Genomic DNA, 228,754 nt, shown 5'->3' with positions numbered 1-228,754 from the left:
GCCCGCCACGGGTGAAACGGTCGAAGACGGTGGCGCGCTCGGCTTGCGGGATGCCGGGGCCGTCGTCCTGGATCTCGAGGACGGTCCCCTCGGGGTGGGTCGACGCCCAGACCCGGACCTCGCCGCCGGACGGGCCGTGCCGGGCGGCATTGTCGAGCAGGTTGAACAGCACCTGGTGCAGACGGGCCCGGTCGGCGAACACCGTCGCGCAGCCGGGTTCGATCGCGGTGGTGAACCGGACACCACGACCGAGCGCGGCGGTCATCACCTCGGCTTCGGCGATCACCTCCGCCAAGAGTGGTGCCAGCGGCAGGTTTTCGCGATCCAGCGTGAACGCGCCCGCCTCGATGCTGGACAGGTCGAGCAGTTCCGAGACGAGCAGGCCGAGGCGTTCGGTCTGGGCCAGGGCGGTGCGCAGCGTCGCCGGGTCGGGTTCGCTCACCCCGTCGACCATATTCTCCAGCACGGCGTGCAGCGCGGTCACCGGCGTGCGCAGCTCATGGGACACATTGGCGATGAGGTCGCGCCGTTGCCGGTCGGCGGCGGCCAGGTCGGCGGCCATCTGGTTGAAGGCGGTCGCGAGCTGCCCCACTTCGTCACGCGAAGAGGCCCGCACGCGAAAGCTGTAGTCGCCCTGGGTCATGCGCCGCGCGGCTGCGGTCATCTCGCGCAGCGGCCGGGTGATCCCGTGGGCGAGGAACTGCGAGGTGAGCAGTGCGATCCCGATCGCGGCCACCGTGGTACGCGGCGGCAGCCAGCCGATCTCGAGCCGGAAGTACCCGAACGCGACACCGCCCGAGCACAACATCAACACGGCCAGCTTGAGCTTGATCGACCGCAGCCGGTCCAGCGGCCGCGGCAGCACGTCGGCGATCCGGTCCATCAATCTCGTGGCGCGGTCGGCGGTGATCATCGCGCGTCCAGGGCGTATCCGACACCGTGCACGGTGCGGATGAGATCGGCACCGAGCTTGCGCCGCAACGCTTTCACGTGCGAATCCACCGCGCGCGTCCCCGCCGCGTCGGACCAGTCCCAGATGTCCTCGAGTAGTCGTTCCCTGGCCAGCACCGCCCTCGGACGTTGCGCGAGCCGGGTCAGCAGGTCGAATTCCAAGGGGGTGAGCCGTGCTTCGGTGTCGCCGCGCCATACCCGCCGTTCGGCGAGGTCTATCCGCAGATCGCCGACGACGATGCTGGTGTCGCCGCGCTCGGCGGCCCGATCCACCCGCCGCAACAGGGCGTGCACCCGGGCGGCGAGCACCCGCATCGAGAACGGCTTGGTGAGATAGTCGTCGGCGCCGACACCCAGCCCGATGAGCTGGTCGGTCTCGTCGGTGCGCGCGGTGAGCATGAGGACGGGCACGTGGCGCTCGGCCTGGATCCGGCGACACACCTCCAGCCCGTCGAACCCCGGCAACATCACGTCGAGAACCACCAGATCGGGTTCCCCCGCCAGCGCCGCCGCCACCGCGGCGGGCCCGTCGTGTGCCAGGTCGACGGTGAACCCTTCGGCCCGCAACCGCGCGGCCACGGACTCGGCGATCGTCACCTCGTCGTCGACCACCAGGATCCGGCGTGCCGCCTGTCCTGTCCCGCCCCCACTGTTGTCCATGGTGCGACCCTAGCGAGCGGGTGTGGAGGGTTGCGACGCCAAATGTGGAGATTCTGTGTGGAGTACACTCGCGACGTGCACGAGTGCTTCCGTTCCACCCCGCCGCCCGCCTCCTGAGCGAGGTGCCCCGCCGCGCTCGTCAGTAGCGCGCGCCGGCCGAACCGGCCGCCCGTGGTTTCGCCAGGCCGACCCGTCGAGCCTGCTCACTCCAGCACCTCGCTTCTCGCGACCCCCTCACCTTCTGTCGCAGGAGCGCACATCCATGTCTGTTTCGCTGTCCGCCCGCACGGGCACAGCTGATCTCGTCGTCGCCGGAATCCTCTGGGGGACCGGCGGCCTGCTCGGCACCCTCGTCCAGCGATCGACCGGTCTGTCCCCGATCGCGGTCGCCACCGTGCGCCTTGCCGTCGGCGGGCTGCTGCTGGTGGGACTCTGCGTGCTCACCCGCCGGGCGATCCCGCGTGGTGCGCCGGCGTGGCGACGCATCGGCGCGATCGCCGTCCTGGCGCCGGTGTTCCAGGGCTGCTATTTCGGCGCGGTGGCACTGTCCTCGGTGAGCCTGGCGACCCTGATCACCATCGGGATGTCCCCGGTCGTCGTCGCCCTGGCCGAGTACCTCACCGGCAGGCGAGCTCTCGATCGCACCCGCGCCTGCGCCATCGCGCTCGCCCTCACCGGCCTCGCGCTGCTGGTCGGCGCACCCGGTGCGGACGGGTCGAGGGCGCTGTGGGGCGCGGCCATGGCGCTGGGTGCGGCCACCGCCTTCGCCGTGCTCACGGTGATCGCCGCGGTTCCGGTTCCCGAACTCGACCCCGTCACCGCTACCGGCGCCGGGTTCACCGCGGGCGCGATCCTGCTCGCCCTCCCGGCAGCCCTGACCAGCACCGCGATCGACCCGAATCTGCCCGGCATCCTCGGAGCTCTCGCGCTCGGGCTGTTTCCGACGGCCATCGCGTACACGCGCTACTTCCGCGGCCTCACCGCAGCGGGCGCGGGCACCGGCGCACTGCTGGCGCTGCTCGAACCGCTCACCGGCACGTTGCTGGCGGTGCTGTTCCTGGACGAGCGGCTCGGTCTCGTCGGCTGGTGCGGTGCGGCACTGCTCTCGCTCGCCCTGGTCACCGCGGGACGCACGGCCGGGGACCCCGCAGCGCTACGGATCAGGGAACAGGCCGGGTAGTTCCATCGCGTAGGCGAGATCGTCGCGGGTGCCCAGGGTGACCAGCAGGACGCGAATCATGGTCACCCTGGCCTCGGACGCCAGCGCCGGATCGGGATCACTGCCCGGCTCGCTGCCCGCGGTGAGGCGGTAGACGATGTACTCGCACACGTGCAGCGCCGCGTCCAGGTCCAGTGGTGCGGGGACCGGCCGCCCGAGTTCGCCGAAAGTCTTGCGTACCAGGTCGCGAATGTCGTCGAGGGCGCGTTCGCGATAGCCCGACACCACCGAGCCGGGATCGTGCAGCTCGGCGAACAGGGGCCGCAGCATCGGGCCGTGCCCGCGCGCCCAGTCCACATACGCGTCGATCAGCCGGATGCCCAGCTGGACCGGCTCGTCGGTGCCGGCGAGTGCCTCGCGGATGCCGCCGACGAGGCCGTCGTTGGACGCGTCGAGCACCGCGTGCAGCGGCTCGGACGCATTGCCGAAATAGCGGTAGAACGTGGGCCTGGCCAGCCCGGCCTCTTCGATGATCTGGGCGACGCTCAACCCGCGCGAACCGTTGCGGGTGAACACCGCCGCGGTCGCCTCGATGATCCGGGCGCGGACTTCCTCGGCCTGCTCCTGGGTCTGCGGCGGGCGCCCGCGACGCACCGTCGTCGCTTCCTCGGTCATCGCACCTCCCTCACAGCCGGTCCTCGCACACTGAAAGCTTGACACGAACCAGGGCGCTGGCATTAATCTAACACTAGTGTTCAGTAAATGAGCTGAACGTGCGCGACCCGTTCCGCGCGATCCATCTGTTGAGGAGAAGGGCCGACAATGACGACAGCCCCCGAGCTGACCGCCGAACCCACCGCGCTGCCCGCCGCGCTGGTCAAGCCCCTGTTCGAGCGCGGCGTCGCCGGTGGCGCGCCGTCGGTCGCGGTCTTCGCGCCTGCCACCGGCCACAAGATCGGCGACCTGCCGCAGTCCTCGGTCGCCGATATCGAGCGTGCCTTCGCGGTCGCCCGGCACGCGCAGCGCGACTGGGCCAAGGTCGCAGTGAAGCAGCGTGCCGAGATCGTGCGCCGCTTCCACGACATCGTGCTCGCCGAGCAGGACACCATCCTCGACATCGTGCAGACCGAGACCGGCAAGTCCCGGCCGCACGCCTTCGACGAGATCGCCGACGTCGCGCTGAACGCGCGCTACTACGCCACCGTCGCGCCCAAACTGCTCGCCGAGCGCAAGCCGCGCGGCGTGCTGCCGGTACTCACCTCGGTCGAGGTGCACAACCGGCCCAAGGGCGTCGTCGCGGTCATCTCGCCGTGGAACTACCCCCTCGCGCTGGCGGCCTCCGACGCGCTGCCCGCCCTGATCGCGGGCAACGCGGTCATCGCGCGCCCCGACAACCAGACCGCGCTCACCGCGCTGTGGGCCATCGACGCCGCCGAGCGGGCCGGGCTGCCGCGCGGTCTGTGGCAGGCGGTGCTCGGCCGCGGCCGGGAGATCGGTGGCGAGGTGATCGCGCGCGCCGACTACGTCGACTACACCGGTTCCAGCGCCACCGGCCGAACCATCGCCCAGCAGGCCGGCGAGCGCCTGATCGGCTACTCCCTCGAGCTCGGCGGCAAGAACCCGCTGCTCGTACTGGCCGACGCCGATGTCTCCAAGGCCGCGAAACTGGCTGTGCGCGCGTGCTTCTCGTCGGCCGGTCAGCTGTGTGAGTCGATGGAGCGCATCTACGTCGACGCCACCGTGTACGACCAGTTCGTCGCGGAATTCGTCGGCAACGTCAAGAACATGTCGCTCGGCGGCGAGCTCGACTACAGCCGGGACATGGGTTCGCTGACCTTCCAGCGTCAGCTCGACACCGTCAGCGGGCACGTCGACGACGCGGTCGCCAAGGGCGCCAAGGTGCTCGCCGGTGGCCGTGCCCGCCCGGATCTCGGCCCGTACTTCTACGAGCCCACCGTGCTCGCCGACGTGGCGCCCGGCATGACGGTCTACCGCGAAGAGACCTTCGGCCCCGTCGTGTCGGTGTACAAGGTCGACTCCGACGAAGCCGCCGTCGAGGCGGCCAACGACACCGCCTACGGCCTCAACGCCAGCGTGTGGAGCCGGGACGTGAACCGCGGCAAGGAGATCGCCGCCCGGATCAACGCCGGCTCGGTGAATGTGAACGAGGGCTTCAGCGCCGCCTGGGGCAGCGTCGACGCGCCCTCGGGTGGTCTCGGTATCTCCGGCCAGGGGCGTCGCCACGGCCCCGAAGGCTTGCTGAAGTACATCGACACCCAGACCATCGCGGTCCAGCGAGTGCTGCCGATCGCGCCGCTGCCCGGCATGTCCGAGCAGATGTGGGCCAAGACGATGACGGTGGTTTTCGGAGTCATGAAGACGCTGCGTCAGAAGTAGACGCGGCAGAAGTAGCAGTACACGAGCAGGGGTAGGTAGCGAGAATGAAGTTGGAAACGGTCGCAGGCAAGCGGGTCCTCATCACCGGTGCCGCCATGGGACTCGGCAAGTTGTTCGCCGAGAAGGCCGTTGCCGAGGGCGCCGACGCGGTGGTGCTGTGGGATATCAACGAGTTGGCGCTGCGCGAGACCGCGGCGCAGCTGACCGCCGCGGGCGGCAAGGTGCACCACTACGTGGTGGACGTGTCGTCGCAGGACTCGATCCGTGAGGCGGGCGAGGCGGTGCGCAAGGAGGTCGGCGGCATCGACATCCTCGTCAACAACGCGGGCATCGTGCGTGGCAACACCTACTTCTGGGAAACCGAGAACCGCGCCGACATCGACAAGACGATGGCGATCAACTCCTTGGCCCCCATGTACGTCACCCTGGAGTTCCTGCCCGGCATGGTCGCCGGTGCCGGCGAGGGGCGCGTGCTCAATATCGCGTCGTCGGCAGGTCTGGTCGCCAATCCGCGCATGGCCGTGTACGCGGGGTCGAAGTGGGCGGCGCTGGGCTGGTCGGATTCGGTGCGCCTCGAGCTCGAGCAGGCGGGCCACGACCACGTGAAGGTCACCACGGTCTGCCCGACCTACATCAACACCGGCATGTTCGACGGAGCGAAGGGCATTCTGTTCACGCCGATGCTCGAGCAGCACGAGGTCGTCGACACCTCGTGGTCGGAGATGAAGAAGGGCGGCGCCCTGGTGGTGCTCCCGTGGACCTCGCGGATGAACCGGGCACTGACCGGTCTACTGCCGATCAAGGTTCGCGACTTCTACCTGAACGCGGTGGGCGTGTACCACTCGATGGATCAGTTCACCGGACGCAAGTAGGCATTCGGGACGGGTGCCCCCGTCGACGGGTCGCGCAGGCGATCGGTCGACGGGGGCATCGTCGCGTCCGTCGGCAGTGCGCGCGGCCTCGTCGACGGGCTACTGATCGGTCTCGACGGTCGTGGTGTCCACGCGATCAGCGATCCCGGGTGCCGAGAACCACCGTGGCGTAGTGCTCCCCGGACTCGGCGACGCGCGGCGCGAGACCGTGCGCGGTGAGCACCGAGCACGCGGTGTCGACCTGCCCCGCCCCGGTTTCCACCAATACCGTGCCGCCCGGTGCCAGCCAGGTGGCCGCCCCTTCGGCGACCCGGCGGAACACGTCGAGCCCGTCCGCTCCACCGTCGAGCGCGGCGAGCGGCTCGTGCTCGCGTGCCTCCGGTGGCAGATCCGCGACTCGGGCACTCGGCACGTACGGTGTGTTCGCGAGCAGGATGTCGATGCGCCCGCGCAGGTCGACCGGCAGCGCGTCGAACAGATCACCGCCGAACACCGGCGCGCTGATCGGCGCGAGATTTTCGCGCGCGCAGGCGACGGCGACGGGGTCGATATCAGCGGCGACGAGCTCGACGTCGCATCCACGTGCGGTGAGCTCGGTCGCCGCGCTCAGCCCCAGTGCCCCACAGCCACAACACAGGTCGACCACGCAGGCTCGCGTCGTGTCCGGCGCCACGCCGTCGACCGCCTGTTCCACCAGGAACGCCGTGCGCTGACGCGGTACGAAAACGCCAGGACGCACCCCCACCCGCTGCCCCCGGAATTCCACCCAGCCGAGCAGATATTCGAGCGGAGTCCCCGAGACCCGCTGTCCGACCAACGCATCGAGGCGTCCAGGATCGCCGTCGGCCGCCTCGATCAGCAGCGCGGCCTCGTCCTCGGCGAATACACATCCCGCGCGCCGCAACTCGACGACCACCTCGGGAAAACCGGAACCACTCATGCGCCGATTGTTCCTGACCGGGCAACCGAATTTTCACCGCCGGTGGCGGTGCGACGAATCAGCGCTCGGTGTCGAGTTCGAAGGTGCGCGTCGCGTCGAGATAGATCCCGCGCTGGGCGTTGCGCGCGGGCGGGGGCAACTGGGAAACCAGCTGTTCGAGCGAGGTCGTCGCGCCGACCACGGTCGTGCCCGCGACGATGAAGTCGGCGACCGCGCGCCGAATGTGATTCGGCGAGGTCACCACCACCGCGCTGGTCGCGCCGAGATCGCGCAGCAGTCGCGTGCTGAACAGCGCGTTCTGCACGGTCGACCCGGCCCGGTCCTCCACATGGATCCGATCGCCCGGCAGCCCGCGCGCCACCAGCCAGCGCCGCATCGCCTCGGCCTCGGAGATGCCGTTCTGCGGATTGCCGCCGGTCACGATTACCGGTGAGAACGGTGCGGCGATCGCCTGCAACCACGCCGCGGTGAGCCGGTTCTCCAGCTCCGGGCGCAACGCGCCGTCGGGCAGCAGCCCGTAGCCGAGAACCACGATGCCGGTCTGTGGACCGACGAGCGCCGGCAGCGGGTTGGGCAGGGTGGCGGCCGCCGCGGTCACCGCGTGCAGCACGCGATTGGTGCCCGCCGCCATGCCCGCGTCGATGCCGCCGAGCCGGGCCAGGGCGTCACCGACCGCGGCCCCGTCACCCGCGTAGTGCGACCAGATCGCCTGCAGCGCGAGCGCGTCGGCGTCATGGGGGTCGGCGGCGATCAGGGCACGCAGGTCGGCGCGTCCCGCGGCGTCGTCACCGTCGGTGAAGTGGCGCTGTGCTGAGTTGTAGAGCGCGGCCACATCGGCTTCCGCGGCGGCCGGACCGACCGTGGTGCCGGTCAGCGCGGCGGTCGCCAGGACAGCGGCGGCCAGGTGTTTCCAGTGTTTCGAGATCTTCACGACAGTCGCAACCCTTCCCGCGAACGGTTCGGTACGTGCTGGCAGAGCAGAGCTGCCGACACCCTACGACCGCCCGTCCGGACCGCGGTGGACCTCGACCAGCTTGCGCGCGTCGCGGCCCGGCGCCACGTCGTCGGTCCGGCGGCGGATAAGGTGTCACACCGTGGATACCGCTTCGCTGACCGGCAAGGAACTCGCCGCCGCCATCAACGCCGACTCGAAGGAGCGCGCGGCCGCGCTCACCGCCGCGGGCACCGCGCCGACGCTGGCGCTGATCGTCGCCAACGACGACCCGGCCAGCGCCTGGTATGTGAACTCCCTGCGCAAGGCGGCCGAACGACTCGGAATAGCTTGCGAGCGTATCGATCTCGGCGCCGACGCGAGCGCCGAGACGATCCGCGCCGAGCTGAGCGCGCGCAGCGCCGACCCGGCGACCGACGCGATCATGCTGCAGACCCCGCTGCCCGCGGGCGTGAACCTCGACGACGTGAGTTCGGCGATCGCCGCGACCAAGGACGTCGACGGGGTCAGCCCACTCTCGCTCGGCCTGCTCGCTTCCGGCCTCGACGGTTTCGTCCCCGCCACCTCCGAAGCCGTCGTCGAGCTGCTGAAGCATCACGGGATCGCGCTGCAGGGGCGTCTGGTCACCGTGGTCGGCCGCTCCAACATCGTCGGAAAGCCCCTCGCTCAGCTGCTGCTCGCCGAGAACGCGACCGTCACCGTCGCGCATTCACGCACCGCCGACCTGACCGCGGTGACGACTCCCGCCGATATCGTGGTCGCCGCGGCGGGCCGGATCGGCCTGGTCACCGGCAAGCACATCGGTGACGGCGCCGTGGTGATCGACGTGGGCACCAACGAGTCCGCCGACGGCGGGATCGTCGGCGATGTCGACGCGGCGTCGGTCATCGGCAAGGCGGCGGCGCTGAGCCCCGTCCCCGGCGGCGTCGGCCCGGTGACCACCGCGCTGCTCATGCGCCATGTGGTCGTGGCGGCCGAAAAGTCCCGCGCCTGAACACCTTTCGCCATCCGGTCGCGGGATCTACCGCCTGCTGAGGACGCAGCTGCCGTCGGTCTCGATGCTGCATCGCACCGAGCCCGGCCACCGGCATAGCGGTAGACCGGCGGTCGTCTGCTGGTCAGCGGGGAGAACTACCGGGGCCGGGGTGGTGCACAACGATCCGTGTTCGGGGTCTAGCGGGGTGCGGCTCCGAACGAAGTGATCAGCGTTTTGTTGCCGACCTCCGCGGTTCCCACGAGCTGCGGGGTGTAGGTGCTCGGCGCCGAATCCGGTCGGAACGCGGTGATCTTCACCAGGAACTGCCCGGCGTAGGCGCCCGGAGTGATCTCCACGCAGTGCGTGGTCCCCACCGGAGTGGAGTCGATCCCGGCCTGGATGGCGGCCGCCGAGGGTGCGACCGCGTCCGATGCCACGAGGGTCCGGGCCTGGTCGCCGGAGCGCGCGACGTAGTACGCGTACTGGAAGGCCATGATCGCCGCGATGCCGGACTCGGTGCCGCCCGCGCCGTTGCCCCGCACCATGGCGCCGATCTGTTCGGTGGGGCACTCGGCCGTCACCGGGCTCACCGAACTCGGTGCGAGTGGGGTACTGGCCGCCGTGGATGCCGGTGCGGGCCCGCGTAGTTGGACGTAGGTGCCGCCGAGCAGCACGGCGCCGGCCACCGACGCGACCAGTGGTGCGACCCAGCGGGGCACACGCCGTCGCTTGGATCGATCGATCATCCGCGCGAAGACTTCGTCATCACCGTTGTAGTCGGGAGCGGGACGCGAAGGCTCGCTGTCGGCACCGTCGGAGCCGGGAGCGGCGAGTGGCGAAAAGGCGTCCGTGTCCGGGTAATCGGGTGCGGGGCGTGGTGGGAAGCTGTCCGGTCCGCGGTAGTCCGGTGCGGGGCGTGGTGGGAAGCTGTCCGGTCCGCGGTAATCGGGTGCCGGGCGTGGCGGGAAGGTATCCGCACGGTCCTCGGGTGCGTGGCGTGGTGGGAAGGTATCCGCACGGTCCCCGGGCGCGAGGCGCCGTGGGAACGTGTCCGCGCCGCTGGTCGGCACGGCCGCCGGGCGCGGTGGGAAGGTGTCCGCACCGGGGTACCCGGGTGTGGGACGCGAATGCCAGGTCGCCGCGGCGTCGTAGCCGGGCCTCGGATGTTCGAGGGCCGCCCACGCGGGGCCGGAAGCGGTGACGATCGGCAGCTGATCGGTGTCGGGGCCGTTGTCGTCGATCGAGAACGCGGTGTCCGGGAGGCGGTGGCGCGCACCGGGATCGAATTTCCCGCCGACCACGGGCAGCCGATCGGTGACGGTGGCGTCCGCCGGAACGACGGGAACGACCTCGTCGTGTTCGGCGTCGCGAAGCCGGGCCGCCGAGATGACCGGAATACCGGCCGGTGTCGTCGGTCCGCCTTCGATCCGGTGGCGGGCGCCGCCGGCGGGCTGATCGCTCGCTCGGCGGGGCCGTGGCGCGCTCAGGTCGCGGGACCGTCGAATCGGGGTGACAGCCGCGAGCGGAGCACCGGCCGATCCCGGGTCGTGCTGTCGAGCCCCGATCGGTCTGTGCGCTTCCGGTCGATCCATCGCCCCACCTTCATCAGGCTCGTCGCCGTCAGGGTATGTCCCGCAACGATTTCGTTACGGGCACGATACTGCCCTGACGGCGCGTTCGCCGAATGCCACGAGGGAAAATGTTTACCAGTGGATATAGACCTCATCGCCGATGCCGACATTCTCGTAGTACCAGGCGGCGTCGTCGGGTGCGAGGTTGATGCAGCCGTGGCTCACGTTGGCGTTGCCCTGCGAGTCGACCGACCACGGAGCCGAGTGCACCATCACGCCACCCCAGGTGAGGCGCACGGCGTATTCACCGTCGATGATGTAGCCCTCGGGGTCGTCGAGCGGGATGCCGATGGTGCGCGAGTCGAACACCACCGACCGATCCTTCTCCAGCACGCTGAAGGTGCCGGTGGGAGTCTCGAATCCGGGCTTGCCCATCGACGCGGGCATCACCCGCACTACCTGTCCACCCTGGCTGACAGTGAAGGTGTGCGTCGACAGGTTGGCCTCGGCGTAAGTGCCACCGCCGTATTGGGTGCGCTGGCCTCCGATCAGGTCCGCGGATGCGGCTCCCGACCAGGCTGCGGCCAGTATTGCCGCCATGATCGCGACGAACAGGACACGAAATGCGCTCCTCATAAACGCCACCCCTTCACTCACTCGTAGGCGGATTCCAAGTCTAGGCCGCCATGATCAACTCGACCTATCGAAGTGGTAACGGCCGACGGGGTCAACGGTGTGTCGTCTTGCGTTCACGCAGGTCGGGGCCCCGATAAACCGTTCTCACTTCGAGACCGGTGACAGCGGGCGCCCCGGTTGCGGCACCGCGGCCGGTTCGGCGGTGCGCGCGGCATCGAATTCGGCTCTGGCGGCGGTGATCTCCGCGTGGTGTTCGACCACCCAGGCGCCCATCGCCTGGCTGATCCGCCCCAGATCGGCCCCGAGCGCGGTGATGCTGTACTCCACCCGGGGCGGCATCGTGGGGAATACCTCGCGCCGGACCAGGCCGTCGCGTTCCAGGTCGCGCAGCGTTCGGGTGAGCACCTTCTGGGTGATGCCGTCCAGGCGCCTGCGCAAAGCGTTGAAACGCACCGGCCCGCCCGCCTCGCGCAGACTGCCGAGGACCAGCAGGACCCATTTGTCGGCGAGTACCGACAGCAGTTGCCGCGCGGGGCAGTCCCGCAGGAACGCCTCTACCGAACTCTGATCGCCCTTGACGGTATCCACGGGGTACCACGGTATCCGAAAGGTGTCTACTACCGCTGGGACACCACTCGGCGCAGACTCGGCGGTATGTGGCAGATGGTGCAGAGATCTTTCGGCGGTCCGGACGTCTTCGAAAGGGCAGAGGTGCCGCGGCCGGCACCGGGTCCGGGGGAGGTGCTGGTGCGCGTCGTGGCGACCAGCGTCAACGCCGCGGACTGGAAGGTGCGCAGCGGTGTGATCCGGCAGTTGGGGGAGCCGCCGCTGGTGCTCGGGCTCGATGTGTCCGGGATCGTCGCCGCGGTGGGTGACGAGGCGACACGCTTCGCGCCGGGAGACGCGGTATACGGCATGGTGTTCGGCGGCGCCAACGCGGAATACGTAGTGGCGCAGGAGAATCGACTTGCCCGCGTACCCGCCTCGATCGACCCGGTGCACGCGGCCGCACTGCCGGTGGCCGGGGTCACCGCCTGGCAGGCACTGTCCTCGGTACGGCCGGGCGAGCGGGTGCTGGTGCACGCGGCGGCCGGTGGCGTCGGGCATCTGGCGGTGCAGATCGCCGCGCGACGCGGCGCGACGATCGCCGCCACCGCGCGGACCGGCAATCACGCCTATCTCCGCGAACTGGGCGTCACCGAACCGGTCGACTACCGGACCACCGATTTCACCACCGCGGTGCGCGAGGTCGACCTGGTGGTGGACCTGATCGGCGGCGACTACACGGATCGATCATTGACCGTCCTGAGCGGCACCGGGCAGGTGGTGGCCGCCGAAGGCCCTGCGACACACCCGGATTCGCGCGTGCGCCGACTCTATGTCGATCCGACGACGGCCGTGCTCGACGAGCTCGCGGCGACGGTCGACCGCGGGGAGCTGACCGTCGACATCGCGCAGATCCTGCCGATCACCGAACTCGCCGCCGCGCATCGGCGCAGCGAATCCGGTCGGGTCCGCGGCAAGATCGTGCTCACCGCGGACCGCTGACTCAGCCGCGGACCGCGTGCAGCACGTCGCCGTGCAGGGCGTCGGCGCGGGCCGCGATGGTATCGACGCGCAACAGCGCGGCGGCGAACGGGTCGCCGAGGTCGGCGGGCAGCGAGCCGACGTTGATCTCGATATTGAGCTGCGAACTCATCGCCGCGGCGCGGGCGGCGTCGGCGGCGGCGCCGATATCGGTGACGACGTTCGGATTGCCGATCGGCAGTAGTTCGGCGGCCAGCGAGAGGATTTCGTCGGCCTCGTCGACCACGGCGGCGGGCACCCGCGCGGCTTCGACGAGTGCCGCGTTGATCGCCGCGGTGCGGGCGGTGATCTCGGCGTCGGTGTCCTTGGGCAGCTTGTAGGCCGCGCCGACGGCGGTGAACGCGGCCGCGTCGGCGTCGGCGAGCGCGAGCGACCTGGCCAGCGCGGCGTCGGCGGCCACGATGATCTGGTCGATCACCGGCCGATTCTGCGCGTCCTTGGCGCGGGTGGTGTAGCGCGCCACCATCGCCACCAGCGCGGCGGCCTGCGCGGCGTGCAGCGCGGCCACGGCCCCGCCGCCGGGGGCGGGCACCTTCGCGGCCAGCTCCGACAGGTAGTGCTCCAAGGTCACCGAACCGAAGGAGGGGGCGATCTGCTGCGGCGACACGGTGGGCTGCGACACGACGGGGTGGCCTTTCGATGCGGCGAGAATTGCGTGGAATCTTCCCCTCAACGCTACCGCGTGCCCGCCCACGCACCCCGCTCGACCAGCACCTGTGCCGACAGACCGACCGGTCGGGGTGCGCGTGTTGTCCGGGGCTATGTTGGGTGCATGCGGATCGGATTGAGCATCAACTACACGGACGGTTTCAAGGAGACGGCGGCCGAGGTCGCCGACCTGGAACGCGCCGGCCTCGACATCGTCTTCGTGCCGGAGGCGTACTCGTTCGACGCGGTGAGCGCGCTGGGCTTCCTGGCCGCCCGCACCGAGCGGGTGCAGCTGGCCTCGGGCATCCTGCAGCTCTACACCCGGACCCCCAGCCTCACCGCGATGACCGCGGCGGGCCTGGACTACGTCTCCGACGGCCGTTTCATCCTCGGCATCGGCGCGTCGGGCCCACAGGTCATCGAGGGCTTCCACGGCGTCCCCTACGACGCCCCGATCGGGCGCACCCGCGAACTCCTCGAAATCTGCCGCACGGTGTGGCGCCGCGAGAAGCTCAACTACCAGGGCAAGTACTACCAGATCCCGCTGCCCGCCGAGCGTGGCACCGGCCTCGGCAAAGAGCTCAAGCTGATCAATCACCCGGTGCGCGCGGACATCCCGGTGCTGCTGGCCGCGCTCGGCCCGAAGAACGTGGAGCTGGCCGCCGAGGTCGCCAACGGCTGGCAGCCGATCTTCTTCCTGCCGGAGAAGGCGAAGGACGTGTGGGGCGACGCGCTCGCCGCGGGCAAGGCCAAGCGCGATCCCGCGCTGGGCGAGCTCGACATCTTCGCCGGTCCGGCATTGGCGATCGGTGAGAACGTCACTCCGCTGCTCGAGTTCGTGAAGCCGCACCTGGCGCTCTACATCGGCGGCATGGGTGCCAAGGGCAAGAACTTCTATCACACCCTCGCCACCAAGTACGGCTACGGCGAGGCCGCCGACCGCATCCAGGAGCTGTACCTGGCGGGCGACAAGCAGGCCGCGACCCAGGCCGTGCCCGACGAGCTGGTGCGCGACGTGTCGCTGATCGGCCCGGAGAGCTTCGTGAAGGAGCGCATCGCCGCGATGGCCGAGGCCGGCGTCACCACGCTCAACGTCACGCCGATCGCCGAGAACGCGGCCGGTCGCGTGAAGCTGATCGAGCAGCTGCGCTCGCTCTGCTGACCCCCACCGACGACAAACGCGCCGCCGTCCGGAGGATTCCCGGGCGGCGGCGCGTTGTGTTGTGTCAGGACGTGAACGACGCCAAGGCGGCGTCCAGGGTGGTGTGCATGGCGAACACCTGGTCCAGGCTCGTCATCTTCAGCTGACGACTGGTGGCGGGTCCGTCGGCCACGACCGCGATCGCGGTGGTCTCGCCTGCCCGCTGATGCGCGGCGACCAGCGTCGCCATGCCCGCCGACGCCAGGAACCCGACCGCGGTCAGGTCGATCACCAGCGCCGCCGGTTTCTCGGCCAGGATGGCCTCGATGGTGGCATCGAGCGCGGGTGCGGTCGCCAGGTCGACCTCGCCGGTCACCGTCAGCACCGTGACGCCGTCGTGTACCGCCGTCGTGGTGGTCATCGTGTCCGTGAGTGGATACGCGTCTCCGGAAGAGTTGGTCACTGTTCAACAACACACAACTTTGCCCGAATACGCAAGCCACCGCGGTTGCTCGCCACGGGATCGCCATGGTCGGCCTCGGTTGCGGCGGTGCTGGTGCTCCTCGCCGCCGAAGCCGAACAGGCGCTCGTGCCCGGCGTCGGCGGCGGCGAGTCCGATGATCTCGACCGTGTCGTCACCGCCATCGTGAACGAGGCGAACAGCCCGCGGGTCGCGAGTTGTTTCGCCTGGTATGCCCGGTGCGCAGGGTAGGGGCTGGTGTTATTCCCATCTGGTCGTACTGTGAGGGCGTGAACATCGATGTGACGCCTTTACCGGGAATCGGCGTGTGCAAGGACTTTCCGCTGGCGGAGGCGCGCCGCCGGATCGGCGTGATCGAACATCGCGACGGCTCCGTCGACCTGGTCGTCTCGCGAGCGGGCGACTACGATTCGACCACCTCGATTCCCCTGTCCGACACCGAGATCGGTGTGCTGGCCGGCCTGCTCGGCGCACCGCAGGTGGTGCAGAAGACACGCGAGACCCACAGTGCGGGCGAGCTGTCGACCAGGCAGTTCGCGATCGATCGCGGCAGCCCGTTCGACGGTAGGCCGTTGCGCGACACCGAGATGCGCACGCGCACCAAGGCCTCGGTCGTGGCGGTGGTGCGCGCGGGTGAGGTGACTCCTTCGCCGGGAACGGATTTCACTTTCATCCCCGGTGATCTTGTCGTTGTGGTCGGCACCGACGAGGGTCTGGACGCGGCAGGACGGCTCCTCGACGCCGGCTGACAATCCATGCGGATAGTAAAGGGCAGGTAAGGTATCCCTAGCTGAGGTTAGGTGATCCCATGAATGTAGAAGTGACATCCCTGCCGGGAATCGGTGTCCGCAAAGAGTTTTCACTGTCGAAGGTGGACCGCAGGATCGGCATCGTCGACCACCGCGATGGTGGTACCGATCTGATTTTCACGAAGGTCGGCGACCCGGATTCCACGGTCCAGATTCCACTGTCCGCCGTCGAAGCCCGTACGCTGGCGAGTCTGCTCGGCGCACCGCAGTTGGTCGCGCAACTGCGCGAGGAACATCGCGAACTCGATGGAGTGAGCACGCGGTCGATGCTGGTACCGCCGAGTTCGCCCTATGCGTCACGACGGTTGGGCGACACCGAGTTGCGGACCAGGACCCGCGCCTCGATCGTGGCGGTTCTGCGCGCGGGCCAGGTCCTGGCATCGCCGGGACCGGAGTTCGTGTTCGCGGGCGGCGATATGGTCGTCGTGGTCGGCACCAATGCCGGACTCGACGCCGCCGCTTCGATCCTGACCGACGGCTGAGCCGGTGGAGATCAGTGGAACCGCGCTGGCATTGATCCAGCTGGGGGCTGTGTTCTTCGGGTTGGGGGTGCTCGGGCGGATCGCCGCCCGCATCGGCCTCTCGCCCATCCCGCTCTACCTGCTCGGGGGGTTGGTCTTCGGTACGGGCGGTCTGATCGAGTTGCACGAGGTGGAGGACTTCATCCACATCGCCAGCGAGATCGGCGTCGTGCTGCTGCTGTTGCTGCTCGGTTTGGAATACACCGCCGGTGAACTGGTCACCGGCATGCGTAAATCGTGGCCCGCCGGTCTGCTCGACCTGGTGCTCAACGCGACTCCCGGTGTGATCGTGGCGCTGATGCTCGGCCTCGGGCCGACGGGGGCGATCGCGATGGCGGGCGTCACCTACATCTCGTCCTCCGGAATCGTCGCCAAGGTACTCAACGACCTCGGCCGCCTGGGTAACCGGGAGACGCCGACGGTGCTGTCGATCCTGGTGTTCGAGGACCTGGCGATGGCGGTGTACCTGCCGGTGCTCACCGCAGTGCTGGCCGGTGTCGGATTCGTGGCGGGGATGACCACGGTCGGTATCGCGCTGGTCGCGGTGACCCTGGTGCTCATCGTCGCGCTGCGATACGGCAGGTACGTCTCGGCGATCGTGGCGAGTGAGGATCGGGAGATCTTCCTGCTCAAGCTGCTCGGTTCGGCGCTGCTGGTGGCGGGTATCGCCTCGGCGGTGCAGGTGTCGGCGGCGGTCGGTGCGTTCCTGCTCGGTATCGCGATCTCGGATTCGACCGCGCACGACGCCACCAAGATCCTCGAACCGTTGCGTGATCTGTTCGCGGCGATGTTCTTCGTGCTGTTCGGTTTGAGTACCGATCCGGCGAGTATTCCGCCGGTGCTGGGCTGGGCGGTGCTGTTGGCGGTGGTCACCACCGTCACCAAGATCGCCACGGGGTGGTGGGCGGCCAAACGGGCGGGGGCCTCGCAACTGGGCCGCGCTCGCGCGGGTACCGCGTTGGTCGCGCGCGGTGAGTTCTCGATCGTCATCGCCGGCCTGGCGGTGGCCGCCGGAGCGGTGCCCGCCGAGTTCGCCGCACTCGCCACCACGTACGTGTTGCTGATGGCCATCATCGGCCCGATCGGCGCCCGCATCGTGGAACCGGTGATGCGACTGGTGGTCGGTCGCAAGCAGCGTGTGACGGTCGACCCGCACGCAGAATAACCACCCGTGTCCGGGCCCCCGCGCGATCGTTCGCTGCGGGGGCCCTCGGTGTTCTCACGGCTCGATCAATCCGGCGCGGATGGCGTATCTGGTCAGGTCGAGCCGGTCGCGCAGGCCGAGTTTCTGCAGGATGTTGGCACGATGCCGGTCGACAGTCTTCGCGCTGATCACCAGCTCGGCGGCGATCTCGCGCGCCGAGTACCCCTCGGCGATCAGCTTGAGCACCTCCTCTTCGCGGGGGGTGAGGATCGTTTCCGGCAGCGCGGAGCCCTGCCGGGCGAGTTGCAGGTAGTCGCGCACGAGTGCGGTGACCGCGCCCGGGTAGAGGAACGATTCACCGCGCATCGTGGCCCTGCACGCCTCGATGAGGTCGCGATCGGCCACCGACTTCAGCACGTAGCCGGAAGCGCCCGCCTTCAGCGACTCGAAGAAATACTGCTCGTTGTCGTACATCGACAGCATCAGGATGCGCACCGGATGGTTGTTCCGGGTGATCTCGCGGGCGGCCTGGATGCCGGTCATCCGCGGCATGGCGATATCGAGGATCACCAGGTCGATGCCGTCGTCGGCGAGGGCGGTGACCGCGTCCAGCCCGTTGGCGGCCTCGGCGACCACGAGCAGGTCCGGTTCGTTGTCCAGGATCATGCGCAACCCGCTGCGCACCAGGGCGTGGTCGTCGGCCAGCAGAATCCGGGTCGGCGCGCTCATGCGGGCACTCCTTCGCGTGCGGCGACCGGGACGATCAGTTCGACCGCGGTACCGCCCGATGCCGGGGACGTGATGGTCAGCGTGGCGTCGATCAGCATCGCGCGCTCGCGCATCCCGCGGATGCCCGCCCCGTCCTCGACCGCGCCGCCGCGACCGTTGTCGGTCACCCGCAGCAGCACGGTGCCGGCTCGCGGTGCGATCAGCAAGCTCACCTCGTCGGCATCGGCGTGGCGCAACACGTTCGTCAAGCTCTCCTGAGCGACCCGGTAGCAGACGAGTTCGATGTCGGGGTCGAGGCGGCTGATCGCCGGGTCGACCTCGCGGCGTACGGAAATGCCTGCCGTGCGGCCGAATTCGTGACACAGCGCGGTGATCGCGCTGTGCAGGCCGAGTTCCTCGAGCACGTCGGGCCGCAGCCGCGCGGCGATCCCGCGCACCTCGTCCAGACAACCGCGCACTGTTTCCTGCGCCTGCTCGACGTCCTCGCGCAGGTCGGCGGGCGCCCGGTCGACGACCCGTTTGAGCCGCAACAGCGCCACGGTCAGGCTCTGGCCGATCTCGTCGTGCAGTTCGCGGGCGATGCGCCGCCGCTCACCCTCCTGGGCGGCCAGCGCGGTCCCACCGGCGACCGAACGTTCGGCTTCCAAGCGGTCGAGCATCGCGTTGAAGGTCTCGATCAGCTGATGGAAGTCCCCGCTCGCACCGCGCTCGAGCCGGACCGCGCGCCGGGGCGGATCGACGCGGCGCATGGAGGCGACCAGCTCGTCGAGCGGAGCCAGCGACGTGCGCAGCGCCACGGCGTTCGCCGTCAGGATCACCGCGAGCCCGATCACCAGCACCGGCACCTCGGTCAGGCGCAGCCGGGCCGACACCGTGGCCGGTGAGAAGGCCAAGATCAGCGTGCCGAGGGTGAAGATCACGCCGTTGAGCAAGCAGATCCGCCAGAACAACGCCGTCACCGGCGTTCGGATTCGCCGCGAGCGTCCTGCTCGCAGCGCTGCGAGACGGTTCATGACACCAGCATGCTGGCGCCCCCGCGTTCTGTCCATGGTGCCCAGCACCCATCCCGCACCCGTTGACCGGCACCGACCTGCCCAGGAAATGGGTGTCACGGCCGATAGTGCCCGCCACCTGCGCGAACCAGACTTCGATCAGACGCTTTCGACGATCCGAGGAAGGACCGCCGGCCATGGATATCGACCGGACCACGATCCCGGGAGCCGGTGTGCTGCACAGCTTCCACACCCGCCACGGCATTCGCTTCGCCCTGCTGACGCACTCGTCGGGTGCGCGACGCCTGCTCGCCTACGCGGGGGGCAGCGACGAACCGACGGTCGACATCGAGCTGGAACCCGACGAGGCCGACCAGGTCGCCGAGCTGATGCGTTCGCGGCCGTTCGGCGACCGGCTCGCCCGCCTGGAACAACGCCTGGACCACCTGACCGGACGGCAGGCCCAGCCGTGAGCACCGTCGAATCCCCCCGGAGCCATGCCATGCGCGCACGCGATATCGCGATGAACCTGCCGACCGTTCGCACCAGCGACCCCGTCGCCCGTGCGGTGCGGCTGATGGTCGTCAACCGGTTGCCCGGTCTGATCGTCGTCGACGAACTCGACCGGCCGGTGGCGGTCCTGCCGGGAACCCAGGTGCTACGCCTGGCGATTCCGGCCTCCTATCACGACGACCCGACGCTGGTCCGCACGATCGACGAGGTGCACGCCGACCTGTTCTGGCAGGAACCCGGCAGCCTCACCGTCGGCGACTGTCTGCCCGACGGCGCGAGCAAGCCGGCCACGGTCCCCCCCGACGCGACCCTGCTCGAAATCGCGATCCTGATGGCGCGCAAGCACAGTCCGCTCATCGCCGTGGTCGACCGTTCGCGCACCCTGCGCGGCGCGATCACCCTGGAACGGTTGCTGACCAGCCTCGCTGTCGTCGGCCCCGGCGACTGAACGTCACGCCGCGCATGGCTGCAGCGCTTGCCGTCGTCATCTTCGTGATCGCCTTCTTCTTCATCGCCACGGAGAAAGCCGACAAGGTCAAAACCGTCCTGATCGCCGCGGGCGCGATGGCTCTGCTCGGCCTGATCCCCGGCGACGAGGTCTTCTATTCCGCCCACGAGGGCATCGACTGGAACGTCATCTTCCTGCTGCTCGGGATGATGATCATCGTCGGCGTCATCAAGCAGACCGGCCTGTTCGACTACCTGGCGATCTGGTCGGCCAAACGTTCGCGCGGCAACCCGTATCGCCTGATGGTGATGTTGATGTTGATCACCGCGGTCGCGTCGCCGTTTCTCGACAACGTCACCATCATCATGCTGGTCGCCCCGGTGACGCTGGTGGTGTGCCGACGTCTCGGCATCGCCGCGCAACCGTTCCTGATCGCCGAGGTGCTCGCGTCCAATATCGGCGGCGCGGCGACGCTGATCGGTGACCCGCCCAACATCATCATCGCCAGCCGGGCCGGGCTGACGTTCAACGACTTCCTCGTGCACATGGCCCCGATCGTGGTGATCACCTTCGTGCTGTTCGTCGCGCTCACCCGGGTGCTGTTCCGCTCGGCGCTACGCACCGATCCCACCTCGGTCGACGCGGTGATGGCGCTGCAGGAACGGCGCGCGATCCGCGATCCGAAACTGCTGGTGCGCTCGATGATCGTGCTCACCGGTGTGGTCGTCGGCTTCTGCCTGCACAGTGTGCTGCACGTCGCGCCGTCGGTGATCGCGCTGGTCGGCGCGGGCATCATGGTGCTGGTCTCCGGCCTCGACATCGGCGATGTCCTACACGAGGTGGAATGGCCGACGCTGGTGTTCTTCATGGGTCTGTTCGTGATGGTCGCGGGCCTGGTGCACACCGGGGTGATCGCCACGATCGGTGACGCCGCGATCGGCTGGGTCGGGGACAACTACTTTTTGGCCGCGACCGCGCTGGTGTTCGGTTCGGCGATTCTCGGGGCGTTCGTCGACAACATTCCCTATACCGCGACCATGGCGCCGGTGGTGGAGGACATCGTCGCGGGCGCACCGGATCCAGCTACCGGGCAGGCGCTGTGGTGGGCGTTCGCCTTGGGCGCCGACTTCGGCGGGAACGGCACGGCGGTGGCGGCCAGCGCCAATGTGGTCGCCCTCGGGATCGCCGCCCGCGCGGGGCAGCGGATCACCTTCTGGCAGTTCACCAAGTACGGCATGCTGGTCACGCTGCTCAGCAGTGTCATCGCCTGGATCTATGTGTGGATCCGGTACTTCTGAGTCCCGCGACGGTGCTCACCCGACGTGGCGGGTGACGATCCGGTGGATCAGCCGGGCGGCGGTGCGGGCGGTGCGATTGTCGATGTCGAGCCGCGGATTCAGTTCGGCGACATCGACAACCGCGAGTCTGCCGCAGGCGGTGACGCGGTCGCAGACGGCCTGGATCGTGGACAGCGCGACACCGTAGGCCGCGGGGGCACTCACACCGGGAGCCACCGCGGCGGGGAGGACGTCGAGATCGATCGTCAGATACAGCAGGTCGATCCCGGCCAGGAAGTCGTCGACGAAGGCGGTGACCCGGGCAGGCTCGCAGTCGTCGTCGAGGAGATAACGCACCCCGAATCTGTCCGCGGTGTCGAACAGGACCCGGGTGTTGCTGGGCTGGCTGATCCCGATCACCGCGTACCGGACGTCGTCGCCGGTCTCGAGGATCTGCCGGAACGGGGTGCCGGAACTGGGCACGGGATCGGGGCGCAGGTCGAAATGCGCGTCGAGGTTGAGGACTCCGATGACGCTGCCCGGGGCGCGGCGAGCCGAACCGGCCAGTCCGAGGTAGGTGCCGTAGGCGACCTCGTGGCCGCCGCCCAGCACGACCGGGAAAGCGCCGTCGTCGAGCAGCGCGGTCACCGTCTCGCCCAGTCGTCGCTGACCGTCCGCCAGCCGGTCGTCGGTGACGGCGATCGTCCCCGCGTCGAAGGCGCGCAGCTCGGTGGCGAGCGCCATCGGCGACAACGCGCGGCGCAGCGCGTCCGGGCCCGCCGCCGCGCCGAGACGGCCCTTGTTCCGGCGCACGCCTTCCTCGCAGGCGAAGCCGACGAAAACACAGGCGCCGGGATCGTCGTTGCCCGGCTCGTACGGCGTGACGGCCTGATGCCAGCGCAGGTGCTCCGGCGTCGTGCCGTCGACGCGACCGGTCCAGGCGGATTCGGAAGTCACCGCACCCCACCTCGATTCGCGACGAGGGCTCCTTCGCGCCACACCTGACCGACCAGCGCAACGCCGGGGCGGTAGGCGAGGTGCAGGTGCGAGGGGGCGTCGAGTGCGATGACATCGGCACAAAAACCGGGGGAGAGGGAACCGATATCGGTGCGCCGCAACGCCTTCGCACCACCTGCGGTTGCCGCCCAGACCGCCTCGTCGGGTGTCATGTGCATTTCCCGCACCGCCAGGGCGATACAGAACGGCAAGCTCGTGGTGTAGCTGGTGCCCGGATTGCAGTCCGCGCCGAGCGCGACGGTGACCCCCGCGTCCACCAGTGCCCTGGCATCGGGATAGCTGTTGCGCGTACAGAAGTCGGCGCCCGGCAGCAGCGTGGCCACCGTATCGCTGCCCGCGAGCGCATCGATATCGGCACGATTCACGTGCGAGACGTGATCCACCGACGCGGCGCCGAGCTCGACGGCCAACTGCACCCCTGGTCCCTGATGCAGCTGATTGCCGTGGACTCGCGGCACCAGCCCGTGCGCGATCCCCGCGGTCAGCACGGCATGCGCCTGATCGCGATCGAAGGCGCCCTGCTCACAGAACACATCGATCCACCGGGCGTACGGCGCGCACCGCGGGATCATCTCCTCGCACACCATCGTCACGTAGTCGTCGGCGCGCCCGGCGTATTCGGGCGGCGGCACGTGCGCGGCGAGCAGCGTCACCTCGTCGGTGCAGCGGGCCGCGATCTGGACGCTGCGCAGTTCGTCGGCCACGGTCTGCCCGTAGCCGCTCTTGCACTCGACCGTGGTGCTGCCTGCCCGCAAGGACTCGTCCAGCAGCCGTTGTACCGTCGCCGCGAGCTGCTCGTCGCTCGCTGCCCGCGTCGCCGCGATCGTGGTGCGGATGCCACCGGCCCCATAGGGTCGCCCCGCCATCCTCGCCGCGAACTCCTCGGCGCGGTCGCCCGCGAACACCAGATGCGCATGCGACTCGACGAACCCCGGCAGCACCGCGCGTCCGCCGAGATCGAACGCGGTGTCGGCGGCCGGCGCGGCGGTACTGTCACCGACCCACGCCACCCGCCCGTCGTCGATGACCAGCGCGGCGTCGCGCCGCAGCCCCAGCGGGCCCTCGCCCAGCGCCGGGTCGTTGGTGACGAGAGTGCCGATATCGGTCAGCACGGTGGTGGGCATGGAGGAGTCCTCCTCGGCGCGGATGTCGAGTATGGCGGTGTGCGCGCGATAGACCCTGTGCGCGGGAGAGCAGCGCGGGCACGTTGCTCGCACCGTAGCGGCCCTTCGGATCGTAGAGCGCGGGCAGGTCGACGCGTTCCTTCGAGATCAGGTGGCGGGCCCGGCGGATGCGCGCCAGGACACGTACGGTAGGTATAGACCTGTATAGACAAGAACGTCAAGGGGTAGCCCGCAGTGATGGGAGAAGCATCGTGAGCATCGACCCGGATCGGCCCGGACCGGTCGTCGTCGGCCCGGGTCCGGTCTCGGCGCAGGATCTGGTCCGGGTGGCCAGGGACGGCGTCGCGGTGGTGGTGTCCGACGATGCCGTCGCCGCCATCGAGGCGAGTCGTGCGCGGATCGAAGCGCTGGCCGCGGACCCGAGGCCGGTGTACGGGGTGTCGACCGGGTTCGGTGCGCTGGCCGTCCGTCATATTCCGCCGGAGTCACGCAAGCAGTTGCAGCGGAGTCTGATTCGCTCGCATGCGGCGGGGTCGGGCGCAGAAGTGGAGCGGGAGGTGGTGCGCGCCTTGATGTTGCTGCGCCTGTCGACCCTCGCGACCGGCCGGACCGGGGTGCGCCCGGTGGTCGCGCGGACCTATGCCGCGCTGCTGTCGGCGGGCATCACCCCGGTGGTCTACGAGTACGGCAGCCTGGGCTGTTCCGGTGATCTCGCGCCGCTGGCCCACGTCGCACTGGCGGTGATCGGGGAGGGCACCGTCCGGGACGCGACCGGCGAGCTGCGATCTGCCGCCCAGGCCATGGCCGACGCCGGCATCGCCCCCGTCGAGCTCGCGGAGAAGGAAGGCCTCGCGCTGATCAACGGCACCGACGGCATGCTCGGCATGCTGGTACTCGCCTGCCACGACCTGCGGGCCCTGCTGCGCCTGGCCGATGTGACCGCGTCGATGAGCGTGGAGGGTCTGCTCGGCACCGACAAGGTCTTCGCCGCCGACCTGCAAGCACTGCGCCCGCAACCGGGCCAGGCGGTCGCGGCCGCCAATATGGTGCGCGTGCTGGCGGATTCGCCGATCGTGGCCAGCCACGCCACCCCGGACTGCACCGTCGTCCAGGATGCCTACTCGCTGCGCTGCGCACCCCAGGTCGCCGGCGCCGCCCGCGACACCCTCGACCACGCCGAACGCGTCGCCGGCCACGAATTGGCCAGTGCCGTGGACAACCCCGTCGTCACCCTCGACGGCCGGGTCGAGTCCAACGGCAATTTCCACGGCGCCCCCGTCGCCTATGTGCTGGACTTCCTGGCCATCGTGATCGCCGACGTCGCCTCGATGAGTGAACGCCGCACCGACCGCTTCCTCGACAAGGCCCGCAACCACGGCCTTACCCCGTTCCTGGCCGACGATCCCGGCGTCGACAGCGGTCACATGATCGCCCAGTACACCCAGGCCGCCATCGTTTCCGACCTCAAACGCCTGGCCGCGCCCGCCTCGGTCGACTCGATCCCCTCCTCGGCCATGCAGGAGGACCACGTCTCGATGGGCTGGTCCGCCGCCCGCAAACTCCGCCGCGCCCTCGACGGCCTCACCCGAGTCCTGGCCATCGAAGCCCTCACCGCGGCCCGCGGCCTCGACCTCCGCGCCCCGCTGACTCCGGCGCCCGCGACCGCTGCCGTACTGACCGCGCTGCGCGACCGAGTCCCCGGCCCGGGGCCCGACCGCTACCTCGCCCCGGACATCGAGGCAGCGGTCCGCCTCGCGGCATCCGGCGCGCTGCTCGCCGCCGCCGAATCGGTGACCGGTCCGCTCGGCTGAGCGGGGTACGCGCGAGCGAAACCCCGGCCTGGGACCGCTGTCTCGCCTGCGCTGATCCGCCCGATGGCATCGTCGCTGTTGCCGCTGACCTGCGATCGGCCCCACGCGGGCGGACGGCGAAGGCGATTGCCGCAGTCAGTGATCGCGCTACGCCTGCAGCTGCTGTGCCGGTTCGATCTCGGTGAGCCCGCGCAGCGACTCGGGCAGCGAGGTCTGGTGCAGGACGCCGAGGCGTTGGGTGGCGCGGGTGAGGGCGACGTAGAGTTCGGCGGCGCCGCGGGGGCCGTCGGCGAGGATGCGCTGCGGATCCACGACCAGCACCGCGTCGAACTCGAGGCCCTTCGTCTCCGACGCGGGCACCGTGCCGGGTACCCCGGGTGGCCCGATCACGATGCTCGTTCCCTCGCGGCCCGCCTCGGCCCGCACGAATTCCTCGATCGCGGTGGGCAATTCGTGGGCGGTGACCCGATGCGACCAGGGTGCGACACCGCAGGATCGCACCGAGTCCGGCGGGCGGACATCGGGCGCGAACTCGGCGAGTACATCGGCGGCCACGGCCATGATCTCGGCGGGGGTGCGGTAGTTCACCGTCAGGGAGCGATAGATCCAGCGGCCGGGGACGTAGGGCTCCATCATCGTGGCCCAGGACCTCGCGCCCGCCGCCGACCGGCGCTGCGCGAGATCGCCGACGATCGTGAAGGAGCGGCTCGGGCACCGCCGCATCAGCACCCGCCAGTCCATCTCCGACAACTCCTGGGCCTCGTCGACCACCACGTGTCCGTAGGTCCACTCCCGGTCGGCCGCGGCACGTTCGGCGAGTTCGCGGGTGTCGCGTTCGAGGAAGCGTTCGGCCAGGTCTTCGCCGTAGAGCATGTCCTGGGCGAGCAGGTGGTCCTCGTCGTCCATCAGGTCTTCGCGGCTGATGAGGGTGTCCAGCACACCGGCCGCGTACTCGGCCTCGGCCTTGCGCTCTCGCTCGGCGGAGTCGTCGGCGGCTGTGTCGCGGCCGAGCAGGTCGACGAGTTCGTCGAGCAGCGGCACGTCCGAGACCGTCCACGCGCCACCGTCGGCCCGCCACAGCGCCGCGTCCGCGCCTGCTGCTCGCAGCCGATCGTGTGACGAATACAGCTGGGACAGTACAGTTTCTGGCTTCAGGATCGGCCAGCACTGATCCAGCGCCGCGGTGAACTCGTCGTTGTCGGCGAGCTCGCGGACCAGGTCGGCGCGCAGTTGTTCCCATGCCTCGGTGTCGTCGCGAGTCAGCCAGCCCTCGCCGATCCGGGCGATCGCGCGCTCGGTGAGAACGTAGGTGATGATCTCGGTGAACACCGCGCGCGCCTCGTTGTGCGGGCGCCCGCTCTCCCTCGCCTCCTGCCTGGCCCACTCCGCGGTCGCGGCATCGATCCGCACCGTCACATCGGTCAGCGCGATCGTCAGCGGCGCTTCGGGCAGTCGCTGGCGATCCGCGATCGTCGCGGCGAGGATGTCGAGGATTCGCAGCGAACCCTTGTGCCGGGCCGCCTCGGGGGTGTCCTCCGCCGTCGCGCGCAGACCGGGCACGAGGTCGGCGGTGGTGGCGAACACGACATTCGTCTCGCCGAGCGAGGGCAGCACATGGGCGATGTGGTTCAGGAAGGCCGGATTGGGCCCGACCACGAGCACGCCTTGGCGCTCCATCCGCCTGCGCTGGGTGTAGAGCAGGTACGCGACGCGGTGGAGCGCCACCACGGTCTTCCCGGTGCCGGGACCGCCCTCGATCACGGTCACACCCGGGTGCTCCAGGCGGATGATCTCGTCCTGTTCGGCCTGGATCGTCGCGACGATATCGCGCATCCCGTCCCCGCGTGGCGCGTCGACCGCGGCGAGCAGCGCGGCGTCGGTTCCGCCCTCGCTCCCGTCGGGGCGGCCGAGCACCTCATCGGTGAAGTCGACCACCTGGCGGCCGCGGGTGTGGAACTGCCGCCGCCGGCGCATGCCCTCCGGGTTGGCCGCGGTGGCGACATAGAAAGCGCGCGCCGCGGGTGCCCGCCAGTCCAGGAGCAGCTGTTCGAGATCGTTCGACTCGTCGAACAGCCCGATCCGGCCGATGTAGGACCGCTCGCCCGAGGCCGCGTCGAGCCGGCCGAAACACAGTCCGTTGTCGGCCACGTCGAGGCGCTGTACTTCCTTGCCCAGCGCCCGCACCTCGTTGTCGCGCTCCATGGGGGAGTCGCCCTTGGTGCGCAGCGCCGCGCTGTAGCGGCCCTTCACCCGTGCCCGCTCGGCATCGAGGCGCGAGTACAACCCGGCGACATAGCTTTGCTCGGATCGGCGTTCCTCTTCGTACCCGTGCGCTGACATAGGCCCCTAACTGTACTTTTTCCGGTGCGACCGGATGATTGTGCAGCAACCCCGGGGCCTTGCCGCAAGTCCCTGTTTACGCTATATATTGAAAGTGGAAAGAGCCCCGGCACTGCCGGGGCTCTCGTCTTCTCCGGGCCGGTCAGCCCTCCTGCATCGGAATCCGCACACCCCGTTCACGAGCCACCTCGGCCGCGTGCTCGTAACCCGCGTCGACGTGTCGCATCACCCCGGTGCCCGGGTCGTTGGTCAGCACCCGCTCCAGCTTCCGCGCGGCCAGCTCGGTGCCGTCGGCGATACACACCTGGCCCGCGTGGATCGAACGGCCCATCCCGACCCCGCCACCGTGATGGATCGACACCCAGCTCGCCCCGGACGCGGTATTGAGCAGTGCGTTGAGCAGCGGCCAGTCCGCGATCGCGTCGGAACCGTCGGCCATCGCCTCGGTTTCGCGGTAGGGGGAGGCCACCGAGCCGGAGTCGAGGTGGTCGCGGCCGATGGCCAGGGGAGCCGACAGCTCACCCGAGGCGACCATCTCGTTGAATTTCAGGCCCGCGCGATGGCGTTCGCCGTAACCGAGCCAGCAGATCCGCGCGGGCAGACCTTCGAACCTCACCTTCTCGCCCGCCAGGGTGATCCAGCGGCGCAGATGGTCGTTGCCGGGAAACAGTTCCAGGATCGCGCGGTCGGTGGCGGCGATATCGGCCGGATCACCCGAGAGCGCGGCCCAGCGGAACGGACCGAGGCCCTCTTCGAAGAGCGGGCGGAGGTAGGCGGGAACGAAGCCGGGAAAGGCGAAAGCCCGGTCGTAGCCGCCTTTGCGGGCCTCGTCGCGAATCGAGTTCCCGTAGTCGAACACCTCGGCGCCCGCGTCCATGAATCCGACCATCGCCTCGACGTGCGCGGCCATCGACGCCTGCGCCTCGGTGGTGAACCAGACCGGATCCTTCTCGGCGAGGGTGTGCCAGTCCTCGAGCGCGACGCCGATCGGCAAGTAGGACAACGGATCATGGGCCGAGGTCTGATCGGTGACGATGTCCATCGGTGCGCCCATGGCCAGCAGTGCGGGAAAGACCTCGGCCGCATTGCCGACCAGGCCGATCGAGAGCGGCCTGCGCTCGTCACGCGCGGCGACGGCGAGATCCAGTGCCTCCCGCAAGGTCGCGGCCTTCGTGTCGAGGTAGCCGTGCGCGATCCGCCGGTCGATACGCGCCGGATCGCAGTCCACGCACAGCGCGACGCCGTCGTTCATCGTCACCGCGAGCGGTTGCGCGCCACCCATCCCGCCGACGCCCGCCGTGAGCGTGATGGTGCCGGCGAGGGTGCCGCCGAATCGCTTGCGTGCTACCGCGCCGAAGGTCTCGTAGGTGCCCTGCAGAATGCCCTGGCTGCCGATGTAGATCCACGACCCGGCCGTCATCTGCCCGTACATCATCAGCCCCAACTGCTCGAGCTTGCGGAACTCGTCCCAGGTGGCCCAGTCGCCGACGAGGTTCGAATTCGCCAGCAGCACCCGCGGCGCCCATTCGTTGGTGCGGAACACCCCCACCGGTTTCCCGGACTGCACGAGCAATGTCTCGTCCGCGGCGAGGGTCTCCAGCGTTCGCACGATCGCGTCGAATGCCGCCCAACTGCGTACCGCTCGCCCGGTCCCGCCGTAGACGACCAGGTCATCGGGGCGTTCGGCGACCTCGGGATCGAGATTGTTCATCAACATCCGCAAGGCACCCTCCTGCTGCCAACCGAGGGTGTGCAACTCGGTGCCGCGCGGAGCGGACACGGGACGAGGGCCGGAGACAGGCGGTGTCGCGTCGGTCATGAGGGCAGTATAGTCCTGTATATACAAGTGCCGACGAGGTTCGAGCGCAACGTATTCTCTGGGCGAGGCGAGGAGATGTTCGGTGGTGGCGATCGAGGTGGTCGATGCGGAGCTGGCCGCGCTCTACGGCGGGCTCGGCAGCGAATTCGCGGCGTATGAACGGGTCAAGCAGCTGATCATGGCGCAGATCAAAGCGCGCCGGTGGAACGCGGGGGAGCAGATCCCCTCGGAGAACCAGTTCGTCGCCGCACTCGGGCTGTCCCGAATGACGATCAATCGCGCCCTGCGTGACCTGACCGCCGACGGCGCGCTCACCCGGGTGATGGGTGTGGGAACCTTCGTCGCGGCGAGCAAGGCCACCTCACCGCTGTTCGAGGTCCGCAACATCGCCGACGAGATCACCGGTCGCGGACATCGTCATCGCACCGAGGTGGTGTTCGTGCGGTCCGAGGTGCCCGGCGACGCGGAAATGGCGAATGCCATGGGCGGCACGGTATTCCACTCGCTGCTGGTGCACTTGGAGGACGGCGTGCCGATCCAGCTCGAGGACCGCTACGTCAACCCGGCGCAGGCCCCCGACTACCTCGCCCAGGACTTCACCACCGTCACCCCGAACAGCTACCTCAGTGAGGTCGCGCCGCTGCTGCGCGGCGAGCATGTCGTCGAGGCGGTGCGGGCCGCCCGCGAGGAGTGCGTGCTGCTCGGCATCGACGCCGACGAGCCGTGCCTGCTCATCCGGCGCCGCACCTGGTCGTCGGGCGGGTTGGTCAGCGTGGCACGGCTCGTGCATCCGGGTTCGCGCAATCGGCTGGAAGGCAGCTTCGGTAGCGAGCCGGGCTGACTCCGCGTCGTGCGCGCCGAACAATGTTCCCGACTCGAAACAGCTGTCGCCGCTTGGTAATTGCACGACGAGATTTCGATCAGGCGGATTGTCGAACTGATTGCTTTCCGGATGGGATCGAAGACACGCTCATCGAGAAGGCTGACGTGTGCATGATCGCCCCCTGAAATTGTTATCCGATCTGAATGATAAACAGGAACAGCAAATTGATGGCTACCGAATGAATGCTGTCTGAGCTGGGGTTATGCCTGCTGCACGGATTTGGTTCAGTTTCGGGTTATCACTGTTTCGTGACGAAGTACGCGGTTGGCCGGATCGGGGCTGTACGTTTGGGACTCGATAGTTTCGCTGGGTTCCATTCAGGTAACGGAGAGGGCGGAAATGGCTACAGTCACGCAGCCGTCGGGGCCGCACACCATGATCTCTCGACGTGATTTCTCCGCAGCGAAAACAGTGATGACGCCGTCGAGCCTGGTGACCCTCGGGTTGATCTTGCTGATTCCCGTGTTCATCACGGCGGGCCCGATTCTCGCGTCGGCGTTGATCGCGCGATACGACGGTGTCGGGTGGTCCGGTGGCGTGGTCTTCGGGGTGATCGCGACCGTCGTCGTCATGTCGGTGCTGGCCTCGGCGTGGGCGTTCCGCCTGGCGTGGCGGCGTGGTTCCGCCGCCGCGCAGCGCCCGTTCGGTTCTTCTCTCGTGCGGTAGGAGGTCGACAATGCAGACGCACCGACAGGCGACGGCGCCGCTCATCGAACCGCCCGTGGCCACCGCTGCCGACGAATGCCGCCTACTGCGGATCGTCGCCCGGATCGAGGCGCCCCATGTGTGGGACTCGACGTCCGCCCGGCTGCTCGACTGCGCGCGCCGGCGGTGGCAGGGCAGGGCCGACATCGCCGACCATCCGGCCTTGCGCCGCTGGTCGCAGATCCAGGACTCCCAGCAGAGACCCGAACAGCCTTGCCTGCGCACACTTTTCGCTGCCTTCGCCGCCGGCTCGCTGGTCGGTGGTGATCCCTGTGCGGACCTGGCCGCCGCGATCATGCTCCTGTCGAGCTGCCCCGCCGAAGCGGTTCGGCAGGCCGACCCGAACAGCGAATGTCGCACGGTGCGCTTCTCGGTCTACGCCTATCGCGAAGACGACCTGCCGCTGGCCGAGGACCTGATCACCACCACCGTCCACGCCTGTGGCACCGTTTTGGTCCGTCGCTGCACGATCATGCGCCCCCCTGCCCGTTCCACGGCTCCGTCCCCGTCCGTCGACCACCCGGCGCCGAACCTCCTGGTCCTCGGTAGCCTGGGCAGCACCGCCGCCCGCTGACCGAACCCGGTCGCGGCTTTTCACTCGGCCGCTTCGCTGTCCGCTGCGTTGCTAGCGAAACTAACAGTGCTGCACCAGGTTTCATCGTTACGGCGGGCGTGATATCGGATCGCCGCGGGCCTTCGGGTCGGTTTCCGATCGCGCCTCGGCTCGCGGTAACGCGAATCGGATTGTATGGTTCACACAGGGCTGTCCCAGTCACCGGAGTTGTTGACGGACGGACAGTTTGTGTCACTCTGGTCCCGAATCGTGTGTGTGCCAACAACATTGACGTTGCGAGCGCCGACCCGACCGTATCGCGGTCGACCCCACGCATCGCCGGATGACTCCCGAGGTGGCTACCCCGGGCAGCTCCGCGACTCATGAGTTCGCCCCCGGATTATCGCGATGACGCGGAAGCCGTTGTAGTGCAGGCGATTACGCCGCACACCTGGAACCGGCAGTCGGCTGTCGCTGCTGTGTTCCCCGCCTGAAGTGTCCGTAAACCATTGTGGTACAGCACAATTGTAGGTTTCAAACTTGGAACATGTTGGAATGCTTGACATCTCGAGCTTCCTCTACAAAACTACCCGTCGGTAGCCAGCGAACGGGACGCTCGACCCCGTCGGCTGCGAGAGGTGACTCCCTACGACTGCCCCGCCGGAAACTCCATAAACCCGTGTCCGGCAGTTGCCGGTGAACCTCTCCGCATCGTGACCACACCAAAGGAGCTCAGCGCTATGGATAATCCCGCGCTACCCGCAGCACAGCACTCGGGTGACCAGCACTCGGGCGACCAAGTGGTGGTCATGCCCAGACCGGCCGGACCGACCGAGCAGCTGGCGCTGGTCACCGCACGACTGCGGGAACTGCTCATCACCGGTGAGGATTTCGACGCGATCTACACCCACATCCTGGCCGCTCCCGGCAAACGGGTGCGGGCCCGGTTGGTCCTGGCCTGCGCCGGGTTGCTCCCCGATGCCGCCGACACCGCTGCCCCGCTGGGCGACGCCGTCGACCTGGCCTGCGCGATGGAGATGCTGCACGAATCCTCGCTGGTCCACGACGACATCTGCGACGGATCGCTGCTGCGCCGCGACGCACCGTCGGTGCCCGCCGCGTTCGGCGTGCGCACCAGTGCCCGCGCCGGCTTCCACCTGGCCGGCGCATCGATGCAGGTCGTCGCCCGCGTGCTGACCGACAACCCCGAGGTCTTCGCGCGGGTCGGTGAGGCGCCCGGCATCACCTACGCCGACCGGCTCTCCGATCTGTCCTACGGTCAGCTCATCGAGACCCTGCCGCCCTCGATCGACGAGGTCGCGCTGCGCCGCCACTACGAACTCGTGGCAGGGGCCAAGACCGGCACCCTGTTCCGGCTGTCGTGCGCGTACGGCGGCACCGCGGGTGGGGTCGATCTCGACCGGCTCTACGCCCTGATGGAATACGCCGACCAGCTCGCGCTCGCCTTCCAGATCATGGACGACGTCCGCGACATCGAGGGCGGACCGGGCCTGGGCAAGGACGCCGGCGGTGACCTCGAACGCCGGGTGCCGACCTGGCCGGTCATCGAATGGCTCGGCTCGCGGCCCGGCGCCCGCGAAATGTGGCTGGACGCAGAGATTTCCAGCGCGACCCTGCAGGAAGACCTGGTCGAGAGCGGTGCCACCAAAGCGGCCCGCCTGGTCGCGATGGACGCCACCGAGAAGGCCACCCGCGCACTCGACGTCTTTCCCCCTTCCCTCGCGCGCGACGACCTGCGCGAACTTCTCGAGCAGGTGATCTCCCGATGAGCTCAGCACGACTTCCCCTCCTGATCCGCGGACTGCGCAACCTACGCCGCGCACCGGATCTGGGCGCACTGCGCGCCGCGCGGTCACCGCAGGAACTGGCCGCGCTCGCGCTGATCCCCGCGGGCCGCAACCTGGGCATCGCCGTCGGTCTGCTGCCTGCGACCTTGCGCGACGAGGCCACCGCAGCGCTGCTCGCCTGTCGTGTGCTCGACGCTTTCGAAGACCTCAGCGATCGCGCGGTAGCCAGCGGCGCCGTGCTGGCGGCAGTGGATTACCTCAACGGCGCGAGCGACACCCTCCCACCGCCGCTGCCCGCGCTCGAGGGCAAGATCCGCGACAGCGAAGCCGTCGACCGGGTACTCGCCGAGCGCATCGCCGACATCAGGGCGCTGCTCGCGGCGTTGTCCGAGCAGGGTCGCGAGCGGGTCGGGCTGGTGCTCACCGATGTGGGCCGGGTCATGGCGCGCAATATCGACGCACCGCTGACCCGCGTCGCCTACAGCGAAGGCGTGCTCGGCCGGATCACCCACTACGCCTGCGCCCTGGTCGCCGAAGATGTGCTGCCCGAAGCGGATCTGCGGGAACTGACCGGTTGTGTCGCCGTGATCGCCCAGTCGGCCAACGACCTGCGCGACAACGAACTCGCGATCTACGGCGCCGCCGACCGTGAGGAACTCACCCGGATGGTGATGCTGCGCCAGCTCACCCCCGCCCTCGGCGGCTTCGCGCTGCTGGCCAAGCTCGGTCCCGGCACACCGAGCCTGGGCGCGCGGGCGGCGATGGCGTACATGACGATCACGACCTCGGCGTTCCTGTGTGGCGCGGTCGGGGCGCCCGCACCTTTCCGGCGCCCGGTCGCCGCGGCCACGCTGGCCGCCGCCTCGTCCACCTACTGGACCACGATGCTCGAGCGTGTGCGCCGCAGTGGCGACGCCGCGATCCATCAGATGCTCGACGCCTCACCGGATTTCACCACCGGCTCGGCGTCGGCCTCGCAGGTGCTCGGTGCGGGCGACCTGGCTTCGACGGAAACCTCGTTGATGCCGCTGATCGTCGACACCACCTTCGCGCTGGTGCAAACCCTGCCCGAAGGCCGCCTGACCGGCGAACTCTCCGACTCGGCGATCCGCACCATGATGATCGCCGATCACCTGGCCTTCGGTGCCATGGAGCGGGTGCCGAGCCACGAACCCGACGCGATCCGGGCGCTGGCCACACGGCTGCAGCTCGCCGCTCTCGACAACAGCAGCCACCAGTAGTCGAGGAACACCTCCTCGATGATCGTCACTACTAGCGAAGGAGCTCTCCCATGAGCACCGGAACGCCCGTCGCGCCCACAGAGAAACCGCCGTTCAGCCGGCGCGTGTTCAAACTCGAGCACGCATCCAACGTCGGCCCGCTGCTCCACATCGCGTTGTGGATCGGCATGACCGCAGCCGCGCTGTTCATCCCCGGCACCTCCACCTGGTACATCGCGGTACCGCTGATCATCGTGCTCTCGCTGCTGAACCTCTCGCTGACCATCGGCGTGATGCACATGCACACCCATCGCCCGCTGTTCGTGTCCAAGTTCCCCAACCGGGTGGTCGACATCCTGTGCTGCCTGCCCGGCAACCTGACCGCGGCCGAGATGCGCGAGGTGCACGTCCTCAACCATCACCGGTTCAACGACGGCCCGGGCGATGTCACCGCGACCACCGGCCTGGACAAGGGCATCGGCGCCCTCTGGTACTGGGTCCGCTACGGCATGGTCGTCAAGATCCACACGGTGCGGACGGTGTTCGCCGCGAACCCGGCGCCGCGCCGTCGTAAGACGCGTCACCAGTTCATCTTCGATCTCGCGGTGTACACCCTCGTGATCGGCTCTGTCTGGTACGTCGCGGGCTTCGAGAAGTTCGTGCTGTTCTACTGGGTGCCGTTCCTGATCACCCAGGTCAACGCCGGCTACTTCGCCTGGCTGAGCCACGCTCCCGCACGCGGATTCACCGATGAGCCGAGCACCTCGCTGAACAACGCGGGCAACATCCTCAACTTCCTGATCTTCAACCAGGGCTACCACAGCGTGCACCACCGCTACCCCGGCATCCACTGGAGCCAGATCCCCGACAAGCTCGACTACATGCGTGACGTGAACCCCGGCGTCATCGTGCCGTATTGGATGGTGGCGCAGTCGGGTTGGCGTCTGGTCGTGCCCGGCGGCTTCCTCAACGAGGGGTACGGCAACAAGTGGAAGGCGCGCCTGGAGTCGCGTCTGGAAGCGGGCACCGTTCGCTCACGCTACCTGCCGTGGTTCGCATGGATCTGATGTCACCGCAACAGGTTCGGGGCGTGGTGACGAGCCCCTCGCGGCTCGTCCCGTTCCTGTTCTCCTTCGCCGTCTACGGTTTCGCCGGCATCACGGTGCCGCTGATGCTGCTGTTCGCCGGCGGCTGGTGGCTGCCCAAGACGGTGGACAAGGGACCGCACCTGTCCGCGGTCCCCGCGATCGCGATCGACCTGGTGCTGCTCGCGCTGTTCGCGCTGCAGCACTCGGGCATGGCCAGGCCCTCGTTCAAGGCGTTCATCACCCGCTGGGTGCCCGAGGCGCTCGAGCGCACCGTCTACATCATCGGCGTGTGCCTGGTGATGTGGGTGATCATGCTGGCGTGGCAGCCGGTGCCGCACGTGCTGTGGTCGGCCGACGGCGCGCTCGCGGTGGTGCTCGACACCGGGTTCTGGATCGGCTTCGTGCTGGTCTACGCGGCTACCCTGCTGCTGAACCACTTCCACCTGCTCGGCATCAGTCAGGCCTACCGCCAGTACGTGATCCAGGTACCGGACGCGACGGTCGACCGTCTGCAGGTGAACGGCGTCTACAAGCTGGTTCGTCATCCGCTGATGACCGGTCTGCTGGTGTCGTTCTGGTTCGCCAGTGAGTTCACCGTCGGACACCTGGTGTGGGCGCTCGGGCTGACCGGGTACATCCTGCTCGGAACCTACCTGGAGGAGCGCGATCTCATCGCTCGGTTCGGTGCGTCCTATCGCGCGTACGCCGCGCAGGTGCCCGCGTTCTTCCCGTCCGTGCGCGCCATTTTCGGCCGATCGTCTCGGTAACCGGCACGGCCGGGCCGAGTCTGGAGAGGAATCGTCGTGAACAGTCCCGTTCGAGAACGTACTGAACACAGCTCCACAGCGACCGGCCCGGTCCGTGGCGTGGGCCGAGCCCACGCCAAGGCGATCCTGCTGGGTGAGCACACCGTGGTGCACGGGACGCCCGCCATCGCGTTTCCGCTGCCCACCCTGTCGGTGCGGGCGGTCGCGCGTCCCGGCACCCCCGGCGGCGTCGTCGAGGTTCCCGAAGGGCACTTCGGGTTCGTCGCGGGCAACCCGAATGCCGCGGAGAACACGTTGTCCGGACCGCGCGTAGCGGTCGAGGAGGCGTTGCGGCGCTGGGGCCTGACCGGCCATATCGCCGATGTGGTGATGGAGTGCGACATTCCGCTCGCTCGCGGGCTCGGCTCGAGCGCGGCGTGCGCCGGCGCGGCCGTGCGTGCCGTCGCCGACCTGCACGGCCGAACCGTCGACGCCGCCACGCTCTACGAACTCGTGCAGTGCGGTGAACAGGTCGCGCACGGCAGAGCCAGCGGCATCGATGCGAGCGCGGTGCTGGCCGACGGCCCGATCCTGTTCCGCGAGGGCACCGCCACCGCACTCGATATCGGTCTCGACGCCGCGCTGGTGATCGCCGATACCGGGGTGCCCGGGTCCACCCAGCACGCGGTCGCCGGGGTGCGCCGCACGCTCGACCGGGACCCGCGGTCCGCGCGCCGCGTGCTGACCAGGGCCGGCGAGCTGATCGGCGGCGCCGCGGCCGATCTCGCGGCGGGCGACGCCGCGTCGCTGGGCCGGGCGATGCTCGACTTCCAGGACCTGCTCGCCGAACTCGGCGTGAGCACCCCGCATATCGACACACTGGTCGCCGCGGCGCTGGAGGCGGGCGCGTACGGCGCCAAGCTCACCGGCGCCGGTCTCGGCGGCTGCGTCCTCGCGCTCACCGAGACCGGTGACGCGCGCACGGTCAGCGCCGCGTTGCGCCGCGCAGGCGCGGTACAGACCTGGACGGTCCCCACCCGCAGCCTGCGTTCAGGCGCGGAGTCCCTATCCGTCTCGACCTCGGAACACGGTGTCAATCCATGACTTTCACTCCCGCATCACCCGCGGTCGCCGAGCGCGGCGCCGTGACCGGGCCGTCCGCCGAGTCGGTCGCGTACCCGAACATCGCCCTGGTGAAGTACTGGGGCAAGCGGGACGAAGCCCTGTTCCTGCCCGTCACGGGCAGCCTGTCGATGACCCTCGACATCTTCCCGACCACCACATCGGTGCGGGTGATCGAGGGACCGGCCGATGTCGTCGAGTTCAACGGTGTCGCGGCCACCGGAGCCGCGCGTACCCGCATCGAGACGTTCCTGGATCTGGTGCGCGCCAAGGCCGGTCGTGCCGACCGTGCGATGGTGGTGACGTCCAACGCCGGGCCCACCGGCGCCGGTCTGGCCTCCTCGGCGAGCGGCTTCGCGGCCCTGGCCACCGCTGCGGCGGCCGCCTATGAGCTCGACCTCGACGGTCGCGTCCTGTCGCGACTGGCCCGGCGCGGCTCCGGCTCCGCCTCGCGCTCCATCTTCGGTGGATTCGTCGTCTGGCACGCCGGTGACGGCGAAGGCGAAGCGGGGGACCTGAGTTCGTTCGCGGAGCCGATCGGCGGCGACGAATTGGATCCGGCTCTGGTGGTCGCCGTGGTGAACCAGGGCGCGAAGGCCGTCTCGAGCCGGGTCGCCATGCGCGAGACCACCGCCACCTCGCCGTTCTATCGGCCGTGGGCCGATTCGTCGGTGCTCGATCTGACGGAGATGCGCAAAGCCATTGCACGACAGGACCTTCCCGCGATCGGGGAGATCGCCGAGCGCAACGCCCTCGGCATGCACGCCACCATGCTCACCGCTCGACCCGGAATCCGGTACCTGTCGCCGCATTCGATCGCCATCCTCGACGCGGTCCTAGCGCTGCGCGCCGACGGGATCATGGCCTACGCCACGATCGACGCGGGTCCGAACGTCAAAGTGTTGTGCTCGCGTGCGGACGCGCCACTGGTCGATGCCACCCTGAACGGACTCGGCGATTTCGTCACCACCCGGATCGCGCACATCGGTCCCGGTGCGTCGCTGACCACGGCCGGTGCACCGGCGGCGGGTGGCGATCGATGACCAGTTGTCGCGCACCGGGCAAGCTCTTCATCGCCGGTGAATACGCTGTGGTCGAGCCGGGACACCTCGCGGTGCTCACGGCGGTCGACCGCTACGCGACCGCCACGGTCACGGCGGCGGATCCCGGCGACGGCATCACCTTGCACTCGGATCTGGACGGCGGTGTCACGCTGTCGTGTGGGCGTCACGGTGACGAATTGGCACCGATCTCCGATGCTGGTGTACCAGCGGCATTTTCCTATGTCTTCGCGGCCGTTTCGCTGGTTCACCGGCTGCTCCTGGAACGGGGCGTCCCCGTCTCCGACTTCCGGCTGAGCGTCACCGCCGACCTCGGCGACGCCGATGGTCGCAAGTTCGGCTTGGGGTCCAGCGCGGCCGTCACGGTGGCCACCGTCGCCGCCCTCGGGCAGCACTTCGCCCTCGGGCTCGATCCCATGGACCGGTACCGGCTGGCCATGCTCGCCACGATCGCGGTCAATCCGCGCGCTTCGGGCGGCGATGTCGCCGTGAGCACCTGGGGCGGCTGGCTCGCCTATCGATCCCCGGACCGTGCGCAGGTGGCGGCCTCGCTGGCCCGTGACGGCGTCGACGCGACCCTGCGTTCCCCGTGGCCGGGCCTGTCGGTGCGCCCGCTGCCCACCCCGACCGAGCTCACCCTGCAGGTCGGCTGGACCGGGAACCCGGCCTCCACACCGGCGCTGGTCGCCGGCCTCGACGGCGACCGCAGCACCTTCCGGGCGCACAGCAACGAGTGTGTCGAACGGCTGGTCGCCGCCATCGAGGCCGATGACTCCCGCGCCGTGCGAGTCGAAATCGACAGCGCGCGAACACTGCTCGTCGATCTCGACGCGACGTCGGGCCTGGGCATCATGACACCGCGTCTGCACGCACTGTGCGACGCGGGCGCCGCGGTGGGTGCGGCGGCGAAGCCCTCGGGCGCCGGTGGTGGTGACTGCGGTATCGCGCTCATCGAACGCACCCGCCCCGCGGCGATCGCCGAGCTCACCGGGCGCTGGATCACCGCCGGAATCCGCCCGCTGCCCCTGCGAACCCACCTTGTCGAAGGGGACCCACGATGATCGCCGATCGCAAGGACGACCACGTTCGCCACGCGGTGAACCACCACCGCCAGGCCACCGGAGTCAGTGACTTCGACTCCGTCACCTTCGTCCACCACGCCCTCGCCGGCATCGATGCCGAGGATGTCTCCCTGGCCGTCGAAGTCGCGGGAAAGCAGTGGAACACACCGCTGTTCGTGAACGCGATGACCGGCGGCAGCACCAAGACCGGCGAGATCAACCGCCAGCTCGCCATCGCCGCGCGCGAGACCGGCATCCCCATCGCCTCGGGCTCGATGAGTGCCTACTTCCGTGATCCCTCGGTCGCGGGCACCTATCGCGTGCTGCGCCAGGAGAACCCGCACGGATTCGTGATGGCCAACGTCAACGCGAACGCGACCGTCGACCAGGTGCGCAGCGCCATCGATCTGCTCGAGGCCGATGCGTTGCAGATCCATCTCAACGCCGTGCAGGAAGTGGTCATGCCCGAGGGCGACCGCTCGTTCGGGGCATGGCCGCGCCAGATCGAACGCATCGTCGCCGATACCGCGGTGCCGGTCTTCGTCAAGGAAGTCGGGTTCGGCCTGAGCAGGCAGACCGTCACCTGGTTGCGCGACGCGGGTGTGTCCGTGGCCGATGTAGGCGGCCGCGGCGGCACCAACTTCGCTCGCATCGAGAACGATCGGCGCGTGGGCGGTGACTTCGGGTTCATCGAGAGCTGGGGCCAGTCCACCCCGAACTGCCTGCTCGACTGCGCCGGCATCCCCGGCATCGACATCGCCGCCACCGGTGGCATCCGCTCGCCACTGGACATCGCGCGCGCACTCGCGCTGGGCGCCGACGCGACCGGCGTCGCGGGTGCGTTCCTGGAAACGCTGGTCAGCCACGACACCGCTGCCCTGGTCGACAAGATCGGGACCTGGCTCGACCAGTTGCGCACCATCCTCACCGTCCTCGGCGCTCGCACCCCCGCCGATCTGGTCGGCGCCGACCTGCTCGTCACCGGCGATGTCGCGAACTTCTGCCTGCTTCGCGGCATCGACGCCGCAGCACTTGCCCACCGGAGCCCCTGGTGGCGTGAATCCGAAAATCGAGAAGGAGTCACCCATGAATGACATGTCGTACGCGGCGGTGCCGCTGCAGTGGGTGGGGCCTGTCCGCATTACCGGAAATGTCGTCGACGACGCCGTCGACGTTCCCCTCGCCACCTACGAAACCCCGCTGTGGCCCTCGGTCGGGCGCGGCGCGCGCATCAGCACCCTGGCCGAGAAGGGCATCGTCGCGACGCTGATCGACGAGCGGATGACGCGCTCGATCCTGCTGGAAGCCGACGACGCGTACACCGCCTACACCACGGTCGGGCAGTTGGAAGGCCGCATGGCCGAGCTCCAGGAGGTGGTCGCCGGCAGCAGTCGTTTCGCCCGGCTCATCGACCTGCACCACCAGATCACCGGCAACCTGCTGTTCCTGCGCTTCGAGTTCACCACCGGTGACGCGTCGGGCCACAACATGGCGACCCTGGCCAGTGACCACCTGATGGATCACATCCTGTCGACCATGCCCGGGGTGCGCTACGGCTCGATCTCGGGCAACTACTGCACCGACAAGAAGGCCACCGCGGTCAACGGCATTCTCGGTCGCGGCAAGAACGTGATCACCGAACTGCTCATCCCGCGCGAGGTGGTCGAGCAGCGCCTGCACACCACCGCGGCGCAGGTGACCCAGCTCAATATCCGCAAGAACCTGATCGGCACCCTGCTGGCGGGTGGAATCCGTTCCGCCAACGCGCATTACGCCAACATGCTGCTCGCGTACTACCTGGCGACCGGCCAGGACGCCGCCAATATCGTCGAAGGATCCCAGGGCATCACCCATGCCGAGGATCGTGACGGCGACCTCTACTTCTCGTGCACCCTGCCCAACCTGATCGTGGGCACGGTCGGCAACGGCAAGCACGCGAGTTTCGTCGACGAGAACCTGGAACGCCTCGGCTGCCGCGAAGACCGGCAGCCCGGCGAGAACGCCCGACGCCTCGCGGTGATCGGGGCGGCCACCGTGTTGTGCGGGGAGCTGTCGCTGATGGCGGCACAGACCAACCGCGGTGAATTGATGCGTGCCCATACCCAATTCGAGCGGTCCACCACGAGCAACGGAAGCCCACGATGACAACTACACCGGTCGGTATCCACGACCTCTCGTTCGCCACCACCCACTACGCTCTCGATCACGCCGTCCTCGCCGAGCGACTCGGCGTGGATCGCGACAAGTTCTACCTCGGCATCGGCCAGGAGAAGATGAGCGTCGCCGCCGCCGACGAGGACATCGTCACCATCGCCGCGGCCGCCGCCAAGCCGATCCTGGAACGGCACGGCACCGACAACATCCGCACCGTGCTGCTGGCCACCGAGACCGGTGTCGACCAGTCCAAAGCCGCTGCGCTGTACCTGCACTCGCTGATCGGGCTGCCCAACGCCGCCCGCGTCGTCGAGCTCAAGCAGGCCTGCTACGGCGGCACCGCCGGGCTGCAGTTCGCCGCGGGGCTGATCGCTCGCGACCCGTCGCAGCGGGTGCTGGTCATCGCCGCCGACATCGCGAAGTACGAACTCGACACCCCGGGTGAGCCGACCCAGGGCGCCGCCGCTGTCGCGATGCTGGTCACCGCGGATCCGGCGATCCTGGCGCTGGACCCGATTTCGGGCCTCTACAGCGCCGACATCATGGACTTCTGGCGTCCGAATTACCGGACCGAGGCCATCGTGGACGGCAAGACCTCGGTCAACGCCTACCAGAAGGCCGCCCAGGAGGCCTGGTCGGACTACCGCCGTCAGGGCGGTCGTGAGCTCGGTGAGTTCGCCGCGTTCTGCTACCACCAGCCCTTCACCAAGATGGCCTACAAGGCGCACCGGCATCTGCTCGAAAGCCAGGGCCACACCGCCGACGCCGACGCGATCGAGGCCGCCATCGGTACGACGACGACCTACAACCGCACGGTCGGCAACAGCTACACCGCCTCGCTGTACCTCGGCCTGGCCTCACTGCTCGATCACGCGGACGACCTCACCGACAAGGCCCTGGCCATGATCAGCTACGGATCGGGCAGCGTCGCCGAATTCTTCAGCGGCACCGTGACGCCCGGCTACCGCGAGCACCTGCGGACCGAGGCGAATCTCGCCGCGATCAGCTCGCGTGAGCTGCTCGGCTACGAGCACTATCGGGCACTGCACGAGGCCACTTCGCCCAGTGACGGCGCGTACCACGCCATGGCCGAGGAAACGCGGCGCCCGTTCCGGCTGGCCGCCGTCTCCGGTCACAAACGCATCTACGAATCCCGCTGAGGTCGCCCCATGAGCAGTAACGACACCCGCCACGTCCAGGTCATGATCGTGGGCAGCGGGCTCTCCGGCCTGGGTACCGCGATCCGGCTCAGCCAGCGTGGCCTGTCCGATTTCGTGGTCATCGAACGCGGCCCCGATGTCGGCGGAACCTGGCGCGACAACACCTATCCCGGTGCGGGCTGCGATGTGCCCTCACACCTGTACTCGTATTCGTTCGCGCTCAATCCCGACTGGTCCCGGTCGTTCTCGCCCCAGCCCGAGATCGAGCAGTACCTGCGCACCGTGTCCGAACGCTACGGCGTTCGTGACAAGCACATCTTCGACTGCGCGCTGACCGGCGCCCGCTGGAACGACGCCGACGGCCGGTGGGACATCGAGACCAGCAAGGGCACCTTCACCGCCGATTTCATCGTCTCGGCGGCGGGTGTGCTCGCCGAGCCGAATCTGCCCGATATCAAGGGTATTTCGAGCTTCGAGGGCGAGATCTTCCACTCCGCGCGGTGGAACCACGACGCCACCCTGGCCGGCAAGAAGGTCGCCGTCATCGGCACCGGTTCCTCTGCGGTGCAGATCGTTCCGTCGATCGCGCCCGAGGTGGAGCACCTCGACGTGTACCAGCGCACCGCCACCTGGGTGATGCCGCAGATCTCGCGGCCGTACCTGGGACTGGAACGCTTTGCCTTCAAACGTGTTCCGGGCCTGCAACGGTTCATCCGGGCGCTGATCTACATCACGCGCGAGCTGTTCGTGATCACGCAGGTGAAGTATCCGTGGACCGGTATCGTGCTCGAGACGGTCGGGCGATTCAAGATGCGCTTCGAGATCCGTGACCCGGAGCTGCGCCGAAAAGTGCTGCCCCAGCACCGGATCGGCTGCAAGCGCATGCTCGTGTCGAACAAGTTCTACGGCGCGCTAGATCGCGACAACGTCGACGTCGTCACCGACGGCATCGCCGAGGTCCGCAGCGGTTCGATCGTGTCCGAGGACGGCACGGAGCGGGAGGTGGACGCGATCGTGCTGGCCACCGGCTTCCACGTCGCCGATTCGCCGACCTTCAACCTGTACACCGGTCGCGACGGCCGAACCGTGTCCGAGGCAGCCGATGCCGAGGGCTACCAGATGTACAAGGGCACCACGGTCGCCAATTTCCCGAACATCTTCTTCATGCTCGGCGCCAACTCCGGGCTGAACTACACCTCGCTGATCTACATCATCGAATCCCAGATCAACTACATCGTCGACGCGATCACCACGATGGAGCAGCGCAACCTGCAATCGTTCGAGGTCCGTCTGGACGCGCAGGTCGAATACAACGAGCAGTTGCAGCCGAAGATGGCCCGCACCGTGTGGGTCAACGGCGGCTGCACCAGCTGGTTCCTCGACAAGCACGGCAACAACTCGGCGCTGTGGCCGGACTTCAGCTTCAAATATCGGCGAATGGTGCGCACTTTCGACATCGACGCCTACGACACCACGACGAAGACACGATGACCGCACCGTCGACGCGTCACACCCGCGTCGCGATCATCGGCGCCGGCTTCGCCGGGCTGGGTGTGGCTGTTCGGCTGCGCCAGCTGGGGATCACCGACTTCGTCGTCCTCGAGCGGGCGAGCGATATCGGCGGTACGTGGCGCGACAACACCTATCCCGGCGCCGGGTGCGATGTGCCGTCGCAGCTGTATTCGTACTCGTTCGCCCGCAATCCGCACTGGACGCATTCGTTCTCGACACAGCCGCAGATCCAGCGGTATGTCCAGGACGTGGTCGACCGGCACGGGGTGCGCGACTCGATCGTGCTGGGCTGCGAGGTCATCGGCGCGCGCTGGAACAACGACACCGCGCGCTGGGAGATCCAGACCAGCGACGGCTCCTACACCGCCGACATCATGGTGTCGGCGGCCGGCCCGCTGAGTGCACCGAAGCTGCCCGACATCAAGGGCATCACCACCTTTCGGGGGGCGATGTTCCACTCCGCGCGCTGGGATCACGAGTTCGAGCTCGCGGGCAAGCGGGTCGCGGTGGTCGGCACCGGTGCGTCCGCGATCCAGATCGTGCCGTCCATCGCGGGCGAGGTCGCCAAGCTCGACCTGTATCAACGCAGCGCACCGTGGGTGTTGCCGCGCATGGGACGCAAGTACTCGTGGCTGGAACGCCTCTACTACCGGCGTGTTCCGGGTGCGCAGCGGTTGGCGCGGATCGGCGTGTACTGGGTGCGTGAGTCGTTCGTGCTCTGGCAGTCCAAGTACCCGCCGTTCGCCGACTTCTTCTCGCGCGGTGCGCGATTGAAGATGTGGTGGGTGATCCGGGACCGGGAGCTGCGTCGCACCGTCACGCCCGGCTACCGCCTCGGGTGCAAGCGCATGCTGGTCTCGAACGTGTACTACCCCGCGCTGGCCCGCGACAATGTCGAGGTCGTCGCCGACGGCATCGCCGAGATCCGCGAGCAGTCGATCGTCGCGAACGACGGCACCGAGCGTGAAGTCGACGCCATCGTGCTGGCGACGGGCTTCCGGATCGCCGACTCGCCGACCTACGACCTGATCAGCGGGCGCGACGGCCGCACGCTGTCCGAGGTTTTCGGTGCCGAGGGGATGAGCGGGTACAAGGGTACGACCATCGCGAACTTCCCCAACATGTTCCTGATGATCGGCCCGAACTCCGCGCTGAGCTACACCTCGGCGATCTTCACCATCGAATCCCAGATCAACTACATCAGCGCCGCGATCACCACGATGGCGGCCGATGGGCTGCGCACGGTCGAGGTCAAGGCGGACGCGCAGGCCGGCTACAACCGGGACCTGCAGAAGAAATTCGACGGCACCGTGTGGAACGCCGGCGACTGCACCAGCTGGTTCGTCGACGAGGACGGCCACAATGCCACGCTGTGGCCGGACTTCAGCTTCCGATTCCACCGGCTGCTGAAGAGCTTCGACGTGGCGGCCTACGAGACCACTCCGGTCAGAACGAGTTCTGCCGGGAGCTGACCGCCGGCGGTCGGGAGGAGGCGCGCAGCGGGTTCGCGGTGGGGAAGGTGATCGAGGGCAGGGTCACCCACATGCGCACCCGGGTGCCGCTCTCGTCGTGGTCGAAGGTGAGGTCCTCGGTGAGCACCCGCATCATCTCGACGCCGCGACCGCGATAGCCGGGATCGGTGGGAGTGGGAATCCAGTTGCCGTTGTCGGCGATCTCGAGGACCACCCGGTCACCGTCGCAGCGGGCCGTCAGGCTCACGCGGCCCGGTTCGGAGTCGCGGTAGGCGTGTTCGACGCTGTTGCTGCAGGCCTCGTTGGCGGCCGCGACGAGGTCGGCGGCCAGGTCGTGCGGGACCGCGGCGGTGGCGAACCAGCGGTAGAGGCCGCGGCGCACGCCGGCCAATTCGGTGGCGGCGGCGGGAAAATCGAGGCTCAGCGGCTCCGGGGGCTGACGGTAGACGACCATGGCGACGTCGTCGTCGTAGCCCGCGGGCGGGCACAGCCGCGACAGCACGGCGTCGGCGACGTCGCGGGGGAGTGCGGCGCCGGTTTCGCTGAGCACTTCGGCGATCTTGACGAAGCCCTCGGCGATGTCGTACCCGCGCTGCTCGACCAGGCCGTCGGTGAACAGCACCAGGGTCGCGCCCGGCGGGAGCGCGGTCGTGGCCTCGGGCCTGCGCGGCGTGTCGAAGGTCGCCAGGGGAACCGCGCGTCCACCCTCGAGGATCCGGCCCGGCCCACCGGGAGGCGCGAGGACCGGCGGCATGTGGCCCGCGTTCGAGTACCGCACCATCCCGCGCTCCGGGTCGAGCACCGCCGCGCACACCGTCGTACACATGGCGCCCGGGATCCGGGACGCCACGGCGTCGAGTTCGGCGAGCAGCTGTGCCGGTCCGGCGCCGCGCAGCAGCAGAGCTCTTGCCGCGGTACGCAATTGGCCCATCACCACCGCGGCCGACAGGCCACGGCCGACGCAGTCGCCCACGACGACGCCGATGGTGCCGTCACGCAACGGCACCACGTCGTACCAGTCGCCGCCGATCTCCAGCGGTGGCAGGGCGGGTTCGTAGTGCACCGAGAAACGGGGCGGCAGTTCGATCGGTCCGAGCATCGCCCGCTGCAGGGTGAGCGAGGTGGCGCGCGCCTGATCGAAGTTGCGGGCGCGCTGCAGTGCGACGCTGAGATGGCCGACGAGCAATGAGTACAGGGCCCAGTCGGCGGCGCTCACCGCGCGCGGCGCGCCGAAGCGCACCCACAGTGCCGCGTCACCGGTCTCGCCGAGCGGTGCGACGACCGCGTCGACCCCGCCCTCGTCACCGGTGATGGCCGACAGGCCACGGGCGGATTGCCTGCGCGAGCGATCGAGCAGCGCCTGGGTGTCGTCGTCGAGTACAACGGGGCCGTCCGCGCGCGGGCCACTCTGCCGCATCGGCGTCGCGGTGAATTGTGACGCGGTGGCGATGGTTTCGGGAGCGGGCTCCGCCTCTTCGCTGCCCGACGGCGTCACGCCGCAGGAGTAGACATCGGGGCGCCCGGTCCGGCTCGGCCAGATCGCGACCAGCGCGGTCTCGGCGCCCATGGTCCGGCGCAGCTCGTCGAGTCCGACCGCGAGGACCTCCACCATGCTCGTCGCGGCCCCGACGGCGGTGGCCAGACGCGAGGCGGCCTGGTCGCGGGCCTGTGCGTCGTGTTCGGCGGTCACATCGCGCACGGTGCCGACGAAGATCCGCTCGTCGTTCTCCTGCTTCACCAGCGAACTCGCGCTCACCGCCAGCCAGCGTTCCCGGCCGTCGCGATGCCGCACCGGCATCACGAATCGCGCTGCCTCCGTGCCGATCTGGGGGTAGCCGGTGCGATCGCTCAGTGCCCAGGGGTGCGGTAGCGGGAACGGCACCTCGGTGGCGCCGTAGCCGGTGAGTACCCCGAACGCGGAGTTCACCTCGACGATGGTGCCGTGGTCGTCGGCGACGAAGAACCCGTCCTGCAACGATTCGACGAGCGCGGTGCGAAACGCGTCGCGGCCTTCGAGATCCTCCGCGCGGGAACGCTGTTGCTCGTAGCGGCGAGTGCCGTCGAGATAGCCGCGGGTGGCGATATCGAGGGCCGCCATGGTCTGCAGCAGGAATTCCAGTGCCACTTCGGCGCGGCGCGGATCGGCCTGCGTGCCTGCGTCCTCGGCGACCGCCCGGAAGTGATGCTCGGTGAGATCGAGCAGGCTGATGCCCTCCACGAGGGCCCGCCTGCCGAGGTCGTAACCCTCCGAGAGGCCGGCCTGGCCTGGTGCGGCGACGTGGCGGCGCATGGCCGCCGAATAGTCGTCGAGAAATGCGACCAGGACAGCGCTCATCGGCAACCTCTCATCGGCCGGGTCGGTGCGAACAGAACGCGGTCTCGGGGCCTCACGGGCACGGCCCACGGAAACGCGCCGCGAGCACCAGCGCGTCGTCGGTGTCCTTCGCGTCGCGGGCGAGCAGATCGCCCGCGATGGCAGTGGCCGGTTTGGCCAGGTCCAGCGATTCCGGGCCGACCGCGACGATCCCGTCGGTCGCCATCAGCAGCAGATCGCCGGGGCGGATCGGCAGCGTCTGCGGCTGCAGGTGCGAGGGCAGCCGGTACCCGACGATGCCGCCGGTGAGCAGCATCGTGGCCCGCAGCTCCGGACCGGCCGGGCCGAGGGTGAGCAGTCGCGAATCGACGTTGCCCACGCCGAGCCATTGCAGCGTCTCGCCCGGCTCGATCAACGCCAAAGACACTGCGGCGCCGCGAGTTTCGACCATCGCGCGATGACAGAGCACCATCAACACATCCAGCGGTTCGCCACAGTTCTCGGTGAGGATGACCGTCGCGCGATCGGCGGCCTCGGCCGCGGGCGCACCGTGACCGAGCCCGTCGAGCACCGCGAACAGCACACCGGCACCGGTGTCGAGCACGAGCGCGCGGTCACCGGAGACGTCCTGGCCGGGCAGCGCCCGACCGGCCGTCGACCACTCCATGCGCCCGATGATCCCGTCCTCATGCAACGTCGGGTACCCACTTCCACATCTCGATCAACGTCCCGCGGCCCGGGGCGGAATCGATGGTGAGGCGGTCCATCAGCCTGCGCGCGCCGGGCAGTCCGAGTCCGAGTCCGCGGCCGGTGGAATAGCCGTCCTCCAGCGCGCGGGGAATGTCGCGGATGCCGGGACCCTGGTCCTCGGCTTGGATGACGAGCGCGCGGCGACCCTCGCGCAAGTCGATGAGCAGCCTGATCTCGCCGCTTCCCGCGTAACTGGTGATGTTGCGGGCGATTTCGGAGATGGCGGTGGAGATCATCGTGCGGTCGGTGAGGGTGAACCCCAGGTCACCGGCCAACTCGCTCCCGGCCTGCCGGGCGGTGACGATGTCCTCGGACACCTTGACCGCGATCGCCACCTGCTCAGCGGCCACTGTCGCGACCGTCTCGTCGCCGCGGGTGCCGATTCAGCCAGGAGAGGCCTTCCTCGAGATCCAGCGCGGTGTGCATGTCTTCGAAGGTAAGGCCCAGTTGCACCATGGCGAAGGCGACTTCGGGTTGCAGTCCGACGATGACGGTTTCCGCGCCGCGCAACTGGGTCATGTGCGCGATGGTGCGCAACGATCGCGCGGCGAAGGAGTCCATCACATCGATGGCGGTGACATCGACGATGATGCCGGTCGCGCGATAGCGGCTGACCTGCTTCATCAGGTCGTCCTGTAGCCGCTCGGTGTCGGCGTCGGTCAGGGCCGACTGTACCGAGGCGATCAGGTACGTGCCCTGCTTGAGAATAGGTACCGGCATGGTGGCTTGGTCAGCGCCCGTCCCGCTCGCTCAAGCGCTCGGTCACTCGGGAGACCTCGTATCCGAGGAGACGCTCGGCCTCTTCGATACCGCCCTGGAGGTCGCCGACCGCGTTCATCTTGGACAGATCGAGGCCGATGGTCACCAGGGTCAGCGCGATCTCCGAGGACAGGCCGGTGATGATCACGCTCGCGCCCATCAGGCCCGAGGCGTCGACGGTCTGCACGAGGTGGTTGGCCACCACGGAGTCGATCGCGGGCACACCGGTGATGTCGATGACGACCACCTTGGCGCGATTGGCGCGGATGGCGCGCAGCAGCTGCTCGGTGAGCTGGCGGGCGCGCTGGGAGTCGAGCACGCCGATGATCGGCAGGATGAGCAGCTGCTCGCGAACCTGCAGAACCGGGGTGGACAGCTCGCGGATGGCCTCTTGCTGGCGGCTGATGACGCGCTCGCGCTCCTGCACGAACGACACGGCCACGGTGTTGGCGATGCGGTTGGCGGCCGGTTCGTAGGCGTCGAGCACGCGATTGAGCAGCTCGAAGTTGGACTGGTACTTCTCGAAGAGGCTGCGTGCCAGGACGTCGCGCAGCAGCAGCACGATGCCGATGACCTCGTCGGTCTCGACGCCTCGCGGAATGATGCGCTCGGACAGGTCGCGGGCGTAGGCCTGCAGTGCCTCGACGCTACCGGTGACGAGCACCTCGACGTAGTTGTCGTACATCGACGTGGCCTCGGAGAAGATCTCCTCCGGGGTCATCGCGGTCAGCAGTTCGGCTTCGGTGATGCGCCGTGCCCACTCTTCCCGCAGCCCGGTGCGGTTCTGCCGCAGGTGCTCGACCAGCTGTGGCAGCAGGTTGTCGAGCGGTTGCGCCGGCAGCGAATCCGCCGAAAGACTCGTGGACACCTCGGACATGGAAACCCCTGCCCCTTTCGACGACGGACGTTTTCGGTGCGCACAGTGCGCGTTGGGCCTGAGCCTACTCATACCCCCTCTGTGGTGCTGCCCAAACGTGGCGCGCCCGGCTAATCCGGGGCGAACCCGCGTTCCAGCGCGCGCAGTGCCCGGTCGAGATAGACGGTGAGATCGGTGTCGCCGCGCTCGAGCCAGGCATCGAAGGCCGCCCGCGCGGCGGCCAGGGTGGTGCGCCCGATGGCGAGCGGAATCAGGTCGCCCGCGCCCGCGCCGAGACGGCTCGCGGCGAACTCGCCGACGGCGTGTTCCCACGCGTCGTAGTGTGCCCCCGCGCCTGCCGAGAGGGCGGGAACTCCGGAGACGAGCCGCATTCTGGTGCGCAGTTCGGGGATGTCCTCGGGGCGATATCTGTTGGCCGCCACCACGATGCGGCGCACCGCGGCCATCATCGGCTCGTCGCCGGGGACGGCGGCGAACGCGGCGCGCAGGTCGTCGACCTCGTTGTCGAACTGGTGCCACAGCACCTCGGCCTTGGTGGGGAAGTAGCGGAAGAACGTGCGTTCGCTCACCCCGGCCTCGGCGGCGATGCGTTCGACGGTGACGTCGTCGAACCCGTGTTCGGCGAACAGCTTCATCGCGATCACCTCGAGCTCGCGGCGCGTGGTGCGTGGCGGACGCCCGCGGTGCCCCGACTGCTTCGGAATCGACATCGGTGCGCGCGGCGGCGGGGCGGACATGGATACAGGATAGGGACTCGGCGAGCTTTCGACCTGCACGCGCTCTTGATTATGTCAGTGACTGACGTTAATGTGGGCGCCATGTTCGTGGCGCACCTCACATCGCCCGAGGCAGGTGTGCGCGCCGCCGCGGGAGTGATCCTGGTCATCCCACTCGGCGCGACCGAGCAGCACGGCCCGCATCTGCCGCTGTCGACCGACAGCGATATCGCGTCGGCGGTGAGCAGGCGGGCCGCGGCCGAGCGAACCGATCTGCTGATCGCGCCTGCCGTGTCCTACGGGGCCAGCGGCGAGCACGCGGGGTTCGCGGGCACCTTGTCGATCGGACAGGCGGCGCTGGAACTGCTCGTCGTCGAGCTGTGCCGCTCCGCCACGGACACGTTTTCGCGGATCGTGCTGGTCAACGGGCACGGCGGAAACGTGGAAGCGCTGCGCCGGGCCGTCGCGCTGCTGCGGTCGGAGTCGCGTGACGTGCGGCTGTTCTCGCCCGGCTACGGCGGCGACCCGCACGCCGGGCGCACCGAGACCTCGATCCAGCTCGCGCTGCGCCCCGACCGGGTGCGCACCGAACTGGCCGAACCGGGGGACCGCCGCCCGCTGGCCGAACTGCTGCCCCTGCTGCGCGCGGGCGGGGTGCGGGCAGCCAGCCCCAACGGAATCCTCGGCGACCCCACCGGATCGAGCGCCGAAGAAGGCGCCGGCCTGCTGACGATCGCCACTACCGCACTGCTGGAAGACCTGCGCCGATGGTGGCCGCAGGATCATGAGGAAGGACCCCGATGAATCCCTGGTTCGAGACCGTTGCCGAGGCGCAGCGGCGCGCCCGCAAGCGCCTGCCGAAGTCGGTGTACGGCGCGCTGATCGCCGGATCGGAACGCGGACAGACCATCGAAGACAACCAGACCGCGTTCACCGAACTCGGTTTCGCCCCGCACTGCGCGGGCCCGATCGGCGACCGTGACCAATCGACCACAGTGCTCGGTCAGCAGGTGTCGATGCCGGTGCTGATCTCGCCGACCGGCGTGCAGGCGGTGCACCCCGACGGTGAGGTCGCGGTCGCCCGCGCCGCGGCGGCCCGCGGAATCGCCATGGGGCTCAGTTCCTTCGCGAGCAAGCCCGTCGAGGACGTTGTCGCCGCCAACCCGGCGACCCTGTTCCAGCTGTACTGGTGTGGCAACAAGGATCAGATCCTCGAGCGGATGGCCAGGGCGAAGAAGGCCGGTGCCGTGGGTCTGATCCTCACCCTGGACTGGTCGTTCTCGCACGGTCGCGACTGGGGCAGCCCGGTGATCCCGGAGTCGCTGAACCTGCGCACGATGATGAAATTCGCGCCGCAGACCCTCGCGCGCCCCCGCTGGCTCGCGACCTACCTGCGCTCGGGCAGCATCCCCGACCTCACCGCGCCCAATATGGCGGTCGGCGGCGGCGCGGCCCCCGGGTTCTTCGGCGCTTACGGCGAATGGATGCAGACCCCGGCACCCGATTGGGACGATGTCGCCTGGATCTGCGCGCAGTGGGACGGCCCGGTGCTGCTCAAGGGCGTGATGCGGGTCGACGACGCCCTGCGTGCCGTCGACGCGGGCGTCGCGGGCATCTCGGTGTCCAACCACGGCGGCAACAACCTCGACGGCACCCCCGCCGCCATCCGCGCCCTGCCGGTGCTCGCCGACGCGGTCGGCGACCAGATCGAGGTGCTCCTCGACGGCGGTATCCGGCGCGGCAGCGATGTCGTCAAGGCCGTGGCGCTCGGTGCGCGCGCGGTGCTGATCGGGCGCGCCTCCCTGTGGGGTCTGGCGGCCAACGGCCAGGCCGGTGTCGAGAACGTACTCGACATCCTGCGTGGCGGTATCGATTCGGCGCTGCTGGGTCTGCGCAAGACCTCGATCACCGACCTGACCCGCGACGACATCATCGTTCCCGCCGGTTTCGAACGCGCGTTGGGCGTCGTTTCGGGTCGAAAGGATTCCGGCGAAGGGGATTTCGCTACCAACGGAACTGTCGTGAGCGGCGCCGCTGCTGGATAGTATCGGCGGTTGGTCAACACCGCCCGAGGGGGAATTTCGTGAGTGTGGTTTCGGAAATCGAGGGTTCGCGCAGGCGAATCATGATGTCGCGCAGCGTGTCCTACACGCTGCCCGCCGTGGTGGCGGTGGCGCTGGTCTCGGCCGGATGTGGCACCGCCACCCCGAAACCGGCACCGCGCGCGGCATCGACCACCCTCACGACCACCTCGAAGCCGCCGCCGACAACGACATCGCGGGTGACCACCACGACCTCGACCGCCGCCACACCGGCGTCGGTCGGTGTCTGCGTGGACAAGACGACCAATGTCCGCGTGGCCGACGACCAGTGCGACACCAGCGATACCACGTACTCGCGCTTCTGGTATCAGCACACCGATACGTTCGTCTACCCGGCGATCGGCGTCGCTGTCGCGCTGGCGGCGGGCAGCTTCCTGCGCCCGACCAGCGGCGACGTCTTCGATCGCGGCGCACCCACCAAGGGTGGCAGCATCGCGCGCGGCGGGTTGGGCAAGGCCCGCCCCGACTCCTCCGGCGGGGGCGGCAGCGGCGGGTCCTAGTCCTCGCCGGGCGCGGCGGTCTGTAGCCGGCCGACCGGTTCGGCCGACTTCGCGCCGCGGTGGTGATCGACGAGCACGTCGTAGATCTCCGCGAGGGTCGCGAGCTGGTCGCGATCGAGGACATCGATCATGTGCTTGCGCACACTGCGCACATGGGCGGGCGCGGCCGTGGTGAGCAGTTGCCCGCCGGTGGGGGTCAGCTTGGCCACGGTCCGGCGCTGGTCGTGCGGCATCGTCTCGCGGGAGACCAGACCGCGCTTCTGCATGCGGGTGATCTGATGCGAGAGTCGGCTCTGCGACCATTCGAGCGCGCAGGCCAGGTCGGCGAAGGTGAGTCGCTGACCTGGCGCGTCGGCTAGGTAGACCAGCACGGAATACTCGACATAGCTCAGGTTGGCTGCCCGGCCGGCGTCGCGCCCGATCGCCGCGGCGATCAGGTCGCGGGTTCGGACATAGCCCAGCCAGGCACGCATTTCGACATCATCGAGCCACTGTGGATCGGTCACGATCGAGCTCCAGATTCTGAAGGTGCAGGCTTCGGATTGAACGGTGCACTCCCGCCACCGCCCGGAGAATGGGTAGCACCGTTTGGGTTGAACGTGCAACCTCGATATTAGTTAGGGTAGGTCAGGAACCTTACATAGGGTTGCCTAACCGTCGTGCGGGTGTGGGTGGTCGATAGGCTGCGGATTGCTTTGTGACCAGCCATGCCTGGTGCTCCGCAGTGTTGCGGTGCCCGCCCTGCCCGAAGGAGTGCGATCCGTGACCGCGCCGGAGTTCCGCTATTCCGATCTGCTGCCCATCGGCGCCGACGAGACGCCCTACCGCCTGCTCACCAGCGAGGGGGTCAGCACCTTCGAGCACAACGGGCGCACCTTCTTGCAGGTCGAGCCCGAGGCGCTGCGGCTGCTGACCGAGACGGCGATCCACGACATCAGCCACTACCTGCGCCCCGCGCACCTGCGGCAGCTGCGCAAGATCATCGACGACCCCGAGTCCTCGGGCAACGACCGCTTCGTCGCGCTCGACCTGCTCAAGAACCTCAACATCTCCGCCGGCGGCGTGCTGCCGATGTGTCAGGACACCGGCACCGCGATCGTGATGGGCAAGAAGAGCGAGGGCGTGCTCACCGGTGCCGACGACGCCGAATGGCTCAGCCGCGGCATCTTCGACGCCTACACCAAGCTGAACCTGCGCTACTCCCAGCTCGCCCCGATCACCATGTGGGACGAGAAGAACACCGGCACCAACCTGCCTGCCCAGATCGAGCTGTACTCGACCGAGGGCGACGCCGACAACCCGGTGTACAAGTTCCTGTTCATGGCCAAGGGCGGCGGTTCGGCCAACAAGTCGTTCCTGTACCAGGAGACCAAGGCCGTCCTGAACCCCGAGCGCATGCTCGAGTTCCTCGACGAGAAGATCCGCTCGCTCGGCACCGCGGCCTGCCCGCCGTACCACCTCGCGGTGGTCATCGGTGGCACCAGCGCCGAATTCGCCTTGAAGACAGCGAAATACGCCTCCGCGCACTACCTGGACAACCTGCCCACCGAGGGCTCGATCACCGGTCACGCGTTCCGCGACGTCGAGCTCGAGGAGGAGGTCTTCCAGCTCACCCGTGAGTTCGGCATCGGCGCGCAGTTCGGCGGCAAGTACTTCTGCCACGACGTACGCGTGGTCCGTCTGCCCCGCCACGGCGCCTCCTGCCCCGTCGCGATCGCCGTCTCCTGCTCGGCCGACCGCCAGGCGCTGGCGAAGATCACCAAGGACGGCATCTTCCTGGAGCAGCTGGAAACCGAACCGGCCCAGTACCTTCCGGAGCAGACCGCCGACATCCTCGGCGGCGACGTGGTGCAGATCGACCTGAACCGCCCGATGGACGAGATCCGCGCCGAGTTGTCGAAATACCCGGTCAAGACCCGTCTTTCGCTGACCGGCCCCTTGGTCGTGGCCCGTGACATCGCGCACGCCAAGATCAAGGAACGGCTCGACGCGGGCGAACCCATGCCGCAGTACCTGCGCGACATGGCCGTCTACTACGCCGGTCCGGCCAAGACTCCCGAGGGTTACGCGTCGGGCTCCTTCGGCCCCACGACCGCGGGTCGCATGGACTCCTACGTCGACCAGTTCCAGGCCGCGGGCGGCTCGATGGTGATGCTCGCCAAGGGCAACCGCTCGGCCCAGGTCACCAAGGCCTGCAACGAACACGGCGGCTTCTACCTCGGCTCCATCGGCGGTCCGGCCGCCCGTCTCGCCCTGGACTGCATCAAGAACGTCGAGGTCCTGGAATACGCCGAACTCGGCATGGAAGCGGTCTGGAAGATCGACGTCGAGGACTTCCCCGCGTTCATCGTCGTCGACGACAAGGGCAACGACTTCTTCGCCGAGACCTCCAAGCCGATCGCCCTGCGCGTGCGCACCCGTTCCAAGGAACGCGTGTAGCCATCCGGTCGTCGATACCCCGGTGCCCACTGCGGTGAGCGCCGGGGTTTTCGTCTGTTCCGTGGGTCCGGCGACGTCCGCCACCCCGGTGTAATGTGACGCACGACATACGGTGTACGGCCTGACAGGGGTGCGGATTGGCGAGCGGTGGAGTTCCCCGGGGGCGGGCGACGCGCAGCGCGAAGCTGGGGCAGTTCGCCGCCGGGCAGGCGGTGCGCGAGGTCGGGCGCCGGCTGTCGATGATCGGGCGCACCGACGAGGCCCGTGAGGTGCTGGCGGAGCGGTCGGCGATGATGAAGGCGCAGCAGATCGTCGCGGTGCTGGGGAGCATGAAGGGCTCGGCGATGAAGCTCGGGCAGATGGGCTCGGTGCTCGATCTCGACTTCGTTCCCGAAGCCCATCGCGAGCAGTTCCGCGCCCAGCTCGCGGCCCTGCAGGACCGGGCGCCCGCGATGCCGTTCGCGACGATGCGGCAGGTGATCGAGGACGACCTCGGCCCCTTGGCCCAGACGTTCGCCGAGTTCGGTGAGACATCGATCGCGGCGGCGTCGATCGGGCAGGTACACCGGGCGCGACTGCACGACGGACGCGTCGTGGCGGTCAAGGTGAAGTATCCCGGGGTGGAGCGCGCCGTCCACGCCGACATCAGCAATCTCGAGTTCCTCGGCAAGATGGCCAGAACAGTGCTGCCGAGCATGGCCGACACCGGTGTGCTGGAGGAGGTCGCCAGCAATCTGCGCAGCGAACTCGACTACGAACGCGAGGCTCAGACCCAGCATCGGGTCGCACGGCGCTATCGTGGCCATCCCTTCATCACCGTGCCGGACAGCATCGAGGAATTCTGTACGCACAATGTGCTGGTCACCGAATTCGTCGAAGGGCATCCGTTTTCGCACATCCAGACGCTGCCTGCCGCCGAGCGGGACCGGCTCGGCGAGCTGATCTACCGCTTCTACATCGCCGGTCTGTTCGCCGACAACGAGTTCTGTGGCGATCCGCATCCCGGCAATGTGCTGCTGGCCGCCGACGGCAAACTCGCCTTCGTCGATTTCGGCCTCTACAAGGAGATGGATCCGGAGCACGTCGAGTTCGAGCGCTCGGTCCTGCGGGCCGCCGCGGAGGGCCGCGGTGAGGATCTGTTCGCCGCGTGGCTGGGCCGGGGGATCATCGACCCCGATTCCGAGGTCACCGTGGAGGAGAGTCTGGCCTACGTCTGGGCCGCCACCGGCTGGCACCTGCTCGACGAGGAAGTCACGATCACCCCCGAACTGGCCACCGGCGCACTACTTCTCGCCGTCGACCCGCGAGCGTCGGACTTCCAGGGCATGCACAAGCAGCTGCTGCCGCCCGAGCACGTGTTCTCCCGCCGCGCCGACCTGTTCACCTTCGCCACCCTCGGTCAGCTGCGCGTTACCGCCAACTGGCATCAGCTCGCCCGCGAATGGCTCTACGACGAACCCCCGCAGACCGAGATCGGCCGGGCGATCGAGCAGTGGCGCCGTGGTCTCGACGACCGGCCGGGTCGATAGAATCCGCCTATGAATACTGTGCTCGGCCGCGTGGCCGACCGGATCCTGGTGACCGTGACGGCCGCCGCGGCCGTCACCGCCGTCGGCATGGCCGCCGCCGACGCCCAACCCGAGCCGCGCGAACAGTTCCAATCGGCAGCGGGCACCGAAGGCCTCGACCCGCCGCTCGCCGCCGCCTACACCCTCGCCGAACAGCAGGCCCACGCCGAGGACGTGCCGCTGTCGATCACCTCCGGTCATCGCACCTACGAGCAGCAGCTGTGGCTCTGGCAGGACGGCCTGGCCACCTACGGCAGCCCCGAGGAAGCGCGACGCTGGGTGCTGCCGCCGGAGGAGTCCACCCATGTCTCCGGCCGTGCCGTCGATGTGGGCCCGCAGGTGGGGGCACAGTGGCTCGAGGACAACGGCAACCGGTGGGGACTGTGCCGGACCTTCGACAACGAGTGGTGGCATTTCGAGCTGGTGACCGCGCCCGGTGCGCCGTGTCCGCCGCGGGTACCGGACGCGAGTCAACGCTAGAGCCGAACCCCGTCAGCGCAGCCCGGCGAAGAAGGTCCGGATGTCGGCGACGTGCGCGGTGGGTTCTTCCATCGCGACGAAATGGTTGCCCGGATTTCCCGACGGCCAATGGGTGATCTTGTTGCCGCGATCGGCGAGTGTGCGCATGAGCGGTGAACCGCCACCGTAGACGCCGGTCGGCACCAGGTTCTGGTCGGTGGGCCAGCCGAACCCGCCGCCGGTGCGCAGCCCGTCGTACATCGGCCAGGACGAGGTGCCGGTGGTCTGGGTGAACCAGTACAGGGCGATATTGGTCAGCAGGTGGTCGCGCTCGATCACGTCTTCGGCGCGGTCGGCCATATAGGCGAACTCCTGGAACTTCTGCATCATCCACGCCAGCAGTGCGACCGGCGAATCGTTCCAGCCGAGGGCGAACGTTTGCGGGGCCGCCCGCAACAGGGCGTGGTGGTCGACGCCGCCGGTCATCCACTGCTGCATCTGCGCCCACTGCGCACGATCCTCGGCCGACATCGCGGGCACGTCGGCCTCGGTCGGCATGCCGATCCCGCCGTCGAGATGCACGCCGATCACATGTTCCGGAGCGGCGAGCGCCATCTCCGGCGCGACGTAGGCGCCGAGGTCGCCGCCCTGCGTGCCGTAGCGGTCATAGCCGAGGCGGTCCATCAGGGTGGCCCACATCGCGGCGACCCGTGCGGTGGTCATGCCGGGTTCGCGCGGCGCCGCCGAGAAGGCGAAGCCGGGGACGGACGGGATCACCACGTCGAAGGCGAGTGCGGGATCGAGACCGTGAGCGCGCGGATCGGTGAGCGGGCCGACGGTGCGGGTGAACTCGACGAACGAGTTGGGCCAGCCGTGGGTCAGCAGCAGCGGCACCGCGTCGGGCTCGGGGGAGCGCACGTGCACGAAATGGATGTCGAGGCCGTCGATCTCGGTGATGAACTGGGGAAACGCGTTCAGCGCGGCTTCTTGTGCCCGCCAATCGAATTCGTTCGCCCAGTACGTGGCGAGCTCGCGCAGGTACTCGGTGGGGATGCCGCGTTCCCAGCCCTCGCCCGGCAGCGGAGCCGCCCAGCGCGCCCCGCTCAGCCGGTCGTGCAGATCGTCGATGTCGGCCTGGGGGATGTCGATGCGGAACGGGCGGATGGTGGTCATCGGGACTCCTCGTCGTCGGTGTGATGTCGACGTTATCGACCATCTAGGACAGTTATGGTCCTAGATGTGCGCGAGAATGGAAAACATGACCGACACCGCCGCCCGCCTGCTCCGCCTGCTCTCCCTGTTGCAGATGCCACGGGAGTGGCCGGGCAGCGAACTGGCCGACCGGCTCGGCGTCACCGATCGGACCGTGCGACGCGACATCGACCGCCTGCGCGACCTGGGCTATCCGGTAGTCGCCGCGATGGGTGCGGCCGGCGGCTACCGGCTCACCGCGGGCTCGGCGCTCCCACCGCTGATCCTCGACGCGGACGAGGCCGTCGCCGTCGCGGTGGGGCTGAGAGTCGCCGCGGGACAGGCGGTCGCGGGCATCGAGGACGCGTCGGTGCGAGCCTTGACCAAACTCGAACAAGTCCTGCCCGCGACACTGCGCAGACGAGTGCGCGTGGTCGGCGCGGCGGTCACGGTCCGAGCGGGCGAGGGCCCCGCCGTGGACCCGGAGGTCCTCACCACCCTCGCCGCCGCCGTCACCAACCGAGAACGACTCCGCTTCACCTATCGCGACGCCACCGGCGCCGAATCCCGCCGCCACACCGAACCCGCGGGCGTCGCCGCCGCAGGCCGCCGCTGGTACCTCGTCGCCTACGACCTCGACCGCGACGCCTGGCGCAGCTACCGCGCCGACCGCATCGAAACCCCCCACCCCACCGGCGCCCGGATCGCCCCCCGCGACCTCCCCGCCGCCGACCCGGCCGACTACGTCGCAGGCCGCCGAACCGACTGGGCCACACCCGAATACCAGGTGGATGTCACCATCGAAGCTCCACGCGGCCGAATCGCAGGCCGGCTCGGCGAGGAACCGAACACCCTTCGCGCCGACAGCAACACCACCTGCCGCCTCACCGCCACCCGAGACGACGACCCCACCTGGCTCGCCGGACAACTGACGTCCCTGGGAGTGCCGTTCCGCGTCCATGATTCGCCTGAACTGACCGCGGCATTGCGTGCCCTCACGAGTCGCTTGCAAGCCGCCCTGGGTGATCGAGCGACCGCCCGTGCTCGTTCGAGCGTCTCGGATCGTCACCGATGAGGTTGCCGCCATCGACCATCTGCCCGTGCGGAAAGCGGCCCGGTAACTCTCCCCACCTGCACCGGGTTCGACAGCCCGATGCAGGTGCGGAGAACACTCAGGGGCGGGCGGCGACGGCTTCGACCTCGAACAGGACGTCGGGGGTGGCGAGGCTCGCGACGCCGATGAGGGTTTGGGTGGGAGGGGTTGTGCCCCAGTTCGCTTGGACGGCACCGGCGATGGGGCCCAGTTTGCTGACGTCGTGATTCACGACGTAGGTCCGGAGCTGGACGACGTGGCTGAGGTCGAGGTCGTGGGCGGCCAGGGCGGTGGCGATGTTGCGGAAGGTTTGGTCGACCTGCTCGGTGAAGTCGGGGGAGACGACCGCGCCGTCGGGTCGGGATCCGTACTGTCCCGAGACGAGAACCAGTTCGGTACCAGCGGGGATGACGGCGGTGTGGCTGTAGCCGAAGGGGGTCGGGTCGTGCAGGCCGTCGGGGTTGACGATGGTGTGGCGCGCGTGGTCGATGTTTGTCATGGCGATGAACCTGCCAGGAATACACGACATCCTGTGTCGTGTATTCCTGGCATAGTTTTTCGTATGCGAGCTGACCGGTTGGTCTCCCTGGTGCTGCTGCTGCGGCGGCACGGTCAGCTGTCGGCGGACACCCTGGCCCGCGAACTGGAGGTGTCCACCCGGACCGTGCTGCGCGATATCGAGGCGCTGTCCACGGCGGGCGTTCCGGTCTACGCCGAACGGGGCAGGCACGGCGGGTTCGCGCTGCTGCCCGGATTCCGGACCGAGCTGACCGGGCTGAACCACGAGGAGGCGCTGGCCTTGCTGATCGCCGGATCACGGCGTGGCGCACAGGCATTCGGGCTCGGCTCGGCGCTCGCGTCGGCCATGCTCAAGGTGGTCGACGCGCTGCCCGAAAGCTATCGGGAGACCGCGAGCGACGCGGCCGAACGATTGCTCATCGATCCCGAGACCGATCTGCTCTCGCGCCGGTTGGATGCCGAGGAGCTGCCCGACACCATCGTCAGCGAGGTCCGGCGCGCGGTGCTCGCCGGACACAAGCTGCGCATCCACTACGCCGCCGTCGACCAGAGCCCCGCATGGCGCACGGTGGACCCGATCGGCCTGGTCACCGTCCGAGGCCAAGGCTACTTGCTCGCCACCAGATCCGGCGCGGACCGCACCTACCGGCTGTCGCGGGTCGCGGCCGCCGAGGCGCTCGCCGAACCGGCCCAGCGACCGGACCGGGTCGATCTGGACCGGGCTTGGCAGGAGCGCAGCGCCCGCTTTCGCGCAGGCGGCGATCTCGTCACCGTACGGGTTCTGGTCGATCCGGCGCGGCGCGAAGAGTTGGTCGGCACCGCGGTGGCTGTCCACCGCGAAGAAGCGGACGACGACGGGCGACTGCGGCTGGAAGTGGCCTTCCAGGATCGCCGACACGCCGAATGGGCGATGTGGCAGCTCGCCGCGAGCGCGGAAGTCGTTGCCCCGCAGTGGTTACGCACCACCCTGCGCGACCGTGCGGCAGCGATCGCGGCCCGATACGCGGTGTCATCAGAACGATGATTCTCTTCGGCGCGCGCTGGGCGAACCCGTACCGCTGATCAGCCCACCGGAGCGGGTTCGCCCGGCATCCCTTCCAGGGTCAACCCGCCCTCGATCGTGTTGGGTACTCGGCGGCGGTTGGGGGAGCCCAGCGCCGTGCTGAGGTCGCCGCCGTCGTGTTCGGCGAGAAGCTCACCGCTGTCCCAGACGAGAAGGGTCGCGCTGACGGTGTTCTCGGCGGTGGAGTGGGCCAGGTCGTAGTGCGCGCAGCCGGGGACGTGGGCGTAGGTGATCCACAGGTCGTAGCCGGTCATGAACAGGTCGAGGTCGAATTGCACACTGAGGCCGAGCAATTCGCTGCGACCGTTGTCGTCGACGCCGGCGAAGGCTTCGTCGAGAGCGAGTAGGCGAGGGGCCTGCGGGTCGGCGGAGTCGAGCATCACGTGGGCGGCGGCGAACAGGGGCAGGTGCAGGGAGACCGACTGTTCGCCGCCGGAGAGGGCGCTGTGCCGGGCGACGGTGAGCTTGTCCTCGGTGCCGTCCCCGGAGATCAGCGTGAAGGAGAAGACTCGCCAAGTCCGGTAGTCGAGGGTCGCGGCGAGGATTTCGGGGTACGAACGCTCCGGGTGCGCGGTGCGGGCGGCGCGGATCTCGGCGGCGAAGTGGGCGCGCACCGAGCCGAGGTCTTCCGGGCTCAGGGCGGTGGTGTCGCGGTCGAGGAGTTTGCACATGGAGCGCGCGGACTCCGACAACCCGTCGGCGAGGATCCAGTGCACACCGATGGTGTTGCCCGACGACATCCGCCGCTGCTTCATCTCCGCGCCCATGCGGGAGATGAGTTCGCGAGCGTCGGTGGTGCGTTCGTGGATCTGCTGGGCCAGACCGGTGAGCAGCGCGTCTTCGAGGATGCGCCGCTCGGCATCGGTGAGCAGCAGTTCCTGGTCGCGGCGGGCGGCGTCGATGCGGGCGGCGAAGTCGGCGAGGGCGGCCTGGCCGTTCTCGTCGTGGACAGCGACGACGGTGAGTCCGTCGGCGGCGTCCCAGTTCAGCCGGTAGTCGCGGCCGGAGGCGGTGAGCGCGGCGTCGAATTCCTGGAGCGCGGTGGTGACCGCGGACCGGGTGGACTTGCGACCCGCCTCGGTGGCGCGGACCTGGCTGGTAGCGGTGTCGAGGTCGGCGAACAGGGCGGCCACCTCGTCGGGCAGCACCACCGGATCGGTTTGCGGCCCCGCGGCGACGATGCGGTACTGCAGTTGCTCCGGGGTGGACCACGCGGCATCGCTACTGGGCCAGCGGTGTTCGACCGAGGCGCCGAGCAGGCTCAACAGGTCGGGTCGGGCGTACGGGGCCAGTGAACGCACCTCGGCGAGCACTTCGGTGAGTGCGGTGGCGAGCGCTTCGTTGGCGGTGCGAGAGGCCGCCTCGGCATCGCCGACCGCTTCGATGGCGGCATTGGCGGCCTTGCGCGCGGCCCGCTGCTCGGCCTTGGCCGCCTCGATGGCACCGCGGGCCAGGTCGAGATCGCGGTCGATGTCGGCGGCACTGGCGCCCAGCGCTTCGCGCAGCGTTTCGAGTTTGCGCTGCTGCTCGGTGTAGCCAAGTCGGGCAGCCTCGGCCTCTTCGGCGAACGCCTCGGCCAGTGCCCGCGCCTCGTCGTGCCGGTCGGCGCCCTCGCGTTCGCGTTCGCGCTCGCGTTCGTGTTCGGCGCGTAGGCGGAGCAGTCCCGTACCGGTGTTCTCGAAATGGCGGATCGCGGCGGCCAGCGCGTCGAGTTCGCGTGCCTCGCGCGGGGTTCGATGCGCTTGGGCGGCGGCGCGCACCTTCTTGTCCAGGGCCGCGACTTCGGCGACGGCCTGGTCGAGTTCGCGCTCGGACTGGGCGGCGGCCTCCACCCTCGACCGCATCAGGCCGGCGGCCTCGGACACGGCACGCAGGGCAGACGTCACCGCCGACGGGCGCGGCAGTGCCTTGGCGCCGGCCGACAGCGCGGCCAATTCGGCAGTGGCGCAACTATCTTCGTCCCTTGCCGCCTGATGCTCGGCGGCAGCGGCCTCGATCGCCGCCTCGATCTCGGCGAGCCGGGACTCACGCCTGCGCGCTCGCGCGGTGGTCCCGATGAACTCGGCTTCGGGCTTGTGGTGGTGTCCGACGAGAACGCCCTGCCGGAAAGTTCCGGCGAGGCCGACCGCGACCTGCGGCGCGGCGGCGGTGGTCAGCGCGGTGAGGGTGGCGCCGGTGACCTCACGGGGGGCATCGCCGGACACGGATGGTTCTGCGTCCGGCGTGTCATCGGTCGTCGTACCCGGCTGTGCGGACGTGTCGTGGAGGGCGATGGAGGCCAGCACCGCGGCAACGGTCTCGGTAGGCACGGTGAGATCGGCCGAATCGTCCTCGACGACAAGGGCATCGGCGAGAGTACGGCCGGACGGGCGCTGATCGATCGGTAAGGGGAGCAGGAAGTGCTCGGAGTCGATGCCGGCGGGCAGACTCGGGCCACAGATCCAGCTGTCGAGGAGACCGCTGGACTGCAGTGCCGCCTCGATACCGGCCGCATCCCGCGGGGACACCGAGTCGGCGAACCGCACCAGCTGCCAGAGCGGCGCACCCGGAAGTCCTTCGCGGACACCGGTTCTGGCGGGATGGGCCGGGGGAGCGTCGTCGCGCTGGGCGGCGATCTGTGTGCGTTCGGCGACCAGGGCATCGCGGCGCACGGCAGCGGCGGTGGCACGGGAGCGCGCCTGCTCGCGGCGGGTGCGGATCTGCTCGCGCAGCGGCTCGCACCACTCGGACAAGACCTCGGAGGCGGAGGGAATGTCCTCCACGCCCGCACCGGCCATGGCGGTGTCGAGCGCTGCGAACAAGCCGGCGGTGGTGTCGGACGTCACCTTTCGGCGACGTTCACCTTTTCCGTCCTGTCCGTCGGGATTCGTGTCCGAGCGGCCGTCGTGCGCCCCTGGTTCGGCAACGGCCCCGAAGATCTCGCTGTGCGCGTTCCACCAGGTGCGCAGGGCGGCGGCGGATTCGCTGCGGGCCAAGGCGACCGCGGCTTCGGCGTGGGCGACTTCGGCGGCGGCCGAGTCGCGCAGTTCGACGGCGCGTTCGGCCAGGCGCTCGGAGCGGGTGCGGTCGGCGGCGGCGGTGTCCCACTTGCCCACTGCTTGTCGCACCGCACGCACGTCGGCGTCACGTTCCTCCGCGTGGCCGCGCACCGCCGCGGTGAACTGGTCGCCGCGGCCCTCGGCGCTCGGCGGGGTCCATTCGATGCCCGCCTCTTCGGCGGCGGCACGGACCGCGTCTTCGCCGCGGACGAGGGCGGCGGCCGCTGTGCGGACCGCTTCGGTGGCGCGAGAGGCTTCCTCGGCGCGGCGTTGCAGCGTGTGCGAGGCTTCGGCGGCCTTGTCGCGGTGGGCCGCGGCGGAGGTTTCGAGGCGGCGGACGGCGTCGGCCAGGTCGTCGAGTTGCTGTTTGCCCTCGTAGGCGCTGGAGCGCTGGAGATTCTCGCGGTCGGCGATGGCCTGCTCATAGGCCTGGTCGGCGTTCTCGGCCCTGGTCTCGGCTTCGGTGCGGTCGGTGTCGCGGCGGGTACGCAGGGCGGTCGCGGCGAAGAGCGCGGTGGCGGCGTTGGTCACGGCATCGAGGCGGGCGCGGAGCTGGTCGACGTCCGTTTTCGCCTGTACCGCAAGGTATTTGCGGTACACATCGACGAATCGGCGAGTGGCGGTATCGGCTTGGACGAGCCCGTCGAGGGTGCGGCCGACCTCCTCCATATCGCTGAACGAGCGTGCGGCGTCGAGGATCAACTGCTCGTCGAGGGGCCGAAGGCCGTCGGTGAGTGCCTGGGAGAGACCGCGCGGGTCGAGATTCTTGGCGAGCTGGGGCCTGCGGAGGGTGAGGATCAGATTGATCAGCTGGTCGTAGCGCTGCACGCCGAGCCCGAACATGCGCGCGTCGATCGCCGCCCGGTACTCGACGGGCCGGTCCACGATGGCGTCGCTGCCGATCTGCTCGGCCAACTGCTTGCGGGTGAGCGGGCGGTCGTCGGGACCGATGAGCGAGAAGTCGACCCCGGCGCGACCGTCGGCGACGAAGTACCAGCGGGTCACCTTGTCCGACGAGCGGGTGGCGCGCATGCCAATGCCGACGGTGACAGTCTCCGGGTCGTCCCAGCTGCCGCGCGCGAACTCCATCCACACATACGAGTAGGCCGATTCCTGCTTGCGATAGAGCAGATTCGACTTCATGGTGCGTTCTTCACCGGCGAACGGGTTCAGCCTGCGTGGTTCGATCCGTCCGTCCAGCACGAACGGGAACAACACTTCCAGGGCCTTGGTCTTGCCGGAGCCGTTGGGACCGCGCAGCACCAGGCGCCCGTCGGCGAAACTGAACTCCTGGTCGCGGTAGTCCCACAGGTTGACGATGCCGGCCCGGGTCGGGACGAACCGCACTCCGCCGTGAATGAGTGACATGCTCAGACCCCTCCCTCTCCGGTGCTGCCGTCGGTGTCGGCGGCGGTGACGAACAATTCCTCGGCCTTGCGCACCCGCACGGTGACCACCGCGCCGCGATATCTGGCCAGCGCGGGCAATACCAGCAGCCCGTCCTCGACCGGCCGGATCAGCCGCAGCTTGGTGAGCAGCGTGAGGACCTCGGTGGTGAGCCCGCCGACATCGGCCTGCCACTGGGCGGCGAAGGTCGCGCCGTAGCGGTCGGTGAGCGCGGTGACGGTCGTGCGCACCCAGGCGTCGTCGAGGAACGGATAGGTGACGGGTTCGAGGTCGTCGAGGTCGTCGGTGAAATACGGGGCCGGCGTGCTGGTTTCGAGGTCCTCGGCGAGCGGGGCGAACACGCCCGCAGTGGGGATGGACGCATCGAGGTGCTCGAGCAGGGTGTCATCGGGGGTGAGCGCGCCGGGGCGCCGGGGGATCGGGTTGTCGATGTCGAGGACCGTGTCGGCGATCTCGCCGATCAACAACAGCGCCACCTGTGCCAGGGTTCCGGTGCCGGGGAAGCGGGTATCGGACAGCCGTCCCGAGTTGTCGATCAGCGCCACACCTTCGGCCCGGCGTTCGGCGCGCAAGCCGGTGCAGTGCTCGACTTCGCCGACCAGTCGGTCCTGGCCGAGCAGCGCACCCTCGGCTGCCGACAGTTCGTCGAGATAGACGACGGGGCGCTCGACGAGCGCCCGGCGCACTCGGCGAGCCTGATCAGCCTGGTCGGTGTCCTCGGCCAGCAACCCGCGCACGCTGTGTAGATGCTGCAGTGCCCGTGGGGGCCGGAACAGCGCGAACACCACCGGGCGGTCGATGTCGTAGAGTGCCTCGCCCGCCTCCGGGTCGCTGGCCCAACCGCCCGCGTCGCCGTCGGCCAACGTCAACGCACCCCGCGCGCCCAGCCAGCCGACGGCATCGACGAAGGCGTCGCGATCGGCGGCTCGCTCGGTCGACAGGTCGAGTCCCTCGATCCGGCTCGCGTAATCGGCGACGTGCTCGGCCAATTCGGACAGGGTGATCTGGTCGCCTGCCCGGCCGAGCGCGGCCAGCGCCAGTGACAGATAGGCGTAGCGGCGGCGGTCGAAGACCCGATCGTTGACGCTGCGGGCGGGCCGGGCGTCATCGAGCCGATCGTGCACCGGGTAGAGCCGGGCCGTGGTCTCGGTGACCTCCAAGCGGTAACCGAACAATTCGGCCAGATCCTCGCGCAGTTCCGTCGCCCACCGCCGAATCAACGGCAGCGCGATCCGGTCGGGATAGACCCGGGTGACCAGGTGATTGGCGAGCATCACTCGCGCCGCCCGCTGATAGCTGTCGAGAGCGAGCGCATCGATCCGTTGTCGCTTCACAGTCTTGCCCCTCGTGCCGACGTCGGTCGCGCCGAGCGATGGACGCCGAAATCGGGCGAGTCGATGCGCAGTCTCATCGCGCGACCCCGCGGCGGCTCGACTCGCGTACTTCGAGGCGACGGTTGTTCAGATGGAGCAGCCCCGCCGCGGTCCGGATGACCGTCGACCCATCGCAGGGGCGCACTGTCAACGTGACGCCGTTGTCGGAACCTGTTGTGCCGTCGACTTTTCCGCTCACCGGAACCCACGCGGTGGAGGCGGCGTCGATCAGGCGCAACAGCACCTCGGTCTCACGCTGATCCAGCACTCGTTCGTGCACATTGCCCTGGGACAGCGAGGCGGCGGCCGCGGCGCGTTCACGCTGTGCCGCCAGTTGGGCCTCCCGCAGCCGCCGCACGCCCGCGTCGTTGCGCGCGATCCGGGCCGGGGCGCCCGCCGTGGGTGCGCGACCGGTTTCGGCGAGCGTGCGGGAGATCTCCAACGGCGGTGCTTCCCACCAGGATCGGCTGGTGGGGATCAGTTCCGCGTCGGGATGTTCGAGCGAGAGGTGGCGCGGCTTGCCCAGCCCGAACACCGCGTCGTAGAGCGCGTGCGCACTGCCCGCGCTGGGGGTGGCGACGAACCATTCGGCCAGATGGCGCAACGCCGATTCCCGGCTGACGCCACCTCGGCGGGTCTCGGTGACCCGGCGCAACAGCGACAGCACCGCCGCGATCGCGCTCATCGTCGCCTCGCGGAGCCGATCGGCCTCGCAGGTTTCCGACGACTCGGTGCCCGCGGCGACGAACCAGGTGCGCAGCCCGTCCCAGCGGGAACGCCAATCCGCTTCGCGCTCGGCGAGACTCAGCAGCACCCGCTCGTCGCACCCGGCCGCGCGGCCGATCAGCTGCTCGACGCCGGTCGCTTCGACTTCACCGATCGCCGCCGCCAGCCGCGGGGCGAAGCGGGCCAGATCCATGCTGAACTCCCGCATGTGTGCCAGCAGCGCGTCCTTGTGCGCGAGGAAGGATTCCGGCGTGATCTCGGTGGTGCGCACCAGGTCGCCCAGAGACAGGTAGAAGTGCGCGGCGCGCGCGGCCATGTCGGTGAGCGCGGTGTCGAGCCTGCGCAACGTGGTGTAGACCCGCTCGCCGTCGCCGTCGCGGTTGGCGGCGGAGAGGGTGCGCAGGTCGGCGAGCAGCTCGGGCAGCACCAGCCGCGACAGCGACGCGTCCTCCATCCGGGCCGCGAGCACCCCGGCCACCGCCCGGTAGGCCTGGAACCCGGCCTGCGCGAACTGGTAGACGTAGTGCCGGTTGCGGTACTCGGCCAGGGTGGCCGCGCGGGTGCCGTCGTAGCTGCGTTCGAGCACACCCCAGCGATGCAGCTGCTCGAGCAGGGGACCGATCTCGACCGCGGGCAGTGGGACACCCGCGGCCGCCTCGGCTCGACCGCCCGCCTCGGCTCTCGCTATCCACTCGGCGACGTCGTCGGCGTGCAACAACACCACGTAGGCAGCACGAGCGCTGTCGAAGGCGCGCAGCACCCGCAGGTAGTCGGCGCGCTTCTCGGCGGTCGCGAACGAGAACAACCGCAGACGCTCGTCCCACAGGGCGGGTACGGCGCTGGGCAGGCCGTCGGCGGAGTCGGTCACCGTAGACAGGTTAGTGGTGGCCTTCGCGTGCTCCGCCGGACCCGTCCCCGATCGACGTGGCATCGCCGCGCGAGCTCAGCCGACATTGAGCGATCGCAGCTGCTCGAGGAAGGTTTGGGTGCGGTGATCTCCTGGGTATCGTTCGATGATCTCCCTGGCCGCCTCGCCCGCGATCCACGCCAGCGACGGCAGCGACTTGCGCCCCGCGGAGAACGCCGCGACACCCTCCTCGACCGCGCGCTCGAGATCGCGATCGCGCACGGCCACGACGGCCAGGGTGAGCCGCGCCTCGGAGACCCGCATGGGATTGCGGACCGAACCGTCCGGTCGGGTCGAATCGCTGATCACCTGCTGGGCGTAGCGCTCGGCCAGTCGATCCTGGCCCGCCACCCGGCAGCAGTCCATCGCGTAGAAGTCGAATTTCGTGGCGTCGACGACGAAGTGGTTGTCCAGATCGGCCGGATGACCCATCCGCGACAGGATCGCCCTGCCCTCGTCGAGGGCGGTCTGCACATTGCGGCGATCACCGAGCCGGGCCCAGCCCTTGGCGCGCTGCGCCGCCAACTGCACCCCCACACTCGACGACGTGGTACCCGTCATGGCCTTCTCCGAGACGTCGATCGCGCCACGGAAGTTGCCCTGGGTCAACGCGAACCACGCCGACATCTCCGCGGCCCACCCGACGATCTCGGCATTGCCTGCCTCGCGGCCCAGCGAATCGGCGGCTCGGCGGGTGGCCTCGGCGCCACCCCGGCGGCCCAGATCGTAATCGACGCAACCGACCAGCAACGCGACCCAGCCTGCCAGGACGAGGATTTCACGATGCTGGCTCAGCGTCAGTCTGCCGTCGAGCAGGGAGGTGATCCGGCGCAGCCACGCGGTCCCCTCGGTGTGCAGTGCGTAGGGGTCGGCGTAGGCGTATTCGCAGCACAGCCTTTCGGCGGTGATCCGCACCGCGTCCAGGGTGGCGCTGTTGACGTCGGACATTCTGAGTCGTCCGATGAACTCCAGAGTGTCCATACCGGTTGCCGATAACAGCTCGTCATCACGGTTGGGACGGGACTTCGGGAAGAACGCGGCGGGGACGGTGTCGAACGCGGCCGCGATGATCGGCGCGTAGAACTCGTCAGGTCGCGATTCCCCGGATTCCCATCGGCGCCAGTTGCGCAGCAGGGTACTGTCCGTCGGCAGGTTGTGGGAGGACTTGGCACGCATAGCGCGAACGGCATCGGCTTGCGACCACCCCCTCGCGTCACGTTCCGAGCGCATCCGAACAGCCCAGACGGGTCGATCATCAGTTGCGGTCACGGCGGTAGTATTCCACCAGTTAACGTTCGGCGTCCCGGATAGGGCATGTAGATGTCATCGGATTGACATCTGCTGCCGGGGGCCATGATTGTTCATGATGTAAGCAGGTACTCGGCTCGACAACCGGATGCCGGCTTTGCAGGAGAGCTTGCAGGGCAACGAAGTACCCCCGCGTGGCGTGCCGCGCGACGCGGGGGGATCGGTACACGACAGGTCCGACAACAGAACAGCGATCCCAATCCAACGGAGGTTCGGGTGGAAGCGTTGATCTATGGATACTTGCGGGACGATCTGGCTGATGGTCAGAGCGACCAATTGGAGGATGCGCTACGCAGCCTCGCGCGGACCGCGGGCATGTGTTTCGCCGCGACGTTCCACGAAGCACCCGCGGGTGACGGTGCGGCGTTCGCCGAACTCACCCAGGAATTGAAGCGGGCCGATGCGCACCACGTGGTGGTGCCGTCACTCGATCACCTTACCGGCCAGACGATTCCGCGTGACCTGCTGATCGCGAAGCTGGCGCACGAGGCGGCCGCTCAAGTGCTGACCCTGGAGCGTTAGCCATGGGATCCGATGCCTGCACCGATCCACCATCTCGGTAGCGGCCGCTCCGGCGGCCAGGCAGGCCACCAGTGCGAGCAATCGCTGGTCGCCGAACGCCGGGTACACCTGCCAGTGCAGCAGGTACGCGAACAGCGAGCTGTCGGCCACCGCCACCGCCACCACGGCGACGACGGCGGGCACGCGCAGCGCGGGCAGCCAGATCAAGATCAGAATGCCCGCCATGACAAGGCGTTCCCGCTCGGTGACGCCGAAATATCCGGGCACACAAGCCAGCAGCACGGCGCTGACGATCAGCCGCTGCCAGACCGCCGTCGCCTTCGCTCCGGCCCAGCCGAGAACGAAGTACCAACAGGCCAGCGGTGACAACGCGATATCGCGTTCGGGGTAGAGCCCGAACGAATGCCAGCGCAAGACCAGGGTGAGGCCGAGCAGGCCGAGGGCGAACCAGAACGGCGCCCGCCGCTCCCACCCGTCGATCCGGGGGACCCGGATCAGCAGCGCGCAGGCCACGGTGCAGTACACGAGCACTTCCAGGAACCACAGGTGTCCCGCCGTGTCATTGCGGGGACCGAGGATCTTGTTGAGCAGCAACACATTCTGCCAGCTGTAATAGCCGGGTTGCCAGACCATCGTGATCAGGACCCAGAGCGCGGTCGGCACCGCGATCATCGCCACGGCCCGCCCGGTGAGTCGCAGTCGCCGGGCGGGTGGGGCCGAACTCACCGCGAACCGGGCGAAGTTGTAGCCCGCCACGGCGAGCAGCACGTGCGCGGCGCCCCAGAGTTCGAACAGCTGGATGTGCGAGCCGAGAATCAGCACGATCCCGATCGCGCGCAGAGCCGTCGAGGAGTCGAGCGCCCGGCCGAAGCGGGCGCGGGTACGGGGAGCTCGCCCCAGGTCGGCGATCGAACGCTGTGGCCAGTCGGTGGGCAGGGTACCGAGCACCCGCTCGAGGCGTGCCGCCACGGTGACGTAACTCAGCGAACTGCCACCCAGGTCCGCGAAACTGTGTGCGGGCGAGATCGTCTCGATCGGCAGGCCGAGGGCGTCGGCGTAGATCGCGCCGACATCGTCGCCCGGGCTCGCCGGTGTGGCGGCGAGCGCGCGCATCGCCGGATAGTCGATTTTGCCGGTGGCCAGCCGAGGCAGCTCGTCGACGACGGTCACGCTGATCGCGGTGGCGGGCAGGCCCGACACCTGGGCGATCAGTCGCGCGGCCGCCACCCCGTGCGCTCGGTGCGAGGTCGCCGACGCCGCCGGGCGGGGGAGTATCGCCGCGATCACCCGGCTGCCGTCGTCGGTGCAGGCGGCGACGAAACCGGCTGTGGCCAGCTCCGATTCGACGCGGCCCAGATCGATGCGCAGACCGAACAGCTTGGCGAAGCGGCTGCGCCTGCCGACGACCTGGTACAGCCCGTCGGGCGTGCGCCGGGCCAGATCGCCGGTCCGCAGCGCGTCGACCGTGCGGCCCAGTGCCAGGTCGGCCGAGTGGCGGGCGTAGCCGAGCATCACGTTCGGGCCGTGGTAGACGAGTTCCTCCGCGGCGCCGTCGTCGACCGGTGCCAAGGTGAAATGCCCGCCCGGGACGGGGATCCCGATGCAATCGGGGTGCTCGTCCGCCGATTCCGGTGGGAGATAGGCCATTCGGGCGGTGGCCTCGGTCTGGCCGTACATCACGAAGAACCGCCAGCCCGCGGCCGCGCCGAGCCGCGCGTAGGTCCGGACCCTGGCCGGCTCGAGCCTGCCGCCCGCCTGGGTCACATACCGCAGAGCGGGCAGCGACATCCGGGCGAAGCCGATCCGGTCGAGGAGATCGACGGTGTGGGGCACCGCGGCGAACGAGGTGGCCCGGTGCGCGCGGAACTCGTCCCAGAACTCGGGCTCGAGCACGGAGCGCTCGGTGAGCAACAGGCTCGCGCCGCGCAGCAGATGACTGTGGACCACCGACAGGCCGTAGCAGTAGAACAGCGGCAAGGTGGTCGCCGCGCGGTCGTCCGGGCCGATGCCGAGGTACTCGGCGATGGATTCGGCGTTGGCGCCGAGATTGCGCGCCGACAGCCGCACCAGCTTCGGCGACCCGGTGGACCCGGAGGTGCTGAGCAACAGCGCCAGCTCCGGATGCAGCCGGTGCGCCGACCGCGCGCGGTTCGCGATGACCCGACCGCGGTCGATGATCACATCCGGGTCGTAGGTTGCGGCCAGTTCGCCGGTGAGCTCGCCGGTGAGCAGGACCGCGCATCCCGCGTCGAGCGCGCCGAGGTAGGCGACGAGGGAGTCCAGATCGTTGCCCGCGGTGAGCGCGACGAGCCTGCGGACCGGTCCCAGTTCGGCCGAGAACTCCGCGACGCGGTCGGCGAGCTGGGCGTAGGTCACCGAGGTGATGGTGGCGGCGGACGCGGGCCCTACCGGGTGCAGCACCGCGACGCGGTCGTCGAAACCACGCAGATGGGCGAGGATCGGCAGGGTCGGCACGCGAAAAAGTCTAGGTGTCGTGCCGAGGGCGGCCGGGAGGCGCCTGTGCGGCGAACTCCCGGTGAACGAGAACTAGAGGCCGAAGCTGCCGGGCCCGCGTCTGCGCAGGTACTTCTCGAACTCGGCCGCGATGGCGTCGCCGTCGATCTTGGACATGGTCTCGTTGAGGTCGATCGCCGCGTCGCCGCGCTCCTCGAGCGAGCGCACGTACTCGCTGATCTCCTCGTCGCCGAGGGTCATCTCGTTGACCGCGGCTTCCCACTCCTCGGCCTGTTTCGGCAGCTCACCGAGCGGAACCTCGATATCGAGGACGTCTTCGACCCGGTGCAGCAGCGCGATCGTCGCCTTCGGGTTCGGCGGCTGCGACACATAGTGCGGGACGGCGGCCCAGAACGACACCGCGGGCACCCCGGCCTTCACGCACTGGTCCTGCAGCACGCCGGTGATTCCGGTCGGGCCCTCGTACCGGGTCTGTTCCAGGCTAAATCGCTCGGCGGCCTCGGGGCTGTAGGCCGAGCCGGTCACCGGCACCGGCCGGGTGTGGGGGGTATCGGCCAGCAGCGCGCCGAGGATGACGACCGTCTCCACGCCGAGTTGCTCGATGAACTCGAGCAGGTCGTCGCAGAAACTGCGCCATTTCATGTTCGGTTCGATGCCACGCAGCAACACCACGTCGCGGTCGCTGCCGGGCGGGGAACACACCGACAGCATCGTCGAGGGCCACTGGATCTCCCTGGTCACCCCGTCGACCTGACGGACTGTCGGCCGGTTCACCTGGTAGTCGTAGTAGTCCTCGGAATCGAGTTCGGCCAGCGGCTCGGCATCCCAGATCAACTCCAGATGTTCGATGGCGCCACTGGCGGCATCGCCGGCGTCGTTCCAGCCCTCGAAGGCGGCAACCATGACGGGATTGCGCAACGTCGGCAGTTCCGTCCCGGGGGTCTCACTGGCATCCACCCGGTCAGCCTAGTGTCTTGTGCGAATTGTTTTGCGGTGACCGACGGTGTTGCGTGTTTCCACCGGGAACAGTGGCGCAGGCCACTCGATTCACCCACAGTGGTCTCGTTCGTCGGGGGCGCCCTCTAGTCTTGAATCATGTCTGCGTCCTTGCCCACCGGGTTCGATACCACGCTCCTCGACACGCTGCGGCGGCGTGTCGTCATCGGCGACGGCGCGATGGGCACGATGTTGCAGGCCGCGGATCTGTCGCTCGACGACTTCCGCGGCCTCGAGGGATGCAACGAGATCCTCAACGACACCCGCCCGGATGTGCTCGCCGAGATTCACCGCGCCTACTTCGCGGCGGGCGCGGATGCGGTGGAGACCAACACCTTCGGCTGCAACCTGCCCAACCTCGCCGACTACGACATCTCCGACCGGATCCGCGATCTGTCCGAGCGCGGCACCCGCATCGCCCGCGATGTCGCCGACGAGATGGGTCCGTCCGCAGACGGCACCCCGCGCTATGTCCTCGGCTCGATGGGCCCCGGCACGAAGCTGCCGACCCTGGGCCACGCGCCGTTCGTCGCGCTGCGCGACGCCTACACCGAAGCCGCGCTCGGCATGCTCGACGGCGGTGCCGATGCCATCCTCATCGAGACCTGCCAGGACCTGCTGCAGGTCAAGGCCGCGATCACCGGCAGTCGCCGGGCCATGATCGCGGCGGGCCGCCGGATCCCGATCATCACCCACGTCACGGTGGAGACCACCGGCACCATGCTGGTCGGTAGTGAGATCGGCGCGGCGCTCACCGCGCTGGAACCGCTCGGCATCGACATGATCGGGCTGAACTGCGCGACCGGGCCCGCGGAGATGAGTGAGCACCTGCGGCACCTGTCGCGCCACGCCACCATCCCGGTGTCGGTGATGCCGAACGCCGGTCTGCCGGTGCTCGGTGCCAACGGCGCCGAGTACCCGCTCACCCCCGAAGAGCTCGCCGTCGCGATGAGCGGGTTCGTGTCCGAGTTCGGGCTCTCGCTGGTCGGTGGCTGCTGTGGCACCACCCCGGAGCACATTCGCCAGGTCGCCGAGGCGGTGCGTGAGGTCGAGAAGACGCTGCCCGCGATCGAGGATCGTCGCCACCCCGAGCACGAGCCCGCCGTCTCGAGCATGTACACCGCGGTGCCGTTCGAGCAGGACGCGTCGATCATGATGATCGGCGAGCGCACCAATGCCAACGGCTCCAAGGCTTTCCGTGACGCGATGCTGGCCGCCGACTGGCAGCGGTGCCTCGAGATCGCCAAGGACCAGACCCGCGACGGCGCGCACATGCTCGACCTCTGCGTCGACTACGTGGGCCGCGACGGTGCCGACGACATGAACGAGCTGGCCTCACGACTGGCCACCGCCTCGACGCTGCCGATCATGCTCGACTCCACCGAGGTGCCGGTCTTGCAGGCGGGTCTGCAGCATCTGGGTGGCCGGTGTGCGGTGAACTCGGTGAACTACGAGGACGGCGCAGGCCCGGATTCGCGGTTCCAGCAGATCATGCGGCTGGTCTCCGAGCACGGTGCCGCCGTCGTCGCGCTGACCATCGACGAAGAGGGTCAGGCTCGCACGGCCGATCACAAGGTCGCGATCGCCGAGCGGCTGATCGACGACATCACCGGCAACTGGGGCCTGGCCGAGTCCGACATCATCATCGACACCCTGACGTTCACCCTGGGCACCGGGCAGGAGGAGTCGCGCAAGGACGGCGAGGAGACGATCAAGGCCATCCGTGAGCTCAAGCGCCGCCGCCCGCAGGTGCAGACCACCCTGGGCCTGTCGAATATCTCCTTCGGTCTGAACCCGGCCGCCCGGCAGGTGCTGAACTCGGTGTTCATGCACGAATGTGTCGAAGCGGGACTGGATTCGGCGATCGTGCACGCGTCGAAGATCCTGCCGATGAGCCGGATCCCCGACGAGCACCAGCAGGTGGCCCTCGATCTGATCTATGACCGCCGCACCGAGGACTACGACCCGCTGCAGAAGCTGATGGCGTTGTTCGAGGGTGTCTCGACGGCCTCGTCGAAGGCCTCGCGCGCCGAGGAAATGGCGCTGCTGCCCTTGTTCGAGCGTCTCGAGCGGCGCATCGTCGACGGTGAACGCAACGGTCTCGGTGACGATCTCGACGAGGCGATGCAGACCGTGCCGCCGCTGCAGATCATCAACGAGACCCTGCTCTCGGGCATGAAGACCGTCGGTGAGCTGTTCGGTTCGGGCCAGATGCAGCTGCCGTTCGTGTTGCAGTCGGCCGAGGTGATGAAAACCGCTGTCGCGCACCTGGAACCGCACATGGAAGCCACCGACGACGCGGGTAAGGGCCGGATCGTGCTGGCCACGGTGAAGGGCGATGTCCACGACATCGGCAAGAACCTGGTCGACATCATCTTGTCCAACAACGGCTACGAGGTGGTGAACCTCGGTATCAAGCAGCCCATCGCCACCATTCTCGACGCCGCGCAGGACAAGAAGGCCGATGTGATCGGCATGTCCGGGCTGCTGGTGAAGTCGACCGTGGTGATGAAGGAGAACCTCGGTGAACTCAACTCCAAGGGTGTCGCCGAACAGTTCCCGGTGCTGCTCGGCGGCGCCGCGCTGACTCGTTCCTACGTGGAGAACGACCTCACCGCGGTCTACGACGGCGACGTGTACTACGCCCGTGACGCCTTCGAGGGCCTGCGGTTGATGGACGAGATCATGACCGTCAAGCGTGGCGGCGGGCTCGACCCGGACAGCCCGGCGGCGATCGCCGCCAAGGACAAGGCCGCCGAGCGCAAGGCGCGTCATGAGCGGTCCAAGCGGATCGCGGCCGAGCGCAAGGCCGCCGAGGTGCCGATCGTGGTGCCCGAACGCTCCGATGTGGCCGCGGATCTGCCCGTGCCGACGCCGCCGTTCTGGGGCACCCGGGTGATCAAGGGTCTGCCGCTGGCGGAGTATTCGGGTCTGCTCGACGAGCGGGCACTGTTCCTCGGCCAGTGGGGTCTGCGCGGTCAGCGGGCCGGGGACGGGCCGACCTATGAGGACCTGGTGGAGACCGAGGGCCGGCCGCGGTTGCGCGCCTGGCTCGACCGGCTCGCCACCGAGGGTGTGCTCCAGCACGCGGCCCTGGTCTACGGGTACTTCCCGGCGGTGTCGGAGGGTGACGAGGTCATCGTGTTGACCGAGCCGAATCCGGATGCGCCGGAACGGTATCGGTTCACCTTCCCGCGTCAGCAGCGCGACAGGTTCCTGTGCATCGCCGACTTCATCCGCTCGCGCGAGCAGGCTCGTGCGACCGGACAGGTCGACGTGTTGCCGTTCCAGCTGGTGACGATGGGTCAGCCGATCGCCGACTTCGCGAACGCGCTGTTCGCCGCCGACAACTACCGCGACTACCTCGAGGTGCACGGCATCGGTGTGCAGCTCACCGAGGCGCTGGCCGAGTACTGGCATCGCCGGGTGCGCGAGGAACTGACCGTCGACGGCAAGTCCGTCGCCGCCGACGATCCCGCCGACATCCAGGACTACTTCAAGCTCGGCTACCGGGGCGCTCGCTACTCCTTCGGCTACGGTGCCTGCCCCGACCTGGAAGATCGTGCCAAGCTGGTCGACCTGCTCGACGCCGGCCGGGTCGGGGTGACGCTGTCGGAGGAACTGCAGTTGCACCCCGAACAGTCGACGGACGCGTTCGTGCTGCTGCATCCGGAGGCGAAATACTTCAACGCCTGAGAGACTGCAGGCACAGAGATACACGCGTCGGCAGATCGGACCGGTCCCGCGGACCGGTCCGATTGTCGTTGCGACGCATGTGAGTCTGGTCACGATGCGGCGCTGGGTCCATGGACCGGGCTGTCCCGCAACAGGATCGAAGCAGTTCAGCACGTAGGATTTTCGAAAGTTTCATCCCGCTGTGGCGCGGAGGGCGAGACGACTCAGCGGTAAGCAGGAGGGGCACACGATATGACATCGGATCGGTTGATCGCGGGACGCTATCGACTCACCGACCCGATCGGCACGGGCGCGATGGGGGTCGTGTGGCGCGCCACCGATGTCCGGCTGCGGCGCACTGTCGCGGTGAAGCAAGTGCTGCTCGCACCCGGTCTCACCGGTACGCAAGCACTCGAAGGAAAACTGCGTGCGATGCGGGAGGGCCGGATCGCGGCCCGTCTGCACCATCCCAACGCCATCACCGTCTTCGATGTCGCCGAAGAGGACGGCCAGCCGTGGCTGGTCATGGAATACATGAACGCGCCGAGCCTCGCGGTGAAGCTGGCGGGCGGGGTGACGTTGCCACCGATCGAGGTGGCGGGGATCGGCGCCCAGGCCGCCGCCGCGCTGTCGGCCGCGCACGACGCCGGGATCATGCACCGTGATGTGAAACCGGCCAACCTGCTCGTCGGCGACGACGGCACGGTCAAACTCACCGACTTCGGCATCTCGCACGCGACCGGCGACGTCACCGTCACCGCCACCGGATTCCTGGCGGGCACCCCCGCCTATCTGGCGCCCGAGATCGCCCGCGGCGACAACCCGAAACCCGCCGCCGACGTGTTCGCTCTCGGGTCCACGCTGTACGCCGCCTCCGAAGGCGCTCCGCCGTTCGGTGAGGGCGACAACCCGCTGGCTGTGCTGCACGCCGTCGCGCGCGGTGTGGTGCCCGAGCCGAAGAACGCGGGCCCGCTCGCCCCGGTCCTGATGTGGCTGCTGACCGCGTCCGCCGACGACCGGCCGACGATGGCGCAGGCCCGGGTCGCGCTGGAAGACGTTGCGGCGGGCCGTGTTCCGGCACTGCCCGCCTCGGCCACGAAGATTCTGCCGATGAGCGAGGCGGCCACGTCGCTGATTCCGCCGGCCGGCGCACCCGCGAACGGGGGCGCGACGGCGAAGTCGGGCGCGGCAGCGTTGTTCGGCAGCGGTCTCGCGAAGGCCAAGGCTGCCCGCTCGGCCATCTCGGGCCGAAATTCGACCGGCGCACCGCATGCCTCGGACGTGAGCGGGAGTGCGGCGTCGGGCACGGGCGGCAACGCGGCGAGCCGAGCGGACGGGGCAATCGGCCGAGCGGCGGCAGGCGGGGCCGGGCAGGCAGGCGCAGTGCGGCAGGCGGCGGCAGGCGATCCCGGCCTCGTCCGGCCGCGCGACGCCGCGTCCTCGGCCGCGGACGGTGTCGAACGCGCCGGTGCCCAGGCGCAGCTGCGCGCCGAGGCCGCGGCCGGGCCGACGGACGGCTCCGGCCTGCATCCGGCGTTCCCCGTCCCGCCGTCGCGCACCGACCGCGCGAACAACAGCCGCGCCGTGCTGCTGCTGGCCGCGGCCGTCGCCGCCTTCACGGTGATGCTGGTGGTGCTGGTGGTCACCCGTGACCGGGGCGGTGACTCCGATCGGCAGGCGCAGGTCCCGGCATCGCCGGTCACCGTCACGACCGTGGTCGACGGCAAGGTGAGCACGGTCGTCATCGTGCCCGAGCAGGAAACGATCACCGTGTCTGCCCCGCCCGAAGCCCTGCCGAGCGGTGCGACGAGCACCGGGGCGACCCCGACCGGCACATCCGCCAAGCCCACCCCCACCACCGCGAAACCGACCAGCACGACCATCACCACCACGCCGTTCGGTCCGCCCACCCCGGACCGGATCAACCAGTTCATCGCCGGGTACTACGGCATGCTGCCCGGCAATATCGGCGGGGCGTGGGCGCAACTCGCTCCCGGCTACCAGGCGCAGACCGGCGGGTTCGGGCAGTACTCGTCGTTCTGGTCGTCGGTGCGGTCGGTGACTGTCGGCTCGATCACCCCCAGCGGGCCGAACCGCGCGGTCGTCACGCTCACCTATCAGCTCGCCAATGGCACCGTGACCTCGGAGAACCGGTGGATCCAGGTCTCCGGCGACGCGGGCAACCTGCAGATCGCCGGATCGGGCGTCTGAGGCGGACCCGTTACCCTGAACGGGGTCCGGCGAGCGCCGGGCACTTCGGCGATGTGTGACGAGAACGAGGCGAGTAACAGGTGAGCGCGCGACCGGCCGCGGTGCTGTGGGACATGGACGGCACGCTGCTCGATTCGGAGAAGCTGTGGGACATCGCGGTTCGTGAACTGGCCCGCGAACACGGTCGCGAGCTGACCGACGAGGTCCGCCACGCCCTGATCGGTGCCTCCGGCCCCAACGCGCTGCGCATGCTCTTCGACGGTATCGGTATCGACCCGTCGCCGCAGACGATCGTCGAGGCGGGGGAGTTCCTGGAGCGCCGGGTCACCGAGCTGATGCTCGGCCCGATCCCGTGGCGTCCCGGCGCCAAGGACGCGCTGGCGATGGTGCGCGAGGCGGGCATGAAGTCCGCGCTGGTGACCAACACCAAGCGCTCGCTCACCGAATACGGCCTCGATACTCTCGGCCGCGACTTCTTCGACACCTCCGTCTGCGGTGACGAGGTGGCGCACGGCAAGCCCGATCCGGCCATCTACCGCCGCGCCGCGGAACTGCTCGGGGTCGACCCGGGTGATTGTGTCGCGATCGAGGACTCGCCGACCGGTTCGCTCGCGGCACAGGGCGCGGGCTGCGGTCTGCTGGTGATTCCGTGCGAGATCGCGGTTCCCGAGGCGCCGGGGCGGGTATTCCGGGAGTCGCTGATCGGTTTGTCGGTCGACGATCTGCGAGTCGCACTCGACGCACGCGTGTGAATCTTTCGACAGCGGCGCGTGATAGGGCGTAATAGCCTACCGTGATAGTACCGAAACCCAGGTTGAATCTACGAAAACTGTTGCCGCACAGTTGATTTCGCCCGATTGTGATCTTCCTGGGATATGCCCGATTTGTCGAAACCACGGGCGCTCGCCCGAATATTCCCGCAAACTGGGTACATGACGGGCACGCGGGGGCTTGACGAAATCGTCGACATCGCACGGTATCCACTCACCGATCTCGGTGGTTCGGGCAGGCAGGCGGCTATCGACGCCGCCCGCGCCGAGCTGGCCGAGGACGGTTGTACGGTGCTGCGCGAGTTCATCCGCCCGCAGCTGCTCGACACACTGCGCGCCGAGGGGGAGGCGATCGCGCCGCACGCCCACTACAAGGTGGAGCGGGTCAACGCCTACAACATTCCCCTCGACGCCGACCTGCCCGCCGGCCATCCGGCGCGCATCGTGCTCGATCGCGGAAACGCGTTCGTGGCCCGCGACCGGATCCCCGCCGAGGCGCTGATCCAGCGCCTCTACACCGACCCGGTGTTCCAGCGCTTCGTCGCCGATTGTTTCGAACTCGAGGATCTGCACGAATTCGCCGACCCACTGGCAGGTTTGTGCCTGAACGTGGTCGAGCCGGGGATGTCGCATCCGTGGCATTTCGACACCAACGAATTCACCGTCAGCATGCTCACACGCAAGCCCGACGCCGGCGGCGTGTTCGAGTACTGCCCCAACATCCGCGACCCGCACGCCGAGCACCTCGACGACGTGCGCGCCGTGCTCGCCGGTGACGGCACCCGGTTCATTCGCGCGCTGGAACTGCGCCCCGGCGATCTGCAGCTGTTCAAGGGCCGCTTCTCCCTGCACCGCGTCACCGAGGTGGCCGGTGCGAGCCAACGACATTCGGCGATTTTCGCCTACACGGACCGTCCAGGGGTGATCGGCACGGTCGAACGCACCAGGCAGTTGTTCGGCCGTGTCCTGCCCGACCACGTGGCCGCCGCGGCCGACGCCGTCCGAGGTGACCGACTGCTCGACTGAGAGGAACCGCCCATGTCCGTTCCGTTGCACACCACCGGTAAAGCATCCTTCGACGACATCTACGAAAGTCCGGATCCGCGTGCGTACTTCGCACGGATGAACGAGCTGGACTACCGGATCCCGGAACTGGCGAAGCCGCACTTCGCCGAGCAGTTGCGCCAGCTGCGGGCCGCTCGGCCGGGCCGGATCCCGACGGTGCTCGACCTCGGGTGCTCCTACGGGGTGAACGCGGCACTGCTGCGCACCGGCACCACCGTCGACGAATTGGCCGGGCACTACCGCGATCACGTCGACACCGACAAGATCGGGTTGATCGCCGCCGACCGGGAGCGGTTGCGCGGCGACCTGATGCCCGACGTACGCTTCATCGGGATGGACGCCGCACGCCCGGCGCTGACCTACGCCCACGCCGCCGGACTCCTGCACGACTACGTGCACGCCGACCTCGAGGCCACCGAGCCCACCGAGGCACAGCGCCGTGTGCTCGCCTCCGCCGATCTGGTGATCTCCACCGGATGCGTCGGCTACATCACCGAGAAAACCCTGTCCAGGGTCGCCCAAGCAGATCCGCGCAAGCGACCGTGGATGGCGCATTTCGTGTTGCGGATGTTCGATTTCGGTCCCATCGCCGAGGAGTTGGCCGCGCTCGGCTATCGCAGCGAGCAACGTCCCGGTATGTTCCAGCAGCGGAGGTTCGCCTCGTCGCAGGAACGTGAACAAGTGCTGGATGCGTTGGCGGCCAAGGGAATCGACACCACCGACCACGAAGCCGAAGGCTGGCTCTACGCCAACCTGTTCCTGTCCCGCCCGCATCCCATCGAGACCTGAGGACTTGGATTGAACCAACCCACGTTCGCCGCCGAAGACACGCTGCCCCGGGTACCGCTGCCGAGTCTGGACGACAGTTGCGCGCGGTTCCTGCAGTGGTGTCAGCCCCTGCTCGGCGCCGAAGATTACGCCACCACCGAGGGCGCGGTAGCCGAGCTGCTGCGCCCCGGTGGGGCGGGGCGCGCGCTGCACGCCGCCCTGGCCGACTACGACGCCACCCCCGGCGTCGGCAGCTGGCTCGACGAATTCTGGCCGTCCCGGTATCTGGGCCGCCGCGACCGGATCGCGATCAACGCCAACTTCGTGTTCCTGTTCCGCGACGACACCCCCCTGGCGGCGTCGACCCTCGCCGGGCAGACCGAGCGGGCAGCCGCCATCATCGGGGCGGCCGTCGATTACAAGCTGGCGCTGGACGCGGAGAAGATCGCGCCGGTGACCCAGCGCGGGCAGGCACTGTCGATGTGGCAGAACAAGTACCTGTTCTCCGAGACCCGGATTCCCGGCGAGATCCAGGACAGCGTCCGCAAGCCCTACAGCCCGGAATGGCCCGGCCCCTCGGATGCCCGGCACATCGCGGTCTTCTACCGCGGCAACATCTTCCGGATGGATGTCATCGGACCCGACGGCGCGCCGTACGCGTTCGACGACGTGGTCGACGGGCTGCGCGCGGTGATCAAGGGCGGTACCAAGCCCGCCGCGACCGACACCTCGGTCGGCCATCTCACCACGAAAGCCCGTGCGGCATGGGCGCGCAGCCGGGAAGTGCTGCGCACCGAGCCCGCCAATGTCGAGGCCTTCGACGCGGTGGAGACGGCGCTGTTCTCGGTGTGCCTGGAAGACTTCGCCCCGCGCGACGAACTGCACGCTTGCGATCAGCTGCTCCACGGCGACAGCGGCAATCGCTACTTCGACAAGTCGGTGACGTTCATCGTCTTCGCCGACGGTCAGTCCGGCATCAACATCGAGCACTGCGGACTCGACGGCACCACCGTGCTGTCGTTCGTCGACGCGCTGCTCGAGCGGACCGCCCAGGACCACGCGGCGACCAGCGGCGCGCAATCGCAGGGGCTGCCCTCGGTGGAGCCGATCGAGTTCGTGCTCGACTCCGCCGCCCGCGCCGACATCGCCGCGGCGGGCGCCGACTTCGCCCGCTTCGCCGCCGACACGGCCACCTCGCTGGTGTCGTTCGACGACTTCGGCACCGGCGAGGCCAAGAAGCTGGGCATCTCACCCGATGCCTTCGCTCAGCTCAGCTACCAGCTCGCCCACCGGCGCAGCAAGGGGCTCACCGGCGCCACCTACGAATCCATCGCCACCCGGCAGTTCCGCAACGGCCGCACCGAGGCCATGCGCGTGGTGACCCCGGAGATGGTGGCGTTCGTCGACGCGATGGTGTCCGGCGACGCCGACCCCGCGACCAAGCTGGCCGCGGCGCGCACCGCCGCGTCCGCCCACGTCGCGCGGGCCAAGGAATGCCAAGCCGGGCAGGCACCCGAGCAGCACCTGTGGGAACTGGAGTGGATCCAGCGCCGCCGCGGCGAACAGCTCGGCGTCGCCGAGGAGCGGATCGCGCTGTTCGACAGCCCCGGCTGGACGATCATGCGCGACGACTACCTCTCGACCAGCTCGGCCCCGTCGAAGTACATCCGCTACTTCGGCTTCGGCTCGACCAGCCCGCGCTGCATCGGCATCGCCTACGTGCTGCTGCCGGATCGGTGGAACATCTACCTGGCCACCCCCAAATCGGTGTCCGACCAGATGTACGCCTTCGCCGATCACCTGCGCACCGCCGTAGCCGACCTGCGCGAACTGCTCGCTCAACCGGCGTGATCGTTTCCCGGCGTGCCGCACCGCGCGGTGCGCCGGGAAAACCGCTGGGTCGGGTATGAAACAATCTCTACTCGTGAAGAACTTCGAATCCCTGTTCGCCGAGCTGACCGAGCGTGCCCAGACCCGTCCCGAGGGCTCTGGCACCGTGGCCGCGCTGGACGCAGGCGTTCATTTCCAGGGCAAGAAGGTCCTGGAGGAGGCAGGCGAGATCTGGCTGGCCGCCGAGCACGAGAGCGATGAAGCGCTCGCCGAGGAGATCTCCCAGCTGCTGTACTGGCTCCAGGTGATGATGCTGGGTCGCGGGCTGAAGCTCGAGGACGTGTACCGACATCTGTGACGGCTGATCCGTCCCGATCGACACGTTTCTCACTTCCCCGAAAGGACCCCATTCCCATGTTGCGCGTCGCAGTTCCCAACAAGGGTTCGCTGTCGGAAGCCGCCACCTCCATCCTGAGCGAGGCCGGATACCGCAAGCGGACCGATTCCCGCGATCTCACCGTTCTCGATCCCGCGAACCAGGTCGAATTCTTCTTCCTGCGTCCCAAGGACATCGCCATCTACGTCGGCTCCGGTGAGCTCGACCTCGGCATCACCGGCCGCGATCTGGCGCTGGACTCCGGGTCCCCGGTGAGCGAGCGGCTCTCGCTCGGTTTCGGCCGCTCCAGCTTCCGCTACGCGGCCCCCGCCGGCGAGGACTGGAAGGTCGAGGATCTGGCGGGCAAGCGCATCGCCACCTCCTACCCGAACCTGGTCCGCGCCGACCTCGCCCGCTTCGGCATCGACGCCGAGGTGATCCGCCTCGACGGCGCGGTCGAGATCTCGATCCAGCTCGGTGTCGCCGACGCCATCGCCGACGTCGTCGGATCCGGGCGCACCCTGCGTCAGCACAACCTGGTCGCGTTCGGCGAGTCCCTGTGCGATTCCGAAGGCGTCCTCATCGAACGCACCGGGTCCGACCGCGACGACCGCGCCCGCAACCAGCTCATCAACCGCATCCAGGGCGTCGTCTTCGCCCAGCAGTACCTGATGCTCGACTACGACTGCCCCAAGTCGCTGTTCGACCAGGCCGTCGCGATCACCCCCGGGCTGGAGTCACCGACGGTCTCGCCGCTGACCGATCCCGAGTGGGTCGCCGTGCGCGCCCTCGTTCCCCGCAAGCAGGGCAACGAACTGATGGACCGCCTCGCCGACCTCGGCGCCAAGGCCATCCTCGCCACCGACATCCGCTCCTGCCGGGCTTTCTGAGCCCTGACGACCGGAGGCCCCTCACCTGTGTTCATCCAGGTGAGGGGCTTTCGTGCAGGTGGAGCTGTCGGCGTTCCTACTTCGCCGACAGACTCTCCAGCGCCTCACGAATGAAGCACAACGGGCAGATCGGGTCGAACGGCGCCGTCGGGTAACCGCCGATCACCGGTTGCGCAATCCGCGGCCCCGCTGACGTCTCGGCCGATGCCACGGTCGGGTAGATCCCGATCGACACCGCGACAGCCGCGACGGCCACGGCTCTGGACATGGTGCGATTCATCTGTCTCCTCAGCTCGATGGATGACAACCCGCTACGGCGGTGCACCGACAGGTCGTACCGAGGGGATTCCCCTACGGACCGAGGGTAGTCGTGGTCGCTTCGACCCCGCGATGGATACCTCGCCGCGAGTAGGCTGGAATCGCAGATTTGTCCGGACAATCAGTGATCGGGGCGAACATGTCGAACAAGAACGAGCACGAAGAGAAGATCGAGAAGGAGCAGGTCGAGCGCGAAGAGGAACGCCGCCGCCTGCAAGAAGAAGAGGATCGTCGCCTGCAGTAGGCCCGGCCCTCGTACATCATGTCACCGATCATGTGGTCAGCCGCGAGATCCGCTCAGACTGAACGCAATCGGTGTGCCCTCGCGATTCCGTTGCTACCTTGCGTTTTCTCGATGAGGAACAGCAAGGAGTCACCGTGTCGCAGACACAGCCCGAGCCTCGGCCGGGCAGCGCATTCAGCTGGAACGAAGACTGGTTGGCTACCGTCGTCGGGCTCGTCCTGATCGGTCTGGTACTGGTCGGCGCGATCCCCGACTGGCTGGTGCCGTGATGGGGGAGACCGGGACGACGTCGGAAACCGCGGCGTTGCAGGCGAATGCGCGGCCTGCGGTGCGCGACATCGTGGCCGGGATCGTGCTGGTGCTGGCGCTGGGCGCGTTGACGCGGTTCTTCGACACCCATGTTCCCCAGTGGGCCGCGGATACACCCTTCAAGCGGGTCGCGAAGACAGTCGAGTATCCGGTGTACGCGATCGCGATCGGGTTGATCGGCAATGTGGTGCTGAGCAAGATCGGCCTGCGGGACCGGCTTTCGGCCGGTTTCCGGACCGAGTTCTTCATCAAGACCGGGGTGGTGCTGCTCGGCGCTTCGATCAATCTGAAGATCCTGGTGACGGCGGCCGCTCCGTCGATCGTGCAGGCGCTGGCGTTGATCACCATCGTCTTCGGGTTCACCTGGTGGCTGGGCGGGGTGCTCGGTCTCGACGACAAGTTGCGGGCGCTGCTGTCGTCGGCGGTGTCGATCTGCGGGGTGAGCGCGGCCATCGCGGCGGCGGGTGCGGTGCAGGCACGACGCGAGCAGATCGCCTACGCGGCGTCGCTGGTGATCATCTTCGCGCTGCCGTCGATCTTCCTGTTGCCTTGGCTCGCTGATGTTTTCGGACTTTCCGATGCGGTGGCAGGCGCGTGGATCGGTGGCAATATCGACACCACGGCCGCGGTGGCTGCCGCGGGTGCGCTGGCGGGTGAGCAGTCGTTGCAGATCGCGACGATCGTCAAGACCACGCAGAACGCGCTCATCGGTCTCGTGGCGATCGCGCTCACCGCCTGGTTCGCGTTCCGCGTGGATCGTACCGAGGGCGCCGCTCGTCCGAGCCTCGGCGAATTCTGGGCCAGGTTCCCGAAATTCGTGCTCGGGTTCATCGCCGCCTCGATCATCGGCACGCTGTATCTGCAGTCGGTCGACAAGAAGACCGGCGCCGCGCACATCGCCGTCATCAACGACCTGCGCACCTGGTTCCTGATCCTGGCCTTCGTCTCCATCGGTCTGGAGTTCTCGCTACGCGGGCTGCGCGAAGCCGGGTGGCGGCCGATCGTGGTCTTCGGATCGGCGGCGGTCGTGAATCTCGCTGTCGGCCTGGGTCTTTCGGTGCTGCTGTTCCGCGACTTCGCGGTCTGAGTGCCCGCCGCGGGCAGCCTCAGGAATCAGCCCGGCTGCTCGCGGTCGCCTCGGCCTTGATCTGTTCGAACTGCGCGCCCATCCGCGCGGCCAGTGCGGTCGCGGCCGACAGCGGACGGACCATCACCATCAGTTCGTCGATCTTGCCGTCCTCGTCGAGGTGGACGAAATCGCACCCGGTGAGTTGCTTGCCGTCCACGGTGGCCTCGAACACCAGGGCGTGATCGCGCCCTTCGCCGATCTCGCGCACGTAGCGGAAGTCTTCGAAGACGCGGATCACCGCGCGCAAGATGGCCGCGGTGATGGCCTTGCCGGGATAGGGCTGGAAGGCGACAGGGCTGGTGAAGACCACATTCTCGGCCAGCAATGCCTCGATGGCCGCTTCGTCTCGTGCTTCGACCGCCGTGCGGAAAGGATGCATCTGTCAGCTCACCTCATATTCAACGAGTTGCATAGGGTGTGCGCAGCTTAACCCGGACAGTGGGTGCGGTCATACGTCTTCGGGGAGACGTTCTGTCACCAGGTCGGCAGGGGCCGGGGCCTGGACCGGCCAGCCCGGGTAGGGCGGTGGCGTGCCGCCGTACTCGGGGCACAGGGGCTTGAAGTCACAGAACTTGCACATCGAGTTGCGAGTGGGCGGGAAGTCCCCGGTTCGGCCCGCGTCGATGATGGCTTGCCAGAGCGCGGTGAGGATGCGCTGGAAGCGGTCCAGTTCCTCGCGCTCGGGTGTGTAGGTGAGAATGTTCTTGTCGGCCAGATAGATCAGGCGCAGCTGGGCCGGGACGATGTCGCGGGTGCGCAGGATCATCAGCGCGTAGAACTTGAGCTGGAACAGCGCTCGCGCTTCGTGCAGGGGGCCGGGGGAGCGACCGGTCTTGTAGTCGACAACGCGCAGCAGGCCGTTGGGCGCCACGTCGATGCGGTCGACGAAACCGCGCAGCGGAATATCGCCGTCGAGGTCGACCTCGACCCGTTCCTCGAGCGCGTGCGGCTCGAATCGGCGCGGGTCCTCGAGCTCGTAATAGCTCGCGACCAGCGTGCGCACTTCGTCGAACAGGGCCTGCGGACCACCCTCGGCGACGAGCTCGTCCACCCCGTCGCGCTCCGCGCGCACACGCTCCCACGCCCCCGGCACCAACTCGGCCGCCCGTGCCGGCTGACGCTCGGCCGCGGGCAACCCGAACAGATCTTCCAGCACCGCGTGCACCACGGTCCCGCGCACTGCCGCTCGCGACGGCGGTTCCGGCACCCGATCGATCGCCCGCAACCGGTACTTCAGCGGACACTGCTTGAAATCGCTTGCCCGCGAGGGCGACAACGCCGGACGCGACCGATGCACCGGCGCGTCGGCGGTGTCGTCGGTCAGGGGCACGGACAAGGGCGCTGACATGTTTCGCAGGTTAACCGCACACACCGACACGATCGCGCGTCCGCCGCGAAATAGCTGACCCGTCGATCGCGCGGACCGCGGCGCCTGGCAGGCTGACAGGTCCATTCGAAGAACGGGAGATCAATGACGGCCAGACGAACCGGTCCATTCGCTATCGGGGACCGCGTGCAGCTGACCGACGGTAAGGGACGCCTCTTCACCGTGGTGCTCGAGGAGGGTAAGGAATTCCATACCCATCGCGGCGGCATCAAGCACGACGACCTCATCGGCAACGACGAGGGCACCGTGGTGAAGTCGGTCAACGGCACCCCGTATCTGGCCCTTCGCCCGCTGCTCACCGACTACGTGCTGTCGATGCCGCGTGGCGCCGCGGTGATCTACCCCAAGGACGCGGCCCAGATCGTGCACGAGGGCGATGTGTTCCCGGGCGCGCGGGTGCTGGAAGCCGGCGCCGGTTCGGGTGCGCTGACCTGCTCGCTGCTGCGCGCGGTCGGTCCCGAGGGTGAGGTGATCTCCTACGAGATCCGCGACGACCACGCCGAGCACGCCGTCCGCAACGTGGAGACCTTCTTCGGCGAGCGGCCGGCGAACTGGTCGATCACGATCGCCGACGTGGCGCAGTACGAGGGCCCGCAGGTCGATCGCGTCGTGCTCGACATGCTGGCGCCGTGGGACGCGTTGCCCGCGGTGTCGAAGGCGCTGGTTCCCGGTGGGGTGCTGGTGGTGTACGTCGCCACCGTCACCCAGCTGTCGAAGGTGGTCGAGGCGCTGCGTGAGCAGGAATGCTGGACCGAGCCGCGCTCGTGGGAGTCGATGGTGCGTGGCTGGCACGTCGTCGGCCTGGCCGTGCGCCCGGAGCATCGCATGCAGGGCCATACCGCGTTCCTGGTGAGCGCGCGGCGGCTGGCCGAGGGCACTGTCACGCCCAAGCCGCAGCGGCGTCCGTCCAAGGGCTGATCACGCGCGGGTGAGCAGGCGGGCGGCGAGCAACGCGGCCGCCGCGCCTGCGAACCAGAGCCCACCGTCGCTGGTGAGGCCCCATCGGGTGGCTTGCAGGATCGCGATCCCGGCGGCGATCACGGTCAGCACGGTGGCGGCCGAGCGGACGCCCCGCACTGCCGCGACCGGACCGTCCCACCAGCGCAGCGGTGTGTTCTCGAGGCCACGCAGGCCGAGGAACAGCACGCCGGTGAGTGCGGCGGTCGCGGTGAGCTGCACCGCCGTGAGCAGCCAGAATCCGGATTCGGTGGGTGCGGCGCGGTCGGCGCCGGCCATGTGGCTGAGTACGAGCACGATGAGCAGGGCGGGCATGTGCCACAGGTACAGCGTCATGGCCCCGGTGTTGCCGATGACGGTCGACCACCAGACGCGCGGGCGGGCGGCGAGACGGCGCAGCCAGGGCGCTACGGCGACGGCGGCGCAGCACAGCATCACCGCGTGTCCGGCCAGCAGCAGCGAGGGCGGCGCCAGATTCGACAGCCGTTGGCCCGGCACGGTGACCATGCTCACCTCGTACGGGCCGACCAGGACCAAGAGCACGTCGACGACCAGAACCGCCGCGGCCAGCACCGCTGCGGTCCGCCGATGCAGCAGGCCACGCAGATACCCGATCCCGAGCACCGCGGGCACCAGCCAGACGACCATGTTGAGGTAGCCGAGCTCGCTCGGCCCGCCGGTGAGCCGCACCGCGTCGACGATCGCCGTGCCTGTCACGATCACCGCGACCGCGGCGAACATCCGGCCACCGCTGGTGATCAGCGCCGCGAGCGACGGCACGATCGCCAGCACGACCAGGTACGTGCCGAGAAACCACAGCAGCTGCACGCTCGTCACCGCGAGCGGACGATGCCACCCCGGCGTGAGCACCAGATCGGCCACCACCAGCAGCGCCACCGAGGCGGCCACGAAGTAGCCGAGCGGCCGGGCCAGCCGCTGGGTGCGCCGGAAAAGCCAAGCGCCCCATGATGTCCCCGACCCGATGCCGCGCGCACCCGCGGCCACGCCCGCGAAGAAGAACAGCGGAAGCACCTGCAGAACCCAGGTGAGCGGGCGCAGTATCGGCAGATCGGCGAGCACATTGCCGAAACGCACCTCGGTGCCCGACACCGTCACGGTCAGCATCAGGCAGTGACCGGCGACGACCACCACCAGCGACGAGATCCGCAGCAGATCCAGGAACCGGTCCCGATCGGTCGGGGTGTTCGCGGCCACCACCGCGACACTGGGAACAACGCTCATGCCAGAGACCATCGCAGAATTCGCGCCACGGACACAGCGCGGAACTACCCCGGTCGCTGAGTGGAACTACGCGGGCGTGGACCGCTGGTCGGTGGCGATCGATCCAGCCCGGGTGATCTTGCGGCCTGCGTGCGGTGCACAGCGACGGTACGGCCGGGACGGTACCCGCGGGCCGTCCGGGCCGTGCCGATCGGTCAGGCGGGCGTGCAGGGAGCCTGGGCGAAGCCGAGCAGCAGGCAGCCGCTGGCATCGGAGAGCTTCCACGTGCCGCCCTCCTGCTGCCAGGTGACCGGGAACGCGGGCGCCGTGCCGTGCGGAGAGGTGATCGTCACATCGGCGGTGGCGGTGTCACCACTGGTCGCGACGTTGTCGACGGCGAAGGTCAGGGTGTAGCCGGCGAGCATGCCGTTCATCTGATCGATGTTGGACTTGTGCGCGTCGCCGTTGACGATCAGTTTCGCCTTGTCGTCGGTGGATACTCCGGGATCGGCGAACTTGATCAGCGTCGCCTTCAGGGAATCGGCGGTGGGTGCCGCGGCGTTGTCACCCGAAGGTGCCGGAGTTGCCGAAACGCTGGACGGAGCGGCCGCGATACTGGTACTGCTCGTGGTGGCATTCGTCGAGGAATCGTCGGAATCGCCGCAACCGGTCAGTCCGACGGTGACGGCGAGCGCCGCAGCGGCGGCGGCGACGGTGACACGGATCGTGCGGGGAGGAAGGAGCATGGACAGCAACCTTTCGACTCGTTGGGCGAGTGCCCCGTACGGGGTGTTAGGGGAGCCTAACAGGTGCAAATGTGTGGTTGATGTCGTACCGACCGTACAAGATGTGATCACGACGAAACCATGTCGGAAAGCGAGAACGGACCGCGCCCGGTAGCGTTGATAGACCGGGACTGGGAGGAGCAGCATCATGAGCCCCAACGAGAATTCGGATTCGGCGGCCTGGCGAGAGCTCGAGGCGGTACGCGCCGAGTCGGCTGCTCTTCGCAGGCAACTCGCCGATTCGCCGGATCGCGCACGCGAATTGGAAGCCAGGATCGATTCGCTGACCATCCGCAACGGCAAGTTGATGGACACGCTCAAAGAAGCGCGCCAGCAGCTGATCGCGTTGCGCGAGGAAGTCGATCGTCTCGGCCAGCCGCCGAGCGGATACGGCATCGTCATCCATGCCTACGAGGATCAGACGGTCGACGTCTTCACCTCCGGGCGCAAGATGCGCCTCACCTGCTCGCCCAACATCGACGCCGACGCACTGGAATACGGCCAGACCGTGCGCCTCAACGAGGCACTCACCGTCGTCGAGGCCGGAAATTTCGACGCCATCGGCGAAATCGGCACGCTGCGTGAGATTCTCGACGACGGCAGGCGCGCCCTCGTGGTCGGCCACGCCGACGAAGAGCGGGTCGTGTGGCTGTCGGGTCCGCTGTCCAAGATCGCCGAATACGACGACATGGCAGACCCCGATTCGCCGATTCGCAAACTGCGCCCGGGTGATTCGCTGCTGGTCGACACCAAGGCGGGCTTCGCGTTCGAGCGCGTTCCCAAGGCCGAGGTCGAAGACCTTGTGCTGGAAGAGGTTCCCGACGTCGACTACACCGACATCGGTGGCCTGGGCCGTCAGATCGAGCAGATCCGCGACGCGGTGGAACTGCCGTTCCTGCACAAGGATCTGTTCCGCGAGTACGCGCTTCGCCCGCCCAAGGGTGTGCTGCTCTACGGTCCGCCCGGCTGCGGTAAGACGCTGATCGCCAAGGCGGTGGCCAACTCCCTCGCCAAGAAGATCGCCGAATCGCGTGGTCAGGATGCCAAGGAAGCCAAGTCGTTCTTCCTCAACATCAAGGGCCCCGAGCTGCTCAACAAGTTCGTCGGCGAGACCGAGCGCCACATCCGCATCATCTTCCAGCGAGCACGCGAGAAGGCCTCCGAGGGCACCCCGGTGATCGTGTTCTTCGACGAGATGGACTCGATCTTCCGCACCCGCGGTTCCGGTGTCTCCTCCGATGTGGAGACCACCGTTGTGCCGCAGCTGCTTTCGGAGATCGACGGTGTGGAGGGTCTCGAGAACGTCATCGTGATCGGTGCGTCCAACCGCGAGGACATGATCGACCCCGCGATCCTGCGGCCGGGCCGTCTCGATGTGAAGATCAAGATCGAGCGTCCCGACGCGGAATCGGCGCAGGACATCTTCTCGAAGTACCTCACCGAGACGCTGCCGCTGCACGAGAGCGATCTGCGCGAGTTCGACGGCGACAAGCAGGCGTGCGTCGAGGCGATGATCGAGAAGGTCGTCGAGCGGATGTACGCCGAGAGCGACGACAACCGGTTCCTGGAGGTCACCTACGCCAACGGTGACAAGGAGGTCCTGTACTTCAAGGACTTCAACTCCGGCGCGATGATCCAGAACATCGTGGACCGGGCGAAGAAGTACGCGATCAAGTCGGTGCTCGACACGGGTAACCCGGGTCTGCGGATCCAGCACCTGTTCGACTCGATCGTCGACGAGTTCGCCGAGAACGAGGACCTGCCCAACACCACCAATCCCGATGACTGGGCCCGGATCTCGGGCAAGAAGGGTGAGCGGATCGTCTACATCCGCACGCTCGTCACGGGCAAGAACGCCTCGGCCAGCCGGGCGATCGACACCGAGTCCAACACCGGTCAGTACCTGTAGTCACGAGCCGCGAAGGCCGCGTCCCGGTGGGGCGCGGCCTTCGCGTTTCTGTGCACTTTTTTTCACCGAAACGCTGCGCGGCGGCAAGTGAATAGGGCACGCTTCACTTGTTCGTTTCACCTGATGAGGACTTACGAGGAGCGTTGTCATGGCCGGTTCCGCCGCTGAATTGCTGACCGAGATCATCCTGCAGACCATCCAGAACCTGTTCAGTTCGATCAGCGCCGGCTGATCGAACCAGCCTGCTGCGACGAGGGCCGCGTCTCCCGAAACGGGAGGCGCGGCCCTCGTCGTGGATCAGCCCTGTGTGGTGGTCACGGCGTTGAAGACCACATCGGCCACCGGGGTGCCGTCGGCGCCGCCACCCGCGACACCGGCGTTGGCGACGTTGGTCAGCGCGTCCAGGCCCTCGGTGATGGTGCCGAAGGGGGTGTAGTTCGGCGGCAGCTGGGTGTCGCGGTAGACCAGGAAGAACTGGCTGCCGTTGGTACCGGGGCCCGCGTTGGCCATCGCGACGGTGCCCGCCGGGTAGACCGCGCCCGCGAGGTTCTCGTCGGTGAACTTGTAGCCGGGGCCGCCCATGCCGGTGGCGGTGGGATCGCCGCACTGGAGCACGAAGATGCCATGGGTGGTGAGCCGGTGGCAGCGGGTGTGGTCGAAGTAGCCCTCGCTCGCGAGGAAGGCGAACGAGTTCACCGTGCGCGGGGCAGCGGCGGCATCGAGCGCGATCGTGACTGCGCCGCAGGTGGTGTCGAGGGTGGCGGTGTGGCTCGCCGCGGTGTCGATGGTGAGTGCCGGTTCGGTGGGCCACTGCTTGCCGTTGGGCTGACCCGCCGCGGCGGGTGCGCAGCCGGGGATCACTGCCTGCCGCATCGGTGCGGTCTGCGCGGCGGGGGCGAGTGCCACCAGGGCGGCCGCGGCGATGCCGACGCCGACGAGCGCGCGAATGAAGGGTCGGTCCTGCGAAATGCTGGTCACCTTGGCGGGATCTCCTCGAGAGCGGTGCTGCCGGACGATGTACCGCGCATCCTGCCAGTCGCAGCGGCTCGCGTGGGGACAGACCACCGGATCCGGTCCGCTCGTCGTGTGATCGACACAGAATCCTGTGCTTTCGCTAGCGAGTCCGCAACCGCCACAGCGTGGTCGTCTCGGCGGTGCGGGCCGCGGCGAGGGGGTCGTCGCGATCGGTCGCGCGCGGATGGCGCGGCCGCGTGGTGAGCTTGCCGAGCACGGACAGGCCCGCGTCGTCGAGCAGGCGGGGGATGTGGTCGGGCGGGCGCAGGCCGAGCAGTTCGGCGAGGTCGGACAGCACCAGCCAGCCCTCGCCGTGGGGGGTGAGGTGCGCGCGCAGGTCGCGGGCGAATTCGGTGAGCATCGACTGATCCTGGTCGTAGACACCGCGTTCCAGGTCCGACGTCGGTACGCCGGGCAGCCAGGGCGGATTGCACACCACGAGATCGGCGCGGCCGGGCGGGTACAGGGTGGGTCCGGTCACGGCGATCGTCCGGCCGAAGCCGAGCCGTTCGGCGTTGTCCTTCGCGCACCGCAACGCCCGCGGGTTGATGTCGGTGGCGACGATCTCGGGAACGCCGCGGGTGGCGAGCAGCGCGGCCAGCACGCCCGTGCCGGTACCGAGATCGAACGCGGTGCGGATCTCGGGATCCAGTGGCGCGTCGGCGACGAGATCGACGTATTCGCTTCGGGTGGGCGAGAACACGCCGTACCCGGGGTACACCCGCGCTCCGAGCGCGGGGACTTCGACACCCTGCTGCTGCCACCGGTAGGCGCTCACCACACCGAGGAGCTCGGTGAAGGCGACCACGCGTTCGGCGTCCGCCGGACCGTACGCCGCCTCGCACGCCGCCGCCACGTCGGGAGCCCGGCGCAGATCGAGCTCGTAGCCCTTGCCCAGCCGGATCAGGAGACTGCCGAGAATGCCCGCCCGGGTGCGCCTTCGGATTCGCTCGTGTTCGTAGAGCGCGCCGAGATCACCGCCTGCGGGCTTCTTCGCCGGCTTGCGATCGGCGCGCCGGCCCAGCGCTTGTAACAGTTGGCGACCATTGTTGTAATCGCCCTGCCACAGCAGTGCCTCACCGGCCCTGATGCGGCGATACGCGTGATCGGCCGAGAGCCGGTCGTCGGCGGTGGTGACGGTGCGCGGCGCGGGCGCGCCGTTCTCCGAATGCCAGACGGCGGTGTGCTGACTGTGCTCTTCGGTCCATGCGATGGTGGACACGGGCTCTCCCGGTGATCGACGGTGCTGGTGACTCGGGTGTATCGACGCGATGCCCGACGCCGAGGTCGGTCGCTAGCGCGCCGGAATGCGACCGATTGCGTCGTCGAGGGCCGTGTCGAGCGTCACCACTGCTGCCTTTCCGCGGGAGGGATTCCTCATTCTGCCGCATCAGCCCAGGCTGACGTCATCTAGGGCGCATTTTCAGGTCGTTCGTGCTAAATTCTGACCATGCGGCCAGAAAACAAGCCGGATGGGCAACAGCGCTCGTTCATCGAGGAGGCGCGACGGCGGCAGATCATCGCCGCCACCGTCGAGGTCGTATCGGAACTCGGGTACGCCAACGCCTCTCTGGCCCGGATCGCCGAGCGTGCCGGGATCTCCAAGGGGGTGATCTCCTACCATTTCGACGGCAAAGACGAGCTGATGTCGCAAGTCGTCACCCAGCTCTACGTCTCGGGATCGGAGTTCATGGCGCCGATTCTCACCGCGGCGATCGCCGACGGCTACCGGGCGGCCCTGCACGCCTACCTGTCGTCGAATCTGCAATTCATCGACGACAACAAGAGTTACGTGGCCGCCGTCGGCGATATCGTGCTCAACGTGCGCGGCCCGGACGGCACGCTGCGATTCGACACCGCCGACGGTGAGCGGGAGATCATCGCCCCGCTGGCCGCGGCGCTGGCCGAGGGGCAGCGCACCGGTGAGTTCGGTGACTTCGATCCGACCGTGCTCGCGCGGCTGATCCGCGATTCGATCGACGGCGTCGCCGTCCGGGCGGTGCGAGATCCCGATTTCGATGTGCGCCGGTATCGCACGCACCTCATCCGGATGTACGACGCGGTGACCAGGAAGGACGACCGATGACGACTACCGCGGTATCCACGGAACCCGATGTGGCGCGGGAGGTTCCGTCGTTCGCCACGCTCGGCGTCGGTGCGATCGCACTGGTGGCCTCGATCGGTTTGTTCGCGGTGCTCGGGCAGTACGGATTCTTCGGCGACGAGTTGTACTTCCTCGCGGCGGGCGGCCATCACCTGGCGGTCAGCTACGCCGACCAGGGCCCGCTGGTGCCGCTGATCGCCCGGTCGATGGATTGGCTCGCACCGGGTTCGCTGGTGGCACTGCGACTTCCGGCTCTGGTGGTCACCGTGGCCGGCATCGTGCTCGCCGCGGCGATCGCACGGGAGCTCGGGGGCGGGCGGGGCGCGCAGCTGATCAGCGCGGCCGCCTACGCGACGTCACCGTTCCTGCTCGTGCAGGGCAGTCAGCTCTCGACCAACGCGATCGACGGGCCGCTGTGGGTGCTCATCACCTGGCTGCTCGTGCGCTGGGTGCGGACTCGCGCCGATGCGTTGCTGATCTGGGCCGGCATCGTCACCGCGATCGACATGCAGGTCAAATGGCTCATCCCGTTCTTCTGGATCTGCGTCGGAATCAGCGTGCTCGTCTACGGGCCCCGTGAGCTGGTGCGCAGGCCCGCGCTGTGGATCGGCGCCGCGATCACCGCGGTCGCGATGGTGCCCAGCCTGCTGTGGCAGGCCGCGAACGGATGGCCACAGCTCGCGATGGGTGGCGTGGTCAGTGCCGAGCAGGAGATGATCGGCGGGCGGTTGATCTTCGTGCCGGTCGCACTGCTCGCGGCCGGACTGCTCGGCGCAATCCTGCTGGTCTACGGCACGATCCGGTTGTTCCGTGCGGAATCGCTTCGCCCCTACCGGTTCTTCGGGCTGGTGGTCGTGCTGCTCGTGGTCGCGTTCGTGGCGACCGGCGGGCGGCCCTACTACGCCGTCGGCATCTATCCGATCGCGATGGCGGCCGGGGCGGTCGGGCTGGTCGAGGCGAAGGCCACGTGGCAGCGGATCGCCGCGGTTCCGGTGATCGGGCTCTCGGTCGCGCTCGCCGCGTGGTCGCTGCCCTGGCAGCCGGAGTCCTCGATCCCGCCGAGCACCGGTGGCGCGGACCTGCTGCTGCACGGCAAGTTCGGCTGGTCCGACCTGGCCGCGTCCACCGACCTCGCGTACCGGACACTGTCACCGGCCGAGCGCGCGCACGCGGTGATCGTCGCCGAATCCTATTGGCAAGCAGGGGCACTCGAGACCTATCGGCAGCAGTACGGCTGGCCCGCGGTGTACAGCCCGAGTCGTGGGTACGGCTATCTCGGCACTCCACCGGATTCGGCGTCCACGGTGGTCTATGTCGGCGCGCAGCACGAGGAGTTGCGCGCGCACTTCGGATCGGTGACGCCGATCGGCCGGGCCGACGCCCGGCTCGGCTACGCGGGCGCCACCCGTGATGTGACGATCTGGCGCTGCGAACTGCCGGTGCGACCGTGGTCGCAATTGTGGACCGACCTGCGTGAGATGTAGCGCCACAACGCGACCGCGCACGGCCGCCCGTCGGAAGCGGTGGACGGAGTGGGCCGGCGGCTGCCGGCCGGCGGGCCCAGCCCCGCCCCCACCAGGCCGTCGCCGCGCCAGGCGTGATCAGCGTTCAGGATCTGCGGATGCGGCGGTAGGTCGGGGTGGCGGTCGCCGCGGCGGCGAGCTCGGCGGCGAGCCAGGCGATGTCGGTGTCGCCGAGTGCGCCCAGCGTCAGGCGCAGATGGTCGCCGGCAGACTGCTCGCCCGCTTCGAACGGGCCGCCCGGCGCGGCCTTGACGCCCGCGGCGGCGAGGCTGATCATCGCGGCGTTCTCGTCGGAGACCGGGAGCCAGACATTGATGCCGTCGCCCGCGGCCACGACGACATCGTGGCGGGCCAGCGCGCGGCGCAGAACGGTGGCGCGCCTGCGGTATTCGAGGCGCGCGCCCGCGACGGCGGCGCGCGCCCCGGCATCGTGGAGCATCGTCAACAGCACGCGCTGTAGTAGCCGGCTGGACCACCCGGGCCCGAGCATCCGGCGTTCGACCACCGGATCCAGCAGTGCCGCGGGCCCACCCGCGACGGCCAGCCGCAGATCGGCGCCGTGGGACTTGGAATAAGAGCGGATGTAGACCCCGCGATCGGGGAATCGCGCGGCCAGGGAGCGCAGCGGGGTGGTCGCGATGCCCGCGGAGTGGTCGTCCTCGATGATCAGCGCGGGGTACGAGCGCAGTATCGCCGCCAGTTCGCGGACTCTGGCCGCGCCGAGGGAGGCGCCGGTCGGGTTGTGGGCGCGCGGTTGCAGGATCACCGCGCGCGGCGCCGGTCCGTCGAACGCGCGCGCGAATTCCTCGGGCCGGAAGCCGGATTCGTCGAGGCGGACGGCGATCGGGCGCGCGCCGAGGCGGGCGAGCAAATCGAGAAACGGCGGGAAGCACGGATCCTCGACGATCACCGGGTCACCGAAGCGCACGTGCGCGGCGAGGAGCCGGTCCACCGCGTCGAGGGCGCCGTCGAGGACGGTCAGCCGTTCGCACGGCCACGGCCAGTCGGCACGCAGCGCCTCGGCGAGTGCGGGCAGCACCGCCTCGCCGAGATAGTGCGCCGAGAGATCGCCCGGCGCGGTATCGCGCGAGAGCGCGTGCAGGGCGGCGGCCAGGTCGGGCAGCAGCGCCGGATCGGGGGTGCCGTGCGACAGGTCGACGCGAAAGGCGTTGTCGGAGTGCGAGTGCAGGCGCTGATACCGTCCGATCGGCGTCTGCAGTCTCTCGCCGACGAACGTGCCCGCCCGCCCGCGCGCGGTGATCGCGCCGGTCGCGGCCAGTGCGCGCCAGGCCTGGCTGACGGTGGCGGGGGACACCCGGAGTTCGCGGGCCACCTCGCGCACGGTGGGCAGCCGGGTACCGGGAGCGAGTGCGCCCGAGCGGATGCGGCGACCGATCGCGGCGGCGATCCCGGCGGCGGTTCGTTCGTCGAGGTCCCCGGCGAAGTCCGCGGGCAGTGCGGTCGGCGAGGCTTCGGTCATGGACTCATTCTGCGGGGTAGTGCGCGGCCGATCCGTGGTGCACGCCAACGTTTACGGCACCGAAACTGTTTCCGCGCTCTTGTAACACAACAGAATCAGTTGTAGGTGCAGTATAACAAAGCATGGGAATCGTCAGAGCGGCGCTCGTCCAGACCACCTGGACCGGTGACAAAGAATCAATGACCACGGCGCACGAGGACTACGCACGGGAGGCGGCGGCGCAGGGTGCGCAGGTGATCTGCTTCCAGGAGTTGTTCTACGGCCCGTATTTCTGCCAGCTGCAGGACACCAAGTTCTACGAGTACGCCGAATCGGTACCGGGCCCGACGACCGAACGGTTCGCGGCTCTGGCCGCCGAACTGAACATGGTGATGGTGTTGCCGGTGTACGAGCGCGAGATGGACGGGCTGCTCTACAACACGGCGGCTGTGATCGACGCCGATGGCTCCTACCTCGGCAAATACCGTAAGCACCACATCCCGCAGGTGACCGGATTCTGGGAGAAGTTCTACTTCCGGCCGGGCAATCTCGGCTGGCCGGTATTCGACACCGCGGTCGGCAGAGTAGGCGTCTATATCTGTTACGACCGCCATTTCCCCGAGGGCTGGCGAGCGCTCGGCCTCGCGGGCGCCGAAATCGTGTTCAATCCCTCGGCGACGTCGAGGGGGCTTTCCAGCTATTTGTGGAAACTCGAGCAGCCGGCCTCGGCGGTGGCCAACGAGTATTACGTCGGTGCGATCAACCGGGTCGGCATCGAGAGCGAATACGGCGACGACGACTTCTACGGCACGAGCTATTTCGTCGACCCCGAGGGGCAGTTCGTCGGTGAGGTCGCCTCCGATACTTCGCCGGAATTGGTTGTCCGTGATCTCGATATGGATCTGATCAAGATCGTGCGCGAGAGATGGGCGTTCTATCGCGACCGTCGCCCGGAGGCCTACGGACCGTTGGTGAACCCCTGATGCGCACCTTCATCCACGGCGGGACGGTGGTGAGCGCCACCGGTTCCCAGCTCCTCGACGTGCTGATCGACGACGAGACGATTGTCGCTGTCCTGCAACCGGGTTCGACCGCGCTCGGCGCTGACCTCGCGGCCGACGCGGACACGGTGATCGACGCGACCGGCAAGTACGTGATCCCCGGCGGTGTCGACGGGCACACGCACATGCAGCTGCCGTTCGGCGGCACCGAGGCCAGCGACACCTTCGAAACCGGGACCAGGGCAGCGGCCTGGGGCGGCACCACCACGATCGTCGACTTCGCGGTGCAGAAACCGGGCCAGCGGGTGCAGGACACCCTCGCGGAATGGCACGGCAAGGCCGCGGGGCAGTGCGCGATCGACTACGGATTCCATCAGATCATCGGCGACGTCAACGACGAATCCCTCAAGGGGATGAGCGAACTCGTCAGCGAAGGCGTCACCAGCTTCAAGCTGTTCATGGCCTATCCGGGGGTCTTCTACTCCGACGACGGCCAGATCCTGCGCGCCATGCAGTCCGCGGGCGACCTCGGTGCGCTGATGATGATGCACGCGGAGAACGGCATCGCCATCGACGTTCTCGTCGAACAGGCCCTCGCGCGCGGCGACACCTCGCCCTACTTCCACGGCACCAGCCGTCCGTGGCAGATGGAAGAAGAAGCAACCCATCGCGCGATCATGCTGGCGCAGTTGACCGGTGCCCCGCTGTATGTGGTGCACGTCTCGGCGAAACAGGCGATGCAGCAGATCGTGACCGCGCGTGACAACGGGCAGAACGTGTTCGCCGAGACCTGTCCGCAGTACCTGTACCTCTCACTCGAAGAACAGCTGGGCGCACCGGGTTTCGAGGGTGCCAAGTGGGTCTGCTCGACACCGCTGCGCTCGCGCGCCGAGGGGCATCAGGACGAGCTGTGGCGGTTCATCCGCACCGGCGACGTCACCGCGGTGAGCACCGACCACTGCCCGTTCTGCATGAAGGACCAGAAAGAGCTCGGTGTGGGCGATTTCAGCAAGATCCCGAACGGGATCGGCGGGGTCGAGCACCGGATGGATCTGCTGTTCCAGGGCGTCAAGGACGGGCGGATCTCGCTCGAACGGTGGGTGGAGGTCTGCTGCACCACCCCGGCCCGGATGTTCGGCATGTACCCGCGCAAGGGCGTGATCAGCCCGGGTGCCGACGCCGACGTCGTGATCTACGACCCCAACGGGCACACCAGCATCGGCTTCGGCAAGACCCACCACATGAACATGGACCACTCGGCGTGGGAGGGCTTCGAGATCGACGGACATGTCGACACCGTCCTGTCGCGCGGCCGGGTGATCGTCGACGGCGGCGCCTACCACGGCCGCGCCGGGCACGGCCGGTTCCTCCGGCGCGGCCTGTCCCAGAACCTGCTGTAGAAACCAACTGCCGAAACGGAGAGTGCCGATGGACATCGGAGTCGTCCTGCAGTGCACACCACCCTCGTCGCGGGTGATCGAACTGGCCAGAGTGGCCGAAACCCACGGGTTCTCGCACGTGTGGACCTTCGACTCGCACCTGCTCTGGCAGGAGCCCTATGTGATCTACAGCCAGATCCTGGCCGCCACCCGGAAGGTGACCGTGGGGCCCATGGTCACCAACCCGGCCACCCGGGACCAGACGGTGACCGCGTCCGTGTTCGCCACGCTCAACGAGATGTTCGGTAACCGCACGATCTGCGGCATCGGGCGTGGTGACTCGGCGGTCCGCACCGTCGGGAACAAGCCGACGACGTTGGCCACCCTGCGCGAATCGGTGGAGGTGATCAGGGAACTGGGCAACGGTCGCAGCGCCCGCGTCGGTGACGTCGAGGTGCGATTCCCGTGGGCCGCCGATTCGCGGCTCGAGGTGTGGGTGGCCGGATACGGGCCCAAGGCCCTCGAGCTCACCGGGCAGGTCGCCGACGGGTTCATCCTGCAACTCGCCGACCCCGACATCACCGCATGGACCATCGGCAAGGTGCGTGCGGCGGCAGCGGCGGCAGGCCGAGATCCGCTGTCGGTGAAGATCTGTGTCGCCGCGCCCGCCTACGTCACCGACGGATCGCAGGCCGCCCTGGAACACGCCCGTGACCAGTGTCGCTGGTTCGGCGGCATGGTCGGCAACCACGTCGCCGACATCGTCGCGAAATATGGTACGGGCAGCGATGTTCCAGCGGCGCTGACCGACTACATCGCCGGCAGGCAGGGCTACGACTACAACGAGCACGGGCGGGCGGGCAACACGCATGCCGATTTCGTGCCCGACGAGATCGTGGACCGGTTCTGCCTGATCGGGACCCCCGACGAGCAGCTCGCCCGGCTGTGGGAGCTCGAGCAGCTCGGCGTCGGCCAGTTCGCGGTGTATCTGCAGCACGATGCCAAAACGGCCACGCTCGAGGCCTATGGCGAGCAGGTGCTGCCGCGGCTGAATCGGCAGGTCACCGCGATCCGAGCGGCCGGTCTGTCATGATCGCCGGGCAATTGCCGGTGGGAGTGCGCCGGTGACCACCGGGACCATCGATCCGGCGACAGCTGTGGTGCCGCAGAAGATCCGAGCCTCCACGCCCGGTCGGACCCGGTTGCTGCGCGCGGTCTACGGGGTGAGCGCGTTCGTGCTCGTGGCGGTGATCTGGGAGCTGGTGAAGGTGCTGGTGCCCGCCGACGGCGTGAGCATCGCGGGCACCCGAGTACTCCCTCGCACCAGCGACGGCGCGCTCCCACACGTCTGGGCGGTGTTCACCGTGCTCGGCGACGCGGACGGTCAAGGCACCGTCGGCGCGACACTGCTGCGCACGGCGATGTTCACGTTGGGTCTGTCGTTGCTCGCGTTGTTGCTGGGCGCGGTGGTCGGCGTGGCGCTGGCGGTCGCGATGCAACGGTTCGGCTGGCTCGAACGCGGCCTGCTGCCGTATGTGGTGCTGTCACAGACGGTTCCGCTGATCGCGCTCGCGCCGCTGGTGGCGGCCTGGGGCGGCAAACTGTCCATCGGCGGTGAGCCGTGGCGGCCGTGGATGAGCATCGTGGTGATCGCGGCCTATCTCGCCTTCTTCCCGATCGCCATCGGGATGCTGCGCGGGCTGCAGGCGCCGTCGGCGGCCTCGGTCGAATTGATGCGGAGCTGTTCGGCCGGGTGGTGGGCGACGTTGACGCGCTTGCGGTTTCCCGCCGCTGTTCCCTCGTTGATTCCGGCGCTGCGCCTGGCCGCGGCGGCCGCGGTGATCGGCGCGGTCGTCGCCGAGATCTCCACCGGCACCGCGGGCGGGATCGGGCGCCAGATCATCGTGTTCTCCCAACAGGCCACCGGCGATGCGGCCCGGCTGTACGCCGCCGTGCTCGCCGCCGCGTTGCTCGGCGTCGTCCTCACCGCGCTGGTCGGTCTGGTGGAGCTGGTGCTACGCCGCTACAGCCACCCGCCGGGCACCGACACGGTGAGCGAGGGCTGATGAGCGCCGCCGAAACACTCTCCACGACAACGTTTCAGGAAGAAGTACCCATGACCACCTCAGTCGCCGAACCCGGCAGCCCGGGGTCACCGGTCTCGGCCGCGGTCGAGCTGAGCCATCTCGGCAAGACCTTCGCCGCCGGTGCGGTGACGGCACTGTCCGATGTCTCGCTCACCGTCGCGGCGGGCGAATTCGTCTCGCTCATCGGACCTTCCGGCTGCGGCAAGTCCACCCTGCTGCGGATCGTCGCCGATCTCGAGATGCCCAGCAGCGGCAGTGTCACCGTGCACGGCAAGCCGGCGCGGCAGGCACGGATCGATCAGGACTACGGCATCGCGTTCCAGCAGGCCGGTCTGCTCGACTGGCGCACGGTCGCGGCCAATGTCGAACTGCCCCTGGAATTGCACAAGGTGCCGAAGGCGCAGCGCAAGGCGCGCAGTGCCGAACTGCTCGCCATGGCCGGGCTCAGCGAGTTTGCCGACCGGTATCCGGCCGAACTGTCCGGCGGCATGCAACAGCGCGTCGCGATCGCCCGCGCGCTGGCCCGCACACCGTCGCTGCTGCTGATGGACGAACCGTTCGGTGCGCTCGACGAGATGACCAGGGAACGCATGCAGGGCGAGTTGCTGCGCATCGCGGGGGAGACCGGCGCCGCCGTCGTGTTCGTCACCCACTCGATTCCCGAGGCGGTGTACCTGTCGGACCGGGTGGTGGTGCTGTCCGCACGACCGGGCCGGATCAGTGACATCGTGGCGACCGGCGGCTGGGATCGCGAGGCGGGCACCGATGTCCGGGCGTCCGCGCAGTTCTTCGCCGCCGTCGCCGCGGTGCGCGCGGCCCTGCGCGGCGAGCACGACGACACCGCCGTGGCCGGACGGGATCTGTGATGAGGACTTGGTTGCCGCCGGTACTGGTCGGCATCGTCGTCCTCGCGCTGTGGCAGGTGCTCACCGTGGTGGCGGGCGTGCCCTCGTTCCTGCTTCCCGCGCCCAGCGCTATCGCCGCTCAGTTCGTCGAGAACGCGGGCCGGATCCTGGACGCCTCGCTCGCCACCGGCACGAACGCGCTGATCGGGTTCGTCGCCGGGACGGTGCTCGGCCTGGCCGCCGCCGTTCTCGCGGTGCGATTCGGCGTGATCGACGGGCTGCTGACGCCGCTGGCCGCCGCCGCTGCCACGGTGCCGATCGTGGCGCTGGCACCACTGCTGAACTCGATGTACTCCACCACCACCGAGACGCCGCGACGGCTCGTGGTCACCATCGTCGTGTTCTTCCCGGTGTTCGTCAGCACCGCTCGCGGACTGCGGCAGGTGCCGAAGGTGCAGGCCGACCTGATGACCTCCTACGCCGCGTCGGGATGGCAGATCACTCGCACCGTGCGCCTGCCCGCCGCGCTGCCGCACCTGTTCACCGGACTGCGGATCGCGGCCCCCGGCGCGGTCATCGCGGCCATCATCGCCGAATACTTCGGCGGCCTGCAGAACGGACTCGGCAGCCGGATCACCTCCGCCGCGGCCAACACCGCCTATCCGCGGGCCTGGGCCTACGTCGTCGGCGCGATGTGCGTGGGCCTGGTGTTCCTGGCCGCCGTCCTGCTGCTCGAACAACTCACCCGTCGACCCCGAACCCCACTGCTGTCCACGATCCGATGAGGGAGATCAATCCATGACCGAGACCGCACTCCGGTTGCGCACCGCGCTGGCGCTGGCCGCCGTGGCCGCCGCCGCGCTGACCGGCTGTAGTACCACCGACAGTGGCTCCGAGACCACCGCCGACGGCCTCACCAAGGTGACCCTGCAGCTGCAATGGTTCAAACAGGGGCAGTTCGCGGGCTACCTGGCCGCGGTGGACCAGGGCTTCTACAAGGAACAGGGCCTGTCGGTGGAGATCCTCGACGGCGGCACCGACATCGTCCCCCAGACGGTGCTCGCCCAGGGCCAGGCCGACTACGCGGTGGCCTGGGTACCCAAGGCCCTCGCGTCGCGGGAGGCGGGCGCCGGGATCACCGAGATCGCTCAGATCTTCCAGAAATCGGGCACCAAGCAGGTCTCGTTCAAGTCCGAGAACATCGCCGGGCCCGCCGCACTGCGGGGCAAGACCGTCGGAAACTGGGGCTACGGCAACGAATTCGAGCTCTTCGCCGGGATGACCAAGGCGGGCATCGACCCGGCCAAGGACGTGAAACTGGTCCAGCAGCAGTTCGACATGAACGCCTTCCTCGCCAAGGACATCGCCGCCGCCCAGGCCATGTCCTACAACGAGTACGCTCAGCTGCTCGAAACCAAGAATCCGGCCACCGGAAAGCTCTACACCGCAGACGATTTCACCACCATCGACTGGAACGACGAAGGTGTGGCCATGCTGCAGGACGCGCTGTGGGCCAACACCGAGAAGCTGAAGGACAGCGAGTACCAGGATCAGACAGTGAAGTTCCTGACCGCCTCGCTCCAGGGCTGGGCGTTCTGCCGCGACAACCTCGACAAATGCCGCGACATCACCGTCGCCGCGGGCGCCACGCTCGGCGCCGGGCACCAGCAGTGGCAGATCAACGAGGTGAACAAGCTGATCTGGCCCTCACCCGCGGGCATCGGCACCCTCGACAAGACCGCATGGGATCGCACAGTCTCGATCGCCAGGAACACCAAGAACGCCGAGGGCGCAACGGTTCTCACCAAGAACCCCGATGCCGACGCCTACACCACCGAGTACGTCACCAAGGCGCTGGACCGATTGAAGGCCGCGGGGGTGGACGTGACGGGCGCGAGCTACCAGCCCGCGCAGGTCACCCCGACCGAGGGCGGTAAGTAGTTCACCCACGCGCGACGGTCCATCGCACGGCCGATGGACCGTCGCCGTGCGTTCAGCGCGGAGTCAGGCCGATGACCACACCGCCCTGCTGCCAGGTCTGGTAGATGTCGGCCTTGGACGGTTCGCCGTCGGGGAGGTAGCCGATGCCGTTGAACTTCGCGTTCTGCTCGTTGTCGCGCGCGATCACCGCGAACAGCTCCAGAACGTGCTGTTCGTCGGTGTACACGGTGGCGGTGAAGGTTTCGGGTGCCCCGCCACGCGACAGGCGCACCTGCGCGCCGCCCTGGAGATTCTTCACCCACGGCCGCAGCGCCGTGCCGATCAGCAAGTCGCCGCCGTGCACGGTGTAGGCCACCGGGACGTCGTAGACAGTGCCGGATCTGCGGCCGACCACATGCAGGGTGGCCAGCCGTTTGCCGACGATGCCGGACAGCACCGGCACCTTCAGCAGGCCGCGGATGAGGGTATTGAGCTGGGACTGAAAGGAGCGGATCGGCTCGGGGCCGGTGGTCGTCGGTGTGCCGTAAGGGTTTTCGGGAGACGCGGAATCGCTCATGGTCCCAGTATCGCCACGTGCGAGCGTGCCCGCAGTACAGGTGACCTACGCTGCGAAGATGACATCTGGGCAGACCGAGATCTGGCACAACCCGCGCTGCACGAAGAGCCGCAACGCCACCGCGCACCTCGACGCGGCCGGCGTGGAATACACCGTGCGCCGCTACCTCGATGATCCCCCGACCATCGAGGAACTGCGGGCGGTGCTCACGCGGCTGGGTGCGCAGCCCTGGGATATCACCCGCACCGGCGAGCAGATCGCCAAGGATCTCGGAATGGCGGAATGGGGGCGCACCGAGGCCGACCGGGACCGGTGGCTGAACGCGTTGGCACAGCATCCGAAACTGATCCAGCGGCCCATCGTGCTCACCGCCGACGGCGGCGCGGTGGTGGCGCGCGACGAGGAATCGCTGCGCGCGCTCGACTGAGTCAGGGCCGCGCGCCGTCGTCTCCGATGAGCAGACCGTCCAGGACCGCCCGTGTGTCGGGAACGAACGGCCACGCCGGATCACGCAGGTGCGCACGCAGTTCGGCATCGGTCCACCACCAGCCGTCCGCGATCTCGGACGGCTGGTGGACGAACGGACCGTCGCAGCGGTACTCGTAACCGAACAGGTGGCAACGCAGCGCGCGACCTGCCCAGTCGCCGTCCCAGGACGCGGTGGCGCGCAACGGAAGTACCGTGCCGGCGGGGACGGCGATGCCCAGCTCCTCGCGAAGTTCGCGGATCGCGGTGTCGGACGGGTTCTCACCGGCGTCGACCACCCCGCCCGCGAGGCAGTCGTGCATGCCCGCGAAGACGAGTTTGGTGTCGGTGCGCCGGTGGACGTACACGCGGGTTCCGTCGGACGATCGCACGAGAACGCCCGCGCTCGCGTGCCACAGGCCGTCGCGGTAGACGGTGCCTCGATCGGCCTCGCCGATCACCAGCCCCTCGGCGTCGTAGACGGCGAGCAGTTCGTCTTCCGGATTCGCTGACACCGCCCGAGGGTAACCGCCGGAAGCGCTGACCGGCGCGCGGTCGATCGGCCGCGAGTGCGGGGAGTTACATTCCCGCATCTCGGCCCGTGATTCATCGTTTCCGGCGCTGGGGCTTCACCCCCGGTCGCGGAGCGGCGGCTCGGGCCGCCGTGGCGACCAGCGCCTTCTTCGCGGATTCCTCGGCGGCCAGAGTGCGCCGGATCAGATACTGCTGGCCGCAGGTCCACAGCGCGTTGGTGGCGAAATAGGTGAGCACGACGACAGGTAGGACGGCGCCGCTGATGAGCGCACCCGCCGGGAACACCCACAGCGACAAGGTGCGCATGATCGCGGCCGTGCTGTTGTCCGCGACCGCCGGGGTGAGCCGGGCCGTGAAGTGCGTGGCGAGCGCGGCGATCAGCACCAGCGGGATGGCGAGCGCCGCGACCGCGACGACAACCTCACCCGCGCCGGACAGGGTCGCCGACAGCGGTGCGCCGAACAATCTGGCGTCGAGGAACGCACGGACCTCACCCGCGCCGAACAGGTAGTTGGCGGTGGCGTTGTTCACCTCGACCGACAGCGGGCTGTCGGTCGAGGTGAACGGGCCGACCGCGTAGGCGCCGGTCCGGTCGAACGAGCGCAACACGTGGAACAGGCCGAGGAAGACCAGCCCCTGCGCGATCAGCGGTACGAACCCGGCGAACATGCTGACGTTGTGCTCGCGCTGGAGCAGCCGGATCTTCTCGGCCTGGGCGCGCGGATCGTCGCGGTGGGTGCGGCGAATGGCGTCCATCTGCGGTTGCAGCGAACGCAGAACTTGCTGGGAGCGGGCTTGCCGGAGCGCGGTGCGCACGAGCAACGCGCGGACGGTGACGACCAGCGCGACGACGGCGAGAAGCCAGGCCAGACCACTGGCCGCGCCGAGCGGGATGGCGAAGAGCTGGTGCCAGCACCACAGGACCGCGGACACGGGGAAATAGACGAAATCGAGCATGACGGGACGACCTGTCCGTGCAGCGTGCGCGAACGCACGAAAGGGGGAGTGGGATCACGAGATCCAACAGGCGGCGCCGATGGCGCGGCACCTGTCAGAGGTGATCGATCCCCGGAGCTCGTGGACGTGGACGACCGGCGGAATCCGGATTGCTCTGTCGCAGAAAGGAACCGCGCAGGCGGCGCTGTGCCGACCGCGGCGGACCCACACTCGCGACCCGGACCGGCAGATGACTGCGACCGGTGACCGCGACCAGCGCACACACCATCGCGGCGGCGACCGCACCGAACGCGAGCATGCGGGTGGCCTCGCCGCCCGGTGTGGAGATGAGCACGAAGGCGGGCAGCACGCACGCGAGAACCGCGTACGCCATCACCATCGCCCGTGCCTGCATGTCACCGAGCATACCGACGGTGGAGGGCGGCGGTGCCCGCACGCCGAGTGGGGGGCCGTTCACCGCCCGGCAATGCACACCGGGTCGAGGTCGGTGGCTGTCTCGACGGAGGAGGGTCGCGGCTATGCCTCGAGCGCGAAGGGCGGGGTGCCGATGCCGGTAACGCGGAGATTGCCCCACGGGTCGCGTTCGGTGAGGTTCGCTGCCGCGGGTGCGCGACCGGGCACGACGAGCAGGGCGGAGGCGCGCGTCGGTTCGGGGAGCGCGGTGGACTCGGCGGGGTCGAGGCGGCCGTACCAGTGGTAGCGGCCGTCGATCGGGTCGATGTGGCCGGTGAGGGTGGCGATGACGGGATATTCGGCGCCGGGTAGATCCAGGACGGCAGGCCCGGCGTAGTCGTGATCCGAGTGCCGGTCGGCGGCGACGGTGATGTCGAAATGGTGGGGTTTCGGGCGGCCCGGGCGACGCGTGCTCGAGGTCGGATCGAGCCGACGGTGGTATTCGTGCTGGGTGCTGGCGCGCACTTCGATCCGGGTGCCTGATTGCCGCTGCAGAGCGCGGACCCAGGTGGCGATGAGATCGACTCGGGCCGACTGGGCGACCCGCGGTTCCTCGACGGCGGGTTCGGTACTGCCGACGAAGAACAGGTTCGGGAAGCCATGGGTCGCGATCCCGCGAAAGGTGACCGGAGCGTGCGACCATGCCGCGTCGAGCGTGCGGGCCGCACGTCCCGTCACCGGCAGTCGGACGCCGGACGGTGTCTCGGGCAGGGCGCCGACGGGACGGTGTGCGGATTCCGATGCGGCGCCGGCCCGGAGGCGCCGGGTGGTGTCGGCGGCCAGAATCACCACCCTCGCCTGGGCGGGCTCGTTCCCGGCCGAGTGGATCAGCCAGTGGTCCCCCTTCTCGTCGAAAACGAGTTCGCTGATATCGACCAGCCGCCGGGGGACCGGCCGATCATCGCGAGACAGCCATCTGCGCGATGCCGTCCATGGTGTCCGGCGCTGTCTGCCGACCGGAGATCGGGACGCCTCGCCCGCTGAAACCGGTTCGTAGACACTTACTTCGGCGATTCCGGCCGCTCGCAGCCGCCGCACGATCGCCCGGGATCCGGTCCCGATGACAGCGACGCTCACAGCAGACCCACCGCCCGCCACCGCCTGCGCCCGGCCGATCCGATCAGTCCGTGCTGACCCAGGAACGTCACCAGTTCCGCCGCTCCGGTCGCCCTGGATTCCCGCGCGACCGGATTGCGAAGTGCCGCACCACGTGCCTGTCGACCGTCGAGTCCGGCGCGAATGTAGATGTGCCGGTTGGTGATCAGTGACACGAACAGCGGTCCGGCCACTGCCACACACAGGCGGATATAGGCCCGCTCGCCCGCCGACATCGCGGGCACGCGCCGGGCCAGCGCGTCCCTGGCGAAGCCGATGTGGCGTGCCTCCTCGGTGACGTGGATGCGCATGGCGCGCGCGACGATCGGCTGCAACTGCGGATCGTCGAGCATCCGTCGCTGCAGGGCGTCGAAGATCTCCTCACCGACCAGGGCCGCCACCCACACCATCGGGCCGCGCAGCACGGCGGGTAGCGCGGTGATCGCGAGCCGCGCCGCCGGACGCGGCCAGTAGGGGCGGGCCTCGATGCGCTCGATGAGTTTGCCGAACATCATCATGTGCCTGCACTCGTCGGCCATCTCGGTGAGCGTGTAGTGCGAGGTCGCGGACGTGGGATCGCCGCGCAGCAGCTCACGCAGCAGCAGCCGGTTGAGCAGGTTCTCGAACCAGATGCCGACCGAGAGCACATTGGCCAGTTCCTGGCGCGAGAGTTCCCGCTGCTGGTCGAACGTCATCGCCGCCCACAGGTCGGTCCCGTAGAGCGAGATGACGCGCGGTGGCAGGAACAGCTTCGCCGGGTCGAGGGGTTGCTCCCAGGCGATGTCGACCAACGGGTCGTAGGTTCTTCGCAGTGAGCCGATCAGCAGGCGCTGGGCGAAGGAATCGCGCGGGGAGGCGGTAACGTTGCGCATCGCGGGCTCACTCTCGGCGGAACGTGCCACGCTTGGTGTTACAGCGTGTATCACCAAGGTTAGTGGAACGCGGTGTCACGGTCAATGTCGGCACGGGTATCGTTAGTACTGTGACTGCCCCATCCGCGCACGCCGATCAGACCGCCGCCGACGGTCGCGCCACCCGCTGGCACGGGCACAAAGAGCGCCGTCGCGCGGAGATGATCGACGCCGCCATCGAGGTGATCGAGCAACACGGTCTCGAGATCTCGGTGCAGCTGATCGCCGAGCATCTGGCGCTGCCACGACCGGTGGTCTACCGCCATGTCGGTGGCCGGGCCGAACTCGACGCACTCGCGCGGCAGCGGATCCTGGAGTTGCTGCTCGCGGAGTTGCTACCCGCGCTGCAGTCCGACGGCGCACTCAAAGACGCCGTGCGCGGCGCCATCGGCACCTATCTCGGCTGGATCGAGCGCCATCCGAATCTGCATCGCTTTCTCGGCGATGCGGCACCGCAGGGCGCGCCGAGTCTCAGCGGCGCGGGCCGTGCGGTGGGTGGACAGCTCGCCGACATCTTCGCGGCCACCCTGGCCCGCTTCGGCATCGACCCGGCGCGCGGGCGGCCGATGGCGTTCGGCATGGTCGGCCTCGTCGACGGTGTGGTGGCGAGTTGGCGTGCGGACCCGGAGCCGGTGCTCACCACCGAGCAGGTGCAGGGCATTCTGACCGAGTCGGTGCTGTCGCTGTTCGAGGGCAATGCCCGCAGTCTCGGAGTTCCGCTGCAACGGGATTCGCTGATCGCCGACCTGCTCATCGCGCCGGACGCGGCCCCGCCGCCCGACGAGCGGCTGCGCTGACTCAACCGGCCAGCGCACGATAGGTTCGATTCCACAGCCACTCCACCGGACCGCGCTCGAAACGACGCAACCACAGGTGCGCGAAGAGGATGATCGCGACGGCCACGACCAGGTAGATCGCCACCGTGAACGGCACCTTGGCCGAATCCGGTACCCGCGCCGCCAGCCCGAGACCCCAGCCGTAGCAGAGGAAACCGGCGATCAGATTCTGCAGGATGTAGCAGCTGAGCGCGGTGCGGCCGACTTCGCTCAGCCGGGTGCCCGCGAACCCGAGGCGTGGTTTGCGCAGGTAGAACTCGGCGACCGCGGCCAAGATTCCGAGGGCGACGAACGGTGCCGTCGCGTACCGCGCGACGAAGATGAAGTCGCCGCCGCCCGCGAGGCCGAGCGTCAGATCCAGCGGGGCGGCGATCGCGAACCCGACCACCATGAGCCGCCGTCGAATGCGCGCGCCCTCGGGCTGGAAGACGCCCGCCCGGAACAGGCGCGCGCCGAGCAGGAACAGTGCGATCGACATCGGGAACACGAAGATCGCCTCGAGCCGGAAGATCAGCGCGTGGTCGAGGCGGAACAGCATCAGATCCCAGAAGGAGCCGTCCGCGTAGGGATTGGGATCCAGCGGTGCCGACTCGGCGCTGTCCTGCTGTGGCGCGAAAGCCAACGCGGCGGCTATCGACGTCAACATCGTCACGTGGACCGAGGCGGCGATGATCAGCCAACGGCGTTGCGCTCGTTCGGTTGTCGCGAGGATGTAGGCGACGACGAGGCCGGTCATCGCGTAACCCATCAGGACATCGAACTCCGCGACGAGCAGAAAGTTCAGCAGGCCGTCGAGGAACAGCAGCCCCGCGCGGTACGGATATCTGCCGGGCCACGGCCGACCCGCCCGCTGGGCTGAACCCTGCTGGATGGCCAGGCCGATCCCGAACATCACCGTCAGCAGGCCCAGGAACTTGCCCTGGGCGAGCTGCTGCAGCACCCGCTCGGACCACATCCAGGCGTTCTCGGGGGCCGCGGCGAGCTCGTCCAAGTAGCCGACCATGCCCGCCGAATTGGTGAAGATCCAGATATTGGTGCCGAGGGTGCCCAGGATCGCGATGCCGCGCAGCACATCCAGCGCGATCAGGCGAGCGGGCCGGGGCGCGACGGGCGCTTCGGTGGGGGGTGCGACGGCATCGGTCATGCACCGAGTATCGGCGCGTGAGCGGCCCGGCGGATCGCTCACGAGAACGATTCCGGGGTCCCCCTCTTGGGGGAGGTTGCCGGCCTCCAGCAGCCCCGCTGGGCCGAGATGCGGGTGCGGGTACAGCACGTCGCCTAGGCTCGACGGTATGCAGCGCATCATCGGAATCGAGGTCGAATACGGCATCTCGACCCCTACGGAGCCGACGGCCAACCCGATCCTCACCTCCACGCAGGCCGTTCTCGCCTATGCCGCCGCCGCGGGAGTGCCGCGAGCCAAGCGCACCCGCTGGGACTACGAGGTGGAATCCCCGCTGCGTGACGCGCGTGGTTTCGACCTCAGCCGGATGAGCGGGCCCGCCCCGGTCATCGACGCCGACGAGGTCGGCGCGGCCAACATGATCCTCACCAACGGCGCCCGGCTCTACGTCGACCACGCCCATCCGGAGTACTCCGCCCCTGAGGTCGTCGACCCGCTCGACGCGGTGATCTGGGACAAAGCGGGCGAGCGGGTGATGGAGGCGGCCGCCCGGCACGCCTCCAGCGTGCCGGGGGCGCCCCGGCTGCAGCTGTACAAGAACAATGTCGACGGCAAGGGCGCGTCCTACGGCACCCACGAGAACTACCTGATGAGCCGCGACACCCCCTTCAGCCACATCATCGCCGGACTGACCCCGTTCTTCGTCTCCCGTCAGGTGATCTGTGGCGCGGGCCGGGTCGGCATCGGGCAATCGGGTGACCACGCCGGTTTCCAGCTGTCCCAGCGTGCCGACTACATCGAGGTCGAGGTCGGCCTGGAGACCACGCTCAAGCGCGGCATCATCAACACCCGCGACGAGCCACACGCCGACGCCGACAAGTACCGGCGGCTGCACGTGATCATCGGTGACGCCAACCTCGCCGAGATGTCGACCTACCTCAAGGTCGGCACCACCGCGCTGGTGCTCGACATGATCGAGGCGGGCGAGGACCTCTCGGAGTTCCAGCTGGCCCGCCCGGTCACCGCCGTGCACCAGATCAGCCACGACCCGACGCTGCGCGCCACCGTCGCGCTGGCCGACGGGCGCGAGCTGACCGGCCTTGCGCTGCAACGGCTCTACCACGAGCGCGTGGCCAAGTTCGTCCAGCGCGAAGCCAACGAAGACCCGCGCGTGCTCGACATCATCGACAAGTGGGCGATGGTCCTTGACCTGCTCGAGCGCGATCCGATGGACGCCGCGCACCTGCTCGACTGGCCGGCCAAACTGCGACTGCTCGAGGGCATGCGCACCAGGGAAGGCCTGGGCTGGGCCGCGCCCAAACTGCACCTGATGGACCTGCAGTACTCCGACGTTCGCCTGGACAAGGGGCTCTACAACCGCCTGGTCGCCCGCGGGTCGATGCAGCGGCTCGTCAGCGAACAGCAGGTGCTCGACGCGATGACCAACCCGCCCACCGACACCCGCGCCTACTTCCGCGGTGAGTGCCTGCGACGCTTCGGCGCCGATATCGCCGCCGCCAGTTGGGATTCGGTGATCTTCGATCTCGGTGGTGATTCGCTGGTCCGGATTCCGACGCTGGAACCGCGCCGGGGCACGAAAGCGCACGTCGGCAGGCTGCTCGATGCCTCGCGCACGGCCGCGGAGCTGGTCGAGCAGCTCACCCACTGACGCGATCGAGGGGTCGACTGCGCGACAATCCGATCGCTATCGACCACCTTGTCGGATCCGCTCGGTAGGGTTGTGGGACACACACGATCATCGTGATGAGGAAGAGGAGGTCGGCTGCCATGGCACAAGAGCAGACCAAGCGCGCCGGGGGTGGCGACGAGGACGAGGGCCCCGAGGGCGTAGACGCGGCAGGGCAGGAACGCCGCGAGAAGCTGGCGGAGGAAACCGACGACTTGCTCGATGAGATCGATGACGTGCTCGAAGAGAACGCCGAAGACTTCGTGCGGGCATATGTGCAGAAGGGCGGCCAGTGACCCCAGGTGACCCCTTGCGCCTCCACGCGGGGCGGGCTCTCTCCTCGTTCACCGAACATCTCCGCATGCACGCTCCGGACCTGTTGCCCGCCAACAGGTTCCCGATCTCGGATCTGACCGCGACGAAGGATCTGGCGCCGCACGGCACCACCATCGTCGCGGTCACCTACCGTGGCGGCGTGCTGATCGCGGGCGACCGCAGGGCCACCATGGGCAACCTGCTCGCCAGCCGCGACACCGAGAAGGTGTATATCACCGACACCTTCTCGGCCGCGGGTATCGCCGGTACCGCGGGCATCGCGATCGAGATGGTGCGGCTGTTCGCCGTGGAGCTGGAGTACTACGAGAAGATCGAAGGCGTGCCGCTCACCTTCGACGGTAAAGCCAACAAGCTGTCGAAAATGGTTCGCGACAACCTGCCTGCCGCCATGCAGGGCCTGGCAGCGATCCCGCTGCTGGTCGGTTTCGACGACCAGATCCTCGACCCCGACCGGTCCGGCCGCATCGTGTCCTACGACGTCGTCGGCGGGCGTAGCGAGGAGCGGTTCGGCTACACCGCCGTCGGCTCCGGTTCGACGTTCGCGAAGTCGTCGCTGAAGAAGCTCTACCAGCGCGGCATCGACCAGGACCGGGCGCTGCGGATCGCGGTGGAATCACTGTTCGACGCCGCCGACGACGACACCGCCACCGGTGGTCCCGACATGCTGCGCGGGATCTACCCGACAGCGGTGGTGATCGACGCCGACGGTGCGGACGAGATCGGTGAGGATCGTCTCGCCGAGATCGCCCGCGGTGTGATCGCCGATCGGGAAGCCGCGGAAGAAGGGGGCGCCGTCCTATGACGCTGCCGTATTACGCCTCGGCCGAGCAGATCATGCGCGACAAGACCGAGCTCGCCCGTAAGGGCATCGGTCGCGGTCGCAGCGTGATCGTGCTGGTCTACGCTGACGGCGTGCTGTTCGTCGCCGAGAACCCCTCGGCGACGTTGCACAAGGTCAGCGAGCTCTACGACCGCGTCGGATTCTCCGCGGTCGGCAAGTACAACGAGTTCGAGGCACTGCGCCGCGGCGGCATCTTGCAGGCCGACCTCAAGGGTTACCAGTACGACCGGCGCGATGTCACCGGGCGTGGACTGGCCAACCTGTACGCGCAGACCCTCGGGTCGATCTTCACCGATCAGCTCAAGCCCTACGAGGTGGAGATCTGCGTCGCCGAGGTGGGTTATCCCGAACAGTCACCGACCTCGGTGCTGTACCGGATCACCTTCGACGGGTCCATCGTCGACGAACGTGAGTACGTCGTCATGGGCGGCACCACCGAGCCGATCCTGACCCAGCTCAAAGCCACCTACAAGCCGGGTCTGTCCCTGGACGACGCGTTGAAGGTGGCGATCGGCGCACTGCTGGCCGGTCAGCCCGAAGCCGACAAGGACAAGCGTTCGCTCGGTGAGGCCTCCCTCGAGGTGGCCACGCTCGAGCAGCAGCGGCCGCGCCGGGCGTTCCGCAGGCTGCAGGGCCCCGCCCTGGAGTTGGCGCTGGCCGCGTCGAAGTCCAAGCCCAAGCCGGTCAAAGAGGCGAAGCTGCCAGAACCCGACGACGACGCGGGGAAATAACCCACCGTCACGATCATGATCGGGCCTGCGAATCGCACCGGTTCGCAGGCCCGATCTCGTCGTGTGCGCGGAGGTCGTTCGCTGTCCGAATCGTTGTGAACACGTATGCGAATGGGATGTCAGGAGCGCCGCGCGGGCACTGGTCATGGCTGTACTGTCGATAGTGTGCAGCGACGAATCATGGGGATCGAGACCGAGTTCGGTGTGACATGCACCTTCCACGGTCACCGTCGGCTGTCCCCCGACGAGGTAGCCCGGTACTTGTTCCGCCGGGTGGTGTCCTGGGGCCGTAGCTCCAATGTCTTCCTTCGCAACGGTGCCAGGTTGTACCTCGACGTCGGATCGCATCCCGAGTACGCCACCGCCGAATGCGACAGCCTGGTCCAGTTGGTCACCCACGACCGGGCCGGCGAGCGGGTGCTGGAGGACCTGCTCATAGACGCCGAACAGCGCCTCGCCGAAGAAGGCATCGGCGGCGACATCTACCTGTTCAAGAACAACACCGACTCCGCGGGCAACTCCTACGGCTGCCACGAGAACTTCCTCGTGGTCCGGGCGGGCGAGTTCTCCCGGATCTCGGATGTGCTGCTCCCGTTCCTGGTCACCCGCCAGCTCATCTGTGGCGCGGGCAAGGTGCTGCAGACGCCGAAGGCGGCCACGTTCTGCCTGTCACAGCGCGCCGAGCACATCTGGGAGGGCGTCTCCTCGGCGACCACCCGCTCGCGCCCGATCATCAACACCCGCGACGAGCCGCACGCCGACGCCGAGAAGTACCGGCGCCTGCACGTGATCGTCGGTGACTCCAACATGGCCGAACCGACCACCATGCTCAAGGTCGGTACCGCCTCGCTGGTGCTGGAGATGATCGAGGCAGGGGTGTCGTTCCGCGATTTCGCGCTCGACAACCCGATACGGGCCATTCGCGAGGTCAGCCACGATCTCACCGGTCGCCGTCCCGTGCGCCTGGCCGGCGGACGCCAGGCCAGTGCCCTGGAGATCCAGCGCGAGTACTACGCCCGCGCCGTCGAGCACCTGCGCAACCGCGATCGCGATCCGCAGGTCGACGCGGTGGTGGATCTGTGGGGTCGCACGCTCGACGCGGTCGAGGCGCAGGACTTCGCCAAGGTCGACACCGAGATCGACTGGGTGATCAAGCGCAAGCTGTTCCAGCGCTACCAGGACCGCTACAGCATGGAGATGTCGGATCCCAAGATCGCCCAGCTGGATCTGGCCTACCACGACATCAAGCGTGGTCGCGGGGTCTTCGACCTGCTCCAGCGCAAGGGTCTGGCCAAGCGGATCACCGAGGACGACGCCGTCGATGCCGCCGTGGACACCCCGCCGCAGACGACGCGAGCCAAGCTGCGTGGTGACTTCATCACCGCCGCGCAGGAAGCCGGCCGCGACTTCACCGTCGACTGGGTGCACCTCAAGCTGAACGATCAGGCGCAGCGCACGGTGCTGTGCAAGGATCCGTTCCGATCGGTCGACGAACGCGTCGACCGGCTGATCGCCTCGATGTAGGCGAACCCCTCAGACGGGGGGACCGACAACAGAACCGGTGGCGCATGGGAGCGATCGCGTAGGCGCCACCGGTTTTGTTGTGTGTGGGCAGGCTCAGTCCGCGGTGACGACGGTCGCGTAGGTGGCGGTGAGGCCGGCGATGAACGCGGTGAGCGCCAATTCGAAACTGTCGTCATCGATTTCGTCGGCGATCGCCCGCAGCAGGTGTGCCTGATTCAGGTGCGGGTAGCGGTCGCGGTAGACCTGCACGTCGTCGGCGAAGCCGCCGGCGAACGAGCCCACCGTCGATCCCATGACCAGGTAGCGGGTGGCCGCGCCGATCATGGTGGCGTAGCGCGGTGGCCAGCCCGCACCGACCAGACCGCCGTGTACGGCGTCGGCGGCGCGCAGGTTCTCGGCTCGGCGGCCCGGGCCGGTGGCCAGGTACGGCACGAAGTTCGGGTGGGTGGCCAGCGCGCCGCGATAGCTGCGCGCCCAGTCCGCGAGTGCGCGATCCCAGCTCATGGAGTCGAAGGCCGAGGTGTCGACGTGGCTCATGATGCCGGTGGCGATGTCGTCGAACAGGTCGTCCTTGTTCGGGTAGTGGCCGTAGAGCGAGGCGGCCTGCACGCCGAGTTCGGCGCCCAATTTGCGCATGGAGACTTCGGCGAGCCCGTCGCGGTCGATCAGGACCAGCGCGGCGTCGCGAATGCGCTCGCGGCTCAACAGCGGAACGCGCGGCCTCGCCATGCGGTACTTCCTCTCTCGTCGGGAATCGAACGGTATCACCGATGCCGAAAATGACTCTTGATTAACCGAACAGCGTTAGGATACGGTGCCCGAGTAAACCTAACGCCGTTTGGTTCAGGAGTGGTTCCGTGGATTTCCAGCTCACCCCCGCGCAGTCCGACCTGCGTGAACTCGCCCGAACGTGGGTGGACAAGGAAGTCGTGCCGTATGCCGCGCAGTGGGATCGCGACGAATCGGTGGACCCGGCGATCGTCGGCAAACTCGGCGCGCTCGGTTTCCTGGGCATCGGGATCGCCGAGCACTACGGTGGCTCCGGCGGCGACACCTTCGACTACTGCCTGCTGCTCGAGGAGCTCGGCCGCGGTGACAGCGCGGTGCGCGGCATCGTGTCGGTCTCGCTCGGGCTGTTCGGCAAGTCGATCGCCGCCTACGGCACCGAGGAGCAGAAGCAGCGATTCCTGCCCGGGATCTGCGCGGGTGAACAGCTCGGCTGTTTCGCGCTGACCGAACCCGGCACCGGCTCCGACGCGGCGAATCTGGACGCCCGCGCCGTCCGCGACGGGTCGGACTGGGTTCTGTCCGGCACCAAGATCTTCATCACCAACGGGACCTGGGCCGATCACGCGCTGGTGTTCGCGCGGACCGGCGGGCCCGGCCCCAAGGGGGTCACCGCGTTCGTGGTGCCGACGGACGCGGCGGGCTTCGGCCGGACCGAGATCAAGGGCAAGCTCGGGCTGCGCGGCCAGGCCACCGCCGAATTCGTCCTCGATCGCGTCCGGGTGCCCGACGCGCTGCGCCTCGGCGAGGAGGGGCAGGGCTTCCGGATCGCGATGTCCGCGCTCGACAAGGGCCGCATCGGGGTCGCGTCCGGGTGCGTCGGCGTGGCCCGGGCCTGCCTCGAAGCCGCGGTGCGTTATGCCGGTGAGCGCGAACAGTTCGGCAAGCCGATCGCCGGTTACCAGCTGGTCCAGGAGCTGCTGTCCGATATCGCCGTCGCGACCGACGCCGCCCGGCTCCTCGCCTGGCGCGCGGCCGATCTCGCCGACCGCGGGCAAGCCTTCGGCACCGCCGCGTCGATGGCGAAGCTGTTCGCCTCCGAAGCCGCGGTCTCGGCCGCCAACAACGCGATCCAGGTGTTCGGCGGCTACGGCTACATCGACGAATACCCCGTCGCCAAGTATCTGCGTGACGCGCGCGTACTGACTCTCTACGAGGGCACCACCCAGATCCAGAAACTGCTCATCGGGCGCGCCCTCACCGGCGTGAACGCCATTGTCTGACACAGGAGTACGACCCATGACCCACAGAACAGCCTTCGTCACCGGGGCGGCTCGCGGCATCGGCGCGGCGACCGCCGCCCGACTGGCCGACGACGGATTCGCCGTGGCCGTCGTCGATCTCGACACCGACGCTGCCGTGCTGGCCGCCGGGAAGATCAACGCCGCAGGCGGCACCGCGATCGGCCTCGGTTGCGACGTCGCCGACGAGGCGCAGGTGGCCGACGCCGTCGCGCGTACCGTGGCCGATCTCGGCTCGCTCGACGTGCTGGTGAACAACGCGGGCGTGCTGCGCGACAACCTGCTGTTCAAGATGTCGGTCGAGGACTGGGACACCGTCATGGCGGTGCACCTGCGCGGCGCGTTCCTGTGCAGCAAGGCCGCGCAGAAGCACATGGTGGACAACGGTGGCGGCGCCATCGTCAACACCTCGAGCGTCTCGGCGCTCGGCAATCGCGGTCAGGCCAACTACGCGGCGGCCAAAGCGGGCATCCAGGGCCTGACCCGCACCCTCGCCATGGAACTCGGCCCGTTCGGGATTCGCGTCAACGCGGTCGCCCCCGGCTTCATCGCCACCGAGATGACCGCGGCCACCGCGGCGCGGATGGGCGTGAGTGCCGAGGATTTGCAGGCGAAGACCGCCGAGATCACCCCGCTGCGACGGGTCGGCGTGCCCGCCGACATCGCGAACGTGGTGGCGTTCCTCGCCTCCGACGACGCCGGTTTCGTCACCGGACAGACCGTGTACGTCGACGGCGGACGCCGTCTCTAGATTGCGGAGAAACCCCATGCAGAGAACAGTATTCACCGACGAGCACGCAGCATTCCGCAAGACCGTGCGGGCGTTCATCGAATCGAAGGTCTCACCGGTCTACGACCAGTGGTACGAGGCGGGCATCGTGCCGCGCGAGTTCTACGCCGAGCTGGCCGGCCTCGGGGTGTTCGGGATCGAGGTGCCCGAGCAGTACGGAGGCGCCGGCATCGAATCGTTCAAGTTCCAGGCGATCCTGCTGGAGGAGACCACCCGCGCCGGTGTGTCTTTCGGCGGCTCCGGCGTGCACGTGGGCCTGTGTCTGCCGTATCTGAAGAACCTCGCGACCGACGAACAGAAGCAGCGCTGGCTGCCGGGATTCGTCTCGGGTGAGATCATGTTCGCGATCGCGATGACCGAGCCCGGCACCGGATCCGACCTCGCCGGAATGCGCACCACCGCACAGCTGTCCGAGGACGGCACGCACTATGTGCTCAACGGGTCGAAGACCTTCATCACCGGCGGTGTGCACGCCGACCGGGTGATCGTCTGCGCGCGGACCGCTCCGCCGTCGGAAACGGATCGCCGCCACGGGATCTCGCTGCTCGTGGTCGATACGAAGTCGCCGGGGTACGCGGTGGGACGCAAGCTGGACAAGCTGGGTCTGAAGGTCTCCGACACCGCCGAGCTGTCCTTCACCGACGTGCGGGTTCCGGTGTCGGACCTGCTGGGGGAGGCGAACAAGGGGTTCAGCTACCTGGGCCGGAATCTGCCGCAGGAACGGCTCTCGATCGCCCTCGGCGCCTATGCCCAGGCCAGGGCGGCGATCCGGTTCACTCTCGAGTACACCAGGGGCCGTGACGTTTTCGGCAGGCCGGTCGCGCAGTTCCAGAACACCAAGTTCGAACTGGCCGCTTGCCAGGCCGAGGTCGATGCCGCCGAGGCGGTCGTCGACCGGGCGCTGGAGGCCCTCGACCGCGAGGAACTCACGGCCGCCGACGCGGCCTCGGCCAAACTGTTCTGCTCCGAGGTGGCCTCGCGAGTGATCGACCGCTGCCTGCAACTGCACGGCGGCTACGGCTACATCAACGAGTACCCGGTGGCCCGCCTGTACGCCGACAACCGGGTCAACCGGATCTACGGTGGCACCAGCGAGGTGATGAAGATGATCATCGCCAAGGACATGGGCTTGTGACCGGCACCGCGTATCCGGTCGACGGCGTGCGGACGCCGTTCGGCCGGTACGGGGGCGCGCCGGCCGAGGTTCAACCCGATGACCTTGCCGCACAAGCGATCACGGCCCTGGTGCAGCGGCTGCCGAGCATGGATTTCGGTGCAGTCGACGATGTGGCGCGGTTGTCGTCGATCGTGACGAGCATCCGTGACCGGTGCGGTGTTCGCCCCCGGTTGCCATCGCATCCAGCCCCGCCTTGTGCGGTGGCCACTGCTTTCCGCCAACGTTGTCGTTAGGAACCACCCGTGAACGCCACACTTTCCCTGGCGAGCATTCTCGCCGAACCCGCCCGCCGCCGCCCGCATCACCTCGCGCTGATCGAGGGTGAGCACCGCATCACCTTCGCCGATCTGTGGCGTGAAGCCCGCGAACAGGCCGGCGCCCTGATCGCGCACGGTGTGCAACCCGGCGACCGGGTAGCGCTGCTGTGTCCCAATACCGTCGATTTCCCGCGCGCCTATTTCGCCATCCTCGCCGCGGGCGCGACGGTGGTGCCCGTCCATCTGCTGCTCACCGCGCCGGAGATGGAATACGTGCTGCGTGACAGCGGTGCCTCGCTGCTGATCTGTCATCCGATGGTCGCGGCGACCGGGAGCGAAGCGGCGAGGAACGTGGGCATCGATGCGGTGGCGCCCGAAGAGCTTGCCGGCACGGCGATCTCGAACTTCGTCTCGCGTGGCCCGCTCGATACGGCGGTCGTCTTCTACACCAGCGGCACCACCGGCACGCCCAAGGGCGCCGAGCTCAGCCATCTCAACATGGTGATGTGCGCGACGGTGAACACCTTCGACGCCAACGAGATCCACCGCGACGACATCGCCCTCGGCGCGCTGCCGCTGTTCCACGTGTTCGGGCAGACGGTATCGATGAATTCGCAGTGGCGGGTGGGCGGCACCCTGGTGCTGATGCCGAGATTCGACGCGGCCGCGGCGGTGTCGCTGATGGCGGCCGAGCGGGTCAACCTGTTCCACGGCGTGCCCACCATGTATCTGTCGTTGATCGAAGCGGCGGGTTCGGCGCCGGTACTGCCCGAGCTGAAACTCTGTATCAGCGGTGGCGCAGCGCTGCCCGTCGCCGTGCTCGAGGAATTCGAGCGGGTCTTCCACGCGCCGGTCCTCGAGGGCTATGGCCTGTCGGAGACCTCGCCGACCGCCGCGGTGAACCAGCCGTGCTTCGGTACCGAGGCCGGCACCGTCGGACATCCGGTGTGGGGCGTCGACGTGGAGATCGCCGATCCCGCGATCGCCGATCGCATCGAACTGCTGCCGGTCGGCGACGTGGGCGAGGTGGTGGTGCGCGGGCACAACGTGTTCAGCGGCTACACCGGCAGGCCGGAAGCTACCGCCGCGGCCGTGGTCGACGGCTGGTTCCGGACCGGTGACCTCGGCACGAGGGACGACACCGGTCGGGTGCGCATCGTCGACCGGATCAAGGAGATGATCCTGCGCGGCGGATTCAATGTGTATCCGACCGAGGTCGAAGCGGCCCTGATGCGGCACCCGCAGATCGCGCAGGTGGCGGTGATCGGTGTGCCCGACCCCCATTACGGTGAGGAGGTCGTGGCGGTCGTCGTGCCCGAGGGCGCGCTGACCGAGCGGGAAGTGATCGACTTCGCCAAGCAGCAGGTCGCGAAGTACAAGTACCCGCGCCGCGTCGAATTCGTGACCGAGCTACCCCTCGGCCCCACCCATAAAGTTCTCAAACGCGCACTGCGCCAACGTTTCGGAGGAACGGCATGACCACGGATTTCGCTGATGTCGACGCGCTGCGGGCGGCGGTCGGCACCGAACTCGGCCCCAGCGACTGGATCACCGTCGACCAGCGTCGCATCGACCTGTTCGCCGAGGCCACCGACGATCACCAGTGGATCCACGTCGACGCTGAGCGCGCCGCCGCGGGCCCCTACGGCACCACCATCGCCCACGGCTTCCTCACCCTGTCGCTGATCGTGCCGATGACCCAGCAGATCATGACCGTCAGCGCGGCGAAGGCAGGCATCAACTACGGCCTCGACCGAGTCCGCTTCCTCACTCCCGTCCCGGTCGACAGCCGTATTCGCGCCCACCTCACGCTCACCGAGGTCACCGAGGTCACCGGCGGCGTCCAAGTCCACCGTCACGTCACCGTCGAGCTCGAAAACGCCGACCGCCCAGCATGCGTGGCCGACTCGATCGCCCGCTGCATGCTGTGAGATCCGGCTGTGGCGAGGGCACCCGCACTCGCCACAGCGGCCCGGTGGCCTATCGCAGTTCGCCGCTCAGGACCCAGAGGTGCCCGAAGGGGTCCTTCACCCTGCCCTGTCGCTTGCCGTAGGGACGGTTGTCGACGGGGATCACGACCTCGGCTCCGTGCTGGGCCATCCGCTGCGCTGTCGCGTCGGGATCGGCGACAGTGAGCACGAGCAGTACCGGCGAGCCACCCACCGATTCCGGGTCGGCCCACCCCCACTCCTCGGCACTGTGTGCCAGCGCGAACACGACGGAGCCGAGCGTGAGTTCGGCGTGATGAACTACCGCGTCCTCGGCGACGCGCAGACTCACCTCGGCTCCGAGCGCCTGGGTGTAGAAGGTGATCGCGGCGTCCGCGTCGGAGACCAGCAGCTTCGGGACCAGTTGGCTGTTCATGTTTCCCATGGTCGTGGAGCAGGGCGTTGCCTGCCTTGTAGATTTCGGCCCTCTTCCGCGAGCCAGTCGGTCGGCGTGGTGTTCATGAGGTCGCGGAACTCGCGCACGAGGTGGCTCTGATCGTGGTAGCCCGACTCGGCCGCCACCTGGGCCCAGGACGTTGCGCCCGTGCCTGCGCGGTGAACCGCGCACTCGAGGCGGGCCACGCGGGAGGCGAATTTCGGGGTGACCCCCAGCGAGCGTCGCATCACCTCGCGCAGACGCCGGGCGCTCAGGTGTACGTGGTCGGCGAGATCGTCGACCGACGCCGTTCCACCACCGGCTCTGATCAGATCCAGCGCGCGCAGGGCGTGGTCGGCGGTGGTGTCGTACCCGGCCCGGTTCAGCTGGTCGAGCAGCCGAATGCGCAGAACAGCCTCGCGTCGAGCGGCCGGGTGCTCCGCCAACTCCTCGCACATCGAACGCACCCACGGCAGTACGGCGTCGGCGATCACGCCGCCCGCGTCCACCTCACTCAGCGGCATGCCGATCAGGCGGCGCAGGGCCGACGCCGACAACTCGACGTAAGCCGTCGGCTGCCGCGGCAGCAGGGTGGTGACCGGCGTCGCGAGCCCCGGCCGCATCAAGCCGGCCACGACAGCCTGCGTGCGCAAGGTCTGTCCGCCGTAGTCGACCTCGAGCGGAGCCCCGAGACCGACAACGAGTCGAGCCGACAAGGTGGGGACGGCCCGATGTGCCCGAGCGGGGCCGACGTGCTCGCTGATCGACACCACGCCGATGCCCGCGGCACGGCATGCCGGACGGAGGTTCACCCTCGCATTCTCGCACCCGTGGGCGTCGGCTACCCGTCGGCGAGATAGCGCTCGACCGTGTCGACCTTGCTGTGCAGCGCGTCGGTGACCCCGGGTCGGATATCGGCCTTGAGGACCAGGCTGCAGCGGGGTGCGGTGACCAGGATGGCGTCGGTGGCGGCTTTGATCACTGCCATCACCTCGTCCCATTCGCCCTCGAGGGTGGTGAACATCGCGTCGGTGCGGTTCGGCAGGCCGGAAGCGCGGACCACCCGGACGGCCGCGGCGACCGCTTCGCCGACCGAGCCGTCGTGGTGGGCGGAACCGCTGGGCGCAACGGAGAAGGCGACGAGCATCGTGATCCTTTCGGCGGGTGGGTCCCATGGTCGCGGGACCGTGGCCCAAGTGTGCGCCGACGCGCGGGGGAGCGGGCGCGACCATTACCCTCTATCGAGTGGCGATATCCAAGGTCGAGCGGCTGATGAATCTGGTCATCGCGCTGCTGTCGACCAGGCAGTTCCTGAGCGCGGAACGTATTCGCGCCAGCGTGGCCGGTTACGAGGACTCCGCGACCGACGAGGCGTTCAGCCGGATGTTCGAGCGCGACAAGAACGAACTGCGCGATCTGGGCATCCCGTTGGAAGTCGGTCCGGTGGGACGGTTCTCGACACTCGAGGGATACCGGATCAACCGGGACGCCTACGAGCTGCCCGATATCGACCTGTCCAGCGAGGAAGCCGCGGCGGTCGCCGTCGCGGTGCAGATGTGGGCCTCACCGGAATTGGCGGGCGCGGCCGAGGGCGCGCTGCTGAAGCTGCGCGCGGCCGGGGTCACCGTCGAGACCGACAATGTCGGGGTGTCGGTGCCCGCGGTGCCCGCCCGCACCCGAGGGTCGGAGCCGGTGTTGCGGGAACTTCTCGCGGCGATCGACGCGGGGCAGGCGGTGCGATTCGGCCACCACAGCGCCGTCACCGATCCGTTCGTGACCCGCGATGTCGAACCGTGGGGGGTGGTCACCCGGCACGGGCGCTGGTATCTGGTCGGCCACGACCGCGAACGTGATGCCGTTCGCACGTTCCGGCTCTCGCGGATCGGTGGACAGGTGCGGCCATACGGTCCGGTCGACGCGGTCCACAAGCCCGCGCACACCGATCTGCGCGCGATCGTCGACCGGGTCACCGGCGACGCTCCCGTCACCGGGTCGGCCACCGTGTGGGTCGCCAAGGGTCGCGGTCGCGAATTGCGCCGCATCGGCACCGAAGTCGACACCCGTGACCTGGGCGGACGTCCCGGCTCGGTGCTCGCGGTGCCGGTCCGATCCCGCGACTGGGTGGCCCGGCTGATCACCGGCCTCGGTCCCGATGTTCTCGTTCTGGAACCACCGGAACTGCGCGCCGACGTGATGAACCGGCTACGGTCGGTACTCGACCACACGGAGGTCACGTCGTGAGTTCGCGTCTGTCCCTACGCCTTTCGCGCCTGCTGAACATGGTGCCGTACCTGCTCGCGCACCCGGGTATCAGCGCGGCCGAGGCCGCCGCCGAACTGGGTGTCACCACCAAACAGCTGATGAGCGACCTCAATCAGCTGTGGATGTGCGGATTGCCGGGCTACGGTCCCGGCGATCTGATCGACCTGTCGTTCTCCGAGGAGAGCATCGAGGTCACCTTCTCGGCCGGGATCGAACGGCCGCTACGGCTGACCTCCACCGAGGCCACCGCGCTGCTGGTGGCGCTGCGCTCGATCGTGGAGATGCCGGGCATGGTCGATCCGACCGCCGCGCACGCCGCCATCGCCAAGATCGAATCGGCGATCGCCAGCACCGACGCCGTCGTCACCGGCAAACCGGTCGATGTCCCCGTCGAGAAGCCGGTGGTCGCGACCGTGCGCGCCGCGCTCGCCGACGCGCGGGCCCTGCGCCTGGTCTACTACTCCGCCAGCCGCGACGAGGTGTCCGAACGTATCGTCGACCCGATTCGCGTGGTGCTGGTCGACAACAACAGCTACCTGCAGGCCTGGTGCAGGCAGGCCGAAGGCGTTCGCCTGTTCCGGTTCGATCGGATCGAGGACGCCACCGAACTCGACGAACCCGCTCGCGCGCCGAGCCACGCCGCCAACGACGCCGCGGCACTCGACCTGTTCCAGGACGACCCCGACGTGCCGCTGGCCCGGCTCCGGATCCGCGCCGACTACGCCTGGGTGCTCGACCAGTACCCCATGCACCGCATCGAATCGCGCGCCGACGGCAGCATCGAGGCGGGCATGCGCTTCGCCTCACCGGATTGGATGGCTCGGCTGCTGCTCGGCTTCGGCACCGGCGTCACCGTGCTCGGGCCACCTGAACTGGTGGCGGCGGTGCGCCTGCGCGCCGACGCCGCCCTGGCCGCCTACGCGGCCGCCGGACTGGTGGGGGAGACCGAACCCGCGTGAGTCAGCGAGTACTGGTCCTCGGCGCGGGCAGCGTCGGGGTTTTCATCGGCGGTCACCTGGCCGCCGCGGGCATGGAAGTGATCTTCGTCGGCCGTCAGCGGATCCTCGACGACATCGCCGAACACGGCCTGCGCCTCACCGATCTGGACGGCGGTTCGACCGAGGTGACGCCCGACCGGTTCGGCCTCGCGCTCGAGCCCGACGAACCGGAGTTGGCCGACCTGGTCCTGGTGACGGTGAAATCGGCCGACACCGCCGCCGCGGTCCGTGCCGTCGCGGGCCGATTACGCCCCGGCACGCCGGTCGTGAGCCTGCAGAACGGCATCGGCAACGCCAGTGTGATCAGAGAGATTCTGCCGACCAGCATCGCCCTGGCCGGGATGGTGATGTTCAATGTGGTGCACAGCGGTCGCGGGTGTTTCCACCGCGCCAGCGACGGCGACCTCGCGATCCAGGACGACCCGGTCGTCGACCGCTTCGCCGACCGTTTCCGGGCGGCCGGACTGCCGCTGCGCCGCCACCGCGATCTGCGTCCGGTGCAATGGGCGAAACTGCTGCTCAATCTGAACAACCCGATCAACGCGCTGTCGGGCAAGCCGCTGCGTGAGGAACTCGCCGAGCGTGACTACCGCCGCTGCCTCGCGCTGACCCAGTCCGAAGCCCTCGCCGTGATGAACACTGCGCGAATTCGGCCCGCACAGCTCACCCCCGTTCCACCCGAGTTGATGGTGCATTTGCTGCGCGTTCCCGACGCGGTCTTCCGGCGGGTGTTCGGGCGCGTGCTCGCCATCGATCCGCTCGCCCGTTCGTCGATGGCCGATGACCTCGCGCTCGGTCGGCGGACCGAAATCGCGTGGTTGTGCGGGGAAATCGTGCGCCTCGGCGACATGGTCGGGCACCCGACGCCGGTCAACCGGCGGTTGACGGAGCTGATCAGGATCGCCGAGTCCGGCGACACCGCCCGGTTCACCGGGAGCCGGTTGTTCGCCGAGCTGACCGGGGCGGCGGCGGCCGTCGCGGGTTGAACGCGTGGCGAACACCGCTGCGGCTCGGCGTCCACCACGCTCCGAACCCAGGTAGCATCGGTAATCACCACAGTCTTTGGAGGTATCTGATAATGGGCACGTTCAGCTGGACGCACCTGCTGATCATCGCGTTGCTGTTCGTTCTGCTCTTCGGCGCGAAGCGGCTTCCCGACGCGGCACGCGGTCTCGGCCGCTCGCTGCGGATCTTCAAGAGCGAGGTCGGGCAGATGCAGGCGGAGTCGTCGGCATCCGACGCACCGGCGGCCACCCCGGCCACCCCCGCGCCGCAGCAGCAGCTGTCCGCGTCGGCGCCGCAGGCACAGCCACCGGTCGTCGAACCGCAGCAGGGCCACAAAACCCTCTGACCTCGGCCATCACCCCGGAGCGGTCGTCATCGCTCCGGGGCGAAGTGCTGTCTCGTCAGAAGTTGCCGCCGAGCATCCGCCGAACCAAGGGTTAGAGGCCACCACCCACCATGCGCATTCCGTTCGATCCCCGGCGCACCAAGCGCAGGACGAATCCCGACGGCACCATGTCGTTGGTCGAGCACCTGCAGGAACTGCGCACCCGGCTGCTGCTGGCATTGGCCGCCATCGCGGTGACCACCCTGATCGGCTTCTTCTGGTACGCGCACACCCTCTTCGGGATGGAGAGCCTGGGCGAGATCCTGCGCGGCCCCTACTGTGCGCTGCCCGAATCGGCGCGCGCCAGCCTGACCCCCGACGGCGCCTGCCGACTGCTCGCCACGGGCCCCTTCGACCAGTTCATGCTCCGGTTGAAGGTCGGGTTCACCGCCGGTGTGGTGATCGCGACCCCGTTCTGGCTGTACCAGCTGTGGGCGTTCATCACCCCGGGGCTGTACGCGAAGGAACGCAAGCTCGCGGTCGGGTTCGTGGTGACCGGTTCGGTGCTGTTCGTGACGGGTGCCGTGCTCGCCTACGTGGTGGTCTCGCACGCGTTGTCGTTCCTGATGACCATCGGCGACAACGTCCAGATCACCGCGCTCAGCGGTAATCAGTACTTCGGTTTCATCATCCAGCTGCTGATCATCTTCGGCGTCAGTTTCGAGACGCCGTTGATCATCATCGGGCTGAACCTGGTCGGCGTGCTGCCCTACACCAAGCTCAAGGCGTGGCGGCGCGGGATGATCTTCGGTCTGTTCGTCTTCGCCGCGATCGTCACACCGCAGGACCCGTTCTCGATGCTGGCGCTGGCGATCGCGCTGACCGTGCTGTTCGAGTTCGCCGTGCAGTTCGCGCGGTTCAGTGACGCGCGCAAGGCCCGCCGGGAAGAGAAGGAGGGCTGGGGCACGCTCGACGACGAACAGGCCTCTCCGCTCGAGACCCCCGAGCCGGTGGCGTCCGCCGATCCGGTGAGCGAGCCGGAGAAAACCGCGCGCCCGGTGTCGGACTACTCCGATACGCTCTGAGGGGTGACCGACACTCCGGGGCTGCCCAGCGAACTGGCGAAATTCGCCGGTGAAATCTCGTTCGATCTGGACCCCTTCCAGAGCACCGCGTGCGCGGCGCTGGAAGACGGGCACAGCGTGCTCGTGTGCGCCCCGACCGGAGCGGGCAAGACGATCGTCGGTGAGTTCGCCGTGCACATGGCGCTGGCCTCGGGCGGAAAGTGCTTCTACACCACGCCGATCAAGGCGCTGTCGAATCAGAAGTTCGCCGATCTCACCGCCCGCCACGGCCGCGACAGTGTCGGCCTGCTCACCGGTGACCAGTCGATCAACCCCGGCGCGCCGGTGGTCGTGATGACCACCGAGGTGCTGCGCAACATGCTCTACGCCTCCTCGGACTCGCTGCACGGTCTGTCCTACGTGGTGATGGACGAGGTGCACTACCTGGCCGACCGGTTCCGGGGCGCGGTGTGGGAGGAAGTGATCCTGCACCTGCCACCGGATGTGCGGCTGGTGAGCCTGTCGGCGACGGTGTCCAACGCCGAGGAGTTCGGCGCCTGGATGGAAACGGTGCGCGGCGACACCGCGGTGGTGGTCGACGAGACCAGGCCGGTGCCGCTGTGGCAGCACGTGATGGTCGGCCGGCGGATGTTCGACCTGTTCGACACCAAGTCCAGCGACCGCAAGGTCGTGGTCGACGAAGACCTCGTGCGGTTCATCCGCCAGCGCGAGAGCGCCGACCGGATGCACGGGTACGGCGGTCCGCGCGGACGGGGTGGACGCGGCGGCAATTTCCGCCCGTTGCCGCGACCGGATGTCCTGGCGCGCCTCGACGAGGAAAACCTGCTGCCCGCGATCACGTTCATCTTCAGCCGCGCGGGCTGCGACGGCGCGCTGGCCCAGTGCCTGCGCGCCCGCCTCGATCTGAGCCGTCCCGGCGAGGCCGCGCAGATCGACGAGATCATCGAGAAGCACACCGGTGACCTGCCCAAGGGCGATCTGGAGGTCCTCGGCTACTGGGAGTGGCGCGAGGCGCTGCAGCGCGGTCTGGCCGCCCACCACGCCGGCATGCTGCCCGCGTTCCGGCACACCGTCGAGGAACTGTTCGTCAAGGGCCTGGTGCGCGCGGTGTTCGCCACCGAGACGCTGGCACTGGGCATCAACATGCCCGCCCGCACGGTGGTGCTCGAGCGGCTGGTGAAGTTCAACGGCGAAACCCATGCCGAGCTCACCCCCGGCGAGTACACCCAGCTCACTGGTCGTGCGGGGAGGCGCGGTATCGACGTCGAGGGTCACGCGGTGGTGCTGTGGCAGCCCGAGGTCGACACCAGTGCGGTGGCAGGCCTCGCCTCCACCCGCACCTATCCGCTGCGCAGCTCGTTCCGGCCCGGCTACAACATGTCGATCAACCTGATCGACCGGATGGGTGCCCAGGAAGCCCGAACGCTGCTCGAACGGTCGTTCGCCCAGTTCCAGGCCGACCGGTCGGTCGTGGGGCTCGTCCGTGGGATCGAACGCAACGAGGGCGCGCTGCGCAAGCTGGAGAGTCAGCTCGGCGGCGTCGACGGCGACTTCATGGAGTATCTTTCGCTGCGCGACCGGATCAAGCAGCGTGAACGCGATATCCAGCAGCAGGGGCGGGCCGACCGGCGCGGTGCCGCGGTGAAAGCGCTGATCGGGTTGCGTCGCGGCGATGTGGTGTCCATTCCCGTGGGTAAGCGTTCCGGGCTCGCGGTGATCCTCGAACCCGACCAGACGCCCGGCGATCCGCGTCCACTGGTATTGACCGAGGACCACTGGGCCGGTCGGGTGTCCGCGGCCGATTTCCCGGAGCCCGCCGAAGCGCTCGGGCGCATGGATCTGCCGCGCCGGGTCGATCATCGGACCGCGCGCATCCGCCGCGACCTGGCCTCGGCGTTGCGCGGCACCGGAATCTCGGCTCCGCGCCGTGGCAAGCGCAACGATCGTGTTCGCGGCGGCGAAGATCGTCAGCTCTCGACGCTGCGGCGCAGTCTGCGGTCCCATCCCGCGCACAATCGTCCCGATCGGGAGCAGCTGAGCCGCACCGGCGAGCGGTATTCGCGGCTCGCCCGTGAGACCGAGACGATGCGCCAGAAAGTTGCCGCTACCACGAATTCGCTGGCGCGCACGTTCGATCGGATCGTCGGGCTGCTCGAGGAACGCGGCTTCGTCGCCCACGGTGAGGTGACCGCCGACGGCAGGCGCCTGGCCCGAATCTATGCCGAGAGCGATCTCGTGGTCGCCGAGGCCCTGCGCCAGGGTCTGTGGCGCGGACTCGGCCCGGCCGAACTCGCGGCGGTGGTGTCGGCACTGGTCTACGAATCGCGCCAGGAAACCGGCCTGCTGACGCCGGCGGGACCGACCGATCCGATCCGCCGTGCGGTCGCGGCCACCATCGAAGTGTGGTCGGATCTGCGCTCCGACGAGGTGCGACACAAACTTCCGCCCACCCGCGAACCCGATCTGGGGTTCGTCACCGGGGTCTACAAGTGGGCGCGCGGTGATGCGTTGGCCGAGGCGTTGCTGGCCAGCGGCGACCAGGGTACGACGATGTCGGCGGGCGATTTCGTGCGGTGGTGCAGGCAGGTGATCGACCTGCTCGATCAGATCCACAACACCGCCGACGACCCCGAGATCGCGTCCACCGCCGCCAAGGCGGTGCGTGCGGTACGGCGGGGTGTCGTCGCGGTGGACGCCGCGTAGTCGGCACGTCTGTGATTTGATTTCTTCGCGTACCGACCGTGAGGCGGATGTCGTGCGAATGCGGCAGGCCCGGCGCGGGGGGCTACCGTATGGACTAATGATGCGAGTGGAGGCGAGTGGATGAGCGGCCCTTACGGACCGAACAACCCCGGGGAGGGGAACAACGATCCCACCCAGCACTGGGGGGGTCAGCAGGGGGCCGGTGGCGCCGGTCCCACCCAGCACTGGGGTGGCGGGCAGCAGCCGCCACAACAGGGCGCCCAGCCCACCCAGCAGTGGAAAGACCCGAACGCGCAGCAGCCACAGCAGCAGTGGGGACAACAGCCCCAGCAGCCGCAGCAGCCATGGGGCCAGCAGCCGCAGCAGCCGACCGGGCCGCAGCAGCAGTGGGGCCAGACCCAGCCGCCGCCGCAGGACTGGAACAACCAGGCCGCCAACGCACAGCAGCAGTGGGGTCAGCCCGCGCCGCAGCAGCAGTGGGGCCAGCAGCCCGCCCCGCAACAGCAGTGGGGCCAGCAGCCGTCCTCCGGTGGTAAGAGCAAGGGCCTGATCATCGGGCTCATCGCCGCGGGTGTGCTCGTGGTCGCCGCCGTGATCGGTCTGATCCTGGTCGTGTTCTCCTCGGACGAACTCGACAACGCGGCCGTGCAGGACGGTGTCTCGCGCGTGCTGAAGGACTCCTACGGCATCGCCGACGTCTCCGATGTCAGCTGCCCCTCCGGCCAGGCGGTGGAGGTCGACGCGACCTTCACCTGTGAGCTGAAGGTCAGTGGCGAGGCGAAGAAGGTCACCGTCAAGATCACCAAGGAAGACGGCACCTACGAGGTCGGCCGCCCCAACTAGGCGCTCGCACTGTGTTTTCCGGGCCGTCCGCGACTACGCGGGCGGCCCGGTGTCGTTTCCGGCGGCGCAGATACGGATGGGCGGTGGCGCCGTCGCGAACTCGTCGCCGGCGGATCAGCCGGTGTGTGCCGCGGTCAGTGCGGTGACCAGGCGGGTGATCGGGCTCTCGGCGTTGTACTCGGCGGCCAGCGCGAGCAGCCGGTCGGGGTCCGCGGGGGTGGTGGGCAGGACGTCCGGACGCGACAGGATCACGTCGGCGTCGCGGACCACCCGCACGACCGGAGCGGCGACCTTCAGATAGTCCTGTGCGGCAACGAGTTTCGCGCGCACACCCTTGGCGATATCGGAATCGGGAGCGGCGACGGCGTCCATGAGCGCGTCGAGCGAGCCGAACCTCGTGATCAGCTGGGCGGCGGATTTGTCGCCGATGCCCGCCACACCGGGCAGGCCGTCGGAGGCGTCGCCGCGCAGGGTCGCCATGTCGGCGTAGGCCGGTCCCGCGTTCTGTTCGGGCACACCGTATTTCGCCGAGAGTTCCGCAGGGCCGAACAGTTCCGCTTTGGCCAGACCGCGACCGACGTAGAGCACGCGGACCGGTGGGGCGGGCTCGTCGCGCACCAGCTGCAGCAGGTCGCGGTCGCCGCTCACGACGACAACCGGGTCGGTGCGCTCCCGGCTGGCGAGGGTGCCGAGCACATCGTCGGCCTCGAGGCCTTCCGCGCCGCCGGTGGCGATGCCCGCCGCCTCGAGTACTTCGAGGATCATCTCGACCTGCGGGGTGAGCGTGTCGGGCACTTCCTCCGCGCCGGGCGCCGCGCTGGTGCTGGCGTCGAGTCGGTGCGCCTTGTAGGAGGGCACCAGGGCCACCCGGAACGGGGGCCGCCAGTCGAGGTCGAGCCCGACCACGAGCCTGCTCGGGCGATGTTTGGTGACCAGCGAGGCCACCATGTCGGTGAAGCCGCGCAGCGCGTTCACCGAGCGGCCGTCCGCGCCCCTGAGCTTGTCGGGGATCGCGTAATAGGCGCGGAACCAGAGGCTGGCGCCGTCGAGGATCAACAGGGGCCCACGGGTGCTCTCGTCAGCGGTCACCCGGTGATTGTGCCCCGAACCACCGACACCGTGGCCGTGGCCGTGCCGATGGGCTTCGGTGGCTGCCCTCGGTGCGGGGCGGGTAACGTCGGATCCTATGAGCGCGCACACGGATGCCAGGTTCGCGGCGAAGGTCTACGGTCAGCGGCTGGAGCGGGCGGTCGAGTTGATGCGCGCGGCGCATCTGGACGCCCTGCTGATCACTCCGGGCCCCGACCTGCGGTACCTGATCGGTTCGGCCGCGGAATCCTTCGAGCGGCTCACCTGCCTGGTGATCCCGGCCGACGGATCCACGCCCTCGGTGATCATCCCGAAACTCGAGCTGGCCTCGCTCGCCGATTCCGCGGCGGGCGAACTCGGCCTGCAGGTGCTCGACTGGGTCGACGGCGTCGATCCGTACCAGCTGGTCCGCTCGATTCTGCACGCCGGTTCCCGCATCGCGGTCGCCGATGCCATGCCCGCGCTGCACCTGATCCCGCTCGCCGAATCGACCACCGGTCTGCCCGCCTCGGCGACGCCGGTGCTGCGCGAGTCGCGAATGATCAAGGACGAGGCCGAGATCGACGCGCTGCGCCGGGCGGGCGCGGCCATCGACCGCGTGCACGCGCGGATGGGCGAGTTCCTGCGGGCAGGTCGCACCGAGGCCGAGGTGAGCGCCGATATCACCGCCGCGATCGTCGAGGAAGGCCATACCGAGGCGGCGTTCGTCATCGTGGGCAGTGGACCGCACGGCGCCGACCCGCACCACGAGGTCTCCGATCGCGTCATCGAGCAGGGCGATGTCGTGGTCATCGACATCGGTGGCCCCGTCGAACCCGGCTACTACTCGGACTCGACCCGCACCTATGTTCTCGGCACCCCGCGCCCGGAGATCGTCGAACAGGTAGCGGTCCTGGAGGCCGCCCAGGCCGCCGCGGTCGCGGCGGTGCGGCCGGGGGTGAGCGCGGAATCCATCGACGCCGCCGCCCGCAGCGTGCTCGCCGACGCGGGCCTCGGCGACGCCTTCATCCACCGCACGGGCCACGGCATCGGCCTGTCGGTGCACGAGGAGCCCTACATCGTGGCCGGCAACGACCTGGTGCTCGAGCCGGGGATGGCGTTCAGCATCGAGCCGGGAATCTACTTCCGCGGCGAATGGGGCGCGCGGATCGAGGACATCGTGGTCGTCACAGACGACGGTGTGGAGTCGATGAACAATCGGCCGCACGGCCTGACGGTGCTGTAAGCGGCCGAGTCCGTAGCGACAAGCGCCCGCACGGGCGCTGAGCGGGGTTTCGGAGGCTATTTCAACGTGCCCGACGACAACACCCGGCGCACCTGGATCGCGACGACCACCCGTGTCGGGTTCTCGCGGGGCACCCGGTAGCGCTCGGTGTAGCGACGCACGGCTTCGGCGACGTCGGCGCTGTCGTGGAGTACCGTCGCCGGTCCTTCGAGGGTCAGCCAGCGCGGCCCCTCGACCTGGCTCACCGCCGCGTAGCCGCTTCGTCCGGCATTGCGTGCCTTCACCGACGCGCCGTCGGTGATCACGCGAGCGATCCCGCTCTCCGGATCCCAGGTGAAGCCCACGGCGACCACGTGCGGGGTGCCGTCGGCGCGCAGCGTGGTGAGCGTGGCCAGATGCCGCTCGGTGACGAACGCGAGGGCAGCGGGGGACAGCTGTGCGGTGGCGGTCGGCATGCCGGAAACGGTAGCCGGGCCGACCGGCGCGTCGCTGCGCGGGTTCGCGCCGTGCACGCAACAGAGGCAGGCCGGCACCGGCCGGACGGGCCGGATGACAGACTGGCGCTATGGGAATGCAGCAGAACGATGGGCCGGTGCTGGTCCTGGGCGGGCGCAGTGAGATCGGCCTCGAAGTGGCGCGCAGGCTGGCACCCGGACGGGTGGTGATCCTGGCCGCTCGCCGTGCCGGCGCGTTGGCGGCCGAGGTCGAGCAGGTGCGCGCGGCGGGCGCGACCGCTGTGCACACCGTGGAATTCGACGCCGACGAGACCGCCACCCACGCGCCCCTGCTGGACAAACTGGCCGCCGAGCACGGTGGCATCGCGACAGCGGTGCTCGCCTTCGGCGTCCTCGGCGATCAGGATCGTGCCGAACACGACCCGGCGCACGCGGTGGCGGTCGTGCACACCGACTTCGTCGCCCAGGTCAGTGTCCTCACGACCCTGGCGACCGTGATGCGTGCGCAGGGATCCGGCCAGATCGTCGTCTTCAGCTCGATCGCGGGCGTGCGCGTGCGGCGGGCGAACTATGTCTACGGTTCGGCCAAAGCGGGCCTGGACGGCTTCGCCAGCGGCCTCGGCGACGCCCTGCACGGCACGGGCGTGCAGCTGTTGCTGGTGCGTTCGGGCTTCGTGATCGGGCGCATGACCACCGGCATGGCACCCGCGCCCCTGGCCATTACTCCCGACCAGGTCGCCGACGCCGTGGTCCGCAGTCTCGGCAAGGGCGCCACCCGGGTCGCGGTCCCCGGCCGCCTTGCCATTGCCTTCTTCGTGATGCGCCTGCTCCCGCAATCGGTCTGGCGTCGGATGCCACGGTGACCGCGTCCGGCGACGCGGCGGCGGACTGGACCGGCCACCCGATCGTGGTGGCCGGAATCGGGGCCGACGGTTGGGCGGGTCTGGGGGAGAACGTCCGCCGGGAAATCGGGGACTGTGACGTGGTGTTCGGCTCCTCGCGTCAACTGGCGCTGCTCCCGGCCGGCGATATCGAGCGGGTGCCGTGGCCGACGCCGCTGCTGCCCGCCCTGCCGGAGTTGTTCGGGCGCAATGCCGGTCGCCGCATCGGCGTGCTGGCCAGCGGTGATCCGATGTTCTACGGCATCGGTGTCACCCTGGCGCGCCGGTTCGGCCCGGCGGCGCTGCGGGTGTTCCCGCAGCCCTCCTCGGCGTCGCTGGCGTGCGCGCGGCTCGGGTGGCCACTGGCCGAAACCCCGGTGGTGAGTGTGGTTGCCCGGCCATTGCCCACCATCGTGCCCGAATTGTCCGAAGGTCGGCGGATTCTCGTCCTCAGCGAAGACGAGACGACGCCGAGCCGAGTCGCGGAAATGCTGTGCGACAAGGGATTCGGCGCCTCATCGCTGACGGTTCTCGAGCAACTCGGCGGCCCTGCCGAACACTGCCACACCGGCTCCGCGGCTACCTGGTCACACCCGCCCGGCCACCCGCTCAACATTGTCGCCATCGACTGCCGCGCCGATCCCGATACGCGGCGCGACACCCGATTGCCCGGTCTGGCCGACGCTGCTTTCGCCGGTGACGGCCAGCTCACCAAAGCCGAGGTTCGCGCCCTCACCGTCACCGCTCTCGCCCCCGCACCGGGGGAAATGCTGTGGGATATCGGCGGCGGGTCGGGCAGTATCGCCATCGAATGGTGCCGTACCCATCCGCTGTGCCGCGCCGTCACGTTCGAGCGGCTGCCTGCTCGCCGGGAACAAATCGCGACCAATATCACCGCCCTCGGGGTGCCGGGAATAACGATCCGCGGTGAGGTGCGCTCAGAGTTAGCCGAGGAAAATATCTCGGCTCCGGACGCCGTATTTCTCGGTGGTGGTCTCACCCAGGACGGCATGTTCGAGCAGTGCTGGCAGCGGTTGCGCCCCGGCGGCCGCCTGGTCGCCAACGCGGTCACCGCGGAATCGGAAGCGCTGCTGCTCGACTGGTCGGCGCGGTTCGGCGGAACCCTGCGCAAATTTCAGATCTATCGGGGTGAACCGCTCGGCGGGTTCACGGCCTGGCGACCGCACTTGCCGGTCGCTCAGTGGATTGTCCGAAAACCCGCTGGTCGCCGGAGTGTGGACGCTTAGCACCGATCACGGTCAGATCACGCGCAGATCACGGTGAATCCGTTCCCGCAGGGTCCGCGCGCCGTAAAAGTTTCGGACCGAACGTGTAGAACCCACGGCTCGGGGGTAGGGTCGTTGCCGTTCCGGGTAATCCCCCCGGTTCGTTTTCCACGATGGAGAGTTACATGGAGTACTCGAAGTTCGATGGTGATGCCGGCGCTGATGATTTCGGAGGGCTGTCCTGAGAGTTTTGATCCTCGGTGGCACCGGCGAAGCCAGGGAGTTGGCGCGCAGAGCGTCCGGTGAGCGTGGACTCGACATCGTGTCCTCCCTCGCTGGTCGAGTCGCCAATCCGCGGCTGCCGGTCGGTGCGGTCCGCGTGGGTGGGTTCGGTGGTGTCGAGGGCCTCCGAACCTGGCTACGCGAGAACGCGATCGACGCTGTCGTGGACGCGACCCATCCCTTCGCCGCGCAGGTGAGCGCGCACGCCGCCACCGCCGCGGCCGAGCTGGATATCCCGGCGTTGCATCTGCGCCGCCCCGAGTGGGTGCAGCGGCGCGGTGACCTGTGGACGCGCGTGCCCGATCTCGCCGCGGCGGCCGCGGCACTGACCGCGCGCGACGAACAGGTCCTGCTGACCATCGGCCGCCAGGGCGTCGGCGCGTTCGTCGGCTGCACGGGCCACGGTTTCGTCATCCGCTCCATCGATGCCCCTGAGGTCCCGCTGCCGCCGCGCGCCAAACTGTTGCTGGCGCGTGGGCCGTTCACGTTCGACGAGGAACTCGTGCTGATGTCGCGGCATCGCATCGATGTGCTGGTCACGAAGAACAGTGGCGGCGAGCAGACCGAGGCGAAGATCTTCGCTGCCCGCACCGCGGGGCTGCCGGTGATCATGATCGACCGGCCACCGCTGCCCGCGGGCGCCGTCACCGTGGCCGAGGTCGGCGACGCGGTCGAGTGGTTGCGTGAGTCCGCATCGCACCGGGTGCGCTGAACCGGGCGGCGGGGCCGAACTCCGTCAGCGCGGGTTCGGCGGCGTGAAGATGGTCGGCAGCTGGTCGAACCAGTGCAGGACTGCGCGCTCGTAGGCGATGCCGAATTCGAGGGTCGCGCGCTGGTGGGGAGCCAGGGCGGTCTCGTCTTCGTCGAGGTAGCGGTCGAGGCGATCTTGATGAATGTTCTTGTTGGCGGCGATGATCCGATCGCGATGCGCGGGATCCAGGTGCTCGCCGAAGGACAGCGTGAGCAGCAGCGGCACGCGGATGGTCTCGGCGCCGGGATCGCGCCCGATCCACTCGGCGAAGGCCTCGCGCCCGATATCGGTGATCCGGTACGGCGTGCGCTCTCTGGCGCCGCGTTCGCCTTTGGTCACCAGGCCCGCGGCGTCCATCGTGGACAGTTCGCGATAGACCTGGCTCTGGGTGATGGTCCAGAAGTCGCCGATGCGTTGCTGGGCCTGCGTGGCGAGATCCCAGCCCGACTTCGGGCCCTCGTGCAGGAACCCGAGTAGCGAGGCCGCGGTGGAGTTCAGTGGGCGGCGTCGAGTCGCGGTGTCGGTCAACGGTCAACTCCCTTCGAACTACATTCCTAAGTGGAATGTTACGCCTGGGTGCGCAGTCCACCAATAGTGCCGGTGTTGCGGCGCGTTCGCCGGACCGGGGTGCGGCGGTGGTGCTCGCGCGCTGAGCACCACCGCCGCGGTGATCGACTCGTCAGGCTCAGGCCAGCGCGAGGTTCACGATGTCACCGTCGGCCAGTTCGTAGGACGCCAGAGTGTTGGCGTCCTCGAGCTTGACCTCGCTCTCGGTGATGAGCTGCTGATCGGCCGCCGGAACGCCGGTCTGCTCCTGGATGAGGGCCTTGAGGTCCTTGACGGTCGCCGTGGTGTCGATATCGACCGCGATGGGCTCGCCGTCCAAGCCGTTGACCGTCAAGGTGATGCTGGAGGCACCCTCGGCGAGAGGCGCTCCGGGCAAGCCGGGCAATGCAGGCAGCCCGGGCGCTGCGGGTGCCGCGGGAGCCGCGGGTGCGACGGGGTCCGCTTGCGTCTGCGCTTCGGGAGCCGGCGCAGCCGGCGCTGAGGGCGCAGGCGGGGCCGGGGGAGCGGGCGCCTGGGCGGCCGCGGTGACCGGAACCGCCATGGCGGCGGCTATCAGGCCGACCGTCACACCGCGCCGTAATCGGGTACCGAGCGTGTTCTGTGCGTGGTGCTGAACTCTCATCGTGGTGAATCCTTTCATCGTCCTCGTGGGACGCGTTGGGGAATCGAACCAGGAAACGAGCTGTCAGACTGGTGTGCATGCGGGCATGCCCGCGGAACAAGTGTGCCATCGCACGGGCGTGTCGCCGGGCCTCGCGGGCGACGGGGGTTGCCGAGGATCGCGGAAGTCTCGGTCGGTCTCGGGGTCGCCGGGGTCGTCCGCGGTGCTGATTCGGCGGCCGTTCGGCCCGGGTGACGCGGGGTAGCGACCGTGCGGTTCGTGGACTGTCCGGCGCGGACTACCGGCTCGGTACCGACCCGTACCTACGCGAAGTAAAAACGCGGGTGCCTTCCGGCGTGTCGAACATGGTGGTGGTCGATGATCCGATGATCAGCAGGGTGCGCATGTCGACCTCGTCGGGATCGAGCTCACCGAGAGTGGTCACCCGGACGGATTCGGTGGGCCCGCCGACATCGCGGCCCAGCACCACCGGCGTGTGCGGCGGGCGGTGTTCGAGCAGGACCTCGCGCATGGCGCCGACCTGCCAGCGGCGCTGCGACGAGGCCGGGTTGTAGATCGCGATGGCCATATCGGCCGCCGCGACCGCCGAAAGTCGTTGTGCGACGACCTCCCACGGCTTGAGCCGATCCGACAGCGAGATCATCGCGTAGTCGTGCCCGAGCGGTGCGCCGACCCGGCTGGCCACCGCGTTGGCGGCCGTCAGGCCGGGCAGCACCCGCACCGGGACATCCTGGAACTGCGGTTCGGCCGACACCTCGAGAACGGCGGCCGCCATCGCGAAAACGCCGGGATCGCCCGAGGACACCACCGCGACGCGCGCGCCCCGCTTGGCCAGGTCCAGTGCCATCGCGGCGCGTTCGGATTCGACCTTGTTGTCGCTGGCGTGCCGTCGCTGACCCGCCCGCTCGGGGACGCGATTGATGTAGGTGGTGTACCCGACGAGGTCCGTCGCCTCCGCCAACGCGGCAGTGACCTGCGGCGTCGTCCAGTCCGCGTCGCCGGGCCCCAGACCGACGACGACGACTTCGCCCGGCGCCTCCGCTGATGCATCCGGCGAGATGTCCGGACGGGCAGGCGCCGCAGTCGCGGTGCCTGTGCGGTCGTCGGCGGCGGTGGGCTGACGGACGGAAGCGCCGCGCGCGGGGATCACGGTGGTCGGCGTCGGACCCGGGACCAGGGTGATCGAGAAGTACGGCACGTCGGCCTCGTCGACGTCGGCCGCGGCGAGCACTCGCTGACGAGTGCTGCTCGCGCGTTCGACGTAGTACGCGTCGGCCAACCGGCCGGAATCCGAGAGTGCCTGGCGTACTCCGGGAAACGTGCGCCCCAGCTTCATGATCGCGGCGGCGTCGGTCTCGCGCAGCCGCTCGGTCAGCTCCTCGACGGGCATGGTGCCGGGCAGCACCGTCAGCACTTGCTCACCCTCCACCAGCGGAGTTCCCAGCGCCGCGGAGGCCGCGCTCACCGAGGTGATGCCGGGGATGATCTCGGCCTCGAATCGATCGGCCAGCCGCCGGTGCATGTGCATGTAGGAGGAGTAGAACAGCGGATCACCGGCGGCGAGCAACGCGACGGTACGCCCCGCGGCCAGATGGGTGGCCAGCCGCGCGGCCGCCTGCTCGTAGAATTCGTCGATCGCGCCCTGGTATCCGCCGGGATGGTCGGTGGTCTCCACGGTCACCGGGTAGACCAGGTGCTCCTCGATCTGCCCGGCGCGCAGATACGGCTCTGCGATGGCGCGGGAGATGCTGCGGCCGTGCTTGGCGCTGTGGAACGCGACCACATCGGCTTCGGCGATGAGCCGGGCGGCCTTCACCGTCACCAGTTCCGGATCGCCGGGACCGAGGCCGATACCCCACAGTTTGCCGATGCTGATCTCACTCACTCCTGTTCGCTCGCAATCGCATTCAGTGCCGACGCGGTGATCGCGCTGCCGCCGCGCCTGCCACGGACGGTCAGATACTCGATCCCGCCGAAGTCGATCAGCGCCTGCTTGGATTCGGCGGCACCGATGAACCCGACCGGGATGCCGATGATCGCCGCGGGTCGCGGCGCACCGGAGTCGAGCATGTCGAGCAGGTGGAACAGCGCGGTCGGTGCGTTGCCGATGGCCACCACCGCGCCGTCGAGCTGGTCGCGCAACAGCTCCAGCGCCGCCACCGAGCGTGTATTGCCCAGTCGCGCGGCGAGTTCGGGCACGCGCGGGTCGGTGAGGTTGCACAGCACCGCGTTGTCGGCGGGCAGTCGCTTGCGGGTCACCCCCGAGGCGACCATATTGGCATCGCAGATGATCGGCTTTCCTGCGTGCAGCGCGGCGCGCGCGGCGGCGACCACACCGGCGGAGAAGGCGATGTCGGGGGCCAGGTCGACCTGCCCGCAGCCGTGGATCATCCGCACCGCCACCCGTTCCACATCGGCGGGAAAACCGGCGAGATCCGCCTCGGCGCGGATCGTCGCGAACGAGCGCCGATAGATCTCGGCCCCGTCGGTGAGGTAGCTGGCACGCACGTCGGACATGGCGACAACCCTAGAACCTGGGTCTGACGTGGTGTCCGGCGGCTCAGGTACGGGGGCGTTCGAGAATGCGCGACATCACCAGCGAGCTGCGGGTGCGCCCGACGCGCGCGTTCTCCCTGATCCGCTCGACCGTCACCTCGATCTCGGCCATGTCGGTGGCCATCACGTGCACGAGCGCGTCGGCCTCACCCGCGATCGTCCACACTCCGACGACCTGTGGAATCGGTTCGAGGGTGCGCCGCAGCTCGGCCGGGGAGATGTTGTCGCGGTAGTAGACCTCGACGTAGGCCTCGGTTTTCCAGCCCAGCGCGGCCGGGTTGACCTGCGCGGTGAACCTGGTGATCTGTCCGCTCGCGACCATCTTGTCCACCCGCCGCTTCACCGCGGGCGCGGACAACCCGACCACCGAACCGATCTCCTGGAACGAGGCGCGGGCGTGGACGAGCAGCTCCGCGAGAATGCGCCGATCGATATCGTCCACGTCGCTCCTTCGTCGGCACGCAATGATTCCCCATTCTTACATCGAAATGCACAACGAATCGGTGTTCCGGGCGCAATGGGACGGCGATTACGGTCGGTGAAACCGTCCGCGCTGCCACCAGGAGTCCTGATGACCGCCGCCAGCCCCCTTCGTGTCTCAGCACCCGCGCGGACCGCCTCCCCGCGCCGTTATGTGCTGTGCCGCCCCGACCATTTCGAGGTCACCTACGCGATCAATCCGTGGATGGATCCGGCCGCTCCGGTCGACCGGGCCCGCGCGCTCGCCCAGTGGGAGATCTTGCGCGCGACCCTGGAAGCACACGGGCACACCGTGGAAACGGTGCCCGGCGAACCCGGTCTGCCGGATATGGTCTTCGCCGCGAACAGCGGCATCGTGATCGGTGGACACGCGCTCTCGGCCCGGTTCGCCCACCCCGAACGCGCCGCCGAGGGACCCGCCTTCCATCGGTGGTTCGCGGCCCGGGAACTGCGTGAGCTGGCCGCCGCGGCCGAAACCAACGAGGGGGAGGGCGATTTCGCGTTCGCCGGGCGGCGGATTCTGGCCGGTGTCGGGTTCCGCTGTTCGCTGTCGGCGCACGCGGAGGTGGAACGGTACTTCGACGTGCCGGTGGTGTCGCTCGAGCTGGTCGACCCGCGCTTCTATCACCTCGACACCGCGCTGATGGTCCTCGATGACACCACCGTGGCCTACTACCCGGCCGCGTTCAGCCCGGCCGCTCGCGAGGTGCTGACCGCCCTCTACCCCGACGCGATCCTCGCCGACGACAACGACGCGCTCTGCTTCGGCTTGAACGGGCTCAGCGACGGCGAACACGTCTTCCTCGACCCCGGCGCCACCGGTCTCATCGCGCAGCTGCGGGCGCGGGGATTCGTCCCCGTTGCGCTGGATCTGTCCGAACTGCGCAAGGGCGGCGGCGGCGTGAAGTGCTGCGTGCTCGAGCTGCACACCCGCCGCGACACGGCCGTGGGCTAGCCGGACCCCACCGCCACCGCCCACATACTGGGCCGATGGCACACCCCGAGCACAGCACCGAGGAACGGCGCGCGAGCTGGACCGAGCTGTTCTTCGACCTGGTCGCCGTGGCGGGTATCGGCCAGCTCACCCACCTGTTGCACCGCGGCCCCTCGCTGGGTGAATTCGGGCTGTATGTGGTGCTGTATCTGGCCTTCTGGGTGGTGTGGGCCTGTGTCACCGTGTACAGCAACGTCGCGGGCGAGCAGGCGCGCACCACGATGGTGTTCGGGTGCATGTTCGGTCTGTGCGTGATGATGGCCGCCGTCGACGGTGCCCCCGACGAGCACATGAACGTCTTCGCCGCGATCTATGTGCTGGTGCGGGTGGCGTCGTCGTCGGCGTGGCAGCGTGGCCAGATCGTGGTGGACTGGCCGATCGCGCAGATCGGCGCGGGCACCGTGCCCTGGCTGGTGTCGCTGTGGGTGCCCGCACCGTGGAAGTTCGTGCTGTGGGCGGTGGGGCTCGCGATCGACCTGTGGATCATGTTCGCCATCGACTCGGAACGGCTGATGGTCGATGCCGAACGGCGGGTGCGGGCCCGGTTGCGCCGCGGCGACGGAGGGCCGCCACGCGGCGGGTCGGGTCGACGCTCGCGCGAGACGACGCCACCGAAACTGCAAGCGCTGCACGCCGATGCGCCGCACCTGGGGGAACGGCTCGGCCAGTATCTGATCATCGTGCTGGGTGAAGGGGTGATCTCGGTGATCGCGGCGGTGTCGGCGGAGGAGTGGACCGTCGCGGTGTGCGTCATCGGGGCGGGATCGTTCCTGTGCCTGATCGCGATGTGGGCGCTGACCTTGCGCTACGGGTTCGTGCCGCGCCTGATGGGGCAGTCGCCGGGCGCTGTCGGTATGCCCTATCAGCGGGTGATGGCGGTTCACTGCGCGATCAGTGGTGCGATCGCGACCGTCGCCGCGGGGCTGGGTCTGGTCGCGGCGCACCCGTCGGGTCATCTGCCCGCCGGGCTCGGCTGGGTGCTCGGTGGTGGTGCCGCCGCCTTCTTCCTGGTGTGCGGCCTCGGTGGGGTGCGCAGCGCCGGGGCACGGTGGTTGCTGCGGTGGCCGGTGCCGTGCCTGGTGGTCGCGCTCGCGCTCGGTGGGGCGGCGCCGCACATCGGCGGGGTGTGGTTGGTGCTCGGCGTGATGGGCACCCTCGCCGCGGCGGTGGTCTCGGAGACAATGCGCTCAGCGCGTCCCGTGTAGCGACCTGGATCTGCTGAATGCCGTGCTACGCGTGCACTTTCCCGTGATCGATGCGACATCGGATCGGAGACGGGCAGTGCACGCGTAGCGCGGTGGTTCACTCGTACTCGGTACCGCCATCGCGCAGCACGTACGCGGCGGAGACGATCTTGCCGATCGCCCGGCCACCGAGAATCGGGGACTGGCGTTCGGTGGCAGGTCGCACCACCAAGCCCTCGCGGATGTTGGTTCCCGCGCCGCTGACGGTTTCGGTGCCCTCGGCCAGCTCCATGAGCAACTCCGCGTCGTAGGCGCCCTCGTAGAGGACCGGCACGCGCGAGACGGTGAGGCCGAGATCGTCGAGCAGGGCGCTGATCTCGTGATGGTCGAGCCAGCGGACCGGCGCCGCGCCGGTGTCCACCGCGATGTCGAACAGCCCGAAGCCGAGCGACTCGTCGTGCGCGGCGGACGCGCCGTAGTGCAGGTCCTGCACGCCCGCGCCGTACACCTCGCCGAACAGGCCGATGCGGTCGGCGTCGAGCGCGGCGGCGAGTTTGCGAGCGGTCTCGTCGAGCCCGTGGGCGCGGATCGCGCGCCAGTACAGGTTGCCGTCGGCCTCGGTCAGCGACAGCGACCGGCCACCGACCCCCTTGGACGACACCAGAATTCGGTCACCGTCACGCACATGGGTGATCAGGCAGGCGGTGCCGTGGATCTTCTCGGTCGCCACCACCGGTTCCCCCGGCGCGAAGATGCCGGGAAACCGCTTGATGTTCTCGACGTCGACCCACCGCAGCAGATCCGGCGCCGGCTCGACCTGACCCGACATCGAGACCGGTACCGGCGGAACCCATTTCACGATCCCGAGCGACTCGGCGAAGTCGGTCCGTGCGAGCGCGGCCGCCGCGAGATCCACTCCGTCCAGCGCGGCCGGGGTGCACACGATGCCCTGCGACACCTCGCCGCGCAGCCGCACCGCCTTCACCCGATTACGCAGCGAGCCCGCGAGTTTCCCGGTCAGGCCCAGCTCGGCGATCAGCTCGCCGGGCAGCACCGACTGTTCCGGAATGTAGATCGCGTGATCACCCGTCGTGAACTGACCCTTGGCGACCACGGCCCGGTACAGCCCTACCTGGGCCAGTTCGAGCCGATCGGCATTCGGATGTGGTACGACGACGAGCCGCTCGGCTGTCACCCGCAGTGTGGACATGGGAACCCCTCGTAGTGAGAAGGCAAGGGTACGAAACGATCCCGCGACCGTCGATCGAGTTTCGCTCGGCCGCCGTGAGGTCAGGGCGTGGTGGTCGCGTCGTCGGTGTCGACGCGATAGCCGTGATCGGTGGCGACGACATCGGTCACGGGACCGCGTGGGCGACCGCAGCGCCGATCGCACCCCGACCAGTGCTGGCGGCCCGCGACGGTGACGGATTCGGCCGCGACGAGTTCCATCGTGGGCCTGCGCTGCTCTAAAGCCGCAGTCGCGGTTCCGTTCTCGGGATCGGTTGAGGTGGCGGTGTGCTCGGTCGGCTCGTCGAGTCCGGCCGCTTCGGGCAGGACACGGTCGGATTCGACGGCGGCGGCCAGGTCGGCGCGAACATCGGTGCGCGATTTCGCGCAGCCGGGGCGTCCGGCACACGCGCTGACCTGCAACCACGGCGAATTCGCATCGAAGATCAGGCCCATCGGCGCCAGTACCCGCACCACGGTTTCAGCCGGTCCCTCGTCGAGGTCGGTGATCACCAGGCTGCGCCAGGGGGTGACGAAGACGGGCCGTTCGACAGCGGCGAGGAATTCGGTCGTCCTGGCCGACAACGTGCCGAGCGGCACCCCGGCGCCGAGCGTGACGAGGCCGTCCTCCTGATCGAGCCAGCCGATCGGAACAGCGTGTGTCGCACCGAGTTCGAGCGGTTCGCCGACGGGCGAGCGGTCGAGCGTCTCGACCACCGATTCGACCCCGCCCGCAATCTCGTGCAACCGCCACTGCCCCGACTCGCTGGTCCCCCGCAGATCGAGAAAGCCGCGCGCCGCGTCGAGCATCACGTCGACCGCGTCGCCCGCGGTGACCCGAAGCCCGGTGTCGGAGCCCGCCAGCAGCAGCGCGAACTCGTCGGCGCCCACCGCCTGAACGCCGATGTCACCGCGCAGCGTGCTCACATCACCGCGTCCGTCGTCGAGGGTGAACAGCACGCGTCCCGGCAGCTGCGCCAGCTGCGGATCGCCGCGCAATCCGGCGTCGAGGTCGATCGCGAGCCCGTGCACGTCCGCGAACCCGCCGACTCGCCCGGACAGCGGTGAGGCCACGATATTGCGCACCCGCTCGTGGGTCTCGCTGGGCAGCAGACCCGCCGCACCCAGCCGTTGCGCGAGTTCGGAGGCGTCCCGGACCTGCCGCAGCTGAATATTTCCCCGCGAGGTCAGCTCGAGGTTCCCGTTGCCCAGGTCACGCGCAGCGTCGGCCAATGCCTGCAGCTGCGCCGATGTCAACCGCCCGCCCGGCACGCGGATCCGCGCCAACGGCCCGTCGGCAGCGTGATGCAACCGCAGAACCCCTGGGCAAGAATCGGGCGCGCTCCTGGTCATGATGCTCAAGCCTACGACGCACCCGCTACGGCCCGTACCGCACCGTGCGGGGCCGCCGCCCGCTCCGCCCAGCGGCGAGGTCGCCCGCCCGCGCGGTCCGGCGGATGTGACGGGGCCCTCTCGCGTGACGGGGCGATTCGCGGGTAGTCGCTAGGGTGAGTGGCGGATCCTTCGCCGGCCGAGTACTGACAGGAGAGTCGCCGCATGCTGCGTGAATTCGTGGACAAGCGTGTCGTTCCCGCGCTCGACAGGGTCGCGCAGGCCCAGGCGCCGGTGGTGCACCGCTACGTCGACTGGCTGGGCCGCAGGCACCCGCAGGACGCGCCGGTGGAGATCGTGCAGCGGCTCTCGCGCCAGTACCTGGTGGTCGTCACCGCCAGCGGCGTCACAGTGGGGCTCACCGCCGCGGTGCCCGGGGTGGGCACGGTGCTGGGTCTGGCCGCGACCGGAGTGGACACCCTCGTGTTCCTCGAGGCGTCGTCGGTGCTGTCCGTCGGCGCCGCCGCGGCGTACGGCCTCGAACCCGACGACTCGCGGCAAGCGCACCTGGTGTCGAAGGTCGTGCTCGGCGACGCGGGCACCAAGGTGCTCGACGAGACCGCGGGCCACAAGACGGGCCAGTGGCTCTCGGTCGTCACCGACCACATCCCCGGTCTGGCGAGCATGCCCGATTCCCCGGCCAAACGGTTCATCGTCAACTACCTGGTCAAACGCACACTGCTGCTGTTCGGCACCCTGATTCCGGCGGGAATCGGTGCGGTGATCGGTGGCGTGGGCAACAACGCTCTCGGTCAGCTGGTGGTCGCGAACGTGTACCGCAATCTCGGCACGGGTTCCCCGGAGATGGTCGCCGCGGGCACCGGCCGACCGACGACTTGACCTTCGACTCACTCGAACCCCGATCATGAACCGGTGCCCGACACCGAGCTGATCACCATCGGAGCCTTCGCCCGCGCCTGCGGCCTGAGCGCCAGTGCCCTGCGCTTCTACGCGGACGCCGGCATCCTGGCCCCCGCCGTCGTCGACGGGGTTACCGGCTACCGCTACTACGCCCCGGAACAGTCCGCTCCCGCCCGCCTGCTGCGTCACCTGCGCGCGATGGACATGCCACTGCCCGCGGTGACCGCCCTGCTCGCCGAACCCGATCCCGCCCGTGCGCTCGTCCTCCTCGACGCGCACCTCGCCGACCTGGACCGGCACCAGGGCGAGGTCCGCGCCGCTGCCGCGGCCGCCCTCGGCGCCCTCCTGGCCACCCACGGATCGGCGTCCGGAGTCGGTGGGAGCGGGCATCGCGACCAAGTCTCGGTGCCGACCGGTGATCGAGGCAGTGCTCGATCGCCGCTCGTGCGAAACCCGGAGTCGGAGCGAGGTCTGCCGGGAACGCGCGACGACATGTGGGTGCGCGGACCGGTGCTGGCGGCGGCGATCGACCAGGTCGCGACGGCCACGGTCGCCGATCCGGATCTGGCGGTACTCGACACGATGCTGTTCGAGACCGACGGGCACCAGCTGATCCTCACCGCGACGGATCGCTACCGCCTGGCGACCCGCACCGTCCGCCCCACCCGCGCCGGTGCCGCGGTCTGGAACGCGACGGTGGACGCCGACGACCTCCGTGCGGCCGCGTCCTGGTTGCGTCGCCGGCACGTGGTCGCGATCCGACCCCATCGCGACAGCATCGAATTCCGCATGGCCACCACGGATTCAGTCGACCGAGACCGCACGGGCGGAGGCGGTGAGCCGGCGACGCGCCACGCCGCCCAGCCCGATGGCACCCGCTGCCGCTGCCGCCGATCGACCCACGACTTCCCCGACTACCGAGCGATGCTGGCCGCGCTCGCCCCCGTGCGGACCCGCGTCGTGCTCACTCGTGCGGCGCTGCTCGACGCCATGGAACACGCCGACTCGCCCACGGTGGTCCTGCACACGACCGACTCCGGTTCCGTATCCGTGACGGCCGCCGGTCCGTGGACGGCGCACGCCTCACCGACACGCTCCGCCTCGACGGGCGGTCCGGTCGAGCAGGAGAGTTCGAGCGCCGAGGCCGCCGCGTGCGCGGAACCGGGTGCGGCGCGGCACATCCCACAGGCGACAGTCACCGGCCCTGCAATGACGATCCATTTCGCCGTCACCACCCTCTACCCGGCCGTCGCCACCGCCGTCGGACCCGACGTGATGCTCGACCTCATCGCCCCCGACCAGCCTGTTCTGATCCGCTCCGCCGACGACGGCGACTTGTCGACCCTGGCCATGCCGTGCAGACCCGAACCCACCGAGGAGACCTCCCGATGACCACCGCTGACCCGATCATGAACCGAATCACCCAGGGAGTCACCGACTTCCGCACCGGCGACGCCGAATGTGCCCGCACGACGCTGCTCGAGGTCTGGGCCGAGGTAGGCCCCGCCGGTGACCCGCTGCACCGCTGCACCCTCGCTCACTACCTGGCCGACGTCTACGACGACCCGGCCGAAGCCCTGGTCTGGGACGTTCGAGCCCTCGACGCCGCCGACGCCCTCACCGACACCCGCCTGAACGACCACCACGCGGGCCTGCGGGTCGCCGGCTTCTACCCCTCGCTGCACCTCAATCTCGCCGACAACTTCCGCCGCCTCGGCGCGTTCCCCGCCGCCACCCGCCACCTCGACGCCGCCCGCGAACGCCTCGACATCCTCCCGGACGACGACTACGGCGCTTTGATCCGCGACGTCGTCGCCGAGCTCGCCGTGTCCATCGCGGCCGAAGACACCACCCGGCGGCCCACCCATTGACGACAGCGACCGGCTGAGCACCGCCTCGCGGATCGAGATCATCAGGCAGTGGCGCGGAGTCCTCGCGCCATCGCCTGCTGATCGATTGTCCAGCGGCGGGGAGCGGGCTGGAAAGTTGCGGGCGGGACTGGCCCAGTAGCATCGTCTTGCTCGGCGGGCGTCGAGGAAACCGGTGGAAATCCGGTGCGGTCGCGCCACTGTGAACAGCCAGACCCTCCCCGGCGAGCACCGCATACCCCGATGGGCGCGTAACCCGAGGAAGGTCTCACCCTGTGATCCTGCTGCTGTCCACCTCCGACACCGACCTGCTGAGCGCCCGCGCGAGCGGCGCCGAGTACCGCTGGGGCAATCCCGCGCGGCTGCTCGTGGAGGATCTGCCGGAACTGCTCGACGGCGCTGATCTGGTGATCGTGCGAATCCTCGGTGGCAAGCGCGCCTGGGAAGAGGGCCTCGACGCGATCCGGGCGAGCGGCGTGCCGATGGTGGCGCTGGGTGGCGAGATCGCACCCGACGCCGAGCTGATGGAATGCTCGACGGTGCCGGTCGGTGTCGCGGCCGACGCGCACAACTACCTCGCCGCGGGCGGCGCCGAGAACCTGCTGCAGCTGCACAACTTCCTGTCCGACACGGTGTTGCTGACCGGGCACGGTTTCGAACCGCCCGCGCAGCTGCCCACCTGGGGCGAGCTCGACCGGTCCTCGCGGATCCTCGAACCGCACGCCCCGACGGTCGCCGTGGTCTACTACCGCGCCCAGCATCTCGCGGGCAACACCGCCTACATCGAGGCGCTGTGCAAGGCGATCGAGGCCAAGGGCGCTCGCCCGCTCCCGGTCTACGCGGCCTCGCTGCGCACCGCCGAATCCGAACTCCTCACTCTGCTCGGTCGCGCCGACGCCCTCGTGGTGACCGTCCTCGCGGCGGGTGGCAGCAAGCCCGCGACCGCCTCGGCCGGCGGTGACGACGAAGCCTGGGATGTGGCCGCGCTCGCCGCGCTGGACGTGCCGATCCTGCAGGGCCTGTGCCTGACCAGCGGGCGCGCGCAATGGGAAGCCAACGACGACGGCCTGTCGCCGCTCGATGTCGCGACCCAGGTCGCGGTGCCCGAATTCGACGGCCGCATCATCACGGTGCCGTTCTCCTTCAAGGAGTTCGACGCCGATGGTCTGTCCGCCTATGTTCCCGACGCCGAACGGTGTGCCCGCGTGGCGGGGATCGCCGTACGGCACGCCCGCCTGCGTCACATCCCGGCCGCGGACAAGCGGATCGCGATCATGCTCTCGGCGTATCCGACCAAGCACGCCCGCATCGGCAATGCCGTCGGTCTCGACACCCCGGCCAGCGCGATCCGCCTGCTCACCGAACTGCGTTCCGCCGGTTATGATCTCGGCGATATCGACGAGATCCCCGGCCTGGTGGAACGGGACGGTGACGCGCTGATCCACGCCCTGATCGCCGCGGGTGGTCAGGACCCGGAGTGGTTGAGCGCGGAACAACTGGAGGGCAACCCGATTCGCATCGGCGCCGCCACCTACACCCGCTGGTTCGAGTCGCTGCCCGAGGACCTGCGCGAGGCCGTCGTCGAGGCGTGGGGGCCGCCGCCCGGCGAACTCTACGTCGACCGGTCGGCCGATCCCCAGGGCGAGATCGTCATCGCCGCACTGCGTTTCGGCAATGTGGTGCTGATGGTGCAGCCGCCTCGCGGGTTCGGGGAGAACCCCGTCGCGATCTACCACGATCCCGATCTGGCGCCGAGTCACCACTATCTCGCCGCCTACCGCTGGCTGTCCGCGCCCGACGGTTTCGGCGCCGACGCGATGGTGCACCTGGGCAAGCACGGCAACCTGGAGTGGCTGCCCGGCAAGACCCTCGGCATGTCCGCCTCCTGCGGTACCGACGCGGCGCTGGGTGATCTGCCGCTGATCTACCCGTTCCTGGTCAACGACCCCGGCGAGGGCACCCAGGCCAAGCGTCGTGCGCACGCCACCCTCGTCGACCATCTGATCCCGCCGATGGCGCGCGCCGAAACCTATGGCGACATCTCCCGTCTGGAGCAGCTGCTCGACGAGCACGCCAACATCTCCGCCCTGGATCCGGCCAAACTGCCCGCCATCCGTCAGCAGATCTGGACGCTGATGCGCGCGGCGAAGATGGACCACGACCTCGGCCTCGCCGAACGCCCCGAAGAGGACGTCTTCGACGACATGCTGCTGCACGTCGACGGCTGGCTGTGCGAGATCAAGGACGTCCAGATCCGCGACGGCCTGCACATCCTGAGCGAGGCTCCCGAGGGGGAGATGGAACTCGACCTGGTGCTGGCCATGCTGCGTGCCCGTCAGCTGTGGGGCGGCGAGCAGAATGTGCCGGGCCTGCGAGAGGCGCTGGGGCTCAGTGAATCCGGCGACGAGGCCCGCGTTCGCGTGGATGTGGTCGAGGCCCGTGCTCGCGAACTGCTCGGTGCGTTGCAGGCGACGGACTGGTCGGTCGACGCGGTTGAGCAGCTGGTCGCGGACTTCGAGACCGCGATCCTGGACGGGCACCGCGCCGCAGCGTCGAGCACGAACCTCGCCGTGGTGGTCGCCGACGCCGAGCGGCTGGACCAGGTCGCCACCATCTTGCGGTTCGCCGCCACCGAGGTCGTGCCGCGCCTGCGTGAGACCAGCATCGAGATCCCGCGTGTGCTGCATGCGCTCAACGGCGGGTTCGTTCCGGCGGGCCCCAGCGGTTCCCCGCTGCGTGGTCTGATCAACGTGCTGCCGACCGGTCGCAACTTCTATTCGGTCGACCCCAAGGCTGTCCCGTCGCGGTTGGCCTGGGAAACCGGTCAGGCGATGGCGGAATCGCTGCTGGCCCGCTACCTTGCCGACCACGGCGAGTACCCGAAGTCGGTCGGGTTGTCGGTGTGGGGCACCTCGGCCATGCGCACCTCCGGCGACGACATCGCCGAAGTGTTCGCGCTGCTCGGTGTCCGGCCGGTGTGGGACGAGGCGAGCCGCCGCGTCACCTCGCTCGCGGTGATCGAACTCGAAGAACTCGGGCGCCCGCGCGTCGACGTCACGGTTCGCATCTCCGGGTTCTTCCGCGACGCCTTCCCGCACGTGCTGGCGCTGCTCGACGACGCGGTCCGCCTCGTCGCCGATCTCGACGAGCCCGCCGAGTCGAATTACATTCGCGCACACGCGCAATCGGACCTCGCCGAGCACGGTGACACCCGGCGCGCCACCACGCGCATCTTCGGGTCCAAGCCCGGCACCTACGGCGCGGGCCTGCTCCAGCTCATCGATTCCAAGAGCTGGCGCACCGACGACGACCTCGCGCAGGTCTACACCACCTGGGGTGGTTACGCCTACGGCCGCGACCTCGACGGCGCCCCCGCCGCCGACGACATGCGCACCGCCTACAAGCGCATCGCGGTCGCCGCCAAGAACACCGACACCCGCGAACACGACATCGCCGACTCCGACGACTACTTCCAGTACCACGGCGGCATGGTCGCGACCGTGCGCGCGCTGACCGGCAAGAATCCCGAGGCTTACATCGGCGACTCGACCCGCCCCGATGCCGTGCGCACCCGCACGCTCTCGGAGGAGACCGCTCGCGTGTTCCGTGCCCGCGTGGTGAACCCGCGCTGGCTCGAGGCGATGCGCAGGCACGGGTACAAGGGCGCCTTCGAAATGGCGGCCACCGTCGACTACCTGTTCGGCTACGACGCCACCACCAACGTCGTCGCCGACTGGATGTACGAGAAGCTCTCCGAGAGTTATGTGTTCGACGACGTGAACCGCAAGTTCATGGAGCAGTCCAACCCGTGGGCCCTGCACGGTATCACCGAACGGCTCCTGGAGGCCGCCGAGCGCAAGCTGTGGGAGCACCCCGAGCAGGAGACCCTGGACAAACTGCGGCAGGTCTACCTGGAAACCGAGGGTGAGCTGGAGTGACCGCACTTGCCGCAAAACTGCAACACGTTCTAGTGTGAGGCATGGTGCGCCGTGGCGATCCCGCCCGGCGCCCGCGGAGGAAAGGGGCACGATGAGTAGCTCCCCTGGCTATTTCACGCACGCGGACGGCGTCTACACGCCGATGCGGTACTCGCTGAGCCTGTGGGCGCCCAGCACGCTGTCCGGGCCGCCGGTGTGCGGGTTGATGGCGCGCGAGGTGGAGGCGGGGTACTGCACCGGCGGGTTCGCCCCGGCGCGACTGACCGTCGACCTGCACCGTCCGGTGCCCGCCGTGCCGCTGACCATCGCCAGCGAACTGGTCCGCGACGGCAACCGGGTCCGCTCGGTGAGCATCGTCGTGCGTGCCGACGGCGAGATCGTCGCCCGTGGCAGCGCGCTCCTGCTGAAGCGTTCGACCCAGCCGCCAGGCGAGGTGTGGCGCCCGGACCGGGATCGGCCGCTGCCGCCTCCGAGTGCGCTGGCCACCATCGACCAGACGATGCACCTGTTCGGCAGTGACGGGCAGGGGTGGTCGATGAATATGACCGAACATCAGAACGACGCCCGCAAACGCAAGTGGGTGCGCAATATTCCGGTCGTCGCGGGGGAGCCGTCGTCGCCGTTCTGCTACGCGGCGATGACCGGCGAGCAGACCAGTCTGGTCACCAACGGGGCACCGAGGGCATCGGTTTTATCAACACCGATGTATCTATCACGTTCTCGCGCATGCCCGTCGGTGACGAAATGGGCCTCGAGGCGGAGAGCCACCTCAGCGACGACGGGATCGCGGCGGGCGCGGCGGTGCTCTACGACGAGCGCGGCGCGTTCGGCATCTGCACGACGACCGCGCTGGCCAACGAACGCAGGCAGATCCGCGGCGATGTCATCGACGAGCTGTCGGAGTCGTTCGCGGCGGACGCGCTCGGGCAGCCGCAAGTCCGGTGAACGCCGTCGCGTACAGGATCGTGCCGGTCGTCGTGGTGGCGAGCAGGTAGCCCTGCGTGATCGACCGGGCGACGGGAACCGGCGACAGCGCCGCGGCCAACCGTCAATGCCCCGCTGAGCCGAGCCTCACGCTTTCGGTGCCGCGAACGTGGGCGGAGGGCGGGTGTCACCGCAGTGACGTGGACACCGACCGGACAAGCGCCTCGGCATACGGACGTGGTGCGGGCTCGGCATCGGGGCCGGTGGCGTAGTAGCGCAAGAACGCCTCGTGGAAGCAGGCGCCGTTCAACAGTGCCGCAGCGGTGTGGGGATCGGCCGTCGCGGCGATCCGGCCCAGTTCCTGTTCGGCCCGCAGATATCCGGCGATCGACTCGACCGCCCGATCGGGCCCCGCACCATGGCGGCTCATCGCGTCGCGATGCGCTGCCATGCGCTGCGGGTCGGCCAACAGTGCGCCCAGCATCGGAATGGATCGCTGGTAGAACGTGAGCGTCGCGGCGGCGAGTTCGGTGAGATTGCCTTCGACCGTTCCCGCGCCTGCGGCGATGGTCACGCGTGACGGCCCGGGCACTCGTTCCTGGAGGACGGCCAATAGCAGGCGCTCTTTGTCCCCGAAGTACTTGTACAGCGTGGGTTCCGAGACGCCGCTCGCGTGCGCGATCTCCTTGGTGGTCGCCTGCGCGACACCGCGCGTCCGCAGAATCTCGGCCGCGGCGTCGAGGATCCGATCCCGTGTGCTCACCCGTGATCCTTCCGGCACTGGACAGTTAGTGAATACTAGCCCACACTGTGGTTAGTAATCACTAACCCTGTTCGACCTGGAGGTACGCGATCGTGTCGCGAAAGATTCCGAAGAAGCCGATTGCCGTTGCCGCGGTCATGGTCTTGGTCGGCGTGCTGGGCGCGGTCGGCGCCGTTGTCTACCTCACGTTTCTGCGGTCGGCAGAGAACTCGCCGTCCCTGGCCTGTGATGGGGGAAGGCCGTCCGGCTCAGGGCCGGTGGTGGTCGCGGCGGGAGCGAGCATGACCCAGGGCACGCTCGGCGCGAATTGGGTCGGCGCGCTGCGCGATCGGCCCGAATTCGCCGGCTACACGTTCGTCAACGCCGGGGTGAACGGCAATACCGCCGCCGATCTACTCGGCCGGGTCGACACCGATGTGGTGCGCTGCCGTCCGGACGCCGTCGTTCTGCTGGTGGGCACCAACGACGTGCGCGCCGACGTGTCTGTCGATCGGTATCGCGCCGATCTCGGCGCACTTGTGGGTCGCATCGGATCCCGGACGTCCGCGCGGATCGCACTGCTCTCGTTGCCGCCCCTGGGGGAGGATCTCGATGCCCCGATCAATCACCGTCTCGCCGACTTCAATGCCGCGATCGAGAACGTCGCGACCACGGCCGGTATCGGCTATCTTCCCGTCAACGAGCAGTTCGCGGACCGCTTACGCCGATCTGCCAGTGCTACAACGACATTCGATTTCGGCTTTTCGCTCGCCTTCCGCGCCGCGGCGAAGCACTACCTACTCGGCCGAACGTGGGACGACGTCGCCCACAGTCATCATCTCGAACTCTTGGTGGACCACATCCACCTCAGTGACCAGGGTGGGGCCATTGTCACCGAGCTGGTCGGCAGATGGCTGGCAGCCGCGTCGTGAGCTACGCGGAGATCAGGGTCACGATGAGTTCGTCGGCGATCGACTCGGCCTTCACCATGCCGGTGCCCAGGTAGAGGGTCGCCGCGCGGGGGCGGCCGTCGGCCAGTGGTACGACCGAGACCGCGTCGACGCGGCGGCCCGCGAGCTCGTCGTAGGGTGACTCGTCGGTGACGTCGAAGGCGGTGTACTTGCCGGAGTTGGCGACGTATTCGATGTTCACCGGGTCGACCAGCGGCTCGAACGGGTCGCGCCACGGTGCGCCGCCGATGCGCAGTTCCGCACCGTCGACGCCGGCGTCGAAGAGCAGGGTCGAACCGTTGTGGAAGGTGAATTCGATCGGGCCCTCGGTGCGGTCGATCTCGTCGCCCAGGACATAGAACATCCGGCGGACGGCGACGATGGTCCCGTCGACCGCGGCATTGAGCGCGGTGCGGCCGTGCTCATCGGTGTCGGACATAGGTTTTCCTCTGCAGCGGTCGATGCCGGGCGGATGAAACATCATGTCGCCGCGCGGCCACCGCACGCAACTCGGCCCCGGCGTGTTCGTCCCGCGCACGACGCGCCGCCGCCCCGCTCGTAGAGTGGAACCCATGGTGGACCACGACACCACCGACGCGGTGGCGCGCGCGGCCGAGCTGCTGCGCGGGCGCCGCACCGTGGTGATCTCCGGCGCCGGGCTGAGCACCGACAGCGGGATTCCCGATTACCGCGGTCCCGGCTCGCCGCCGCGCACGCCGATGACCTATCAGCAGTTCGTCGGTGACCCGGTGTTCCGGCAGCGGTATTGGGCGCGTAACCACATCGGCTGGCGGCGGATGGACGCTGCCCGGCCCAACCCCGGTCATCGCGCTGTCGCCCAGCTGGAGCGGGCGGGTGCGGTATCGGGAGTGATCACCCAGAACGTGGACCTGCTGCATATGAAGGCGGGGGCGCGTCAGGTGATCGATCTGCACGGAACGTATGCGCGAGTGCGTTGTCTGCGGTGCGAGAATCTGATATCCCGAATGACCCTCGCGCAACATCTCGAAGCGGCCAATCCCGGTTTCGCGGACAATGTTTCGGCGGGCGCCACCGGTATCGAAGTGGCACCCGACGCCGATGCCGTGGTGACCGATACCGACCGATTCCGGATGGTCGATTGCCTGGCGTGCGGCGGAATGCTCAAACCCGACATCGTGTATTTCGGTGAGAATGTGCCGCCGGACCGGGTGGCAGCCGCTTTCGGCCTGGTCGAACGAGCACAGGCGATCCTGGTGGCCGGTTCCTCGTTAACGGTGATGTCGGGCCTGCGATTCGTGCGCAGAGCCGCGAAAAACGGTGTGCCAGTGGTGATCGTGAATCGTGGACGTACCCGCGGCGACGACCTCGCCACCCTCCGGATCGACGCGGGCTGCTCGGAAACTCTGTGCGCGCTGGCCGAACTCGGCCGCTGAATTCCCGCGCGCCGAACTGACAGTTCACAGCCCCGCGGCCTATCGTTTCCGGGTGAAACGAACGGTAACTTGATCCCTCGGTGAAGGCGGCGAATCCGACGTGGGTAAGCTCTGCGCACCAGTGCATGAAGAGTTCCACCCGCGGCGCAATGTTTTCCTCGCAGCGGGGTTGTCGGCCCTCGTGTGGGCCGAATGATCGACCCCCACTTGCCAGCCGATCAGAACCAGGGCTTTTCCATGACCGATACCGTCGTTGCCGAATCACGCCTCACGCACCGCCAGACACTCACCATCCTGTCCGGGCTGCTACTGGGGGTGTTCCTCGCCGCGCTCGATCAGAACATCGTCAGCGTCGCCATCGTCCGGATCGCGAACAGTCTCGACGGGTTCGACGAACAGGCATGGGCGACAACGGCATACCTGATCACGGCCACCGTCACCACGCCGCTCTACGGCAAGCTCGCCGACATCTACGGGCGCAAACCGTTCTATCTGCTGGCGATCGCTCTGTTCGTGATCGGCTCGGCCGCCTGCTGCTTCGCGACCACCATGTATCAGCTGGCCGGGTGCAGGGCCTTTCAGGGGCTGGGCGCGGGCGGGTTGATGTCGCTGGCGTTCACCATCGTCGGTGACATCGTGCCGCCGCGCGAACGGGTCCGCTACCAGGGATATTTCCTCATGGTGTTCGGCATCGCGACAGTGCTCGGCCCGGTGGTCGGTGGCTTCCTGTCCGATTACGAGAGCCTCGGTGGCATCGAGGGCTGGCGCTGGGTGTTCCTGGTGAACGTGCCCGTCGGTGTGCTGGCGTTCCTCGTGGTCGCGAAGGTGCTGAACGTGGGGCACACCCGCCAACGCAGCCGGATCGACTGGTTCGGCGCGATCACCCTCATCGTGGGTGTGGTGCCGCTGCTGATCGTGGCCGAGCAGGGGCGGATCTGGGGGTGGACCGCGCCGAAATCGCTGCTCTGCTACGGCATCTGCGCGGGCGGGCTGCTGCTGTTCGTCCTGGTCGAATTCCTCATGAAGGACTCGGCGCTGATCCCGCTGCGGCTGTTCCGCAGCTCCACGTTCAGCATCGCGATCCTCGGCGGGTTCCTCGTGGGCGTCGCGATGTTCGGCGCGATCACGATGGTTCCGCAGTATCTGCAGGTCGTGCGTGGTTTCTCACCGACCGAGGCGGGGCTGCTGATGTTGCCGCTGGTCCTCGGGATCATGGTGGGCGCGCAGATCTCGGGGCTGATCACGAAAGCCACCGGCCGCTACAAGGTGCTGCCGGTGCTCGGTGCGCTGATCCTGGCGATCGGGTGCGCGCTGTTCGCCAGGATCACCTATGACGGTCCGCTGTGGCAGCCGCTGGCCTTCAGCGCGATCATGGGTTTCGGGCTCGGTGGCTGCATGCAGACGCTGGTCATCGCCGCGCAGAACGCGGTCGGGCGCACCGAGATGGGTGTGTCGACCGCGGCGGCGACGTTCTTCCGTCAGCTCGGCGGGACCCTCGGGGTCGCGGTGTTCCTGACCGTGCTGTTCGACGGGCTGCCCGCGTCGATCCTGGAAGCCTTCGGTGGCAGTCTGCCGCCCGGTTTCGACGGCGCGCGCCTCGACGGCCTGCTGAGCGATACCAGCGGCATCGCCACGCTGCCCGACGAGTTGCGGATCCCGATCCTCGAGGGATTCACCGACTCGATGCACAGCGTGTTCCTGCTCGCCGCCGACCTCGCCGTGGTGGCCTGCCTGGTGCTGGTCTTCATGAAAGAGATTCCGCTGCAGGAGGATCCGGCGCCGGACGATCAGTCCGATGCCACCGCGCTGCGCGATGTGAGCCTGCACGACGCGCACGAGATGGCGGGCGAACTGCACCCCGTCGCCACCGGTCGGGTGATCGCGGGGCTGTTGCGCCGCGACGACGCGCGTCCGGTACCCGCCGCGACGCTCACCCTGATCGATCAGCACGGGCATCAGGTGGCCCGTGGCAACGGCGACGCCGACGGTGCGTACGTGATCGAGGCGCCCCGGCCGGGCAACTATGTACTCATCGCCGCGGCGGCCGGGCATCAGCCCGAAGCGGTGAGCGTGTCGATCGGGGAGCGTGCCCAGCACGTCGACCTCATGCTCACCGGCGCGGGTGAACTCACCGGGATCGTGCGATCGGCGCGGCGCGGCGAACCGCTCTGGGGTGCCACGATCACGCTGACCGATCCCGAGGGCGAGGTGGTGGGCGCGGCGATCACCGGCGAAGACGGCACCTACGTGTGCCGCGACGTCGTGAGCGGTACCTACACCCTGGTCGCGGTCGCCGATCACATGCGGCCGGCGGCAGTCGCGCTGACCGTGCCGGAGACGGGCTCGCTGCATCGCGACATCGACCTCGAACCGATGGCCATCCTCCTGGGCTCGGCCTGGGTGGACGGTGACCGCCCCGTCGCCGATGTGCAGATCACGGTCCTGGACTCGGGCGGCGATCCGGCAGCGACGGCGCGCACCGACGAGAAGGGGCGGTACCTGGTACCTGACCTGCCGGAGGGGGAGTACACGGTGGTCGCCCGCGGCTACCCGCCCGTCGCGAGTCAGGTATCGGTGACCCGCGGCGAGATCACCCATGATGTGACGCTGGGATACGAGAACGAGGAGTCGATGAACCGCCGGTAGGCGGGTCGAGCGCAGCATCGGGCAGGGTGCGCGGCGTGCCGATCAGGCGGACTCGGCGACCTGTTCGTCGCGGTAGGACTCGGCCAGCTCGGTCAGGGGAATCGAGAGGGCCTCGGCCAGACCGACGACCGTGCCGAAGGCCGGTGAGGGCAGCCGTCCCGACTCGATCTTGCGCAGCGTTTCCGGGGAAATACCCGCTCGCAGGGCCACCTCGGCGAGGTCGCGGTCGCCGCGAGCGGTGCGAAGGCGGCGGCCGAGACGGCGGCCTGCTTCGACCTGCGCGGGGCTGAGCGGGAGTCGGACCATGCGACCGATGGTATGTCCTCGCGAACACGATGGCCAAGCTGAGTAGGGATCTCCGTTTTCGCCTCGCCCGGGCGGTGGCGGTGGTAGGTGTCAGGGGAGGACATCGAAGTTCGAAAGGTATGGGTATGACACGACGGTTCGAGGGCAAGGTCGTTTTCGTGACGGGAGCGGCGCGTGGGCAGGGCAGGGCCGAGGCGGTGCGCTTCGCCGAGGAGGGTGCCGACGTGATCGCGATCGACGCGTGCGCGGAGTTCGCCAGCACCAGCTACGCGGGCGCGACCGAGGCGGATCTGGCCGAGACCGTGAAGCTCGTCGAAGCGGCGGGCGCCGAGATCGTCGCGAGCAAGGTCGATGTGCGCGATTTCGACGGGCTGTCCGCGGCGCTGGCGGCGGGCATCGAGCAGCTGGGCAGACTCGATGTGGTGGTGGCCAACGCGGGCATCTGTTCGGCGGCGATGTCGTGGGAGATCACCGCCGAGCAGTGGCAGGAGACCATCGACGTCAACCTGACGGGCGTGTTCCACACCGCGAAAGCTGCTGTGCCCCATTTGATCGCGCAGGGCGAGGGTGGCGCGATGGTGTTCATCAGTTCGGTGGCGGGTCTGAAGGGCACGCCGTTCACCGGCCACTATGTCGCGACCAAGCACGCGATCACGGGTCTGGCCAAGACGATGGCGAACGAGCTCGGCGCGCACCGGATCCGGGTGAACACCGTCCATCCCGCGGGCGTGGCGAGCGGCATGCAGATCAACGAGATGGGCCCGCTGTTCGAGGAGTACGGCGCCACTCTCGCGCCCATCTTCATGAACGCCCTGCCCAGCCACATCTGTCAGCCCGAGGAGATCGCGGCGACCGTGGCCTGGTTGTGCTCGTACGAGGCGAGCCAGATCACCGGTGCGCAGATTCCGGTGGACATGGGCAACCTGAACCGCTGATTTTGGTATTTTTATACCGGCGCGGCTAGTGTCGGTATGAAAATACCAAGTGGAGGCGTGATGGTGGAGCTGAAATCACCCGCGGAGATCGAGCGCATGCGGGTGACCGGCCGGTTCGTCGCCGACGTGCTGGCCGGGGTGCGCGACCGTGCGGCGGTCGGGGTGAACCTGCTCGAACTGGAAGCGTATGTGCGGGAACGGATTCGCGAGCGTGGGGCGGTGTCGTGCTACTGGGACTACTCGCCGTCGTTCGGGCGCGGGCCGTTCCGCAACACGGTGTGTCTGGCCGTGAACGATGCGGTGCTGCACGGGCTTCCGCACGACTACGTCTTGCTCGACGGCGACCTGCTGACGGCTGATCTGGCCGTGTCGATCGACGGCTGGGTCGCCGACTCGGCGATCTCGTTCATCGTCGGTACCCCCTCGCCCGCGGACGAGCGACTGGTCAGGGCCACGGAAGAGGCCCTGACCGCCGGGATCGCGGCCGCGCAACCCGACAACCGGATCGGCGATATCTCCGCCGCGATCGCGAACGTCGCTCGCGGGTACGGATACCCGGTCAATACCGAGTTCGGCGGGCACGGGCTCGGGCGGACGATGCACGAGGATCCCCATATCGCCAACGACGGCAGGGCCGGGCGCGGGTTCCGGCTGCGGCCCGGTCTCACGGTGGCCATCGAGCCGTGGTTCGCGGCGAGCACGGCGAAGGTCTACACCGACGCCGACGGATGGACCATCCGCTCGGCCGACGGCTCCCGCTGCGCGCACAGCGAGCACACCATCGCCGTCACCGCCGACGGCCCACGGATCCTCACCTCCCACGACTGATCGATCGGCTCCGGACGTGCCGACGCTTGCTAGCGGGGTCGGCGGTCGACGAAGGCGTTGCCGGTGAGAACCGGGACGGTGGCGTCGGCGTCGCGTTCGATCGCGATGGCCACATCCTCGGCGAAGCCGATCGCGGCGAGTTCGCGGCCGGACGCGCACTCCGTGATCAGCGCGCCCACGTCGGCTGCCGCCTCGAATGCTGCCGCAGCCATGTGTGTTTCGGGGGACGGAGTAGTGATGCCGCGATCGATCAGCGCGGCGGCGAGCGCACCGGCACCGAGCCAGTCCTCGAGCGCGGGCCGCACGGTGTCGGTGCCCGGCCAGTGCTCGCCCGCCGCGATGATCGCGATCGGTCGATCGGGAGTGCCCCAGTGCTGGGCGACGAGCCAGTCGGCGACCGCGCTGACATTGCGCAGGCAGGCGGCGACGACCGGCGTTTCCTCGACAGCGGCGGCGATGGTGGAACCGTTGGGCGAGGGCAGCACCAGGCGTGGCGTGAACGGCGCGCGCCGGATCGCCGCCGGCGACAGCGACCACGGACCGGCCTCCCGCCGTCCGACGGCCAGTTCGGCGGCATTCTCCGCGGCGAAGTCCCGGGCCGACTCGTCTCGCCACCGATACGGGAAGACCGCGGTGCCGGCGGCGGTAGCGACGGACACCGACGTCGTGAACGACAACACGTCGATCACCACCAGGCACCCGGCCCCCGGCCCGAGTATCGCCGCGCCGGTTCGCCCCCACTCCACCCGGATCCCGAATCCGTCCTGCCGTGCCCACTGCGGTGCCGATCGCACGCTGACCTCCCGATAGCCGAATCCGCCAGTCCACCACGGCAACCGACGATGCGCCACCGCTGACCTCACCACGCGTGAAACCCCGACCGGTCAGGACGACCGATTGGCTACGTGGCCGGCGAAGTACTGTCCCGGCGACGTGCCGACGGCCCGCCGGAACGCGGCCACATACGCGCTCGGGCTGTGATAGCCGACCCGGGCGGCGATGCGGGTCACCGGTACACCGTCGGCCAGTGGGGTCAGCGAGGCCGCCAGGCGGATCTGGGTCCGCCATTGCGCGAAGGTCAGGCCGGTCTCGGCGCGAAACGCGCGAGCCAGGGTGCGCGAGCTGGCCGCGGCGTGCCTGCCCAGTTCGGCGAGGGTGCGGTCGTCGGCGGGATTGTCGAGCAGGACCTCGGCGACGACGCGTGCACGGGGGTCGCTCGGCAGTGGCGCGCCGATCGGAACGACCTCGACCGGCTCGAGCAGATCGAACACCATCGCTTCGGCCCGCGTCCGTCCGTCGTCTGTCAATCGCCGTGATGTCATGTGGTCGAACAGTTCTCGCAGCAGCGGGGAGACGCTCAGCAGCGTCGGTCCGGGAAACAGTGCCGGGCACCGGTCGGGTTCGACGAAGATGCCGCGCATATCGGCCCCGGCCGTCGTTCCGGTGCGATGCGCGACGCCGCCGGGTATCCACAAGGCTCTGGTCGGCGGTAGCACCCAGTGGTGGGCGCCGATGTCGATCCCGATGACTCCTCTACCCGCCCAGGCGATCTGATGCTGGGGGTGGCGGTGCTCGTCGAACCAGTATCCGGCGGGCAGGATTCCCGCGCCGAGCACCATGGCCGTCGGACCGGTGTCCGCGGCCAGCAGCAGGTCATGTCCGTTCTGCGACATAGTCTGTCAGCGTAGTGACTGTCGGACACGGCCCCCGGCTCCTACCGTCGTAGCTATGGCGATGAATTACTGGCACAGGCTGTTGTGCAGGTCCACGGCGTGGGAATGGGTGACGGCGACGAAGATCGTGCCGTGGGTGATGCGCGACATCGACCTCGGGGCGTCCGCGTTGGAGATCGGCCCGGGTTTCGGCGCGAACGTGGCGCCACTGCGGGACCGGGCGGCCTCGCTCACCGGCCTGGAAATCGACCCCGTGCTGGCCGCGCGTCTGCGCACCCGGTTCGCGCGGGAGCTGCGGGTGGTCGACGGTGACGCGACCGCGATGCCGTTGCCGGACAAGGAGTTCGACTCCGTGGTCTGCTTCACGATGCTGCACCACGTTCCCTCACCCGCACAGCAGGACAACCTGTTCGCCGAAGCGCTGCGGGTGTTGCGACCCGGCGGGGTGTTCGCCGGCTCGGACGGCCTCGACAGTCCGCTGTTCCGGCTCCAGCATGTGGGTGACACATGCGTACCGGTCCCGGCGGACACGCTCGCCGACCGGCTGGCGGTCGCGGGGTTCACGGGCATCGACGTGGAAACCGGTCTCGGAATGTTCCGGTTCCGGGCCGAGCGGCCCCGCTGACCGTTCGCTCGGAGCTTGCTCGTGCTCAGCGCAGGAAGGAGGGCGTGAGGTCGATACCGGGTGGTGGCCGCAGACGGCGGAGTGTGCCGTCGATGCTGGTGGCATAGAGCGACCACGCTCCGGTGGTGAGGTCGGGGGCCAGGCGGGCCGAGGTGGGCCCGATCGGCGGTGGGCTGGGGAGGGGGCCCCGGGGAGTGGTCCAGCCGGTGGCGAGCGTGCACCAGGCGCCGGTGGCCGGGTCGACCTGGTAGACGCTGCCGGAGTAGTCGCCGGTGACGAAGGCGAGGCCCGCGGCGGTGACATCGAGGTCGTCCAGTCCGGGCAGGAGGCCGTCGTTCACGGTGGCGAGGGGAGTGGGCCGGTCGGGGGCGTCGAAGGGAACCCGCACGAGCTGGGAGGTGAGGACGTCCTCGGTGATGACCGCTCGGTGGTCGGGGGCGAGAGCGAGGCCGTTGGGGCGGGGGACAGGGGACCAGGCGAGGGCGAATTCGCCGGTGGCGGGGCGGTAGCGGCTGATGCCCACCGGCGGCCAGGGGACGGAGAGCTGGGAGATGAGCAGGTCGCCGTCGGGGAGCAGCAGTAATCCGTTGGGCTGCACCAGGTTCGGGAGCACAACGGTGACCTCGCCGGTGGCCGTATCGAGTCGGCTCAGGGTGCCGCCGCCGTTCGGTGTGGTGCCGTCACCGGTGACGAAGTAGAGATCGCCGCCGATCAGCCGCAGTCCGGCGGGGTTGTCGAGGCCGGTGCGGATCGTGGTGACCCGGCCGTCGGCGCCGACCTGCAGGATCTCTCCGCGAACGATGCCGCTGACGTAGAAGCCGCCGCGGCCGTCGTACTCGAGGTTCTCCAGGCCACCCAGATCGGCCGCCAGCACGTCGACATGCCAACCGTCGGCGCACGACGGCGCACCAGCCTGCGCCGGACCGGCCGGGCCCACCCCGAGGGCGGCGGCAACCGTGACTGCTGTTGCCACACAACGGATCAGCCGCCCACGGGTGGTGCGTTCGTGCCATCGACCTCGCATAGCCGAAGCCTACTGGCCGATCGCCCCGATGACCCGGTTCAGTCGGTCGCGGTGAGCAAGGCGGTGAGGAGATCGGAGGCACCGGCGGTGATCGCCGTGCGCTCCTCGGCGGTCAACTCGACCGAGTCGAGTTCGGATTTCCAGTGTGCGGCCCGGTCGGTGTCCGCGGCGACGACAGCGAGTTCGGCGAGGGCGGCGTAGGCGCGGGCCCGCTCGAAGGCGCTCGCGGCGGCCCCGAAACGGCGCAAGCCTGCCTCGAGCGCGCGGGTCGCCGCGCGGTCGTCATTCTTGAAATCGCGCAGGATACGGGCATTGTCGAGCACCCGGGCCAGCCCTTCCAGCTCGCGCGAGCCACCGTACTCGAGTTCGCTGGGCTCGTCGCGCTGGATCACCAGGACGGTGTTGCCGACCGGGTCGACCAGGGAGAACCGGGACTGGCCCGGACGGAATCGGGTGATCCGCGGACAGCCCTTGCTCGGGATCTTGCCGTAGTGCGCGCGCAGTGCGGCGGTGTACTGGGCATGGCGTGCGGCGACGTCGTCGACCATCAGCAACGTGCCCGCATGCTCCACCGGCAGCTCGATGCCCGGCGGCGCGGGCGCGAAATGCAGGGCGCAGCCGTGTTGTTCGATCGCGCCGTAGACGTAGGGGCGGGTTTGCTCATGGGTGACGGTGTAGCCGAGCGCCCGGTAGAACTCGAGGGTGCTCGGCAGGTCACCGCTCCAGAGCAGGGGCACCGCGGTATCGGTCATCGTCGGCCTTTCGCCAGAGAGTCGATTCGCCCCAGAGGTTACGAACAGTTTCGCGAAAGCGCCCGTACTCTTTTTGCCGCTCGGCCGCGGATCGCCGCGCCCACTAGGCTGTGGGCATGACGAACCGCCTCGGCGAACTGGCGACCGCGAATTACGTACTGCTCACCACCTTCCGCAAGGACGGCACGCCCGTGGGAACGCCCGTCTGGGCGGTGGCCCGCGACGACAAGCTGTTCGTCTGGACGGTCACCGACAGCTGGAAGGTCAAGCGCGTCCGGCGCAACCCCGAGGTGACGGTGCAACCCTGCAACGTGCGCGGGGATGCGCACGGTGACATCGTGACCGGCACCGCCCGGCTGGTGGACGCGGCCGAGACCGACGAACTCCGTTCGTTGCTGCGCAAGAAGTACTGGCTGACCGGCCCGCTCGTGATTCTCGGCAGCAATCTGCGCCGGGGCAAGGCGGGCACGATCGGCATCGAGATCACGCCCTCCTGATTTGCGTCGATCCGATATGTAGAACCGCCGGTATCGGATACTGTGAGTCTTCGGCAGCACTTCCGAAGGGACTCACATGGCCGACAAACGCAACCGAGCCGTCGTCGTCGGGGGCGCGCGGACGCCGTTCGTACGCGCGTTCACCGACTTCACCCGCCTCGACAGCATCGCCCTGGCCGGCGCGGCCGTGCGCGGGCTGATCGAGCGGACCGGGATCGCGCCCGGCGAGATCCAGTCCATCGTCTGGGGCGGCGTCGTGCTGCCCAGTCACGCGCCCAATATCGCGCGGGAGATCGCCCTCGACCTGAACTTGGACTTCGGGTGCGAGGGGTACACGGTCACCCGCGCGTGCGCGTCCGGATTGCAGGCGGTGACTTCGGCGGCCGCGGCGATCGAACGCGGCGAGTACGACATCATGATCGCCGGTGGCAGCGATTCCACCAGTAATGCCGAGATCAAGCTGCCGCAGAAGGTTGTGCACGCGGTCGCGCCGGTCGCGCTGGGCAAGCCCAAGGCGACGGATTACCTCGATGTGGTCCGTCAGCTCGCGCCGTTCACCGACATCCTGCCGCGCCAGCCCAAGATCGCCGAGCGCACCACCGGCGAGGTGATGGGTGAGTCCGCGGAGAAGATGGCCCGCATCAACGGGATCTCGCGCGCCGATCAAGACGCGTTCGCCGCCCGCTCGCACCAGCGGGCGGCGGCCGCCATCGCCTCGGGACGTTTCGACGACGAGGTCGTGCCGGTCAGCACGCCGTCGGGCACGCTGATCGACGTCGACGGACTCGTTCGCGCGAACACCAGCGTCGAGAAACTCGCCACCCTGAAACCGGTGTTCGAGAAGAACGGCACGGTCACCGCGGGTAACGCCAGCCCGCTCACCGACGGCGCGTCGGCGGTGCTGCTGATGAGCGAGGAGAAGGCGCGCGCTCTCGGGTTCACCCCGCAAGCCGCCTTCCGTTCCTGGAGTTTCGTCAGCGTCGACCCTGCCGACCAGGTACTCATCGGCCCGGCGATCTCGATGCCGCGCGCCCTCGACAAGGCGGGCATGACGCTGGCCGATATCGACCTCGTCGACATCCACGAAGCCTTCGCCGCGCAAACACTGTCGGTGCTGCGCATGCTGGAGAGCACCGAGTGGGCCAAGGCCCGTCTCGACCGCGACGAGCCGGTGGGCACCGTCGACATCGAAAGATTGAACGTGCACGGCGGCTCGATCTCGCTGGGCCATCCCTTCGGCGCCACCGGCGCCCGCATGGTCACGACCATGGCCAACGAGCTGGCCCGGACCGGGAAAGAGACCGCGCTGCTGGGGATCTGCGCGGCGGGCGGCATCGGCGCGTCGGCGGTACTCGAACGCGTCTGAGGTCAGGCGGGCGCACCGGGGCGGGGACGGTGCGCCCGGATGTCCACGGTGTATCGGCTCAGTGCGGCGGCAGCGTCGAGCATGCGGACGCCACGGGCGGTGATGGTGGCCTGCCAGTCGGTGAGGGCCTTCGCCAGCGCCTCGGTGCTGCCCGCGGCGCGAATCTGCTCGATGACGGTGGCGATGTGATCGAGGCGGTAGTGACCTCGGCGCAGGATGTGGGCGAGTTCGGCGTCGCGGAGGTCGGTGGGGCCGTAGCGGCGGTAGCCGGTGGCCGGGTCCCGATCGGGAGACAGGATGTCGGCCGCTTCCCACGCCCGCAGGGTGGCCGGGGTGACTCGCAGGTGATGGGCGAGCTCGCCGATGGTTCTTGTCGTGGCCGAACCCGGTGTGGCAGAGCTCGATTCGGTGATCAGGTGGTCGACGGCCCGGCGGACCGTAGCGAGAGTCTCACGGTCTCGCAGGAGCTGGCTGTGCCCGCGGTCGATGACCGTGAGAGCCCTGTCGAGGTCGTCCGCGTGCAGCGCGCGCATGAGGTCGCCCGCCTGCGCGTGGCCGTAGGCGGGGATCAGGGTGAGGTAGGTGCGCAGCGCGGCCGCGTGCAGGTCGGTGTAGATCCGGTAGCCGGCAGGGGTGCGTTCGGCCGGCGGAAGGCATCCGTCCTGCTCGTAGTTGCGGACCGCCTGGGTCGAAATCGCGTGCTCGCGGGCCAGGTCGGACGGTCGTAGGGTTCTCACTGTTTTGAGACTTTACGACAGATCTCCTGAATCGACGCTGCTCGAGTCTCAACCGTTCTTTCAACGATACGGTTGATAGGTATGAGCCAGATAATCAGCGACTTCGTCCGTTCGTCCTGTGAACTGCTTGCGCTCGGGGAACCGACGCACAAAGAACCCGGCTTCGCGTCGGTCCGCAATGAGCTGTTCGCCGAGTTGGTGGCGAGTGGGTTCCGGTCGATTGCTCTCGAAACGGATCGGGTTGCCGCGCTCGCCGTGGACGATTACGTTCGCGGCGGCCACGGCGCCTTCGACGAGGTGATGAGGACCGGCTTCTCGCACGACTTCGGCGAACTCGACGGCAACCGGCACCTGGTCGCCTGGCTGCGCGACTACAACGCGGGCAGGCCGGTCGAGGATCAGGTCCGCTTCCACGGATTCGACGCCGCGATGGAGACGATGAGTGCGCCGAGCCCGCGGTCCTACCTCGAATTCGCCCGCGACTACCTCGAACTCGACTTCGACATCAGCGGGCCCGCCGGCAGCGACGAGCGCTGGAGCCGCACCGAAGCGGTCCTGGACGCCGGCGTCTCGCCCGGTGCCACCCCCGACGCCGAGCGGTTGCGGGTGATGGCCGACGACATGCTCGCCCTGCTCTACACCCGCGCACCGGAACGGATCGCGGCCACGTCACTCGCCGAGTGGCGAAGGGCGGCAATTCATCTCACCGCCGGGCTCGGCCTGCTCCGGTATCACCGGCAGGCGGCCCAGCCGACGGAGGACGGCGTGCGATGGAACAGCCTGGCCGCCGCCCGTGACGCGCTGATGGCCCAGAACCTGCTCGACATCCGGTCCACCGAAGCACGCCGTGGTCCGACCCTGGTGTACTCGCACAACCTGCACCTGCGGCGCAACACCAGCGTCATGCGGATGGGGCCGATGGAGCTCGTCTGGTCCGGCGCGGGGGCGATCGTCGGATCGCTGCTGGGGGAGCACTACGGGGTGATACTCGGCAGTCTGGGACGCAGTGACGGCCTCGAACTCGCCGAACCCGGGCCGGGCACCTTCGAACACACGCTGCAGAACCGCATCGGCACCTGGGGTTTGATCCCGGCGGCAGAACTCGGACCCGGACACACCCGCACCGATGTCACCCAGGAGCAGGGGTACTTCCCGCTGGACGCGGACACCGTGAGCGTGACCGATACGATCCTGCACCTCAGCGTGGGCCGGGCGCCGACATCGGTCAGCTAGCCGAGTCGCGCTGTGCCGAGCCGGCCAATTCCTCCAGGTAGGAGGCGACACCGTCCTCGTCGTTGGCCGGGAGCACCCGGTCGGCGAGTGCGATGACCTCGGGTGCCGCGTTGGCCGGAACCAGCGCGGTACCCGCCCAGGTCAGCATGGCGACATCGTTGAGCGCATCGCCGGCGGCCGCGACCTCCGACAGGTGGATGCCGTCGAGCGCGCACAATCGGGCCAGCGCGCTGGCCTTCGACACACCTTCCGCGGCCATCTCCATGTACGCGGCGCCGGAGTGCGTCAGCTCCACGCCGGTGATCCCGACCGCCACCGCCTTGCGGTAGAGCTGGGCGCCCGGCAACTCGGGATGACGGGCGACGATCTTCACCATCGCGTCGACGCCCGTCGGCAAGATATCGGACAGTTCCATCTCGTGCGGGTTGCGGTGGTGATCGGCGAAGGTGCACAGCGCGGCATAGGCGGGCTCGGCGACGAACCGGGTGGCGCCGACATTGGCGAACACCACACCGGGAATCAGATCGCGGATCTGCGCCATCACCGCACCCGCCGCGCCGGTGTCGATCGAGACCGTGTCGATGATCTCCGGGGTGCCGTCGGCCAGGTCGAGCAGCACCGCGCCGTTGGCACACACCGCTTTGCCGCGAAAACCGCACGACTGCGCCAGCTCGTGGACCGAATGGCGGGCCCGGGCCGTCGCCCACACCACCTCGATGCCCGCGGCTTGCGCGCCGGCCATCGCTTCGGCGGTACGCGGCGAGATCGTGCGATCGGAACGCAGCAAGGTGCCGTCGAGGTCGGTGGCGAACATCCGGATACCAGTCACCCGATCATGCTTTCACGCTCGGGGCCGTCCAACGGAGGGGGTTCACCCCGGTCAGGTGGCCTGGCTCACCGACGACATGTGGAAGTCGGGGATGCGCAGCGGGGGCATGGCGGTTCGGGTGAACCAGTCCTTCCATTCGCGGGGCAGAGTGATCTCGGTGGCACCCGCTTCCGACACCCGCCGCAACAGATCGAGGGGGCTTTCGTTGAAACGGAAGTTGTTGACCGCGCCGGTGACCTTGCCGTCCTCGACCAGGTAAACGCCGTCGCGGGTGAGACCGGTGAGCAGCAGGGTGGCGGGGTCGACCTCGCGGATGTACCACAGGCAGGTGAGGAGCAGACCGCGTTCGGTGCGGGCGATCATGTCGTCCAGCGATGCCTCACCGCCGCCGGTGAGCAGCAGGTTCTCGCCGGGAACCGTGGCGGGGGCGGCGAATTCGGCCGCCGTCGCGCGCGGATAGACCAGCGATTCGATGACGCCGCGGCCGATCCAGTCGACCCGCCGCGCGGACAGACCGTTGTCGAACACCGACAGCGACTCCGACGACGACGGCGTCGCCACGAACGGCCGGTATTCCAGACCGCTCGCGTTCGGGTCGGAGTACAGGGTCAGCGGAATGTCGCTGAGGCGCTCACCGATTCGCGTGCCACCGGCGCGGGAGAACGCGGTGTGGCCTTCGTGCGCGCCACGGCCCTCCATGCTCCACGCCAGATAGATCATCAGATCGGCCACCGACGACGGCGGCAACAGGGTCTCGTAGCGGCCGGCGGGCAGCTCGACGCGGCGCGCGGACCAGCCCAGGCGCCGCGACAACTCGGCGAGCAGGCCCGGGGTGTCGACGTCGGTGAAATCGGCGGTGCCGACGCCCACCCACGCGCTCGCCAGATCCTTGCCCTCGCCGCGCTTGCCGTTGATCTCCACCGAACCCGTCGGCTGACTGAACCGGCGGCGAACACCGGTCGAGGTGCCCAGCCAGGTGGTGTGCACCTGGTGGTGGGCGAAACCGTAGAGCCGGTCGGTGCCGTCGAAACCGGTGGACAGGTCGCGCGCCAGCCCGGCGAACACGTCGATCTCGGTGGCGCCGGGCGCCTGATCCCACGCGGCGGTGTCGTCGTCGGTGGGTTCGAGCAGCGGCATCGCGTCGCGGGCCGGGGCGGCCGTGCGCGCGGCTTCCTCGCTGGCGCGCACCACGGCCTCGATCTCGGTGGGATCGACGCTGGTGGAGCTGATGGAACCGACCCGCGCGGTGTTCGGGCCGTCACGGAACACCGAGATCACCGCCCACTCCCGCGAAATCGACGAGCCGTTGGTGGTCATCGAGTTGCCCGCCCACCGCAGCGACGCCTCGTGCGCGTCGGTGACGATCACGATCGCCTCGTCGGCCTTCGACGCCGCCAGCGCACGCTCGACCACCGTGCCCGCCGGGAACAGACCCTCGTTCACTGACCGCCCTCCGTTCGGGTATTGAGAATGTTGACCCCGCGCACCAGCACCGACGGGCAGCCGTGGCTCACTGCTGCCACCTGACCGGGCTGTGCCTTACCGCAGTTGAAGGCGCCGCCGAGCTGCCAGGTGCTCGGTCCGCCGACCGCTTCCATCGACCCCCAGAAATCAGTGGTCGTCGCCTGGTACGCGACATCGCGCAGTTGCCCGTCCAGCTCGCCGTTGCGAATCCGGAAGAACCGCTGACCGGTGAACTGGAAGTTGTAGCGCTGCATATCGATCGACCAGCTCTTGTCGCCCATGATGTAGATGCCGTCCTCGACACGGGAGATCAGCTCGGCAGTGGTCGTGTCACGCGAGGGATCCGGCTGCAACGACACGTTCGCCATCCGCTGGATCGGAACATGGTGCGGCGAATCGGCATACGAGCATCCGTTGGAGCGATCGAGCCCGAGACGCGGGGCGAACACGCGGTCGAGCTGATAGCCGACCAGGATGCCGTCGCGCACCAGGTCCCACCGCTGGCCCGCCACGCCCTCGTCGTCGTACCCGACGGTGCTCAACCCGTTGACCTGGGTACGGTCACCGGTGACGTGCATGATCGGTGTGCCGTACCGCAGCGTGCCGAGCTGATCGGGCGTCGCGAACGAGGTTCCCGCGTAGGCGGATTCGTAGCCGATCGCGCGGTCGTATTCGGTGGCGTGACCGATGGATTCGTGGATCGTCAGCCACAGGTTGGTCGGGTCGATCACCAGATCGGTGGGGCCCGCGACCACGCTGGGCGCCTTCACCTTCTCGGCCAGCCAGCCGGGGATCTGTGCGAGTTCGCCCGTCCAGTCCCATGTTCCGTCGGCGCCGGTGACGTACTCCCAGCCGCGGCCCGCGGGCGCGGCGAGCGTGCGCATCGTCTCGAACACCCCCGACGCGGAATCGACGGTGACAGCCTCCAACTGGGGGTGCAACCGCACCCGCTGCTGGGTGATCGACGAACCCGCGGTGTCGGCGTAGAACGTCTGCTCTTTGACCTGCAGGACCGAGGCGGTGACGTGGTCGACACCGTCGGCCGCGGACAGCCGTTCCGAATAGTCCTGCAGCAGCGCCACTTTGTCGGCTGCCGGCACCGTGAACGGGTCGAGGTCGTAGGCCGAGACCCACGAGACGTCGTCATAGCGTGGTTCGTCGGCCAGTTCGACGCGCTCCCGGTTCAGCGCGCGCAGCGCCTTTGCCACGGTCACCGCCCGGCGCGCCACCTCGGCGGCGATCTCGGGCGTGAGTGCGGCGTGGGAGGCGAAACCCCAGGTGCCGTCGACGATCACGCGCACCGCCAATCCCAGCTCGGTCGCGTCGGTGACCGCTTCGACGCGACCATCCCGTAACCGGATCGACTGGGTCACCAACCGTTGCACGCGCAGGTCGGCATGCTCGGCGCCGGCCGCGCGGGCCGCCGACAGCGCGGCCTCGGCCAGGGTGGCGAGCCCGAGCGCGCGGAACTCCTCGTCCACATCTCTGGAAGTCGTGGTATCGCTCACCGCACCTACGCTAACCGGTGCCACCGACACATGTGCGCCGGAACCGCTTCCGGCGCACCGTCATGTCTGTTGCCGCCGTGACGCGCGGACTCCGGTCATCCCGCGAGCGGTGCCGAAAATGCCGTAGGGTGCCCGCCGTGCCGCCATCTGCCCTGCGCGATCGAAAAAGGGAACGAACCCGACGTGCGATCCTCGTGGCCGCCGTCGAATTGTTCGAGGCCAGAGGCTATGAGGAGACAACCGTCGCCGACATCGCGGCCGAGGCCGAGGTCGGCACCCGGACCTTCTTCAACTACTTCGCGAGCAAAGAAGAACTGCTCTTCCCCGAACCCGACGAACGGGTGCGCGCGGCGGTCGCCGCCATCGCCACCCGTCGACCCGGCGAGCGACCGGTGGAGGTGTTGCTGCGGGCCTTGCGCGCGGCGGGCGACAACCCCGGCGAACACCTCGTCGACGACGTCGGTTCGCGGGTGGCCGCCCTGCGTGCGCGGGTCTCGCGGACCGTCCCCTCGGTGAGCGGTCGCGCCGCGCACGCGCAATTGGTCGCGCAGCGCGAGATCGCCCACCAGTTGCACATCGCGTTCCCGCACGAACTCGACGAGGTCGGCGCCGCGGCGCTGGTCGGCGCCGTGGTCGGCGCGGTGTCGGGCGCGCTGACGGTGCTGTTCCAGCAGCCACAGCACGGCATCGACGACGGTGAACGCCTCCACCGCAAGATCCACGAGACCACCTCGCGGGTCCTGCAACCGTGGCTCGCCGCCTCCGCGGCCGCCGAACCGGTGCGTTGACCGAATCGCCGCCCTAACCGAACTGCTGCCACCCCAACCGGATCACCATCACCACCACGACGACGAGCAACACGATCCGGACGAACCCCGCGCCCCTGGCCAGCGCCATCCGCGAACCGATCAGCGCGCCGAGAACGTTCGCCACCGCCATGCCCGCGCCGAGACCCCACAGGATGTGGCCGGTCGAGCCGAGGAACAGCAGCGCACCCACGTTCGACCCGCAGTTGATCACCTTGGCCATCGCGGCCGCCCGCACGAACTCGGTGCCGAGCAGGGTCGCGAAGGTGATGATCAGGAAGGTGCCGGTGCCCGGCCCGAGCAGCCCGTCGTAGAGGCCGATCAGACCGGACGCGAGGCCGACCACCAGGATCACCTTGCGCCGGGTCGGCGGATGGGTGGCCATCGTCAGGCCGACCGAGGGTCGCACGGTCACGAACACCGCCACCCCGACGAGCACCACCATCACCAGCGGGATGAACAGGTCGCGGTCGATCAGCGACACCGCCGCCGCGCCGCACGCGGCCGTGATCGCGGCGATCACCGCGCCGGGCAGCAGTACCTTCCACTGCATCGGCACCTTGCGCGCGAAGGTCGCCACCGCGGTCGCGGTGCCTGCCAGGGCGGCGAGCTTGTTGGTGCCCAGCGCGGTCTGCGGTGCGATGCCGGGAACGACGAGGAACAGGGTCGGCAGAATGATCAGCCCGCCGCCGCCGACCACGGCGTCGACCCAGCCCGCCGCCGCGGCGGCCACCAGCAGGACCGTCCAGTCTCCGAGTTGCACGCGTCCAGGCAATCAAGATCACGGCCGGAAAGCCAGCCGGGGCTACGCTGGGCCCGTGCGCCGGTTCAGCCTGTGGCTACGCGGACGACCCATCGTCGCCGACTCGATTCTCGCGGGATTGCTGCTGTTCCTCGATGCCCTCGGGGTGGGCGACGAACACAACAAGGTCGTCTACCTGATCTTCTCGGTGATCGTGCCGCTGCCGCTGATCCTGCGGCGGGTGTATCCGCGGGCGGTGGCGGCGGCGATGCTGGTGCTGTCGTTGCTGAACACTCTCATCGGCTACCTGATCGATGGACAGGTAGCCGACCATGTCGCCCTGATCGGGCTCGGGGTGATGCTCTACACGCTCGTCGCCTACGTCGGCCGGCGTGACGGGCTCATCTTCCTCGCCTTCCTCGCGCTCGACATGGTGGCGTCGGTCCTGCTGCTCGACGAGCCGCGCGGCGGTGATCTGGCGATGGTCGCGCTCATCTACGCGCTGTGCTGGACACTGGCCGAGTTCAACGGTGCCCGGCACGCGTACGACTCCGAGGTGGCGGCGCGGCTGGCCGTCGCCGATTACGACAAGGAACGGCGCGCCCACGACGCGGTCGCCGCCGAACGCACCCGCATCGCCCGCGAACTCCACGATGTGGTCGCGCACGCCGTCAGCGTCATCATCGTGCAGGCCGACGGCGCCAAGTACGCCCTGCGTCAGGACCCCGACACCGCCGAACGCGCGCTCGCCACCATCGCGGGTACCGGTCGCGACGCGCTGCGCGAACTGCGCCGCACCGTCGCCCTGCTGCGCACCGAGCACGCACCGGAACTGCTGCCCCAGCACGGGAGCGCGGGCATCGCGAAGCTGGCCCAGATGATGCGCGAGGCGGGCCTGGCCGTCGACCTCGAGCTGACCGGCGAACTCGACGACATCGCCCCCGAGGTGAGCCTCGGCGTGCACCGCATCGTGCAGGAATCGCTCACCAACACCCTGCGCCACGCGGGAGCGGAGCCGAAGGCGGTGGTCCGGGTGTATCGGCGCGAGGAGGACATCCGCGTCGAAGTCGTCGACAGCGGCGGTGTCCCCGCACAGGTGAGTCCGGGCGCCGAGATTCCCGGCGCGGGGATGGGTCTGGTCGGCATGCGCGAACGGGTCGCGGTCCTGGGCGGCACTCTGTCCGCGGGCAGACTCGACGACGGCCGCTGGCAGGTACGCGCCGACCTTCCACTGCGGACCGAAACGGACTGAACCCCGCTCACCCCGCGGTCGTGCGGGAAAACATGGGGGAATGCTGCGCGGCGGTGACTATTAGGGTGGGGCAATGCCGATCAGCGTGCTCGTGGTGGACGATCAGGAACTCATGCGGATGGGCCTGAAAATGGTGCTCGGCGCGCACCCAGACATCGACGTGATCGGTGAAGCGGGCAACGGCGACGAAGCCGTGCGGCGCGCGAGCGAACTGCGACCCGATGTGGTGCTGATGGATGTGCGGATGCCGGTTGTCGACGGAGTGACGGCCACCGCGCAGATCGTGGCCGCGGGGGAGGGCGTGCGGGTGCTCGTGATGACCACCTTCGACCTCGACGAACACGCGCTCGGCGCCCTGCGTGCCGGCGCCAGCGGATTCCTGCTCAAGGACACCCCGCCCGAGGATCTCGTCTCGGCCATCCGCAGCGTCGCCGCCGGTGACGCGGTGGTCTCGCCCAAGGTCACCAAGCGGCTGCTGGACCGGCTCGTGGCCGAGGACCCGACGAGCCTGCGCGACCCGAAGATCCTCGACGTCCTCACCGCGCGCGAACGCGAGGTACTCGAACAGATCGCGGTCGGCCGCTCCAACGCCGAGATCGCCGCGGCGCTGTTCCTGTCGGAGGCGACGGTGAAAACACACGTCGGCCGGGTGCTCACCAAACTCGGTCTGCGCGACCGGGTGCAGGCCGTGGTGCTGGCCTACGAGACCGGGCTCGTGCGACCGGGCGGCTGAATTCGCCGGCTCACTCGGGAGAAAAATCGGGCGCTCGTGCGTTGAAGGGGTAGATCGTCCGAAAGGATCGCCATGACCGCAGTGCTGTTCGTCCTCTACCTCGTCGTCGAGATCGCCGCCCTCGTCGGTCTCGCCCAGTTGATCGGCATCGGCTGGGCGCTGATCGTGCTCGTCGCCGTCTCGGGCGTGGGATTGGTGCTGCTCGGACGGCAGGGCAGGCGGGTGTTCGACCGATTCCGGCGGGCCTCGCGCGGTGAGGTGACCGCCGAGAGCGCGGTCGCCGACGGGGTGATCGTCGCCACCGGCTCGGTGCTGCTGTTCGTGCCCGGTCTGGTCACCGGACTCGTGGGCCTGCTCGCGCTGTTCCCGCCGACCAGGGCGCTGCTGCGACCGGCGCTGGAGAAGCTCGGCACCCGGCGCTTCGGCCCGCTGCCCTCGTTCGCGCCCTCGCCGTATCGCGGGATGGTCGTCGACGCGGACGGCGACGTGGTCGACGGCACCGTGGTCGGGCAGTGGTACGACGATGGTCACACCGCGGGTCCGCGCGCGCTCGGCCCCGCCTGATCCGACAAGGCCTCGACCGACACGCCCGCGCGCGGCGGCGAAGGGTCTACAGTACCGACATGGCCACCGAGCAGATCACCGTCACGGTGAGCGAGGAACTGGCCGACGCGGTGCGCAGAGCGAGCGCCGCTGCCGGACAGTCGATGTCGGACTTCACCACCGCCGCATGGCGGCTGGAACTGATCGCCGTGGAGGCGGGCGGGCATTGTCTCGCCGGGTTCGGCGACGCCGAAGTGCGCGCCGCACTGTCGCTGCCGACCTGACGCTCGCGCCGCCGACCGGAGCCTGTCCCTGCCGAGGTGCCGATCCGGCGATACGGCAGACTGGGGCATCGTGAGTACCCAGTTGCTGATCGGCGGTCGTTTCTACAGTTCGAGCTCCCCGGACGCGGCCGCGATGGCGGTCACCGACGGCACCGTGGTGTGGCTGGGCGCCGAGGCGCCCGGGCGCGCGATGCACCCCGACGCGGAGATCATCGACCTCGACGGTGCGTTCGTGGCACCCGCGTTCGTCGACCCCCATGTCCACGTCACCGCGCTGGGACTCCAGCTGACCGGGCTCGACGTGCGTGGCGCCGGATCCCTGTCCGACCTGCTCGAGACGGTGCGTGCGCACGCCGCGAGCCAGCCGGACGGGGTGATCATCGGCGAGGGCTGGGACGACACCGGCTGGCCCGAGCAGCGTCCGCCGACGGTCGCCGAACTCGACGAGGCCGCCGGTTCGGGCAGGCTGGTCTACCTGGCCCGGGTCGACGCCCATTCGGCCGTCGCCTCCTCGGCGCTGCTCGACGCGGCCGGTGACCTCGGCGAGGGGTATCAGCGTGGCGAACTGCTGCGCGCCGACGCCCACCACCGGGTGCGCACCATCGCGCTCGCGGAACTCACTCGTGCCCAGCGTGATTCGGCTCGCCGGGCGGCCCTCGACGCGGCGGCCGCCCACGGCATCGTCGCGGTCCACGAATGCGCGGGCCCGGAGATCTCCGGCCGCGACGACATCCGCGAACTGCTCGCTTTCGACCACGGTGTGGCCGTGCGGGCCTACTGGGGTCAGGCCGTGCGCACCGCGGAGCACGCGCGCGCCCTGCTCGACGAGCTCGGCGTGCACGCGCTCGGTGGCGACCTGTTCGTCGACGGCTCGCTCGGCTCGCACACGGCGCTGCTGCGCGCGCCCTACGCCGACGCGGCGGGCTGCGGCAAGAGCTTCCTCGACGAGGACACGATCACCGCGCATATTCGCGCGTGCACCGAGGCCGGGATCCAGGCCGGTTTCCACGCCATCGGCGACGCCGCCATGGATACCGTCGTCGCCGGATTCGCCCGTGTCGCCGCCGAACTCGGTGGTCCGGCGATCGCCTCACGTGGGCACCGGGTGGAACACGCGGAGATGACCGACGCGGCTGCGATCGCACAACTGGCCGAGCTCGGCGTGATCGCGTCCGTGCAGCCCGGCTTCGACGCCGCGTGGGGCGGACCCGACGGGATGTACGCGACCCGCCTCGGCGCCGAGCGCGCCGCGGGCCTCAACCCGTTCTCGGCGATGGCGGCAGCGGGCATCTCCCTCGCCATCGGGTCCGACGCGCCCGTCACCGTCATGAACCCGTGGGAACAGGTGCGCGCGGCCGTCTACCACCGCACCCCCGGCCACGGCTTGTCCCCGCGTGCCGCCTTCGCCGCTGCCACGCGCGGCGCCTGGCGCGCGGGCGGCGTGCGCGACGGGATGGCGGGCACGCTGGTTCCCGGCGCACCCGCCTCCTATGCCGTGTGGGACGCGGGCGAGCTCGTCGTCGCGGCGGCCGCCGACACCGTGCAGCGCTGGTCCACCGACCCCCGCTCCCGCGTACCCGGCCTCCCGCGCCTCGATCCGGGCGTCGACCTGCCGACCTGCCTGCGCACCGTGCGCGACGGCATCACGATCTACGCTGCCTGACCCGCCGCCAGCAACGAATCACGGAGCGACACACCATGATCGATCCCGCGACGGGTAACCACCCCGACTCCGCAGCCGAGCCGGCATCAGCAGCGGGCGAGGTGGATCCCGGTGCGAGCCGATCCGCCGCCGCTTCGCACCCGGCGGTGTTGCGGCTGCTCGCGGCCGTCGTGGGCGGGCTGCTGCTGTTCGGCAGCTTTCCGCCCCGCCCGTTCTGGTTCCTTGCCCCCGTGGCCATCGCGTTGCTCACCCTCGCGGTGCGCGGGCCGGGCAGGCTGCGCGGCGGTTTCGGGTACGGGCTGCTCGGCGGGCTGGCGTTCTTCGTGCCATTGCTGCCGTGGACCGGGATCTACGTGGGTCCGGTGCCGTGGTTGGCGCTGTCCACGGTGTGCGCGTTGTACTTCGGCCTCTGGGGTGCGCTCGCTCGAGGGTTGAGCGCGCTGCCGGGCTGGCCGATCTGGCTCGCCCTGGCGTGGACCGCGAGCGAATGGGTGCGGTCGAGTTTCCCGTTCGGCGGATTCCCGTGGGGGCGGGTCGCTTTCGGTCAAGCCGATGGGTGGTATCTGCCGCTGGCCGCCTACGGTGGTGCGCCGCTGGTCGGCTTCGCGGTCGCGCTGACCGGCACCGCGCTCGCCGCGCTCGCCCTGCGCGTCGTCACCTGGGCCCGCACGCCCGCGCCACGCCCGAACACTCGCGCCGTGCGCACCGGATTTGCCACCGCGGTGGTGGCCGTGGCTACCATGCCCCTGGCCGGAGTGATCCTGCGGCCGACACTGCCCGCCCCGGACGCAGGTATCAGAACGATCACGGTCGCGGCGATCCAGGGCAGTGTGCCGCGGCTCGGGCTCGACTTCAACGCCCAGCGCCGCGCCGTGCTGGACAACCACGTCCGGCGCACCGAGGAGTTGGCCGACGCCGTCACCCGCGGACAGGCCGCGCGGCCCGACATCGTGATCTGGCCCGAGAACTCCTCCGATATCGACCCACTGCGCAATGCCGACGCCGCCGCCGAGATCACCGAAGCCTCGGTACGGATCGGCGCCCCGATCCTGGTCGGCGCAGTCCTGGTGAACGGTGACCGCACGACCACCAACTCGGTGATCGTGTGGAACGGCACGGCGGGCCCGGGGGAGCGCCACGACAAGAAGATCATCCAGCCGTTCGGCGAATACCTGCCGATGCGCGGTTTCTTCCGTTTGTTCTCCTCCTATGCCGACCGTGCGGGCTATTTCGTGCCGGGTAACGGTGACGGAACGGTGACGGCCGCCGGTGTGCCGGTCGGCGTGGCGACCTGTTACGAAGTCGCGTTCGATCGGGCATTTCGGGATTCCCTCGCCGCGGGCGCCCAATTGCTGACGGTGCCCACCAACAACGCCACCTTCGGCGAAAGCGAGATGACCTACCAGCAACTGGCGATGTCGCGGGTACGCGCGGTCGAGCACGGGCGTGCGCTCGTGGTCTCAGCAACCACGGGTGTCAGCGGGATCATCACCGCTGACGGCGTGCTCAGACAGCACACCGAGCAAGTCGTCCCCGCCGCCTTGGTGGCCCAGCTACCGTTGCGCGACACAACAACAGTCGCTACCCGAATCGGTGGGTGGCCGGAACTCGCGTCCGTTATCCTGACCGCGATCGGTGTCGGATTGCTATTACTTCGACGCCGCCGCGCGAATCCGACGCATCTTGCGCGAAGTTCGGACAATTCTGAATAAGCGGTTTGTTTCAACCGGGGGGAAGCGGCACAAAGTTGCTGCTTCAGGGGCGTAATTCGTTGAGCTCGAAATAAATTCACATTCGTAGCCATCCGGCTGCCGTAGTACTCCGAATCATGGGCGTGGAAAAGCCACGCCCTGGGCCGTCGTGTGCCCGGGCGCTGCTCGGGGAGTTGTGACACAAGGCAGAAACGGAGTGCTTGATGAGTTCTTTGGCCACCGACCACGTCAGCTCGAGCATCACCGACGAGGACCCGGGCCAACCGTTCGCCCTCTCGCCCGGTCAGACAGCACTGTGGTACGCGCAACGGATCCGGCCCGATATTCCGCTCACCATCGCTCACTACGTCGAACTGCACGGTGATCTCGACGTCGGCCGGTTGCTGTACGCGGTCGAGCGCTTCGGCGCGGAATCCCAGGTGGGACACGTCCGCCTACTCGAGATCGACGGCGTGCCCCACCAGCGAGTGGACCCCACGTGGCGGCCCGGCTGGGGCCGGATCGACCTCCGCGGCGAATCCGACCCCCGGGCCGCCGCGCTGGCCTGGATGAACGCCCATGCCAGCACCCCGATCGACATGGAGCACGAGCCCCTCACCATCAATGTGGTGTTGCGGATCGGTGACCGGGATTGGTTCTGGTACGAACGCGGCCACCACATCGTCATCGACGGTTATGGTGCGATGAACGCGCTCTCGCGCACCGCCGAGATCTACACCGCGGTCGGCGAGCAGCGTGAGCCGTCCGTTTCCCGCGCCGCCGCGCTCGTCGACCTCTACGCCGACGAATCCCGCTATCGCGAGTCCAGCCGGTTCCGTGCCGACCGCGAGTACTGGACGGAACAGCTCGCCGGCGTGGGCGAACCGATGACGCTGTCATCGGTCACCGCCGCGGGCGACACCCACGACGCGGGGCGCCACCGTGCCACCGCGGTACTCGACGCCGACCTCGACACGCTGCTCACCGACGCGATAACCACACACAGTTCGGCCAACTCCGCGCTGATCGTCGCCGCGCTCGCCGCCTACGTCCGTTCGGTCACCGGTGACCCGGATGTCGTACTGAGCCTTCCGGTTTCGGCACGCACCACCGTCGCGCTGCGCCGGTCGGCGGGTGTGGTGTCGAACGTGGTGCCGCTGCGCCTGCGGTTCGACGAGCACACCACCGTCGCCGACGTCGTGCGCCAGACCGAACTCCAGATCACCGGCGCCCTGCGCCACCAGCGCTACCGCTCCGACGACATCCGGCGAGACTGCGGGTACTCCCGCGACGCGCGCGGCTTCTTCGGGCCGATGGTCAACATCATGCTGTTCCACGACGAGCTGAAGTTCGACGACATCGCCGGTCAGCTCCATGTGCTCGCCACCGGACCCGTCGAAGACCTCTCGATCAACATCTACAACGGCGACGGCGGCCGCATCCAGCTCGACTTCGAGGCCAATCCGAAGCTCTACGGCGAGTCCGAGAACGCCGCCCACCACGCGCGCTACCTCGACTTCCTCGCGCGCTTCCTGGCCGCCGAGCCGACCACCCCCACCTACACGCTCACCGCGATCACCACCGCCGAGAACGAGCGGGTGCTGCGCGAGTGGAACGCCACCGAGATGCCGATGCAGGCCGCGACGCTGGTCTCGCTGTTCGAGGACCAGGTGTCGCGCAGCCCGCACGCCATCGGTCTCGAATTCGGCGACCGCACACTCGGATACACCGAACTCGGTGACCGGGTGAACCAGCTGGCACGCGAACTCATCGCCCGCGGCGCGGGCCCGGAGACCACCGTCGGTGTGTGCCTGCATCGCAGTGTCGATCTGGTCGTCGGGATCTACGCGGTACTCGCGACCGGCGCGGCCTACCTGCCGCTGGATCCCGGGCATCCGGTCGATCGCATCGAAGCGGTGCTGACACAGGCACATCCGGTGTGTGTACTCACCGCGGATCGCGACGGGGTCCGGCTGCCAGAGGGCGCCGTCCGGGTCGATCTGGACACGCTCGACGTGAGCGGCAACGACGTCGCGCCGATCACCGACGCCGACCGCACCGCGCCGCTGCGCCCCGTTCATCTCGCCTACGTCATCTTCACCTCGGGCTCCACGGGTAAACCCAAGGGCGTGGGTGTCACGCATGCCGCGATCGTGAACCGGTTGCGCTGGATGCAGGCCGAGTACCCGCTCGACCACACCGACGCGGTCCTGCAGAAGACGCCGGCCACCTTCGACGTGTCGGTCTGGGAGTTCTTCTGGCCGCTGCAGGTCGGTGCGCGCCTGGTCGTCGCCGCTCCCGAAGGGCATCGCGACCCGGCCTACCTCGCCCGGGTCATCACCGAAAGGTCCATCACCACAGCTCATTTCGTGCCGTCGATGCTGTCGCTGTTCGTCACCGACCCGCGCGTGCGGGGCGGGGCGGGGCTGCGCCGGGTGTTCTGCAGTGGTGAGGCGCTGCCCGGCGCGACGGTCGCCGATTTCCACGCCGCGCTGCACGGCCCCGACGGCGGACCGGAGCTGCACAATCTCTACGGGCCCACCGAGGCCGCGGTCGACGTCACCTACTGGCCGTGCCCGGCCGAGGCCACCACGGTGCCGATCGGCTCGCCGGTGTGGAACACCCAGACCTATGTGCTCGACCCGCATCTGCGCCCGGTGCCGCCCGGTGTCGTCGGCGAGCTGTACCTGGCGGGCGCGCAACTGGCCCGTGGCTACCTGGGCCGTCCCGACCTGAGCGCCGACCGGTTCGTCGCCAACCCCTTCGCCTCGGGGCAGCGGATGTATCGCACCGGTGACCTGGCGCGCTGGCAGATCGCCGGCGGCGTCCTGGAATACCTGGGCCGCACCGACTTCCAGGTGAAGATTCGCGGACTGCGTATCGAACTCGGCGAGATCGAATCCGCGTTGCTCGCGCAGGACGATATCGCCCGCGCGGTCTGCGTGGCCCGCACCGGCCGCATCGGTGAGGACGAACTCGTCGCCTACGTGGTCGCCGCGCCCGGCGCGTCGGCGCCCGATCCCACCGTCCTGCTCGCGGCACTGCGCCGCGGCCTGCCGTCCTACATGGTGCCCTCGGCACTGGTGGTGCTCGACGAACTGCCGTTGAGCGCCAACGGCAAGGTCGATCGCACAGCCCTGCCCGCACCGGAGGTGGGTGTGCGGGTCACCACCGGCGCCGCCGCACCGCAGACCGAGCTGGAATGCGCGCTCGCGGAGATCTTCACCGAGGTTCTCGCCCTGGACGGCACCACGATCGGGATCGAGGACAGCTTCTTCGATCTCGGCGGCAATTCCCTGGTCGCGGCCCGCGCGGTCGCCCGGATCAACACCACCCTCGATGCGAACCTCAGCATCCGGGAGATGTTCGAGTCGCCGACCATCGCCGCGCTGGCCGGCTACATCAGCACCCACCGGCCCGAGACCTCGACACCGAAACTGGTTCCGGCACGCAGACCGGAACGGGTGCCGCTGTCGCTGGCCCAGCAGCGGCTGTGGATCCTCAACCGGTTCGCCGAACACGCCGCCGCCTACAACATGCCCTTGGCCCTGCGGCTCACCGGGCATCTCGACCTGGAGGCGTTGCGTGCGGGTCTGCGCGACGTGCTCGACCGCCACGAGAGCCTGCGCACCAGTTTTCCCGAAGGCCCCGAGGGCCCGTACCAGCGCATCCACGCCGCGGCCGGGGTGGAACCCGAGCTGACGCCGATCGAGGTGGCCGCCGCCGAGATTCCCGCGCTGGCCGCGCAGGTGGCGGGGCGCGGTTTCGACCTGCGGACCGAGACACCGCTGCGGGTCGCGCTCTACCGGGTGGGCGCCGAGGATCACCTGCTGCTCGTGGTGCTGCACCACATCAGCGGTGACGGATGGTCGGTCGCACCGCTGGCCCGGGATCTGATGGTCGCGGTGTCGGCGCGCGCGGGCGGCGCCGCGCCTCAGTGGGCACCGCTGCCGGTGCAGTACGCCGATTTCGCGATGTGGCAGCGGGAACTGCTCGGTGAGGAAACCGACCCCGAGGCACCCATCGCGCGCCAGCTCGGGCACTGGCGCGGTGCGCTGGCCGGGCTGCCCGATCAGCTCGACCTGCCCCTCGACCGGCCACGGCCGCAACAGCGTGGCACCGGCGGGGACACCGTCGAATTCGTCATCGACGCCGAAACCCGGCGCGCGGCAGCCGAACTCGCCACCGGTCGCGGCGTGAGCATGTTCATGGTGCTGCACGCCGCCCTGGCCACCCTGCTGGCGCGGCTGTGCGCGAGCACCGACGTCACCATCGGCACGCCCATCGCGGGCCGCTCCGATCCGGCGCTGGACGAACTGGTCGGCATGTTCGTCAACACCCTGGTGTTGCGCACCGAAGTGGACCTCGGCGCCGGCTTCGAGCGCATGCTCGACCTGGTCCGCGAGACCGACCTGGATGCCTTCGCCAACCCCGACGTGCCGTTCGAACGGCTGGTGGAACTGGTCAATCCCGATCGCTCGACCACCCGGCATCCGCTGTTCCAGGTGATGCTGTCCTACGACCGCACCCCGGAACTGCGGGTCGAATTGCCCGGTGTCACCGCGGAACTGGTGCCGATCGAGATCGGCGTCGCCAAGTTCGACCTGCAGCTCGAGGTTCGCGACACTCACGACGACGGACCGCTGCACGCCGAATTCGGTTTCGCCACGGATGTTTTCGATCGCGCCACGGTGCAGGCCATCGCCCGGCGGTTCACCACGCTGCTGGCCGCCGCTGTCGCCACCCCCACCACGGCGATCGGCGACCTCGACGTGCTCGACCGTCGCGAGATCGCCCGCCTGGTCCCCGTGGCCGGTGCGCCCGCCGAACCGGCGGGCACCCTGGCCCGGCTGCTCGGCGACACCGCACAACACCTGCCCGACTCGGTGGCGGTGCGCTACCTCGGTTTCGACACCACATACCGCGAACTCGACGAACGCTCGAACCGGTTGGCGCGCAGTCTCATCGCGCACGGCGCCGCACCCGAAACGGTGGTCGCCGTGGCGCTGCCGCGCAGCCTCGAGTCGATCATCGCCATCTGGGCGGTCGCCAAGACCGGCGCCGCGTACGTGCCCGTCGACCCCGCCTACCCGGCCGATCGCATCGCGCACATGATCAGTGACTCCGGGGCCACGCTCGGGCTCACCCTGCCCGAGCATCTCGCCGCGCTGCCCACCGCCACCGGCAAGCACCGGTCGGCACCGGAGTGGATGGTCTTCGGAACAGCCGATTTCGAGGCCGACTGCGCGGTCCGCTCGGGCAGCCCCCTGTCCGATGCCGACCGCAGGCATCCTATGCGAGCCGGGCAGCCCGCCTACCTCATCTACACCTCGGGCTCGACCGGCACACCCAAGGCCGTCGTGGTCACCCATGCGGGCATCGCCTCGCTGGCCAGCGAGCAGACCCAGCTGTTCAAGGTGACCGACCACGCGCGCACCATGCACTTCTCCTCACCCAGCTTCGACGCCTCGGTGCTGGAACTGCTGCTCGGGTTCGCCGCGGGTGCCACGATCGTGGTGGCCCCCGCCGACCTGTACGGCGGTGCGGAGCTGGCCGGTTTCCTGCGCTCGGAACGCATCACCCACGCGTTCATCACCCCGGCCGCGCTGGCCACGGTGCCCGCGGGCGAGTTCCCGGCTCTCAACACGGTGATCGTCGGCGGCGAGGCGTGCTCGGACGAACTCGTCGAAGCCTGGGCCACGAAGTACCGGATGCACAACATGTACGGCCCGTCCGAGGCCACTGTCGCGGTCACCGCGAGCGCGGCCATGGTTCCGGGCGAGCCTGTCCCGCTGGGCACCCCCGTGCGCGGCATGCGGCTGTTCGTGCTCGACGGCCGGATGAACCCGGTGCCGCCGGGAACACCGGGCGAGCTCTACGTCTCGGGGCCCGGCCTGGCCCGCGGGTACCTCGGCAAGCAGGCACTCACCGCGCAGCGGTTCGTCGCCAACCCACACGGCCGCGTCGGCGAAAGGATGTATCGCACCGGCGATCTCGTCGTCGCCGACATGACCGGCCTGCTGCGTTTCCTCGGCCGCGCCGACGATCAGATCAAGATCCGTGGGTTCCGGATCGAACTGCGCGAAATCGACCATGTGCTGCGCGAACACCCGGGCGTTCGGTCCGCGCTGACCGTCGTCCACGTCGACGAGCAGGGGCAACAGCGGCTCGCGTCCTACGTCACCGCCGACGGCCCGCTCGACCCGGCCGCCGTGCTCGACACCGCCCGCAGCAGGTTGCCCGGCTACATGGTGCCCGCCGCACTGGCGGTGCTCGACGCGATGCCGGTCACCCCGGCGGGCAAACTCGACCGAAAGGCCCTGCCCACACCCGAATTCGTGGTCAGTGGTGGGTCGCGTGCGCCACGCACGCACCTCGAGATGCGGGTGGCCGCGGTGTTCACCGAGATTCTCGGCCGCCCGATCCCCGGCGCGGAGGACAGCTTCTTCGACATCGGCGGCAACTCGCTGCTGGCCACCCGGCTCGCCGCCGCGCTGCACGCCGAATTCGAGGTGGACCTGCCGGTCCGGCAGATCTTCGAGGCACCGACCGTGGCGGGCATCGCCCGGCTGATCACGGAAGCGCCCCGGACGCAGCGGGTGGCGCTGGCGGTACACACCCCGCGCCCGGGACGCATACCACTGTCGTTGCCGCAGCAACGGCTGTGGTTCCTGAACCGATTGTCCCCCGAATCGAGCGCCTACAACATCGCATTCGTCTTGCGAATCGGCGGAGATCTGGACGTCGAGGCGTTGCGGGGCGCTCTCGGCGACCTGGTGGAGCGCCACGAGGTACTGCGCACGGTCTTCCCCGAAGACCTCTCCGGCGCCCAGCAGGTGATCCTGCCGCGCGAGCAGGCGATGCCGGTGATCGACGCCGTCGACACCGCACCCGATCGGGCGAACGCGGCGCTGACCGCGCTGGCCCGCCAGGGCTTCGACCTCACCCGGCAGACGCCGCTGCGAGTGTTGTTGCTGCGCACCGCATCCGACGAACACCTGCTCGGCGTCGTCGTCCATCACATCGCCGCCGACGGCTGGTCGCTCGGCCCGCTGACGCGTGATCTCGCACTGGCCTACGTGGCTCGCACCGGGGGCGCTGTCCCCGAACGCGCACCGCTGCCGGTGCAGTACGCCGACTTCAGCCTGTGGCAGCGGGCCGTGCTCGGCAGCGAGGACGACCCGGACAGCATCACCGCCACCCAGCTCGCGTTCTGGCGCGAGACGTTGTCCGAACTGCCCGACGAGCTGCCGCTGCCGTTCGACCGGCCACGCCCCGCCGAACCCACCGGGTCCGCGGGCACCGTGACCTGCGCGGTCTCGGCACCGCTGCAGCACGCGCTCGACGAGCTGGCCGGCCACACCGGTGTCAGCCTGTTCATGGTCGTGCGCTCGGCGCTGTCGGTGCTGCTGCGCAGCGTCACCGGTGGCCGCGACATCCCCATCGGTACCCCGGTCGCCGGGCGCACCGACATCCAGCTCGACGACCTCGTCGGCATGTTCGTCAACACCCTGGTCCTGCGCTCCGACGTCGATCCCGGCCGCAGCTTCACCGAGCTGCTGCACGCCGATCGCGATGGCGAGCTCGCCGCCCTCGCCCACGCCGATGTGCCGTTCGAGCGCGTCGTCGACGCGCTGGGCCGCGAGAGCAGGGCGAGCAACCGCCACCCGCTGTTCCAGGTCGCGCTGAGCATGCAGGACAACCGCACACCCGCGCTGGAACTGCCCGGACTGCGGCTGGCCGCGGAAGAGCTCGACATCGCCCTGGCCAAGTTCGACCTGGAACTGCGGGTCGCGCCCGCCGAGGACAGCGGGTTGCGGTTCGACTTCGTCTACGCCACCGAACTGTTCGACGCCGCCACCATTCAGACCCTCGCCGACCGGTTCGTGCAGATCCTCACCCAGGTGACCGCCGACCCACGGCAATTGGTGTGCGATCTGGACCCGCTCACCGTGCTCGAGCACCGTGAGCACGTCCCCGCACAGGGACCCGCCGCGGTCACGCCGGTCATCCTGGCCGACATCCTCGACGGTGCCGCCACGAAGTATCCGCAGCGGCCGGCGCTGCGCTGGTTCGCCGACGGCAGCGTCGCCGGGGAAGTGGGCGAGCTCGACTACGCCGAGGTCGCGAGCCGGGCGCACCGGCTGGGCCGGGCGCTGATCGCGCGCGGCATCGGCACCGGCGACCGGGTGGCCGTCGGGCTCACTCGCTCACTGGACTGCGCCCTCGCCATCTTCGGCGTCGCAGCCAGCGGCGCCGCGTTCGTGCCCGTCGACCCGCGCTACCCGGCCGACCGGGTGCGGCACATGCTCACCGACTCCGGTGCCAGCGCGGTACTCACCGCGCGCGCCGACGCGGACTCGTTGCGCGAGGCCGCGGGCCCGATCGACACCCAGTGGTTGCTGATGGACGGCGACGAGCTGAACGCCGAACTGGCCGGCTACGACGGGGTCCGGATCAGCAACGCCGAGCGGGTCCGCCCGGTGCGCACCGCCGACCTGGCCTATCAGATCTACACGTCCGGTTCGACCGGCCTGCCCAAGGGCGTCACCGTCACCCACGGCGGTCTCACGAGTCTCGCGCTCGACCTGCGTGAACGGATGGGCCTCGACCGGTTCTCCCGCACGTTCTTCTTCTCCACACCCAGTTTCGACGTCTCGGTGCTCGACATGCTCCTCGCCGTCTACTCGGGCGCCGAGATGGTGATCGGCCCGATCGACATCTACGGCGGTGACGAACTCGGGACCCTGCTGGAACGCGAGCAGATCACCCACACCTTCCTGACGCCCGCGGTGCTGGGCTCGATCGACCCCACCCGCCACCCGCTGCCGATGCTGCGCGGTCTGATGGCCGGTGGCGAGGCGGTGCCGCCGGACCTGGTGGAGAACTGGGCGCCGGGCAGGCGGTTCGTCAACGCCTACGGGCCCACCGAGTTCACCGTCATCGCCGCGATGTCGGAGCTGCGGGTGGGTGTTCCGGTCGCCATCGGCACGCCGGTGCGCGGCTCACGGGCCCTCGTGCTCGACGAGCGGCTGCGACCGGTCGTCGGCAGGGTGCCGGGCGAGCTCTACATCGGCGGCGCCGGCATCGCCCAGGGCTATCACGAGCGCTACGGCCTGACCGCGGGACGCTTCATCGCCGACCCGTTCGGCCCGGCGGGCAGCCGGATGTACCGCACCGGCGACGTGGTGCGCTGGACGGCGAACGGTGAGATCGACTACCTGGGTCGCAGCGACCATCAGGTGAAGGTGCGCGGTTTCCGGATCGAACTCGGCGAGATCAGCGCCGTCCTCGGCAGTCATCCCGAGGTCCGCTTCGCACACACCGAGGTCCGCCGGATCGCGGGCGACGACCGGATCGTCGCCTGGATCCAGCTGAACGAGGGTGTCGACCCGGCCGAGGTGGCCGGGGTGAAGCGGCACGCGATGGTCCGGCTGGCCGGGCACATGGTGCCCGCGTCGCTGAACCTGATCGACCAAGTGCCGCTCACCCCGGTCGGCAAGCTCGATCGCACGGCGTTGCCGGAACCGCAGTTCACCGCCGCCGCGGGCCGGGCACCACAGACCGATGCCGAGCGGACGGTCGCGCGAGTGTTCGAGGAGCTGGTCGGGGCGAGCGAGGTCCGCGCCACCGACAGCTTCTTCGACATCGGCGGCAACTCGCTGCTGGCCACCCAGCTGGTGGCCCGGCTGGCCGCGGCCAGCAATGTGCGCCTGGAAGTGCGCACCGTGTTCGCGGCGCCGACCGTCGCCGAACTCGCCGCGCTCATCGAATCCGGACCGTCCGGCGACGAACACCGGCCGGACCTGGTGCCCCAGCCACGCCCGGAGCGGATTCCGCTGTCGGCGGCGCAGCGCAGGCTGTGGTTCCTCAACCGCTTCAACGCGGGTGCCGGCGGCGACAGTCAGTCCTCGGGCGCCTACAACGTCCCGGTCGTACTGCGCCTGCACGGCACGGTCGACCTCGATGCGCTCATTGCCGCTTTGCACACGGTGCAACGTCGGCACGAGACGCTGCGCACGGTGTTCCCGGAGACCGCCGGCGAGCCAGAGCAGTTGGTGCTCGACCCGGCGATCGCCGCCGTCACGCTGTTCCACGCGACGGCCACCGCGAGCGAGGTCGACACCGCCGTGACCCGTTTCGTCACCCCGGGATTCGACCTGTCGGCCTCGGTGCCCATGCGGGCGGCGCTGATCAGCGTCGACCACACCGGGCAGTCGGCACCGGCCAAGGCCAAGTTCGCGGTCGCGCGCTCGACCGAGCATGTGCTGGTGCTGGTCGTGCACCACATCGCGATGGACGGCTGGTCGCTGGAACCGCTCGCCGCCGAAGTGGCCGCCGCCTACCGTGGCATCCAGATCGGTGAACCGTTCGGCGAACAGATCCCGCCGGTCCAGTACGCCGATTACACCCTGTGGCAGCAGGAACTCCTCGGTACCGAGGACGACCCGGACTCGCTGATCAGCAAGCAGCTCGACCACTGGCGCGGTGTGCTCGACGGCCTGCCGGAGCTGCTCACCGTGCCGGCCGACCGCTCGCGCCCGCCGGTGCCCTCCTACCAGGGCGGCACCATCGACTGCGCGGTCGACGCGGCGACCCACCGGGCGCTGCGCGGCATCGCCACGGCGAACAACGTCAGCATGTTCATGGTGTTGCACGCGGCGCTGGCGGTCCTGCTGCACCGGGTCACCGGCACCGAGGACATCGCCGTCGGCACCGCCAGCGCGGGCCGTGGACATCCAGCACTCGACGCGATGATCGGCATGTTCGTCAACACCCTGGTGCTGCGCACCGAGGTTTCCGACGAGCGCGCGTTCGTCGACCTGCTGCGCACCGTCCGCGACGGGGACCTCGACGCGTTCGCGAACGCCGACCTGCCCTTCGAACGGCTCGTCGAGGTCGTCAACCCGGCGCGCTCCCAGGCACACCACCCGCTGTTCCAGGTGATGCTGTCGGTGCGCAACACCCCGGTACGGATGCTGGAACTGCCCGGTCTGCGGATCGAAGCCGTCGACGCCGACGCCGGTATCGCCAAGTTCGACCTGCAGTTCACCTTCACCGAGACCCAGACCGCCGACCGGGTGGGCGACGGCATCAGCCTGTCGGTGAACTTCGCGGCGGACCTGTTCGACGAGGTCACCGCGCGCAGGCTCGGCGACCGCCTGGTCCGGCTGCTCACCGCCGTGGCCGCCGACCCGAACACCGCGGTCGGCGACCTGGCCCTGCTCGACGCGGTCGAGTGGACCGCGCTGGCACCGGTGCACGGCGCCCGCGCCGAGCAGGCGGTGACGCTGCCCGCGGTCTTCGGTGCCGCCGTGGCTCGTTCCCGCGAGGGCGTCGCGCTGTGCGCCGGAGACACCGTGGTCACCTACGACGCGCTCGACCGGTGGACCAACCGGCTCGCCCGTGTCCTGATCGGACAGGGTGTGGGGCCGGAAACCCTCGTGGCCCTGGGTATTCCGCGTTCGGTGGAGTCGGTGGCGACCATGCTCGCCGTCGCGAAGGCGGGCGCCGCGTTCGTGCCGGTCGACCCGAACTACCCGCCGCAGCGGATCAGTCACATGCTCACCGATTCCGCTGCGGCCCTGGGTCTGACGCTGCTCGAGCACCGCGATCGACTGCCCGCCGATACCCGCTGGCTGGTCCTGGACGACCCGCAGACCAGGGCCACCGTGCTGGGGACCGACGACTCGCCGGTTACCGACGCCGAACGGATTCGCCCCCTGCGCCTGCACAATCCGGCGTACGTGATCTACACGTCGGGCTCCACCGGGACCCCGAAGGGCGTCGTGGTCACCCACGGCGGTCTGTCGAACTTCGCCGCCGAGACCGCCGACCGGTTCGATGTGCGTCCCGGCAGCCGGGTGCTGCACTTCGCGACTCCGAGCTTCGACGCCGCCATGCTCGACATCCTGTTCGCGCTCGGTGGCGCGGCGACGCTGGTGATCTCCCCGGCCGGGGTGGTCGGCGGCGAGGACCTGCGGCAGGTGTTCATCCGGGAACGGATCACCCACGCGTTCATCACCACCGCCGCGCTGGGCACCGTCGACCCGGCGGGCGTGAACTCGCTGGCCCACGTGCTCACCGGTGGTGAGGCGCTGCCGCCGGAACTGCTCGCCCGCTGGGCGCCGGGGCGCAACTTCTACAACGTGTACGGCCCCACCGAGACGACCATCGTCACGTTGATGCCGCAGCCGATGAGCCCGCGGGGCCCGATCACCATCGGTGGGCCGATCCGCGGCGTCGCGGCCACCGTGCTCGACCGGCGACTGCACCCGACCCCGATCGGTGTCACCGGCGAGCTGCAGCTGGCGGGCTCGGCCCTGGCGCGCGGCTACCTCAACCGGCCGGGACTCACGGCCCAGCGGTTCGTGGCCGATCCCTACGGCGCGCCGGGCGAACGGATGTACCGGACCGGCGACCTGGTGCGCTGGCGTGACGGCGCCAAGTCGGCGCTGGACGTGGAGTACGTAGGCCGCACCGACCATCAGGTGAAGGTCCGCGGATTCCGGATCGAACTCGGCGAGATCGATGTCGCGTTCGCCCGGCACGCCGATGTCGAGCTCGCGCTCACCATCGGTCACACCACGCAGGCCGGGGTCACCGCGCTGGTCTCGTATGTGAAGGCACGCAACGGGAGCGCGCCGAGCGTGCCCGAACTGCTCGAGCACGTCGCGGGTCACGTGCCGAACTACATGGTCCCGCAGGCGATCATGCTGCTCGACGAGGTGCCGCTGAGTCCGGTCGGCAAGCTCGATCGAGCCCGGCTGCCCGAGCCGGTGTTCACCGCGTCCGGCGGGTACCGCGCGCCGGCGACCGTCGCCGAGATGGCGCTGTGCGCGGTGTTCACCGAGGTCCTCGGGGTCGAGCGGGTCGGCGTGGACGACGGGTTCTTCGAACTCGGCGGCAACTCCCTGCTGGCCACCAAAGTTGTCGCGGCACTGCGTGAGCAGGGCTACGACATGCCTGTCCAGATGATGTTCGGCGACGCCACCCCCGCGGGAATCGCGGCCAAGCTCGACGACCTCGACCCGGACGCGGTGATCGAGGCGGCCACCAGCCCGGTGCTGGCCATCCGCCCGTCCACCAGCCCGCACGACACCCCGCTGTTCTGCGTGCACCCGGCGATCGGGCTGGCCTGGTGCTACGCGGGACTGCTCGCTCATCTCGCCCCGCAGCGCCCGGTGTACGGCCTGCAGGCCCCGCACGTGTCCGGTGACGACAGCTTCATCTCGATCCCCGAAGCCGCCGGACACTATGTCGCCCATATCAAGTCGATCCAGCCACACGGTCCCTATCACCTACTCGGCTGGTCGCTCGGCGGCCTGATCGCGCAGGAGATCGCCGTGCAGCTGCAGGACGCGGGCGAGGACGTCGCGCTGCTGGCGATGATGGACAGCTACCAGCTCGGTGACCGCTGGCTCGACACCTCGATGCCCAGTGTCGCCGACATCCTCGGCGAGTTCGGCGCCGACCTGGTCGACGGCGAACCGTTGCCCGCCGACCTCGACCTGAACGAAGCGGCGGATCTGCTGCGGGCCCAGGCCGGTCCGTTCGCCGCGCTCTCGGTGGAACATCTGCAACGCCTCTACACCGGGTACGCCGACGGCACCGTCATGGCCAACCGGTTCCGGCCGCGCACCTTCGACGGCGACCTCGTGTTCTTCACCGCCACGGCGGACGAGATCAACGCCGCCGATCCGAGCCGCTGTGCCGACGCCTGGCAGCCGTTCGTCACCGGCAACATCCACAACCACGACCTGCCCTGCAGGCACGCGGCGATGACCACACCGGAATCGCTGGCGGCGATCGGCCCCGTGCTGCATCGCCACCTCGACGCCGTCCCGGACATCACCGTGTGCGGCAGCGGCCAGAAGGAGATGCGACCGTGAGTCTCGCGGTAGAAGTGCGCGGCCTGGCGAAGAGCTACGGCAAGGTGCGCGTACTGAAGGAGATCGACCTGGAGATCCCGGCGGGGACCGTGCTCGGCCTGCTGGGCCCCAACGGTGCGGGCAAGACCACCACCGTGCGGATCGTCACCACGCTGTTGCGACCCGATGCCGGTTCGGTGCGGGTCGCCGGTATCGACGTGCTGGCCGACCCGGCCACCGCGCGCACCAGGATCGGGCTGTCCGGCCAGTACGCGGCCGTCGACGCGAACCTGACCGGTTACGAGAACCTGCGCATGGTGGCGCGCCTGTACGGCATGGGACGCAAGCAGTCCGTCGTGCGCGTGGAGGAACTGCTCACCGCGTTCGGACTCGACCACGCGGCGGGTCGGCGGGCAGGCACCTATTCCGGTGGTATGGCCCGTCGCCTCGACCTGGCCGGTGCGCTGGTGGCGCGGCCGCCGGTGGTGGTGCTCGACGAGCCGACCACCGGCCTCGACCCGCGCGGTCGCCTGGACATGTGGCAGGTGATCGGTGATCTCGTCGACGACGGCACCACCGTCCTGCTCACCACCCAGTACCTCGAGGAGGCCGACCTGCTCGCCGACCGGATCACCGTCATCGACAAGGGCACGGTCATCGCCCGCGGTTCGGCCGACGAGCTCAAGACCTCCATCGGCGGCGACCGGCTCACGGTCACCCTCGCCGCGGGGCAGAGCCCGTGGCCCGCGGTGCAGGTCCTGCAGCAGGTGGGGGTCGGCGAGCCCGTTCACGAGCCCGGCAGCGACGAGGTGTCGGTGGTGGTGGGCAACGGGTCACGCACGATGGTCGAAGCGCTGCGCCGCCTCGACGACGCCGGTGTCTGCGTGCTCGACGCGAACGTCGTGCGTCCCACTCTCGACGATGTGTTCCTTTCCCTCACCGGCACCCCGGCCGAGACCGTTCCCGAACCCGAAACCGACGACGTGCAAGAGGAGGTCCTGTCGTGAGTGCCCCCGACGTCACGGTGGACGAGTACGAGACCCGCGATCTGCCCATCCAGCCGGCCACCCCGCGGCCGCCCGCAGGCGAGGAGATGGAACCGAAGGCCCGGTTCGTGCGCGACAGCGCGATCGTGGCCTACCGCAACCTGCTGACCATCCTGCGGGTGCCGACGCTGCTGGTCACCGCCACCATCCAGCCGCTGATGTTCGTGTTCCTGTTCGCCTACATCTTCGGTGCCTCGCTCGGCGGCGACCAGTACCGGGAGTTCCTGCTGGCCGGCATCTTCACCCAGACCGTGGCGTTCAATGCCGCGTTCACCACCGTCGGCCTGGCCGGTGACCTGCAGAAGGGCATCATCGACCGGATGCGGACGCTGCCGATGTCGCGGCTGGCGGTCCTGATGGGGCGCACGCTGTCCGACCTGGTCGTCAACATCGTGAGCCTGGGTGTGATGTCGATCTGTGGGTACATCGTCGGCTGGCGCATCCACGGCAGCTTCGGCGATGCCGTGATCGCGTTCGCGATCATCTTGCTGTTCGCGTTCGCGATGTCGTGGGTCGGCGCCCTGACCGGTCTGGTCTCCCCGACGGTGGAGGTGGCGCAGAGCGCGGGTCTGATCTGGCTGTTCCCCCTGACGTTCATCTCCTCGGCGTTCATCTCCGCCGAAACCCTGCCCGGCCCCCTGCGCGCGATCGCCGAATGGAATCCGATCACCGCGGTGTCGGCGGCGGGTCGCAAGCTCTTCGAGAACGACTCGCCCCCGACCTTCGTCCCCGCCACAGGCTGGGCCGCGGAGAACTGCATCCTCTACGCGATCATCTGCTCGCTGGTCATCCTCGCCATCGCGATGCCCGCGGCACTACTGCAGTACCGCAAGGTCGCCAGCCACTGAGTACGGCCACACAACGCCGAAGGCCGCCATCCCGAGGGGGAGGCGGCCTTCGGCGTTCACATCTTCTGTGTTATCCGCGGCGACGGGTCTTCAGGAGGTCGAGGCGCTCCTTGAGCAGCTCCTCGAGCTCCTCCTTGCTGCGACGTTCCAGCAGCATGTCCCAGTGGGTGCGCGGCGGCTTGACCTTCTTGGTCTCCACGGAGGTGCCCTCCATGAGCTGACCCTCCTGGCCGTTGCGGCACAGCCAGGTGGGCGGGATCTCCGCGTCGTCGGCGAACGGGACGTCGAATTCCTCACCGTTGTCGGTGCGGTAGCGGGCGATCCGGCGCGGGGCCAGGTCGTGGTCGCGATCGGTCTCGTAGCTCACCGCTCCGAGCCGGCTGCCCCGGAGTACGCGATCTGCCATGTGTGCTCCTGTAATTTCGGCGGCTGGTGCCGCAACTCGTACTACCTCAACGCACGGGAAGTCTGAACTGTTCCATTGTAGTCGCCCGGCCACATCAGCCGAGCGACCCCCGAATCGGCGTCGACGGTAGGTCGGTATCGGGAGGGTGCCCGCTCAGCGAGACCTGAACCGGCGAAGTGTGTCGCGGGCCGATAGGGTTTCCGATCATGTCGCGCAGTCGCCTGCTGTCCTGCCTGTGGTGCGGGCGGGAGATCGTGGATTCGGAGTCGGGTCGGCGTCGCCGCTATTGCCGCCAGTCGTGTCGCCAACGTGCCTATGAGCACCGGAGCAGCCTCAAGGGGACCGGAATTCCCGAGGACGCGGTGGTGCTGACCGCGCAGGAGGCCGCCGATCTCGCCGATCGGTGGTTCGCCGCGCGGTGTGCGGCCGAGGACGTGGCGACAGCCGTGGGGGAGGGAGCTTCTCCGGCGGAGCTGGCAGAGCTGAGCGCGACGTTGCTGCAGCTGGCCCGGGAAGCGGAACGACTCCGCTGACGATGCGAAAACCCGTGTACCCCATCGTAAGCCGATGGGGTACACGCAGCGGCACCGATGGGCGACTACCGCGCTAGCTCGGCAGTGACTCCCGGGCACGCAGGTACACGGCGGTGATGCCCCCCGCGACGAACAGCGCGAGGGCCGCGGCGGCACCGGCTGTCGCGAGGTCGGGACTGGTGAGCGACTGTCCGCGCAGCGCCTGCCAGACCACCAGCGTGAGCAGTCCGAAGTAGCCGAGGACTGCGACCACGAGCAGCGCCGCACGGGTCGTTTCGGTGCGCAACCAGCGGTAGCGAGGCGCGAGTGCTACCAGGGCGAAGGCGATCAGCAGCAGCACCTGGATGCCGTGCAGCCCGACGAAGTGCGGGATGCGCAGGTCGCCGCCGATGGTGCTCCAGTGGGTGATCGGCATGCCCGCGGCAGCGTCACGTGCTGTATCGCCGGGCCGCACTGTGTGCCCGGCCATCAACCCCACGACGGTGCCGTCGGCCGTGCGGACGAGCTGCGGCCCGGTGAACCCCATCAGATACCCGAGCGCCATCCCGGTCACCGCCAGCCACAGCCCGGCCTTCAACGCGATCCTGGTCGGCCGGTCGGCCAGTTTCTGCCAGGAGATGATCACCGCCAGGACGAGATTCGCGAGGAACAACCCGGGAACGCCGGACGCGAACACCTGCTGCCCGATCTCGTTGACCGGGTCGGTGGCGTCGTTGAAGTGGCTGAACGTCCCGCGTGCCGCCTGGACCGCGATGAATCCCACATCGGCGACCCCGGTGATCGCGAAGACAGTGCCCAGCCACCAGGTGGCACGCCGTCCGCGATGCGGCAGCCGCAGTATCCAGGCCAGGGTCACGCCGTAGAGGGCGAAGGCGAGCCCGAACTTGGCCGGTTTGAGCCACACCGACTCGCCGAGCAGCAGTCGGTCGTCGACCACCATCCCGACCATCGACACCACCACCAGTGCGGTCATGAGCGCGGAATTCACCAGCAGCGGGCCGTGCCAGGGGGCGCGGTCGGTGCCGTCGCGCGCGGTGGGGGACGTGATGCGGGACAGCGTGTGGGTGAGGTCGATCGTCGCCATGTACCGAAGGTAGAAATCCGGTGCGCCACACCACGTCCCGCTGTGGAACGGTTCGGCTCCGATACCCGGGTACGGGTCGGGCTACGCGAGTTCTAGGGGTTGTCTCAGATTCCCATCCGCCAGATCGCGGCGTCGACCGCGCGGGGTGAGACGAGCGCGAGGGCCTGGAGTACGCGAGTGTAGGTCGGGTACAGCTCGACCGGGCGGGTCCGGATCGCGGTGGTGATCCAGTCGGCGGCTTCCTCGGCCGACAGTGCCGCCGCGTCGGCGTACTTGCCGGTGGGCGCGATCATCTCGGTGCGCACCAGCGGATAGCCGATGGTGGTGACGTGCACGCCACGGCGCCGGGTCTCCGCGCCGAGACTGCGCCCGAACGCGCCGAGCGCCGCCTTCGACGCGTGGTAAGCGGTGAACAGCGGCATCGATCCCGCGGCCACACCCCAGGTCGCGACATTGACGACGTGGCCGGTGCCCGCGTCGAGCATCGACGGCAGCAGTCCCATCGTGAGCCGGGTCGCTCCGAAGTAGTTCAGCGCCATGGTGCGTTCGTAGTCGTGGAACCGGTCGGTGGTTTCGGCGGCGCCGCGGCGGATCGAACGGCCCGCGTTGTTCACCAGCACGTCGACCGTCCCGAACTGCTCGAGCAGGGTCTTCGCCAGCGCGTCGGTCTGCTCGGCGTCGGCGAGGTCGCAGGTGATCATCTCGGCATCCCCGCCCTCGGCGCGAACCGCGTCGCGCACCTCGGCCAGTGGCTCGGCATTCCTGGCGACGAGCACCACCCGCGCCCCTTCCCGGCCGAGCGCGTGTGCCGCGGCTTTGCCGACACCCGACGAGGCACCCGTCAGCACGACCGTCTTCCCGGCGATCTCGTGCTGCTCACCACGGACCAGCCGCGCGAGCACGCGGGGGAGTGCGGGCGGGTTGAGCAGTACCGATTGTGCGACTTCGGCGAACACGGGGACTCCTGTCGAGGCGTACAGCGGGGGCGAACAGGTAATTTACTTAATGGTAAATTACAAAGGGACCAATTGGGTGTCAACCGGCACGGAGGTCGATGGTTGGATGGAACGGTGAGCACAGCCGGTACCAAAGGTGTCCCCCGCCCCGAGCGCGAACAGCAGATCCTCGACGCCGCCGTCGCCGAAATCGGTCGTGTGGGTTACGCGGGGCTGTCCCTGGCCGATGTCGCGCAGCGCGCGGGCGTGTCCAAGCCGCTGGTCTACACCTACTTCCAGTCCAAGGACGGGCTCTACATCACCTGTGTGGACCGGGCGGCCACCGTCCTGTTCGACGCGATCGAATCCGCTATCGCCGGGGCCGGTGGTCTCAGCAAGGCGGAACGGACGCTCGACGCGATCTTCGTCGCGCTGGAACCGCGCCCACACGACTGGACCGTGCTCTTCGACCGCTCCCACCCCGACGACGGCCCCGCCGCCGACGCCGTCCGCGGCGCCCGCCGCCGCATCGCCGCCCAGGCCGCGCGCGGTGTCGCCGATGCCATCGGCGCTGTCGAGCTCACCGACCCCACCGACCTCTCGGCGCTGACCGACGTCTGGATGGGCGCGGTGACCTCGCTGGTCCTGTGGTGGTTGCGTCATCCCGACCAGACCGCCGCCCAGATGTCGGCCCGCAGCCACCGCCTGATCGGCGCACTCGTCACCGCCCCGCGGTGAACGCAATCCGCACCCCGGCCGGGGTGCGGATGTGCTTGTCCGACAGGTGTTCTACGACGTGACGTCGGTGGTCGATCGGGCAGGCGGCAGCAATTCGGCGAGCAGTGTGGCCCACTCGTATCGGCGTTCGGGGAAGCAGCGCTCGAGCAGGTCGCTCATGATCGACGGTGCGATGGAGGCACCGGGGGAGGCGCCGAGAAGGCCGGCGATGGTGCCGTCCGCGCCGGTGACCAGTTCGGTGCCGAATTCGAGGACGCCGCCGCGCTCGCGATCGGGTTTGACCAGCTGGGCGCGTTGCCCGGCTTGGACCAGGGTCCAATCAGCGGCGTCGGCGGTGGGGTAGAAGCGTTGCAGCTGGGCGAACTTGCGCCGGGGTGAGGCCAGTAGCTCGGTGACGAGGTAGCGGACCAGATCGAAATTCCGCAGACCGACCGCGACCAGCGGGACGATATTGTGCGGGCGCAGCGTGGTGAACAGATCGGTGAGCTTGCCGTGGCGCAACAGGCGGGTGCTGAAGGTGGCGTAGGGGCCGAACAGCAGCGCGCCGGTGCCGTCGACCTCGCGGCGATCCAGATGCGGGACCGACATCGGCGGTGCGCCCAGCGCGGCCTGACTGTAGACCTTGGCGTGATGCTCGGCGACGACCTCGGGGTTGTCGGTGCGCAGGAACTGCGCGCCCAGTGGGAACACCCCGTATCCACGCACCTCGGGGAGACCGGCCCGCTGCAACAGCCGCAACGCGTACCCGCCCGCACCGACGAACACGAACCGCGCCCTGACCTGGAACCGCCGCCCACTGTCGAGATCGCGGCCGCGCACGGTCCACAGCCCGTCAGCGCTGCGGGTGAGCCCGGTGATCTCACGATGCATCCGGACCGCGTTGCCCGCCGCGCTCATCGTCGACAACAACGACCTGGTCAGCGCCCCGAAGTCGACATCGGTGCCCGCGGTGTGCCGGGTGGCGGCCATCGCCTCGCCGTCGGCCCGGCCGCGCACGAGCAGCGGCGCCCAGCCGGCGATCACCGCACGATCCTCGGTGTACTCCATCTCCGCGAACGCGGGCAGCGTGCGCAGCGTGGCGTACCGCCGGCGCAGGTAGGCGATGTCTCGCTCGCCGAAGACCGCCGTGACATGCGGTGTCGAGGTGAGGAAGGTGTCGGGCGCGAGCTCACCACGGTGGGCCAGCGCCGACCAGAACCGGCGCGAGAGCGCGAACTGATCGGCGATCCCGGCCGCCTTGGCGCCGTCGCCCGCGTCGGGCATGTAGTTGAGCTCGCACAACCCGGAGTGTCCGGTGCCCGCGTTGTTCCACGGATGGCTGCTCTCGGCCGCCGGTTCGCCGAGCCGTTCGAACAGCGCGATCGACCAGTCGGGCGCGAGGGTGCTCAGCAGGGCGCCGAGCGTGGCCGACATGATGCCGCCGCCGATGAGTACGGCGTCGAGAATGTCGTCGCCGCTGCCGGTGCCGGGCCGTGTGGGTGTGGTGTCGTTCATGGTCGAACCTCCCGTGAGCTGTGTACCGCCATCCTCACGCCGGAAACAGCGATCCGTCCAATACGGAATCGCCGAGGATATGATCCGGATATGGATGATTCAGCGGAGGCGGGAGCGCAGGCACTGGCTCCGCTGCTGACCGCCTTCGACGCGGCGGCCGAAGAAGGCCACTTCACGCGCGCGGCCCAGCGACTCGGCGTGCCGCAGTCCTCGCTCAGCCGCCGGATCAGAACGATGGAGCAGCTCCTCGGCGTGGCGTTGTTCCAGCCGATCGGGCGCGGGGTCACCCTCACCCCGCAGGGGCGTGATCTCTACGCACACACCCGGGGACTGGTGCGCGCACTCGACGACGCGGTGCGGCAGGTGCGCGCCGACGCCGACCCCGACAGCGGGCTGGTGCGGTTCGGATTCCCGCTCACGCTCGGCCCGGTCAGCATTCCGTCGTTGCTCGCGCAGTTCCACACCCGCGCGCCTCGGATCCGGTTGCATCTGGTGCAGGCGCACGGCGAGGCGCTGGCCGAGCAGGTGCGCGAGGGCAGGCTCGACCTCGCGGTGATGATCCCGCCCCCGGCCGACCTGCCGACCGTCGATCTCGGCAGTCAGCGCATCGACCTGCACGTGTCGCGCACGCATCCGCTGGCCCGGCGCGCTCGCGTCGACCTCACCGAACTGGCCGATGAGGCGTTCATCGCGAACCCGCCCAGCTACCAGCTGCGCACCCTGCTCGACAGCTGGTGTGCCGCAGCGGGTTTCACCCCACGAGTGGTCTTCGAGATCACCGAGTTCGAAACCCTGCGCGCACTGGTCGCACTCGGACAGGGCGTCGCGCTACTGCCCGCCGCCGAGGTCGCGAACCCCGACCTGGCGGTGATACCCATCGATGGCGAACGCGACCGCGAGGTCGGCCTGGTCTCGGGAGACCATGACTCGACGCTCGCGGTCGCGCGGCTTCGGGAATTCCTGATCGCGCGCCGGGCGGCGATCAGTGGGTGAGCGGTATCAGTCCTGGGCGACGCCGGCATCGACGCCACGCGCGGCGAGCCACGGGTGCGGGTCGATCGGGGCGCCGTAGAGCGAGCCGTCGGGCACATGCACCTCGTAGTGCAGGTGGGGGCCGGTGGAGTTGCCACGGTTACCGACGGTGGCGATGGTGTCACCGGCGTTGACGTGCTGACCGACCTCGACCAGGATGTCGTTCACGTGGCCGAACACACCGATGGTGCCGTCATCCTGCTGGACGCGGACCCACAGGCCGAAGCCCGACGCCGGACCGGCCTCGATCACGGTACCGTCGGTGACGGCGAAGATCGGTGCGCCGATCGGGTCACCGAAGTCGATGCCGTTGTGCGCGGTGCCCCAGCGGGCGCCGTAGTACGAGGTCAGCCTGCCGCTGACCGGGCGAACGGTCTGCGGGCGCGGCGGCGGCGGGGGAGCGATGAACGGCAGCGGCGGCAGTTCCAGGCCGACGGCTTCGCGGTGCTCCTCCCACGGGATCGGGGCGGACGCGGGGGTCGCGCCCTGCGGGCCCTGGGCCTCGGCCGGGGTGTACGCGGTGAAGCGGTACGGCGACTGGCCGGCGTTGATGGCCTCGGTGGCGTCCGCGGCGATCGTGGTAGTGGGAACAGGGCTCTCGGGCTCACTGAAAGTGGCGACGGAGGTACCCACGAGTGCGGACAGAGCCACCGCACCCGCGACCACGCCTCCCCAACGACCTGCGAAGGCGTCAGAGACTCGAGCAGATAACGGGTTGGTCACGAACATGGTTATGAACGTAGCTAAACCGTAACCTTCGCGGCCAATCCTGTGGCTGCGATCACGAAGCGCTATAACCCCAGTTGATCTATAACGATACTCTAACGAATGGCCAACATCCTGTTACTCACCGGGTGAAATTGCCCTGGTCAAGATCGTTGCCGAAATTCCGCATCCCAGGGACACTGATTCAGTGGACGCTAACGGAGTCCGTGCCATCACGGCGTTATCCGACCCCACCCGGCGCGCGATCTTCGAATTGCTGCCGCAGGGTCCCCGCTCGGTGGCCGACCTCGCCGCCGCCACCGGAATCACCAGTTCAGCCGCGTCGCAACACCTGCGCGTCCTGCGCGAGGCTCACCTGGTCCGTATGCGCCGCGACGGGAACAGGCACCTCTACTCCCTCGACCCGCGCGGCCTCAACGACGCGCGCGACTACCTCGACAAGTACTGGCCCAGCGCGCTCGCCGCCCATGCCGCCGCTCTGCGCGAGGCGGCCGACGCCGACCCGGCTCAGCCCACCCGGCGGTAACGTGACCTGCCGGATTCGGCCCACGCCTGCTTGTCCAGCTGCATATCGACCGCCGCGATCACCTCGGGCACGCCGATCCGCAGCAGACCGGGGTCGGTGCTCAGGCCGTCCGGATCGCCGACCTGTCCGGCCCAGAGCACCGCGTGCCTGCCCAGCAGATGTGCGGGCGGGCCGCCGCGGCGCGGTGGCGTGGGACCGAACAACAGGACCGTGCGGGTGCCGAACGCTGTCGCCAGGTGTGCGACACCGGTATCGCCGCTGATCACGAGGGCGGCCTCGGCCACCGTCGCCGCGAGGTCGGTGAGGTTCTGCCGACCGGCGAGGACCCGGTCGTCGGGCAAGCCGGCCTGCGCGGCCACCTGTCGAGCGATGTCGTGCTCGAACGGGTCGCCGGTGAGCACCACGTCGCGGCCCAGTACCAGCAGGTGGCGCACCACCGCGGCGAACCGCTCCGGCGGCCACCGCCGGGCGGGCGCGCCCGCGCCGATATGGACGACGATGCAATCGCGCCGGCTGATCGAGGCCACCGGCGGCACCAATCCGAGGTTTCGCCGATCCGCGTCGATGCCCTCGCCCTCGAGCAGGCGGCACCACCGGTCGACGACATGCGCGTCGGGATCCCAGCGCGGACCGGCGAGCTTGGGCAGCGCGGGCGTGCGATGACCGATGATCCGCGCGGCGCCGGTATCGGCCAGTGCTCGGGCGCTGGCGCCGTCGGGGCCGTGCAGGTTCACCGCTAATTCGGGCGCGGGTCCATCCCAGATCAGGGCGGCCGGGTCGGCGGTGGCGACGAGTTCATCGACCGAGGAGATCAGGTCGACGATCTGTTCCAACCGATGCGGCGCCGCCAGGACGATCCGGCTCTGTGGTTCGGCCCGGCGCAGGGCACGCAGAGCCGGGACCGCGGAGAGAAGCTCACCGAGGCCCCGAGCTTGCAGCACGAGTACAACCGACACATTCTTCATCTACCCGAGACTGTCGGCGACCAAACTTTCGCGAGGGCAACGATGTGACGGCTCGCCTGTGGGCCCGCTCACGGCGCCGCGCGCGATCGCGACACGATGACAGCTCCAGCTAATTTCCGGAAAACCAGAGCGAGCGGGCATAACATCTCGTCATGACGACAAATACCGTGATTGGGAGCCCGTTCACGGCTCTTGCCAAGAAAACCTGGCAAACAGTTCTGGTCACCGGCCTCCTCGCGGTGGTCCTCGGCATCATCGTGCTGGTGTGGCCCGGTCCGTCGCTGCTCGTGGCGGGCATTCTGTTCGGTATCTACATGGTTGTCAGCGGTATCTTCCAGCTGATCGCCGCCTTCACCCACCTGCCGAGCACCAGCTTTCGGGTGCTGTCGTTCATCAGTGGTGTGCTGTCGCTGATCATCGGTGTGTTCTGCTTCCGCGACGACCTCACCTCGATTGTGTTGCTCGGCTTGTTCATCGGCATCAGCTGGCTGTTCCGTGGCGTCGCCGTCCTGTTCGCCGCCATCTCGGAGTCGGGCGTGCCCGGCCGGGGCTGGCAGATCTTCTACGGCATCATCAGCGCGCTGGCCGGTGTCGTCCTGATCGTGTGGCCGATCAGCTCCCTCACCACGCTGGTCTGGGTCGTCGGCATCTTCTTGATCGTCATCGGTGTCATGGAAGTCATCACCGCCTTCGGCATCCGCAAGGACGCGCATCTGCTGGACGAGCAGCTGGGCTGATCCTGGCCACGGAATAGTTCGTCTGAACCGGCCGGTGCCTTCGGGCACCGGCCGCTTTCGTCTGAACCACGCTGCCGTCTGAACTACGCTTCGCACCCATGGAATTCGTTTATGACCTGGTGGTTGTCACCCACCTGCTCGGCATGGCCGCGGTGGTCGGTGGGTACGTCGCCTCGCGTCCGGTGGTGTCCGAGCTGATGGTGTGGGGCGCGCGCGCCCAGCTGATCACCGGGGTGATCCTGGCGGGGCTGGCTTCGGCGGTCGACTCGCTCGACAAGGATCCGGATACGACGAAGCTGGCGGTGAAGCTGGTTGTCGCGGTCGCGGTGGCGGCGTTCGCCGAAATGGGCCGCGGTGACGCGAAGCGCGGCAAGCAGATCGACTGGATGACCGACGCCGCCGGTGGGCTCGCGATCGTGAACGTGCTGGTCGCGGTGCTCTGGAGCTGAGTGCGCGCCCGATACTGAGGAAGGTCGCGCCGGTCGCGTCCGTGCGGGATCCGCCGGCGGGCATCCGCTAGCGTTGCGGCGTGCAATTTCTCGGCATCCACCACATCGCGATCATCGCGACGGACTACGCCCGCTCCAAGAGTTTCTATATCGAGACTCTCGGGGGGACCGTCCTCGACGAGAACTACCGGGCCGATCGCGATTCGTGGAAGCTCGACATCGAGTTGCCCGGCGGGGTTCGCATCGAACTGTTCTCGTTTCCCGACCCGCCCGCACGCCCGAGCAGACCGGAAACGGCGGGGTTGCGGCATCTGGCTCTGGCGGTCGCGAGCGTGCCCGCCGCCCTCGATGAGCTGCGGGCACGGGGCGTCCGGACCGAGGAACTGCGCACCGATGAGCACACCGGCAAGCAGATGGCCTTCTTCTTCGATCCGGACGACCTGCCGCTCGAGCTGTACGAGGCGTGATCAGGGCGTCGCGCGGGCCCGGCGCGCGAGTTCCACTGTCGCCGCGCGCAATTCGCTGATCTCGGACAGGGGGCTGGCGTAGCCGACTCGGGTGAGCGCCACGCCGCGTGGTGATTCCACCCGCAGGTCGAGGCCGTAGCGGTCGGCCTTCTCGCAGGTGGCAGCGATGGCGTCGGGGAATCCGCCCAGCTGCTGGGCCATCGCCAGCAGCGCTTCGGCATGGTCGGCGTTGAGGTGTGCGACACCGGGCGCGGCGTGTGCGACGATCGGGTCCGGCTGTGCGGCAAGGTATTCCGCGGCCGAGGCCGAATCCATCCGGCCGTAGCCGCCGACCCAGCGCACCCGCTCGACGCGCAGCACCCACAGCGTGAAATCGCTGTAGTCGATGTAGTACTTGGCCGCCGGGATCGCCGCCAGGTGGGCCGCGCGGGCCGCTTCCGCCTCGGCGTCGGTCGGGCGTTCCACGAAACCGGCGAGGGTGATCCGGGTGCCCGCCAGCGGGTCGGCCGGGATGTCGGGGGTGACGATCGCGATGCTGGCGCGCGGGTCGGCGGCCAGGTTGCGGCCGTGTTCGGCCAGGCGCGACACGCTCAGTACCGGTGCACCGTCGAGCAATCCGTAGGTGATGAACGACGCCCACGGCGCGCCGTCGGCGGTGAGGCTGGCCAGTGTGCCGGTATTGGTGCCCGCCGCGATCGTTCTGGCTTCTTCGGCCGGCGAGGGGCGGGCCTCGTTGGCCAGGGGGGCGGTCGGCAGCGGAATGGCAGGTGCGTCGCCCGGGTCGCCGTGGTCGAGAGTCATGGCCACAGCGTATCCACCTGACGCGCGCGGCGGGGTGCGCTCGTCAACCAGCCGTGCAGCGCTTCATAGACAGCGTCGTGATTGAGCAGGCTGAAATGGTTCGCCGCGGGGATGTGCAGGCTGTTGACCGCGTCGAAATCGAGGCGCCGGGTCCGGCCGCGCCCCGACCCGCTGCCGGTGAGAACCATGCCGTCGCCGATGATCACGCCGAGCGGATGTTTCGGGCTGTGGGTGATGGTGGTGGTGACGAAGTAGTGATCGACGCCGGGCAGCAGCGGCACTTCCTTCACCGCTCGCGCGCGCAGGGTGTCCACGTCGAGGTCGCGCCAGTCCTCGTCGACCAGCGAGCCCTGCCGTAGGTCGCGGATGCCCGCGCTGCGCCTGCGCAGCAGTGTGCTCAGCGGCCGGGTCTCGGGCAGCAGATCGAGCGCGGCCGACGCGTAGTGCACGAGCTGTTCGAGCGGCGCACCGAGGTGTGGTGAACCCAGGCACACCACCTGGCGCACCGATCGCACCCACTGCTGGCCCGACTCCTCGGCCTGATGGCAGGCGCTGCGCATGACCAGTCCGCCCATCGAGTGCCCGATCAGGCAGATCTCGTGCACCGGCATCGGCCAGCTGTCGACCAGGCGGGTCAGCAGGGCGCTGAGCTGGGCGGCGTTCTCGGAGATGTGCAGACCGGTATTGAAGCGGACGAAGAGCGGGGTGTAGCCGAGATCGTCGTCGAGGCGCTCGCCGTAGGTGGGACGATTGCCGAGCCGCCAGGAGTGTTCGGTCTCCACGAGTCCGTGCAGGAGTACGACCAGCCGGGTCGTCGGCACCGGGACGTGGGCGGCGAACTCCTCGGGTGGGACGGGGACGCCGTCGACGCGAAAGGTCATGGGGGAGGAGAGGATCGGGGTCTCGTCCTCGAGCGTGTCACCGATCAGCCCCTGGATCGCGGCGAGAATGCCCGCACCCCACACGGTGCGCGAGGGAGCGGTGACACCGGGCAGCTGGACCGCGCTCGCGACCTCGCCGACGACGAAGCCGGTGCCGCTGACGGCGGCGTACACGCCATCGGTGATGGCGTCGTGGACGATTTTCACCGGCGCCGCCGCGGGACCGACGCCCAGTCGCACCGCCGCGAATACCCGGTCGGAGAGGGCTCGGTGGATGGCCGCGATCCCATCGACCGCCCCGGCGAACTCGTCACCGGCGAGCCGTGTGAGCGCCTGTACTTCGGCCTGGGCTTGGGGGAGCTGCTCCGTCACAGAGTTGAGAGTACAACTGTGCACTGAATGATGGTGGGGTTGGGGCGGCTTCGAGATTTGCGACGATGCCCTGAGTGTCAGAGTTGGGAGGCCTCACAAAAAATCATTCTGATACTGCGATATGCGCATCTAAACATGTGATCCGATCGGGGCAATCAGCGAAGAACCGGCTACGCCGGTCGGCTCGGGACGGCGGGAGCCCCGCCGTCCCAGCGATCACGGCCGGTGGACGATCGCGTACCAGAGCGCGCCCATCGTGCCGAGCACGAACAGGGGAGAGATGACCCAGGTCTCGACCCGGTTCCCGGTCCGCTCGATCAGCGGCACCCGGGTGCGCAACGGAAACGGCCACAGCAACCGGCAGCCCCGATCGGTGAGGCAGTCGCCGAGCAGGTGGGCCAGACAGCCGAGACCCACGCAGATCGGCAGCCACGCCGGTCGATCGACGATCCACTGGTCGACCGCGAAGGTGCCCGCCGTCGCGAGCACGATCACCGTTCCGTAGGTCCGGACGCTCTTTCCCGGCGGGCACAGGTGCAGCGATCGCACCGCGAGGGCGAGCAGGAAGAACACGAGGCCGAGGGTGAACGGTCGGCCGAGGTAGTGCTCCCCGGCCCAGGTGGCCGCGACCGCGGCGACGACGAACAGCAGTGAATGCGTGCCGTGACGATGTCCGCCCGACGCCCAGGAGATCAACCGGCACAGGTGATGTGACACCGGCCCGAGGACGTGGGAGATGGTGCCGCTGGGATGATCCGCGTCCGGCAGCAGCGCCGCACCCGCGGTGAGCAGCGTGCCCATGATGAGTTCGGCGATGCCGAATCGCGTTGTGTCGCTGTCGAACAGGGGGAAAGCGGCGACTGTGAGCGGTAACGCGGCGGCCGTACCGGCCCAGGCCAGCGCCCCACTGGTCGCATGAGAATGTCCTAGCACCCCGCAACGTTAGAGTAAGTCACTACTTCGGCGCATATGCCGTGGACAGCGCCGGAATGCGGGGCGCGCCTGGATCGTTGGGGCAGGGGGAGTTACCCGACGAAAGGACCACGATGAATGCTTTCAACGACCAGGTGATCGCCGAGTTCCGCGCCAACGGCGGCCGCGTCGGTGGCATGTTCGAAGGCAACGACGCCATGGTGATCATCACCACCACCGGCGCGAAGTCCGGGCGCGCGATCACCAATCCGCTGGTGTTCCTGCCCGACGGCGACCGGATCGTGCTGATCGCCTCCAACGGTGGCGCCGACAAACACCCGGCCTGGTATCACAACCTCCTCGCCGACCCGGAACTCACCATGGAGGTCGGGACCGAAACATACCGGGGCAAGGCGGAACTCGTCGCCGATCCCGAGCGCACCGCCCTCTACGACCGGATGGTCGAGCGGCTGCCGGGCTTCGCCGAGTACCGCGACAAGACCGATCGGGAGATCCCGGTGTTCGCGGTGTATCGAACGAGTTAGTCGCGTGCTCGAGCGGAATGGTTGCCGGGGTGGGTGAGCTGCTGGTTCTATCGCCCGGTGACCGAAACCATCGACGTGCCACGCATCGTCCACGCCTCCCGCGACATCGCGGCGACCCCCGCCGCGATCTTCGACCTGATCGCCGATCCCGCGCAGCAGCCGCGCTGGGACGGCAACGACAACCTCGCGCAGGCCGTCGAAGGCCAGCGGGTCCGCGCGGTCGGTGACGTGTTCACCACGACGCTGACCAACGGCGCCGACCGCGACAACCACATCGTCGAGTTCGAGGAGGGTCGCCGTATCGCGTGGAACCCGTCGGAACGGGACAAGACCCCGCCGGGACACCTGTGGCGCTGGGAGCTCGAGCCGATCGACGACACCCACACCCGGGTGACCCACACCTACGACTGGACCGAACTGCACGACGAGTTGCGTCAGGTGCGGGCCAAGGCCACCACCGCCGACAAGCTGCAGGCATCGGTGGACCGGCTGGCCGCCCTCGCCGAGTCCTAGCCACCAACGGAACACCCTGCGACTCGAGCTGAGCCGCAGGGTGTTCCGCTGTTCGGATCAGGCGGTGACGTCGAACCGGTCCAGGTTGCTGACCTTGGTCCACGCGGCGACGAAGTCGTGCACGAACTTCTCCTTCGCGTCGTCGGTCGCGTAGGCCTCGGCCACGGCCCGCAGCTGCGAGTTGGAGCCGAACACCAGGTCGACGCGGCTGCCGGTCCACGTGACCGCACCGGAGGAGCGGTCACGGCCTTCGTAGCTGTTCTCGTCGGCGGCCGAGGGCGCCCACTCGGTACCCATGTCGAGGAGGTTGACGAAGAAATCGTTCGTCAGCGCACCCGGGGTGTCGGTGAACACGCCCAGCGGCGAGGACTGGTAGTTCGCGCCGAGCACGCGCAGACCGCCGATCAGCACGGTCATCTCCGGCGCACTGAGCGTGAGCAGGTTCGCCTTGTCGATCAGCAGGAACTCCGCGGGGATCTGCGCGTCCTTGGACACGTAGTTACGGAACCCGTCGGCCGGGGTCTCGAGCGCGTCGAACGACTCGACGTCGGTCTGGGCCTGGGTCGCGTCGGTACGACCCGGCGTGAACGGCACCGTCACCGGGAAACCGGCAGCCTGGGCGGCCTGTTCCACACCGACCGCGCCGCCGAGGACGACCAGGTCGGCGAACGACACCTGCGTGCCGCCGCCGGCGTTGAACGTGTCCTGGATGCCCTCGTAGACGCGCACCACCTGGGCGAGCTCGTCGGGCTGGTTGACCGCCCAGCCCGCCTGCGGCTGCAGCCGGATCCGGCCGCCGTTGGCGCCGCCGCGCTTGTCGCTGCCGCGGAACGACGAGGCCGCCGCCCACGCCGTCGTCACCAGCTGGGCGATGGACAGGCCGGCGGCCTGGATCTGACCCTTGAGCGCGGCGATCTCGGAATCACCGATCACGGGGCCGTTCTGGGCGGGCACCGGGTCCTGCCACAGCAGTTCCTCGGACGGAACCAGCGGGCCCAGGTAGCGGGCGATCGGACCCATGTCGCGGTGGGTGAGCTTGTACCAGGCGCGGGCGAACGCGTCGGCGAACTCCGCGGGGTTCTCCAGCCAGCGGCGGGTGATCGGGCCGTAGATCGGGTCGAACCGCAGCGACAGGTCGGTGGTGAGCATGATCGGTGCGCGCTTCTTGCCGGTGATGAACGGGTCGGGCACAGTGTCGGCGCCCGCGCCGTCCTTCGGAATCCACTGGTGCGCGCCCGCCGGACTCTTGGTCAGCTCCCATTCGTACCCGTAGAGGGTTTCGAGGAAGTTGTTGTCCCAGGTGATGGGGGTGCTGTTCCAGATGCCTTCCAGGCCGCTGGTGATCGCGTCCTCGCCGACTCCGGTGCCGAAGCTGCTCTTCCAGCCCAGCCCTTGCTGTTCCAGCGGTGCGGCTTCCGGTTCGACGCCGACCAGATCGGCGTCGCCCGCACCGTGGGTCTTGCCGAAGGTGTGGCCGCCGGCGATCAACGCGGCGGTCTCCTCGTCGTTCATCGCCATCCGCGCGAAGGTCTCGCGGATGTCCACGGCGGCGGCGATGGGATCCGGATTGCCGTTGGGGCCTTCGGGATTGACGTAGATCAGGCCCATCTGGACCGCGGCGAGCGGACGCTCGAGGTTACGGTCACCGGTGTAGCGTTCGTCGCCGAGCCAGGTGCGCTCGGGGCCCCAGAACACGTCTTCCTCGGGCTCCCACGCGTCGACGCGGCCGCCACCGAAACCGAACGTCTCGAAGCCCATCGACTCGAGCGCGACGTTGCCGGTGTAGACGATGAGGTCGGCCCACGACAGCTTGCGGCCGTACTTCTTCTTCACCGGCCACAGCAGCCGGCGCGCCTTGTCGAGGCTGGCGTTGTCGGGCCAGCTGTTGAGCGGGGCGAAGCGCTGCAGGCCCGCGCCCGCGCCGCCGCGGCCGTCGCCGACCCGGTAGGTGCCCGCGGAGTGCCAGGCCATCCGGATGAAGAACGGGCCGTAGTGGCCGAAGTCGGCGGGCCACCAGGACTGCGAGGTCGTCATGACCTGCTCGATGTCGGCCTTCACCGCGGCCAGGTCGAGGGTGGCGAATTCGGCCGCGTAGTCGAAGTCTTCGCCCATCGGGTTCACCGAGGGCGGATTCTTCTGCAGCAGTGTGAGATTGAGCTGGTTCGGCCACCACTCGGCGTTCGCTCCGCGCGCGTCGGTGGAGGCGAACGGACGATGCATGACGGGGCAACCACTGTCACCGGCTTCCGTGTTGGCTTCCGCGATAGGTGGGTGTTCCTCGGGCACGGTGAATCCTTTCAGGAGAGTGATGGTGATGTCGTGCAGTCGGGGCACCTGCCCCAGTAGATGACTTCTGCCTCGTCGACGACGAAACCGCGGTCGTCGAGGGGAGTCAGACAGGGTGCGTCGCCGACGGCGCACTCGACATCGACGATCACCCCACAGGATCGGCACACCAGGTGATGATGGTTGTCACCGACGCGGGTCTCATAGCGCGCGACGGTGCCCATCGGCTGGATCCGCCGGAGCAGTCCGGCGCTGGTGAGTGCCCGCAGTACGTCGTAGACGGCCTGCTGGCTGACGGCCCCGAGGGTGGCTCTGACTCGGCTCAGAATGGTGTCCGTATCGGCATGCGGATGCTGGTGCACTGCGGTGAGCACCGCCAGGCGTGGCGCGGTGACGCGCAGGGAGGCTGCGCGCAGCATCTGTTCGAAGTCCGATGTGGTGGACACATTCCAGATCATGACTCATTCCAGATGATGTGGGGGCGGGTTTCCAGGATGAGTTGTGATGACATACCGGGCAATTCGCGCAATACTGGCGAGGAAGACCGGATCGGGGAGTCCGGTCCATGAGCATGGGGTGGGAACGATGTCGAATCGTCAGTGGTATGCCGTGTCCGCGATCGCGGTGGCCCTTCTGGTAGCGGGATGCGAGTCGGGACAGTCCGTCGATGCCGCGCCGGCGAGCAGTTCGTCGAAGGCGACCACGACCGTGCGCGCGACCACTCCCGCGGCGCCGGTGCTGAACCGTCGTGGCGAGAACGGAGCGGTGGTCCAGCAGGACGGGCTGGTCGGTGCGGGCAAGCTCGACATCGTCAACGGCAACAGCGACGACTTCGCGGTCGTGGTGACCAACGGTGATCCCAAGAAGCCGCAGGCCACCATCTACGTGCAGGGCAATTCCAACGCCACCCTCACCGGGATCGACGGCACGTACTACGTCTATCTGAAGACCGGCAAGGATTGGGACGAGGCGACGCTGGCCTTCACCCGCGAGCGTGAGTTCCAGAAGTTCGACGACCCGTTCGACGGTGACTCCGATTGGGAGATCACGCTGCAGCCTTCGATCGGTGGCAACGCCAGCACCAGCGACGTACCCTCGTTCTGACCGCGGTGGAAGAGCGCAGAACTGTGAACTGTGCCAAGGAATGCCCGGTCCGCCTGCGCGTCGACTAGCCTGCCGGGTGTCCGTTCCCCGAACGAAGGTGATTCATAGTGACTTCCGTAGTCGATGCCCCGCCCATCGATGGCCCTGACACCGCGTCGAAGGTAGGGCACTACTACCGGGTCGAGGGCGTCTACGAGGTCGGTCGCGAGAAGATCCGCGAATACGCGCGCGCCGTCCAGGACTTCCATCCTGCCCACTGGGAGGACGAGGCCGCCGCCGCGCTCGGCTACCCGGGTCTGGTCGCGCCGCTGACGTTCGTCTCCATCCCGGCTATGGCGGCGAACAAATTGTTGTTCGAGTCGGTGGTCGTCGGCTACGACATGTTCGTGCAGACCGAGCAGGTCTTCGAACAGCACAAGCCGATCGTGGCCGGTGACCGGCTCGTGGTCGATGTCGAGCTGACCTCGGTGCGCACGATCGCGGGCAAGGACCTGATCACTGTCACCAACACCTTCGTCGACGAGCTCGGCGAGACCGTGCACATCATGCACACCACGGTCGTCGGTATCACCGGGGACGACGGCGTGGATCCCGCGATCACCGCCGCGGTGGAGAACATCATGGTGCACGGCGTGAGCATCTACAGCGCCGACAAGAACGCCGTGGTGGAGACCACCCTGCGTCCCGAGGGCGAGGTTGTGCTGTCGGTCGAGGGCGCCGCCCGCGTCCCCAGCACCACGCTGTCGTTCGACGAACTCACCGTCGGCGACGAACTCCCGCTCCGCGACGCGCGCGTCTCGCGCGGTGATCTCGTCAACTACGCCGGCGTCTCCGGCGACGTCAACCCCATCCACTGGGACGAGAAGATCGCCGAGCTGGCGGGCCTGCCCGACATCATCGCCCACGGCATGCTCACCATGGGTCTGGGTGCGGGCTTCCTGTCCACGTGGTCCGGCGACCCCGGCGCCGTCACCCGCTACGGCGTTCGCCTGTCGACCTACACCATCGTCGGCCGGGAGGGCGGCCAGGTCGAGTACACCGGTCGCGTGAAGTCCCTCGACCCGGAGACCCGCAGCGCGGTGATCGCCATCGTCGCCAAGTCCGGCGGTCGCAAGATCTTCGGTCTCGCCACCGCGAACCTGCGCTTTCGCTGACCCCGGCGCGGTGGACCCGACCTCGTAGCCGGGTTCACCGCGGCGCGGCCACGACCTCGGATCGTGGTGTGGCGTCCGGGGTTTCGGACGCCACCGGGTTCACCCGCACCCACGTGCTGTTGACCGCTGATGTGCCGGAGAGCAGGTCGGTGCGGGCCGGGTCGTGCAGCAGGTTGACATTGGCGCCCGGCAGGCCCGCCGCGACCGACCAGCCGACCCCGGGTTCGCGATGGCCCCATCCGTGGGGGATCGCCACCACCCCGGCGCGAATATCGCCACTGATCTCCACCGGAACCACGATCGAGCCGACGGGGGATTCGATCGTGGCCGGATCACCGTCGGCGAGACCACGGGCGGCGGCGTCGTCGGGATGGATGAGCACGGTGCAGCGGTCGCGGCCCTTCACCATCGACGGGATGTTGTGCAGCCAGGAGTTGTTGCTGCGCAGGTGCCGCCGTCCGATGAGCTGGAGGTCGTAGCCCGGCTCGGCCGTCCCGGTCGCGTCGTCGAGGACCGTGCGCACCGCCGCCAGGAAATCCGCGGGTGCCAAGTGCGTCTTGCGGTCGCCGGTGCCGATCAGTTCGGGCAGCCGTGGTCGCAGCGGTCCGAGGTCGACACCGCCCGCCGTGTCCCGAATCTTCTTCAGCGTCAACCCGTTCCGTCCACGACGCAGGATTCCGTAGGGGCCCGTCGCGACGGCCGCCGCGGACAGTCGCAAGGGGCTGAACTGTTCGAACGCGGCATTGAGCACGCGTGCGGTGAGCCGTCGGGCCGGCAGCGGGACCATTTCGGTCACCAGCCGTGCCAGGATCTGCCAGTCGTCCAATCCGTCGGCCGGCGGCTCGAACACCCTGGCGTCGTAGCGGGCGTTGTTGCGAACGCTGAAGATCGGGAACAGCAGGCTCAGTTCCTCGCGTTCCAGCGCGGAGACGGGTGGCAGGATGAAGTCGGCGTGCCGGGTCGTCTCGGTGATGTACATGTCGACGGCCACATAGCAATCCAAAGATTCCAGCGCGGCATCGAGCTTGTCCGCCTGCGGGGTCGAGAGCACCGGATTGCCCGCGTAGGTGATCATCGCTTTGATCTGGCCCGGTCCTTCGGTGCGGATCTCCTCGGCGAGGACCGCGACCGGCAGTTCGCTGCGGAACGACTTGTGCGTGCCGGAGCGGTCGGTCCACGCGCCGTGTCCCACGGGCAGGTACTTCGCGTAGCGGGCGGCGTCGACGACGGGCGTCGCGAACATCTGACCGCCCGCGCGATCGAGATTGCCGGTGACCGCGTTGATGGTGTTGACCAGCCAGTGGGTGAGCGTGCCTGTCACCTGCTGGCACACCCCGATTCGCGCGTACAACACTGCCGAGGGTGCCGCCGCGTGGTCACGGGCCAGCCGTTTGATGGTGTCCGCGTCGACGCCTGCCAGTGGCGCCATGCGTTCCACGGTGGTGTCGGCGACCAGTGCGGCCAGCTCGTCCCAGCCGGTGCACAGCGCGCGGACCGCCCGTTCGTCGCACAGTTCCTCGGCGACCAGCACATGCAGCATCGCGAGCAGCAGGTACACATCGCCGCCGGGACGGACCGCCACGTGTTCGTCTGCCAGCCGGGCGGTTTCGGTGCGGCGCGGGTCGATCACGACGACGGTGCCGCCCCGGGCGCGGACCGCTTTGATGCGCGATTTGGCGCCGGGCATGGTGGTGATCGATCCGTTGGACACCGCCGGATTGGCGCCGAGCACCACCAGCCGATCGGTGCGATCGATATCGGTGATCGGCATGAGAACGTTCGAGCCGAACATCCGCCACGCGACGAACTCCTGCGGGAACTGATCGATCGAGGACGCGGAGAAGAAGTTCCGGGTCAGCAGGACGGCCCGCAGCAGCGCTGCGTACATCACCGAGGAGCTGTGCGCGGCCGGGTTGCCGATGTACATCCCGATGGCGCTGGGACCGTGCGCGGACCGCACCGCGCGCAAACGCTGACCGATCTCGCGGAAGGCCTCGTCCCAGCCGACCGGTTCGAAACTGTCGCCGACGCGGCGCATCGGTGTCCGCAGCCGGTCGGGGTCGTGGTGCAGACCGCCCATGGCTGTCGCCTTCGGGCAGATGTAGCCCTTCGACAGCACGTCGTCCGGGTTGCCTTCGACGCGGGTGACCCGCGAATCCTCGACCGTGACCAGAATCCCGCAGTGCGCTTCACACAATGTGCACTGCCGGGCAATCGTCGTGCTGTCCACAGCTTTCCTACCCTCCGCCGAACCGCTCCTGCCACGGTAGCGCGACCGAACGGCTCGGCAGATCCGTCTGAGGTCTGATTTTCGTGCCGATCGACGACCGGGCGTAATATCGTTCGCGATACGAAGAGCCTTCATTTCCGCTCAGGTCAGGAGCAGATTCGATGCGTTTCACCGTTCGTCTCGGCCTCGCGGTCGCCGCTGTCACCGTCGCCGGGATCGCCGGACAGGCCACCGCCGCCGCCCAGCCCAGCTATTACGACCCCGTCATCACGCCGTGCAGTCACCTGTTCCGCACCCCGCTCGAGGTGCCACGTCCTGGCACGGACGTGTATTGGAGTCCGTTCGGGACGTCGAACATCGTCTGCTACGACGACGGCACCGGGATGGAGAACTACTACCAGCGCGACCCCTGGGGCCGCTGGCACGACATGAACGAGCTGACTCCCGGTCACTTCTTCTACGTGATCGTCGATTCCTCGGTCCCCGATCAGGCGACCTGGGGCTGAGCGGACCGGAGGACGCGGCCGGCGACATCGTGGTCGCCGACCGCTCGGGGTCACGCCGACACTGCCGCGCCCCCGGATCTTTCGGTCGCCTCCGGAGTGTGGCCGGGCGATTCGATCGGTGGTCCGGCCTGCGCTGGGGTCCGCACGGCGAAGCCGATGAGTCCGGCGAGGACCGCGACCGCGGCGGTCACGTACCAGGCGCGCTGGAAGGCGTCGAGCGTGGCAGCGGGGGTGTCGGGCGTACCGAGCAGCGCGACGAGAAGTGCGACGCCGAGGGCGAGGCCGAGTTGGCGGGCCATGCTCAGGACGCCCGATCCGGTCGCGAAACGTTGCGGGGGCAGGGTTCCCGCGCCGACGGCGAACGCGGTCGGCAGGGTGAGCCCCACGCCGAGACCGGTCAGCAGCATGCCGCCGAGCAGGCCACCGACATAGTCCGGTGACAGTTCGGCTGCGCGCGCCCACCACAGGAGTCCACCGCCGAAGGCGAGTCCGCCTGCCGCGATCACCGGTCCCGCACCGATTCGCGCGATGAGTTTGCCCGCGGCGATGGCGACGAACGGCACGACCAGGGGGCCGGGCGCGATCGCGAGTCCGGTCTGCAAGGCCGACCACCCCCACACGTTCTGCGCCCAGAGCGCGACCGAGAGCAGCATGCCCGCGAACGCGATCTGGAACACCAGCGAATTCGCACCCGCGAGCACGAAATTCGGGACCCGGAGCAGGGCGGGGTCGACGATCGGGCTGTGATGACGAGCCGAGCTCACGGCGAAGATGACCCCGAGCACGATCGCGATACCGAACGCGGCGAGGACTCCGGTAGAGGTCCAGCCCCAGTCGGGACCCTGGACGACGGCCAGGATCAGCGACCCGACCGCCCCGATCAGCGCGCCCGCACCCAGCAGATCGGGCAGCGGGCCGCCCGCGGCGGGCGGGCACGGCAGCTTACGGACACCGATCGCGAACGCCGCCAACCCGATCGGCACGTTCACGAGAAACACCCAGCGCCAATCGATTTCGACCAGCAATCCGCCGAGCACCGGGCCCAGCGCGGCGCCGAGACCACCGAACGCGACCCACAGCCGCACCGCACCCGCGCGCCGCTGCGGCGGTGTCGCGGCGAGTACCAGTGCGAGGGAGGACGGGGTGAGCAGGGCGCATCCCACCGCCTGCAGAACACGGAAGGCGATGAGCGACTCCACGTTCCAGGCCGCCGAGCACAGTGCCGACCCGATCACGAAGATCGCCAGGCCGGTGAGAAAGGTGGCGCGGTTGCCGCCGCGGTCGCCGAGGCGACCGGCCGGAACGAGCAGGGCGGCGAAGACGATGGCGTAGAGGTTGAGCACCCAGGACAGTTCGGTCAGGCCGGCGCCGAAGTCGTCTGCCATGGCGGGCATGGCGACATTGACGATGAACAGGTCCAGGCTCGACAACAGCACGCCGATGGAGACGATGGCGAGCACCAACCGGGGATTGGTCTCCCGGAGTGGGGTAGTGGATGGCATGTTCCAGCTCTCGTTCAGCCGAGGACGCGGCGGGTTTGACGGGCGGTGGCGAGCAGCACGCCGTCGCCGTCCCAGATATCGGTGTCGTCGACCGACCAGCCGTCACCGGAACTGACATTCGTGGCGCGGACCAGCACGGGCGTGTCGCCGAGGTGGGTGAGATCGGCGTGCAGTTGCAGCGACAGGGTGACGGTGGGGACGGCGACCGGCGCGGTGAGCAGTGGGAACAGTCCCGGTGGCAGCGCGTCGGCGAGGACGGCCAGGCTCGGCGCGTCGAGGGGCAGCGCGGGGTCGAGTGCGATCCAGGCGCACATCATCGCCTCGTCCGCGCCGCTGAGGGGCAACGGGCCCGCGGCGGGACGGATGACGAAATGCGCGCCGACGGGCACGATCTCCGGCGGCAGCCGGAACAGCGCGCAGTCCGGTGCGGCCGCGACGACGGGTGCGGGTCTGGCGCTGTGGGCAGGGATCGCGGTCGCGCCGGGCGCGCCCAGGGTGACGGTGGCCGCGGCGACCCGCGCACCGTCCTGTTCGGCGACCACGTCCAGCATCGTCGTGCTGCGCCCGACCGGGTGTTCGGTGGCGTGCAGGGTGAACGCGCCGGTCGCCGGTCGGCCGAGGAACCGGACATCGGCGGCGCGCACGGGGTGCTCGCGCGAGCTCGCCTGCTGGGCGACGTCGATCAGGAGCCCGGCGAGCGTGCCGCCGTGTGGGCCGGTCCAGCCGCGCCACGAGTCGTCGACGACGGCATGCCACCGCCCGGAGTCCGTGGCGGTGAGGGCGAATCGCGCGCCGAACCGCCCAGTGAGTTTCATCATGCAACTCACCGTAGATGGGTGAGTTCTTTCATGCAACCGACTAGACTCGGGACATGCGGCGCACCAGCTTCGAAGACATGAACTGCTCCCTGGCCCAGTGCCTGGAAGTGGTCGGGGATTGGTGGACCTTGTTGATCGTGCGTGACGCCCTCTTCGGCGTGACCCGTTTCGACGAGTTCCGCGACCGCCTCGGCATCGCCCGCAACGTTCTCACCCAACGCCTCGAAGGCCTGGTCGAACACGAGATCATGACGAGAGAGCCCTACCAGGACAACCCCGTCCGCTACGACTACCGCCTGACCGCCAAGGGCCGCTCCCTGTGGCAGGTGATCACCGCGATGCGCCAGTGGGGCGACGAATGGGCCGCCCCGAACGGGCCCCCGGTAGAGGTCCTGCACCGCACCTGCGCCCACCTCACCACCATCGAACCCACCTGCTCGCACTGCGGCGAGCGAGTCCACGGCCGCGACCTGAGGCTGATGGACGGCCCCGGCGCGGGTGATCGTTCTCCGCTACCCGAGTCGCTACGCGGGTGAAGTCGCCCCGGCGTCATCGTCGCGCGCGCCGGTTATGGGGGCGCCGGCACGACAATTGCGCGGTGCGGGCCGAATGTCGTTGATAGGACGTGCTTTCGGTCAGTCAGCCGCGTAGTCCGCGCAGCGCGGTCTCCACGACGCGATCGGCGAATTCGGTGGTGAGGGTGCCGGTGCGCAGGAGCCAGCGGTCCATCAGTGGGCCCCAGATCATCGCGATGGCCACGTCGAGGTCGATATCGGGGGCGATCTGGCCCGCGGTTTGCGCGGCGGCGAGTCTGCGACGTTTCAGGTCGTCCACGGGGCTCTGTAGGCGTTCGACGTAGGTGGCGGCCAGGGCGGTGTCGTGCATGATGGCGCTGGTCAGGCCGCGCAGGGGGAGGTCGAAGCGGGGGTCGGCGAGTTCGGCGACGGTCGCGCGCAGGACCAGTTTCAGGTCGGCTTCCAGGTCGCCGGTGTCGGGCAGGCCCGGTGTCGCGTCGTCGCCGGTCTCGCTGAGCATCAGGAAGGCGTCGAGCAGGACGGCGCCCTTGGACGGCCACCACCGGTAGATCGTCTGCTTGCCGACACCTGCCCTGGCGGCGATCGCCTCGATGGTCAGCTTGTCGTAGCCGATCTCGCCCGCCAGCTCGAAGGCGGCGGACAGGATGGCGCGCCGGGATCCTTCGTTGCGCCGGGTCGCGTCGGCCGACGGCCGGGGGTTCTGCTGACTCATGCCGCCATCCTAGCAATCGATGAGACGAGACGTTGCGTCTTGACAGGGCGGTGAACCGCTGGCATCCTCGGATCATCAGACGAGACGCAACGTCTTGTCTAGTCAAGGAGGAACGCCATGACCACCGCCGCTACCACCGCATCCCGCGTCTGGTTCATCACCGGAGCAAGCCGCGGTCTCGGTCGCGCCTTCGCCGAAGCGGCGCTGGCGGCGGGGGACCGGGTCGCCGCCGCCGCGCGCACCGGATCCGCCCTCGACGAACTCGCCGCGGCCCACCCCGGCCGGGTACTGCCGTTGACCGTCGATGTCACCGATCGCGCCGCGGTGCACGCGGCGGTCGATGCCGCTGTCGCCCACTTCGGCCGCCTCGACATCGTGGTCAACAACGCGGGCACGCTTTCGATGGGCATGATCGAGGAGTTCACCGACGCCGAGGCTCGCGCGCAGATGGAGGTCAACTTCTTCGGCGCGCTCTGGGTGAGTCAGGCCGTGCTCCCGCATCTGCGCGCGCAGCGCAGCGGGCACATCGTGCAGGTGTCGAGCATCGGCGGACTTGCCGGGTTCCCGCTGTCGGGAATGTATGCCGCGAGCAAGTTCGCGCTCGAGGGCATGAGCGAGGCCCTGGCGATGGAAGCCGCGGAATTCGGTGTGCGCGTGAGTATTCTGCAGCCGGGCGGGTACTGGACCGACCTGTATTCGGCGATGGTGAACACCACCCCGATCCAGGCCTACGCCCCGCTGCGTGCCCAGCTCGAGGCCCAGTGGGCCGAGGGATCGGTCGACAGCGAGCCCGCCCTCGCCGCCGAGGCGCTGCTCACGCTCGTCGGCGCCGGGGAACCGCCGCTGCGCCTGCTGCTCGGAAACATGGTGTACGACTTGGCCTTCGACCTCGCGCGCGCCAAGATGGCCACCTGGTCGGCCTGGGAGCAGACCAGCCGAGCCGCGGAACGGGCAGTCCCCGCGCCGGGCTCGGCATAGTCTCAGGTGGTGACGGGAGTTCGTGCGGCGCGATCGATCAAGTACTCGACCAGGTGGGTCAGCACCGCCTTGGCCGAGGGCCGATCGCGCGCGTCGCACAGGATCACCGGCGTGTTCGGATCCAGGTCCAGGGCATCGCGCACCTCGTCGACCGTGTAGCGCGGCGCGCCGTCGAAGCAGTTCACCGCGATCAGGAACGGCAAGCCGCGCCGCTCGAAGAAGTCCACCGCCGCGAACGAATTGCTCAATCGCCGGGTGTCGGCCAGCACGATCGCGCCGAGGGCGCCACGGCACAGCTCGTCCCACAGGAACCAGAAGCGGTCCTGTCCGGGCGTGCCGAACAGGTACAGCACCAGATCCCGGTCGATGGTGATGCGGCCGAAGTCCAGCGCGACGGTGGTCGTGTGCTTCTGCTCCACCCCCGACAGGTCGTCGACACCGGTGCTGACCTCGGTGATCAGCTCTTCGGTCCGCAGCGGCGCGATCTCGCTGATCGCGCCGACCATGGTGGTCTTGCCGACGCCGAAGCCGCCGGCGATGAGGATTTTGACCGAGGCGGCCATGTGCTGGTCGCCTGCGGACATCGGGTCAAAGTTTTCGGATGCCATCCAGAACCGCTCGCAATATGTTGAGGTCACCGGCACCGGCCTCGGCCGCTACCGGAGCCCGGAAGATGAGGTGGCCCTCGGCGATGAGATCACCGACGAGGATCTTGGTTACCGCCAGAGGCAGTTTCAGCACGGCCGAGACCTCGGCCACCGACTGCGGACGCTTGCACAACTGTGCGATCGTCGCGTACTCGGGTTCTGGTTTGCGCAGGGTGGGGGCGGGGTATACCGCCACCACCACTGTGAGCATGTCCAGGTCGTGCGCCGCGCCCATGGTGCGGCCGCGGGTCACCGCGTACGGCCTGACCAGGGGTCCGGCCGCGTCGTCGAACCACGGATCGCCGAGTCGAGTCATTGTCGAGACTTTCTATAGCTGCGCATGCCCGTGCCGCGGCTCCGTAGACAGATAGCTGCCGACCCGCTGCACGG

Annotated in this window: 212 protein-coding genes and 2 pseudogenes (2 of these 214 cut by a window edge); 125 read left to right on the top strand and 89 right to left on the bottom strand. The window is 68.9% G+C overall.

Annotated elements, in window-relative coordinates; genetic code table 11:
* Positions 1-913, bottom strand: the 5' portion of a protein-coding gene (locus ACFQ9R_RS02750) for an ATP-binding protein (RefSeq protein WP_378988342.1). Its footprint begins 125 nt before the window's first position; only the first 913 of its 1,038 coding nucleotides appear in the window; it begins with the start codon at positions 911-913; its stop codon lies off the left edge, out of view.
* The gene (locus ACFQ9R_RS02745) at positions 910-1,611 is read right to left on the bottom strand and encodes a response regulator (protein WP_378656277.1); all 702 of its coding nucleotides are present in this window, start codon (positions 1,609-1,611) and stop codon (positions 910-912) included. Before ACFQ9R_RS02745 ends, ACFQ9R_RS02750 begins: the two co-directional genes overlap by 4 nt.
* Positions 1,612-1,873: 262 nt before the next feature.
* On the opposite strand from ACFQ9R_RS02745, the gene ACFQ9R_RS02740 reads away from it, so the two are divergent.
* Complete coding sequence (locus ACFQ9R_RS02740) at positions 1,874-2,791, top strand: DMT family transporter (protein WP_378988338.1); 918 nt, start codon at positions 1,874-1,876, stop codon at positions 2,789-2,791.
* Here ACFQ9R_RS02740 and ACFQ9R_RS02735 read toward each other — a convergent pair.
* A complete protein-coding gene (locus ACFQ9R_RS02735) occupies positions 2,765-3,445 on the bottom strand; it encodes a TetR/AcrR family transcriptional regulator (RefSeq protein ID WP_378988336.1) in 681 nt (226 codons plus the stop codon). The two genes, ACFQ9R_RS02740 and ACFQ9R_RS02735, sit on opposite strands and share 27 nt — an antisense overlap.
* Positions 3,446-3,592: 147 nt before the next feature.
* Here ACFQ9R_RS02735 and ACFQ9R_RS02730 point away from each other — a divergent pair, with 147 nt between their 5' ends.
* A complete protein-coding gene (locus tag ACFQ9R_RS02730; RefSeq protein WP_378988333.1) occupies positions 3,593-5,167 on the top strand; it encodes a succinic semialdehyde dehydrogenase in 1,575 nt (524 codons plus the stop codon).
* A 44-nt stretch (positions 5,168-5,211) separates the two neighbouring features.
* On the top strand, positions 5,212-6,039 hold the full coding sequence (locus ACFQ9R_RS02725) for an SDR family NAD(P)-dependent oxidoreductase (protein ID WP_378627296.1): 828 nt from the start codon (positions 5,212-5,214) through the stop codon (positions 6,037-6,039).
* A 136-nt stretch (positions 6,040-6,175) separates the two neighbouring features.
* Here the strand turns inward: ACFQ9R_RS02725 and ACFQ9R_RS02720 are convergent, their stop codons facing one another.
* Positions 6,176-6,979, bottom strand: a complete 804-nt coding sequence (locus tag ACFQ9R_RS02720) for a putative protein N(5)-glutamine methyltransferase (RefSeq protein WP_378988330.1) — start codon at positions 6,977-6,979, stop codon at positions 6,176-6,178.
* A gap of 58 nt (positions 6,980-7,037) precedes the next feature.
* The gene (locus tag ACFQ9R_RS02715) at positions 7,038-7,910 is read right to left on the bottom strand and encodes a YdcF family protein (protein ID WP_378988327.1); all 873 of its coding nucleotides are present in this window, start codon (positions 7,908-7,910) and stop codon (positions 7,038-7,040) included.
* 163 nt (positions 7,911-8,073) lie between these two features.
* Here ACFQ9R_RS02715 and ACFQ9R_RS02710 point away from each other — a divergent pair, with 163 nt between their 5' ends.
* Complete coding sequence (locus ACFQ9R_RS02710) at positions 8,074-8,925, top strand: bifunctional 5,10-methylenetetrahydrofolate dehydrogenase/5,10-methenyltetrahydrofolate cyclohydrolase (protein ID WP_378988324.1); 852 nt, start codon at positions 8,074-8,076, stop codon at positions 8,923-8,925.
* A gap of 179 nt (positions 8,926-9,104) precedes the next feature.
* On the opposite strand, the gene ACFQ9R_RS02705 is transcribed toward ACFQ9R_RS02710, so the two are convergent.
* From ACFQ9R_RS02705 to ACFQ9R_RS02695, 3 genes and pseudogenes are all read right to left on the bottom strand, one after another.
* Positions 9,105-10,499 carry a hypothetical protein gene (locus ACFQ9R_RS02705; protein WP_378988321.1) on the bottom strand — a complete coding sequence of 465 codons (1,395 nt, stop codon included), beginning with the start codon at positions 10,497-10,499 and terminating at the stop codon, positions 9,105-9,107.
* Between the two features lie 111 nt (positions 10,500-10,610).
* A pseudogene (locus ACFQ9R_RS02700) lies at positions 10,611-11,027 on the bottom strand (L,D-transpeptidase); the annotation flags it as partial.
* Between the two features lie 231 nt (positions 11,028-11,258).
* Positions 11,259-11,702, bottom strand: a complete 444-nt coding sequence (locus tag ACFQ9R_RS02695) for a winged helix-turn-helix transcriptional regulator (protein WP_378988318.1) — start codon at positions 11,700-11,702, stop codon at positions 11,259-11,261.
* A 75-nt stretch (positions 11,703-11,777) separates the two neighbouring features.
* Between ACFQ9R_RS02695 and ACFQ9R_RS02690 the strand changes: the two genes are divergently transcribed.
* Positions 11,778-12,662 (top strand): NADP-dependent oxidoreductase, encoded by an 885-nt coding sequence (locus ACFQ9R_RS02690; RefSeq protein WP_378988315.1) that lies wholly within the window; start codon positions 11,778-11,780, stop codon positions 12,660-12,662.
* Between the two features lies 1 nt (position 12,663).
* On the opposite strand, the gene ACFQ9R_RS02685 is transcribed toward ACFQ9R_RS02690, so the two are convergent.
* Positions 12,664-13,323 (bottom strand): cyclodeaminase/cyclohydrolase family protein, encoded by a 660-nt coding sequence (locus ACFQ9R_RS02685; RefSeq protein ID WP_378988312.1) that lies wholly within the window; start codon positions 13,321-13,323, stop codon positions 12,664-12,666.
* Positions 13,324-13,473: 150 nt separating this feature from the next.
* On the opposite strand from ACFQ9R_RS02685, the gene ACFQ9R_RS02680 reads away from it, so the two are divergent.
* On the top strand, positions 13,474-14,511 hold the full coding sequence (locus tag ACFQ9R_RS02680) for an LLM class F420-dependent oxidoreductase (protein ID WP_378627308.1): 1,038 nt from the start codon (positions 13,474-13,476) through the stop codon (positions 14,509-14,511).
* Between the two features lie 64 nt (positions 14,512-14,575).
* Here ACFQ9R_RS02680 and ACFQ9R_RS02675 read toward each other — a convergent pair whose 3' ends face one another.
* Entirely contained in the window at positions 14,576-14,911 is a 336-nt protein-coding gene (locus tag ACFQ9R_RS02675; protein WP_378988309.1) for an STAS domain-containing protein, read from the bottom strand.
* 129 nt (positions 14,912-15,040) lie between these two features.
* Between ACFQ9R_RS02675 and ACFQ9R_RS02670 the strand changes: the two genes are divergently transcribed.
* The 4 genes from ACFQ9R_RS02670 to ACFQ9R_RS02655 are packed head-to-tail and all read left to right on the top strand — an operon-like array spanning position 15,041 to position 17,466.
* Positions 15,041-15,202 (top strand): hypothetical protein, encoded by a 162-nt coding sequence (locus tag ACFQ9R_RS02670; protein ID WP_378988306.1) that lies wholly within the window; start codon positions 15,041-15,043, stop codon positions 15,200-15,202.
* A gap of 38 nt (positions 15,203-15,240) precedes the next feature.
* Positions 15,241-15,720, top strand: coding sequence for a cation:proton antiporter regulatory subunit (locus tag ACFQ9R_RS02665; protein WP_378627311.1), 480 nt, complete (start codon positions 15,241-15,243; stop codon positions 15,718-15,720).
* 59 nt (positions 15,721-15,779) lie between these two features.
* The gene (locus tag ACFQ9R_RS02660; protein WP_378988303.1) at positions 15,780-16,262 is read left to right on the top strand and encodes a cation:proton antiporter regulatory subunit; all 483 of its coding nucleotides are present in this window, start codon (positions 15,780-15,782) and stop codon (positions 16,260-16,262) included.
* Between the two features lie 10 nt (positions 16,263-16,272).
* Positions 16,273-17,466 carry a cation:proton antiporter gene (locus tag ACFQ9R_RS02655; protein WP_378988475.1) on the top strand — a complete coding sequence of 398 codons (1,194 nt, stop codon included), beginning with the start codon at positions 16,273-16,275 and terminating at the stop codon, positions 17,464-17,466.
* A 54-nt stretch (positions 17,467-17,520) separates the two neighbouring features.
* Here the strand turns inward: ACFQ9R_RS02655 and ACFQ9R_RS02650 are convergent, their stop codons facing one another.
* Both ACFQ9R_RS02650 and ACFQ9R_RS02645 read right to left on the bottom strand, forming a co-directional pair.
* A complete protein-coding gene (locus ACFQ9R_RS02650) occupies positions 17,521-18,174 on the bottom strand; it encodes a response regulator transcription factor (protein ID WP_364405344.1) in 654 nt (217 codons plus the stop codon).
* Entirely contained in the window at positions 18,171-19,187 is a 1,017-nt protein-coding gene (locus ACFQ9R_RS02645; RefSeq protein WP_378988300.1) for a histidine kinase, read from the bottom strand. The genes ACFQ9R_RS02650 and ACFQ9R_RS02645 overlap by 4 nt, the downstream gene beginning before the upstream one ends.
* 176 nt (positions 19,188-19,363) lie before the next feature.
* On the opposite strand from ACFQ9R_RS02645, the gene ACFQ9R_RS02640 reads away from it, so the two are divergent.
* Genes ACFQ9R_RS02640 through ACFQ9R_RS02630 form a run of 3 tightly spaced genes read left to right on the top strand, consistent with a single transcriptional unit; the run spans position 19,364 to position 21,425 of the window.
* The gene (locus ACFQ9R_RS02640) at positions 19,364-19,639 is read left to right on the top strand and encodes a hypothetical protein (RefSeq protein WP_378988297.1); all 276 of its coding nucleotides are present in this window, start codon (positions 19,364-19,366) and stop codon (positions 19,637-19,639) included.
* A gap of 29 nt (positions 19,640-19,668) precedes the next feature.
* Positions 19,669-20,127: a CBS domain-containing protein gene (locus ACFQ9R_RS02635; protein WP_378988294.1), complete on the top strand. Its 459-nt coding sequence runs from the start codon at positions 19,669-19,671 to the stop codon at positions 20,125-20,127.
* 14 nt (positions 20,128-20,141) lie between these two features.
* Complete coding sequence (locus tag ACFQ9R_RS02630; protein WP_378988291.1) at positions 20,142-21,425, top strand: ArsB/NhaD family transporter; 1,284 nt, start codon at positions 20,142-20,144, stop codon at positions 21,423-21,425.
* A gap of 15 nt (positions 21,426-21,440) precedes the next feature.
* Here the strand turns inward: ACFQ9R_RS02630 and hutG are convergent, their stop codons facing one another.
* Positions 21,441-22,361: a formimidoylglutamase gene (gene hutG, locus ACFQ9R_RS02625; protein ID WP_378988288.1), complete on the bottom strand. Its 921-nt coding sequence runs from the start codon at positions 22,359-22,361 to the stop codon at positions 21,441-21,443.
* Positions 22,358-23,545, bottom strand: coding sequence for an imidazolonepropionase (gene hutI, locus ACFQ9R_RS02620; RefSeq protein ID WP_378988285.1), 1,188 nt, complete (start codon positions 23,543-23,545; stop codon positions 22,358-22,360). The genes hutG and hutI overlap by 4 nt, the downstream gene beginning before the upstream one ends.
* A 251-nt stretch (positions 23,546-23,796) precedes the next feature.
* On the opposite strand from hutI, the gene hutH reads away from it, so the two are divergent.
* Complete coding sequence (gene hutH / locus ACFQ9R_RS02615; protein WP_378988282.1) at positions 23,797-25,356, top strand: histidine ammonia-lyase; 1,560 nt, start codon at positions 23,797-23,799, stop codon at positions 25,354-25,356.
* Between the two features lie 147 nt (positions 25,357-25,503).
* Here hutH and helR read toward each other — a convergent pair whose 3' ends face one another.
* Positions 25,504-27,696, bottom strand: a complete 2,193-nt coding sequence (gene helR / locus ACFQ9R_RS02610) for an RNA polymerase recycling motor ATPase HelR (RefSeq protein ID WP_378988279.1) — start codon at positions 27,694-27,696, stop codon at positions 25,504-25,506.
* A gap of 142 nt (positions 27,697-27,838) precedes the next feature.
* The gene (gene hutU / locus ACFQ9R_RS02605; RefSeq protein WP_378988276.1) at positions 27,839-29,515 is read right to left on the bottom strand and encodes a urocanate hydratase; all 1,677 of its coding nucleotides are present in this window, start codon (positions 29,513-29,515) and stop codon (positions 27,839-27,841) included.
* 82 nt (positions 29,516-29,597) lie between these two features.
* Between hutU and hutC the strand changes: the two genes are divergently transcribed.
* The 15 genes from hutC to ACFQ9R_RS02530 all read left to right on the top strand — a co-directional run bounded on the left by hutC (position 29,598) and on the right by ACFQ9R_RS02530 (position 46,060).
* Positions 29,598-30,356, top strand: coding sequence for a histidine utilization repressor (hutC, locus tag ACFQ9R_RS02600; RefSeq protein WP_378988273.1), 759 nt, complete (start codon positions 29,598-29,600; stop codon positions 30,354-30,356).
* Positions 30,357-30,737: 381 nt separating this feature from the next.
* Positions 30,738-31,064 carry a hypothetical protein gene (locus ACFQ9R_RS02595; RefSeq protein ID WP_378988270.1) on the top strand — a complete coding sequence of 109 codons (327 nt, stop codon included), beginning with the start codon at positions 30,738-30,740 and terminating at the stop codon, positions 31,062-31,064.
* A 10-nt stretch (positions 31,065-31,074) separates the two neighbouring features.
* Positions 31,075-31,677 carry a hypothetical protein gene (locus ACFQ9R_RS02590; RefSeq protein WP_378988267.1) on the top strand — a complete coding sequence of 201 codons (603 nt, stop codon included), beginning with the start codon at positions 31,075-31,077 and terminating at the stop codon, positions 31,675-31,677.
* Positions 31,678-32,396: 719 nt separating this feature from the next.
* Positions 32,397-33,446 (top strand): polyprenyl synthetase family protein, encoded by a 1,050-nt coding sequence (locus ACFQ9R_RS02585; RefSeq protein ID WP_378656323.1) that lies wholly within the window; start codon positions 32,397-32,399, stop codon positions 33,444-33,446.
* The gene (locus ACFQ9R_RS02580; protein ID WP_378988264.1) at positions 33,443-34,705 is read left to right on the top strand and encodes a hypothetical protein; all 1,263 of its coding nucleotides are present in this window, start codon (positions 33,443-33,445) and stop codon (positions 34,703-34,705) included. Before ACFQ9R_RS02585 ends, ACFQ9R_RS02580 begins: the two co-directional genes overlap by 4 nt.
* Positions 34,706-34,755: 50 nt before the next feature.
* Positions 34,756-35,751 carry a fatty acid desaturase gene (locus ACFQ9R_RS02575; protein WP_378988261.1) on the top strand — a complete coding sequence of 332 codons (996 nt, stop codon included), beginning with the start codon at positions 34,756-34,758 and terminating at the stop codon, positions 35,749-35,751.
* On the top strand, positions 35,742-36,539 hold the full coding sequence (locus tag ACFQ9R_RS02570) for a methyltransferase family protein (protein WP_378627342.1): 798 nt from the start codon (positions 35,742-35,744) through the stop codon (positions 36,537-36,539). Before ACFQ9R_RS02575 ends, ACFQ9R_RS02570 begins: the two co-directional genes overlap by 10 nt.
* A gap of 36 nt (positions 36,540-36,575) precedes the next feature.
* The gene (gene mvk, locus ACFQ9R_RS02565) at positions 36,576-37,622 is read left to right on the top strand and encodes a mevalonate kinase (RefSeq protein WP_378988258.1); all 1,047 of its coding nucleotides are present in this window, start codon (positions 36,576-36,578) and stop codon (positions 37,620-37,622) included.
* Entirely contained in the window at positions 37,619-38,683 is a 1,065-nt protein-coding gene (gene mvaD / locus ACFQ9R_RS02560) for a diphosphomevalonate decarboxylase (RefSeq protein WP_378988255.1), read from the top strand. The genes mvk and mvaD overlap by 4 nt, the downstream gene beginning before the upstream one ends.
* A complete protein-coding gene (locus ACFQ9R_RS02555; protein ID WP_378988252.1) occupies positions 38,680-39,762 on the top strand; it encodes a phosphomevalonate kinase in 1,083 nt (360 codons plus the stop codon). The genes mvaD and ACFQ9R_RS02555 overlap by 4 nt, the downstream gene beginning before the upstream one ends.
* Positions 39,759-40,856: a type 2 isopentenyl-diphosphate Delta-isomerase gene (gene fni, locus ACFQ9R_RS02550; protein WP_378988249.1), complete on the top strand. Its 1,098-nt coding sequence runs from the start codon at positions 39,759-39,761 to the stop codon at positions 40,854-40,856. Before ACFQ9R_RS02555 ends, fni begins: the two co-directional genes overlap by 4 nt.
* Positions 40,849-41,907 (top strand): hydroxymethylglutaryl-CoA reductase, encoded by a 1,059-nt coding sequence (locus ACFQ9R_RS02545; protein ID WP_378988246.1) that lies wholly within the window; start codon positions 40,849-40,851, stop codon positions 41,905-41,907. Before fni ends, ACFQ9R_RS02545 begins: the two co-directional genes overlap by 8 nt.
* The gene (locus tag ACFQ9R_RS02540) at positions 41,904-43,076 is read left to right on the top strand and encodes a hydroxymethylglutaryl-CoA synthase (RefSeq protein WP_378988243.1); all 1,173 of its coding nucleotides are present in this window, start codon (positions 41,904-41,906) and stop codon (positions 43,074-43,076) included. Before ACFQ9R_RS02545 ends, ACFQ9R_RS02540 begins: the two co-directional genes overlap by 4 nt.
* A gap of 9 nt (positions 43,077-43,085) precedes the next feature.
* A complete protein-coding gene (locus ACFQ9R_RS02535) occupies positions 43,086-44,567 on the top strand; it encodes a flavin-containing monooxygenase (RefSeq protein WP_378627352.1) in 1,482 nt (493 codons plus the stop codon).
* Complete coding sequence (locus ACFQ9R_RS02530) at positions 44,564-46,060, top strand: flavin-containing monooxygenase (RefSeq protein ID WP_378988240.1); 1,497 nt, start codon at positions 44,564-44,566, stop codon at positions 46,058-46,060. The genes ACFQ9R_RS02535 and ACFQ9R_RS02530 overlap by 4 nt, the downstream gene beginning before the upstream one ends.
* On the opposite strand, the gene ACFQ9R_RS02525 is transcribed toward ACFQ9R_RS02530, so the two are convergent.
* The 6 genes from ACFQ9R_RS02525 to mftR all read right to left on the bottom strand — a co-directional run bounded on the left by ACFQ9R_RS02525 (position 46,035) and on the right by mftR (position 51,497).
* Positions 46,035-48,395 (bottom strand): SpoIIE family protein phosphatase, encoded by a 2,361-nt coding sequence (locus ACFQ9R_RS02525; RefSeq protein ID WP_378988237.1) that lies wholly within the window; start codon positions 48,393-48,395, stop codon positions 46,035-46,037. The genes ACFQ9R_RS02530 and ACFQ9R_RS02525 overlap by 26 nt on opposite strands.
* 52 nt (positions 48,396-48,447) lie before the next feature.
* Positions 48,448-49,041 carry a SpoIIE family protein phosphatase gene (locus tag ACFQ9R_RS02520; protein ID WP_170112222.1) on the bottom strand — a complete coding sequence of 198 codons (594 nt, stop codon included), beginning with the start codon at positions 49,039-49,041 and terminating at the stop codon, positions 48,448-48,450.
* Between the two features lie 19 nt (positions 49,042-49,060).
* Complete coding sequence (locus ACFQ9R_RS02515; protein WP_056809992.1) at positions 49,061-49,474, bottom strand: ATP-binding protein; 414 nt, start codon at positions 49,472-49,474, stop codon at positions 49,061-49,063.
* Positions 49,464-49,844: an STAS domain-containing protein gene (locus tag ACFQ9R_RS02510; RefSeq protein WP_056809990.1), complete on the bottom strand. Its 381-nt coding sequence runs from the start codon at positions 49,842-49,844 to the stop codon at positions 49,464-49,466. The genes ACFQ9R_RS02515 and ACFQ9R_RS02510 overlap by 11 nt, the downstream gene beginning before the upstream one ends.
* Before the next feature lie 10 nt (positions 49,845-49,854).
* Positions 49,855-50,760, bottom strand: coding sequence for an STAS domain-containing protein (locus ACFQ9R_RS02505; RefSeq protein ID WP_056809988.1), 906 nt, complete (start codon positions 50,758-50,760; stop codon positions 49,855-49,857).
* 110 nt (positions 50,761-50,870) lie between these two features.
* On the bottom strand, positions 50,871-51,497 hold the full coding sequence (gene mftR, locus ACFQ9R_RS02500; RefSeq protein WP_378988234.1) for a mycofactocin system transcriptional regulator: 627 nt from the start codon (positions 51,495-51,497) through the stop codon (positions 50,871-50,873).
* 81 nt (positions 51,498-51,578) lie between these two features.
* Between mftR and mftE the strand changes: the two genes are divergently transcribed.
* The 3 genes from mftE to ACFQ9R_RS02485 are packed head-to-tail and all read left to right on the top strand — an operon-like array spanning position 51,579 to position 54,078.
* Complete coding sequence (gene mftE / locus ACFQ9R_RS02495) at positions 51,579-52,280, top strand: mycofactocin biosynthesis peptidyl-dipeptidase MftE (RefSeq protein WP_378988472.1); 702 nt, start codon at positions 51,579-51,581, stop codon at positions 52,278-52,280.
* Positions 52,277-53,521, top strand: coding sequence for a pre-mycofactocin synthase MftD (gene mftD, locus ACFQ9R_RS02490; protein WP_378988231.1), 1,245 nt, complete (start codon positions 52,277-52,279; stop codon positions 53,519-53,521). Before mftE ends, mftD begins: the two co-directional genes overlap by 4 nt.
* A gap of 38 nt (positions 53,522-53,559) precedes the next feature.
* The gene (locus tag ACFQ9R_RS02485; RefSeq protein WP_378988228.1) at positions 53,560-54,078 is read left to right on the top strand and encodes a hypothetical protein; all 519 of its coding nucleotides are present in this window, start codon (positions 53,560-53,562) and stop codon (positions 54,076-54,078) included.
* Here ACFQ9R_RS02485 and ACFQ9R_RS02480 read toward each other — a convergent pair.
* On the bottom strand, positions 54,075-54,584 hold the full coding sequence (locus tag ACFQ9R_RS02480) for a MarR family winged helix-turn-helix transcriptional regulator (protein ID WP_378988225.1): 510 nt from the start codon (positions 54,582-54,584) through the stop codon (positions 54,075-54,077). The genes ACFQ9R_RS02485 and ACFQ9R_RS02480 overlap by 4 nt on opposite strands.
* 256 nt (positions 54,585-54,840) lie before the next feature.
* Between ACFQ9R_RS02480 and ACFQ9R_RS02475 the strand changes: the two genes are divergently transcribed.
* From ACFQ9R_RS02475 to ACFQ9R_RS02465, 3 genes are all read left to right on the top strand, one after another.
* Complete coding sequence (locus ACFQ9R_RS02475; RefSeq protein ID WP_378988222.1) at positions 54,841-56,517, top strand: fumarate hydratase; 1,677 nt, start codon at positions 54,841-54,843, stop codon at positions 56,515-56,517.
* A gap of 137 nt (positions 56,518-56,654) precedes the next feature.
* A complete protein-coding gene (locus tag ACFQ9R_RS02470; RefSeq protein WP_378988219.1) occupies positions 56,655-58,046 on the top strand; it encodes an ABC1 kinase family protein in 1,392 nt (463 codons plus the stop codon).
* A gap of 9 nt (positions 58,047-58,055) precedes the next feature.
* Positions 58,056-58,565 (top strand): M15 family metallopeptidase, encoded by a 510-nt coding sequence (locus ACFQ9R_RS02465; RefSeq protein WP_378988216.1) that lies wholly within the window; start codon positions 58,056-58,058, stop codon positions 58,563-58,565.
* Positions 58,566-58,577: 12 nt separating this feature from the next.
* On the opposite strand, the gene ACFQ9R_RS02460 is transcribed toward ACFQ9R_RS02465, so the two are convergent.
* Positions 58,578-59,717 carry an epoxide hydrolase family protein gene (locus tag ACFQ9R_RS02460; protein WP_378988213.1) on the bottom strand — a complete coding sequence of 380 codons (1,140 nt, stop codon included), beginning with the start codon at positions 59,715-59,717 and terminating at the stop codon, positions 58,578-58,580.
* Positions 59,718-59,802: 85 nt separating this feature from the next.
* Between ACFQ9R_RS02460 and ACFQ9R_RS02455 the strand changes: the two genes are divergently transcribed.
* Positions 59,803-60,810 carry a helix-turn-helix transcriptional regulator gene (locus tag ACFQ9R_RS02455; RefSeq protein WP_378988210.1) on the top strand — a complete coding sequence of 336 codons (1,008 nt, stop codon included), beginning with the start codon at positions 59,803-59,805 and terminating at the stop codon, positions 60,808-60,810.
* 97 nt (positions 60,811-60,907) lie between these two features.
* Here the strand turns inward: ACFQ9R_RS02455 and ACFQ9R_RS02450 are convergent, their stop codons facing one another.
* Entirely contained in the window at positions 60,908-61,327 is a 420-nt protein-coding gene (locus ACFQ9R_RS02450) for a RidA family protein (protein ID WP_378988207.1), read from the bottom strand.
* A gap of 63 nt (positions 61,328-61,390) precedes the next feature.
* Between ACFQ9R_RS02450 and ACFQ9R_RS02445 the strand changes: the two genes are divergently transcribed.
* Positions 61,391-62,371 carry a helix-turn-helix transcriptional regulator gene (locus ACFQ9R_RS02445; RefSeq protein ID WP_378988204.1) on the top strand — a complete coding sequence of 327 codons (981 nt, stop codon included), beginning with the start codon at positions 61,391-61,393 and terminating at the stop codon, positions 62,369-62,371.
* Positions 62,372-62,409: 38 nt separating this feature from the next.
* Here ACFQ9R_RS02445 and ACFQ9R_RS02440 read toward each other — a convergent pair whose 3' ends face one another.
* From ACFQ9R_RS02440 to ACFQ9R_RS02425, 4 genes are all read right to left on the bottom strand, one after another.
* A complete protein-coding gene (locus ACFQ9R_RS02440; protein WP_378988201.1) occupies positions 62,410-66,816 on the bottom strand; it encodes an SbcC/MukB-like Walker B domain-containing protein in 4,407 nt (1,468 codons plus the stop codon).
* A 2-nt stretch (positions 66,817-66,818) separates the two neighbouring features.
* Positions 66,819-68,189: a TIGR02678 family protein gene (locus ACFQ9R_RS02435; RefSeq protein WP_378988197.1), complete on the bottom strand. Its 1,371-nt coding sequence runs from the start codon at positions 68,187-68,189 to the stop codon at positions 66,819-66,821.
* Between the two features lie 73 nt (positions 68,190-68,262).
* Positions 68,263-69,822: a TIGR02677 family protein gene (locus ACFQ9R_RS02430; protein WP_378988194.1), complete on the bottom strand. Its 1,560-nt coding sequence runs from the start codon at positions 69,820-69,822 to the stop codon at positions 68,263-68,265.
* A 75-nt stretch (positions 69,823-69,897) separates the two neighbouring features.
* Positions 69,898-71,037, bottom strand: a complete 1,140-nt coding sequence (locus tag ACFQ9R_RS02425) for an XRE family transcriptional regulator (protein WP_378988192.1) — start codon at positions 71,035-71,037, stop codon at positions 69,898-69,900.
* Between the two features lie 348 nt (positions 71,038-71,385).
* Between ACFQ9R_RS02425 and ACFQ9R_RS02420 the strand changes: the two genes are divergently transcribed.
* Positions 71,386-71,691, top strand: coding sequence for a hypothetical protein (locus ACFQ9R_RS02420; protein ID WP_301901081.1), 306 nt, complete (start codon positions 71,386-71,388; stop codon positions 71,689-71,691).
* Here the strand turns inward: ACFQ9R_RS02420 and ACFQ9R_RS02415 are convergent.
* Positions 71,593-74,166 (bottom strand): AMP-binding protein, encoded by a 2,574-nt coding sequence (locus ACFQ9R_RS02415; RefSeq protein ID WP_378988188.1) that lies wholly within the window; start codon positions 74,164-74,166, stop codon positions 71,593-71,595. The two genes, ACFQ9R_RS02420 and ACFQ9R_RS02415, sit on opposite strands and share 99 nt — an antisense overlap.
* 72 nt (positions 74,167-74,238) lie before the next feature.
* Complete coding sequence (locus tag ACFQ9R_RS02410) at positions 74,239-75,069, bottom strand: PAC2 family protein (RefSeq protein ID WP_235569430.1); 831 nt, start codon at positions 75,067-75,069, stop codon at positions 74,239-74,241.
* Between the two features lie 192 nt (positions 75,070-75,261).
* On the opposite strand from ACFQ9R_RS02410, the gene metH reads away from it, so the two are divergent.
* The 8 genes from metH (at position 75,262) to hisG (ending at position 86,747) form a co-directional block, all read left to right on the top strand.
* The gene (gene metH, locus ACFQ9R_RS02405) at positions 75,262-78,858 is read left to right on the top strand and encodes a methionine synthase (RefSeq protein WP_378988185.1); all 3,597 of its coding nucleotides are present in this window, start codon (positions 75,262-75,264) and stop codon (positions 78,856-78,858) included.
* 231 nt (positions 78,859-79,089) lie between these two features.
* On the top strand, positions 79,090-81,048 hold the full coding sequence (locus ACFQ9R_RS02400; protein WP_378988182.1) for a protein kinase: 1,959 nt from the start codon (positions 79,090-79,092) through the stop codon (positions 81,046-81,048).
* An 80-nt stretch (positions 81,049-81,128) separates the two neighbouring features.
* Positions 81,129-81,800 carry an HAD family hydrolase gene (locus ACFQ9R_RS02395; protein ID WP_378988179.1) on the top strand — a complete coding sequence of 224 codons (672 nt, stop codon included), beginning with the start codon at positions 81,129-81,131 and terminating at the stop codon, positions 81,798-81,800.
* A 180-nt stretch (positions 81,801-81,980) separates the two neighbouring features.
* A complete protein-coding gene (locus ACFQ9R_RS02390; RefSeq protein WP_378988176.1) occupies positions 81,981-82,844 on the top strand; it encodes an arpA protein in 864 nt (287 codons plus the stop codon).
* A gap of 12 nt (positions 82,845-82,856) precedes the next feature.
* On the top strand, positions 82,857-83,672 hold the full coding sequence (locus tag ACFQ9R_RS02385) for a class I SAM-dependent methyltransferase (RefSeq protein WP_378988173.1): 816 nt from the start codon (positions 82,857-82,859) through the stop codon (positions 83,670-83,672).
* Between the two features lie 9 nt (positions 83,673-83,681).
* On the top strand, positions 83,682-85,502 hold the full coding sequence (locus tag ACFQ9R_RS02380; protein WP_378988170.1) for a choline/carnitine O-acyltransferase: 1,821 nt from the start codon (positions 83,682-83,684) through the stop codon (positions 85,500-85,502).
* Positions 85,503-85,557: 55 nt separating this feature from the next.
* On the top strand, positions 85,558-85,839 hold the full coding sequence (locus ACFQ9R_RS02375) for a phosphoribosyl-ATP diphosphatase (RefSeq protein WP_266290031.1): 282 nt from the start codon (positions 85,558-85,560) through the stop codon (positions 85,837-85,839).
* A 56-nt stretch (positions 85,840-85,895) separates the two neighbouring features.
* Entirely contained in the window at positions 85,896-86,747 is an 852-nt protein-coding gene (hisG, locus tag ACFQ9R_RS02370; RefSeq protein WP_378627402.1) for an ATP phosphoribosyltransferase, read from the top strand.
* A gap of 76 nt (positions 86,748-86,823) precedes the next feature.
* Here the strand turns inward: hisG and ACFQ9R_RS02365 are convergent, their stop codons facing one another.
* Positions 86,824-87,027: a hypothetical protein gene (locus ACFQ9R_RS02365; protein ID WP_378988166.1), complete on the bottom strand. Its 204-nt coding sequence runs from the start codon at positions 87,025-87,027 to the stop codon at positions 86,824-86,826.
* A gap of 147 nt (positions 87,028-87,174) precedes the next feature.
* Here ACFQ9R_RS02365 and ACFQ9R_RS02360 point away from each other — a divergent pair, with 147 nt between their 5' ends.
* The 3 genes from ACFQ9R_RS02360 (at position 87,175) to ACFQ9R_RS02350 (ending at position 88,705) form a co-directional block, all read left to right on the top strand.
* A complete protein-coding gene (locus ACFQ9R_RS02360; protein ID WP_378988163.1) occupies positions 87,175-87,309 on the top strand; it encodes a hypothetical protein in 135 nt (44 codons plus the stop codon).
* Positions 87,310-87,443: 134 nt separating this feature from the next.
* The gene (locus ACFQ9R_RS02355; protein ID WP_266290015.1) at positions 87,444-87,578 is read left to right on the top strand and encodes a hypothetical protein; all 135 of its coding nucleotides are present in this window, start codon (positions 87,444-87,446) and stop codon (positions 87,576-87,578) included.
* Positions 87,578-88,705 (top strand): YeiH family protein, encoded by a 1,128-nt coding sequence (locus ACFQ9R_RS02350; RefSeq protein WP_378988160.1) that lies wholly within the window; start codon positions 87,578-87,580, stop codon positions 88,703-88,705. The genes ACFQ9R_RS02355 and ACFQ9R_RS02350 overlap by 1 nt, the downstream gene beginning before the upstream one ends.
* 19 nt (positions 88,706-88,724) lie before the next feature.
* Here ACFQ9R_RS02350 and ACFQ9R_RS02345 read toward each other — a convergent pair whose 3' ends face one another.
* Together ACFQ9R_RS02345 and ACFQ9R_RS02340 are read right to left on the bottom strand one after the other, a co-directional pair.
* Positions 88,725-89,126 carry a nuclear transport factor 2 family protein gene (locus ACFQ9R_RS02345; RefSeq protein ID WP_358182305.1) on the bottom strand — a complete coding sequence of 134 codons (402 nt, stop codon included), beginning with the start codon at positions 89,124-89,126 and terminating at the stop codon, positions 88,725-88,727.
* Between the two features lie 69 nt (positions 89,127-89,195).
* On the bottom strand, positions 89,196-90,095 hold the full coding sequence (locus ACFQ9R_RS02340) for a RecB family exonuclease (RefSeq protein WP_378988156.1): 900 nt from the start codon (positions 90,093-90,095) through the stop codon (positions 89,196-89,198).
* A gap of 123 nt (positions 90,096-90,218) precedes the next feature.
* Here ACFQ9R_RS02340 and ACFQ9R_RS02335 point away from each other — a divergent pair, with 123 nt between their 5' ends.
* Positions 90,219-91,052, top strand: coding sequence for a tRNA (adenine-N1)-methyltransferase (locus tag ACFQ9R_RS02335; protein WP_358121145.1), 834 nt, complete (start codon positions 90,219-90,221; stop codon positions 91,050-91,052).
* Here ACFQ9R_RS02335 and ACFQ9R_RS02330 read toward each other — a convergent pair whose 3' ends face one another.
* Positions 91,053-92,333 (bottom strand): acyltransferase, encoded by a 1,281-nt coding sequence (locus tag ACFQ9R_RS02330; protein WP_378988153.1) that lies wholly within the window; start codon positions 92,331-92,333, stop codon positions 91,053-91,055.
* A 194-nt stretch (positions 92,334-92,527) separates the two neighbouring features.
* Positions 92,528-93,058, bottom strand: coding sequence for a hypothetical protein (locus ACFQ9R_RS02325; RefSeq protein WP_378627413.1), 531 nt, complete (start codon positions 93,056-93,058; stop codon positions 92,528-92,530).
* A 187-nt stretch (positions 93,059-93,245) separates the two neighbouring features.
* Between ACFQ9R_RS02325 and arc the strand changes: the two genes are divergently transcribed.
* A complete protein-coding gene (arc, locus tag ACFQ9R_RS02320; RefSeq protein ID WP_056809924.1) occupies positions 93,246-95,006 on the top strand; it encodes a proteasome ATPase in 1,761 nt (586 codons plus the stop codon).
* A 297-nt stretch (positions 95,007-95,303) separates the two neighbouring features.
* On the opposite strand, the gene ACFQ9R_RS02315 is transcribed toward arc, so the two are convergent.
* Both ACFQ9R_RS02315 and ACFQ9R_RS02310 read right to left on the bottom strand, forming a co-directional pair.
* On the bottom strand, positions 95,304-95,984 hold the full coding sequence (locus ACFQ9R_RS02315; RefSeq protein WP_378988150.1) for a peptidylprolyl isomerase: 681 nt from the start codon (positions 95,982-95,984) through the stop codon (positions 95,304-95,306).
* Between the two features lie 136 nt (positions 95,985-96,120).
* Entirely contained in the window at positions 96,121-97,242 is a 1,122-nt protein-coding gene (locus ACFQ9R_RS02310) for a methyltransferase (RefSeq protein WP_378988147.1), read from the bottom strand.
* A 228-nt stretch (positions 97,243-97,470) separates the two neighbouring features.
* On the opposite strand from ACFQ9R_RS02310, the gene ACFQ9R_RS02305 reads away from it, so the two are divergent.
* Together ACFQ9R_RS02305 and ACFQ9R_RS02300 are read left to right on the top strand one after the other, a co-directional pair.
* Positions 97,471-98,106, top strand: coding sequence for a TetR/AcrR family transcriptional regulator (locus ACFQ9R_RS02305; protein WP_378988144.1), 636 nt, complete (start codon positions 97,471-97,473; stop codon positions 98,104-98,106).
* Positions 98,103-99,608, top strand: coding sequence for an ArnT family glycosyltransferase (locus tag ACFQ9R_RS02300; protein WP_378988141.1), 1,506 nt, complete (start codon positions 98,103-98,105; stop codon positions 99,606-99,608). The genes ACFQ9R_RS02305 and ACFQ9R_RS02300 overlap by 4 nt, the downstream gene beginning before the upstream one ends.
* Before the next feature lie 124 nt (positions 99,609-99,732).
* Here the strand turns inward: ACFQ9R_RS02300 and ACFQ9R_RS02295 are convergent, their stop codons facing one another.
* Positions 99,733-101,127 carry an aminotransferase class I/II-fold pyridoxal phosphate-dependent enzyme gene (locus ACFQ9R_RS02295; protein WP_378988138.1) on the bottom strand — a complete coding sequence of 465 codons (1,395 nt, stop codon included), beginning with the start codon at positions 101,125-101,127 and terminating at the stop codon, positions 99,733-99,735.
* Between the two features lie 122 nt (positions 101,128-101,249).
* Between ACFQ9R_RS02295 and ACFQ9R_RS02290 the strand changes: the two genes are divergently transcribed.
* The 7 genes from ACFQ9R_RS02290 to ACFQ9R_RS02260 are packed head-to-tail and all read left to right on the top strand — an operon-like array spanning position 101,250 to position 108,359.
* Positions 101,250-102,089 carry a nitrilase-related carbon-nitrogen hydrolase gene (locus tag ACFQ9R_RS02290; protein ID WP_378988135.1) on the top strand — a complete coding sequence of 280 codons (840 nt, stop codon included), beginning with the start codon at positions 101,250-101,252 and terminating at the stop codon, positions 102,087-102,089.
* The gene (hydA, locus tag ACFQ9R_RS02285; protein ID WP_378988132.1) at positions 102,089-103,507 is read left to right on the top strand and encodes a dihydropyrimidinase; all 1,419 of its coding nucleotides are present in this window, start codon (positions 102,089-102,091) and stop codon (positions 103,505-103,507) included. The genes ACFQ9R_RS02290 and hydA overlap by 1 nt, the downstream gene beginning before the upstream one ends.
* 28 nt (positions 103,508-103,535) lie before the next feature.
* Positions 103,536-104,579 (top strand): TIGR03842 family LLM class F420-dependent oxidoreductase, encoded by a 1,044-nt coding sequence (locus ACFQ9R_RS02280; RefSeq protein ID WP_378988129.1) that lies wholly within the window; start codon positions 103,536-103,538, stop codon positions 104,577-104,579.
* 31 nt (positions 104,580-104,610) lie between these two features.
* On the top strand, positions 104,611-105,552 hold the full coding sequence (locus ACFQ9R_RS02275; RefSeq protein ID WP_378988126.1) for an ABC transporter permease: 942 nt from the start codon (positions 104,611-104,613) through the stop codon (positions 105,550-105,552).
* A 50-nt stretch (positions 105,553-105,602) separates the two neighbouring features.
* Positions 105,603-106,439 carry an ABC transporter ATP-binding protein gene (locus ACFQ9R_RS02270; RefSeq protein WP_378988123.1) on the top strand — a complete coding sequence of 279 codons (837 nt, stop codon included), beginning with the start codon at positions 105,603-105,605 and terminating at the stop codon, positions 106,437-106,439.
* Complete coding sequence (locus ACFQ9R_RS02265; protein ID WP_378988120.1) at positions 106,439-107,203, top strand: ABC transporter permease; 765 nt, start codon at positions 106,439-106,441, stop codon at positions 107,201-107,203. Before ACFQ9R_RS02270 ends, ACFQ9R_RS02265 begins: the two co-directional genes overlap by 1 nt.
* 13 nt (positions 107,204-107,216) lie before the next feature.
* Positions 107,217-108,359: an ABC transporter substrate-binding protein gene (locus tag ACFQ9R_RS02260; protein WP_378988117.1), complete on the top strand. Its 1,143-nt coding sequence runs from the start codon at positions 107,217-107,219 to the stop codon at positions 108,357-108,359.
* A 52-nt stretch (positions 108,360-108,411) separates the two neighbouring features.
* Here the strand turns inward: ACFQ9R_RS02260 and ACFQ9R_RS02255 are convergent, their stop codons facing one another.
* Positions 108,412-108,915: a nitroreductase/quinone reductase family protein gene (locus ACFQ9R_RS02255; protein WP_378988114.1), complete on the bottom strand. Its 504-nt coding sequence runs from the start codon at positions 108,913-108,915 to the stop codon at positions 108,412-108,414.
* Positions 108,916-108,973: 58 nt separating this feature from the next.
* Here ACFQ9R_RS02255 and ACFQ9R_RS02250 point away from each other — a divergent pair, with 58 nt between their 5' ends.
* On the top strand, positions 108,974-109,342 hold the full coding sequence (locus ACFQ9R_RS02250) for an arsenate reductase family protein (protein WP_378988111.1): 369 nt from the start codon (positions 108,974-108,976) through the stop codon (positions 109,340-109,342).
* A gap of 1 nt (position 109,343) precedes the next feature.
* On the opposite strand, the gene ACFQ9R_RS02245 is transcribed toward ACFQ9R_RS02250, so the two are convergent.
* From ACFQ9R_RS02245 to ACFQ9R_RS02225, 5 genes are all read right to left on the bottom strand, one after another.
* A complete protein-coding gene (locus tag ACFQ9R_RS02245) occupies positions 109,344-109,895 on the bottom strand; it encodes an NUDIX domain-containing protein (protein ID WP_378988108.1) in 552 nt (183 codons plus the stop codon).
* 91 nt (positions 109,896-109,986) lie between these two features.
* Positions 109,987-110,871: a membrane protein insertase YidC gene (yidC, locus tag ACFQ9R_RS02240; RefSeq protein ID WP_378988105.1), complete on the bottom strand. Its 885-nt coding sequence runs from the start codon at positions 110,869-110,871 to the stop codon at positions 109,987-109,989.
* A gap of 94 nt (positions 110,872-110,965) precedes the next feature.
* Positions 110,966-111,328, bottom strand: coding sequence for a DUF6412 domain-containing protein (locus ACFQ9R_RS02235; RefSeq protein WP_378988102.1), 363 nt, complete (start codon positions 111,326-111,328; stop codon positions 110,966-110,968).
* 59 nt (positions 111,329-111,387) lie between these two features.
* Positions 111,388-112,401, bottom strand: a complete 1,014-nt coding sequence (locus ACFQ9R_RS02230; RefSeq protein WP_378988099.1) for a DUF4873 domain-containing protein — start codon at positions 112,399-112,401, stop codon at positions 111,388-111,390.
* On the bottom strand, positions 112,398-113,291 hold the full coding sequence (locus ACFQ9R_RS02225) for a diiron oxygenase (RefSeq protein ID WP_378988096.1): 894 nt from the start codon (positions 113,289-113,291) through the stop codon (positions 112,398-112,400). Before ACFQ9R_RS02225 ends, ACFQ9R_RS02230 begins: the two co-directional genes overlap by 4 nt.
* Before the next feature lie 110 nt (positions 113,292-113,401).
* Here ACFQ9R_RS02225 and ACFQ9R_RS02220 point away from each other — a divergent pair, with 110 nt between their 5' ends.
* On the top strand, positions 113,402-114,127 hold the full coding sequence (locus ACFQ9R_RS02220; protein WP_378988093.1) for a TetR/AcrR family transcriptional regulator: 726 nt from the start codon (positions 113,402-113,404) through the stop codon (positions 114,125-114,127).
* A 1-nt stretch (position 114,128) separates the two neighbouring features.
* Here the strand turns inward: ACFQ9R_RS02220 and ACFQ9R_RS02215 are convergent, their stop codons facing one another.
* Positions 114,129-115,310 (bottom strand): DUF418 domain-containing protein, encoded by a 1,182-nt coding sequence (locus ACFQ9R_RS02215; RefSeq protein ID WP_378988090.1) that lies wholly within the window; start codon positions 115,308-115,310, stop codon positions 114,129-114,131.
* A gap of 148 nt (positions 115,311-115,458) precedes the next feature.
* On the opposite strand from ACFQ9R_RS02215, the gene dop reads away from it, so the two are divergent.
* The 5 genes from dop (at position 115,459) to pafA (ending at position 120,408) form a co-directional block, all read left to right on the top strand.
* Positions 115,459-116,958 (top strand): depupylase/deamidase Dop, encoded by a 1,500-nt coding sequence (gene dop / locus ACFQ9R_RS02210; protein ID WP_378988087.1) that lies wholly within the window; start codon positions 115,459-115,461, stop codon positions 116,956-116,958.
* Between the two features lie 119 nt (positions 116,959-117,077).
* The gene (locus tag ACFQ9R_RS02205; protein ID WP_019047503.1) at positions 117,078-117,272 is read left to right on the top strand and encodes a ubiquitin-like protein Pup; all 195 of its coding nucleotides are present in this window, start codon (positions 117,078-117,080) and stop codon (positions 117,270-117,272) included.
* Positions 117,269-118,114 carry a proteasome subunit beta gene (gene prcB / locus ACFQ9R_RS02200; protein WP_378988084.1) on the top strand — a complete coding sequence of 282 codons (846 nt, stop codon included), beginning with the start codon at positions 117,269-117,271 and terminating at the stop codon, positions 118,112-118,114. The genes ACFQ9R_RS02205 and prcB overlap by 4 nt, the downstream gene beginning before the upstream one ends.
* A complete protein-coding gene (gene prcA / locus ACFQ9R_RS02195; protein WP_378988082.1) occupies positions 118,111-118,884 on the top strand; it encodes a proteasome subunit alpha in 774 nt (257 codons plus the stop codon). The genes prcB and prcA overlap by 4 nt, the downstream gene beginning before the upstream one ends.
* A 165-nt stretch (positions 118,885-119,049) precedes the next feature.
* Positions 119,050-120,408, top strand: a complete 1,359-nt coding sequence (gene pafA, locus ACFQ9R_RS02190) for a Pup--protein ligase (RefSeq protein WP_194824832.1) — start codon at positions 119,050-119,052, stop codon at positions 120,406-120,408.
* A 93-nt stretch (positions 120,409-120,501) separates the two neighbouring features.
* On the opposite strand, the gene ACFQ9R_RS02185 is transcribed toward pafA, so the two are convergent.
* Positions 120,502-121,137 carry a TetR/AcrR family transcriptional regulator gene (locus tag ACFQ9R_RS02185; protein WP_378988079.1) on the bottom strand — a complete coding sequence of 212 codons (636 nt, stop codon included), beginning with the start codon at positions 121,135-121,137 and terminating at the stop codon, positions 120,502-120,504.
* Between the two features lie 128 nt (positions 121,138-121,265).
* On the opposite strand from ACFQ9R_RS02185, the gene ACFQ9R_RS02180 reads away from it, so the two are divergent.
* From ACFQ9R_RS02180 to ACFQ9R_RS02155, 6 genes are read left to right on the top strand one after another with little or no spacing between them, the layout of a single operon-like run.
* Positions 121,266-122,417, top strand: coding sequence for an acyl-CoA dehydrogenase family protein (locus tag ACFQ9R_RS02180; RefSeq protein ID WP_378988076.1), 1,152 nt, complete (start codon positions 121,266-121,268; stop codon positions 122,415-122,417).
* Between the two features lie 16 nt (positions 122,418-122,433).
* Positions 122,434-123,186, top strand: a complete 753-nt coding sequence (fabG, locus tag ACFQ9R_RS02175; protein ID WP_378988073.1) for a 3-oxoacyl-ACP reductase FabG — start codon at positions 122,434-122,436, stop codon at positions 123,184-123,186.
* 16 nt (positions 123,187-123,202) lie between these two features.
* Positions 123,203-124,360 (top strand): acyl-CoA dehydrogenase family protein, encoded by a 1,158-nt coding sequence (locus ACFQ9R_RS02170; protein ID WP_378988070.1) that lies wholly within the window; start codon positions 123,203-123,205, stop codon positions 124,358-124,360.
* Positions 124,357-124,635 carry a hypothetical protein gene (locus ACFQ9R_RS02165; protein WP_378988066.1) on the top strand — a complete coding sequence of 93 codons (279 nt, stop codon included), beginning with the start codon at positions 124,357-124,359 and terminating at the stop codon, positions 124,633-124,635. The genes ACFQ9R_RS02170 and ACFQ9R_RS02165 overlap by 4 nt, the downstream gene beginning before the upstream one ends.
* A gap of 9 nt (positions 124,636-124,644) precedes the next feature.
* Positions 124,645-126,138 (top strand): long-chain fatty acid--CoA ligase, encoded by a 1,494-nt coding sequence (locus ACFQ9R_RS02160; RefSeq protein ID WP_378988063.1) that lies wholly within the window; start codon positions 124,645-124,647, stop codon positions 126,136-126,138.
* Positions 126,135-126,590, top strand: a complete 456-nt coding sequence (locus ACFQ9R_RS02155; RefSeq protein ID WP_378988060.1) for a MaoC family dehydratase — start codon at positions 126,135-126,137, stop codon at positions 126,588-126,590. Before ACFQ9R_RS02160 ends, ACFQ9R_RS02155 begins: the two co-directional genes overlap by 4 nt.
* Before the next feature lie 49 nt (positions 126,591-126,639).
* Here the strand turns inward: ACFQ9R_RS02155 and ACFQ9R_RS02150 are convergent, their stop codons facing one another.
* From ACFQ9R_RS02150 to ACFQ9R_RS02140, 3 genes are read right to left on the bottom strand one after another with little or no spacing between them, the layout of a single operon-like run.
* On the bottom strand, positions 126,640-127,023 hold the full coding sequence (locus tag ACFQ9R_RS02150) for a VOC family protein (RefSeq protein ID WP_378988057.1): 384 nt from the start codon (positions 127,021-127,023) through the stop codon (positions 126,640-126,642).
* Entirely contained in the window at positions 127,020-127,835 is an 816-nt protein-coding gene (locus tag ACFQ9R_RS02145) for a helix-turn-helix domain-containing protein (RefSeq protein ID WP_378988054.1), read from the bottom strand. The genes ACFQ9R_RS02150 and ACFQ9R_RS02145 overlap by 4 nt, the downstream gene beginning before the upstream one ends.
* Before the next feature lie 29 nt (positions 127,836-127,864).
* Positions 127,865-128,170 (bottom strand): MTH1187 family thiamine-binding protein, encoded by a 306-nt coding sequence (locus ACFQ9R_RS02140; RefSeq protein ID WP_378627478.1) that lies wholly within the window; start codon positions 128,168-128,170, stop codon positions 127,865-127,867.
* Positions 128,171-128,268: 98 nt separating this feature from the next.
* Here ACFQ9R_RS02140 and ACFQ9R_RS02135 point away from each other — a divergent pair, with 98 nt between their 5' ends.
* From ACFQ9R_RS02135 to ACFQ9R_RS02105, 7 genes are all read left to right on the top strand, one after another.
* Entirely contained in the window at positions 128,269-129,264 is a 996-nt protein-coding gene (locus ACFQ9R_RS02135; protein ID WP_378988051.1) for a helix-turn-helix transcriptional regulator, read from the top strand.
* Positions 129,261-130,244: a helix-turn-helix transcriptional regulator gene (locus ACFQ9R_RS02130; RefSeq protein WP_378988048.1), complete on the top strand. Its 984-nt coding sequence runs from the start codon at positions 129,261-129,263 to the stop codon at positions 130,242-130,244. The genes ACFQ9R_RS02135 and ACFQ9R_RS02130 overlap by 4 nt, the downstream gene beginning before the upstream one ends.
* Positions 130,241-131,269: a 2-dehydropantoate 2-reductase gene (locus tag ACFQ9R_RS02125; RefSeq protein ID WP_378988045.1), complete on the top strand. Its 1,029-nt coding sequence runs from the start codon at positions 130,241-130,243 to the stop codon at positions 131,267-131,269. The genes ACFQ9R_RS02130 and ACFQ9R_RS02125 overlap by 4 nt, the downstream gene beginning before the upstream one ends.
* A gap of 92 nt (positions 131,270-131,361) precedes the next feature.
* A complete protein-coding gene (gene tatA / locus ACFQ9R_RS02120; protein ID WP_378988042.1) occupies positions 131,362-131,634 on the top strand; it encodes a Sec-independent protein translocase subunit TatA in 273 nt (90 codons plus the stop codon).
* 110 nt (positions 131,635-131,744) lie between these two features.
* Positions 131,745-132,698, top strand: a complete 954-nt coding sequence (gene tatC, locus ACFQ9R_RS02115; RefSeq protein WP_378627485.1) for a twin-arginine translocase subunit TatC — start codon at positions 131,745-131,747, stop codon at positions 132,696-132,698.
* A 3-nt stretch (positions 132,699-132,701) separates the two neighbouring features.
* Positions 132,702-135,401 carry a DEAD/DEAH box helicase gene (locus ACFQ9R_RS02110; RefSeq protein WP_378988039.1) on the top strand — a complete coding sequence of 900 codons (2,700 nt, stop codon included), beginning with the start codon at positions 132,702-132,704 and terminating at the stop codon, positions 135,399-135,401.
* A gap of 120 nt (positions 135,402-135,521) precedes the next feature.
* Positions 135,522-136,244, top strand: coding sequence for a DUF4333 domain-containing protein (locus ACFQ9R_RS02105; protein ID WP_378988037.1), 723 nt, complete (start codon positions 135,522-135,524; stop codon positions 136,242-136,244).
* 114 nt (positions 136,245-136,358) lie between these two features.
* Here the strand turns inward: ACFQ9R_RS02105 and ACFQ9R_RS02100 are convergent, their stop codons facing one another.
* On the bottom strand, positions 136,359-137,333 hold the full coding sequence (locus tag ACFQ9R_RS02100; RefSeq protein WP_378988034.1) for a 5'-3' exonuclease H3TH domain-containing protein: 975 nt from the start codon (positions 137,331-137,333) through the stop codon (positions 136,359-136,361).
* A gap of 97 nt (positions 137,334-137,430) precedes the next feature.
* Here ACFQ9R_RS02100 and ACFQ9R_RS02095 point away from each other — a divergent pair, with 97 nt between their 5' ends.
* The gene (locus ACFQ9R_RS02095; RefSeq protein WP_378988032.1) at positions 137,431-138,558 is read left to right on the top strand and encodes a M24 family metallopeptidase; all 1,128 of its coding nucleotides are present in this window, start codon (positions 137,431-137,433) and stop codon (positions 138,556-138,558) included.
* Positions 138,559-138,614: 56 nt separating this feature from the next.
* On the opposite strand, the gene ACFQ9R_RS02090 is transcribed toward ACFQ9R_RS02095, so the two are convergent.
* Positions 138,615-139,013: a TIGR03618 family F420-dependent PPOX class oxidoreductase gene (locus tag ACFQ9R_RS02090; protein ID WP_378988029.1), complete on the bottom strand. Its 399-nt coding sequence runs from the start codon at positions 139,011-139,013 to the stop codon at positions 138,615-138,617.
* A gap of 110 nt (positions 139,014-139,123) precedes the next feature.
* Between ACFQ9R_RS02090 and ACFQ9R_RS02085 the strand changes: the two genes are divergently transcribed.
* The 3 genes from ACFQ9R_RS02085 to ACFQ9R_RS02075 all read left to right on the top strand — a co-directional run bounded on the left by ACFQ9R_RS02085 (position 139,124) and on the right by ACFQ9R_RS02075 (position 142,114).
* The gene (locus ACFQ9R_RS02085; protein ID WP_378988026.1) at positions 139,124-139,876 is read left to right on the top strand and encodes an SDR family NAD(P)-dependent oxidoreductase; all 753 of its coding nucleotides are present in this window, start codon (positions 139,124-139,126) and stop codon (positions 139,874-139,876) included.
* Complete coding sequence (cbiE, locus tag ACFQ9R_RS02080) at positions 139,873-141,141, top strand: precorrin-6y C5,15-methyltransferase (decarboxylating) subunit CbiE (RefSeq protein ID WP_378988024.1); 1,269 nt, start codon at positions 139,873-139,875, stop codon at positions 141,139-141,141. The genes ACFQ9R_RS02085 and cbiE overlap by 4 nt, the downstream gene beginning before the upstream one ends.
* A 220-nt stretch (positions 141,142-141,361) precedes the next feature.
* Positions 141,362-142,114 (top strand): cobalt-precorrin-6A reductase, encoded by a 753-nt coding sequence (locus tag ACFQ9R_RS02075; RefSeq protein ID WP_378988470.1) that lies wholly within the window; start codon positions 141,362-141,364, stop codon positions 142,112-142,114.
* Positions 142,115-142,138: 24 nt separating this feature from the next.
* On the opposite strand, the gene ACFQ9R_RS02070 is transcribed toward ACFQ9R_RS02075, so the two are convergent.
* From ACFQ9R_RS02070 to ACFQ9R_RS02050, 5 genes are all read right to left on the bottom strand, one after another.
* Positions 142,139-142,681, bottom strand: coding sequence for a PadR family transcriptional regulator (locus tag ACFQ9R_RS02070; protein ID WP_378988022.1), 543 nt, complete (start codon positions 142,679-142,681; stop codon positions 142,139-142,141).
* Positions 142,682-142,838: 157 nt separating this feature from the next.
* Positions 142,839-143,342: a ubiquitin-like domain-containing protein gene (locus ACFQ9R_RS02065; RefSeq protein ID WP_378988019.1), complete on the bottom strand. Its 504-nt coding sequence runs from the start codon at positions 143,340-143,342 to the stop codon at positions 142,839-142,841.
* 277 nt (positions 143,343-143,619) lie between these two features.
* Positions 143,620-145,218 carry a precorrin-3B C(17)-methyltransferase gene (gene cobJ, locus ACFQ9R_RS02060; protein ID WP_378988468.1) on the bottom strand — a complete coding sequence of 533 codons (1,599 nt, stop codon included), beginning with the start codon at positions 145,216-145,218 and terminating at the stop codon, positions 143,620-143,622.
* 5 nt (positions 145,219-145,223) lie between these two features.
* A complete protein-coding gene (locus tag ACFQ9R_RS02055; protein WP_378988017.1) occupies positions 145,224-145,859 on the bottom strand; it encodes a precorrin-8X methylmutase in 636 nt (211 codons plus the stop codon).
* A gap of 43 nt (positions 145,860-145,902) precedes the next feature.
* Positions 145,903-146,340 (bottom strand): Lrp/AsnC family transcriptional regulator, encoded by a 438-nt coding sequence (locus ACFQ9R_RS02050; RefSeq protein WP_378988015.1) that lies wholly within the window; start codon positions 146,338-146,340, stop codon positions 145,903-145,905.
* Between the two features lie 129 nt (positions 146,341-146,469).
* Between ACFQ9R_RS02050 and ddaH the strand changes: the two genes are divergently transcribed.
* Positions 146,470-147,333, top strand: a complete 864-nt coding sequence (ddaH, locus tag ACFQ9R_RS02045; RefSeq protein WP_378988013.1) for a dimethylargininase — start codon at positions 146,470-146,472, stop codon at positions 147,331-147,333.
* 35 nt (positions 147,334-147,368) lie between these two features.
* A complete protein-coding gene (locus tag ACFQ9R_RS02040) occupies positions 147,369-148,577 on the top strand; it encodes a low temperature requirement protein A (RefSeq protein WP_378988011.1) in 1,209 nt (402 codons plus the stop codon).
* Between the two features lie 97 nt (positions 148,578-148,674).
* Here the strand turns inward: ACFQ9R_RS02040 and ACFQ9R_RS02035 are convergent, their stop codons facing one another.
* Positions 148,675-149,766 (bottom strand): RNA ligase (ATP), encoded by a 1,092-nt coding sequence (locus tag ACFQ9R_RS02035; protein ID WP_378988009.1) that lies wholly within the window; start codon positions 149,764-149,766, stop codon positions 148,675-148,677.
* An 80-nt stretch (positions 149,767-149,846) separates the two neighbouring features.
* Entirely contained in the window at positions 149,847-151,136 is a 1,290-nt protein-coding gene (gene cobG / locus ACFQ9R_RS02030; protein WP_378988006.1) for a precorrin-3B synthase, read from the bottom strand.
* 204 nt (positions 151,137-151,340) lie between these two features.
* On the opposite strand from cobG, the gene ACFQ9R_RS02025 reads away from it, so the two are divergent.
* From ACFQ9R_RS02025 to ACFQ9R_RS02000, 6 genes and pseudogenes are all read left to right on the top strand, one after another.
* Positions 151,341-152,015, top strand: coding sequence for a hypothetical protein (locus tag ACFQ9R_RS02025; protein ID WP_378988003.1), 675 nt, complete (start codon positions 151,341-151,343; stop codon positions 152,013-152,015).
* A gap of 33 nt (positions 152,016-152,048) precedes the next feature.
* Positions 152,049-153,428: a MerR family transcriptional regulator gene (locus tag ACFQ9R_RS02020; RefSeq protein ID WP_378988000.1), complete on the top strand. Its 1,380-nt coding sequence runs from the start codon at positions 152,049-152,051 to the stop codon at positions 153,426-153,428.
* The gene (locus ACFQ9R_RS02015; RefSeq protein ID WP_378987997.1) at positions 153,425-153,907 is read left to right on the top strand and encodes a hypothetical protein; all 483 of its coding nucleotides are present in this window, start codon (positions 153,425-153,427) and stop codon (positions 153,905-153,907) included. The genes ACFQ9R_RS02020 and ACFQ9R_RS02015 overlap by 4 nt, the downstream gene beginning before the upstream one ends.
* A 272-nt stretch (positions 153,908-154,179) precedes the next feature.
* On the top strand, positions 154,180-157,842 hold the full coding sequence (gene cobN / locus ACFQ9R_RS02010) for a cobaltochelatase subunit CobN (protein ID WP_378987994.1): 3,663 nt from the start codon (positions 154,180-154,182) through the stop codon (positions 157,840-157,842).
* A gap of 91 nt (positions 157,843-157,933) precedes the next feature.
* Positions 157,934-158,182, top strand: a pseudogene (locus ACFQ9R_RS02005) (acyl-CoA thioesterase domain-containing protein); the annotation flags it as partial.
* Positions 158,183-158,568: 386 nt separating this feature from the next.
* Positions 158,569-158,787: a hypothetical protein gene (locus tag ACFQ9R_RS02000; protein ID WP_378988481.1), complete on the top strand. Its 219-nt coding sequence runs from the start codon at positions 158,569-158,571 to the stop codon at positions 158,785-158,787.
* 166 nt (positions 158,788-158,953) lie between these two features.
* Here the strand turns inward: ACFQ9R_RS02000 and ACFQ9R_RS01995 are convergent, their stop codons facing one another.
* Entirely contained in the window at positions 158,954-159,529 is a 576-nt protein-coding gene (locus ACFQ9R_RS01995) for a TetR/AcrR family transcriptional regulator (RefSeq protein ID WP_378987991.1), read from the bottom strand.
* Positions 159,530-159,621: 92 nt separating this feature from the next.
* Here ACFQ9R_RS01995 and ACFQ9R_RS01990 point away from each other — a divergent pair, with 92 nt between their 5' ends.
* Positions 159,622-160,440, top strand: coding sequence for an SGNH/GDSL hydrolase family protein (locus ACFQ9R_RS01990; RefSeq protein ID WP_378987988.1), 819 nt, complete (start codon positions 159,622-159,624; stop codon positions 160,438-160,440).
* A 1-nt stretch (position 160,441) separates the two neighbouring features.
* Here the strand turns inward: ACFQ9R_RS01990 and ACFQ9R_RS01985 are convergent, their stop codons facing one another.
* Positions 160,442-160,897: a hypothetical protein gene (locus tag ACFQ9R_RS01985; RefSeq protein ID WP_378627515.1), complete on the bottom strand. Its 456-nt coding sequence runs from the start codon at positions 160,895-160,897 to the stop codon at positions 160,442-160,444.
* A gap of 133 nt (positions 160,898-161,030) precedes the next feature.
* Between ACFQ9R_RS01985 and ACFQ9R_RS01980 the strand changes: the two genes are divergently transcribed.
* Both ACFQ9R_RS01980 and ACFQ9R_RS01975 read left to right on the top strand, forming a co-directional pair.
* Entirely contained in the window at positions 161,031-161,873 is an 843-nt protein-coding gene (locus ACFQ9R_RS01980) for an NAD-dependent protein deacetylase (protein ID WP_378987985.1), read from the top strand.
* Positions 161,874-162,110: 237 nt separating this feature from the next.
* The gene (locus tag ACFQ9R_RS01975; protein ID WP_378987982.1) at positions 162,111-164,519 is read left to right on the top strand and encodes an MFS transporter; all 2,409 of its coding nucleotides are present in this window, start codon (positions 162,111-162,113) and stop codon (positions 164,517-164,519) included.
* A gap of 42 nt (positions 164,520-164,561) precedes the next feature.
* Here ACFQ9R_RS01975 and ACFQ9R_RS01970 read toward each other — a convergent pair whose 3' ends face one another.
* On the bottom strand, positions 164,562-164,825 hold the full coding sequence (locus ACFQ9R_RS01970; RefSeq protein ID WP_378627518.1) for a helix-turn-helix domain-containing protein: 264 nt from the start codon (positions 164,823-164,825) through the stop codon (positions 164,562-164,564).
* A 119-nt stretch (positions 164,826-164,944) separates the two neighbouring features.
* Here ACFQ9R_RS01970 and ACFQ9R_RS01965 point away from each other — a divergent pair, with 119 nt between their 5' ends.
* Positions 164,945-165,760: a mycofactocin-coupled SDR family oxidoreductase gene (locus ACFQ9R_RS01965; RefSeq protein WP_378987979.1), complete on the top strand. Its 816-nt coding sequence runs from the start codon at positions 164,945-164,947 to the stop codon at positions 165,758-165,760.
* A 60-nt stretch (positions 165,761-165,820) separates the two neighbouring features.
* A complete protein-coding gene (gene map, locus ACFQ9R_RS01960; RefSeq protein WP_378987976.1) occupies positions 165,821-166,588 on the top strand; it encodes a type I methionyl aminopeptidase in 768 nt (255 codons plus the stop codon).
* Between the two features lie 29 nt (positions 166,589-166,617).
* Here map and ACFQ9R_RS01955 read toward each other — a convergent pair whose 3' ends face one another.
* Together ACFQ9R_RS01955 and ACFQ9R_RS01950 are read right to left on the bottom strand one after the other, a co-directional pair.
* A complete protein-coding gene (locus tag ACFQ9R_RS01955) occupies positions 166,618-167,382 on the bottom strand; it encodes a 2-phosphosulfolactate phosphatase (RefSeq protein WP_378987973.1) in 765 nt (254 codons plus the stop codon).
* A 90-nt stretch (positions 167,383-167,472) separates the two neighbouring features.
* Positions 167,473-168,261, bottom strand: coding sequence for an AraC family transcriptional regulator (locus tag ACFQ9R_RS01950; RefSeq protein ID WP_378987970.1), 789 nt, complete (start codon positions 168,259-168,261; stop codon positions 167,473-167,475).
* A gap of 55 nt (positions 168,262-168,316) precedes the next feature.
* Here ACFQ9R_RS01950 and ACFQ9R_RS01945 point away from each other — a divergent pair, with 55 nt between their 5' ends.
* Entirely contained in the window at positions 168,317-168,886 is a 570-nt protein-coding gene (locus ACFQ9R_RS01945; RefSeq protein ID WP_378987967.1) for a class I SAM-dependent methyltransferase, read from the top strand.
* A gap of 25 nt (positions 168,887-168,911) precedes the next feature.
* Here the strand turns inward: ACFQ9R_RS01945 and ACFQ9R_RS01940 are convergent, their stop codons facing one another.
* Together ACFQ9R_RS01940 and ACFQ9R_RS01935 are read right to left on the bottom strand one after the other, a co-directional pair.
* Positions 168,912-169,859 (bottom strand): hypothetical protein, encoded by a 948-nt coding sequence (locus tag ACFQ9R_RS01940; RefSeq protein ID WP_378987964.1) that lies wholly within the window; start codon positions 169,857-169,859, stop codon positions 168,912-168,914.
* 89 nt (positions 169,860-169,948) lie between these two features.
* Entirely contained in the window at positions 169,949-170,662 is a 714-nt protein-coding gene (locus ACFQ9R_RS01935; RefSeq protein WP_378987961.1) for a glyoxalase, read from the bottom strand.
* A 116-nt stretch (positions 170,663-170,778) separates the two neighbouring features.
* Here ACFQ9R_RS01935 and ACFQ9R_RS01930 point away from each other — a divergent pair, with 116 nt between their 5' ends.
* Together ACFQ9R_RS01930 and ACFQ9R_RS01925 are read left to right on the top strand one after the other, a co-directional pair.
* Positions 170,779-171,159 carry a PPOX class F420-dependent oxidoreductase gene (locus ACFQ9R_RS01930; protein ID WP_378987958.1) on the top strand — a complete coding sequence of 127 codons (381 nt, stop codon included), beginning with the start codon at positions 170,779-170,781 and terminating at the stop codon, positions 171,157-171,159.
* A gap of 76 nt (positions 171,160-171,235) precedes the next feature.
* On the top strand, positions 171,236-172,525 hold the full coding sequence (locus ACFQ9R_RS01925) for an acetyl-CoA C-acyltransferase (RefSeq protein ID WP_378987955.1): 1,290 nt from the start codon (positions 171,236-171,238) through the stop codon (positions 172,523-172,525).
* 2 nt (positions 172,526-172,527) lie between these two features.
* On the opposite strand, the gene ACFQ9R_RS01920 is transcribed toward ACFQ9R_RS01925, so the two are convergent.
* Complete coding sequence (locus tag ACFQ9R_RS01920) at positions 172,528-173,262, bottom strand: TioE family transcriptional regulator (RefSeq protein ID WP_378987952.1); 735 nt, start codon at positions 173,260-173,262, stop codon at positions 172,528-172,530.
* A gap of 81 nt (positions 173,263-173,343) precedes the next feature.
* On the opposite strand from ACFQ9R_RS01920, the gene ACFQ9R_RS01915 reads away from it, so the two are divergent.
* On the top strand, positions 173,344-174,495 hold the full coding sequence (locus ACFQ9R_RS01915; RefSeq protein WP_378987949.1) for an erythromycin esterase family protein: 1,152 nt from the start codon (positions 173,344-173,346) through the stop codon (positions 174,493-174,495).
* Here the strand turns inward: ACFQ9R_RS01915 and ACFQ9R_RS01910 are convergent.
* From ACFQ9R_RS01910 to ACFQ9R_RS01900, 3 genes are read right to left on the bottom strand one after another with little or no spacing between them, the layout of a single operon-like run.
* A complete protein-coding gene (locus ACFQ9R_RS01910; protein ID WP_378987946.1) occupies positions 174,488-175,324 on the bottom strand; it encodes an HAD family hydrolase in 837 nt (278 codons plus the stop codon). The genes ACFQ9R_RS01915 and ACFQ9R_RS01910 overlap by 8 nt on opposite strands.
* 51 nt (positions 175,325-175,375) lie before the next feature.
* A complete protein-coding gene (locus tag ACFQ9R_RS01905; RefSeq protein WP_378988466.1) occupies positions 175,376-176,755 on the bottom strand; it encodes a metallopeptidase TldD-related protein in 1,380 nt (459 codons plus the stop codon).
* Positions 176,756-176,763: 8 nt separating this feature from the next.
* Positions 176,764-178,296 carry a TldD/PmbA family protein gene (locus tag ACFQ9R_RS01900; protein WP_378987943.1) on the bottom strand — a complete coding sequence of 511 codons (1,533 nt, stop codon included), beginning with the start codon at positions 178,294-178,296 and terminating at the stop codon, positions 176,764-176,766.
* A gap of 194 nt (positions 178,297-178,490) precedes the next feature.
* Between ACFQ9R_RS01900 and ACFQ9R_RS01895 the strand changes: the two genes are divergently transcribed.
* Positions 178,491-179,084: a helix-turn-helix domain-containing protein gene (locus ACFQ9R_RS01895; protein ID WP_378987940.1), complete on the top strand. Its 594-nt coding sequence runs from the start codon at positions 178,491-178,493 to the stop codon at positions 179,082-179,084.
* A gap of 13 nt (positions 179,085-179,097) precedes the next feature.
* On the opposite strand, the gene ACFQ9R_RS01890 is transcribed toward ACFQ9R_RS01895, so the two are convergent.
* Positions 179,098-179,865 carry a sulfite exporter TauE/SafE family protein gene (locus tag ACFQ9R_RS01890; RefSeq protein ID WP_378627548.1) on the bottom strand — a complete coding sequence of 256 codons (768 nt, stop codon included), beginning with the start codon at positions 179,863-179,865 and terminating at the stop codon, positions 179,098-179,100.
* A 55-nt stretch (positions 179,866-179,920) separates the two neighbouring features.
* Here ACFQ9R_RS01890 and ACFQ9R_RS01885 point away from each other — a divergent pair, with 55 nt between their 5' ends.
* The 9 genes from ACFQ9R_RS01885 (at position 179,921) to ACFQ9R_RS01845 (ending at position 201,775) form a co-directional block, all read left to right on the top strand.
* Entirely contained in the window at positions 179,921-181,096 is a 1,176-nt protein-coding gene (locus ACFQ9R_RS01885) for a sensor histidine kinase (protein WP_378987937.1), read from the top strand.
* A 73-nt stretch (positions 181,097-181,169) separates the two neighbouring features.
* On the top strand, positions 181,170-181,829 hold the full coding sequence (locus ACFQ9R_RS01880; protein ID WP_378627551.1) for a response regulator: 660 nt from the start codon (positions 181,170-181,172) through the stop codon (positions 181,827-181,829).
* A gap of 72 nt (positions 181,830-181,901) precedes the next feature.
* Positions 181,902-182,393: an FxsA family protein gene (locus tag ACFQ9R_RS01875; protein ID WP_378987934.1), complete on the top strand. Its 492-nt coding sequence runs from the start codon at positions 181,902-181,904 to the stop codon at positions 182,391-182,393.
* A gap of 59 nt (positions 182,394-182,452) precedes the next feature.
* Positions 182,453-182,656 carry a hypothetical protein gene (locus ACFQ9R_RS01870; protein ID WP_378987931.1) on the top strand — a complete coding sequence of 68 codons (204 nt, stop codon included), beginning with the start codon at positions 182,453-182,455 and terminating at the stop codon, positions 182,654-182,656.
* Between the two features lie 70 nt (positions 182,657-182,726).
* Complete coding sequence (locus ACFQ9R_RS01865; protein WP_378987928.1) at positions 182,727-184,319, top strand: amidohydrolase; 1,593 nt, start codon at positions 182,727-182,729, stop codon at positions 184,317-184,319.
* Between the two features lie 35 nt (positions 184,320-184,354).
* Entirely contained in the window at positions 184,355-186,031 is a 1,677-nt protein-coding gene (gene lnt, locus ACFQ9R_RS01860; RefSeq protein WP_378987925.1) for an apolipoprotein N-acyltransferase, read from the top strand.
* Positions 186,032-186,234: 203 nt separating this feature from the next.
* The gene (locus tag ACFQ9R_RS01855; protein WP_378987922.1) at positions 186,235-199,902 is read left to right on the top strand and encodes an amino acid adenylation domain-containing protein; all 13,668 of its coding nucleotides are present in this window, start codon (positions 186,235-186,237) and stop codon (positions 199,900-199,902) included.
* Positions 199,899-200,888, top strand: coding sequence for an ATP-binding cassette domain-containing protein (locus ACFQ9R_RS01850; protein WP_378987919.1), 990 nt, complete (start codon positions 199,899-199,901; stop codon positions 200,886-200,888). Before ACFQ9R_RS01855 ends, ACFQ9R_RS01850 begins: the two co-directional genes overlap by 4 nt.
* Positions 200,889-200,974: 86 nt before the next feature.
* Positions 200,975-201,775 carry an ABC transporter permease gene (locus tag ACFQ9R_RS01845; protein ID WP_358110415.1) on the top strand — a complete coding sequence of 267 codons (801 nt, stop codon included), beginning with the start codon at positions 200,975-200,977 and terminating at the stop codon, positions 201,773-201,775.
* Between the two features lie 70 nt (positions 201,776-201,845).
* Here the strand turns inward: ACFQ9R_RS01845 and ACFQ9R_RS01840 are convergent, their stop codons facing one another.
* On the bottom strand, positions 201,846-202,181 hold the full coding sequence (locus ACFQ9R_RS01840) for an RNA polymerase-binding protein RbpA (protein ID WP_067453486.1): 336 nt from the start codon (positions 202,179-202,181) through the stop codon (positions 201,846-201,848).
* Positions 202,182-202,387: 206 nt separating this feature from the next.
* On the opposite strand from ACFQ9R_RS01840, the gene ACFQ9R_RS01835 reads away from it, so the two are divergent.
* Positions 202,388-202,714, top strand: coding sequence for a hypothetical protein (locus ACFQ9R_RS01835; RefSeq protein WP_378627566.1), 327 nt, complete (start codon positions 202,388-202,390; stop codon positions 202,712-202,714).
* Between the two features lie 73 nt (positions 202,715-202,787).
* Here ACFQ9R_RS01835 and ACFQ9R_RS01830 read toward each other — a convergent pair whose 3' ends face one another.
* The gene (locus ACFQ9R_RS01830) at positions 202,788-203,798 is read right to left on the bottom strand and encodes a hypothetical protein (protein ID WP_378987916.1); all 1,011 of its coding nucleotides are present in this window, start codon (positions 203,796-203,798) and stop codon (positions 202,788-202,790) included.
* 104 nt (positions 203,799-203,902) lie between these two features.
* Positions 203,903-204,754 (bottom strand): SDR family oxidoreductase, encoded by an 852-nt coding sequence (locus ACFQ9R_RS01825; protein ID WP_378987913.1) that lies wholly within the window; start codon positions 204,752-204,754, stop codon positions 203,903-203,905.
* 114 nt (positions 204,755-204,868) lie between these two features.
* On the opposite strand from ACFQ9R_RS01825, the gene ACFQ9R_RS01820 reads away from it, so the two are divergent.
* Positions 204,869-205,471 (top strand): TetR/AcrR family transcriptional regulator, encoded by a 603-nt coding sequence (locus ACFQ9R_RS01820; RefSeq protein ID WP_378987910.1) that lies wholly within the window; start codon positions 204,869-204,871, stop codon positions 205,469-205,471.
* 51 nt (positions 205,472-205,522) lie between these two features.
* On the opposite strand, the gene mqo is transcribed toward ACFQ9R_RS01820, so the two are convergent.
* Positions 205,523-206,965, bottom strand: a complete 1,443-nt coding sequence (gene mqo, locus ACFQ9R_RS01815; protein WP_378987907.1) for a malate dehydrogenase (quinone) — start codon at positions 206,963-206,965, stop codon at positions 205,523-205,525.
* A gap of 90 nt (positions 206,966-207,055) precedes the next feature.
* Here mqo and ACFQ9R_RS01810 point away from each other — a divergent pair, with 90 nt between their 5' ends.
* Complete coding sequence (locus ACFQ9R_RS01810; RefSeq protein ID WP_378987904.1) at positions 207,056-207,958, top strand: LysR family transcriptional regulator; 903 nt, start codon at positions 207,056-207,058, stop codon at positions 207,956-207,958.
* Between the two features lie 6 nt (positions 207,959-207,964).
* Here the strand turns inward: ACFQ9R_RS01810 and ACFQ9R_RS01805 are convergent, their stop codons facing one another.
* Entirely contained in the window at positions 207,965-208,630 is a 666-nt protein-coding gene (locus tag ACFQ9R_RS01805; RefSeq protein ID WP_378987901.1) for a M23 family metallopeptidase, read from the bottom strand.
* A 280-nt stretch (positions 208,631-208,910) separates the two neighbouring features.
* On the opposite strand from ACFQ9R_RS01805, the gene ACFQ9R_RS01800 reads away from it, so the two are divergent.
* Positions 208,911-209,249, top strand: a complete 339-nt coding sequence (locus ACFQ9R_RS01800; RefSeq protein WP_378987898.1) for an ArsR/SmtB family transcription factor — start codon at positions 208,911-208,913, stop codon at positions 209,247-209,249.
* On the opposite strand, the gene ACFQ9R_RS01795 is transcribed toward ACFQ9R_RS01800, so the two are convergent.
* Positions 209,231-210,205, bottom strand: a complete 975-nt coding sequence (locus ACFQ9R_RS01795; protein WP_378988464.1) for a glycosyltransferase family 9 protein — start codon at positions 210,203-210,205, stop codon at positions 209,231-209,233. The two genes, ACFQ9R_RS01800 and ACFQ9R_RS01795, sit on opposite strands and share 19 nt — an antisense overlap.
* A gap of 161 nt (positions 210,206-210,366) precedes the next feature.
* Here ACFQ9R_RS01795 and ACFQ9R_RS01790 point away from each other — a divergent pair, with 161 nt between their 5' ends.
* From ACFQ9R_RS01790 to ACFQ9R_RS01780, 3 genes are all read left to right on the top strand, one after another.
* Positions 210,367-210,951, top strand: a complete 585-nt coding sequence (locus ACFQ9R_RS01790; RefSeq protein WP_378987895.1) for an HdeD family acid-resistance protein — start codon at positions 210,367-210,369, stop codon at positions 210,949-210,951.
* A gap of 98 nt (positions 210,952-211,049) precedes the next feature.
* A complete protein-coding gene (locus tag ACFQ9R_RS01785; RefSeq protein WP_378987892.1) occupies positions 211,050-211,400 on the top strand; it encodes a hypothetical protein in 351 nt (116 codons plus the stop codon).
* Between the two features lie 80 nt (positions 211,401-211,480).
* Positions 211,481-211,867: a VOC family protein gene (locus ACFQ9R_RS01780; protein ID WP_378987889.1), complete on the top strand. Its 387-nt coding sequence runs from the start codon at positions 211,481-211,483 to the stop codon at positions 211,865-211,867.
* Here the strand turns inward: ACFQ9R_RS01780 and ACFQ9R_RS01775 are convergent, their stop codons facing one another.
* From ACFQ9R_RS01775 to ACFQ9R_RS01765, 3 genes are all read right to left on the bottom strand, one after another.
* A complete protein-coding gene (locus ACFQ9R_RS01775) occupies positions 211,868-212,668 on the bottom strand; it encodes a HugZ family protein (protein ID WP_378987885.1) in 801 nt (266 codons plus the stop codon).
* A complete protein-coding gene (locus ACFQ9R_RS01770; RefSeq protein WP_378987882.1) occupies positions 212,665-213,921 on the bottom strand; it encodes a lipase family alpha/beta hydrolase in 1,257 nt (418 codons plus the stop codon). Before ACFQ9R_RS01770 ends, ACFQ9R_RS01775 begins: the two co-directional genes overlap by 4 nt.
* A 216-nt stretch (positions 213,922-214,137) precedes the next feature.
* Positions 214,138-214,854, bottom strand: coding sequence for a metal-dependent hydrolase (locus tag ACFQ9R_RS01765; protein WP_378987879.1), 717 nt, complete (start codon positions 214,852-214,854; stop codon positions 214,138-214,140).
* Between the two features lie 113 nt (positions 214,855-214,967).
* Here ACFQ9R_RS01765 and ACFQ9R_RS01760 point away from each other — a divergent pair, with 113 nt between their 5' ends.
* A complete protein-coding gene (locus ACFQ9R_RS01760; protein ID WP_378987876.1) occupies positions 214,968-215,378 on the top strand; it encodes a nitroreductase family deazaflavin-dependent oxidoreductase in 411 nt (136 codons plus the stop codon).
* 57 nt (positions 215,379-215,435) lie between these two features.
* Positions 215,436-215,891 (top strand): SRPBCC family protein, encoded by a 456-nt coding sequence (locus ACFQ9R_RS01755; RefSeq protein WP_378627592.1) that lies wholly within the window; start codon positions 215,436-215,438, stop codon positions 215,889-215,891.
* 57 nt (positions 215,892-215,948) lie between these two features.
* Here the strand turns inward: ACFQ9R_RS01755 and katG are convergent, their stop codons facing one another.
* Together katG and ACFQ9R_RS01745 are read right to left on the bottom strand one after the other, a co-directional pair.
* Entirely contained in the window at positions 215,949-218,177 is a 2,229-nt protein-coding gene (katG, locus tag ACFQ9R_RS01750) for a catalase/peroxidase HPI (RefSeq protein ID WP_378988462.1), read from the bottom strand.
* An 11-nt stretch (positions 218,178-218,188) separates the two neighbouring features.
* Complete coding sequence (locus ACFQ9R_RS01745; RefSeq protein WP_056809750.1) at positions 218,189-218,623, bottom strand: Fur family transcriptional regulator; 435 nt, start codon at positions 218,621-218,623, stop codon at positions 218,189-218,191.
* Between the two features lie 139 nt (positions 218,624-218,762).
* On the opposite strand from ACFQ9R_RS01745, the gene ACFQ9R_RS01740 reads away from it, so the two are divergent.
* Complete coding sequence (locus tag ACFQ9R_RS01740) at positions 218,763-219,281, top strand: hypothetical protein (RefSeq protein ID WP_378987873.1); 519 nt, start codon at positions 218,763-218,765, stop codon at positions 219,279-219,281.
* A 107-nt stretch (positions 219,282-219,388) separates the two neighbouring features.
* Positions 219,389-220,435 carry a fused (3R)-hydroxyacyl-ACP dehydratase subunits HadA/HadB gene (locus ACFQ9R_RS01735; protein ID WP_378987870.1) on the top strand — a complete coding sequence of 349 codons (1,047 nt, stop codon included), beginning with the start codon at positions 219,389-219,391 and terminating at the stop codon, positions 220,433-220,435.
* 34 nt (positions 220,436-220,469) lie between these two features.
* Here the strand turns inward: ACFQ9R_RS01735 and ACFQ9R_RS01730 are convergent, their stop codons facing one another.
* Positions 220,470-222,665: a molybdopterin oxidoreductase family protein gene (locus ACFQ9R_RS01730; RefSeq protein ID WP_378987867.1), complete on the bottom strand. Its 2,196-nt coding sequence runs from the start codon at positions 222,663-222,665 to the stop codon at positions 220,470-220,472.
* Between the two features lie 161 nt (positions 222,666-222,826).
* Between ACFQ9R_RS01730 and ACFQ9R_RS01725 the strand changes: the two genes are divergently transcribed.
* Positions 222,827-223,171, top strand: coding sequence for a hypothetical protein (locus tag ACFQ9R_RS01725; RefSeq protein ID WP_378987862.1), 345 nt, complete (start codon positions 222,827-222,829; stop codon positions 223,169-223,171).
* A gap of 50 nt (positions 223,172-223,221) precedes the next feature.
* On the opposite strand, the gene ACFQ9R_RS01720 is transcribed toward ACFQ9R_RS01725, so the two are convergent.
* Both ACFQ9R_RS01720 and ACFQ9R_RS01715 read right to left on the bottom strand, forming a co-directional pair.
* Positions 223,222-224,673, bottom strand: coding sequence for an MFS transporter (locus tag ACFQ9R_RS01720; RefSeq protein ID WP_378987860.1), 1,452 nt, complete (start codon positions 224,671-224,673; stop codon positions 223,222-223,224).
* A gap of 14 nt (positions 224,674-224,687) precedes the next feature.
* Positions 224,688-225,491, bottom strand: a complete 804-nt coding sequence (locus ACFQ9R_RS01715; protein WP_378987857.1) for a thioesterase family protein — start codon at positions 225,489-225,491, stop codon at positions 224,688-224,690.
* A gap of 53 nt (positions 225,492-225,544) precedes the next feature.
* Between ACFQ9R_RS01715 and ACFQ9R_RS01710 the strand changes: the two genes are divergently transcribed.
* Entirely contained in the window at positions 225,545-226,027 is a 483-nt protein-coding gene (locus ACFQ9R_RS01710) for a winged helix-turn-helix transcriptional regulator (RefSeq protein ID WP_378987854.1), read from the top strand.
* A 103-nt stretch (positions 226,028-226,130) separates the two neighbouring features.
* Here the strand turns inward: ACFQ9R_RS01710 and ACFQ9R_RS01705 are convergent, their stop codons facing one another.
* Positions 226,131-226,739: a TetR/AcrR family transcriptional regulator gene (locus ACFQ9R_RS01705; protein WP_378987851.1), complete on the bottom strand. Its 609-nt coding sequence runs from the start codon at positions 226,737-226,739 to the stop codon at positions 226,131-226,133.
* 117 nt (positions 226,740-226,856) lie between these two features.
* On the opposite strand from ACFQ9R_RS01705, the gene ACFQ9R_RS01700 reads away from it, so the two are divergent.
* Complete coding sequence (locus ACFQ9R_RS01700; protein WP_378987848.1) at positions 226,857-227,717, top strand: SDR family NAD(P)-dependent oxidoreductase; 861 nt, start codon at positions 226,857-226,859, stop codon at positions 227,715-227,717.
* Between the two features lie 2 nt (positions 227,718-227,719).
* Here the strand turns inward: ACFQ9R_RS01700 and ACFQ9R_RS01695 are convergent, their stop codons facing one another.
* The 3 genes in view from ACFQ9R_RS01695 to ACFQ9R_RS01685 are tightly spaced (at most 12 nt apart) and all read right to left on the bottom strand, a layout consistent with a single transcriptional unit that may run on beyond the window.
* Positions 227,720-228,325: an ATP/GTP-binding protein gene (locus ACFQ9R_RS01695; protein ID WP_101467406.1), complete on the bottom strand. Its 606-nt coding sequence runs from the start codon at positions 228,323-228,325 to the stop codon at positions 227,720-227,722.
* Positions 228,306-228,680, bottom strand: a complete 375-nt coding sequence (locus ACFQ9R_RS01690) for a DUF742 domain-containing protein (protein ID WP_378987845.1) — start codon at positions 228,678-228,680, stop codon at positions 228,306-228,308. Before ACFQ9R_RS01690 ends, ACFQ9R_RS01695 begins: the two co-directional genes overlap by 20 nt.
* 12 nt (positions 228,681-228,692) lie before the next feature.
* A protein-coding gene (locus tag ACFQ9R_RS01685) for a roadblock/LC7 domain-containing protein (RefSeq protein WP_067453425.1) crosses the window boundary here: on the bottom strand, positions 228,693-228,754 show its 3' end. Its footprint extends 343 nt past the window's final position; only the last 62 of its 405 coding nucleotides appear in the window; its start codon lies beyond the right edge, outside the window; the stop codon is at positions 228,693-228,695.

The sequence above is a fragment of the Nocardia sp. NPDC056541 genome, assembly GCF_042794235.1.
Taxonomy (GTDB): domain Bacteria; phylum Actinomycetota; class Actinomycetes; order Mycobacteriales; family Mycobacteriaceae; genus Nocardia.
The sequence above is the reverse complement of the archived record's forward strand: the minus strand, read 5'-3'. Positions and strand labels throughout refer to the sequence as shown.

Excerpts from the sequence above, each read along its gene's own strand:
- ACFQ9R_RS02745 (WP_378656277.1), bottom strand. The coding sequence starts at position 1,611 with ATGGACAACAGTGGGGGCGGGACAGGACAGGCGGCACGCCGGATCCTG.
- ACFQ9R_RS02740 (WP_378988338.1), top strand. The coding sequence starts at position 1,874 with ATGTCTGTTTCGCTGTCCGCCCGCACGGGCACAGCTGATCTCGTCGTC.
- ACFQ9R_RS02735 (WP_378988336.1), bottom strand. The coding sequence starts at position 3,445 with ATGACCGAGGAAGCGACGACGGTGCGTCGCGGGCGCCCGCCGCAGACC.
- ACFQ9R_RS02730 (WP_378988333.1), top strand. The coding sequence starts at position 3,593 with ATGACGACAGCCCCCGAGCTGACCGCCGAACCCACCGCGCTGCCCGCC.
- ACFQ9R_RS02725 (WP_378627296.1), top strand. The coding sequence starts at position 5,212 with ATGAAGTTGGAAACGGTCGCAGGCAAGCGGGTCCTCATCACCGGTGCC.
- ACFQ9R_RS02720 (WP_378988330.1), bottom strand. The coding sequence starts at position 6,979 with ATGAGTGGTTCCGGTTTTCCCGAGGTGGTCGTCGAGTTGCGGCGCGCG.
- ACFQ9R_RS02705 (WP_378988321.1), bottom strand. The coding sequence starts at position 10,499 with ATGGATCGACCGGAAGCGCACAGACCGATCGGGGCTCGACAGCACGAC.
- ACFQ9R_RS02690 (WP_378988315.1), top strand. The coding sequence starts at position 11,778 with ATGGTGCAGAGATCTTTCGGCGGTCCGGACGTCTTCGAAAGGGCAGAG.
- ACFQ9R_RS02680 (WP_378627308.1), top strand. The coding sequence starts at position 13,474 with ATGCGGATCGGATTGAGCATCAACTACACGGACGGTTTCAAGGAGACG.
- ACFQ9R_RS02675 (WP_378988309.1), bottom strand. The coding sequence starts at position 14,911 with ATGACCACCACGACGGCGGTACACGACGGCGTCACGGTGCTGACGGTG.
- ACFQ9R_RS02660 (WP_378988303.1), top strand. The coding sequence starts at position 15,780 with ATGAATGTAGAAGTGACATCCCTGCCGGGAATCGGTGTCCGCAAAGAG.
- ACFQ9R_RS02650 (WP_364405344.1), bottom strand. The coding sequence starts at position 18,174 with ATGAGCGCGCCGACCCGGATTCTGCTGGCCGACGACCACGCCCTGGTG.
- ACFQ9R_RS02645 (WP_378988300.1), bottom strand. The coding sequence starts at position 19,187 with ATGAACCGTCTCGCAGCGCTGCGAGCAGGACGCTCGCGGCGAATCCGA.
- ACFQ9R_RS02640 (WP_378988297.1), top strand. The coding sequence starts at position 19,364 with ATGGATATCGACCGGACCACGATCCCGGGAGCCGGTGTGCTGCACAGC.
- ACFQ9R_RS02635 (WP_378988294.1), top strand. The coding sequence starts at position 19,669 with ATGCGCGCACGCGATATCGCGATGAACCTGCCGACCGTTCGCACCAGC.
- ACFQ9R_RS02630 (WP_378988291.1), top strand. The coding sequence starts at position 20,142 with ATGGCTGCAGCGCTTGCCGTCGTCATCTTCGTGATCGCCTTCTTCTTC.
- hutI (WP_378988285.1), bottom strand. The coding sequence starts at position 23,545 with ATGCCCACCACCGTGCTGACCGATATCGGCACTCTCGTCACCAACGAC.
- helR (WP_378988279.1), bottom strand. The coding sequence starts at position 27,696 with ATGTCAGCGCACGGGTACGAAGAGGAACGCCGATCCGAGCAAAGCTAT.
- hutU (WP_378988276.1), bottom strand. The coding sequence starts at position 29,515 with ATGACCGACGCGACACCGCCTGTCTCCGGCCCTCGTCCCGTGTCCGCT.
- ACFQ9R_RS02595 (WP_378988270.1), top strand. The coding sequence starts at position 30,738 with ATGGCTACAGTCACGCAGCCGTCGGGGCCGCACACCATGATCTCTCGA.
- ACFQ9R_RS02590 (WP_378988267.1), top strand. The coding sequence starts at position 31,075 with ATGCAGACGCACCGACAGGCGACGGCGCCGCTCATCGAACCGCCCGTG.
- ACFQ9R_RS02585 (WP_378656323.1), top strand. The coding sequence starts at position 32,397 with ATGGATAATCCCGCGCTACCCGCAGCACAGCACTCGGGTGACCAGCAC.
- ACFQ9R_RS02580 (WP_378988264.1), top strand. The coding sequence starts at position 33,443 with ATGAGCTCAGCACGACTTCCCCTCCTGATCCGCGGACTGCGCAACCTA.
- ACFQ9R_RS02575 (WP_378988261.1), top strand. The coding sequence starts at position 34,756 with ATGAGCACCGGAACGCCCGTCGCGCCCACAGAGAAACCGCCGTTCAGC.
- ACFQ9R_RS02570 (WP_378627342.1), top strand. The coding sequence starts at position 35,742 with ATGGATCTGATGTCACCGCAACAGGTTCGGGGCGTGGTGACGAGCCCC.
- mvaD (WP_378988255.1), top strand. The coding sequence starts at position 37,619 with ATGACTTTCACTCCCGCATCACCCGCGGTCGCCGAGCGCGGCGCCGTG.
- ACFQ9R_RS02555 (WP_378988252.1), top strand. The coding sequence starts at position 38,680 with ATGACCAGTTGTCGCGCACCGGGCAAGCTCTTCATCGCCGGTGAATAC.
- fni (WP_378988249.1), top strand. The coding sequence starts at position 39,759 with ATGATCGCCGATCGCAAGGACGACCACGTTCGCCACGCGGTGAACCAC.
- ACFQ9R_RS02545 (WP_378988246.1), top strand. The coding sequence starts at position 40,849 with ATGAATGACATGTCGTACGCGGCGGTGCCGCTGCAGTGGGTGGGGCCT.
- ACFQ9R_RS02540 (WP_378988243.1), top strand. The coding sequence starts at position 41,904 with ATGACAACTACACCGGTCGGTATCCACGACCTCTCGTTCGCCACCACC.
- ACFQ9R_RS02535 (WP_378627352.1), top strand. The coding sequence starts at position 43,086 with ATGAGCAGTAACGACACCCGCCACGTCCAGGTCATGATCGTGGGCAGC.
- ACFQ9R_RS02530 (WP_378988240.1), top strand. The coding sequence starts at position 44,564 with ATGACCGCACCGTCGACGCGTCACACCCGCGTCGCGATCATCGGCGCC.
- ACFQ9R_RS02525 (WP_378988237.1), bottom strand. The coding sequence starts at position 48,395 with ATGAGCGCTGTCCTGGTCGCATTTCTCGACGACTATTCGGCGGCCATG.
- ACFQ9R_RS02520 (WP_170112222.1), bottom strand. The coding sequence starts at position 49,041 with ATGGAGTGGTCGACGGCCGGTCGGGCGCTGCCCGGCCAGGACGTCTCC.
- ACFQ9R_RS02510 (WP_056809990.1), bottom strand. The coding sequence starts at position 49,844 with ATGCCGGTACCTATTCTCAAGCAGGGCACGTACCTGATCGCCTCGGTA.
- ACFQ9R_RS02505 (WP_056809988.1), bottom strand. The coding sequence starts at position 50,760 with ATGTCCGAGGTGTCCACGAGTCTTTCGGCGGATTCGCTGCCGGCGCAA.
- mftR (WP_378988234.1), bottom strand. The coding sequence starts at position 51,497 with ATGTCCGCCCCGCCGCCGCGCGCACCGATGTCGATTCCGAAGCAGTCG.
- mftE (WP_378988472.1), top strand. The coding sequence starts at position 51,579 with ATGTTCGTGGCGCACCTCACATCGCCCGAGGCAGGTGTGCGCGCCGCC.
- mftD (WP_378988231.1), top strand. The coding sequence starts at position 52,277 with ATGAATCCCTGGTTCGAGACCGTTGCCGAGGCGCAGCGGCGCGCCCGC.
- ACFQ9R_RS02465 (WP_378988216.1), top strand. The coding sequence starts at position 58,056 with ATGAATACTGTGCTCGGCCGCGTGGCCGACCGGATCCTGGTGACCGTG.
- ACFQ9R_RS02460 (WP_378988213.1), bottom strand. The coding sequence starts at position 59,717 with ATGACCACCATCCGCCCGTTCCGCATCGACATCCCCCAGGCCGACATC.
- ACFQ9R_RS02455 (WP_378988210.1), top strand. The coding sequence starts at position 59,803 with ATGACCGACACCGCCGCCCGCCTGCTCCGCCTGCTCTCCCTGTTGCAG.
- ACFQ9R_RS02450 (WP_378988207.1), bottom strand. The coding sequence starts at position 61,327 with ATGACAAACATCGACCACGCGCGCCACACCATCGTCAACCCCGACGGC.
- ACFQ9R_RS02445 (WP_378988204.1), top strand. The coding sequence starts at position 61,391 with ATGCGAGCTGACCGGTTGGTCTCCCTGGTGCTGCTGCTGCGGCGGCAC.
- ACFQ9R_RS02440 (WP_378988201.1), bottom strand. The coding sequence starts at position 66,816 with ATGTCACTCATTCACGGCGGAGTGCGGTTCGTCCCGACCCGGGCCGGC.
- ACFQ9R_RS02425 (WP_378988192.1), bottom strand. The coding sequence starts at position 71,037 with ATGCGTGCCAAGTCCTCCCACAACCTGCCGACGGACAGTACCCTGCTG.
- ACFQ9R_RS02410 (WP_235569430.1), bottom strand. The coding sequence starts at position 75,069 with ATGGTTGCCGCCTTCGAGGGCTGGAACGACGCCGGCGATGCCGCCAGT.
- metH (WP_378988185.1), top strand. The coding sequence starts at position 75,262 with ATGTCTGCGTCCTTGCCCACCGGGTTCGATACCACGCTCCTCGACACG.
- ACFQ9R_RS02400 (WP_378988182.1), top strand. The coding sequence starts at position 79,090 with ATGACATCGGATCGGTTGATCGCGGGACGCTATCGACTCACCGACCCG.
- ACFQ9R_RS02390 (WP_378988176.1), top strand. The coding sequence starts at position 81,981 with ATGACGGGCACGCGGGGGCTTGACGAAATCGTCGACATCGCACGGTAT.
- ACFQ9R_RS02385 (WP_378988173.1), top strand. The coding sequence starts at position 82,857 with ATGTCCGTTCCGTTGCACACCACCGGTAAAGCATCCTTCGACGACATC.
- ACFQ9R_RS02375 (WP_266290031.1), top strand. The coding sequence starts at position 85,558 with ATGAAACAATCTCTACTCGTGAAGAACTTCGAATCCCTGTTCGCCGAG.
- hisG (WP_378627402.1), top strand. The coding sequence starts at position 85,896 with ATGTTGCGCGTCGCAGTTCCCAACAAGGGTTCGCTGTCGGAAGCCGCC.
- ACFQ9R_RS02365 (WP_378988166.1), bottom strand. The coding sequence starts at position 87,027 with ATGAATCGCACCATGTCCAGAGCCGTGGCCGTCGCGGCTGTCGCGGTG.
- ACFQ9R_RS02350 (WP_378988160.1), top strand. The coding sequence starts at position 87,578 with ATGGGGGAGACCGGGACGACGTCGGAAACCGCGGCGTTGCAGGCGAAT.
- ACFQ9R_RS02345 (WP_358182305.1), bottom strand. The coding sequence starts at position 89,126 with ATGCATCCTTTCCGCACGGCGGTCGAAGCACGAGACGAAGCGGCCATC.
- ACFQ9R_RS02340 (WP_378988156.1), bottom strand. The coding sequence starts at position 90,095 with ATGTCAGCGCCCTTGTCCGTGCCCCTGACCGACGACACCGCCGACGCG.
- ACFQ9R_RS02335 (WP_358121145.1), top strand. The coding sequence starts at position 90,219 with ATGACGGCCAGACGAACCGGTCCATTCGCTATCGGGGACCGCGTGCAG.
- ACFQ9R_RS02330 (WP_378988153.1), bottom strand. The coding sequence starts at position 92,333 with ATGAGCGTTGTTCCCAGTGTCGCGGTGGTGGCCGCGAACACCCCGACC.
- ACFQ9R_RS02325 (WP_378627413.1), bottom strand. The coding sequence starts at position 93,058 with ATGCTCCTTCCTCCCCGCACGATCCGTGTCACCGTCGCCGCCGCCGCT.
- arc (WP_056809924.1), top strand. The coding sequence starts at position 93,246 with ATGAGCCCCAACGAGAATTCGGATTCGGCGGCCTGGCGAGAGCTCGAG.
- ACFQ9R_RS02305 (WP_378988144.1), top strand. The coding sequence starts at position 97,471 with ATGCGGCCAGAAAACAAGCCGGATGGGCAACAGCGCTCGTTCATCGAG.
- ACFQ9R_RS02300 (WP_378988141.1), top strand. The coding sequence starts at position 98,103 with ATGACGACTACCGCGGTATCCACGGAACCCGATGTGGCGCGGGAGGTT.
- ACFQ9R_RS02295 (WP_378988138.1), bottom strand. The coding sequence starts at position 101,127 with ATGACCGAAGCCTCGCCGACCGCACTGCCCGCGGACTTCGCCGGGGAC.
- ACFQ9R_RS02290 (WP_378988135.1), top strand. The coding sequence starts at position 101,250 with ATGGGAATCGTCAGAGCGGCGCTCGTCCAGACCACCTGGACCGGTGAC.
- hydA (WP_378988132.1), top strand. The coding sequence starts at position 102,089 with ATGCGCACCTTCATCCACGGCGGGACGGTGGTGAGCGCCACCGGTTCC.
- ACFQ9R_RS02280 (WP_378988129.1), top strand. The coding sequence starts at position 103,536 with ATGGACATCGGAGTCGTCCTGCAGTGCACACCACCCTCGTCGCGGGTG.
- ACFQ9R_RS02270 (WP_378988123.1), top strand. The coding sequence starts at position 105,603 with ATGACCACCTCAGTCGCCGAACCCGGCAGCCCGGGGTCACCGGTCTCG.
- ACFQ9R_RS02265 (WP_378988120.1), top strand. The coding sequence starts at position 106,439 with ATGAGGACTTGGTTGCCGCCGGTACTGGTCGGCATCGTCGTCCTCGCG.
- ACFQ9R_RS02260 (WP_378988117.1), top strand. The coding sequence starts at position 107,217 with ATGACCGAGACCGCACTCCGGTTGCGCACCGCGCTGGCGCTGGCCGCC.
- ACFQ9R_RS02255 (WP_378988114.1), bottom strand. The coding sequence starts at position 108,915 with ATGAGCGATTCCGCGTCTCCCGAAAACCCTTACGGCACACCGACGACC.
- ACFQ9R_RS02250 (WP_378988111.1), top strand. The coding sequence starts at position 108,974 with ATGACATCTGGGCAGACCGAGATCTGGCACAACCCGCGCTGCACGAAG.
- yidC (WP_378988105.1), bottom strand. The coding sequence starts at position 110,871 with ATGCTCGATTTCGTCTATTTCCCCGTGTCCGCGGTCCTGTGGTGCTGG.
- ACFQ9R_RS02225 (WP_378988096.1), bottom strand. The coding sequence starts at position 113,291 with ATGCGCAACGTTACCGCCTCCCCGCGCGATTCCTTCGCCCAGCGCCTG.
- ACFQ9R_RS02215 (WP_378988090.1), bottom strand. The coding sequence starts at position 115,310 with ATGACCGATGCCGTCGCACCCCCCACCGAAGCGCCCGTCGCGCCCCGG.
- dop (WP_378988087.1), top strand. The coding sequence starts at position 115,459 with ATGCAGCGCATCATCGGAATCGAGGTCGAATACGGCATCTCGACCCCT.
- ACFQ9R_RS02205 (WP_019047503.1), top strand. The coding sequence starts at position 117,078 with ATGGCACAAGAGCAGACCAAGCGCGCCGGGGGTGGCGACGAGGACGAG.
- prcA (WP_378988082.1), top strand. The coding sequence starts at position 118,111 with ATGACGCTGCCGTATTACGCCTCGGCCGAGCAGATCATGCGCGACAAG.
- ACFQ9R_RS02185 (WP_378988079.1), bottom strand. The coding sequence starts at position 121,137 with ATGGCGAGGCCGCGCGTTCCGCTGTTGAGCCGCGAGCGCATTCGCGAC.
- fabG (WP_378988073.1), top strand. The coding sequence starts at position 122,434 with ATGACCCACAGAACAGCCTTCGTCACCGGGGCGGCTCGCGGCATCGGC.
- ACFQ9R_RS02170 (WP_378988070.1), top strand. The coding sequence starts at position 123,203 with ATGCAGAGAACAGTATTCACCGACGAGCACGCAGCATTCCGCAAGACC.
- ACFQ9R_RS02155 (WP_378988060.1), top strand. The coding sequence starts at position 126,135 with ATGACCACGGATTTCGCTGATGTCGACGCGCTGCGGGCGGCGGTCGGC.
- ACFQ9R_RS02150 (WP_378988057.1), bottom strand. The coding sequence starts at position 127,023 with ATGAACAGCCAACTGGTCCCGAAGCTGCTGGTCTCCGACGCGGACGCC.
- ACFQ9R_RS02140 (WP_378627478.1), bottom strand. The coding sequence starts at position 128,170 with ATGCTCGTCGCCTTCTCCGTTGCGCCCAGCGGTTCCGCCCACCACGAC.
- tatA (WP_378988042.1), top strand. The coding sequence starts at position 131,362 with ATGGGCACGTTCAGCTGGACGCACCTGCTGATCATCGCGTTGCTGTTC.
- tatC (WP_378627485.1), top strand. The coding sequence starts at position 131,745 with ATGCGCATTCCGTTCGATCCCCGGCGCACCAAGCGCAGGACGAATCCC.
- ACFQ9R_RS02105 (WP_378988037.1), top strand. The coding sequence starts at position 135,522 with ATGAGCGGCCCTTACGGACCGAACAACCCCGGGGAGGGGAACAACGAT.
- ACFQ9R_RS02095 (WP_378988032.1), top strand. The coding sequence starts at position 137,431 with ATGAGCGCGCACACGGATGCCAGGTTCGCGGCGAAGGTCTACGGTCAG.
- ACFQ9R_RS02090 (WP_378988029.1), bottom strand. The coding sequence starts at position 139,013 with ATGCCGACCGCCACCGCACAGCTGTCCCCCGCTGCCCTCGCGTTCGTC.
- ACFQ9R_RS02085 (WP_378988026.1), top strand. The coding sequence starts at position 139,124 with ATGGGAATGCAGCAGAACGATGGGCCGGTGCTGGTCCTGGGCGGGCGC.
- ACFQ9R_RS02065 (WP_378988019.1), bottom strand. The coding sequence starts at position 143,342 with ATGAGAGTTCAGCACCACGCACAGAACACGCTCGGTACCCGATTACGG.
- ACFQ9R_RS02055 (WP_378988017.1), bottom strand. The coding sequence starts at position 145,859 with ATGTCCGACGTGCGTGCCAGCTACCTCACCGACGGGGCCGAGATCTAT.
- ddaH (WP_378988013.1), top strand. The coding sequence starts at position 146,470 with ATGACCGCCGCCAGCCCCCTTCGTGTCTCAGCACCCGCGCGGACCGCC.
- ACFQ9R_RS02040 (WP_378988011.1), top strand. The coding sequence starts at position 147,369 with ATGGCACACCCCGAGCACAGCACCGAGGAACGGCGCGCGAGCTGGACC.
- ACFQ9R_RS02035 (WP_378988009.1), bottom strand. The coding sequence starts at position 149,766 with ATGTCCACACTGCGGGTGACAGCCGAGCGGCTCGTCGTCGTACCACAT.
- cobG (WP_378988006.1), bottom strand. The coding sequence starts at position 151,136 with ATGACCAGGAGCGCGCCCGATTCTTGCCCAGGGGTTCTGCGGTTGCAT.
- ACFQ9R_RS02025 (WP_378988003.1), top strand. The coding sequence starts at position 151,341 with ATGCTGCGTGAATTCGTGGACAAGCGTGTCGTTCCCGCGCTCGACAGG.
- ACFQ9R_RS02015 (WP_378987997.1), top strand. The coding sequence starts at position 153,425 with ATGACCACCGCTGACCCGATCATGAACCGAATCACCCAGGGAGTCACC.
- ACFQ9R_RS02000 (WP_378988481.1), top strand. The coding sequence starts at position 158,569 with ATGCCCGTCGGTGACGAAATGGGCCTCGAGGCGGAGAGCCACCTCAGC.
- ACFQ9R_RS01985 (WP_378627515.1), bottom strand. The coding sequence starts at position 160,897 with ATGTCCGACACCGATGAGCACGGCCGCACCGCGCTCAATGCCGCGGTC.
- ACFQ9R_RS01980 (WP_378987985.1), top strand. The coding sequence starts at position 161,031 with ATGGTGGACCACGACACCACCGACGCGGTGGCGCGCGCGGCCGAGCTG.
- ACFQ9R_RS01975 (WP_378987982.1), top strand. The coding sequence starts at position 162,111 with ATGACCGATACCGTCGTTGCCGAATCACGCCTCACGCACCGCCAGACA.
- ACFQ9R_RS01970 (WP_378627518.1), bottom strand. The coding sequence starts at position 164,825 with ATGGTCCGACTCCCGCTCAGCCCCGCGCAGGTCGAAGCAGGCCGCCGT.
- ACFQ9R_RS01965 (WP_378987979.1), top strand. The coding sequence starts at position 164,945 with ATGGGTATGACACGACGGTTCGAGGGCAAGGTCGTTTTCGTGACGGGA.
- map (WP_378987976.1), top strand. The coding sequence starts at position 165,821 with ATGGTGGAGCTGAAATCACCCGCGGAGATCGAGCGCATGCGGGTGACC.
- ACFQ9R_RS01950 (WP_378987970.1), bottom strand. The coding sequence starts at position 168,261 with ATGTCGCAGAACGGACATGACCTGCTGCTGGCCGCGGACACCGGTCCG.
- ACFQ9R_RS01945 (WP_378987967.1), top strand. The coding sequence starts at position 168,317 with ATGGCGATGAATTACTGGCACAGGCTGTTGTGCAGGTCCACGGCGTGG.
- ACFQ9R_RS01935 (WP_378987961.1), bottom strand. The coding sequence starts at position 170,662 with ATGACCGATACCGCGGTGCCCCTGCTCTGGAGCGGTGACCTGCCGAGC.
- ACFQ9R_RS01930 (WP_378987958.1), top strand. The coding sequence starts at position 170,779 with ATGACGAACCGCCTCGGCGAACTGGCGACCGCGAATTACGTACTGCTC.
- ACFQ9R_RS01925 (WP_378987955.1), top strand. The coding sequence starts at position 171,236 with ATGGCCGACAAACGCAACCGAGCCGTCGTCGTCGGGGGCGCGCGGACG.
- ACFQ9R_RS01915 (WP_378987949.1), top strand. The coding sequence starts at position 173,344 with ATGAGCCAGATAATCAGCGACTTCGTCCGTTCGTCCTGTGAACTGCTT.
- ACFQ9R_RS01880 (WP_378627551.1), top strand. The coding sequence starts at position 181,170 with ATGCCGATCAGCGTGCTCGTGGTGGACGATCAGGAACTCATGCGGATG.
- ACFQ9R_RS01875 (WP_378987934.1), top strand. The coding sequence starts at position 181,902 with ATGACCGCAGTGCTGTTCGTCCTCTACCTCGTCGTCGAGATCGCCGCC.
- ACFQ9R_RS01870 (WP_378987931.1), top strand. The coding sequence starts at position 182,453 with ATGGCCACCGAGCAGATCACCGTCACGGTGAGCGAGGAACTGGCCGAC.
- lnt (WP_378987925.1), top strand. The coding sequence starts at position 184,355 with ATGATCGATCCCGCGACGGGTAACCACCCCGACTCCGCAGCCGAGCCG.
- ACFQ9R_RS01855 (WP_378987922.1), top strand. The coding sequence starts at position 186,235 with ATGAGTTCTTTGGCCACCGACCACGTCAGCTCGAGCATCACCGACGAG.
- ACFQ9R_RS01845 (WP_358110415.1), top strand. The coding sequence starts at position 200,975 with ATGGAACCGAAGGCCCGGTTCGTGCGCGACAGCGCGATCGTGGCCTAC.
- ACFQ9R_RS01840 (WP_067453486.1), bottom strand. The coding sequence starts at position 202,181 with ATGGCAGATCGCGTACTCCGGGGCAGCCGGCTCGGAGCGGTGAGCTAC.
- ACFQ9R_RS01835 (WP_378627566.1), top strand. The coding sequence starts at position 202,388 with ATGTCGCGCAGTCGCCTGCTGTCCTGCCTGTGGTGCGGGCGGGAGATC.
- ACFQ9R_RS01830 (WP_378987916.1), bottom strand. The coding sequence starts at position 203,798 with ATGGCGACGATCGACCTCACCCACACGCTGTCCCGCATCACGTCCCCC.
- mqo (WP_378987907.1), bottom strand. The coding sequence starts at position 206,965 with ATGAACGACACCACACCCACACGGCCCGGCACCGGCAGCGGCGACGAC.
- ACFQ9R_RS01810 (WP_378987904.1), top strand. The coding sequence starts at position 207,056 with ATGGATGATTCAGCGGAGGCGGGAGCGCAGGCACTGGCTCCGCTGCTG.
- ACFQ9R_RS01790 (WP_378987895.1), top strand. The coding sequence starts at position 210,367 with ATGACGACAAATACCGTGATTGGGAGCCCGTTCACGGCTCTTGCCAAG.
- ACFQ9R_RS01785 (WP_378987892.1), top strand. The coding sequence starts at position 211,050 with ATGGAATTCGTTTATGACCTGGTGGTTGTCACCCACCTGCTCGGCATG.
- ACFQ9R_RS01775 (WP_378987885.1), bottom strand. The coding sequence starts at position 212,668 with ATGACTCTCGACCACGGCGACCCGGGCGACGCACCTGCCATTCCGCTG.
- ACFQ9R_RS01760 (WP_378987876.1), top strand. The coding sequence starts at position 214,968 with ATGAATGCTTTCAACGACCAGGTGATCGCCGAGTTCCGCGCCAACGGC.
- ACFQ9R_RS01740 (WP_378987873.1), top strand. The coding sequence starts at position 218,763 with ATGTCGAATCGTCAGTGGTATGCCGTGTCCGCGATCGCGGTGGCCCTT.
- ACFQ9R_RS01725 (WP_378987862.1), top strand. The coding sequence starts at position 222,827 with ATGCGTTTCACCGTTCGTCTCGGCCTCGCGGTCGCCGCTGTCACCGTC.
- ACFQ9R_RS01720 (WP_378987860.1), bottom strand. The coding sequence starts at position 224,673 with ATGCCATCCACTACCCCACTCCGGGAGACCAATCCCCGGTTGGTGCTC.
- ACFQ9R_RS01715 (WP_378987857.1), bottom strand. The coding sequence starts at position 225,491 with ATGATGAAACTCACTGGGCGGTTCGGCGCGCGATTCGCCCTCACCGCC.
- ACFQ9R_RS01710 (WP_378987854.1), top strand. The coding sequence starts at position 225,545 with ATGCGGCGCACCAGCTTCGAAGACATGAACTGCTCCCTGGCCCAGTGC.
- ACFQ9R_RS01705 (WP_378987851.1), bottom strand. The coding sequence starts at position 226,739 with ATGAGTCAGCAGAACCCCCGGCCGTCGGCCGACGCGACCCGGCGCAAC.
- ACFQ9R_RS01700 (WP_378987848.1), top strand. The coding sequence starts at position 226,857 with ATGACCACCGCCGCTACCACCGCATCCCGCGTCTGGTTCATCACCGGA.
- ACFQ9R_RS01695 (WP_101467406.1), bottom strand. The coding sequence starts at position 228,325 with ATGGCATCCGAAAACTTTGACCCGATGTCCGCAGGCGACCAGCACATG.
- ACFQ9R_RS01690 (WP_378987845.1), bottom strand. The coding sequence starts at position 228,680 with ATGACTCGACTCGGCGATCCGTGGTTCGACGACGCGGCCGGACCCCTG.